Genomic DNA, 228599 nt, shown 5'->3' on the forward strand with positions numbered 1-228599 from the left:
GTAAAATAAAATGTTCGGATTCCCTCCCGTTTTCTGGGGGAAAACATCGCCTTCAGGTTTGGAAAACCGTCCGCGTCGACGGAGCCGACGCAAGCCGTTTTCTGTTTGTCAATCAGATTGCCGATCGTCTTCTCCGCATCCCGCAAAATTGCCATCCTCCTCAAATTCTCTGAGCGCGCTTTTGATATCGTCCCAACGATAGCCGAGCCTTTGCAGCGCCGCGACGGTTCGGCGGCGGCCCTTTTCGTCGCCCAGGGACCGGGCGTATTTCTTTTCCAGCAGCCGGCGGATCGCCTGCACCGGGTCCGGCGCGTTTTCCTCCGCGATGCGCGCCGCCAGGTCCCGGCCGATTCCCCTTTTTTCCAGCTCCCACCGCACTCGCGAAGCGGAACAGCCCTTGCGTTCGAACAGCTCTGCGGCAAGGTTCCGGGCATATTCCCCGTCATTGACCATTCCGAGCTCGGCAAGGTGCCGTGCGGCCCGCTCGGCTGCCTCCCTCGGAACGGTCCGCGCGACCTTGTCGGCCAGTTCCTTTTGGGAATGGGCGCGGTGCTCCAGCAGATAAAGCGCCTTTTCCTGCGCGCGCCGCGCGTCGCTTTTCCGAATCAGCTCATGCAGCCGCTCATCCGTCAGTTCCGCCCCCGGTTTCAGCCCGGAGAGCGCGAAAGTCTCCGTGTCCACGCTGACGGCGAATTCCCCGTCGATAAAAAGGGCCGTCAGGCCCTTTCGTCGCGGCTCCGCCGCGGAAAGCATCATTCGTCGTCCGCCTCAATGTCGATATCGGCGTCCGCCCCGCCGCCCGCCTCCGGACGGCTTTTCGCGGGACTCTCCGCCGGCTCCACCGGGCGCGGGCCCGAACCGCCTCCGGACGGCTTGCTGAACAGCTCCGACATGTGCTGCCGGATCAGCTTTTCCAGCTCGTCCGCCGTCTCCGGGTGCTCAAGAAAAAAGGTCTTCGCATTTTCACGGCCCTGCCCGATCCTGTTGTCATTGTAAGAGAACCAGGCGCCGCTCTTCTGCACAAGGTCGAGCTGGACGCCGAGGTCCAGCAGCTCGCTTTCACGGGAGATGCCGTGCCCGTACATGATATCGAACTCCGCGGAGCGGAACGGCGGCGCGATCTTGTTCTTGACCACCTTCGCCCTGGTGTGGGAGCCGATCATCTCCGTCCCGTTTTTCAGCGTTTCCACTTTACGGATATCGATGCGCACGGAGGCGTAAAATTTCAGCGCCCTGCCGCCGGGGGTCACTTCCGGGTTTCCGTACATCACGCCGACCTTTTCGCGGAGCTGATTGATAAAAATCGCAACGCAGTTGGATTTGGAAATCGCGCCGGCCAGCTTGCGCAGAGCCTGGGACATCAGGCGGGCCTGAAGGCCGACGTGGCTGTCGCCCATTTCCCCCTCGATCTCCATCCGGGGCACAAGGGCCGCGACAGAGTCGACCACGATGACGTCGATCGCGCCGGAGCGGACCAGCGCCTCCGTGATTTCCAGCGCCTGCTCGCCGGTGTCAGGCTGGGAGACCAGCAGGGAATCCACATCCACGCCGAGCGCGCGCGCATAGACCGGGTCCAGCGCGTGCTCCACATCGATAAACGCCGCGTTGCCTCCGTTCTTCTGCCCCTGCGCGATGCAGTGCAGCGCGAGGGTCGTTTTGCCGGAGCTCTCCGGGCCGTAGATTTCAATGATCCTGCCGCGCGGCAGGCCGCCGATGCCCAGCGCGAGGTCCAGCCCGAGCGACCCGGTCGGGATCGCCTCGACGTGCATGGCCTCATTCTGCCCGAGACGCATGACCGCCCCTTTGCCGTATTGCTTTTCAATCTGCGCCAGCGCCGTTTCGAGCGCCTTCTTCTTGTCGGTTTCCTTATTGATCAGCTTTTCCGGCATTTTCTTTCCCGCTGCCATCCTGTATTCCTCCCGTCAGGCGTCCTGTTTTTCTTCCCGTCCATTATAGCCGATCTGCCGGGGAAAAGCAAGGACTTTGCGAACAAATGTTTAGGCTTTCATGCCGAGGCGCATCCGATAGCAAAACTCAATGGAAAACTCCGCATCTCCAAAGATTTCCCACATCCGCCTGGAAAATTCCATCAGCGCCGAACCCATTCTCTCCGGCATGAACCCCTTGGATTTCTGAAATCCGGAGCGGCTTGCCAGCATTGCGGTCAGCCGCTCCGCCGTGCAGGTCTCCGAATTGGAAAACAGCAGCTCGCGGGCGTAAGAAAAATACCCGCTTTCCCGGATGTTCCGCAAATGCCGGGACTTGTCCCAGCGTGTGGCGGCACTTCCCGGACAAAGCTCTTCCTCCAGCCCCCAGGCGTATTCGTCCAGGCGTTGGAATTCCAGTTCGGCGCGGGCCCCGCAGACCGGGGGCCAGTCGTAGTCATAGGCGGCAAACACGCCGCCCGGCCGCAGGATGCGGGCGATTTCCGGAAGCGTCGCGGCGGGTTCCATCCAATGGAAGGACTGGGAACAGGTCACGGCGTCCGCGCAGGCATCGGGAAGTCCGGTGTCGTTCGCAAACGCCGAATGGAATTCAATTCCCGCGATGCCTTCCGCCTTGCCGCGCGCGGCCGCAAGCATATCCGCGTTCGGCTCGATGCCGACCACCCTCCCGGCATGGCCGGTCCACGCCAGGGTGGACAGACCTGTCCCGCAGCCGAGGTCGACAACTGTTTCCGGGGAACGGCCCAGATATCTCTTTATTTCCTCAATCGCCTGGGGCGGGCAGTGGGGCCTCGCTCCATCGTAAAGACCCGCAAAACCCGTAAACCGGTCCGCGTTCCGTTCCTGTGGATTCATGCAGAATTCCCTCCTTATTCCGGCTTCAGCCCGGAAACGACCCGTTCGATCCGATTGAAATCCCTGAAAAAGCGCAGGCGCTCCATGCCCGCGCCCGCGAAGATGCGGGCGACCTCCTCCGCCTGGCCCTCGCCTACCTCCGCGCAGAGCGCGCCGCCGTTCCGCAACGAAGGGACCCAGTGCGCCGCGATCGCCCGGTAAAAGCCGAGGCCGTCCGCACCGCCGTCCAGAGCCTCGCGCGGCTCCCGAAGCACTTCCCGCTGAAGGCCGGGCAACTCGTCCGTGCGGACATAGGGCGGGTTCGATACGATGCAGTCCAGCTCCCGGAACGGCCGCGCCGACTCCGGATCCAGAACGTCGAGCCGGACGGCACGCACGTTGGGAAGCCCGCTCCGCGCGATGTTCCGGTTCAGATATCCGAGCGCCGGTTCCATCCATTCGACGGCCCGAACATCGCTTTCAGGAAACCGGTCCGCAAGTGCGAGCGCCACCGCGCCCGTGCCGGAGCACAGGTCCAGCACGGCGGGCGCCGCCGTGCTTTCGAGCATCGCGGAGGCGGTTTCGACCAGCAGTTCGGTTTCCTCGCGGGGGATCAGCACGCCCTCTCCCACCAGCAGGCTCCTGCCGCAGAACGGCCACTCCCCCAGAAGATACTGGAGCGGCCGCCCGCCGCGGCGTTCCCGAATCAAATCGCGAAAGCGGTCCGCAGCCTCCGGGCCCGCCTCCTCCCGCGCGCGGAGGATCCTCTCCTGCCGGGAAAGACCGAACGCTTTTTGGAACAGGCAGTCCGCTTCAAAACCCGGGCCTTCGATTCCCGCGCGGGAAAGAGTTTTCCGCCCTTGCCGATACACCCCTTCAAGCGTTTCCATCAGCTCGCCTTCAGGTCGATCCTGTCCTCCCCGTTTTCGGGGATGACTCCCTTCATCGCGGCGATCGCGGTCTCGATCATCGAATCGTCCGGCTCCCTGGTCGTGATGCGCTGGAACCAAAGCCCCGGGGCCGCGATGATCCGGGTCAGCGTGTTATCATTTCTGCCGCAGTAGCGGATCATCTCGTAGCCGATGCCCATCACCAGCGGGATGCACAAAAGCTTGACCGCCGTTCGCAGGAACGGGTTGGAAAACGGAATGAAAAATCCGATGATGATTCCGACGAGGAGCATCAGCACGAGGAAGCTGGTGCCGCAGCGCGGATGAAACCGCTGATGCTTTCTCACGTTCTCCACCGTGAGCTCCTCGCCGCTCTCATAGCAGAAGATCGTCTTGTGCTCCGCACCGTGGTATTCGAACAAGCGCCGGATATCTTTCATGCGGGAGATCAAAACGATATAGCAGAGAAAAATCAGGATGCGCATCAAGCCCTCCAAAGGAGAGCGCCAAACGGAAAAGCCGGGCCCGGCCATACCCTGAACCAGGTTGAACAGCCAGGTCGGAAGAATGAAAAACAGCGCGATGGCCAGCAGGATGCCGAGAACCGACCCGATTCCCATGACGACGTTCATGATTTGATCGCCGAAATGATCGTTCAGCCATTTGTCGAACTTGGTTTCCTCGCCTTCCTCAATGTCTTCCAGGCCGGAAATCTCGGCGGAGCGCGACAGAGCCCGGTAGCCGACCGCCATGGAATCCACAAAGGCGAACACGCCACGCAGAACGGGCAGCTTCCAGAAGGAACTGCGGGCGCGCGGGTCTTTCGCCGAAAGCTCTTCCAGCGTGATTTCGCCGTCCGGCTTGCGGACGGCCAGAAGCGTTTTTTTCGGGCCGCGCATCATGATTCCCTCGATCAGGGCCTGTCCGCCGATGGATGTGATGCACTTTATTTTTTCTCTGGGCATAAACTCCTGGTTTCCTTTCTCAGACCGCCGATAAAGTTGCGCAACCGCAAAATTGCGTGCAATTTTGCTTGCCGCGTTGGCTGTACCTGCAAACCTCGGTCACATACAAGAAGTATGTTCCCTCGTTTTCAGATTTACCGCCTTGCCTTGCACAATTTTCGACGGTCTGCGCGGTTTTATCCGGCAGGCGGCTCTTGACGCTATGTCTCTTTCAGCTCGTTTTCCAGTCTGTCGTAGGTGGGAATTCGGATCGTGACGGCGGTGCCGATATTTTCATGGCTTTCGATGTCAAGGCTGCCGGAATGCAGATTCATGATCTCGTCCGCGAGCGCGAGCCCGATGCCCGACCCGCGCACGGTTTGATTCGCCTTGTAGAATTTCTTTTTCACGTTCGGCAGATGCTCGGCGGGAATGCCGCAGCCGTTGTCGCTGATGACGACGCGGATGAAGCCGCCCTCCTCATCCGCGGTCACGCTGATGGTGCCGCCCTCGTTCGTGTATTTCAGCGCGTTGTCCAGGACGTTGACAAACACCTGGCGCAGCCGGTTGATGTCTCCCAGCACCGGCGAAAGCATCTCCGGCTCCTCGTACAGCAGGAATTTATGCTCCGAGGCGGCCCGCTCGCTGAACATGTAGACGGCCTCTCCCAGCTCGGCCAGGATGTCGATTTTATCCATCGTCAGCGTCATGCGGCCGCTCTGCATGCGCGAAAAGTCCAGCAGCTCCTCCACGATGCCGGAGAGGCGCTCCGATTCCCGCACGATGATGTTCATGCCGCGGCTGAACGTCTGCCGGTCGGTGTCGCCGGCCTGGATCGTCTCCGCCCAGCCCTTGATGGCGGTCAGCGGCGTCCGCAGCTCATGGGAAACGGAGGAAATAAAGTCGTTTTTCATTTTTTCGCTCTGCCCCAGCTCGTCGGCCATGTCGTTGATGGTGTCGCAGAGCTGGCCGATCTCGTCGTCGTTCGACTTCAGGATGCGCGCCTTGAAGTCGCCCTGCGCGATCAGCCTGGCCGTCGCGCCGATGCGCTTGATCGGAACGATGATCGACCGCATGAAATAATAGCTCGACAGGATAACGAAGAGCAGGATCAGCAGCCCCGCGATGATCAGGGCGCCCACGATGATGACGATCTGCCGGTCCGCCTCCTCCAGGGAGACGACGTACCGGATGGCGCCGACCGTGCTTCCGAGATTGCTGCGCATCACGCGGGTCACCGCCATGACCTTTTCCCCGCCCGTGAGCCGGCCCGTCCAGGTGCCGTAGCCGCTCGCGCTTTTCAGGGCGGCTTCGTAATCCGGGATCTGCTGGTCTTCATCCGGCGCGAAGCCGATGGAGGTGATCAGGATCTTTCCGGAGGAATTGATGACCATCAGTTCCATGTTTTCCTTGTTCGGGAAATTTTCAACATAGCTGCGCGCCGCGGTGGAAAATTCAGTCGGGGATTCCCTGCCGTAGCTGGAAAACATGTTCGTCAGCTCGTCGCTGCGCCCGTTTAAAGCCGAGCGGATCCCATTGTAAACATACCCCTGGATCACGGCGGAAAGGGTCGCGATCAGCGTGACCACGATCAGCAGAATCACCCCGAGGCTGTTCAGCAGCCACCGCCTTGTGATGCTGCTCTTCTGGATCATGCCGGTCCCCCCTTTTTCCGCGGGCCAAGCCCCAATTCAAATCAGCGGTTCCCTTCGATCTTTGCCCCGCGCCTCCCGCCGCAGGCGCGAAAATGAGGCTACGCCCCTCCCTCCCATTTGTACCCGAGGCCCCAGACGGTGATAATATGCCTCGGGTTGGAGGGTTCATCCTCGACCTTCATCCGAAGTCTGCGGATGTTCACATCCACGATCTTTTCCTCCCCGTAATACGCTTCGCCCCAGACGTGCCTCAGGATATCGGTCCGGTCGAGCGCGGTGCCCGGATTGGAGAAGAAATACTCCATGATCTGGAACTCCACCTGCGTCAGCTCCACCGGCGTCCCGCGCCGGAACAGCGTGCGGTTGCGCAGGCTGAGCACAAATTCGCCCGAGCGGATCTCGTCCCGCAGAGCGCCGTGGCCGCGGGACTGCTCCAGCGCGACGCGGCGGTAAACGGCGTCGACGCGCGCGACCAGCTCGCTCGGTGAAAACGGTTTGGTGACATAGTCGTCCGCCCCCATCATCAGCCCGCTGACCTTATCCATCTCCTGTGTTTTAGCCGTCAGCAAAATGATCCCGATGGAGCCGCTCCTGCGGCGGAGCTCCTTGCAGACCGCGAGGCCGTCGAACTGTCCCGGCATCATGATGTCCAGCACAGCGACGTCGATCCCGTCCCCCTCGCGGTCGTAAATCTGAAGGGCTTCCTCCCCGTTGGCCGCCTCACGCGTCTCGTACCCCGCCCGCTTTAAATTGATGACGACAAATTCGCGGATGGCCTGTTCGTCCTCCGCAACCAATATTGTTTTCATTCGTCTACCTCCCCCGACCTGTTAATCTTGTGATATCACCTGAAAAGCCTCCTGAATCTCGCTCTTCGTCATGGAAAGGGGGTTATCCGGAGTGGGCAGGCTGGCGGCAAACACGGAATTGTCCTTTTCCGACAACTTGAAATAGCTCTTGACCCCTTCCCCCTGATCCCATTCCCTGCCTGGAAAAGTCTGGATGGTGAGCAGCGGCGCGCCGGTAAATCCCGCCTTGTTTTTCTGCGTTGTCAGCCACTCATAGACCGTCACCATGCGGGAGCTCGGGTCGAGCTTCGTCGTGACTTTCCCCCGCCACATATCGGGAACCAGAAACCAGTAGCCGTCCGAATAGTTGATGAACATGCTCATCACGCGGAACAGCGTTTCGGTGTCCGTGTCGTAGCGGAACCAGCTGGTCAGATAGGCGGAATCGTCCGCCGTCTTTCCGCTGTAGCCCGGCATCAGCGTCACCATCGGAATCTCGATGATCCGGTCGCCGTTGATGTCCCTGCTGACAACGGAGGTATTCCGCTCGGTGCTTTTGGCGCTTTTTGTCCTCGGGTCATAAAACGGCGAACGCAGCGTTTTCGTCTTTTTATCCCAATAAAGAAGCTCCGTCACCATGGTGTCCGCCGTCTTTACCCCGTCCAGAACAATCCCGACCTGCTTTTCATTGATCAGGCCCGTCAGGACGGAAGCGTATTTTGTCACGCCGATATCCAGCGGAGCGGAACCCATCTGCTCGATCGCGCCGCCCTTGACCCGCAGCAGCTGCGCCGAAGCCGGCTGGTCCCCGACCGTGACGCTTGCGGTAAAGATCTCGTCCCGGCCGTCCCCGTCAAAATCCATCACGGCCATCTCGGTGTAGCTCTGGTTCATCTGCAGTTCCTTCATCTGGCCGTTCTGCTGATAGTAGGAACAAATGTCCCCCGTGTTGTTCAGGCTGCTTCCCCAGCCGACAATCACCTCATCCTTGCCGTCGCCGTCCAGATCCCCGAAGCAGACCCGGTCCACATTGGAAGCCGGGTTGCTGAAAGAGCCCATGCTTTCCCATTTCCCGCCGTTTTGGCGCATGAACATCACATTGATCCCGGACGTTTCGTCGTCTTTCTGATAAAATGCGATTGCCTCGTCGTTTTGGTCCCCGTACAGATCGTGTTTGATGATCGCGGAGCGGTACTCGCCGGCGGAGGGATATTTCAGCGTCATTTTCCCGCCGGCCGTGCTCTCCAGCAGGCTCTGGATATCCGCCTCGTTCTCCCCGGTCGGCTTCGGCGCGTGCATCAGCGACTGGGCGTCCAGGCCGACGAAGGAACAGCCGGACAGGGAAACAACCATCAGAAGCAGAACCGCGATTACGGCTGTTTTCCGCTTCATGAAGCATCCCCCCTCCGGCTTTGATCCTGTTTATTATAACATGAACCGCGAAGCTGCGGAAAACGCGACCCGCCCGCAATTATGGTTTAATGTTCTCTCAGGCATCGGAAGCTTTGCTTCCGTTTATGCCGTGAGGTTATTATAACATGAACCGCAAAGCCGTGGAAAACGCAGCCGGCCCGCAATCATGGTTCAATGTTCTCTCAGGCATCGGAAGCTTTGCTTCCGTTTATGCCGTGAGGTTATTATAACATAAACACTATAAAAAAACAGTATCAAATCTGTAAACATACGCCCAGCCTCGGTCCCGCCGCGCAAGGTCTTGACAATAGTACACATATTGCATATGATACAAGTATACTATATGATGAATGGAGTGACAGGCATGTCGCTGAAACACGGATTGCTTGGAATCCTGAATTACGGGAGCATGACGGGATATGATCTGAACAAGGTCTTCGAAGATTCTCTGTCCTTTTTCTGGAAAGCCCAGCAAAGCCAGATCTACCGGGAGCTTGCTTCCCTGGAACGCCTCGGGCTGATCTCGTCGGAGCTGGTTGTCCAGGACGGCCGCCCGAACAAAAAAGTATACCGGATCACGGGGGAGGGCAGAAAAGAACTGGACTCCTGGCTGAGAAGCGGACTAAGCGACGACCTGTTCATCAAACGCAGCGGCTTTTTGATGAAAGTCTTTTTTTCCGGGGAACTCCGGCCGGAAGAGACGGCGCGGATGCTCCGCGCCTACCTCGCCCGCTGCGAGGCGGAGCTGAAGGCGATGGAACAAATCCCGGCTGTCATTGAAGCGCACAGACTCCCGGGGGACCGGCCGGAAAAGGCGCTTTGCTGGCGGATGACCGCTCTCTACGGGCTGGATTACTACCGGATGCAGATCTCCTGGGCTAAAAAAGCCATCGCGGAATTGGAGGCCGGCCAATGAACATACTGGTTTTGAACGGAAGCCCCAGAGGGGAAAACAGCAGCACGCTTCAGCTGGCCCGCGCCTTTCTTTCCGGCATGGAGCGGCAGGCGGAAATCCTCGCCGAGATCATTCCCGTGTCCAAAAGAAAGATTGAACCGTGCAGGGGCTGCTTTTCCTGCTGGACAAAAACGCCCGGAATCTGCGTCATCCGGGACGATATGGAGGAAATCCTGAAAAAATACCGTTCCGCGGACCTGGTTCTCTGGAGCTTTCCGCTTTATTACTTCGGCATGCCCTCCCAAATGAAAGCGCTGACCGACCGGCTCCTCCCGCTAAATCTGCCGGAGATCCGCCCCGGCGGCGCGGGCGGAAACAGGCATCCCGCGCGTTACGACCTCTCCGGTCAGAGGCATGTGCTGATTTCCACCTGCGGCTTTTCCAGCGTCAGGCAAAACTATGAGGCTCTTTCAAAACAGTTCGATCTGATCTTTGGAGCGGGAAATTATGAATCTGTTTTCTGCCCGGAGGGAGAGCTGTTCCGGCATCCGGAGCTGCGGGCCCGCACCGGGGAATATCTGGATCTGGTCAGGCGGGCCGGGATGGAGTACGCCCGCGCGGGGCGGATCCCCGGCGAAACCAGGGAGGAGCTCTCCGGGCTTCTTTACCCGCAGGAAATTTTTTTGCAAATGGCCAACGCAAGCTGGGCGGTCGATTCCCCCGCAGGGGGAAAAGAAAAAAAGGAAGGGCCGGACCAGGCCGAGGCGTTCCTGCGCCAGATGTGCGCACTCTTTCATCCCAAAGCGGCCGCAGGGCTGGCGGCGGTTCTTGAGTTTGAGCTGACAGACGTACAGAAAACCTTCCAGATGACGATTCACGGCGGTTCCTGTGTCCTTACGCCGGGAAGCGGGAAACCGTTCACCACGAAAATCATCACTCCGCTTTCCGTCTGGATGGACATTGCCGCCGGCAGGCTGAGCGGCCCAGCGGCCCTGAGCGAGGGAAAGTACCGGGTGCTGGGGGATTTCAGCCTGATGCTGAAACTGGACGAACTGTTCGGCGCCGCCCGGGGGGAAGACGCATCCCCGGCGAAGCGGGAGCTGAAAACCAACATGATGCTGTTTCTTTTTCCCTGGATCGCTCTGTGGGCCCTGCTTCCCTACAGCCGGACTGCGGGCGCGGCGGCGGGGATTCTCGCCGCCGCCGCGCTTCCGGCTTTGAGCGCGCGGTATCGGCTGACGCCCTATGAGAGAGCGGGCTGCCTGCTGGTCGGTTTACTCTCTTCGGGCCTTTTGATTGCGCCGGTCGGGACGGCGCCGCTCCTTTGTGTTTCCTATCTTTGTTTTTCCTCTCTGTGGCTGATCTCCTGCGTACTCCGCATCCCTCTGAGCGCACACTACTCCTGCCGGGATTACGGGGGCAGCCGGGCTTTCCAGAATCCGCTGTTTCTCCGCACCAATCGGATACTGACCGCTCTGTGGGGCGTTCTATACCTGCTGACCGCAGCATTTTCCCCCTATGCCATGCAAAGGGGAATGGCCGGGCTGCTCACCGCGGCCACCATCGCGGCCCCGGCGCTCCTGGGCCTGTTCACCGCATGGTTTGCCAAGTGGTATCCGGCGAAAGTTGCCAGAGGATAGCGGACCGATCCCCCGGCCTTTAAAAGCAGGGGATCCAAACCCTCTCCTCCGGAACCGAAGAAGGCTTCTCCCGCATGGCGCAGGAGAAGCCTTCTTTCGCGTAAAGCCGGCGGTACGCGGTGAAATCAGACCGTGGAAGTATAAAGGAGCATCGGAAGATTTTCCTCATAGATCGCGTCGAACTGAGAAATCGGGAGCGGATTGGTCCCCTGGCCCACCTCGACGGTGTAACCCGACCTGCGGTATTCCTGGGTGAACCAGTCCTTGTACCCGGAGTAGGAAGTGACCCCGGACGCCTCCTCCAGCGCGTAGCCGCTGATCCGGGCCATCTGCTCCCCGATGACTCTCGCCTCCTGCGGCGCCATGTTCATGAAATTCCAGTAAATGACGCGTCCCTGAGAGTGATAGGCGATCACCAGCCGGAAATTGTGCGCCTGCGTGAAACGGACGACCGCGCGCGACTCCGGCTCCGAAAGGGGATAGGGCCCCGGGTAGCGGGTCGGGCCGGGGCCGGTGATGCCGAGCGCCTCGGCCGCCTCCCTGCCCAATTCCCAGGCGGCGTCGTAATTGTGGTTCAGGTCCACCCCGCGGATGTTGGCTTCCCAGTCCGTGGAGAAATCCGCGCTGCCGCCGTTCCACCGCACCAGATCCGCCGCATAGGGATTTCCCCTCTGCAGCCCGTCGATGACCAGGTTCACGCCGTCCGGATTGACCATCGGCATCAGGTAAATACTGCTTTGCTGCCACAGGGCGTTCACGTCGTAGCCCGCGGGGCTTCCGCCGTAAGCGTAGGCCCTCAGGACATCCTCGGCAAATTTCATCAGCACGGGCGTGGTGATCCACTCCAGCGCGTGATGCGCCGCGTTGTAAAACACCTGATTCGGCCCCCTGCCCAGCCGGAGGGTATAAAGCGTTTTCCCCAGCGCGCTGTTCCCCGAATTCGTGACCTCCAGGAACGGATACCGCGCTTTCAGGCCCTGTATGCTGCGCATCAGCACCTCATACGTAAACGCGGTGTCGGTCGGCACAACGTCAAAGGAATACGGCACCACGATCCGGCGTCCGGGCGTCAGGTTTTCCGGACTCGATTCCGGATTGGCCGTGGTCAGCGCCTGCACGGAAGTGCCGTATTTCTGCGCGATCCCGTAAAACGTGTCGCCGGGCTGGATCGTGTACAGATCGTAGCCCAGAAGGAACCGCTCCAGAACACGCCAGGTCGCGGGCCCGATGACTCCGTCCGACGCAAGGCCGAACCTCTGCTGAAAGCGCGTCACCGATTCGCGCGTTCCCGGACCGAAAACCCCGTCCACCGGGCCGTCAAGAAAGCCGGCCCGCTTCAGCACCGACTGGACCTCCATCACGTCGCTTCCCGACAGGCCCTCCCGAAGCGTCCTCATGCAATCACCCCAAATACACAATGATTCTTTGCTATCATTTGTATTGGGGTGACAAAGCGATTATTCCACCGACTTCCCGATTCCGTCGAGCGCGGGCCTTAATCCATTCTCTCCGCGGAAATCCGCGGCAGCATCTTCATAAAATCCCCGCGGCCGCACATCTGCGTTCCCTCCAGGATCAGCGAGCCGTGCGCTGCCGCAACTCCATACCGCAGGATCTCCGGCAGCGGAAGGCCCCTTACCATCGCATAGCTCATGCCGGCGACCAGCGCGTCGCCCGCGCCCTGCACACCCCGGACCGGAATGTCTGCGCCCGCGGAAAAGTACGCCTCGCCCGCGGTGACCAGCAGAGCGCCGTCCCTTCCCAGCGAAGCACAGACCATACCCGCTCCAAGACCGATCAGCCGCCGCGCGGCGCGCACCGCGTCCCGGCGCGAGACAATGCGTTCTCCCGCCGCCTCCTCCAGTTCCTCCCGGTTCGGCTTGATCAGGCACGGGCGCGCCCGGATCCCCTCCAGCAGGAGTTCCCCCCGGGCGTCGAGCACGGTTCTGACCCCATGCCAGGCCGCGCGTTCGGTCAGGGTTCGGTAATACGCTGCGGGAACGCCGGGCGGCACGCTGCCGTCCAATATCAGGAGCGACGCGCCCGGAAGGCAGCGCTCCAGAATGATCTCGAACTCCTCCAGCGCCTCCGGCCCCACTTCGGGGCCTCTTTCATTCAGTTCGCTCATGACGCCGGTCGCGGCGTCGAAAATTTTGATGTTCGTTCGCAGGGCTCCGTTCACTTCCGCGAAGTCGCAATCGATCCCCCTGCTTCTCAGGACATCCGTCAGGAACGCGCCGTTCTGTCTGAAATTGAGTCCCAGGCACCGCGTATCCTCCCCGAGATTTTTCAGCGCGGCGCTGACGTTGACCCCCTTTCCTCCCGCGTCGCTCCGGGAGGCCAAAATGCGGTTCGTACCTCCCGGCGCGAATCCTTCCACTTTCACGGTATGGTCAATACACGGATTCAATGTGACAGTGAGGATCATCTCAGGCCCCCCTTTTTTCCTGCCGAGCCGGAACCGTCCGGTCGCGCCGGGCCGGAACCGCTGTGCTCCGGACAAAGCATGAAAAACTGCCCCTCCCCACCCGGAAGGGCAGCTCTTCCCGCTCTCAGCATGTCACACGTCCGTACAGCGCGGCCAGCGAGCGGATCTTTTCGGCCAGTTGCGGCGTCAGCTCTTCTTTTTTGACCCGCCAGCGCCAGTTCCCGCCGACCGTGCCCGGCCTGTTCATGCGGGCAAAGGCACCAAGGCACAGATAATCCTGCATCGGGATGACGCAGGTGTCCGCAACGCTGCCGAGCGCCGCGCGGATCATGCCGTAGGTAAAGCCGCCCTCCCCCGATATGTTCAGATACCGCCGCGCGTACTCCACGTCTTCGGGCGGCGCGCTGTGCTGCCAGTCCTCCGTGGTGGTATTGTCGTGCGTGCCGGTGTAAACGACGCAGCCGCGCCCATAGCGGTAGGGCAGGTAATCGCTCTCTCCCCGCGAATCGAACGCAAACTGAAGGACCTTCATCCCGGGAAAACCGCTTTCTCTCAGCATGAGGCGGACATCGTCGGTCAGAAATCCAAGGTCCTCCGCAAGGATCCGGACGCCGGGGATCTCTTTTTTCAAGGCATCGATAAACCGGATTCCCGGCCCCTTCCTCCATCGGCCGCCCGCCGCGTCCCGGTCCGCGGCGGGGACGGCGTAATAGCTCTCAAAACCGCGGAAGTGGTCGATCCGCAAGGCGTCGCAGACGCCCGCCATGAATTTGATCCTGCGGATCCACCAGGCATATCCGTCCCGTTCCATCCGTTCCCAGTCGTAAAGCGGGTTGCCCCACAGCTGCCCGGCCGGGGAAAACGCGTCCGGCGGGCACCCGGCGGCCTCCGTCGGCCTCAGTTCGCCGTCCACCTGGAACAGCTCCGGACGGGCCCAGAGATCCGAGGAATCCGGTGAAACATAAATCGGGATATCTCCTATGATTTCAATGCCGTTTTGGTGCGCGTAGCCGGTCAGCGCCCGCCACTGGCTGAAAAACAAATACTGAACCGCCTTCCACAGACGGACGCGGTCCGGCAGACGCGACCGGGCGGCCTCGACGGCGCCCCGGTCCCTCAGGCGAAGCGGCGCCGGCCAGCCGCTCAGGGGAGCCATGCCGTTTTCCTCTTTCAGCGCCATGAAAAGCGCGTAATCGTCAAGCCAGTCGGCATTGTCTTCACAGAACGCCCGGAACGGCCCGTCGTCCTGGCTCAGCCGCCGCGCCGCGCGGAAAAGAAGCGGGATGCGTTCCTGAGACAGCGCCCCGTAATCCACGAACCGGGGATCGTCTCCAAACCGAACGGATGAAATTTCCCCGCCGCTCAAAAGGCCCCGCTCCCCCAGCAGCTCCAGATCAATCAGGTACGGGTTGCCCGCGAAAGCGGAAAAGCTCTGATAGGGGCTGTCCCCGCAGCCGGTGGGACCGATCGGAAGAATCTGCCAGCAGCGCTGGCCGGCACTTTTTAAAAAGTCAATAAATCGAAACGCCTCTTCCCCAAGGCTCCCTATCCCGTGGGGGGAGGGCAGGCTGCTCAAAGGCAGCAAAATACCGCTGGTACGAATAAAGAACGCCCCCGATCCCGTTGTTCCGCATTCTGCGGGCTGTTATTCCAAAGTTTCAAAATTCGAGGTATCCAAAGTCAGATCACAGCTCTCCTTGACTTTCATCGCCTCAAAATACCGCTCTTCCGCCGGGATCCACCACTCCAGAAAATCATGCAGCCTGTTTCCGCCGCTCCGGAGGAAGATCCTCTGCTGCTGCACATTGGGCAGGCAGGTCAGAAAGACGCGGTAATCGTAACAGGCGCGAAAATCGGTGTGAAGAGAATAGCTGCCCTCCACGACGGCGAGCCCGCCCGGCTGAACATCCACCGGCGGCAGCATGGTTCCGCGCCGGCAGGAATAGGGGCGGTAGCTGATTTTCTCCCCGCTGTGCAGAGGAACAAGAACTTCTTTCAGAAAGCGCTCCCGGTCGATGTTTCCTCCCGGCTGGGACATCCATTCCTTTTCGCGCCGCTCGGGCGGAAGATAAAAATCGTCCATATGGAACACGCTGCAGCCGAACACCTCCGACAGAAGACCGGCCAGAAAAGACTTTCCGCTGCCGCACCTGCCGTCCAGGGCGAAAATTTCCGGCCTCTGGCCGGGATGGGAGTGCATCCGCTCCATCACCGCGCGGAAAACGGGAAGGTAGAAGGAATAAGCCGCTTTGACGACCCGGTAATGCGGACCGTAATTTTCCCTGTATGCGCCGCTGTGCCGGACGGGGCCGTACCCTGAGGCGGCATACTGCCTCAGGAAGGAATCCATCTCCTCCCGTCCGACGCACAGCAGCCCTTTCGCCGCCATATCGCCGAGAAGCTCCAGCTTTCGCAGCAGCCTTGTCCTGTTTCCAAGATGGGTGTTCGCCGTAGCGGCGCTCATAAGGTTCAAAAGAGGAAGAAACTTCTCCGTCGCGGGACCCGGTTCGAGAAAAATCCTGCACAGGCCGTTCCCGATCGATTCCATGCGCGGCCCTTGGCCCGCCGATTCTTCCGGGACCGGCAGGGAATCATACTCTTCCTTCAGCTTCTCCAAATTGTGTCCGGGGTCCGGCCCCAGGTGAGAGCATCCGAATTCATTCTGATACAGGAGCTTGACATAATCCACGGGTTCCATACGGGGATACGCCCTGCTGTGCCATAGAATTACTTCAAAAAGCTTCTCATCCATAAGATCCCTCCAGATTAATCTCGAACCATTATAGCATAGCGGCCGGTATCTGTCGACGGAACGGCCGACAGGAAACGCCGCGCCGGCCCGCTTTCAAACGGTGCTCGGCACGGCGTTTCCTTCGTTCTTCCCGCAGTCAGGCTACTGCAACGACGCAGCGGCGGACAGCCTTTGCTCCGGACGCAGCGGAGTAAAGCGAAGTGCTGCCGCTGCCAGTCGCAGTGATTTTCACATAGTAACATCCGCCCGAAGCCTTCCGGGAAACGACCTGCATAACCGCGGAGTTGCCGCTTGAAAAAGAGGGAACTCCCGAAACGCCGTTCGGCGTGAACTTAAAGGTGTAGCTCTTCCCCTTCCGCAGGGCCATCGCGGACGGGCTGTCCGAAAGCAGAGAGAGGTCGGAAACCTCAGGAGCCGCGTTCGGGTAGTCCCGATAGGAATAGTCCAGGTCCACCTGAGCGGATACGCCCGCTACCGTTCCCGTGTGGGAGTACTGCCACATCGTGTAGCTGCCGCCGTACCTCGGCTGGCTCACGTCGATGTGGGCGACCCATTTGTCGTACGGCGCCAGAACGGAGCCGTTCAGCTTATTCGTGAGCATGTCAGCATAGCTGTACACGCCGGCCCGGTACCCGGCATCCGCAATGGTCTTGCAGAACGCCGCCGCAATGGCGGAAACCTGTTCGCTTGCAAGCGCATACTGCGAATCCTCCTCAATATCGAGGAAAACCGGATAATCCAACGCTTTCCCGTTCAGGATGCTCAGACATACGTTCGCTTCCTTCACCGCGTCCGCTTCGTCGAGGGCGTAGCTGCGGTAGTAAACGCCGACTTTGAGTCCGGCGGCCTTCGCCCCGTCGTAGTTCGCGGCAAAGGTGGAATCCGCCTGCGACAGCTCGTCGCCGTATCCGGCGCGCAGCAGGGCAAAGCTCACGCCGCTGTTTTTCACGGTGCTCCAGTCAATCGTCCCCTGTTTCTGGGAAACGCCGGAGACATCGATGCCTTTTACTCCGACCCGGACCGTGCAGCTCACGCTGCGGCCGTCCCCCGTCGTCGCGGTCACAGAGGCGACACCCGGCCCGGCCGCCGTTACCGTCCCGTGGGAAACCGTAGCAACCGCCGGACAGTTTGTATTCCAGAGCATCCCGTAAGTCACGTCCGCACCCTGAAAGGTCACGGTCAGTTGAACGCTGTCCCCCTTCGCAAGGTTCACGCTTGAACTGCTGATGGCCGGAAGCATCACATTCTCCGCCGCGGAAGCCGGCAGAGCGGCGGAAACCGCGAAAACCAGCACCAGCAGAAGAGAAACCCATCTTTTCTTCATGACTGCTCATCTCATTCCTGTAGTTCTCTTTTTTCTGTTCTTCATTATACTCGCGCCGAAATTAGCTGTCAATATCATCCAATTCCCCTTGGGCTATTCGGGAAACCTGCTCAAAGGTTTCTTTCATGAGCGCCCATTTCCCTGCCGTAATCAATCCCCCAGTCACGCATCGCGTCAAGGACAGGCCCCAGGCTGTATCCCGTGCGCGTCAAAGTGTATTCCACGCGGGGCGGGACCTCCGGATACACCTTCCGCGTCAGAAGCCCCGAGTGCTCCATGTCCCGCAGATTGGAGGTCAGCACCTTCTGCGAGATGCCGGCAATCGACTTTTTCAGCTCCCCGAACCGGCGGGTCCCTTCCATCAGGTCGCGCAGAATCAAGACCTTCCAACGGTTCGCGATCATTGTAAGAGTCACTTCAACGGGGCAGTCAGGCAGTTCTTTCTTCTGATCCATAAAAACTCTCGTCCTTCCGGTATCTTTGTCATACTTGGTATCCGATCGTTCTCTACCTTACAAAAATGTGCCTACTTCACATCCCGCAATTACCATCCTATAATAACCTTAACGGCAAAATCATAAAAAGTCAAGCGTCATGGGAGGTTAAGAAAATGAATCAGATTGTGAAAGCCCTGGAGGAAACAAAGGTCTTTTACGTTGCGACGGTGGAAGGCGACCAGCCGCGGGTGCGTCCGTTCGGCGCCGTGATGGAATACGGGGGCAGAATCTATTTCAGCACGAACAACACCAAGAACGTGTACCACCAGATGAGGAAGAACCCCAAGGTGGAAATCTGCGGCTGCAAGCCGGACGGAACCTGGGTCCGCGTCACGGGCAGGCTGGTCCGCGACGACAACGACGGCGCCAGGGCCGCCATGCTGGAAAAGATGCCGGAGCTGAAAAGCATGTACCGCGTGGGCGACGGCAAATTTGAAGTTCTTTTTCTTGAGGATGCGGAGGCCACGCTCTACTCGATGACGGACACCCCGAAAAAGATTGCCGGATAGCCCGCGAGAGCAAACGGCATCGGTTTCAGAAGGGGACCCGGATTCAATCTCCGGGTCCCCTTCTAATTGGCTTTTCAAAAATCCAGAATCATCTGGCAGTACGGAAGATCCTGAAAGCCCAGCCGGCGGTAAAGAGAAATCGCCCGCTGATTTGCGCCCTCCGCTTCCAGCCGGAGCCTTTTCACATTTTCCGGCAGGTGTTTCTTCAAATAGGCGAGATAGGCATGGCAAAGGCCGCGGCCGCGGTAGTCCGGCTTGATGTAAAGCTCCTCGGCCCAGACGACCATGCCGCCCGCCTCCTGGGAAAAGGTCTTGGCAAGAAGCCCGTAGCCCGCCACATCGCCGCGAACCTCCAGAAAGAAAGCCTGTGCGTATTCCTCCGACCGCATCAGCTCCCGAAATGTGTTTTCAAAATAGGAACGCGGAAGAGTGTGGTCGACGGCATCCGAGGAATAAAAGTCCTGCGCCATCTGAAGATAAGCCTCCCGGTCCTCCTCTTTTAATTTCCGAATGACGATTTCGTCCATAGCTGCCTCCTGTTTTACAATGAATGCTCTTCTCCGTTTTCCGGTCAGGTGGAAAGGCCGTCGATGTCCTTCAGGATTTCCCTCCTGCGGCCGCCGAGCAGCAGACTGCGGTTGTAACGGTCATACGGTTCCGAACCGTTTTCCAGGATAAATCCGGAGCTGTAAAATCCGACCGTCAGCTCCGTGACGAAAATCACCATCTCCTGGCTTTCTCCAAACGTCACCGACATAAAATCAAAGGCGTGATTCAGCATTTTCGACGCTGTTTCGGTGATTTCTTCCTTTCGCGCGGTCTCTTCCCCAAAGTGCTTTTTCACGGTTTCGAACGCCTCTTCGGCCCCGGGCCGTTCCATTCGAAGCAGTTCGTCGGCGTAATTCTCCAGCAGCCGGACGCATCGGGACTCCGCCGTTTCTCCGTCGCGGTCGAGCCGTCCGCTCTCCCGCCGCAGGGCAAGAGAGTCCGCCGCCTCCCGCGCCAGCCGCCGCAATACGGCCTCCGGGTCGACGGTCTCTTTCTTCAGTTCTTCCTTCCATTCGCCGAGGCGCTCAAACACCGCCTCAACCGACCGGTCGGTCAGCTCGGCGTCCCGGAACGCGCTGTTGAGGCGGCTCAGCAGCAGGCCGATCACGCTCAGCCTTTCGTCGAACCGGGCATGCTGCAGCATGGCGACCGCGCGCTCCGAAATTTGCCCGTTCAGGATCTCGTCGACGCGGTAATCATCGCGGTACTTCTGATAAAGTTCGTAATAATTGGCAAAATCCTTCGCGACGGCTGGATTCTGGATGTACTGGAGAATCAGGTCCTGCCCGATTTCAAGTTCCAGGCTCTCGCAGACCGTCATCATTTCGGAAAGGTCCTCCCAGCCGCGCGCCGTCGCGAACGCGGCCCCGTCCGGCGTGGTTTCGATCCGGTAAAAATTCTCGCCGCGCAGCTCCAGATAGGACAGAATCGCTCCGTGGATCGACTGCCGGTAGGCGTATTCCTTCCAGACGGAGAAATCCGGCTGCACATCGATTTTTCTCACGCGGTCCAGCGTGACGATGTCGAATTCGCGCGCCGAGCGGTTGTACTCCGGCGGATTGCCGGCCGCGACGATGATCCAGCCCTCCGGCACCTTCTGGTTGCCGAACGTCTTGCCCTGCAAAAATTGCAGCATGGTGGGAGCCAGCGTTTCGGAGACGCAGTTGATCTCGTCGATGAACAGAATGCCTTCGCAAAGGCCCGTCTGCTCCATCCGGTCGTAAACGGAGGCGATGATCTCGCTCATGGTGTACTCCGTCACGGAAAACTCTTTTCCTCCGTAGGTCTTCTCCCGGATAAACGGCAGACCGACGGCGCTTTGGCGGGTGTGGTGCGTGATGGTGTAGGCCACCAGCGCCACCCCGCACTCCCGCGCCGCCTGTTCGACGATCTGCGTCTTGCCGACGCCGGGCGGGCCCATCAGAAGCATCGGCCGCTGGCGCACCGGCGGGATGCGGTAATTTCCGTTTTCGTCCCGCTTCAAATACGCCCTCACGGTATTTTCGATTTCTTCCTTCGCCTGTTTAATATTCATAATGAGGCAGGTCCTCCCAGTCTTCTTGATTTTCCGCCGTTTCCGGTTTCCGGTCCAGATCGTCCGGCTCCAGGATCAGCTTCATGGCCCACGGCGGCACATCCGCGTCGGTGAAATCGTCCCGCAGAAAGACGAAGGCGACGTCGTAGGGCGGTCTGTGTTCCGGGTAAACGCCCCGTCCATCCGTAAAATAGATCAGCCCCTTGAGGCGCCGGAACTCCTTCCCGCGGAGCAACTCGTCCACATAGCGGAACACCGGACGGAAATCCGTGCCGCCGCTGCCGATCAGCTCGAAGTGATCCATATAATCCCGCAGTTCTTCCCCGTTCGTGATCTTCCGGTCGGACCGGACCGTTTCGTCGCACTGGACGATGTGGATGTTGACCCGGCGGAAGAAGCTTTCGGTATCTTTCAGAATGGAATAGGTCTGCTCCAGAAACCCGCGCACCAGACGGCCGGAGCAGGACATCGAGGTGTCCACGGCGATCACGAAATCCTCGATCCGGCGGGTCTCGCGCGTTTCCTGCGGTTCGATCAGCGGCAGGTTGCCGTAAAGGCGCAGGCCGTAGGAATAAAAGATCGGGTCGAACGAGTCCGGGTCCAGCCGTGCCTCCTCCCGCAGAACGGCGAATTTCCGAAGAAAGCGCCGGTAATCATACCGCTCCCTGTTTTCCACCCGGACCTGGGAAAGAATCGCCTGTGCGTGTTCGGCGGGGTCTTTCGAGAGGGTCTCCATGCCGGTCTGCATTTTCCGGCTGATGTCGTCCCATTTCTGTTGGAGCGGCGGCATTCCGGCGGGCGGTCTTTTCTGCGGGTCCGGCCAGAAAGAGTGGTCGTCGATCCGAAACTCCCGCTCAAGTTCCATGCGCGCCTCGAGATTCAGGTCCATCGTCCGGAGCAGCTCGTAGACTTTCTCCGCCGTCGGCACCTTGCATTTTTCGCGGAGCGTTTCGTAAAAATTTCGCCGGAACCAGGAGGGGGACTGCCGCACGGAGCGCTGCGCGATCCCGTCCAGCACGGATTCCATCGCAATGTCGCAGGCGAGGTCCCACAGTTCCCGGTCCTCTCCGGGCCGCTTCCAGAGGTGGCGGAACACGCAGTGCAGGACGCAGTGGAGGTATCCGCGGTTGATCAAAATCCGGTTTTGCCGGTATCGGACGAAAAGAAGATCGGGGTCGTAAAAAAGGCTGGCTCCGTCCGTTCCCAGATATTCCGCGCCCGGCCTCATCTCATAGGAGAGCGCGCTGAGCGCGAGGTCGAGAAAGCGCATGGAAAGGTACAGGTCCGTTCGGGATTCCTTCAGAATGCGGTCCCCGATCTCCCGCACCCGTTCTTCCATTTCATCCGCCATGGCGCTCCTCCTTCCGCGGTGTCTTACAGGTCATAGGTCTTTTTCTTCGGGGCGAAGCGGCGGTGCCGTTCATCGAGCAGAACGCAGAGACACTCCGCCCGCTCCAGCCGGGAAGCTTCCTCCGCCGCGGCCGCGAGGCTTTCGGGAGTGAAGACGCCGTTTGCCGAAAGAAACAAGAGCCCGTCCGGATCGTCTTCCCGGACCAGCAGGCACGCGGCGGCAGCCGCGTTATTTTTCAGGCAGGAGCGGTAGCGTTCCGCCGCGGCTTCCGTCAGGTGGACCGGTCGGCGCAGGCGCTCCAGCGCGATGCGCAGCAGTGTTTCCGGGGCCGTTTCGCTCCGGGCCAGCGGAAACTGCGCGTCGTAGCCTTCCGCATCCAGCCCGTCCCCCCGGAAGCACTGCCGGTAGCGGAAGCCCGCCCCGTGGATGAAATGCTCAAAAATGCGGGCGGGGCAATTTTCGACGGATTCCTCATAATACTCCGGAAAAATCCAGACGGACTCCTCTTTTTCGGAGCGGAAGACGACGCGGACCTCCCGCTGAAGCTCCGCGAGAATTCCCCGCAGACAGGTTTTCGCGCCCGCAGGGGCTACGACCGCGATCCTTCCGAGGGCCGCGCAGTTCATGAACGCCCCGTTTCCGACCTGCGCGGGCCCCTCTCCCAAAGAGAGGAGCGACAGGCCGGTGCAGTTGTAAAACGCATAGGCCCCGATCGACCTCAATCCCGAAGGCAGCCGGATCTCCCGAAGGGACGCCCCGCCGAGAAACCGCTCCCCGCCGCCGGGCGCCTCGGCTTCGTCCGTCAGGGCCTCGCGGATTTCGGCGCCCGGAGGAAGCTGCGCCCCGGCGGTTTCCGGAGAGGAAAACGCGTAGGCGCCGATTTCCCGCACCGGCAGCCCGCCGATCTCGTCGGGGACGCGGACGGACGCGCCCGATCCCGAACAGGAAAAGACGGACGCGCCGCCCGGAACGGCGATATATCGCACCTTCAATCCGCGCACCCTTTCCTTTCAAAATTCACGATCAATCCCGGCCCACATACCGCTCCAGCAGCTTCAAGGTGTTGTCGGCGCCGTCCACATGGGACCGCTCGTACCCGTGGGACGCGTACACCCCGGCCCCGATCAGGCCGTGCTTCAGGTCGTAGCCCGCGGCCAGCGCCGCATCCGCATCCGACCCGTAAAACGGATAAACATCCACTGCAAAGTCAAGTTTTGCCTGTTCCGCGCAGCGGATCAGCTCCGTCGTGACCTCGTAGTCATACGGTCCGCGGGAGTCCTTTGAGCAGATGCTCACCATGCGTTCGGTGCAGGAAAGGCCCTCCCCCACGCAGCCCATGTCCACGCTGAGGATCTCCTTCGCGTCCGCGGGCAGCGCGCCGCAGGCTCCGTGCCCGACCTCCTCGTACACGGTGATGAATGCGTAAACCTTCCGTTTCAGGGACAGTTTCTTCTCGGAGATCCGTTTCGCAAGGCCCAGAAGGATCGCCACGGACAGCTTGTCGTCCAGAAAACGGCTCTTGATGTATCCGCTTTGAGTCACGACCGTGCGCGGGTCGAAGCAGACAAAGTCCCCGGCGCGGATGCCCAGCTTCCCGGCGTCCTCTTTTTCCTTCACATCTTCATCCACCACGACCTCCATGTCGTCAAAGGTCCTGCTCTGCTCGGAAAATTTGTTGTTGACGTGAATGGAAGGGTCGTTCATCTGGAGCGTTCCCTCGAAAACCTTGCCGGAACGCGTGCGGATGCGGCAGTTTTCCGTTTCGCAGTTGTTCGCGTTCAGGCCGCCGATGTTCGTAATGCGCAGCCTGCCGTTCTTCTTGATTTCGGCCACCATGCCGCCGAGCGTGTCGATATGGGCGGAAAGGATCAGCGGGTCCCCCTCGCCGCCCAGATCGCAGACCACGCAGCCTTTGTTGGTCAGATACGGCTGAAACCCCAACTTCCGGAATTCCTCCATCGTGTACCGCGTCACTTCACCGGTAAACCCACTGGGACTGTCGATCGAAGTCAGCTTTTTGAGCTGGTTCAGAATAAATTTCATTTTCCTCTTCCTTTTTCAATCTTCGCGTTCTGAAGCGCGGGCGGGATTTTCTCCGCGCCTTTTCTTCTAAATCCGACTTCCGTTCCGTTATTTGATCAGAACATGACTTGTTTCCCTCCCGGTAAGGATGCCCTGTCCGTCGTCAAGCCTGATTACTTTACATGCATGCTTTCTCTCATATTCCGCCGTCCGCTCTTCCAGATTCGGAATCTCCGACAGCATTCTGTGATAATGCGGAAGAATTTCGACATCCGTCAGATGCAGTCCCGACAGGTCGGTCAAGCCGACTTCCTCATTCAGCTCCGGGCTGAATCCGGCAACCAGCCGGATGTCCTTTTGCAGAACGATGCTGCCCGCGCTGATTCCGACGATAATTTTGCCCTCCGCAAAATCTCTGAAGAAGTCTCCGCATGCCGCGCACTTCATCTGCCGGAGCAGATAAAAAGGATTTCCCCCTATGATTTCGATCAAATCATAGGCTTTGAGCAGTTCCGACTCCTGCGTGTCAAGGTCGAAACAATCCACGGACAGACCCAGGGATTCCAGCTGCGCGGTCAGCTTCGGAACATGCCAGTCCCTGTCCTTGTATCCGACGGAAGCGGTGGTGATCATCGCGGCCCTTTTTTCACGGGAAGGCAGCTGCTTTCCCACTTCTTCCAGCAAAGACCGGGATGATAAACCATTCGAAGTCAGAAGCACCATGAGCATCCCTCCCGCCGAATTTCTTCGCAGCCGGACAATGAAACGCTCTGCGCCAGGCCGTGCAGAGTGTCCCCTTTTCCTTCAGGCCGCAGGTTTAAAGTTATTATATTCCGATCCGCGGCCGATTACAACACCAACGGGGGACAGGTGCCGCCCCCTGCCGATTCAGCGCCACGGATAAAAATGATTCCGATTCTGCAAATCAGATGGTGAAATCCCGCGGTCCGTGCTATAATTGGAATTAAGAATTGCACTGCGATAAAATTACGGGATTTTATCTAATGTTTGGAGGGAGAATTACAATATGACGGGAGTGATCGACGTCGGCGGAGGACTGCGTGGAATTTACGGCGCCGGAGTTTTCGACTATTGCCTGGACCATGGAATCGAGTTTGACTATTGCATCGGCGTGTCGGCCGGCAGCGCGAACATTGCCTCTTTTCTTGGAAAGCAAAAAGGCAGGAATTACCGGTTTTATATGGAATACGCTTTCCGCAGGCAGTACATGAGCCTGCACAATCTGATCCACACAGGCTCCTATATCGACATGGATTATGTTTATGGCGAGCTTTCCAATTTGAACGGGGAAAATCCGCTGAACTATGAAGCGATTAAAAACTCGCACAGTCAGATGAAAGTCGTCGCGCTGAACGCGGTGAGCGGAGGAAGCACCTATTTTGACAAAAACGACATGGCGCAGGACAGTTACCATATTTTGAAGGCGTCGTCCAGCATCCCCGTCGTCTGCAGGCCCTATTCCGTGGACGGAATTCCGTATTACGACGGCGGAATCGCCGACCCCGTGCCGATCCGGAAGGCTTTTGGCGACGGATGCGACAGGGTCGCCGTCATTCTGACAAAGCCGCGGGACACGGTGCGGGTGCAGAAAAAAGACGCGCCGTTTGCCAGGCTGCTGCGCCGCCGATACCCCAAAGCCGCCGAAAACCTGCTGCTGCGCTACCGCAAATACAACGAGGGCGTCGCCCTCGCAAAGGACTACGCGAAACGCGGGAAAGCGCTCATCATCGCGCCGGACGACTGCTGCGGAATGAGCACGCTGACGAAGAAGAAAAGCTGTATCGACCAGATGTACCGCAAGGGATATGCCGACGCGCGCGCGCTTCCGGCGTTTCTGCACCGGACGGATACGATTTCCGCATAAGATTCTTTCTGCGGGGCAGCCTGTTTCCACAGGACGGCGACCGGTGAAAAGCCCCGAAACGGCATCTCATCCGCAATTTCATACCTGTTGCCGGCCTGAGACGACCGGATACCCGAATCCCCTTTTCCTGCTCCGGGAAAGCCGCTATACTGTACCCATAAGAGGTGGGCAAATGAAGGTTCGAATTGAAGTGACCGATGACCTGGAGGAAGACGAGGTCCTGATCCGCTGCGGCCGCGTGGATCAGACCATCCGGAAAATACACCAGTTCATTCTGGACCAGTCCAAGCCGGGACCGAAAATCACCTTTTATCGGCAGAATCAGGAATACTATTTTCCGCTGGAGGATGTTTTGTTCTTTGAAGCGGAGGGCGATCACGTCTACGCCCACACGGCCGACGGAGCCTACCTGGTCAAATACCGGCTGTATGAGCTGGAGCAGATTCTTCCCCGCAGCTTCGCCAGGGCGGCAAAGTCCGCCATCGTGAATGTTCTGAGGATCTATTCCATCACGCGGGACCTCACTTCCTCCAGCCTGATCCAGTTCGCGGGCACCTACAAACAGGTTTACGCGTCCCGGTATTATTACGGGGAACTGCGGCGGCGGTTAAATGAAAGGGGAACACATGAGATATAGAAATTGGTTTTGGGGCATTTTCTTTTTGGCGGCGGCGGTTTTCGTGATTGCAAGCCAGACCGGCGCGTTCGCCAGCATCGGATTCTGGAGCATCGCCGCGACCGTACTGCTTGCGGCCGTGTTGATCAGCAGCCTGACGGATCTGAATTTTTTCGGTCTGTTCCTTTCCGCGGCTCTGCTCTACCTGATCTATCAGCACCCGCTCCATCTGGTTATTTTTCCGTTTTGGCAGCTGGTGCTGGCGGCCGTTTTTGCCTCGACCGGGTTCAGCATGATCTTCCACAGCCGTTATCGCCATCATTGGCACCGGTACAGCCATTACAATGGAGCGGATAAGTCCGATCAAAAAACAGAGGAATCCATCGACGGCAACGATATTTTCATCAAAACGAATTTTAGCGAGTCCTGCAAATACCCGCACTCCGACAATCTCCACAGCGCCCGTCTCGCTTCCTCTTTCGGCAAGCTGAGCGTTTTCTTCGATCAGGTTCAGCTCGGTCCGGAGGGCGCGGAGGCCGGCGTCGACGTGAGCTTCGGAGAAATGATCCTCTATGTGCCGAAAAGCTGGCGTGTGGTCGATCATGTCCACGCGGCATTCGGGGCCGTGAACAGCAACCTTGACACGGCGTCGGCCGACGCCGGAGCGCCGGCGCTCACCCTGACCGGCAGCGTGTCGTTCGGCAACCTCGTCATCCGTTACACATAACCCTATTTTACAGAAAGCGGTTGGTTTCATGAATCAGGAAAAATCCTGCGGAGCGGTTGTTTATTCTAAGGCCGGCGGAACTTTGAAATACCTTCTGATCCGGCACGTCAACGGCGGGCACTGGTCCTTTCCCAAGGGTCACGTGGAAGCCGGGGAAAATGAAAAACAAACCGCGCTGCGCGAGATCCGGGAGGAAACCGGGCTGAACGTCACTCTCGACCCCGGATTCCGCCGGATCGCATCTTACAGCCCGGCGGAGGGGGTCTGGAAAAACGTGATCTACTTTACAGCGGAAGCCAATGACCCTCGGCTGAAGACACAGGCGGCGGAGATACTGGAGGCCGGGTGGTATCCTTTCAGTGAAGCAAAAAGAAAAATTACCTATCCGAACGACGCCGCACTTTTTCAGGAGGCGGACGCATACCTCAGGGAACGCGGCAGGGTCTGAAAAAGGGAATCCAAACGGGGTCCGGGCGATTTTTATCGCGCCGGGCCCGATTTTTTTGATCCGGTGAGTCTCCAAAGGGCAAACGAAGCGGAAATAGAGGGGTTTATTGAAAAGGCGGGATCCCGTGCGATTCGGCAAAACCCGCGGCACCTGCGCCGGTCCCGCAACATATTTTGAAAAGGGTCCGCTAAGAAAGGAGACTTGCATTGTGACTGGTCGGAAAATCCATGAGATGATCAAAAACCTCGCCCTTGGCATGACATGGGATCAATGGGCCGGGACGGACAGAGACAGCTTGGCTGAAGCGAACCAAATCCGCCGCATCCACGCGGCCGGAATTGCCGAGGAACGGGAGGCTCTGCGGAAAGCGGGGCGTTTCCAATGAACGAGCGGTGGATTGATGTCTCCGCCCATAACGGCACGATCGACTGGGCGAAAGCGGCGGCTTCCGGCATTCGGGGCGCGATTCTGCGGGCCGGTTACGGAAACAGTGTTTCACAGACGGACTCACAGTTTAAAAGCAATATCAGCGCAGCGGCGGCGGCTGGTTTGAAAACGGCCGTGTACTGGTTTGGATACGCCGATTCCGAATCCGACGCCATGGCGGAATGGTCGGTCTGCAAGCAGGTGATTGAGCCATACCGCGGCAGCATCCTGTTTCTCGCTTACGATTATGAATACGCATCCGTAAACTACTACAGGAAGATGCACGGAACGGCTCCGTCCAACGAGCTGATCAACAGCATGGTCGGAACATTTCTGGGCGCTGCAAAAAAGGACGGCTGGAACCCCGTTCTGTATTTGAACAACGATTACCGTACGAATATTTACTCTGCCGAAACGCTCGGATTGTGGGACCTCTGGCTTGCCGATTACAGCGCCGGACCGGACGTTGCCTGCGCCGTGCAGCAGACGTCTAATTCCGGTACGGTGCCGGGAATTTCCGGAACCGTGGATTTGGACATCGTATTCCACGATTTTTCAAAAACGGCGACTTCGGTGCAGATTGACACCACCATGGACCTTTCCCGCCCTCACGGCCAGTATTATACGGTGAAAACCGTCTGTCCGCAGCAGGTGTCCGTTACGGCCGGGACCGGCGGAATCGTCACCATCGTGCCGTTTCCCAAAAGCGGGAACGAACAGCTGTTTGCCCTGGTGGCCGTCGGCTTCACCGGAACGGAAACAGGAATCTACACGGCCGCTCCGGGGGAAAAGCCCCTGAAGCGCTTTATTTTCCGCGTCACGTAAGGTGGGATGACTTTGTCGGTGCAAAACTGGATTGCCCTGATCAGCGCTATCGTGGCTTTTCTTGCGCTGCTGGTTACGCTGCTGCGCGGGATCAGGTCCGAAGCGCGGGAGGATGGGAAAACGGCGGAGGTGCTGCGCCAGGTGAACGCCCAGCTGGAAAGCATCAGCAAGCAGGAGGCGGCCAACAGCGCCAGAATCGAAACCATTGTCGAGCGGGTTGTCATTGTGGAGCAATCCGCCAAGCAGGCTCATTTTCGCATTGACGAACTGAGGGATGAGCTGCATAAATGAAAGCCGGACGATTCCGGCAGAAAGAGGGTTTTTGGGGATGAATTGGAAAGAAAAGCTGTCTTCACGTAAATTCTGGGTCGCCGTCGCCGGACTGGTTGTCGGCGTGATCGCTCTGTTCAGTCCCGGCACGGACACTTCTCAGGTCACCGGCGTCATTATGGCGCTCGGCTCGGTCGTCGCCTATATTGTGGGCGAGGGAATGATCGATGCCGCAGCCGCCGGGACGGCGCAGGACCCGGCTGAAAACAGCGGCGGGCAGGCCGGGGACTCCACCGGCAAAACCAATCCGCAGGGATAACTCTCCCCGGCGCTCTATCGATCGAACGGGCCTCCGGCAAACGGAGGCCCGTTCTGCGTTAACGCGTCCGGCCGGCCCGGCGCGGAGCCCCGCGGGGGCCAGACGTATCCCCAATAAATGAATTCCCCTGACCCGGCCTTCTTTTCCTGGTGTGAGAAGGCCGAAGAAGGACGGTCAGGATTTCTTTTCTCAACGTCCGGATGATTTGTCATCTAACTATAAAAAGTGCGCTATTATATGATATAATATAAAAAATGCGGGAAATACTGCGAATTAAAATCCATCTCAACCGGAGGATCACGAATGAATTATAAAATCTCGGAAGAAGATTACGTCTCCGTTCTTGAACAGCAGCTGAAACAAAAGCGAAAGAGCCCGGTCCAGCTTTTCGTGTTCCTGTTGAGCACGGCGGGTCAGATGCTGGTCGTTTGTTACCTGATCCTGTCCACGCACGCCTCCGGAATCAGGGCCGCCGGCCTGGCTGCCCTTTCGGTTATCCTGACAGCGCTTTCCCTGGTCAATTTTCTGCGTCTTCGTCCCCGGGCGAAAAATTATTTCAGGGTCCTCCGCGCCAAGGGAAAGATTTCGGAGGAATTCTGGAAGCTTCATACCCTGAAGCTGGAGGGGGAAAAGCTGTCCGTGCGTTTCGGTTCCATTTCAAACTCGTGCGGGATCACGCAGATCAGAGTGGCCGACAACAAGGTCAACGCATACCTTTTACATTTGGGACAAACCCAGTCGATTTTCGATATCGTCCCTTATTCCGCGTTCGGAAATGAAAAGCAGCGCGCGGAATTCCCGGAAACGATCCATCAGGCGGCGTTTCAATGCACGTCGAGACGGTCGTATTGATGTCAAGGGTAAAAGACTGAGTGTACGGAAACCCCAGTAAATAAGCCATTTCTGTGGTTTTTGAATTTTCAAACTGTACACTCAGAACGGGTTTTTACCCGTGCATGGGAACCAGTCTATCGGGTCGGATTCCGTTCGCGAGAGAACAGGATTGATAACGAGATTTCACGACAGGACAGGATAGATGTTTTTCGTTTTTGGGGCTTGGTGAGAGAACAGGATTGATGTTTTTTGAGTTTTAGCATGTGCGCGGGAACAGGTCTGGATTTTGATATGATAATAAGCCGATTTAATAATATGTTAACAGACTCTAAATTTGATAAAACATTTCGGTGGCATCTTGCCATTAGTATAGCGGATTTTCAGCAGAAAACAGAGAGAGGAGACCTTTGATATGGCGCTGCAAATAAAACGGGTTTATGATCCTTTTCAAACAAGTGACGGGATACGCTTGCTGGTGGATCGTCTGTGGCCGCGAGGCATATCCAAAGAAAAAGCGCATCTGGATGGCTGGGTAAAAGAACTCGCCCCCAGCCGCGAACTTCGGATGTGGTTTGGGCATAAAGCGGATCGTTTGGAGGAATTCGGCATGCTTTATCGAAAGGAACTGGATGCGGATGCCGGAGCGCAGGCGGCCGCCCGGCAGATCATTCTTCAAAGCAGGGAAAATACGGTTACCCTGTTGTATGGGGCAAAAGACCCGAAAATCAATCATGCGATTGTCCTGAAGGAATATCTGGGATCGAAAGCTTTGTCCGAATGAACCCGAAAGCCCGGCAGACGGAGCGTTTGCTTTCTCAGTTGGTAGTTGGGAAACGCCGCGAAAACATATTCGAGTTCGCGGCATACTTGTATATTGGTTTATCATGGTTTGAAAAAATTAAGAGAATTTCAGATTCTTGACCTACATCAATTTCCTTTCGGCCCCCTTAGACCATAATAGGGTCAAAGAAAGGATTGAGGTGATTAAGATGAAAAAATTTGAGAGAAAGCTTCTCGGCCTGACGAAACGGTACGCCGCGCCGCTTACCTTTGCCGCTGGGGCGCTGACCGTAATAGGATATACTGCTGAAAGGCTTACCGGTTGGAAAGCTCTCATCATTGCAGCGTATCTTGTCGCTACGGTTCTGGCGGGGCTGCCAATCTTGTTCAAAGCGCTGACGGGGGTCCGGATGAAAACGGTAGGCATTGAGCTTCTACTGAGCATAGCGGTAATCGGCGCATTGTACATTGGGGAATACAGCGAGGCGGCAATCGTGACGTTCCTGTTCCAGTTCGGTACCTATCTTGAGCAGCGAACCCTGAACAAGACGAAAAGCGCCATCCGAACGCTTACCGAAATGGCTCCGGCCACAGCTTGGCGGCTTGATTCTTCCGGCGCTGTGGAGATTTCCGCAGATGAAGTGGAAGAAGGCAATCGGCTGCTGGTAAAGACGGGAGGCAAGGTCGCGGTAGACGGTATGGTTGAATCGGGAGAAGGCTATCTTGATGAGGCCAGCATTAACGGGGAATCAACCCCTGCACACAAAGGCCCCGGCGATCAGATTTTTGCAGGCACTATTTTGGATAGCGGGACGCTGGAGATGCGGGCAACCAAGGTCGGAGAGGACACCACGTTCGCCAAGATTATCGCGCTGGTGGAGGAAGCACAGGATGCGAAATCTCCTGCGGAACGGTTTATCGACCGATTTGCAAAATGGTACACGCCTGTGGTAGTCGTTCTGGCTGTCACCGCGTGGCTGATTACCCGGAACCTTGACACCGCGATTACGGTTCTGGTGCTGGCTTGCCCAGGCGCGCTGGTGATTGGCGCCCCGGTGGCCAACGTGGCGGGGATTGGGCGCGGCGCCCGGAACGGGACGCTGCTTAAAGGCGGCGACAGCGTTCACACGTTCGCCAAAACGGACACGATGGTCTTCGATAAGACCGGGACACTGACGGTGGGACATCCCAGTGTGACAGCGCTGTATCCATATACGGACAATATCCCGAAGGCGCTGGAGCTTGCGGCGGCCGTGGAAAGTGCCAGCGATCATCCGCTGGCTGCTGCCATTGTAAACTACGCGAAGGATCGGGGAGCGGAATCTTCGGAGACGATACACAGCGAAGCGGAAAAGGGCCTTGGACTGCGCGCCGAGATCAATGGCAGATCGGTTCTGGCAGGCAGCGCCCGTATGATGGAGGCAAACGGGATTCCCTTGACGGAAAGTCAGCGTCACGATCTGGCGGAAGCGCAGAACCGCGGCGCTACCACTGTTTTGCTGGCTGTAGGCGGGAAAATTCTTCTGCTGTTCGCGATTTCCGACGCGGTAAAACCGGGCGCTGCGCAAATGATCTCTGATTTGTACAAACTCGGCGTCAAGCGTACGGTGATGCTCACTGGAGACAATCGTAAAACCGCCGAGGCGGTAGCGACGAAAATCGGGCTCAGTGAAGCGCGGGCAGAGCTTTTGCCCCAGGATAAGCTGGCCGCGGTAAAGGCTATGCAGCGGGAAGGGCATGTTGTGGCTTTTGTGGGCGACGGCGTGAACGACAGTCCCGCGTTGGCCGCCGCGGATACTGGCATCGCCATGGGCGGTGGCACCGATGTGGCCGTGGAAACCTCTGACGTGGTTCTGATCCGGTCAAATCTGGAAAGTATTCCGATTGCTTTACGACTTGCAAAACGCACCGTTGGATTGACACGCCAGAATATTGTTATCGCGGTCAGTACGGTGTTTCTGCTGCTCGCGGGACTTTTTGCAGGCTATATCCATATGGCCAGCGGCATGTTCGTCCATGAAGCCAGCGTTCTTGTGGTGATCCTCAACGCAATGCGCCTGCTGCGTCCCGCACGAAAAAATAAAATAGAACTGGAAAACTTGACATAGGTCAAGGAAATTACTTGGAATGGTGATAAAATAAAATCACAATCTAACAGAAAGAAGGGAATCATAATGAAAAAAGTGACGATGCAATTAGAACAGCTTGTTTGCCCCACCTGTGCCCAGAAGATTGAAACCGCATTGAAAAATGCATCCGGTGTGGAATCGGTCACGGTTCTGTTCAACTCCAGTAAGGCAAAGGTTCAGTACGATGAAGAAAAGACGGAACCGGAAGCGCTTGCCGCGGTGGTACGCGATCTTGGTTATGATGTGCTGAAACTGTCATAAAGAAAAAAGGAGGGAAAATCATGTCTGTCAAAAGAGGTGCTTTGGAAAACTGCCCGAAATCTGTCCTTGCTGCTTTCAAAGAGCTGGACGCAGTCTTGCCGGTGGTACGGCGTGTACATGGCGGCGCTCATCCCGAGCTTGAAAAGGTCGGTTGGCTTGTCGGCAATCTCCATGCGAGGCTGTCCGAAGGAACCGATCGCAGCGAACTGAACAGGATTCTGGATCAGCTACGTGAGGTAACTGGCGGATATACCGCCCCTTCCGACGCCTGTGAGGGGTTCCAAAAGGAATACCAGCTGCTTTCACAGATTGACGCCGGTATCCGAACGGAAGTAAAGTAATGAAATAAGCAGCCAACGGACGCCGTTCTGCTGGTCGGCTGCTTGATTCTATATTGTTAGGAGGGGGGAGGATCGTGCCAAACCATGTGTGTGCGGAACTGGTGCCTATTTTTAACCATCTGGATCATGAGAGCCTGGTAAAAATCAGCGGTATAACGCGGCACCGGAACTTCCGCCGGGGGGAAACGGTGTTTTCTCCCGACCGGCAGAGCGGACTTATCATTATTTCCCGCGGCCGTGTCAAGGTCTATCAGCTTTCCGGATCGGGGAAAGAGCAGCTTCTGCGCGTGTTGGAGTCTGGTGATTTCTTTGGGGCGGAAAGCCTGTTCGGATCCGAAAATCCGGCCGGCTTCGGCGAAGCGCTGTCGGCGCTGGAAGTCTGTACGATCGGTCGGGAAGATTTCATGAATCTGCTGGCGCAGTATCCGTCGATCAGTATCAAGCTGCTGGAGGAATACAACCGGCGCCTGGTTGCGGCGGACCGCCTTATTACCAGTACGGCAACCGAATCCGTGGCGTCCCGTCTGGCCGGATATCTGCTGGATTTGATGAAGGTAGCCGAATCAAACGAAGTGACACTTCCACTGCCCATGAAGGAGCTGGCCGCATTTTTAGGGACGGCCCCTGAGACATTGTCCCGAAAAATAGGGAAATTCGAGGAAGAAGGCCTTTTGGAGCGCAATGGTAAACGAATTCGCATTTTGCAGCCCGACACGTTAAATGACATCGAATAATCGCGCGTGTCTGTGCATTCGCATAGGCGATTGCAGGTATAAGTCCTATCGTATAAAAATGACGGAGGTAAAAAAGATGGCAAAAAAATTGACGGATAAGGTAAGCTGGGTTGGCAAGGTCGACTGGGAGCTCACCCGGTTCCACGGGGACGAATATTCCACGCACAAGGGCTCCTCATATAATTCCTATCTGGTGCGCGACAAAAAGACCGCCCTGATCGATACGGTGTGGCAGCCTTTTGATAAGGAGTTTGTTGCCCGCCTGAAGCAGGACGTCGACTTGAAAAGCATCGACTATATCGTTATGAACCATAATGAAATCGACCACAGCGGATCCCTTCCGGAGCTGATGCGGGAGATTCCGGACACCCCCATCTACTGCACAGCGAACGGCCAAAAGATCATTCAGGGGCATTATCATCGCCCGGAATGGAACTTTGTCACCGTCAAGACCGGGGATACGCTGGATCTTGGTGACAGCAAGCTGATTTTCGTGGAGGCGCCGATGCTCCACTGGCCGGACACCATGTTCACCTATCTGACAGGCGAGAACATTCTGTTCAGCAACGATGCCTTCGGCCAGCACTATGCAACCGAGTCCCTGTATGACGATACAGTCGATCAGGCGGAGCTTTTTACCGAGGCCCTGAAGTATTACGCCAACATTCTGACCCCGTTCAGCAAATTCGTGACCAGGAAAATCCACGAGGTTCTCGACCTGAAGTTGCCGCTGAATCTTGTCTGCCCCAGCCATGGTGTGATCTGGCGGTCCCACTACGCCCAGATCATCGAGCAGTACCTGAAATGGGCGGATGATTATCAGGAGAATCAGGTTACGCTGGTTTACGATACCATGTGGAATTCCACCCGCAAAATGGCAGAGGCCATCGCGGCAGGCATTCGCGACGCCGATCCTTCCATCGCCGTTAAATTGATGAATTCCGCGAAAGAAGACAAGAACGATATCATCTCCGAGGTGTTCCGGTCCAGGGCCATTCTGGTCGGTTCTCCGACCATCAACAACGGGTACCTGTTTTCAATCGGCGGCATGATGGAGATGATCAAAGGGCTCAAATTTAAAAATAAGCGTGCCGCAGCATTCGGAAGCTACGGCTGGAGCGGAGAAGTCGTAAAACAGCTTACGGAGGAACTGAAAAAAGCCGGTTTTCAAATTGTGAACGAGGGGCACCGGGCTTTGTGGATTCCGGATGAAGCGGAGCTCGCTACCTGCAGAGAGTATGGCAAACAGTTTGCGGAAAGTCTCTGAACTCAAAGGCAACAAGCGAAAAGCAGGTTTTTCAGCGAACCGCAAGAGGAAACGTTCGCCCATTTTCCCATCCTATTCCTCCACATCCACCATCACGCCAGACTTGAATTCCACAGTGAATTTGTCCTCGTAGACGGTGACCTTTTCAATCAGCCTCCGGACAAGCGGTTCGTCGTATTGGGTCAGGGCGGCGGGTTGTTCCCGCAGGAAAGCACTCATGTCGGCAATACGCTTCTTAGCCTCATCGCGGTTGGCACTTTCCATCAGGGCCTTCTGCTTCTCGTCCCGCAGACGGTAAATCTCATTGCCGACTTTCTCGTAATCCGAATTGGACACGGCCAGTTTCAAAAGCTCCGCCTGCAGTTCCTTCAAGCGTTTTTCAATGTCGGCGAGCGCCCGGTCGTTCCCGTGGCTGAGAACGGTTTCAATATTTCTCTGCAGGATTTTGAGAAAATCATCCTTGTCGCAGAGCGTCCGGTTGATGGCTTTGACCAGCACCTGCTCCAGTTGGCTCTCCGGAACGGTGCGGGCGTCGCAGTACAGGCCGGTGTTCTCCAGCCGGCTGATGCACCGCCAGACAATCGACTTCTTGCCCCGGTTGTACCAGTGAATTCGGCGGTAAAACTCCCCGCAGCCGCCGCAGTAGACAATGTTCGACAGGCAGTGACTGCTGCTGAACACCCGGTTTTTCCCGTTCGGGCTTTTATGAACCAGCCGCCGGCGCACCAGTTCCTCCTGTGCCTGCATGAAAATCTCACGCGGAATAATGGCTTCGTGGCTGTTTTCCACGTAATATTGCGGAACAATGCCTTGGTTTTTGACGCGCGTTTTCGTGAGAAAATCCGTGGTATAGGTTTTCTGCAGAAGAGCGTCGCCGATGTATTTCTCGTTCCGCAGAATCTGACTGATGTTGCTGGTGTGCCAGTGTGAATTGCCCGCGCCGTTTAAAATGCCGTCCGCTTCCAGACCGCGGGCAATTTTGAGCATACTGGCGCCCTCAAGGTATTCGCGGTATATGCGCCGCACGATTTTTGCCTCCTCCGGAACGACTACCAGATGCTTGTTCTCGTCCTTGGTATAGCCGAGGAAACGGGTGCAGTTGACCTGAATTTGTCCCTGCTGGTAGCGGTACTGCAGGCCCAGCTTCACGTTCTGAGAAAGGCTCTGGCTTTCCTGCTGAGCAAGGGACGCCATAATTGTTAAAAGCACTTCGCCCTTGGAATCCATCGTGTTGATATTTTCCTTTTCAAAGTAAACTGGAATATTTTTCTCTTTCAGCTGGCGGATGTATTTCAGGCAGTCCAGCGTGTTGCGGGCAAACCGGCTGATGGATTTGGTGACAATCATATCAATCTTGCCCGCCATGCACTCGTCAATCATGCGGTTGAATTCGTCGCGCTTCTTGGTATTGGTGCCGCTGATTCCGTCGTCCGCGAAAACGCCTGCCAGCGTCCAGTCCGGGTGGCCGTTAATGTAGGCGGTGTAATGGTCAATCTGCGTTTCATAGCTGGTGGCCTGCTCCTCCGTATCGGTGGAAACCCGGCAGTAGGCGGCGACACGCAGCTTCGGTTTCTCCTCACCCGGCTCGGCGCGCCTGTGTTTTCTCGCCGGGATGACCGTGATGTTTTTACTGACTTCCATCTGTTTTTACCTCCGTTTCTATCAGACTGTAGGCGTATTCCGCCTGCTCGAACGGGTCGTCTAACTGCTCCGTTCTTTCGCGTATGCGAAAAGATGTGGGAAAGACCGCCTTTTCCGGTTCTTTCGGCCTCTGAATACGGCCCAGCCTTTCCGTCCGCCGGGTGCGCTCCGCTTCTGCGGCCGCAAAGGTATCTGCGTCGATGATGGCGGGATAAAACCCGTCGCCCAGGTAGCGGGCGTTTGTGAGCATTCTGCCGATTCCGGCGTGGAAACTTTTAATCCCCGCTTTGCCTGCGGCGGTATTCATGGAATCGCCGGACAGATAGGCGTCAAACAGCGTTCGCACCCGCCCGGCGGCATCTTCGTCAATCACGGCCCGCCCGTTTTCGATCCGGTAGCCGTAGGGGATGTGACTCATTCAAACTACCAGCCTTTCTTTCAGCGTAATGCCGCACTTGAGTTCAAACCCGATTTCGGTTCGGGAATACACATGAATCCGCTCTACAAATCGGGAGAACAGTTCTCCGTCAAACTCCCGCAGCATTATTGCTTTCGTACAGTACTGCAGAAGCTCGCTGACCTCCGTCAGATACTGACTGTCACAGTTCAAAAGACGGGAAATGGAATCCTTTTGATGTTGAATCCGCTCGGCTTCCCGAAGCAGTTCGTTGTTGCTTTTCTTGTAAACGGCGGGTTCCAGATACCCCTTGCTCAGCAGACTGACCAGCATTTCCTGCTGACGCCGGTTTTCCTCCAGACTTTTTTCGAGCTGTCCGATGCGTTCCATGCCGTCATCGGCGTTTACCCCGCGCAGACTGAACAGCAGGGGCTTGAGAACGGTCTGATTGGCAAAGATGAGCTTGTTCATCATTGTGACGAAGGCGCATTCGAGCGCAGACTCGGGAATGTATTTCACCGAGCATCTTTTGATGTTCTGGATATGGGTACCGCAGCACCATGCAATTTTGTGCCGCCCGTATGCGTGGGTACGGCGCTTGAACGTGCCGCCGCAGTGTCCGCACACAATTTTCCCCGAAAACGGGTATCGGTTCAGATACTTTGTCTGCTTCGGGTTTATGCCTTTTTCTCTGCGGTGCTGGACGATAACGGCCTGTACGGCTTCAAAGTCCTCGCGGCTGACAATCGGTTCGTGATGGTTTTGAATCAGATATTTCTCTTTTTCCCCATCGTTGCGGCGGTGGTTGAAATTCGAGTCGGTATAGGTTTTTTGAAAAACAGCGTCGCCGATATATTTCTCGTTGACCACCATTCCGCGAATGCTCGCGGCTTTCCAGAGCCCGCCCATTTTGGCGGGAATGCGCTGTCGGTTCAGTTCTTCGGCTATTTTGGGCATTCCCTTTCCGGTCAGCATTTCCGAAAAGATAAAGCGAACGACTTTTGCCTGCCGTTCGTTAATGACGAGCATTCCGTCAACGGAATCGTATCCATAGGGCGGGCAGGTGATTTTATACGTGCCGTTTTGGAACCGGCTCTGAATCGACCATTTGTTGTTCTGAGAGATGGAAGCCGATTCCTCCGCGGCAAGTCCGCTCAGGATGGACAGCATGAATTCGCTTTCCATGGTGCCGGTATCCAAATTCTCTTTCTCAAAACAGATAAAAATGCCGCGCTTCTGCAGTTTTCGCACCAGTTCCAGACAGTCGGTGGTGTTTCTTGCAAACCGGCTGATGGACTTGGTGACGATATAGTCAATCCGCCCGTCCTCGCAGTCAGCAATCATCCGGAGAAGCTCCGGACGCTTTTCCTTTTTGGTGCCGGTGACGCCTTCGTCGGAATACACGCCGGCAAACGTCCACGCGGGATTGGCCTTGATGTATGACTCATAGTGTCGAATCTGCGTTTCCAGGCTTTCCTTCTGCTCGTCGCTGTCGGTGGAAACCCGGCAGTAGGCCGCGACACGCAGTTTCGGCTTTTCATTTTCCCAAATCGGGTTGACAGCACGGGAATCTATTTTCGTGACCTTTTTCACATTTTCACCCCCTCGGTCAGTGTGTTATGTTACCTCCGACGGACTGTGATAGCAACGGATTCATGGCATAATCTCCGCCAGTGCGGGAGAGAAAGATTCGCGGTTTAAGGCGGTGATCCTGTCGAATTCGGACAATGAGATCAGCCCTCGGCCGCGCATGGATTCGAGTATTTTCTGCGCCCGCGCATAGTCCGTTTCCCGCTGAAGCGCCTCCTGCGTCATGCGCGGTGTGGTTGGAACTGTTCCGTCTGTCTGCAGTCTGTCCATGACATTACCTCCAAAGCAGCTTTCTTTACTGCCCACTGGAGGTGAAGGCGCCGCTTTGACGAAAAAAGGCAAAAAAAATAAACCCACCGAGGAACGAATCCTCAGTGGGTTTTGCACTTATTTCGGCAATTTCAGTTTCTGCCCGGCGTAGATGGTATCCGAGCTCAGCCCGTTCAGCGTCTTAATTTCCTTATACCGTGCGCCGCTTCCGAGCTTTTTGGCTGCGATGCCCCAGAGGGTGTCACCTTTGGCCACGGTGTAGCTTTCAAAGGTTTCCGTGGTTGAAGTGCTTTTCCCGGAAAGAATCTCGTTGACCTTTGCCTGCACGGCGGCATAGTCATGCCCGGCGGCGGTCAGGCGATTTTTTCGCTCCACGCCGTTGCCCCAGTTACCGCGGATGACTTCCCGTGCCAGTGCGTCGACAGATTTACTTCCAGATGAGGAAGATGCTTCAGAGCCGCCGTTTTCCAGCAGGCGATTGACCTCTGCGCGGAAAGTGTCCATAGACTTCCCGTGCTTGGGGAACCAGTGCATCACATCGCCGTGGTTGCTGGCGATGCCCAACTCATGCCCCTCGCTGTGGCAGATGAGGTACGGCCGCTCCGGGCGGATGCCGTACTGTTTGCAAAGGTAAGCGCACAGCTCGGCTGCCTCCTTGTAAACCGCATTGAAATACGCGGCATCGGAGAGATTGTCCTCGCAAATCTCGAAACTGATGTGCGTGTCGTTGCCGGAGCCTTGGGAGCCGCTCCCGCAGTGCCAGCCGCGCATGTTCCACGGCAGCGTCTGGTACGTTGCAATCATCCCGTTCGCCAGCTTACCAATAAAAGCATGAACGCAGACCTGCCGTCCGCCCGGTTTGTCGGTGTTCCAGTGGTTGTTGTACTGGTTTTTGCCCAGCAGACCGTCGTCCGGACCCACATAGCGCTTGAGATTGGGATTGTTTGCCCCGGTGGAATGCACCATGATGCCCCGGGGCGTGATGGTTCTGCCCGCCTTATAGCAGGCGTTGCTGGTCAGAATCAGTTTGTGTAAATTCATTTCTCCTCATCCTTTCCGCTTCGTTCATGAAGCTGTTCCAGAACCGCCTTCAGTTTTTCGGGGATGGGAAGTCCCAGATGCCCCGCGTTTTCGAGTATGCTCACACCCTCGTTGGACAGATAGAAAAAGATAACCGCCGTGCGCACCGCGCCGCCGTCGCCCAGCACCTGGCTGTCGATGATGCCGCCCACGCCCACCAGCGCGAAAATGAGCACCTTGCGGGAAATGCCCTTGAAGCCGATTTCGCTGGAGAGCTTTTTGTCGGCGATCGCGCACAGCACGCCCGTCAGATAGTCGAGAACGACAAACGCCAGCAGCGCGTAGAGAAAGCCGTCCCACCCGCCGAGGAACCAGCCGAGTGCGCCGCCGACAGCGGCCAGCGCGGCCTGGACCCAAACCCAGATTTCCTTCATCATAAAACCTCCGTTTCTTTGCTTGGTATGTATAAAAAAAGCGCTCCCGCACAACGCGGAAACGCTTGAATTTGTGGTTGTCACAGCGACAGGATCAGTTCGGCAAGCTGGTTCATCACAGCCGCACGGGGCCTGCCGGTGCCGAGTTCCTCCCAGTCCGGTTCCGGTACGGCAAAGCCGGAGTCGGTGCTGTACTGGTTGATGACCGCAATCACCGGCTCCACGGCGGTTCGGATTTCCAGAATATGAAGGGGCCAGTTTTTCATTTCCGTTCTGCCCGCTGTGATTTCCTCGCTCCACGAAACCGGCGCAAGGCCGTAGTAATTGCGCACGGTGTTGACGGCGGTGCGAAGCGCCGTGATATGGCTTGCCTTGACCTTGGTTTCGTTGGTCGTGATTGCTTCAAACGGAGACGTCAGCACTGTAAACGATCGAGAAATCTCCGCGCTGGGCGCTTCAAAATCTGTGTTTACGCACCGCACCGTGAGCGTTTTTGCTCCCGCCGACTGTGACTCGGCCTTGAACATCACCGCCGCACTGCCGCCGACTTCTCCGCTGGGAGAAAAGAGGGACGGATTGTTCACACCGTCCCACCAATTTCCTGTGCCGATTTTCACCTGCACCACCTGTTCGGAGGGCTGTGCGCCGGTGGTCATCAGCACACGGGGATTCGGGTTGTAGGTGGACGCGCCGTTCTTCGGCGCCGCGATTGCCGGCTCGTCGCAGGCGGCCGCCACGCAGAGGATAGAGTTGGACACCTGCTCGGCGGAATAGACGTCCAGCGTGTCGATGGTCCACAGGCCGTATTTTGTGTAGGTTCCCGGTTCGGTCGACGCCGTCACCGTCCGTGAACCGGAGGATGCCGACAAATCAAAGGTTTCCAGCACATTCCACGATGTCCAGGTCGAACCGTCCGTGGAGGTTTTGCTTGCCAGCATATAGCCCTTGATGGGACTGGTGCCGCCCGACGCGTCGCTCCATGTCAGCGTGATGGGGCCTGCGCTGTAAACTGACGGAGTCGCCGTCAAAGTTGTCGCAGGCTGAGGCGGCGTATTTTTCCGCACGGAATTGGAGGACACCTTCCAGCCCGAATAGTAGCTGGAGCCGGCGGAGCCCTGCGTGCGCACCCGGAACCGGCGGTAACTGCCTCGCGCGGCGGGCGGCGCGACCGACAAACTTCCCGACCCGGAAGAGGAAGAAACCGTGCTCAGCGCCGTCCAGCTTCCCCAGTCGGCGTTGTTGGCGGAATCGCTGTACTGGACTTCAAAGCCGGTGACGGCGTTGTTCGTGCCGCCGGACGCGCCGCTCCACGAGAGCGCGGCACTGCCTTCCGCCACCGTCGGGGAAACGGAACAGGCAGACGGCGCGCCGCAGGCGGTGGTTAACAGTGCGGAACTGGTTACGGTATAGCCGGAATTGTCGATCACGCCGGAATTCAAGGTAAGCCGCCCGTCCGACACCACCCGGAATCGCACGCCCTGCGTGGTGTTGCCGGTTGTGGAAGAACAGGTTACCGTCACAGAACGGTAGCGGGGCGCGGTGCCGTCCCAGTTGTCGTTGTCAGGGGCCTTGATGCGCACCTGCCCGGACGAGCCGTTGACGGTAATGGTGCAGAGCAGGGCATAGCCGCTGTGAATGTAGGAACCGGAGGAGGCCAGCGCCGCCGCAATCGTAAAATGGTAGGTCATCTGGCTGTTGTTCGGCCGGCTTTTGGAATAGGTGATGGTGTATTTGACCGTCGGGCCGCTGCCTGCGTTCAGGGTTACGCCGTTGATATCCGCCACTGTAAATCACCCGCCTTCATTCATAGACCGCCGTAATCAGCGAATTGACCGTGCCGCACAAAGATGTGTCCAGCCGCCGGTCGGTAATGTCCCCGGCGGCAAGGCCGACCGCGCCCGCCGCGACGGCAATATCCGCCAGCGCCAGCTCATAGATGTTGTCGCTCCGGGTCAGCGATGGAGCAGAGGGAGACGCTTCCGCCGTTCCCGTCAGCACAGCCGCGGAAATCTTGCGCTCCACCGCGTCCCAGCGAACGACCACCCGGTCGATGCGGGGATTCACGCCGTCCGCCGCCGCAAGCGTCAGGTTCAGTTCCTCTGTATTTTCATAGGCATAACCATTAATCCACGCACTGCCGGCGAGGACGTTCACCGACAGCCCGCCGCCCGGCGTCACACGCAGATTGTCAGCGTTTGTGTAAAAGATGCCGTTTGACACCAGCTTTGCAAAATATCCCGCGAAGTCGGCGGCATCGTACATTCGATCGCCGCTTGTGCTGTTGAAAAATCCGCTTTTCTCCATTTACATCGCCCCTTTCAGTTTCTGCGACAGCGTGAGCACGCCCTTGCCGAAGGTAATGTCAAGACTCTGCCCGGTGCTGTCGTAGCTCTCCTCAATCTCTGTGATGCGGGTGGTAAGCGTCACGCCCCATTTCTTTGAAACTACTTTCACGGTCTGCCCAAGGTCAAAATCCGTGCCGTAGGTCAGATTGCCGTGGGGATTGACGGACGCGTCGAAGGACTGCGTCATCGCAAGCTCGCTTAACTTGCTCTGCCCCTGAAAGAGCAGGGCGGCGGTGTATTCGTCCCCGAAATCCTCGGAGCGGAGGCTTTTAGCGTCCACAAATACCTCCCGGCGTTCAGTACCCTCGCTTTCCCCGTACACGGCAAAGACGCGCTCCACGCCTTCGCCCTCGCCGCCAACCAGCGCCACGTTGGCGTAGTCCGCGGCGCTTTTCGTAAAGGTCTGGGACGTGAGATTTTCATACTCCCAAGAAAACACCGCCTGCGATTGCTCGCCCTTGTACAGCGTGACGGTGAAGATTCCGTTTGCCGGATTGAACACCGCTTTGATGCCGGCGTCCGCCGCTTCGCATAAACCGGCTACCGCATCCATGAGATTTTTGTAGGAAATCTGCGTGCTGACCGGGTCCGACAGCCCGCCCCCGTCATAGACGAGGAAGTCCATCCTCCGGTCGGTGTTGCCCGGGCTGATGAGGTGGTTATTGATTAACTGCCCCACGCAGTCGGCGAGCGTGTCGTTTAGGATTTCCGTGTCCCATACAATGCGCCGCGCGAGGTAAGAAACGGCGAACCGCCCGCTGACGGTGATGAGCTCTTTTTCCTCCTGCGAGATTTCCGCATACTCAATCACGCCGGCTTCCTCGCCGCCGCTTTTCCATAAAAGACTGCCCAGCGTCAGCAGAGCAAGGTTTCCCGCCGTGGCGATGGCCTTGAGTTCAAAGCTCCCGCATTGGGAATACTTCCTTGTCCAGCGCAGATATTCAAACGACTCCACAACACCGGCAGGTTGGCGGTTCGCGTCAAAGACATACAGTTCCATTGAAAATTTACCTCTTTCAAAAAGGCGGTGCGCCAGCGCGCACTTTTACACTACACTCCCAGATACTGCGGACGGTAGTACAGGCTGACCTCCAGTAGTTCCTTGCCCGCCGCCGCGTCATAGCGGAGCGTGGTCGTGCCCGGCGGCAGCTGAAGAAAAGTCGAGCCGGTGTCCAGCAGGCTGAACACGCTGACTTCTTCGCCGCTTTGTACATGCACCACCCGCTTGCCCGCGAAATGGGTGTAGACGCGGATTTCCTCGCCGGCGGTCAGGACGGTGTTCAGGCGGACATATTCGCCGGTGGCGACGTCCATCAGTTCGGGGTTTTCTACCTCACCAAGAGCCCGAAACACAATCCGGCACCCGCAGGACACATCCCCGGGATTTTCCACCGTAATAATCTGACTGGGCTGGCGGGAGCCGAATTCCACGCCGCCGTCGGGGATTTCCAGCACGAAATGAAAGAGCGGCGTCCAGCGGGCCAGCTCCGCGCGGACTTCCGAGAGCGCTTCAAAAAAGGGCGAGGGGCACAGCAGACTGACGAAGAAGCCTGGCGCGCGCTCCCTGCCCGAGGTGGTGAACCCGGCTTCCTCCACCACGCAGGCAATCTGCTTTCCACGATAAATCAGCGTGCCCTGCTGTTTGGGCGTGAATATCCGCAGAAACTGCTTTCGGCGCTCGTATGCCGCATCGGGCGAGGATGCCACAATCGTACCTTCCAGCGTAATGTTGCGCATGTCCAGCGCGGAGGAAATGAAAAAAGCGCCGTCCTGCCGGGGCGCCTGAAAGGTGTTGACGGTCTGGCGGACGCTTCCCGCGCCGTCAAGCTTCGTCAGAAAGAACGGCTTTGCCTGCCGCAGTGTCAGTTTATCTCCCGATTCATTGGTATAGATCAGTTCCATGCCGTCCCCCCTAAAACTCCAGCGCCAGCTTGCGCGAGAGGTTCTTAAATTCCCGGGCAAGCTCCTTTTCGGACAGCGCCTTGGGAGTAACCACCGAGATGTTCTGGGTGATGCTTGTTCCCGTAGAAATGCTCCGCCCGGACGCGCCGGCGTTTACGGAAAAGCTGGTGGGAATGGCATTCTGCATCTCCCGGGAGACGGAAGCCATGGCGTCCGCGAAGCCCACGCCGATGCCTTCGCCCATATTCCGGCCAAGACCGGCGAACAGCGCAGAAGGCGAATGGATGCCGAAAAAGTCCTTGATGCGGTCCACGATGCCGCCGAAGAAGCCGCTGATTTTGTTCCACAGCCACGCGCCGGCGTCCGAAATACCCTGCCACAAGCCCTTGATGAGGTTTCCGCCCACCTGCGCCATCTGCCCGATGTACCCGGTGAACGCCCGGACGAGGCCCGCCACGATCTGCGGCACCGCCCTGACGATTGCCACAATGATGGAGGGCAGATTGGCAATCAGCGACACCAGCAGCCTGACGCCGGCCGTGATGATTTTCCCGGTGTTGCCGGCGAAGGCGTTTGACAGCGCGGCGACAATCTGCGGGATAGCGGACACAACGGTCGTGATGATGAGCGGCAGATTCTGGATCAGCGCGATGAGCAGTTTCACGCCCGCTTCCACAATGAGGGGAATGGAAATGATCAGCGCGTTTACAAGGCCGTCCACAATCTGGGGAATTGCCGCCGTCACCGCTTCGATGATCTGCGGCAAAGCGGCCACCAGCGAGGTCAGAAGCTGAATGCCGGCTTCGACGATCTGCGGAATCGAGCCAATGAGGAAATTCACCAGCGCGGTAATAATGGCGGGCAATGCCGCCACCAGCTGCGGGATGGCGTCGAGCAGTCCCTGCGTCAGACCGAGAATGAGCTGCAGCGCCGCTTCGAGCAGCATCGGCAGGTTTTCTACCAAACCTTGAACAATCGTCATAATTGCGCTAACAGCAGCCGGGATTAGTTTGGGGAGCGCATTTCCGATACCTTGAACCAAAGCCGTCACCAGCTGCACCGCCGCGTCGATGAGAAGCGGCAGGCTGTCGATGAGCGCGGATACGATGGTCATGACCGCGTCCACCGCCGCCGGGATAAGCTGGGGCAGAAGCGTCAGAAGCGTGTCAAGCACCTGTGTAAACAGGCTGACCACGGTGGACAGCAGTGTGGGGAGCAGTTCCCCGACCGCCTGCAGAATCCCGTCCAAAGCGGCCGGCAGAGCGGCGACGATGTTTTCAATGACCGGCGTGATGTTTTTGACCACATTCTGAAAGGCTTCCACCACGTTGCCGATCAGCAGCTGAATATCCGCGTCCGCGTCGCCCAGCCCCGCCGTCAGGTTGCCGATGGCCGACTGCATCCCGGCGATGGAGCCGCTGATGGTTTCGGTCGCTTCCTTGGCGGTGGTGCCCGTAATGCCCATTTCCGTCTGGATGACGTGGATGGCCGCGTATACATCGTTTAAATTGCTGATGTCGTATTTCTGCCCGGACAGCTTTTCGGCGTCGGAAAGGAGCCGCTCCATCTCGGTTTTTGTGCCGCCGTAGCCGAGCTTCAGGTTGTCGAGCATCGTGTAGTTCTGCTTGGCAAATCCCTGATAGGCGTCCTGAATCGAAGAAATGCTTGTGCCCATTTTGTTGGCGTTGTCCGCCATATCGGTAATCGCCGTGTCCGCCGCCTTTGCCGCCTTGGCGGTGTCGCCGCCGAGGGACTGGATGAGGCTGGCCGAAAAGCTGGTGACCGTCTCCATGTACTCATTGGCGGACATACCGGCGGTTTGGAAGGCGTTGGCGGCATAGCTCTGGACAGCCGCGCTGGAATCCTTGAACAGCGTGTCCACGCCGCCCACCAGCTGCTCGTAATCGGCGTAGGCGGCGACGACTTCCTTGCCGAGCTTGACGGCGGCGGCGCCGGCGGCGACCACGACCGCGCCCATTGCCACGCCGACGCCCTTTAAAACGCCGCCCAGCTTTTCAAACTTGGAACCGGACTTTTCCGCCTCGTCGCCGCTTTCCTTCAGTTCGTCCCCTAAATTGTCCGCGCCCTCGGTTGACTGCGAAAGCTCGCGCTTCATGCCGTTCAGCTCCGCCTGCGCTTTGTTTAATTGAATCTGCCAGTTCTGAGTACGGCGGTCGTTTTCGCCGAAGGAATCGGAGGCATTTTTCAGAGCGGCGCGCAGGGTTTCGATTTTCGCCTTCTGGGCGTCGATCTGCTTATTGAGGACTTCGTTGCGGGCGGCGGCCGCCTGCACGGATCTGTCCTGCTTGTCAAACTGGCTGGTGACAAGCTGCATTTCAGAGCCGAGCACTTTGAAGCTTTGGTTGATGTCCGAGAGCGCTTTTTTGAATTCCTTTTCGCCCTCCACGCCGATTTTCAGGCCGAAATTATCCGCCATTTGCCGCTCACCTCCTCAAAATGGGCATGAAAAAGGAGCAGCCCGAAGGTTGCTCCTGAGTGAATATTGTTATTGAATTTTTGCTATTACAATTATTCTGTTCGTTTCAATAGTTCGCTCTCAATAAAAGCATTAGAAATATACATTGCCCTTATGATAGGCTTAAAACGCTTGTATTGAGCAGTTCCTTCATCGTACTTAGTTTGAGCTTTTTCAGTTTTACTTATAATTGAAAGCACAGGAGGTAAGGCATTTTCTAAATCTTGTTTAGAATACATTCCAAGACTACCGTCATTCTCTATCAAAGTTTTCGAAATATACAGAGCCTTAATTCTGTTCTTTAAGAGAGAATGCTTTGATGTGCCTTCCGCAAATTTCAATTGCATTTTTTCACATTTGCTGATAGTGGAAGATATAAGTTTTACAGCCGCATTCAGTTCTTCTTGAGAATAATGTTCCATACAACCCTCCCGTTTCTACCTATCTACTTCTATTTAAGGGAAATTGATTATACCATAATTAACATCGTAGATCAAATTCCCGGCGGGATGATGTCGTCAATGGAAAAGGTCTGTTTCGGCTTTTCCATGCCGAGAAACTGCTTGTGGCACGCCCATAAATCCAGAAACAGACCAATGGGCATCAGCCAGAATTCCTCCGTGCCTATGCCCATCTGCACCGTCCCGTAATAGTAAAGGCGCGTGAACACTTCTTCTGTGGTCACGCGCCCTGCGCGTTTTTTGCGCCGTCTTCGCTTTCACTTTCCACATTCCGCGTCGTTCCCTTGAACATCGCCTCGGTGACGGCGTTCTTGTACGCCGCCAGATCCAGCGGTGAGGTCAACAGCTCCACGTCCTCCTCAGTCAGCAGATCCTGCGGTGCGTCCTTGTTTTTGAGGTTGTGAATGAGGATGGACTGATTCGCCAGCAGGGTAATCAGCCAGATAATCTCATCCAGCGCCATCTCAAAGTTTTCGGACTTCATCAGCTTTTCTCCAAGGTTCTCCAGCCCACCGTAGCGGCGCGCGATTTCCTTGGTGGCGCGGGTGGTGAGAATCAGTTCATAATTTTTCCCGCCGATGCTAATAACAGCACTTCGTTCGTTTTCCATGCGTCACCCCTCCTTATTCGCCGGCCGGCGCTTCGGTGTAGGTGGGTTCGTATACCTGACCGAACCAGCCGGAGATGGTTTCAGCCGTCACGCCGGAAGCGCCCTCGGAAACCTCCGCCTTCCACGGATGCGTTCCCTTGGTGTCCGGTTTGTTGCGACGCATGACCGTGCCCTCGATGCTGGGCGTGGAAAAGGTGATGGAGTCGCCCTTTGTCTGCAGGTTAGTCGCAGGGATACCGAAAATAACGCGGTAGAGCCAGAAGTACCGGTACTTGCCGTTTGCCCTCAGAGCGCGGAAGCCGATCGCCGTCGGCGGGGCGATGTTTTCGCCGGCGGAAATGAGCACGCCGTTGTCGTCCGCCGCCGCGCCGGTTAGGTCCTGCGCGGCCGTGATGCCGATATCGTCCACGCCCAGCGTCAGCTTGCCGGACTTGAAGTCCTTGACCACCTCCGACGCGCCGTCGTCCGCGTACAGCGTCGCTTCGGCAAGCTCCACGGACAGTTCCGCCGAGATGGCCTTCGCGAGTATTTCTGGGGTGCCGTAGGTTTCCTCGCCGTCCTCGGCTTCGGTGATTTTTGCGTAATAGAGCTTATCCATTCCAATGGTAGCCATAATTTATTCCTCCGTTTCATAAGACTGCGCCACATCAATGGCGTAGTGGTGGTAGCCGGTATCGTCCTCGTGCCCGACATAGGTGCGTCCGGTGACGGTGAAGCCGGCATTCAAAAGCGCCTGCGTAATCTGCCGTTTGCGCTGCAGGTAATTGCCCTTGGAAAAGAGGGAAATCCGCACCTCCGACACATCCATCAGCGGCGCGTTGTCGCCGAACAGGGCGAAATCATCAGTCAGCGGCGTCAGCACCAGATATTCGTCGGGCGGAACACCGGAAAAAGCGCCTGTCTCCACCGGGAGAATGGGCGTGAGAAGCGTATTCAGTTCCGAAAGCACGCTCATATCCGCCGCACCTCCTCGTCCAGCTTTGATTTCATCGTTTCGATACAGGCCTTGCGGCTCTGGGTTTTCGCCGGTTTGAGAAAGGGCTTGGGCGGCTGTCCGTGTTTGCCGTATTCGAGGATATTGGCGATTTTCGCGTTACTGCCGCCGCCCGAGCGCGGCTCGGCAAAGCCGACCTTGATGTCCCAGCCGGAGCCGTCCCGCTTGGGTTTGGCTGGCGAAGGCCCCAGCGCGCTTTCCAATTCGCCGGTGGAGCGGCTTAGGTTTTTCGTGCCTTTCCCGACGACGGCGGAGAGGTTGGATTTTACCCGTTCCAGCACGACCTGTCCGCCGGCCTCCAGCACACGGGGCAGGATTTCGTCTGTCTTTTCATTCAGCCGGGAAACCTTCAGGAGAAAGTCCTCCGGCATCTTGATTTCTGCTTTTCCCACGTCAATTCGCGCTCCCTTCCACCAGCTCGCACAGGCACTCTACATACATTCCGCGCCCGCGCACGTCCTCCGCGCTGGTGATGCGGTACCGTTTCTCCTCGCAGAGAATGAAGTGTGCCGCGCTGACCTCGACGCCGGGGATTTTGCGGAAACGAAACAGCACGGACGCTTCGGAAAAGACCGCCATATTCGCCCAGCGCTCCGAGCCATTGCGGTCCTCCTTGTAGGCGCGCACCGAGGCAAGGACCGTGTCGCCCTGCGTGACAAAGCCGTCCGCGTCCTTGACCGGCGCGTTGGAGATAATGTCGATGAAGCTGTTCATTTTTCCGAAAGACATGTTTACACCTTCCAATCCCGGTCAAGGCGCAGCAGCAAATTGACCGTTTCCCAGACCTGCCGACCCGCCTGCACGGAATCGGCAAAAAAACCGCCTGTGGAACCGTCACGGGACTCGTACCAGTTGGAAACGAGCATAATCACGGCCTGCTCGGTGGTGGGAGACATGGCGTTTTCGCCATAATATCCCGCCGAAACGTGCTGGTAGCTTTCGGCATAAGAAATGGCGGCGGCAATCAGCCGCAGAAGCAAATCGTCATCCTGATCGTGCGTGAGGATCAGGTTTTCCTTAACCGGGGCCAGTAAATCCGCAGGCGTCATGCCGCCGCGCCTCCTTTCGTCGTTACGAACTGCATATTTTGTGCTTCCACGCGAACGTGAAAGCGCATCTTACGAACCCGCCGCCATTTTGAGCAGCTTGATGCCCTCGGCCAGAATGACCTTGCCGTCCACGCGCTCGGTGGCGATGAAGCCGACCTGTCCGTTGGTGGAGTAGAGCTCGTTGAGCCGCTGCACCGTGCGGCCCTGACGGTCGGCAATCCAGTAGTTTTTGTAGTCGCCGAAGGCGATCACAAACGCGTCCGCTGCCACGGCGGGCACATAGGGCGAGGTGTAAATCGGGTAGCCGATCAGTCTGTCCGGCTGGCCTGCCTGCACGGAAGGCTGCCAGAGATACGCGCCGTTGGAATCCTTCAGCTTGCGCAGCAGCGACACCGTCGCGTCGTTCATCAGGAACACGGCATTGCGGCGGTAGGGGCTTTTCAGCGAGTAGACGAGGTCGAGGACGTTGTCCACCGTGATGGCCGTGGCGGAATTTGCCGTCACGCCCACCTGCCCGCCGTTCGCCGTGAAAATCCCCGTGGGCTGACCCGTGCCGGTGCCGACGCAGAACGCCTGCTCCTCGGCGATGCCGAACGCTCTGGCAAACTCCTGCGCGATGTAGCTCTCCAGATCGAACATGTTGTCCTGCAGAAGCTCCGTGGAGACCTTCACAAGGTCGGTCAGCTTAAAGGCGTCAATCTGAGTCTGCCCGAAGGTGGGGTTGGATTCGGTGTACGCGCCGTTTTCCGCGGTCCACGTCGCCACGGAATGGGAAGCCGCCAGCGGAATTTTACGCTCGCTCGACGTCGTGATGACTTTGGCGAGGGAGCGGATGATGTTCGCCTCGTCCAGCCCCGACACAATCTGATGCTCAAATTCCGTCGGCACCAGATAGCCGCCGTCGGCGTCCACGCCCTCGGTCATGACGTTGTGCAGAAGGGCTTTGCCGTGCAGATGGCGGCTGAAATCCTCCTTGTACTCGTTGCTGGCGCGGCCCGTTTTCGGCGCCTCCGGTTTGGTCGGCGCGTTTGTGATGGGAAGGCTTGTCGGGCGGCTCAGCTCGAGGTCATACGCCTGCTGACGTTCCAGCCGCTCGATTTCCTTGCCGAGCGCCACCATATCGGTCTCCATCTTGTCGTACTCGGCTGCGGCTTCGGGAGGAACAATGCCGTCCGCGCCGCGCTTCTGGTCGAGGAACTCCTTGGCGGTGTTCCAGATTTTACTGCGCTTTTCGCGCAGTTCAAGAATTGTGTTCATGTCTTTTACCTCCATTAAAATTAGTGAAGAATGAGGGAAAGCCGCTTTTGCAGCAGCTCCGCCGGTACGCCGTCGGGCACTTCGGACTGGGGTTCGGGTTTTGTCTTGGGCCGCACCTTGTCGAGCAGAGAGTTGGTCACGGCCCGCCTTGAAAAAGCGAAGTTCAGCGGTATCTCCTCAGCCTGCCGGCGTTTGGCATCCTCAAGAATACCGTCGGCAAAGCTCAGTTCGATCGATTTGTTCGCGTTCATCCACGTTTCCGCATCCATCCAGTGGGAAATTTTCACCCGCGCCTGACCGGTTTTGATTTCATAGGCGTTGATGATGCTTTCCTTGACCTCGTTCAGCATTTCAACCGCCTTTTTCATCTCTTCGGTATCGCCGATGGCGACGGTGAACGGGTTGTGAATCATCATCAGAGCGGTGGGCGCCATCAGCACCTTTGTCCCCGCCATGGCGATCACAGAGGCCGCACTGGCGGCGATGCCGTCGATTTTGACCGTGACGTTTCCTTTGTAATCCATCAGCATTGAGTAGATTTGCGACGCCGCCACGCAGTCGCCGCCGGGCGAGTTGAGCCAAATGGTCACGTCACCGTCGCCCGCCAAGAGCTCCGACTTGAACAGCCGCGGGGTGATGTCGTCGTCAAACCACGACTCTTCCGCAATCGTCCCGTCGAGGTACAGGATGCGGCCGTCGTTTTCGTCAGCATCCCGCGCCCAGCTCCAAAACTTTTTGCTTTTCACGATGTGTTTTCCTCGCTTTCTTTTGAGTTGTACGCTGCGCCCACGTCGGCCAGCTTGACCATATTGCCGTTGAGAACATGGAGGTTGCCGCCCTCGCTGTCTGACAGCAGATTGAGATCTTCGAGTGCGCGCACGTCGTTGACGGAATAAAAGCCGTTTTGAATGCCCACGCTGTAGCCCTGCATGCGGCTCTGGTAGTCGCCGCGCAAAAGCCCGTCGAGGTTGAAGCGGATGGAGAACACCGATTTCTCGCTCGGCAGCAAAAGCGCCTGCCGAAGCGACTGCTCCCAGCGCACCACCCACGGGTCGAGCGTGTATTTGACAAACTCCAGACTCTGCTGTTCGATGTTGGAGAAGCTGGACTTTTCCAGGTCGCCCACCATGTGGGGCGGCACGCGGAAAATCCGCGCGATCTCGTTGATCTGGAATTTTCGGGTTTCCAGAAACTGCGCTTCTTCGGGCGGAATACTCATCTGGTGAAACTTGAGCCCTTCCTCCAGAACCGCGATGCGGTGGGCGTTTGCGCCGCCGAACTGGGACTGCCAGCTTTCCCGCAGGCGCTCGGCCTGCTCCGGTTTGATGACGCCGGGATGCTCCAGTACGCCGCCGGGGTTGGCGCCGTTGGCAAAAAACCTGGCGCCGTAGTCCTCGGTAGCGAGGGAAAGTCCGATGGAATTTTTCGCCATGGCGATGGGACTGTACCCGATCAGTCCGTCGAAGCCCAGCCCCGGAATGTGCAGCACCTCGTCGCGGCGCAGTGTTGCACCGCCTTGCTTGGGCCGGCCGCCGCTTTCCTCCCAGTCGCGGTAGTAGGTGTAAATCAGCTCCCCGGCGCGGTTTCGGCTCACGTCCATCTTGTTTGGGAGCAGCGGATAGAGGGCAATCACCTGCCCGTTGCCGTTGCGGATGATCTGGGCGTAGGCGTTGCCCCACAAAAGCAGGTGCGCCATCAGCGTTTCCCGGAACACGAACGAGGTCATTTCCGGATTCGGCTCGTCGTGCAGGATTCGGTACAGAGGGTGGGCGGCGGTGCGCTCCTTGCCGCCGTCGCGGGTATACCGATAAACATGGAGCGGCAGTCCCGCGATGGATTCCGAGAGAATCCGCACGCAGGCGTAGACCGCTGAGGTCTGCATCGCCGTGCGCTCGTTGACAGGCTTGCCGCTTGTGGTATTTCCAAAGAGAAAGCCCAGCGTCCCGCCGGAGCGGTTGCCGGGCTTATCCCTTGAGTGAAAAAGTCCCGAAAAAATGCTCATATAAACAACAGCCCCCTTTCGTTGTAGACGCTGTCGGTGAAGCCTGCGCCGCCGACCGCCGCCCGGGCAAAGCCCATGATCATCGCCACCACGCCGTCGATTTTCTCGGTGGACTTTTTCTTGTTGGGCTTGATGTTGCCCGCTGCGTCCTGATCGATGATGACGTTTGCCATATTCCAGTCGAGGACGGGGTGCCGGCCGTGGCGGACTCTGCCCTCCATCACGAACTGATAGAAGTCCTTGCTGGCCGGTGACATGGAGCCGAAGCCCTGCCCGAAAGGGAAAACCGTGAAGCCCTTTTCCTCGCCCAATTCCTCAAGGTCGCGGCGTACTTTCTCCGCGCCCCACCTGTCGTAGGCGATTTCGCGGATGCGGTACTTTTCCGCCAGTTTTCCGATGAACGCCACGATGTAGTCGTAGTCCACCACGTTTCCCTCGGTGGTGTTGAACACACCCTGCTTTTTCCACACGGCGTAGGGAACGTGGTCGCGGCGCGTCCGCAGATCGATCACGTCCTCCGGTAGCCAGAAAAACGGCAGGACGGTATATTTCATATCCCCGCCGCCCGGAGGAAAAACAAGAACCAGAGCGGTCAGGTCGCCGGTGGAGGACAAATCCAATCCGCAGCAGCAGTCCCGGCCTTCGTATTCCTCCCAGTCGATGTCCTCACCCAAAGCATCCCATTTGTCCATCGGCATCCAGCGGATGTCGGCGTTGCACCATTCGTTCAGGCGGAACTGCCGAAAGTGCATCTCCTCGGCGGGGTTCTGTTTTGCCTGCTCATACGCGGCCCTGACGGTTTCAAAAGGAATCGTCACGCCGATGGAGGGGTTCACCCGCCGCCAAACAGCCTCGTCCTTCCAGTCGTCGCCTTCCTCAATGCCGAACACGGCGGGATAAAACGACGGGTCGATTTTAGTGCCGTCCATCACAGCTTTTGCTTTGCAGTGGATTTCATAGCAGATGGAAGTCTTATCCCGACCGGCGGTGGTGATAAGAAAATACAGCGGCTGGCGACGGGCGTCGCCGGTGTACTTGGTCATGGTGTCGAACAGTTCCCGGGTCTGCTGGGCGAACAGTTCGTCGAAAATCAGCCCCGACACGTTGAAGCCCTGCTTGGATTTGGTTTCGGAGGAGAGCACCCGGTAGAAGCTGTTGGTGTAGGGAAAGATGATCCGCTTGGTGGAAGGAACCAGCTTGGAAAGCGCCCGCAGGTCGGGGCACTGCTCCACCATGGCGCGGGCGGTGTTGAACACGATGGACGCCTGATTGATGTCGGCGGCGCAGGAGTAGACCTCCGCGCCCGCTTCGCCGTCGGCGAACAGCAGATAAAGGGCTACGGCGGCGGCCAGCTCCGACTTGCCGTTTTTCTTGCCCACCTCCACATAAGCGGTGCGGAACTGCCGGTACCCGTCCGCGTCCACAATCCCAAAAAGATCCCGGACAATCTGCTCCTGCCACGGCATCAGGCAAAACGGCCTGCCGTACCATTCGCCGGTGGTGTGCCTGAGCATCTGAATAAAATTCACCGCGAAGTCGGCCCGCCGGGTGTCATAATGGCTGGTCGGCAGCATCAGCGGGGTCGGTGTATATTGAAAAGCGCCCATCGGCGGAACCTCCTTTTTATAAAAATGCGCGCAAAAAAGGCGGCGGACTGTTTTTGTCCGTCACCTTTTGCCTGAATGATTTCGTTGATGCTACGCGCAGAAAATCTGTACCGCGTCCTTTAAGAACACGGCGCATCCGGGCACGATGGCGTCATAATACGCGGTAAATCGCGGGTCGTCCACATACATCTGCGCAACGCCCCTGTGCGCTTCTTTGCTGTAATGATCCCAGTAAAAGCAAAGCCACCTCTTGTGGAGCGCGCAGGCTTTTTGCGCCAGTTCGCCGCCGGGGTCGCCCTGCTCGAAGGCTGCCTTCAGGGTGTTGTTCAGTTCTTGCGTCAGGGCTTCCAGCTCGTCGTACTGCTCTTTCGTCATATTCTTGAGCTTGGCGTTCGAACGGCCAACGGCTTCGTCCCCGTACTTTTCCCGGATTTCCCCTCCGTATTCTTGCTCGTTGTCCGAAATCAGCTTTTCCTTGAAGCCCTCGAATTTTTCCTCATCTGTCATTTCCGCTTCTCCCTTCATTGCCGAAATGCTTGTCTGTACATTGCCGATCAGTCGGTCCAGCCGCGCGCGTTTTTCCCGCAGAGCGGTGAGATGATTCTGCAGAGCGGACAGTCCGTCAAAGTCCTTCTCCGCCAAAATGCGCCCGATTTCCGACAGTTCCACGCCCAGTTCCCGGTAGAATAAAATCTGCTGGAGCCGGTTTACTTCCGTTTCTCCGTAAATCCGGTACCCGTTGGAGCGCACGGTTTTGGGCGGGAGCAGGCCGCACTGGTCATAATAGCGAAGCGTCCGGGTGCTGACGCCCGCCAGTTTTGCAAGCTGGTTGATGGTGTATTCCATTGACGTTTCCTCCTGTGAGTATCAGTGTAAACCATGACGCAACGTCAATGTCAACACCTTTTTGAAAATATATGGAACGAGAGCCAGCCCCTCGCGGGGCGCTCCCGATTGCTGTCGCGGTTAATTGTACTTTTCGAGAATCATGGCGTAAACCGCTCTGACCTCGCCGGCGGGCTTTACGTCCCAGCCGCGGTCGTAGTTGCAAAGGTCTCGGTGGTCGTTCAGCCTGCGGATGGTCAGCTTGGAAATGCGGCCGCCGTCAATACCGAATTCGGAGCCTTCCTCGTAGTGCTTGACCCAGTATTTGTACGGAACGCCCGTTTTCGGGCCGGTGAGAATGCCTTCGCTCCACATGGCGGTTTCCTCCTTACGGTTTCTCGGTCAGCTTCCCGCCGACCAGAATGTAGCGGTGCTCCCGCCCGGTTTCGTCCGCCGCGATAATGCGCAGTTCGCCGCTTTCAAAGGCGTTGTATGCCTTGATAAAGCGGCAGCCCTCGCCAAGCTGTTCCTTGATTATCTGCCTGTAATCCATCGTGGGTTCCTCCCTGAAAAAGTGTTGTGTGCCTTTCGGCATGTACATATATCACTCTGAACGCCCGGAACAGCAAGTCATTTTGAGGATATATATTACACAAAGTTCTCGCTTGGAGATTGTGTGATTAACCCTCGCCCGTGAGGATGAACCGGGAATAGGCTTTGCGCTCGGTTTCGAGGAAATCCGCCAGTTCATAAAAGCCCATTTCCAGCGCGATGCCTTTGACGGCGTTCGTATCAAACATATTCGTCCGCCCGGTGTCGCGCACGGTCAGAATCTGTTCCTTCACTTTTTCAGTCATGCCCGCTCACCACCCTGCAAATATCCGCGCCGTAGGCGACCGAAAGGCCGCTCCCGTTGTCCCACGCGACCATGATGCTGCCGGCGTCGTCCACGCCACGCACCGTGCCGCGGGTTCCTATGGGCGGGGCCTGCGGGTCATTCATCCGTACCAGTTCCACACGGGTGCCCTCCGGGTACTGCCGGCGGAGCCGCTCCACCGTTTCTCTGCTTGGAAAATTCACTTTGTTCACCGCCTTACCGTACTCTGGATTTGTAGGAGCCGTTGCCCTTGAGGTTTGCCAGCAGGATTTTCCGCGCCTGCTTGTATTCCTCCCCGATGAAGCCCAGCGAAAGAAGCCAGCACCGCATGGCGTATTTGGGGTTATCCGCCTCGTGCTCCCGGGCGGTGACGCGCTTTTTCTTTTTGGCCGCTTCGCAGAGCTTGGCAATCAGGGCAGTGTAGGCGGCGACGGTGTCGGCATCGTCCGTAAACCGGAACCAGGGGAAGCACAGCCTGCCGCCGTCCTCGTTCGTCTGCCGGATGGGCAGATCCTCCGTTCCCAGCGCCGCTTTCAGAAGCGCGGCCTTGGCGTTCACCATTTTGCAGAGGTTGTCGACCTTTCTGGGGGAAAAGCCGTCCATCGGCATCTCGATGGTCAGAATGTCCGGGGCGGCGCTCGCTTTTTCCGCTTCCGGTTCATCGTAAGCGCGAACCTCGGCGGAAAAGCCGCGTTCTTTCAGGGCCTCCTCAAGCTCCCGGCTGTCCGGGCCGGCGACCAGCCCGGTTTTGCCGACGCGGTAGGCGCCGACCTCGTATTCGAACGAGGGCGCGCCGAGGTAACGGACCGGCTGATTCAGAATTTCACCGGCGGCGCCGGCCAGCGACTTGCGTTTCTCTCCGACAAGGTTGTAGTTGAGCTTCATGATGGAATCCTCCGTTTTGCTTTGATTCCGGCGGGCTTCCGTCCTCCGGTGACTACATATATCACTCCGAAGCGTGAGAATAGCAAGTCCTTTCGGCGCCGTAATGCCGACAAAGATGTGCGCAGGGATTTGTGTAATTAAGCTTCCCTTGAAATGTCTTTGACAAGGTCGGCGTAGGCATAGGTCCTGCCGTCCCGCTCGCAGGTGATATCCGCGCCGCCGTTCTGTTTGAACTTGGCATACCGGCGTAAAATCACGCTCGCGTATTTTTCGTCCAGCTCTATCATGAAGCAGATGCGGTCGGTCTGCTCGCAGGCAATGAGCGTGGAACCGGAGCCGCCGAAAGTGTCCAGCACGATGGCATTTGCCTGGCTGGAGTTGCGGATGGGATAGGCCAGCAGGTCAAGGGGCTTTGACGTCGGGTGGTCGCTGTTCTTTTTCGGCTTGTCAAAATTCCAGACCGTGGCTTCCGAGCGGCCGGCGTACCACTTGTGCGTACCGGTTTTGAGCCAGCCGTAGAGAATCGGCTCGTGCTGCCACTGGTAGGGCGAACGTCCCATGACAAAGCTGTCTTTTACCCAGATGCAGGTTCCGGAGAGGTGAAAGCCGGCTTCCCGGAACGCCCGGCGGAAATTTTCGCCCTCGGTGTCCGCGTGGAAGATGTAGGCGGAGCCGCCGCTTTCCAGATTGTCCGCCAGATTCCGGAATGCCGAAAGCAGAAAAGCATAGAACTGGTCTGATTTCTGGCTGTCATTCCTGATTTTCAGTCCGCTGGAACCCTCGAAATTCACGTTGTACGGCGGGTCGGTCAGAACAAGGTTTGCCTTGCGGTTTCCACCGGGGCTCCCGGCGCCCATCAGCTTTTTCACCGTTTCCGCGTCGGTGGCGTCGCCGCAGATCAGCCGGTGCCGTCCCAGCGTCCACACATCGCCGGGCAGAACAAAAGCCGCCTCTTCCAAAGCGGCCGTGAGGTCAAAGTCATCATCCTGCACCTCGCCGGTGTCGGCGGCAAAGAGCTTTTCAATCTCATCTGCCCCGAAGCCGGTCAGCTCCACATCAAAGCCGAGGTCCTTCAGCTCGCCGAATTCCAGCGCCAGCAGTTCCTCGTCCCATCCGGCATTCAGCGCAAGGCGGTTGTCCGCAAGAATATAGGCGCGCTTCTGCGCTTCGGTCAAATGTTCCGCAAACACGCAGGGGATTTCGGTCATGCCCTCGGCTTTCGCCGCCAGCACGCGCCCGTGCCCCGCGATGATGTTGCAGTCCTTATCCACAATGACGGGATTGACAAACCCGAATTCCCGCAGGGAGGCGCGAAGCTGCAGAATCTGTTCCTTGGAGTGCGTCCGTGCGTTGCGGGCGTATGGCACCAGTTTGTCGATATTCACTTTTTCGAACCGGGAAGTCCCGGCAGGAAACCTTTCCGTCGGCTGCATTGGCTAAAACCCCCTGTTCCTGAGCATCTCGAGGAATTCGTTCTTGCCCTCGTATTTGGTTTCGCAGTTCTGCGAAACGATCAGCCAGATTTGGTTGTAGACCGCCATCATGGCTTTCTGATAATCCAGCGCCATGTTGACGTAAGGCGACCGCTTGCCGGACGCGATGCGCCCCAGCCGGCGGTTCATGTATTCGCATTCCAGATAGGCCCTGCGCAGGAACGCGAAGTCCTCGATCAGGTTCGGCGCGACCAGTTCTCCGCACCCGGAACCATCGACCCACTCTGCGAGCATTTTATAAATCCCGCTTGCCGGCGGCAGGACGTCGCCGCCCTCCTTGGCAGCCATGTCAAGGAAGGACGGCATACGGCGGCTGTTTTTGGTTTTTGATTTCTGCGAGTTTGATTTTTTTTCAAAACCTGTGTTTGATTTTTCACCCGCGGGAAATTTCAGCTTGGTCAGTTCCCGTTTTCCGGGGTTGCCTTCGATGATCTTGTCCGCGAGCGGTTTCTTTGGGCGGCCCGCGCCCGGCCTTGCTCCTCCTCTCGGCACGGGCATCGCCTCCTTTGCCGCGCTTTTTGAAAAAGTTTTTGATTCTGCGAAAATTCATACGAAGGGCCGGGCGCGCTGTCCTGCCCGAAAGCCGCAGAGATTCGGACCGCCCCTCCCGTTGAATTCACAGCCTTTGATTTATTTCATAGAATCAGAAATAATCGCCGCGTTCGGCATGAAGCCTTGAGTGGCACTCCTGACACAGCGCCTGCAGATTGCTCCAGTCGTTGGTGCCGCCGTCGGTCAGCCTGCGCCTGTGGTGAACCAGCTCGGCGGGGGTCAGCCTGCCTTCTGCCTTGCAAACCTCGCACAGCGGATGCGCCGAAAGGTATGCCGCCCGGATCTTCGCCCACGACCTGCCGTAGCGTTTGTTGGACTCCGGGTCGCGGCCGTACCGGTTGTAGCGCTTGGCTTCCAGCTTCGCGTGCTCCTCGCAGTAGCGCCCGGCGGTCAGCTTGGGACAGCCCGGGTAGGCGCAGGGTTTTTTTGCTTTGTACGGCACCGTGATTTCCTCCGTTCCGGCGCATGGAAAAAGCCTCCGCGGGTTTTGCTCCCATGAAGGCTTTCTGATTTTTTCGCCACCCTAACAATATCATAAGAGCCGCGTGGCTTTCTATGGCCTCGGGTGGCGAATCGCATCCACCTCGTTTAACGCCTTGTTGTGAAGGCGGTGCACCCAGCGGATGTCGAGATGCAGCGCCACGGAGATTTCCGCCCATGTGTTGAAGCACAGGTAGCGGAGCTCCAGAATCGTTTGGAGATCGGGCGCTTCCACACACCGGATGATCGTGACGATTTCATGCTTCAGGTCGATCAGGGCGTTCAGGTCGGCGTTGATTTCGTCCTCCAGGTCGATCATTTTGCAGATCACGTCCTCCATGCGGTGAAAATTCCTTGTGCCGCTGTTCGGCGTCTCGCCCAGAGCGGCGGAGGCTTTCTCCGCCAAATTCCGGAGCGACTGGACCTGCTCCAGTTTTGAGTTGATGCGCTGGTCGATTCGATAAGCTTGGGAAAGGTACTCCTTCGCCGTCATTTCCTGCGTGTTCATAATCTGTACCTCCGGTTTCTTGATCCCTCGGATTGGCACAAATTGTCTCAGGGACGAAGCCCTTATTGTCATCAGATTTTCAGATCGGCTTTGACCGCCTCAATCAGGGCGGACTGCGTGCGGCCCTTGGCGGAAAGCGCCCTGCATATGCGGCCGTCGATGGTGCCCTTGGTGACGATGTGCTGCACCACAACGGTGTCCGCCGTCTGCCCCTGCCGCCAGAGCCGGGCGTTGGTCTGCTGGTAAAGCTCCAAGCTCCATGTCAGCCCAAACCAGATGATGGTGGAGCCGCCCGACTGCAGGTTCAGCCCGTGCCCGGCGGACGCGGGGTGCACCAGCGCTACGGGAAGCTCGCCGGCGTTCCATCTGCGGATGCTCTCCGGGGTGTCGAGAGGCGAAAACGGGATGTGAAGCTTTCGCAGGCGCTCGGAGATTCCGGCAAAGTCGTGTTTAAACCAGTAGGCCACCAGCACCGGTTTGCCGTTCGCCGCCTCGATCAAATCCTCCAGCGCGTCCAGCTTGCGGCCGTGGATATGAATCGTGCCGCCGGCGTCGTCATAGACCGCGCCGTTTGCCATCTGCGAGAGCTTGTTTGACAGCGCCGCGGCGTTGGCGGCGGTGATCTCGCCGTCCGGGAGCCGAAGCACCAGATCTTTTTTCAAATCGTTGTACCGCGCCCGTTCTTCCTCGGAAAGCCGCACCTCATATTCGCTGCTGATAAGCTCCGGCATCCGCAGATGGTCGGCGGACTTCATGCTGATGGTGATGTCCGCGATTCTGCGGTAGATCGCTTCCTCCGCGCCGGGCAGCGGCTTGTAGGTGAACACCACCTGCCCGCTGCGCTTGTCAGGAAGGAAATAGTCCGTTCGGTACTGCCCGATGAAGCGGCCGAGGCGCTGTCCCATATCCAACAGCCGGTATTCGGCCCACAGATCCATCAGTCCGTTTGCGGACGGGGTGCCGGTCAGGCCGATGATGCGGCGGACGCGCGGGCGGATCTTCATCAGCGCCCGGAAGCGTTTTGTCCGGTGGCTTTTGAAGGACGACAGCTCGTCGACCACCACGGTGTCGAAGTCAAAGGGGACGCCGCTCTCCTCAATGAGCCACTGGACGTTTTCCCGGTTGATCATGCAGATGTCCGCCCGCCGCAAAAGCGCCGCCCTGCGCTCGGCCTCGGTGCCCACCGCCACGGAGCAGGTCAAAAGCGACAGGTGATCCCATTTCTGAATCTCGGCGGGCCATGTGTCGCGGGCCACGCGGAGAGGCGCGATTACCAGAATACGGTGAGCCTCGAAGCTGTCAAACAGCAGGTTATTCAGGGCGGTCAGCGTGATGCTCGTTTTGCCGAGGCCCATATCCAGCAGGACCGCCGCGACGGGGTGATCCTCGATGTAACGGACGGCATAGGTCTGGTAGCTATGGGGTTCGTATTTCATCCAGAATTCCTCCAATCTGCTCTGGCCGGTCCAGCACGAAAACCCGAAAGCCCAGCCGCCGCAGCGTCCGGTGTCTGGCTTCCTGCAGGGGGCGCGGCGCCCTGCCCGGAGCCTTGACCTCCACAAAGGCCATGCGTCCGCCCGGCAGCAGCACAAGGCGGTCGGGCATTCCGCTCATGCCGGGAGAGACGAATTTTAAGGCCAGACCGCCCGCCTGCTTTGCCATCAGGGTAAGTTTTTGCTCGATTTCCTTTTCTCTCACGGCCGTTTTCCCCTCTCAAGTGACCTCGGCGCATGTCATTTACCAAACTCTTTCTTACGAGATTTTTTATGTGCCTAAGAAAAGTTTTGGAAGAGACCTTCGTCGAGGTCACTTGATTATCTTGTTTACTGCAAAAAGCGCTCGAAATCTCCGTCGTCCGTTTTGAGACGGAGCCCGGCAAAAAAGCGCCGGCCGTCCCGGACAATCCGCTCAAAGCCGGCCTTTTCCAGTGCGAAATAAAAATCCGCGGTGCTGCGGACATATTCGTTTGTGTCGATGCTGTAATTGCGGTACGCCTGATACAAAGCGCCGGAGCTTTCGCGGAAACCGGCGGCAAGCTCGCACCGGTCCTCCAGAAAATGACCGAACCAGTCGTTCTGCGCCCGGTACTCGTCAATGGCTTTTTGCACGCATGCCGGCACGGGGAGCTTGTAATCCAGCGCGATCACCTTTCGGGCACCCTCGATGATCCACGCCAGAATGCTCTCGCCGGCATTGTTGTAGAGATATTCGCCGTAGTTCTTGATGTCGTTTTTTCCTTCTATCTTTGCGCCAAACGGAATCACGATCAGCCTGCGCCAGATTCCGTCGTCGGAGGCGCTGACCTTCGGCAGGTGGTTGGTGTAGAGAACCAGCGTATGGCAGGGCGTGAAGCTGAACGGGTCCTTGTACTTTTTCTCGGCGAACACATCGTCGGTGGAGCAGAGCTGCTTGACGGTGGAGTCGTTGAGCCGGGCGCCCTCCTGCATTTCGGCGGCGATGAGCAGGCGCTTGCCCTTGACCTCGGCCAGCTCCGGCTTGATGTTGCGGCGGCAGCCCACCGTCAGCGTGTCGGCGGAGATGTTGCCGCTGTACAGACCCAGCACGCGGGAAACCGCGTTCCAGAAGGTGGACTTGCCGTTGCGCCCGCAGCCGTAGGCGATGATGAGCGCTTCCACATAGACCTTGCCGACGGCGGCAAGCCCGCAGATCATCTGCACATAGTCGATGAGTTCGCGGTCTTTGCAGAAGATGAGGCCTAAGCTGTCCTGCCAGAGCAGCCCGCCTTTCCTGCCGGGCGAAACGGAGGTGATTTTGGTGATAAAGTCGGACGGCGCGTGCTCCCGCGCGCCGTCGAGACCTTTGCGCAGATCGTAGGTGGCTTCGGGCGTGCAGAGAAGAAAGCAGTCCGCATCCAGATCCCGCGGGGAAATCTCCAGCATCGGACGCGCCTCTTTGAGCGCCGCGGTGATGTTCTTGGAATCGCGGCGGCGGATCGCATAGGACTGGTAGGCTTTCGCCGCGAGATATTCATCGTAGGCCTCGGACTGCGCGTCGTTGAACAGCGCTTCCGCCTTGGCTTTGGAGGTCGTGTCGAGAATGCCCTGCGCCCCGCATCCGGTCAGCTTTTTGGCGGCGGCCAGCAGATCCCGGGTCGCCTCCTCCAGCTGGCGGCGGGTCAGCTCGTGGGCCACTGCCTGCGCGCCCGGCTCGGTTTCCTTCCAGTAGTGCTCCGTGTACCGGATAAAGTGTGTCGCCGGCGAATAGCGCAGCTCACCGGAAAAGTGCTTTGCCAGCACCTCGGCCTGCCCGACGTCGGAAAAATCACCGGGCTTGTATGAGACATCGCTGTTATACACCTCGGGCGGCACATAACAGTCCTGACGCTGAATTTTGGCGTAAAACCGCTGGGCGCTGTGCCAGATGGTCGAAAGCTCGGCGTCCGGAAGCGGCGGCGCGCATTTTGCGGCTTCCTCCAGAAAGCATTGATACGCCTCATCGCCGTCGCCGTATTTTTTGATAACCCTGCCGGCAAATCGGGACAGGGTGGCGTTGCGGCTGCCCTCCGGAATAACCGGGCTGACTCCGCTGCCGCCGGGAAGATCCGCGTCAAAGTCGTCGTCCTCCAGAAATTCGGTCAGATTCATCCTGCCGGGGAAGAGTTCCACCTCGGCGCGGGATGTGCCGAAAAAGAAGCGCGCCGCGTCCAGCGCCCTGGTGTCGAAATACGGAAAGACGGCGCTTACCAGCTTCTTCATGTCGCTGTAAGCGGCCGCGTCGGTGATGCGCGTAATCGGGAAAAGGATATGAAACTTCGGCCGGGCGGGCTTCCCGTTTTTCTCGCGCATGTGGCAGCGGCTGTAATGGACCGCGAAGCCGACATCCGGAAACGCGGCGGCGACATCGGCCGGGCGAACCCAATCGGCCGGGTTTTCGGAGTGGTCGTTGTCGCAGTCCACGGGCAGGCAGTCCGCGCCGAGAAAATTGTCTCCGCTTCGGTAGCTGTTTTTGTACTCGGCGCAGACGTAGTCGCGGCAGACCGCCGCCCGCAGGCTTTCCTCGTCCGTGACTTCGGTTTTGTGGGGATAGGAGCAGTTGCCGGGGTTGCCGACAATGTCGGCGCTGTACAGTGTAAACATCAGTCGTGCACCTCCTTCGCACCGTCCTCCAATACCTTGGTGATGAACTTCAGCGCCGTGATGATGGTTTCCAGCTCACAGTCGCCGCCGAGCGTGACTTCAAAGCCTCCGTTTCCGCAGCGGCCCAGCGGGCGCACCCGAATATCCGTGCCGCCCTCGTCCGAAATGCGGAAATAGGTGCGGCTTCCGTGCCCGGCGTCGCCGCCCTGATAGCCGTTGGTGCCGGCCTCAGCCTCGAGAACGTTGGCGCTGACAATTTCGCGCGTATAAGTAAGAATCTCTGTGCCGCCGATGCGGCGCGTGCCTTCAGTGACTGCAAACATCCTGTACCTCCTCCAAATCTTCCGTGAAGCAGCGCAGGCGGTAATTCTTCCACCTGGCGCGTTTGATTTCCGCTTGCATGCCGGCTGTGATATTGCCGCCGAACACCCACACCTCGGAGCATTTGCTCATTAGGGCGTTTCCGAAGAACAGCCCAAGCTCCCGCTCCCGCGGGTCGGCATCGTTCAAAAACTGCGGAAACAGCAGGTGCGGCGCGATCGGAATAAACCCCTTGTCCACGGCGAAGCGGCAGTAATTTCGCGCGGCCCGGACGTTTCTTTCGACATCTCCCGCATAGGGGGAGCAGATATAGACGATGGGCCGAAATGCCCGGAGCGCGCGCTCCTCCTGTTCAATCAGCGACAGGGCTTCGCAGGCGGTGGGGTCCGGGTAGCCTTCGCTGTTGCGTTTGCCGATGCTCATGGCAGACCTCCTTTCCAAGCGGATACACGCCGCCCGCTTCTATTACCCACTGGAGGCGGCGGCCCGCTTTTGACGAACCCTCTCAGTCTTTTTTATAAAAATCCGTCTCGTACCCGTCGGCGCGGAGCAGCAGACCCTTTGCCCATGGCGGCGTTCTGCCCATCTGTTCGCAGACGGCCTGCAGAGACATGCCCGGTTCGGCTTCGATGACCACTTCATCGTGAATGTGCATGACGATGGCGCAGCGGCGCAGTGTTCGCATGGCATAGCAGAGAATATCGCGCGCGGTGGCCTGCACAATGTTTTCCACAAATTTAGGGCCGTAGGAATCGAGGCGCTCCCATTTCTTCGTGCCACCGACGCCTTCATAGGTGACGCACTGCCCGCCGAACCGGTTTTGACCGATGCGCGGCTTTACATAGGCAAGCCGCCGGCCGGAAGGCAGCGTGACAAAAAGCATTCCGCTCCGGCAGGAGAACACAATGCCGTGGGTGCTGTTGGCATGTTTATTGCGGACGGCCTCAATCGCCGCACGATCCACATCCCACCAGAGCTTTACGATATTCGGATTGGACTGCCGCCACGCGTCGACCAGCAAAGGAAGCTCGTCTTCGGCAAGGCCCATGTCGAGAGCGCCCATGGCTTTGAGCGCGCCGACCGAGCCGCCGTACCCGAGCGCCAGCTCCGCAATTTTCCCTTTTTGCCGCAGATGCCCGTTGACGCCGTGTTTTTCGACCGGCACCTTAAACATCTGAGAGGCGGAGGCGCAGTAGATGTCGCCGCCCTTTGCAAAAACCGCCTGCCGCCACTGCTCGCCGGCAAGCCACGCGATCACGCGGGCTTCGATGGCGCTGAAGTCCGCGACGATGAATTTTGCGCCCGCCCGCGGCACGAATGCCGTGCGGATCAGCTGGGAGAGCGTATCCGGGACATCTTCGTAGAGCATTTCGACACCGTCATAATCTCCGCGGCGCACCAGCGCGCGGGCCTGCTCCAGGTCGGGAAGATGGTTCTGCGGCAGGTTTTGCATTTGAATGATCCGGCCGGCCCAGCGCCCGGTTCGGCTGGCGCCGTAAAACTGGAACATGCCGCGGGCGCGTCCGTCGGCGCAGACGGCGGTCTCCATCGCCTGATATTTCCGCACCGAGGATTTGGCAAGCTGCTGTCGGAGGGAGAGCGCGTCGCCGAGGGGTTCCGGTGCGGTTTTCATCAGTTCTGCGACGGCCTTTTTGCCGAGGGTGTCCGTTTCCAGCCCGTTTTCCGCAAGCCACCGCTTCATCTGCTGAACCGAATTCGGATTGTCCAGCTCCGTCAGCTTCTTCATGGCTGCGGTAAGCTGCCGGCGGGAGCGTGCGTCCATCGCGATGGCCTGCCTGACCAGCGTCAGATCCAGCGCGGCGCCCTGGTCGTTGATTTCCTGATCCAGCTGATACTCCTCCCAGACGCTTTCGGGCACCGGGAACTTGGAAAGCCGCTCCTGAACGGACATCTCCGTTTCCACATCGCGGGCATTGTACCGCTTGAAGGCGGCCCACTTGTCCGGTGCATGCGCGGGACGGTTGCGGGTGCGGCCGGCATTGGTTTTTGTCGGTGCGCAGGGCCGGCAGAAATATTTGATGAGTTCCCTGCCCTCGGTGAGCTTCTGCTTTTCCAGCCCCAGCACCGCGCCTACACCCTCCAGCGACAGCGGCAGGCCCATGGCCGCCGCCCAAACCATGGAACAGCGCCACTGGGCGGGGTCGAGATAGGCACCGACGGGCAGCCCGAGGAACCGGGAGAGGCAGACGCGCTCGAAATTTGCGTTGAATGCCCATTTGACAACGGCCTCGTCGGTAAGAGCCGCGGCAGTTTCAGGCGGGAGTTTCTCCCCGCAGGCGAGGTCGACAACCCGAACCGGGCCGCCGTCCGCACTGCAGCCGAACAGGAGAATCTCAAAATCGGGGGATTCCGCGTATTTGTAAACGCCGCATTTGGAAAGCGGCGCGCTGCTGTAGGTTTCAATATCAATCGAAAGAGTTTTCATGGAATTGTCCTTTCATGGAGAAAGGGCGGCAGAGAACGAGTCCCCGCCGCCCTGTGCTTACTCCGTTTTTGTGGAAGTTCCCTCGGCTTTCTTGCGTTTGCGGCGCTTTTCCTTGAATTCTCTCACGGCGCAGATGATAATCCCCACAAGATTTCCGATTAAGTAGCCGACGGTGGCGCCGAAGCACACGGAAAGCATCATGCTTTGAATATCAGACATGTCCGCCTCCTCCTTAATTCAGAAAATCTTCATCGTCATCGGACGCGAAGTCGTTTTCGGCGCTGGTCTTGCCGCCGAGAGGTTCGCCGTTACGTATTTTCTGCAGATTGTTCAAACCACAGGCTATACCCTTATTACCATTTGCAGAGAAAGCATACAGGCTGATGCTGGCGCGGCCGTACACACCGGAGTACACCTCGGAGCGGGTGAGCACTGGATTCAGGTCGGCGTCCACAATGCCGGGAGCCGTCGTGGAGTTGGCGTTGATAAAGTAGGCGTTGGCATAGGCGGGGTCGTCGGGGCGTTCCGCGTCGCCGTCGCGAAGCGGGTTCTTGATGGAGGCCAGCGGCGGTACGGTCTTGCCGTTTCCTCTGAGCTTGGACTCGCCCTCGCGGTAGGCCGCTTCGATGGCCGCCTTAAGCTTGGCGACGGTTCTGGTGTCGGACTTGGGGATGATCAGGCTGACGCTGTATTTCGGCGTGCCGCCGTTAATGGACTTGGGCTCCCAGACGTTGGCGTAGCTCCAGCGGGTATCGGGGCCGGTGATCACTTTCATGGGATTGCTGACTTTGTTAGACATAGGATTGTCCTCCTTCATTTTCGTTAAAATCGGCTTCCGCCGTTGACATGGCCGGGCGTTTGTCGCTCTCCGGCACGAGCGTGGGTTTGCCCTGGGGCTTTTCGATGTAAGGGCTCAAAAGTTCGCCAAAGCGGGATTTCCCGAGCAGCTTCTGCATGGCGGTGACGCCGAGCACCCTGCGCTCATAGGGGTCGAAGCCCGCGCGCTCGACCACATCGGCGACCACTGCATCGTTGATATACCTCCGATTGGAGCGGCCTTCGACCAGTTTCCAGCCGGCCCACTTCCTGCCGCTGACGGCCTGCCGCAGGGCGTATTCCCTGATGTCCGACGCCCACGAAACGAGCTCGTCCGCTTTGGAAAGAATGTCCTCGATGTCCTCGTCCGTGAGGAGAGGCGGCAGCTTGAACTCGTACTGCGCCAGCGCAAGATTGGCCTCGGCCCGGGCGCGGCAGTTGGCCTTTGCCTTACAAAAGCCGCACCATTCTCCGCAGAGATAATTGCCGTCGCCGGCAAAGGCAAGCTCGGCGGTGGGCTTCAGGACTTCGTCGGCCCATCGGTACAGGGCGTCTTTGGAGATTTCCCAGGTGCTGACGTTGTCCCGGCGCGGCTGGTAAATGGTCATGCCGACCGTTTCGATGTCGTAGATGCCGTCGAAAAGCTCCAGCGCGCCGAGCGCGTAGCACTGCATCTGCGGATTTTCCTCAGCGCTGACCAGAACGCCGAGGCCGTGCTTGTAGTCGATGACCCGCAGGGTGCCGTCCGCGATAATGATGCAGTCGGCCGTTCCGAAGCCGCCTTCCACCCAGCGGGAGAAATCGACGCGCTGTTCAATGAGCACCACCGGATCGGCGCAGATCTGTTTGGCGGCTTCCGCCTGTTCGAGCACATAAGCGGCGTAGCCGGCGGCGCAGTCGTTCATTTCCTCGTTGTACCAGGTCAGGTTGTCGGTTGGGTCCTCGGCGGGAAGCCCCAGCGCCCTGCGGAGCTTGTATTCGCACAGCGCGTGGGCGTCGGTGCCTTCGGCGGCGTAGTCGCTGCCTTTATCCGCATAACTTTCGCAAAGCCGCGCGGACGGCGGGCAGTGGAGCCAGCGGTCGGCGCTGGATGCGGAGAGAATCGCGTGTCCTTTAGGTGGCATCTCGTCGTCGCAAGCTTCATTTCGCTCGCTTCCGTGAAAACACGAAAGCTCGTTCATTCCGCTGCTCCTCCTCTCCCCAAAGAATCTGCGGATTCTTCGGGGGCCCCGATACCCTCCGCATCCGCAAGCAGTTCCCCGTACCGGCCGGGGTCTACCTTGGAAAGCCTGTCGGCGCCGTACTTCTGAAGCAGTGAGCGAATCTCGGCGGTGTGGCCCGCACGGGATTTGTCCGCGAGCACGGCTCTTACTTCCTCCAGCGTCAGTGCCGGTTCTGTCGCGGGTGTTTCTTCGGCCGGCTCTTTTGCGCCGAACGCCTCGGCCAGCCAGTTCGCCGCGTCGTTAATAGCGGCAGCGGCGTTCCGCAATTCTTCGATGGTGGCAGCCATATCGCCCATTTTGCTCATCTGCTTTTCCTCCTTCCGCGGATTGACTCTGATCGGCAAGTATCGTGAGTTTTCTTGCCATGCGTTTGGACACGGCGCTGATTGCGGTCAGGACTTCAATGAGTTCTCTGTCCGCAGCGCGGGCCCGGATGTCGGCTTCGTACACCTTGTTCACCTCCCCGGAAGGAGCGGTTGTCGTTTTTGCTCTTTCCACTACCCACTGGAGATGGGAAGGGCGTTTTGACGAAGCAGGGAAAAACAATTTGAAAAATCTCCGACCGCTTTGGGGGCGGCCGGAGATACAGGGCTAAAACAGGTCGGGGTATTCGCACTGCAGAAGCTCCTTTGCCTTTTTGAGGCGGGAGAGAAACGTAGTGCGCGGGATGCCGATTTTATCGGCAATCTCTGTGTCGGACAGCCCCGCCATGCGCAGGTTGCCGATGCGGCGGGCCTCCGGCATAATTTCAGCGAGACGCTGAAAGAGCATGTCCAGCATGATTTGGTCGGTCACGACGTCTTCGATGCCGGCGGCTGAATCGGCAAGCTTGTCCAGCATGGAGAGCTCATCGCCATCGCTGTTTTGATAGGTACGGTCAATGGAAAGGGTATCGCCCGGGGCGTGGAATTCGCAGTCGAGGCAGTCGCCGTCGCACATCCAGTGCTTGCTTCTTGGGCACATGCACTGATGATGTGCTTGTGCGCGTTTTCTGGTTGCCCAGATATCACGGTAGTAGGCATAGTACTGTGCTTTGGTGACTTCGGCCCACTGCTTTTCATGGGGCAGGTAGATTTTGAAGACGCGGGGTTGACTTTGGTTTGCTTGGTTTTTCATTGTTTGTCCTTTCCGCCTGATGAGCGGTGGGCGGAGGACAAAACAGAGCCTGTGCACTGTCGGCACACAGACCCTTTGCCTGAATAAGGCGCAACAAGGAAAGGGTACCGACATTGCCATTCACCGCCGTAAGCGGTGAACAGGACAATATTTGTATCCTCGGCCCTTATTGCAAATCAGGCTTTGAATTTATTTGACCGGGAGCCTAAGACGGCTCGTCCGTTTTGCCGGAGGGTTGTTCCTCTTGGCATAATTTATTGTACTTGGACAAGCGGCGCCGCACACGGACATGAAATGTCCGTTCAGATACCCTGCAGGTACAAAAAAAGCCCGCGCGAAACAAGATGTTCGCACGGACAGGCACGCCGGTTATTGAAAACAGGCATAAAAATACCCGGACACAAAATGTCCGGGCTGGCTGATAATTTTTATTTTTCTTTTGTCAGCGGAGCAAGATTTACCCCTCGTAGGATGTCATTGCATTCGAATATTGTTTTTGTATAGCAGGCTTCCAGCAAAAAGTGATAGGTCATAAATTTGGGACCACTGCCCAACGAATAGGCCGAGCGGCTGATCAACGCTTGGCTGATGACAGGAGGAAGCTGCAGGGCGATGCAGATTGCCACGATGGTTTCTATAGTGGTTTCATATTCCTCGTTGTTCCGCATTCGGCTTATGGTCTTTGGATCCAGAGAACAAGCTTCGGCAAGCGCTTCGACTGTTTTGCCGCGCCATTTCATAAGAGCTGTCAGCGCACCTGAAAAACTGCCCGGCAGATTTTGCAAAACATCCGAAAGTTCTTTTGCGTAAGCCTGAAGCATTTTTGCGCGGCCGTCTACCGTGTCATTTTCCGGCGAAGTGTTATAATGGGCTTCGAAGACGATATCAGACGTGGAGTCCCGGTACAGGACACACTCGGTAAAATACTGCTTTCCGTAGCTGTTGGAGGATTTCTGGATGGTTAGGTCAAAGACAAGGCAGCACTCGTCGGCATGGTGCCTTGCGTAGTCGGTAAGGCCGGCCGTGCCGTCCTCATCGTATTCTATGTATTTGGGATGGTTGATGCAGAAGTGGGAATCGGCAAAAATATAGCGGCCGCTTTGTATCTTTTCGCGCAGGTCCTGATTGACCGTGCTTTCGACAAGGGCATCACGCTCGCCAATGGAAAAGGTCTGGTTGCGTTTCAAAGCGTCCCGCTTGAAAGCGTGTGGTTTCACATAGTGCCCGTCAATGTAAGTGAAAGCTCCAAGAGCCTCTTCATAACCGAGGTCTGCCATCCTGATTTTGGCGGCCAGACGCGAAACGCAAAAAAACGTCGCCATTTCGTCGATAACCGGCTGAATAATATCGACGAGCTCGTCCGTCCGGAGAATATTCTTATATTTGCGGATCAGCTCAGCCGCTTTGATTTTGGCCTGCCTGTACGGCATCTGGATTCGCGGGGCGAGGGCGTTTGCCTGCCACTCCATCCAGTCGGTGGCCGTCCTGGTTTTGCCGTCCTTGATTCCGCCGACCACCTGGCATTTTATCTGAGCCGCATTCTCGTTGTAAAGCCGCTCCAGTTCGAAGGCTTTCCGGTGTTTATCCCAATGGACGCACTCGTGCACGATGGTATTGTTGACCGAGCCGACATTCCGCAGGAAGAAGGACTCGGGATCGACGAAGATCGTACCTTTGTTCACATGAGTCCTTTTAAACGACGAGTCGGATTTATCGTAATACTCGGCGTCGCAGTCCGCAAAAAAGATCTGACCGAAGGTGGAGCAGTCCGCGGAAGCGCTTTTCATCTGGATGGAAAGGCCCATGCGCTGCGCCAATATGCCGGGATCCACAAACATAGGCCGGGACAGGGCTTCTTTATAATTCCTCTCGAGGAAGTCCCGGGCGACATCTTCAAGCTGGTCGCTTCTGATAAGGGGAACCAGAGAATCGGACATCGGATTGCAGTATTTTCTGCGGCTGTCGTATGGCTCGATGGAAGAGATGGAAAAATCATCGAGGCTGTTCGCCAGATCGCCGGAGCAGGAAATTTTGAACCACTGCGTTTTGTCGTCGTATCGGTCGGTGTGCCTGTCCGTTTCGGATATTTCAAACTCTGCTTCCAGAATAACATCGAAGGCAATCTTCATGCCGGGCAGATTTTCCACATAAACGCATTTGACGTTGATATCCGACAACTCCGCACGGTCGATCGTATGCACCAGTCTGGAGGAGACATCGAGGTTCTGACAGTTCTGTTCCAACCAATTAGACACAGAGCCGTACAGCTCGTTATAGAAACGGTCCGCAACGTACTCTTTAAACGAACGATCCTGTGCCATGCCCGATCCCTCCGTATTCTCTTATGATTGATGCATATGATGTTCCCTTCTGAAATGACTTTGCACGCTCGGAAGATATATCCAACGAAATTATATCATAGACCGTGTGACAAGTTCAAGATTTCTCGTCAAAAAATCATGTGTACGTGAAGAAAAAGGTTGAATTTAGGCATATAATCATGGTATACTGTTATGCGAAACGACTTTATGCTTTCAGGGGTGATGAGAGTGGCCATTAGCTATAAGAAACTATGGAAACTTCTAATTGACAAAGATATGAAGAAAAAGGACCTGCAGAAAGCTGCTGGAATCAGTTCCGCGTCGGTTACGAAGCTTGGCAAAAATGAGAATGTGAATACGGAGATATTACAGAAAATTTGCTTGGCGCTGGAATGCGATATTAGCGATATTATGGAGATGGTTCCGGATGAACTGGAAACGCATCATTAAAGAAGCACCATATTATGTTACAAATTTTATACTATAAGTTGAAAAGAGGATCGGTACATGGCTGGAAATAATACTGCCGACATTGGCTTTGAAAAACAAATATGGGATGCAGCTTGTATTTTACGTGGCAACATTGATGCTTCGGAATACAAACATGTTGTGCTTGGCCTCATCTTCCTGAAATATATATCAGATCGATTTGAGGCAAAGCATAAGGCCCTTGTCGATGAGGGCGAAGGTTTCGAAGAAGACATGGATGAATATGAAGCCGAGAATATTTTCTTCGTTCCACAGGACGCTCGATGGCGCGTTATTGCCGCTGCCGCGCATACGCCGGAAATTGGGACAGTCATCGATAACGCAATGCGCGAAATAGAGAAATATAACAAACGGCTGAAGGATATTTTACCAAAAAATTTTGCTCGACCGGAACTTGATAAACGCCGTCTCGGCGATATTGTTGACCTGTTTACAAACATTAAAATGGTCGATGAAAACAAGGAGAAGGATATTTTAGGCAGGACGTATGAGTACTGCCTTCAGAAATTTGCAGAACAGGAAGGTAAACTTGCTGGAGAGTTCTATACTCCCGCATGTGTTGTCCGCACTTTGGTAGAAGTTCTGCAACCCTTCAATGGCCGCGTATATGATCCCTGCTGTGGTTCTGGTGGAATGTTTGTACAGTCGGCAAAATTTGTTGAGAATCATTCCGGCAACATCAATAACATCTCCGTATATGGGCAGGACTCGAATCCAACTACATGGAAAATGGCACAAATGAACCTTGCTATTCGAGGCATTGATGCAGATCTCGGCGATATTCCAGCAGATACGTTTTTTAATGATCGGCATCCAACTTTAAAGGCAGACTTTGTAATGGCCAACCCTCCCTTTAACCTGTCCGACTGGGGTGGTGATAAGCTAAAAACCGATCAGCGATGGAAGTATGGAACGCCGCCAGCTGGAAACGCAAACTTTGCTTGGATGCAGCACATGATCTGGCATCTTGCGCCTCACGGCCGTATGGGTATGGTTCTGGCAAACGGATCGCTTTCATCCAACAGCAGCGGCGAAGGTGACATTCGTAAACACATCATCGAGGCCGACCTTGTCGACTGCATTGTGGCCATGCCGGGACAACTCTTTTATACGACACAGATTCCTGTGTGCCTTTGGTTCTTAAATAAGCAAAAATCACAACCGGGTAAAACGCTGTTTATTGACGCTCGAAAGATGGGAACGCTGGTTACACGCAAATTGCGGGAACTCACGAATGACGATATTGCTAAAATCGCCGATACATACAAGACATATACCGAAGGAACCCTTGCGGACATCAAAGGTTTTTGTGCTATCGCCACGACAGAAGATATTAAGAAACAAGGATACATTCTCACCCCTGGCCGCTACGTGGGCATAGAAGAACAGAAGGAAGACGATGAACCTTTCGAGGAGAAGATGACGCGGCTGACAGGCGAACTGAGCGAAATGTTCGAGCGTTCCCACGAACTGGAAGACGAAATCCGCAAAAGGTTGGGGGCGATAGGGTATGAAATTTGATTATCGTCCTTTATCAGACTTCACCGAAGTGAAAGGTGGCAAACGGCTTCCTAAAGGTAGCAATTTGATTACGACTCCGAATTCACATCCCTATATAAGAGTTAGGAATTTGGGGACTGATAAGGTTTTGGAATTGACGCCCGATTATGAATACGTTGACGATGAAACGCAAGCTACGATTTCTCGATACATCGTTAACGCCGATGATGTAATTATCTCAATCGTTGGAACTATCGGTTTGGTTGCTAAGGTCGGTAAGACTCTCGACAGAGCGAATCTCACAGAGAACTGTGCAAAAATGGTTAATATCCACGGCATAGACAGGGACTTTTTATATTATTACCTCTTGTCGGAAGATGGGCAAAACGCCATCAAAGCTGCAACTGTAGGGGCGGTACAGGCAAAGCTACCACTTAAGAACATACAGGCTTTGCCGATACCTAATATCTCGCTTGATGAACAAGCGGCCATTGCCGACACGCTCTCTGCTCTTGACAATAAGATTGCAGTAAACAAAAAGATAAATCATCATTTAGAGCAGATAGCGCAGGCTATTTTCAAGTCATGGTTCGTGGACTTCGAGCCATTCGGCGGCATGATGCCTGACGACTGGCGGGAAGTTCCGCTTGGCAAAGTCGTGGAGATAAGTACGAAAACACTCAACCCTCAATCTTGCCCTGATACCATTTTGGAACATTACAGCATCCCTGCTTTCGATGAAACTCGTTTGCCTGTGTTTGAAGCGGCTTCTGGAATCAAGAGTAACAAGTATATCGTAGACAAAGACTGTTTCTTAATTTCCAAACTTAACCCGACCACCAAGCGCATTTGGAGGCCGTATTGCATCAGCAGTCACGCTGTATGCTCGACCGAGTTTATTGTCTATCAGGCAAAGAACCCCGCCTATAAAGACTTTTACTACTCTGTCATTGATAGTCCAGCTTTCACGGATTTTCTGCTGTCGCATGTTACGGGTTCCACGGGCAGTCGGCAACGAGCAGTACCAAGCGAAACGCTTTCGTTTACTATCAGTGTCCCACCGGATTGCATCATCGCGGACTTCTGTGACAAGGTAGCATCTATTTATGCATATTTTGAACAGAACTACCTTGAAATCCGTCGATTACGGCAGATCCGCGACGCCCTTTTACCCCGCCTGATGTCCGGCGAGCTATCCGTTGCCGATTTAAGCCGCTAAATGATGATTTATAATATACAATATTGCGCATAAAAGGAGTTGATACCCGTGCCATTTACCGAGGCCAGTTTTGAAAATGCAGTCATTGAGATTTTTCAGGATCAGTTGGGGTACACACATTATTACGGCCCGGATGTGGCGCGTGACTATACCGATCCAATTTTTGAAGACTACTTGGAGCCATCGTTGAAGCGGATTAACCCTTATATTCCATCTGAAGCAATCGCGGAAGCAATTTTTCATCTCAAAAATTTTGAGGCCGGTTCGCTCGTACAGAAAAACGAAGTGTTTATGGATTATCTGCAGAATGGCATAACCGTAAACTATTTTTCGGGTGGCAAACAGCACTCCGGCATCGTTTATCTGGTTGACTATCAAGATGTCGGTAATAATGCCTTCTGTGTGGTCAATCAATGGACCTATGTCGAAAATGAAGAAAAACGTCCCGATGTTGTTATTTTCGTTAACGGTCTCCCATTGGTTGTGATAGAACTGAAATCGCCTTCACGCGAAGAAACCGGCGTGTCGGAAGCTTATGCTCAACTCCGCAATTATATGCTCGCCATCCCTTCTATGTTCATATACAACGCTTTCTGCGTGATGAGTGATCAAGCTATGTCTAAAGCCGGAACGATCACAGCAGCCGAAGATCGCTATATGGAATGGAAAACGACAGACGGCAACTACGAAAACACACAGTATGCCGCCTTCGATATCTTATTTGAGGGAATGTTCAAGAAGGACCGTTTTCTCGATATCATAAAGAATTTCATCTGTTTTTCCAAAGAAGATGGTTCCGATGCCAAAATTCTTGCGGCCTATCACCAGTACTTCGCTGTAAAGAAAGCCGTTGCCTCTACCGTGAAAGCCTCTGGAATGAACGGCGACGGTCGAGGCGGCGTTTTCTGGCATACGCAGGGCAGTGGAAAATCGCTTTCGATGGTCTTTTACGCAAAACTGCTGCAAGAGACGCTGAACAGTCCAACGCTTGTCGTTATTACGGACCGTAACGATTTGGACGATCAGCTTTTCGGTCAGTTCGCCAGATGCAAGGATTTCCTTCGTCAAACGCCGGTGCAGGCAGACAAAAGGAAACTGTCAGATGACGATAAAAAAGTGAATGAATCCAATACAAAAAATAAAAGGGTCATTATCGGGTTAAAGGATTGGCTTCTTGGCCGTGAAGCAAATGGAATCATTTTCACGACCATGCAGAAGTTCGAGGAAGAGGACGAGCCGCTCTCAACGCGGCACAACATCATTGTGATGGCTGATGAGGCCCACAGAAGTCAGTATGGTTTTGAAGAAAAAGTAAATCCAAAGACCGGTAAAATCTCTATAGGAACTGCACGGATTATTCGCGATGCTCTTCCGAATGCCACATATATTGGCTTCACCGGTACGCCAATCTCCCTCAAAGATCGTAGCACTACGGAAGTTTTCGGTAATTACATAGATATCTATGATATGACGCAGTCTGTCGAAGATGGTGCCACGAGACCTGTTTATTATGAAAGCCGAGTCATTAATCTAAAACTTGATGAAGCCACCTTGCGCATGATTGATAAGGAATACGACGCACTGGCGGCCCATGCCGATGAATATGCCATCGAAAAGAGCAAGCATGAGCTCAGTCGTATGGAAAGCATTCTCGGCGCTCCTCAAACCATTGATGCGCTCTGCACAGATATTATTGCTCACTACGAAGACAGCAGACAGTATGTGCTGACGGGAAAGGCCATGATCGTTGCCTACTCCCGAGAAATTGCCATGAAAATTTACCGGAAGATACTCGAAATGCGTCCAACATGGCAAGAAAAAGTCGGTGTCGTCATGACTTCCGGAAATAAAGACCCGGAGGACTGGAAAGAAATCATTGGCAACAAACAGCATAAGGAAGAGTTGGCCCGAAAATTCAAAGACAATGACAGTCCGATGAAAATTGCTATCGTTGTTGATATGTGGCTCACAGGCTTTGATGTTCCATCCTTGGCGACCATGTATATATATAAGCCAATGGCTGGACACAATCTTATGCAAGCCATCGCACGAGTAAACAGGGTTTTCCGCGATAAGGAAGGCGGCCTGATCGTTGATTACGTCGGCATTGCCTCCGCTCTAAAACAGGCGATGAATGACTACACCGTCCGTGATAAGAAGAACTACGGCGATATGGATATTGCCAAGACGGCGCTGGTAAAGTTTGAAGAGAAGCTCATCGTCTGCCGCGAGCTTTTATATGGATTTGACTATACAGGATTCATGACCACAAGCAGCGATCTGACCAGAGCCAAACTGATTAGCCGCGGTGCGGATTTCCTCACTGGTCCTGCAAAAGAAGAAAAACGGAATAATTTTATACGCGAAGGTTTAATGTTACATCAGGCTTTTTCGTTGTGCAAGAGTATGGTCGATGAAAAGAGCCGGCTTGAAACAGCATATCTTGAGGCCGTGCGTACTATGCTTACACGTGTTGGAGGAAAGGGCAGACTCTCATTCAAGGATATCAACGAGCGAATCAATGAACTTCTCAAACAAAGTGTTAAGAGTGAGGGGGTTATTAACCTATTCTCTGATGTCAATGAGGAATTCAATCTATTTGATCCGAAATATCTTGAAGAAATAGCACGGATGAAAGAAAAGAACCTTGCCGTCGAATTGCTAAAGAAATTAATTGCCGAGCAGGTATCTGTTTATCGACGTACGAACCTTGTAAAATCTGAAAAATTTTCTGATATGCTAAGCCGAATCATGAAAGCGTACCTGAACGGTATGCTTACGAATGAAGAAGTTATTAACGAGCTTATAAAGATGGCTGCCGATATGACAAAGGCTCACGATGAAGGTGAAAAACTTGGTCTTTCCGAAGAAGAGCTTGCTTTTTATGATGCCTTAACAAAACCTGCAGCTGTTAAAGATTTCTATCAAAACGCAGAACTTATTGCAATCACAAAGGAACTAACCGATTCCTTGCGAAAGAATCGAACGATAGATTGGCAGAAGAAAGAGTCTGCCCGTGCCGGGATGCGCAGGATGGTGAAACGTCTGTTAAAGAAACACCACTATCCTCCGGAAGGTCTGGAAGATGCCATAACGACGGTTATCGGCCAGTGTGAAATGTGGACGGATAATGCGGGTACAATTTAAGGGGGGACTCGGTATGGATGCTATCAAAGGCAATATGTTCGCAATATTAAACGGATACAAGCAGTTCATCATACCTGTATATCAGAGAATTTATAGTTGGGAGCGGGAACAATGCCAGCGCCTGTGGCAAGATATTGTTGCAATGCAAAAAGAAAACAAGGTGGGCCATTTTGTGGGTTCCATTGTCAATATTGCAGAACAAGCCATGCCCACCGGTGTCCAGAAATTCATGATCATTGACGGGCAGCAGCGCATGACTACACTGACATTGCTTCTTATTGCTCTTCGGGACTATGCGGACGAACACCAGGAAGATCAGACCATCAATGCTCCAATGATAACCAGCATGTGCCTGAAGAATGACTTCCAGTCGGGTTATGATCGGTACAAGATGCTTTTGACCGAAGCCGACCGCGATGCGCTCATAAATTTAATTGAGAAGAAGCCGACCCCAAATGAGAAGCCGTCCCGCATCATCGAAAATTACAATTTCTTCGTTGAAAAAGTCGCATCCGAAGAATTGAAACCTGCTGCTATATATGAATCAATCGGTAAATTGCAGATCGTGAACATCACACTTGACAGACAGGTTGATGATCCACAGGCAATATTTGAAAGTTTAAATTCAACAGGAATGGATTTGTCCGAGTCTGACCTGATTAGAAACTATATTCTTATGGGACTGGACAATGATGAACAAATTTATGTATATGAAAACATCTGGAGACCTACGGAGCTGCTCTTTGATTATGAAAGACAATCGGCTCTTATGGATCGCTTCTTCCGTGATTACCTGACGATGAAGCTCGGCCGCATACCAAAAGTCAATCATGTATATGAGGAATTCAAGCAGTATCACTTGAATTGTGAATTTGGTTCCGTGCGAGATCTCTGTCAAGATATATATACATTTGCCAAATATTATACGGATATGTGTTTCTGCAGGAGCAGTGAACCGGCCCTCAAAGCCTGCTACTCCGAGATTCAGGCCTTACGGAGTGAAGTCGTTTATCCTTTCTTGCTGCGAGTCCATCATGACCAGGAAAAAGGGCTTATTACGCTTGATGAGCTCATAGAGATTATCAGAATGTGTATCAATTATGTCCTAAGGCGTGCAGTTTGTAATATTCCGACTAATTCCATGAACAAGACATTTGCTACCCTTAAAAACTTTATAAAAACAGGTGACTATTTGAATTCTATTAAGGCTGCATTTGTACTTATGGAATCGTATAAAGAATTCCCGACCGATGAGAAGTTTGTCGCCACTCTGACTACACGCGATGTCTATAATATGCGCATTAGAAATTATATTCTGGGAAAACTGGAAAACTTTCAGAATAAAGCACCTATTACTATTGAAAATTATACCATCGAGCACATCATGCCACAGAATCTGAATCTCTCCCCCGAATGGATTTCTGATTTAGGGCATGATTGGCGTGAGGTACAAAAAACGTACCTACACACGCTGGGCAACCTCACATTGACAGCATACAATTCGGAAATGAGCGATTCCTCTTTCACTGATAAGCTCAATATGGAAGGCGGATTTAAGCAGAGCGCATTAAGGATCAACAGCTATGTGGTTTTGCAGGACACATGGAATGCTAAAAAGATTCAGGAACGTGCTAAAGAGCTCGGAACAAAAGCTTTGCAAATTTGGTCTTATCCATCGATCACAGATGAAGGCATCGCCCCTTATAAGAAGAAAACCGAAGTGGCAAAGTCCGAATACACACTTGATAGTTATGAACATCTGAATTCATATACCCGGATGTTGTTTGAAAAGCTGGATCTCCGGATTATTAATCTGTCCCCGGACGTCCATAAGGAATTCAAAAAGTTGTATGTTGCTTATAAACTGGACACAAACTTTGTTGATGTCGTAATTCAGAAAGAGCGGTTACGCCTATCAGTGAATATGCCATTCGGAGATGTTATCGATCCAAAAGGCATATGCAAGGATGTAAGCGAACTTGGACGTTGGGGAAATGGCGATGTCGAGTTGTTCCTTGATTCGCTGAGCCAACTCGATGATGTGATGTCGATTATCGATCAATCATATCATGTTCAGGCCGATTGATTTTTTAACGATTACCAATTTGGGCAAGTCAGGTATTATGCCTCGTATTAGTGTGATAATTGATGGACTTGCTACCCAACATAAATAGAATCGAAAAATACCCTTGAAATATTCCATCGTACGGAAAAACGTACAAAAAAGCCGTTGACCTATTCCCTTGCACGGAAAAATTGCTAAACACAGACCCGACATTAATCTCATGACCTCGTTGCATTTTATACACGGAAAAACATCAATCTCGTTCACTCAACTTCTGACCATGGACTTATTCCCGTGTATACACAAAACGTAAAATACAGCGGCGACTTATTTTCTTGTCCTAAAATTTGGTAAAATACATATAGGACATTAAGCTCATGACCTCGTTGCAGCCTGAGCGGCAGTGAGGCCATCCGCGATTCTATTTCTCCCGACGCGCGCGTGCTGGCGGAGTTTACTTACGGCGAGCCGGCTTATCTGAAAGACCAGAGAAACGCGTTCCGGCGGATGTTCACGACGAAGCTGGCTTGGATGCCCATAAGCATCCTCCTGCTTGTGATCCCCTGTATTTTTCTTTTCTACGCAATTTCCAGTGGACGGATCGTCCTGGTTCTTCTGGCCATCGCGGTTATGATCCTTCTAAACTTTCATTATATCCGGATTTTCTCCCCTCTCATCGACCGGCATATCCGGCGCGACGCGAAGGAACTTCTGCCGTACTTCCCGGACGGCCGTTTCAAGGTCTATCTGGATCAGGCCCGGAAGCAGGTTGTTCTGGCAGGCTCCATCTACTGCATGTCCTTTGCATTCCCGGAAATCAAGGCTGTCCGCAAAATTCCCGGCGGGGCGGCGTGTTATCTGAATCAGAACCTGGTCTTCACCTTTCCTTTCGCGGGAGACGTTTCTGAAATTCAGTCCATTCTCAACAAATAGCAGAAAGGAAGGACACGGCTTGAAAAATGTCAGCCTTCTGATCAAACCCGCTTCCAGCCTGTGCAACCTGTGCTGCCGCTACTGTTTTTACGACGATGTCTCCGGAAACCGTTCGGTCAAAAGCATGGGGCTCATGACCAGCGAAACAGCGGAAAAGCTGATCCGTTCCGCCTGCGAGGCCGTGGAGCCGGGCGGGACAATCTCTTTTGCCTTTCAGGGCGGAGAACCCACTTTGGCCGGTCTCGATTTTTACAGAAACTTTCTTGAAATTGAAAGCAGATACGAGCGGCCGGGCATTCGGGTCAGCCGCGCGATCCAGACCAACGGCGTGGTCCTCGATGAAGAGTGGGCGTCGTTTCTCCGGGAACATCAGTTTCTGGTCGGCCTCTCCGCGGACGGTACGAAGGACCTCAACGATCTTTACCGAAAGGACCGGGAAGGAAAAGGGACCTGGAACCGGATTACAAGCGTTCTGCATCTGCTGCAAAAAAACCGGGTGGAGGTCAATCTGCTCTGTGTCGTGACGGGCCAGTGCGCGCGCAGCCCGCAAAAAGTCTACCATACGCTGAAAAAACTCGGCGTGCAGTACCTGCAGTTTATCCCGTGCCTCGATCCTCTGAAGGGACAGCGCGGCGAAGCGCCTTATTCCCTCTCTCCGGACGCTTACGGAAAATTCTTATGCGGTCTTTTTGACGCCTGGTATCTTGACTGGAAAAGCGGCGAATATGTCAGCATCCGGCTCTTCGACGACTATGTCCATCTGATGATGGGCCTGCCCTCCGGTTCCTGCGCCACCTCTGGCAGCTGCGGAAGCTATTTTGTCGTGGAGAGCGACGGCAGCCTGTATCCCTGCGATTTTTACGTTCTGGACGAATGGCGGCTGGGGACGCTGGAAAACGCGTCTTTGCCCGGCGCCGGCGCTTGTGCGCTCGCCCGGAAGTTTCAGGAGGAGGGATTGAAAAAGCCGGATGCCTGCGCCGGGTGCAAATGGTTTCCCATCTGTCTCGGCGGCTGCAAGCGGGACTGGCAGCCGGTCGGCGGCAAGCTGCAAAACTATTACTGCCCGTCTTTCCAAAGATTCTTCGAGTACACCGCTCCGCGGCTGGCTGAGGTCGCCCGCACGGTAGCGCAGACTCCTCCGAACGGATATTGAACAGAAAAAGGGCCCTCCTTTCGTCTTTTTGAAAGGAGGGTCCTTTTTTTCGCAGGGCTTTCAGCCTACCCGGATCAGCCTGGCCGCCTTGTCGACGGCATGTTCAATATAACCGGCTAAAGTCATATCCTGCGCCCCGGCAATCGAACAGTTGCACTTGTTGACGGGGATCAGAATCTTCTGCGCCGTGCTGTTCCCCACGGCCGCCGCCATCGCCGGGGTAATTTCCCCCAAAAGGGAATCCGCGATCAGGATGCCGAGCGGGCCTAAAATTAAATCCGCCCTGGCGCAGTTGACCAGAACCGGGTTCTCTCCGGTAGCGCCCTCGCTGGCCCCCGCTTTCAGCATGGAGGCGGTCGCAATGCTGTTGGTCCCGATCGCAGTCACCGGCTGGTCCGGCAAAATCTGCCGCAGCCGGGCGATCAGCTGTTTTCCAAGGCTGCCGCCCTGTCCGTCGATCACGATGATTTTCATAGCTTTTTCCATTCCTCCGGCTTGCGTTTCCTTGCCGCGTTTCCCTGGGATAAACCGCAATCAGAGTGTGAATCCGCAGTCGGCGTGCCCGTTGGTCCCGTCGTAGGGTTCATCCTTCATGCAGAGATGGACGGAAGCGATCTTGAACGTCTGAGGAAGCGCCAGAATATTCGGGTGATCGCCGACGTACTTCTTTTTGGCGTCGGCAAGAGCCTCTTCAAAAGTGGCGCGGGTTTTCAGGCCCATTCCCCTCGCAATGCCGGGCTGTTCCGCTCCCACAAGGTAGATGGCGGAGGTGTTCTGTTCGGCAATGTCGCCGCAGCTCATCATCGAGAACCCGTGGAACGGGTGGAATGCGTTGCAGTAGCGGTACTTGCGAATATATTCCTCGTTGGTCGCAAAATACTCGCCGTAACGGTTCATGTCGGCCAGCGTGTTCATATGGTCGTGCTGGAACATTTTGTACAGTTCCGGCAGGTACGGCCAAAGCTCCTCGTGGAAATACCCGTTGCAGATGGAGGAGCAGATCATGACGCAGTGGTCGCTCATGATGCGTTTGAAGCGAAGCACCTGCGCCGACAGCGCCTGCATCAGCATGATCGGATTCGTGCCCATGCCGTCGCCGTAGTGGAACTTCTGAGGCATGCCGAACACCAGCACGTCGTACTTTTTTTCCGCCCAGTTGACATAGGTGCGCTTGTCCGCCGTTTTCCAGGAAACCGGCTGCATTTCCTTCGCGTAGCCGCTGTTGATCTCGATCTGGCGGGATTTGGAATCCAGCACCGCGTCGCAGCAGAAAAATTTCTTGCCCATGCATTTTTCCATGTGCATGCCGATTTCATTGAACTTGGTGCGCATCAGCGAATGGCCGCTGACCGGGCAGAAATCCGCGCGGTGCATGACCTCCGGCACATGGTGGGAGGCGATGCTGCGCCAGTGGGTGATGCCGGTCGCACAGTGCTTGTACCCACCGGAATAGCCGCCGTAGGGATTGCTCTGCGTGTGCCCGATCAAAATGGCGACGTCGGAGTCATAGACGTATTTGTTCATCAGAACGGGATCGCCGCGGTCCGTCGTGCCCAAATTGACCATATGGTCGTAATCCTCGCTGTCGTGATTGACGATCTGGTGGGTATACCAGAACTGATGGAAAATTTCAGGCCCCAGCACGTTGTAGATTTCCTGCTGTGTATTTTTGCGGTGCAGGCCGTTCGAGCAGATCAGAAGGATGTCTTTCTTTTCCACTCCCGCCTTGTACAGCTCATCCAGAATGATCGGGATGCAGACTTTGCGGTGCGCGGTCGGCTGCTCGCCGCCCTTGACGTTGTCAGGGAAAATGATGGTCACCCTGGACCCCTTGTGCGCCAGCTCGGAAAGCGGCTCCATCCCGATCGGGTGAAGAATGGATTCTCTTGTCGCCTCCACCAGCTTGTCCTCCGGAATATAAGGCGGATCCGGCACCGTTACCCCGGGAATAAATACATCCGTGTCGTCCGGCAGATTTGCCGGCATGAGCCCCTGCCCATATTCAAAATCGAGTTTCATACATTTTCTCCTTCCTTATTACCAGCAAGATATTTTTCCACGATTTTTTTCAGATCTTCGGTGAAAAATCCGATTTCACCGGAAAAACGGGTCAGCGCGACAAGCCCGCCGTCAACGCTGTCGATGCCGCCGATCATCTCGGCGTTTTCTTCCTTCAGGCCGCCGCCGTACACGACGGGAATTTCAAATCCAAACCGTTCCCCAACAATCTCCTTAATCATCGACGAGACGTAGGAGATATACTCTTTCCCGGGAGGCGTCTTTCCCGGGCCGATCGCCCAGATCGGCTCGTAGCCGATTGCGATCTTCCGCTCCGGAAGATACTCCGTAACGCCCTTCAGGCCGCGGGCCAGTTGAGCGGACAAAACGGCCTTCACCCTGTTTTGCTGCTGTTCCATGCTGCCTTCGCCGCGTTCCTCGGCGGTTTCCCCCATGCAGAGCAGCACGTTCATTCCCTGCTCCAGCGCGGAAAGGACTTCGCGGTTAATCAATCCGTCCACCGCCGCGGCACACCGTTCGCGGAGCGGCGCGTCCTGATTCCAGTCCGGCTGAAAGGCCCCGATAATTTCCTGCTTGTCGCGCCGCTCCTCGGAGTGCCCGACGATCGACCATCGGCAGCCCATCTGCCAGGCGCTGGCCGCCGGCATATTGCTTGTGAAAGCCCCGAAATTTTTGCCCTTTTTAATATTGTCGCGAAATACGCTCTGGCAGCCGACCGAGAGCCGGCCCCTCTGCTCCGCCGGAAAACCGCCGATTGCTTTTTGCGCCGGCAGAATCAGGGCTTCCGGAACAAAGTAAACGACGTTTACGTCCGGAAACAGCCCGATGCCGAGATTCACGCTGTCCTTCATGACCTCTTCGATCCATTCCCCCGGCTGTTCCGAGGGACAGACGCCGCCCTTTTCCCTGGGCACGTCAAACCGTTTTAAATTGATAAAAATATTTTTCATCCGTTTGCCTCCTTCCAGATGTTCCGCCGATATGCCTGAGCGCCCCGTTCGGGCTCTTCCCGTCAATCTCCGAACCAGGCAAAATCAAGCAGATCGCCGCCGATGAGCGGCCGGCACCATTCGACGAAACGGTCCGTTACGCCAAGACCCTCCTCCGAGATAAACTCCTTCGGCATGGGTTTTTCATGCATCATGACTTCTTCCACCGGAATTTCAATGACGCGCATGGAGTAAGGCGAGCTGCCGGTCCGCTCAAATCCGATCATCACGCCCGTTCTGCCCTCCAGCGCCGCTTTGCAAGCCGTTTCTCCCGCCAGAATCGCTTCGTCCCGGTCGACCGGCGACTGGTTCAGGACCGACGCCCTGCCGAGAATTCCGGGCTTTTCGCTCCTTGCCTTGATTCCAAGCCGCTTGATGACCAGTTCTGCCAGGTAGGCGCCCACATCCCCAAAGTATGTGTCTCTTCCCCTCTGCAGGATCGGCGGGACGATTGGGGAACCGTCCGCTTTTTTCAGGCCTTCGCTGGCGACGATCACGGCACAGCCGTGTTCGTCAAACAGTTTTTTGGTATCCGCGAGGAATCTTTCTTCATTGAAAGCAAACTCCGGCAGATAGATCCGGTCCGGGCCCGTCCGCCCGCTCTGCCCGGCAAGGGCGGAAGCGGCCGTGATCCAGCCCGCGTTCCGTCCCATCGCCTCAATCACGCAGACATGAATCGGCATGGAGCGCACGTCCTGCGCGATTTCCGCGGTGGCCTGTGCCAGAAAGCGCGCGGCGCTGCCGTAGCCGGGGCAATGGTCCGTAATGGCGATGTCGTTGTCCACCGTCTTTGGAATTCCGACCACGCGGATCCCCTCGCCGCGCGCGGCCCGGTAGAGCTTTCCGCAGGTGTCCATGGTCCCGTTGCCGCCGTTGAGCAGCACACAGCGGATGTTATGCTTCTTCAGGATGGAAACCATTTTCAGGTAATCGTCTTCCTGAAGATGAGTGCGCGAGGTTCCGATCGCGCTTGCCGGCGTCTGCTTCAACAGCTCAAGCTCTCGCTGGGGCACCTTGGAAAAATCGATGAAATGTTCCGCCAGTAGGCCCGCCGTACCTCCGACCGCTCCGTAAATCGCTTCAACCTCTCCATGCTTTTTCGCTTCCATCACCGAGCCGTAAAGCGACGCGTTGATGACGGCCGTCGGGCCCCCTCCGTGAAGAATCAGCAAATTCCCATTCATATACTTCTCCCCTTTTCTCAGCACTGACCCTTCCGGTACCGCTCGGCCATTTCCTCCAGCGGCACGCGCTCAACCAGAGGCGCTTTCCCGACCGAGCCAAATTCCACGATCAGCGTGCCGACGACTTCTTTGACGCCGCGCTCAACGCAGTCCATCAAAGCGGCCACATCCTGATCCGGAAGCGTACCGAACATGACGGTATCCATGATTGGCGGGAAGAAAGCGCGCGGGTCGAACTGTTTCTTCTTCTCCTCCATGATCTTCCAGACCGGGCCGACCGAGTTGCTTTCGCGAAGTTCCGGCCTGTTTTGGAACAATTCTCTCATGTTCCGGGTGACCGCCAAACGGATATCGGTATCCACATTGATTTTTCCGATGCCGCACGGAATGGCCGCTTTCAGCTCCTCGATGGGGATGCCGTGCGCGTTCTGAATGTTTCCGCCGAGTTCGTTGATTTCACTGACGATATACTGCGGCACGGTGGAAGAACCGTGGGAGACCAGAACGGCAAACAGGTTTTCGTGCATCAGGCACTCGTTTGCGGCGATTGCGATTTCCCGGCGCAGCTTGACATTTTTGCCCTTGACCGCCCCGTGCATGGTCCCGTAGGAAATGGCCAGACAGTCGGCCCCGGTCTTTTTGATGAATTCAACCACTTTCATCGGGTTGGTATAGGTGGAATTCTGCGAAAAGACGTGGTCCTCCACTCCGGCCAGAACCCCGAGCTCCCCTTCGACGGTCACGCCCCGCTCATGGGCGTATTTCACGACTTCCCTCGTCAGTTCCACATTCTTCTCAAACGGGAGCGACGAGCCGTCGATCATGACGGAGGTATAGCCGTTATCGATCGCGGCCTTGCAGGAATCGAAATCCCTGCCGTGGTCCAGGTGGAGAACGACCGGGATGGGGGAATCCCCGCCGTATTTTTTCACCGCGTCGGCAATCCGCTTTGCTCCGGCCTTTTTGTCTTCGAGCGTCGCGTTCATGAAATCCGTGCGGCCTCCCATGAAGCCGTTGGCAAGGTCCGCCCCCTGCAGAATCGCGGCGGAACGGAACATCTCATGGACTTCGATGGCCGCTTTTGCCTGTGCAACGGCGTTGACATTGAACGCACCCTGAGCAAACCCGTATTTTTTTGTTGCCTCCAGTACAGGCCTTAATGGAACCAGTGCCACGCAAAACATCCTTTCTTCTGTCAAAATTTCACACAAGACGTAACAGAGCTTTTATTTGCTTAGATTCTAACACCAAACAGACCGGTTCAACGCGGAATTTTACTAAAACGTTTGCGTAACTTGTTTCAATATGGTATCATAAAATTCCATGGAAGGAGGCAGTCCGATGACTCTGAAAGAACTGGCACGGCTAGCGGGCGTTTCCGTTTCTACCGTGTCGCGGGTCGTCAATAAGAACGACCCCAACGTCGCCGGCGAAGAAGTCCGCGGCAGGATCTGGGACCTGGTCCGCCAAACCGGCTATGTCCCTAACCGGTCCGCCCAGAGCCTGAAACTGGGAAACCCTCCTTCCCAACCCGGGTCCAGACGCAAGATCGCCTGTATTTTCGCCCGCACGCCGGACGGAAAAACCGATCCGTTTTTCTCCCAGATTTTCCGGTCGATCGAATACGAGTGCATCAAAAACCAATATGAAATGACCGGCGTCTACACGGCGCTGAACCTGAAAAACACGGTCCAGAACCTTTCGGACGCCCGCTATGACGGGATCGTTGTGCTGGGCCGGTATTCCCATTCCCTGATGAACCAGATTAAAAAAGGCTCGAAAAATATTGTCTACACCGGCCTGAACCCCATCAGCGACCCCTATGACCAGATCATCTGCAACGGCTACGAAACGGCAAAAACCGCCGTGCGGTATCTGCATACCCTGGGCCACACCTGCATCGGCTACCTGGGAGAGAAATCGGACGAAGTTCGCTACCGCGGATATTACGACGCGATTCAGGAGCTCCGGCTCCCGCTGCGGCAGGAACACATCGTCGAAGCGGAGCAATCCATGCAGGGGGGCTACCTGGGCGGAAAAAAAATCCTCACCGCCGTTCTGGGCTCCTCCGAATTCGTCGCTACCAGACCGACCGCCATCTTCTGCGCCAACGACAGCACTGCCGTCGGAGTCATGAAAGCATTTCACGAGGAGGGGATTCGGATTCCGAAGGAAATTTCGATCATCAGCATCGACAACACCGAAATCTGCCAGTTTACCTCCCCCATGCTCACCGCCATCCATATTCCGAAGGAGGAACTGGGAAAAATCGCCGTGAAGACTTTGATCGACCGCATCGAGGGCGGGCATTCCCTCCCCATGAAAATCGAGATTCCCTTCACGCTGGTCACGCGCGAAAGCTGCGCCCGGCCCGCTGGCTGAATTCTTTAGAAAAGATAGCCGATATTCAGCTCGTTAATCAGCGTGACAATTTCCTTTGTCCGCCTGCACTGGAATTTTCGCAGCAGGCTTTTGATCTGGGTCTTGACCGTGACCAGCTCGACACAGCGGATTTCCGCGATTTCACTGGCCGATTTTCCCTTGAGCAGCAGTTGGATCAGCTGCCGCTCCGCCGGAGTCAGCTGTGCGATGCTGTTGATAAAAAACAGCAGGCTGCGTTCGGAACGGCGAAGACGGGAGTACTCCTTAATCACCTTCTGCTGGATGTTTACCTCCATGATCGGCTCCCCCCGGTAAGCCGCCCGGATGTGCCGAAGAATTTCCTCGTAATCCTGCCCCTTGACGACATAATCGACGGCTCCGGTCCCCATCGCGGTCAGAATCATCTCTTCCGTGTCGTGCGCGGTCAGGTAGATGATTTTCTGGTCGCGTTTTTTGTCCCGGATGATCTCGGCGGCCTCAATGCCGGAATGCAGGGTCTCCATCTCGATATCCATCAGGATAATGTCGCATTCGGCCTGATCGGAAAGCCGCAGGATTTCCTGTTTTGAGTGCGCCGTTCCGACGACGGTCATATCGCTCTGCTGATTGATAAATTCGCACAAATCGTCGCAAAGCAGCTGAAAATCTTCCGCGATTGCGATTCTGATTTTGTCTGCCATGGCGTTTCTCCCCTTTATCCTTGATGCCGCTGCGCCGCTGGCCTTCAAAGAAGCTTCAGTCCAATGGAATATAGTCCTTTTTCGCGCGGGGCTCATACCTCGGCAGGGTCAGGAAAAAGCTGCTGCCATGACCGGGGACGCTTTCGAACCGGAGCATGCCGAAATGGCTTTTGGCAATCCGCTTTACATAATGCAGCCCCATTCCCCAGTTATAGTTCGTGTTTTTGGTCGTGTAGAACGGGTCGAAGATCTTTTTCTGCTCGCTTTTTGAGATTCCCCCGCCGTTGTCACTCACTTCAAAAAAGGTATAGATTCTTCCGTTGTACGTTTTCAGGCTGATTTCCCCCTGCGGTCCTCTGCCCGCGGCGAGAATCGCCTCCTGCGCGTTCATCAGCAGATTGCAAAGAGCCTCCGAAAGGCTTTCTTCGTCCGCGAGGACGAACATATTCGGAAGAAGATCCAGTTTGACCTCGCTTTCCGGATATTTGCCGTGAAAACGCCGGATCGCGAGACCGGCGATCCGTTCCGCGGAAACCGGACGCAGAATGATGGAATGCGATTTTGTGTTTGCGTTCAGCCGGTTGATGCGAGTCAGCATATTTTCGTTGAGCTGCCCGAGCAAATCGATGTTTTCTCTCAGAGCCGCAAGGTCCGGCGAATCCGAATCCAATATCTTCCGGATTCTTTTGTGCACCACGCCGCAGGAAAGAATCTGGTTTTTAATGCTGTGTACAAAAACCGAAATGCCCGCGTTCGTGATTTCGAACTTCCGCTGCAGTACAACGTCTTCCAGATTCGTCTTATAATTGACCTGCGTGTAGCGGACCAGGTTCCAAAACCCCACAAACGAAGAGAAAATCGTGACCGCCGTCAGCAATACCCAGCCGAAGAGAGGCATTGCCGGATTGGAATAGGAGATCCCGCTGACCCAGAGATATTCCGAGCCGTACAGCTGGTAGACCTGGATCGGGTCCTGAAGGCAGTTGATACCATACAGGAACGCCAGGCTGATATGCAAAATCAGAATATTTCGAAACTGCCTTCGGAAATAGGCGACCGGAACCGCAGAGTATTCATGGACCATCAGAAATATGCCGGCCGCCAGGTAAAGCAGGATCCAGACCAGCGTCAGCGACATCATCCAGGTCTGAAGGGCAAACCGGTTGCACACCACCACATAGAACACCTGCGGATAGTACAGAATCAGCGAGGCGGCGGGCGGCAGGAAAAACAGGTGCATCCATTTTCTGTTGCGGGAAATAAAGGGAATCGTGGAATAGCTGATCGAAATCAGCAGCAGAAAATAAGGGAACAGGTAGCGCCCGACGGCAATCAGGTAACCGAGCTTGTCAAGCGTGATGATGGCGTACTGCATTCTGGTCTGAATCCGGACCGACAAGAACAGAAAAATATACTGGGCGTGGCTGAGCCCCCCAATTTTCGCCGTGTACAGAATGATCCCGGAAAGCATGAGGATCAGGCTTGTACAGAGCCCGAAAAACAGCAGGGAACTGATGTTTTTCCTCATCACGGTCAAGATGACGGAATCCAGAAATAGAATTACCAATATGATGATCAGCATACGAAACTCCTTTTCGCAATGAAGTTCCTGTCGACACTAATATACCCCTTTCCCTGTTTTGGAGTCAAATGCGCGCAGAACGGCGGAAAGGAATCCTTTCAGCCGTTCTGCGCAGTATTTTATCGTTAGGTTTACTTCTGGTTTGCTTCGTATGCTTCGATCATGATGTCGGGGCTGAAATAATTGCTCACATCGACAGCCGCAGCCAAAGACCCGCTGGAAACGAAGTTTTTCTGCTGGACCTCATACATCTTCTTCAGGCTTCCGTCCTTCGCCTGGTTATAGACCTGCTCCGCCTTTGGCCATTCGCTGTCACCGGTCGTTTTTTCAATGGTCGTTTTGTCCTGCTGAATCAGCTCCGCGACCCAGTCGGCCACCTGATTTAAGTGGCTCTCCCTGTAATCCTGCGCTTTCAGAAGGGCGCTCGTGAACCGGACCAGGTTCTCCTGATGGCTTGTGTAATAGTCGTTTGTGCAGATGAAGCTGGACGGGGACGTCGTTTTATCCGCGAACGTCTTGTTGTTGGCAAGGACCATGACCTTGTCTCCCATTTTCTCCTGGATGGTGATCGTGGAAGGCGACCAGGTCGCGCAGGCGTCCACTTTGCCGCTGATCATGGCGGTCGCCGCGGCGGAAGCGTCCATCTGAACCACGTTTACATCCTTTTCCGTCATACCGGCCGACTCCAGAACCAGTTTTAGAATCTGTTCGCTCGACGTACCCAGCGTCGCCGCAACGGTCTTGCCTTTCAGGTCCGCGGCCTTTGTGATGCCCTTCTCCTTGTTGACCATGACCTCGTCGTTGATGGAAGAGTCGTCATAGGCAAAGATTTTTGCCTGGCCCTTGGCACAAAGCACGTGGGCGCCGGTGCCGATCTGGGCCACGTCGATGTTCCCGCTGCCCATGGCGGCGATTTCATCGGGGCCTTTGGAGAACTTCACGGTCTCGATGTCGATTCCCTGTTCCTTGAAATAGCCCATTTGAATTCCGGCAACCACCGCGCTTGCGCTGCTCATGTTCGGCATGTACGCCACTCTCATTTTAATCGTGGGCAGCGCGGAGGAAGCGGAAGAACTGGCCGCCGCGCTGGACGACTGGCTCGTTTGGGATGAACCGTTTCCGCCGCATCCCGTGAATGCCGCCGCGATCATCAATACACTGACCATGGCGCTGAGTAATCTTTTCATAAAATCTCCTCCAAAAATTTATTTTTTGATCTCAAGGTATTCCTTGTAAACTTTCCCCCAGATATAATTCTTCAGCTCTATAAAGCGCGGAGTCATTTTTGTCTCCTGATTGCGCGGATACGGAATGTCGATCGAAACGCTCTCCTTGATCCGTCCCGGACGCGCGCTCATGATGACGACGGTCTGCGCGAGCAAAATCGCCTCCTCCACGTCGTGCGTAATGAAGAAACAGGTTTTCTGTTCCTTCTCCCAGGTTTCCAGCAGATCCTCCTGCAGCTGGGCCCGGGTCTGCGCGTCCAGCGCGCCGAAAGGTTCATCCATCAGCAGGATTTCGGGGTTCATCGCGTATGCCCTCGCGATCGCGACTCTCTGCTTCATTCCGCCCGACAGTTCTTTTGGGTAGCTGTCGGCAAACTCCTGCAGCTCCACCATTTGGAGATATTTATCGACGACCCCGTTCATCTCCGCTTTTGTCATGCCCTTGAGCTTTAACCCAAACTCGATATTTTTGCGGACGGTCAGCCAGGGGAACAGCGCATACTGCTGGAACACAACGCCGCGTTCCGGGCCGGGCGCGCTGATTTCCTTTCCGTCAAGGCAGATCTTTCCGGAAGTCGGCTCCTGCAGCCCGGCGATCATATTCAGCAAAGTGGATTTTCCGCATCCCGAGGGACCGATCACACAGACAAACTCATTTTCTGTGATGTCCATGCTGACACCGTTGAGCGCGACCGTTTCGCCTTTTACTCCGGAAAACACTTTCTTTACATTGTCGATCTTCACTTTCACTGCGTTTCCTGCCATGAGGTTAATTTCCTTTCTAGGAATTTTACAATCCGCTCAAACGCAAGCCCGATCACGCCGATTACGAGAATGCCCATCAGGACCGTCGGCATATCGTAATATTCGCCGGCCGACGTGATCATCATGCCCAGTCCGCTGGAAGCGCCCGTCATTTCCGCCGCGATCAGAGTGGTCAGGGCGGTGGAAAGCCCCAGGCGCATGCCGACCAGCAGGAAGGGGATGGAGGCGGGGATGATGACCTTGAGAAAAATATCCCTGTCGTTCGCCCCAAGCACTCTTGCCGCTTTAATCAGCGTCACGTCAACGTCGCGGATTCCCTGGTAAATGGTAATCACGTTGACCAGGAAAGTCGCGATGAAAATAACCACGACTTTCGCGGATTCTCCCACCCCTACTCCGGCAATGACCAGTGGGATGTAGGCCAAGGGCGGAATATTGCGGATGAACTGAATCCAGGGCTCGACCAGGTTCCGGAACACTTTATACCAGCTCATCAGAAAAGCCACTGGGATCGAGATGAAAAATCCAAGCAGAAAGCCGCACAGGACACGGAAAAGGCTCATGCCGGTATTGACCCAGATAATCCCGCTTTCGGCTTTCGAGAGAAAAGACTCCACGATTTTCGAAGGGGAGGAAAATACAATGGAAGTGGAAGGAAGAACGGACAAGAGCTGCAAAACCACCAGAGCAAGCAGAAAAGAAATCAACAGCCAGATGCGGCCGCTCGTTTTTTCCGATTTAGGAATATTCTTCCGTTTCATATGTCGTGTTTACTCCTGTTCTCAAAAATATACTTTTCGCAGGAAAGCCTGCTTTATCCGCTATTCGATCTGATCGCCCAAGACTCAAATTCTGTCTCATCTGGCCTGACTTGATTTAGAAATTGAATTTTTAAACATGTTTTACCCATCTTTTCGCGGCGCATCGTATCAACTTTGTCTAAATCATACTATTGAAACGAAAACTGCGCCAGTATGATTTTTTATCCTACCTTTCAAAGTCATCCGGTAATCGGCGGATAGATTCCGAAGATCAACTAAAGCCGTACTCCGATTTGCGGATTGCGCTTATGGAAATCCCGCGAACCAGGGGGAATACCCGGCAGGCATGCCGGCAAGAAAAACGGCGCTGAGCCAGATGGCCGACAGGCTGGCGGCGGCGCTCCTCCGGATTCGGACAAAAAGCCGGGGCGGCCGTTCCTTCCGAGCAGCCGCCCCGGCTTTTTGTCCGTTGCCCGCTAAAACAGGCCGCCGTACCTGGGCAGGGGGTAGTCCATCTCATAATTTTTGCAAAGCTGTATAAATTCCCGAAAAAGTTCTGTCATGAGCTTGTCTTTGTGGTGAACAATAAAGAAACAGCGTTTCAGCGAAAGCCCCTTCACCGTAAGCGTATAGATGAGCCCCCTTTCCAGAGGGCCGGTGATCATACGGCTGGGAACCACCGCAATCCCAAGGCCGTGGAGAACAGCATTGACCAGAGCGGTGGTGCTCATGCCCTCCCAGGCGGGGGTGACCGCGATGCCCGCTTTCGCGGCCGCCTGGTCGAACACCTCCCGGGTGCCGCTTCCCCGCTCCCTGAGGAGGAACCGCTGGCGCTGAAATTCATCGATCGTAAGAACCTGCCCCGGCCGGAACGGCGCGCGAGCCGGACAGATGACCGAAAGGGAATCCTCCATGTACGCCTCCGCCGTCAGCGCCTTCTCGTGGACCGGCGTTTCGACCAGAGCGAAATCCAGTCGATTCTCAATCAGATCCCTTTCCAGCAGGTTCGACGGGCCTATGAGGACCCGCACGTCCGCATGCGGATGCGACGCGGAGAAAGCCTCCACGTAGCTGGGCATGAACTGCGAACCGATCGTGATGCTGGCGCCGATCCGCAGGATGCCGGAGGCGTCCCAGCCTTTCAAATCCTTTTCCATGTCGTCAAACAAAGCGGAAATTCTCAGCGCATACTCGCGGAACCGCTTCCCGGCCTCCGTCAGATACAGCCGCTTTGAGATCCGGTCAAACAGCAGGACGCCGTACTCGCTTTCGATCTCATGGACCGCCACCGTGACCGCCGGCTGGGTCATATAGAGCTTCGCGGCCGCTTTCGTAATATTGTTGCCGCATTCGCAGACGGCCAGAAAGATGCGGATATGCCGTATCGTCAAGACATCCCCTCCCAATCATAAACAATACGTAATGATATCAATAAAATTATATTATTTCCATTATGATTTATCAAGTGCTATCATAATGAATAAGACAAAGGACCCGGGAAAGAAAGGAGCTGACAACCCGGCTATGAAATACCGCATTCGGTCCGGGACGCTGTTTTCTGTTGAAAAAGGCCGGGCCGCCGTCAGTCTGGCTTCCATTAAAGGCCCGTTTTATTCGGTCAGGCGGGCCATTCTTTCGCCGGATGGAAGGGCGGTGCTTTACACGGATATCCAAGCGGCCCGCAGCGGCGGAATATCCGCACACAAATACGTCATAATGGACCCGCGGAAACGCGTTGTTTTTTCGGGAAAGCCGGAATGCGCCGCCGGAGACGATCCGAATTCCACCGGAGAGTCCGTCCCGCGCATTCCGCGTATGGACCGCGTCCGAATGAGGATGGGCCGGTCCGTTTACAATCTGAAAATGCTGAACAGCCAGAATTACTGCATGACGGACGAACGGGGACACAAAGCTGCGGAAATCATCCACGACGGAATCGGGGGCGGCTGGACCGTGGAGGCCGACGGCGCCATCGCTCCGGCCATTCTGATGGGAATTTTTATATTCAGCCGCTACCTGGAAAAAGAAACCGAATTCGTCGCGACGCGACTGCCGGACGGGAACTCCGGATTATGAAACGGGGGTATGTTTTGAATGAAGAATAAAAAAGAAACGGAGAAAAGGACAGCAGAGGAAACCGCAAACAAAAACGGCGTTCTGAGAAAGCTGTTTTTTTCCACTCTGTATTTAAGCACTTTCACCTTTGGAGGGGGCTATGTCATCGTAACCCTTCTAAAAAACAAGTTTGTCGACGAGTTACATTGGATCGACGAAGACGAGATGCTGGACCTGGTGGCGATCGCCCAGTCTTCCCCCGGCGCGATCGCGGTCAACGGGGCGATCGTCGTCGGGTATAAACTGGCGGGCTTCCCGGGCATCCTGTGCTCGATTCTTGGCGCCATCCTCCCGCCGCTAATCATCCTGACGGTGATCTCCTATTGCTACGCCGCCTTCAAGGCCAACTTTGTGATCCAGGCGCTCCTGAAAGGGATGCGCGCCGGCGTGGGGGCCGTGATCGTCTCCGTCGTCTACGATATGGGAAGCAACGTCGTCCGGCAGAAGGACCCTCTCCTCCTCGCGGTCATGGCGGCGGCATTCATCGCAAACTACTTTTTCGGCGTCAACGTGATCTATATTATTCTTCTTGTGGCGGCCCTCGGCGTGGTCAGAACTCTTTACCGGGAACGCGGAAAGGATAAGACGATATGATTTTTGCGAGGCTGTTTTTTGCATTCCTGCAAATCGGCGCTTTCAGCTTCGGCGGCGGCTACGCAGCCATGCCGCTGATCCAGGCGCAGGTCATCAACCAGTACCACTGGCTGACCATGGGAGAGTTCACCGACCTGATCACCATCGCGGAAATGACGCCCGGTCCCATCGCGATCAACGCCGCGACCTTTGTTGGAAATCAGGTTGCCGGCATCCCGGGCGCCCTGATCGCTACCTTCGGATGCGTGCTGCCCTCCTGCATTTTCGTGACGGTTCTGGCGTGGCTTTACACCAGGTACCGCAATCTGAGCATCATGCAGGGCGTTCTGGAATCGCTGCGGCCCGCCGTTGTGGCAATGATCGCCACCGCCGGGATCCTCATCCTCGTTCCCTCTTTCTTCCTGAACGGAAGCATTTCCTTTGCGGCGGGCAATTTCCAGATCCGTCCCGTGATCTTTTTCGCCGGCGCGCTGTTTCTGCTCAGGAAATTTAAGATGGACCCCGTCAAGGTGATGGTTCTCTGCGGGGCTGCGGAAGTGGCTTGGGAAAGCGCCGCAAAGTTTTTATGATTCAACCCGCCGCAATTTTTACCGCAAAAAGCTAAAAAGATGTTTTCCACAAGTTAAGCCGTGCTGGAAAGATCCAGCACGGCTCTGTTTATCAATGCGTATTCTATCCGGTCCCGGGCGGCTGATTTGCCGCAGGCATTTATGCCTCTTCCGACAGATGCTTTTCCAGCGTGGAACGGACGGCGCCCACCCCGGAAACAAGCTCCTCAAAATTCTTCTCCGCGATATCCCCGAGGCCGGCCGCATACAGATCGACGCCGAAAATGCTCCCGTCTGAAAAAATCGGCGCCAGCTCGGTATGGAAAGGCCCCTTCTGCCCCAGTTCGACGCGGGCAAGGTGGGAGCTCACTTTCTCATACAGCGGATCCGGGCTGACCTCAAACGGTTTCCCGGAATCGTCGATCCCCATCAGGTACCGGCACCATCCGGCCAGCACCAGCGGAATCAGTTTCAGATCCTTTACGTCCAGGGCGGGGCTGCGCAAGTACGCCTTGATCGTTTCCCCGAACCGGATCGGAAGCTTCTGGGACGTATCCGTCGCAATCCTCTGGGGAGTGTCGGGCATAAACGGATTGGGAACACGGACGTTCAGAACCTCGTCGATGAACTTGCGGGGATCGATGATCCCCGGATCCACCACAACGGGAAGACCTTCCCGGTATCCGATTCTCTCCACCAGCTTGCGAAGGTCGGGGTCCTTCATTTCGCTGCTGATTTTCGTGTACGACAGCAGGCAGCCGAAGATCGCCAAAGCAGTGTGAAGCGGGTTCAGGCAGGTGCATACTTTCATTTTTTCCACCTTGTCCACCGTCTCACGCGTCGCGAACATAACCCCGCCGTGTTCCAGCGCGGGACGGCCGTTCGGGAACCAGTCCTCCACCACAAGGTACTGGACCTCTTCCGAATTGACGAACGGCGCGGTGTAAGTATGCTTCCGGGTGATGATGTCGGCCGTGTCCTCAAAGCCGCACTCGCCCAGCATCTTCCTCACGCTTTCGTCCGGCCTCGGGGTGATCTTGTCGATCATCGTCCACGGGAAGGAAATCAGCTTCGGATCGTTGAGGTAGGCGGAGAACCCCTCGTCCGCGAAGCCGTTCCTCACCCACTCCTGCGCAAAGCGGTTCACCGCCTCGTACAGCTTGCTTCCGTTGTGGGAGCAGTTGTCCATGCTGACCAGCGCGAGCGGCAGCTTTCCGGCGAGATAGCGCGCGTGGAGAAGAGAGACCAGCTTTCCGATATAGCTCTTGGGGCCGCCCATTCCGTTTGCAAAGTCCTCCGCCACATCCGGAAGCAGCTCGCCGTTCGGGCGGACCAGGCAATATCCCTTTTCCGTGATCGTAAAGCTGACCATCTGGAGGGAAGGACTGACGAAAATTTCCTTCAGGCGCGAAGCGTCCTCCCGATACCGGCCGTCGACAATCAGGGACTCCGCAATGCTGCCGACAACGGTCTTTTCTATGTTGCCGTCCGCCTTCAAAGTCACAAGCAGGCTCAGATTGTCATGAGGGCGGTATGATTTCTCTATGATCTCGTAGTCGTAGCCTTCGGCCACGATAATCCCTTTCTTTTCGATCCCTTCGTTCAGCAGGTTCTGCTGAACATTCGCGAGAAAGGCGCGAAAAATGTTGCCGGCCCCGAAATGAATCCAAGCCGGCTCTTTCCGCGTTTCCCGACGGACTTTTTCCAGGTCGAAGCGCGGCAGCTCGATCTCCGCCTTCTGCCAGGCGCCCTGATTCTTCAGTTCCTGCAAATTCAGTTTCATATTCTGTTCCTCCATGATCTCCGGCCCGGACGGAAAAGATCCCGCCCGGGCCGCGAAGTTCATTCTCTATTCCAGTTTCCGCAGAAAATCGGACTGCAAAAAATAGGAAGGCTGCCGGCGCATGCCCTGTTCCCGTTCGAAAAGATCGGGGTAGCGCTCCTGAAGCTCCAATTCTTCCCGGTTGATTTTCTCCAGATGATATTTCAGAAGCTTTTGCACTTTTTCTTCATTTTTGTGAATGATACAGTCCAGTATTTCTTCATGCTGAATGATGATGTTGTCGAGAATCACTCTCTGCAGCACGGTGAGAAGCCGGACCCTTCTGTAATGTCCGGAAACATTCTGGAGCGTCTCCCAGCAGAGCAGCTTATCCGTAGCGGTAAAAAATACCTTATGGAAATTGTCGTCGTATCTCAGAAGCTTGCGGCAGTCATGGCTCTGCGCGCTTTCCTTCTGGTCATTCAGACATTTTTTCAGGCTTTCTATGTCCTCTTCCGTATGTTGGTTCATAAAAACGGAGACCGTTTTTTCTTCCAGGCAGGCGCGAAGAAAACGTTCCTCCTCGACGCGGTGCAGGTTAATCCGGGAAATCATGGTCCCGCGCTGCGGCAAAGAGGTAATCAGGCCTTCCTTTTCCAGGCGGATCAGCGCGTCGCGGACCGGAGAGCGCCCTACGTTCCATTCCTCCGCGATATCCTTGATGCTGACGACCTCGCCCGGCCGGATTCTCAGCTCGATGATGTAGCCTCGGAGATTGGTGTAAATATCGTCGCTCATCGTCTTCGTCCGCTTCCGGAATTCTTCTCCGTTCCTTACCGCTTTTTCATGGTCCATCCCTTTCATTTCCCTTCCGCATGCCTACAAGTCAGATCTTGTCAAGCGCCGTTCAAATACCGTTTTTATCAGTATATCATAAATTTTGTAAAGAAAAAAGACGAGCCGGACGCGTTAAAATTTCATTGAATTCACGGCGGACTTAAACGGATTTTACAATGCTTTCCCAAAGTCCATTCAGATAAGCCGCGCCCAGGGCACGGTCATAAAGGCCATAGCCGGGCATGGAGACCTCGCCCCAGATGGCCCTTCCGTGGTCGGGACGGATCACGCCGTCAAATCCGGTGTCGTACAGCGCCTTCATCACGGCATACATATCGATCGAGCCATAAGAAGACAGATGGGCGGTTTCTTCAAAGCGTCCGGGCCCGGTATGCTTCAAATTGCGGACATGCGCAAAATAGATGCGGCCTTTCAGCGCATGGATGATGTCCGGCAGATCGTTCTTGGGGTTGGAGCCCAGGGAGCCGGTGCAGAGGGTGACGCCGTTGCAGGGATGATCCACCATGTGAATCAGCCGCAGGAGATTCTCCTTGTTCGTCATGATTCGGGACAGCCCGAATACGGACCAGGCGGGATCATCCGGATGGATGGCCATTTTGATGTCGTATTTCCCGCATACGGGCATGATTGCTTCCAGAAAATATTTCAGATTTGAGAACAGGGTTTCCTCATCGACGTTTTGATACAGCTCAAACAGCTTTTTGATTTCAGCCATCCGCTCCGGTTCCCAGCCCGGCATGACAAATCCATTGGATTTTTTGTTGATGGATTCAAACGCTTTATCCGGATTGATCCGATCGATCACTTCCTGATCATAGCTCATCGCCGTGGAACCATCGGGATTTGGTTTCGCAAGGTCCGACCTCGTCCAGTCGAAAATGGGCATGAAATTATAACAGACAAGATGAATCCCTTCCTGACCGAGATGATCCAACGTTGTGATATAGTTTTGAATGTACTGGTCCCGCTCCGGCGTTCCCGCTTTGATCGAATCATGGATATTGACGCTTTCGATTCCGCTGATGTGCAGACCGGAAGCCTCCACTTCTTTTTTCATCGACCGAATCGCTTCCACCGGCCAGACCTCTCCCGGCCTGGTTCCATACAGCGTCGTAATGACGCCCCGGACACCCGGGACCTGCCGAATTTGCTCCAACGTGACGGAATCGTAGCCGGTCCCGAACCATCTCATCGTCATTTCCATATCATCAGAACTCCCATCTGTTATTTTCTACATTTCTTCGGACAGCTTTTTATGAGATGAAACGCAAACTAAAAAACGCAATTTGACCGCACCGGATCTCCCGCGTTTAAAAAGCGCGGGTTCCCAGGGGCACTGCCAGCTGCCTTTCCGGAAACATCCGCGCGGCCGCCGCGGCTGGCGGCCGCGCCACCGGCCCGCCGGCGGAGCCAAAAACATTTAAGAGGCGGGGAAGAGCAGCGGAATGATCCACATGTAAAGCTGCGGCACATAAGTGATCAACAGCAAAACGCCGATGCTCGCCAGCAAAAACGGCATAACCTGTTTCGTTATCTTGGCGAGTGAAACTTTTCCGATGGAAGACGAAATAAAAAGGCAGAGGCCAACCGGCGGAGTGGTCAATCCAATGACGAGGTTCAGGACCAGAATCAGAGTGAATTGAATCGGGTCGACGCCGACGGAGGTCGCAACCGGCAGCAGGATCGGCATCAGAATGATAATGGCGACGGTCGTGTCCATGAAGGTCCCGACAAACAGCAGAAGAAGGTTGATCAGCAGCAGCACCAAAAACTTATTCGTCGTCAGGCTCAGGATACCGGCCGCAACCATCTGCGGGACCTGCTCTCTCGTCAGGATCCAGGCAAACAGATTCGCGATGCCGACCAGCAGTTCAATGGAAGCCGTTGCGACCATGCTGTCGACAAAAATTTTAGGCAGATTCTTCAGATGCAGGTCGCGGTAAACAAACAGCCCTACCACCAGCGCGTAAACCACGGCGATAATGGAGGCTTCCGTCGGGGTGCAGACGCCGCTGAGAATCAGGAACAGGATCAGGAGCACCAGAAGGATCGCCCAGATCGCTTCCCGGAGCGTGTGCAAAACCAGCTTTAAAGAGGTTTTCTCTCCTCTTGGATAATTTCTTTTTTTGCAGATAATAAACGCCATGGCGCTCAAAACAACCGCGAGAATCAGGCCGGGGAAAATGCCGACAGCAAACAGTTTGCTGACCGACAGGCTTGCGACCGTGCCGGCGACGATCATCGGCACGCTGGGCGGAATGATCGGGCCGAGCGTCGAGGCGCTCGCCGTCAGGGCAGAGGCGAAATCCGCGTCATAGCCGTCGTTGATCAGGGCCGGAATCATGATGCCGCCGATGCTTGCGCAGTCGGCCGCGGCGGTTCCGGAAATACCCGCGAAGATCATGGAAGCGCCCACGTCCGCCATGGCCAGTCCTCCCGTGATGCGGCCGAACAGGGCATTGCAGAAACGGACGATCCGCTCGGTGATTCCGCCCGTGTTCATCAGGTTGCCGGCGAGGATAAAGCCGGGGATGCAGATCAGGACGAAATTGTCGATTCCGGAATACATTTTCTGCGGAACCACAGCGAGCGAAATTCCGGTCGAGGCAAGGTAAAACACGGAAGAGAGTCCGAGGCAGAACGCAATCGGGACGCCGATCATAACAAAAACAAGGAAAGAGATAAAGAGCATCATTACCATCATTGCGCGTCACCCGCCTCTTCATTTTTATTGGTCAGGACTTTAATCATGTCAAACACCGTGTAAAGCATCAGGAAGAAGCTGGAGACCATTGTGCCGAAATAAATATAATTCATGGTGATGGGCACTGTGTCCGCGATGAAAGTCGCGCCGGACTGCGTGAATCCGATCGACTCCACAAAGACGACAAGGTTGAAGCCTAAAACCAGAAGATTGATCAGAATCGAGTAAACCTTTCTCGCGTTCGAATGGAGCTTCTGCTCCAGAATGTCGACATTGACATAGGCGTTTCTGCTTTTGGCCAGCCCGGTCGTGTAAAATACGCCGCTGATAAAGAAGAAACGGGAAACTTCCTCCGTCCAGGACGGCGCCTGGGGGAGCAGGGATCTGCTGATCACCTGAATCAGGACCGTGCAGATCAGGCCCACTAGGCAGAAAATGGAAATAACGCTGAAAATTCGATCCAGCACTCGTTCAATTTTTTTCATAAGCCAATCCTTTGCAGTCATACTTTTATACAAAGCCGGTCCGCAGCAAAATTACGGACCGGCTTCATCCGTCAACTGTGTCTCACTTAAAGGTTGCCTTGATTTCGTCGTATACTTTCTTCTGCTCGTCGTTCAGCGTGGAAAGGACGCCGGGCGTCATCGCTTTTTCAAAAGCATCCTGATCGACATCGACAAACTTCATGCCCTTCTGCTCCAGCCATGCGCGGTCGTCCTTTTCGCTCTTCTCAAACAGCTGGTTTTCATAGGTCTGCATTTCCGCGGCGGCATCCGTGACGACCTTCTGAAGGTCCGCGGGCATGGAATCGAATTTCTTCTTGCCGATCGTAACGTAGATCCAGCTCCGGACATGGTCCGTCATCATGCAGTATTTCTGCACTTCCTGGAAATTGTTCGATTTAATCATCGCGAAGGGATTTTCCTCGGCGTCGATCGTGTTCTGCTGCAGGGCCGTAAACACTTCCGTCAGCGCCATCGGGGTGGGTTTCGCTCCGGCGGATTCCCAGGGTTTGATATAGAGGGGAGCGTTCGGGATTCTGAGGCGGAGTCCTTTCAGGTCGGCCGGAGTCTTGATCTCTTTATTCGCGGTCAGTTCACGGGGTCCGCGGACAAAATAGGTCAGGCAGTACATGCCGGCTTTCTGTGAGATCTCGTCCTCGATCTCTTTTCCGATCGAGCCGCTCGCCAGTTTGTTCAGGCTCTCTTCATCTTTTACCAGGTAAGGAACGGCAACCATAGCCGCGAGCGGCGCCCATTTCTGAAGCGTTTCACCGGTGACCAGCATATCGGCTGTTCCGTTCTGCACGGCCTGGATCACGTCGGTTTCCGCGCCGAGCTGGTTGTTGGGGTATACTTTGACTTCGATCTGTCCCTTGGACTTTTCTTTGACCGTATCGGCAAATTTCACAGCCGCTTTGGACCAGGGGTCATCCTCATTGGTCGTTAAGCCGAAAAGCAGGCTGTACTTCGCATTTCCGGATCCTCCGGCCGTGGTTGAAGCTGTACCGCCCGCAGAGCCTGTACCAGAAGAAGTGCCTGAAGAGCAGCCCGTGCCGACCGACGCCACCATCAGGGCGGCCAGAACAAGACAGGTCAGTTTTCCAAACTTACTTTTCAAAATTCTCTCTCCCTTTCTTTTGTTTGAAAATTATAAACAAAAACGAAATCAGAACTGAAGAATGATTTTTGAGATTTTTTCCGGTTCTGAATCGTTCAGTTTTAACGCTTCCAAAATATTTTCAAAATAGAACCTGTGAGATATCATCCTGCCGGGCTGGATCAGACCCTTTTCAAACCATTCGATCACCTGCGGGAACTTATGGCTGTTCAGACGGGAACCGTGGATCTCCAGCTCTTTCTTCGTGATGTCCAGTTCGGCAAGGGCCGACGCCTTCGGCGTAAAGCCAAGCGTGACGATCCCGCCCGCATTCGAAGCGATCCGGACGGCCTGTTCAAGAATCGCCGGCACGCCGACCGCGTCTACGATCTTATTGACTCCGCGTCCCTGTGTCACTTCCATCGCATATTCTTCGAGGTTCTGGCGGGAAGGATTCACGGCGTAATCCGCCCCAAAGCTCTTCGCCTTTTCCAGCCGGGAATCGAGGAGGTCGCTGACCATGCACCGGGCGCCGATCACCTTGCAGGCCTGAAGGACAATCAGTCCGATCGGGCCGCAGCCGTTGATCAAAACCAGGTCGTCCGAAGTGATCTTGCCGCGCCAGATGACTTGCGCCGCAATGGAAAACGGCTCCACAAGCGCGGCCTCCTCAAAGCTGAGCCGATCCGGAACCCGATAGACGTTCTGCCGGGGCGCGATCATGTACTCCGCAAATCCGCCGTCGGCATGGACGCCGCGAACCTTCAGATTTTCACAAACATTCGGATGACCTTTCCGGCACGCATAGCAGTGCCCGCAGCCGACGACCGGGTCAATGACGACATGATCGCCCTTTTTCAGCGTGTCGGAATCGGAACCCATTTGAACGATTTCGCCCGCGATTTCATGCCCGATGATGCGGGGATACGTCGCGAGAGAATTGGTGCCCTTGTAAATTCCGACGTCCGAGCCGCACAGGCCGGCCGCCCTGACCCGGATCAGGACTTCGTTTTCACCGATTTCATCCGGCAGATGCTCCGTGGAAATGACGAGATCCCCAGGTTTGTTCACTTTGACTGCTTTGTACTCCAAACTCAACATCTCCTAACAGCGATAGACGCATATTCCATAAATGCCGGGCAGCGCTCTCAGGCGTTCTGCTTTGGCAGATCGGTCTTGAAAAAGATCAGCGTAAACAGCATGACGGCCATCATTACAATGACCGGACCGGTTATGTTTTTTTCGAAGGCCGTTCCAATCACGATCACGCTCAGGGTGAAGGCGATTTCAGCTTTCGCTGTCAGCAGGGAAAAACTGCTGAAACGGTAAAGAGCCCTTCTTGTCCGCTCATTCTTCAGATCCGGCAGCAGCTTTGTAGAATACATCCTCCATTCGGGATGCGCCTGAAACAAAGCGAGCAGGAAATAAGAAACCACCTGAAGGACGAGCAGATACAATAAGTAATTTTTGGAAATGGTCTCCGATTTCAATGAAAACAGGTCCGGTATCTGTTCCGGAACAAGGTTGTACCGCAGGATCAATGTCAGGGACGAGGCGCACACCGACAACAGCGCCAGAGTCTCAAGCAACAGGCTCGGCAAGCCCAATTTCCCTTGGATGTTCGAACGCAGAGGACTCATAACCAATCTTCCTTTCTTCCGCACTCCCGCTCATCGATTAACATATTAATACTAATATATCAGTCTGTCCATTCACAAAACTCATGATATACGTGATAATAATTTATTAATTTTTCACAATTGTTGTTATAAAAACCTGGTTTTGCAGTAAAGCAATTGCCCTTTTGCATGTTTTCCACGGATCGCCCTTTCAATGATTTTATAAAAAATAAATATTAATTGCAGCATATATCTGTAAATTATTGTGTCTATTATAATATGGTAGTATCTATATTTTGTTCATATAAGAAATAATTCCGTAATTTTATCTCAATACAATCAAATTACTACAAAATTTAAGTTTATATCTTTACATTATTGCATTCATATGCTATAACTGTCTCATAAAACATTGGACCATTATGAGGTGAATTGAAAGATGCAGCAGTTCGATGTAATCATTGTTGGGGGCGGCGTTGTCGGCTCGGCCGTCGCCCGGGAACTGTCAAGATACAAACTGCAAATCGGCGTGCTGGAAAAAAACATGGACGTCTGCAACGAAACCAGCGGACGGAATTCCGGCGTGGTGCACGGCGGCTTCGCCTACGACACCGGAAGCCTGAAGGCGCAGCTGTGCGTGGAAGGCAACCAGGAATTCGACCGCGTTTCAGAGGAACTGGACGTTCCGTTCCGGCGCACCGGAAAGGTTCTTGTCGGAAACACGGAAGAAGACATGAAAAACCTTGAGAAGACCATGCTTCAGGGAAAGCGGAACGGGGTCCGCGGGCTGACCCTGATCGACGGGGAACGCCTGCACGAGCTTGTGCCCGCCGTTCGGGGCGAATTTGCGCTGCTCTCCCCGAACAGCGGAATTGTCGACCCGTTCCGGTACACCATCGCGCTGGCCGAAAGCGCGGCTGTCAACGGAGCGTCTTATTTTTTCGGACGGGAGGTCAATTCCATCCGCAGAAATCCGGACCAGTCCTACACGATTTCGACAACGGACGGAGAATTCCGCACGCGCTGGATCGTCAACAGCGCGGGACTGGGATGCGGCAGTATTTCCGACATGCTCGGGATCACGGGGTACCGGATCATCGGCTCGAAAGGGGACTACATTATTCTGGACAAAAAGACCGGTCCCCTGCTTCCGATGCCCGTTTACCCCGTTCCGAGCAATACCTATATGGGAGTCCATGTGACTCCGACCGTCGACGGGAACGTCATTGTCGGGCCAAACGCGGAAAACGTAACGAATTTTACTTATTACGGCGTCCCGCAGAAAAGTATTGATTTTCTGGCGGAAAACGCCTCAAGTCTCTGGCCCTGCATCCGCAGGTCGGACTACATCCGGAACTATTCCGGAATTCTGCCCAAGTGGGTGGATGAAAACGGCGCGATTCAGGATTTCCGGATCGAGGTGCGGGACGACATCGCCCCCCATGCGGTGAATCTGGTCGGCATCGAGTCCCCCGGACTGACGGCGGCCCTGCCGATCGCGAGAAGGGTGGTTTCCCTGATGGCGGAGCGGGCCGATTTGAAACCGAATCCGGATTTTCAGCCCCGCCGCAAAGGCCCGGAGCGTTTCGCCGCGCAGAGCGAGGAACGGAAACAGGAACTGATCGGTCGGGACCCGGACTACGGCGATGTGATCTGCCGCTGTGAGGAAGTGACGAAAGCGGAAATCCTTCAGGCCATCCACAACCCGCTCGGCGTCTGTACTCTCACCGGGATCAAATACCGGACGCGCTCCATGATGGGCCGCTGCCAGGGCGGGTACTGTCAGATGCGCGTCGCGGAGCTGATCGAGCAGGAGCTGGGCATCCCGCCCGAAGCGCTTCTCTACGAGCGGAAAAACTCCAGGCTCTTTACGGGAAAGGTCCGGGGCTAAACGGGCCGGCGGACACGAAAACATTGGGAGAAGAAGGTGCTACTCTTGGAACAGAAAGACGTAATCATCATCGGCGGAGGTCCGGCCGGGCTTGCCGCGGCGGTCGAACTCTGCCGCAGGGGCGTCAGGGATATCCTGATTCTCGAGCGCGAAGAAACCGCCGGCGGCATTTTGAAGCAGTGCATTCACGACGGATTCGGCCTCACGAGATTTCATACGACGCTCAGCGGACCGGAATACGCGCAGCGGTTCCTGGACGAAACGGAAAAGGAAAACATCCAAATTCTGACCGGGACTTCCGTCCTGTCCCTCACCCCCGATCGGGTCGTCACCGCGGTGGGGCGTGGTGGACTCAAACATTTTAAGGCGAAAGCGGTGGTTCTCGCGATGGGCTGCCGGGAACGCACGCGCGGAGCACTGGCGATTCCGGGCGAGCGGCCCGCCGGGGTATTCACCGCGGGAGTCGCCCAATCCTACATCAACCTGCACAATAGGATGGTCGGAAAGCGGGCCGTTATTCTGGGCTCCGGCGATATCGGCATGATCATGGCAAGACGGCTGACGCTGGAAGGCGCCGAGGTTTCCGCCGTCTTTGAAATACAGCCCTATCCGAGCGGCCTGCCGCGAAACATCCACCAGTGCCTGGAAGATTACGGCATCCCGCTTTACCTGAGCCATACGGTCACGGATATCCACGGAAAAGCGCGGCTGACCGGCGTTACGGTCTCTCAGGTCGATGAAAAGCTGAAGCCGGTCCCCGGCACGGAGCAGGATTTTTCCTGCGATACCCTGATCCTCTCCGTCGGCCTGATCCCGGAAAACGAGCTTTCCATGCAGGCCGGCGTCCAAATCGACCCCCGGACGAAAGGGGCGGTGGTGGACGAATTCTGCCGGACCAGCGTGGAAGGGATCTTTGCGGCCGGCAATGTGCTTCACGTTCACGACCTTGTCGACTTTGTATCGCTGGAGGCGGAACGCCTCGCCGATTCCGTCGCCGAATATGTCAAATCGGGCAGCCTGCCGGAAAACCGGCTGAGCATTTCAGCGGATAAAAATATCAACCATACCGTCCCGCAGAAAATCAGCGGCAAAAACGGCTTTACCCTGTCCCTGCGGGTCAGCCGGCCCCTCGCCGGATGCGAAATTCAGGTTCTTCAGAACGGTAAAGTGATACAGAGTAAAAAAATGAAAAAAGCCATTCCCGCCGAAATGATTCAGATTCCCGTCAGCCGGGAATCCCTCTCCGGGAACGGAAACCTGGAGGTGCGGGCGCTATGCTGAAGAAATTTGTGTGTATCATATGCCCCAACGGGTGTGAAATCTCCGCGGAAGTGGAAGACGGAAAAATCATCTCCCTGCAGGGGGCCGGATGTCCCCGCGGCCAGGAATACGTCCATCAGGAGTTGGTCAATCCGGTCCGGAACATCGCTTCCTCCGTACTGCTGGAGGGCGGCGCCCTTCCCCTGGCCAGCGTCCGCCTGTCGAAACCCGTGCCGAAGGATCGGATCTTCGACGTGATGAAAGAAATCAAGAAGGCAAAGCTGACGGCTCCCGTATCGATCGGTCAGACGGTGATTCCCCACGTTTTGGGACTTGACAGCGACGTCATTGTCACTAAAAATATTCCCGTCCGCTGATTTTTAAAGACAGGTGTTTCACAGCGGAGTCTTTTGTGATAAACTTGTTGGAAAGAAAGGATCCGCCGGCGGATCCGGAAGGGGCGGCCAATGCAGGAGAAAACACCCCGTCCCGCCATGGATCAGGAAACCCTGATCGAGCGGACGACGAACGGAATCATAAAAATCATTCAGGAAAAAAATTATCAGCCCGGAGACCGGATCCCCAATGAATACGAGCTCTGCGGCATGCTCGGCGTGAGCCGGAACACGGCGCGCGAGGCTTTGCGCTCGCTCGCCACAAGCAACGTCATCGAAATCCGCCAGGGAGCCGGAACGTTCATTTCGGAAAAGATGGGCATTCCGGACGATCCGCTGGGGTTTTCCATGATCAAGGATAAAAACAAGCTGACGAGGGACCTGCTTCAGCTCCGCTGCGTCATTGAGCCTCCGATCGCCGCTTTGGCCGCGCAGAACGCCACGCCGCAGGACATTGCGAAGCTGGAAATCGCCCTGCTGGAAGTGGAGGGGCAGATCGCCCAGCACACCCGGTTCGCGGAAAAGGACCGGAAATTTCACGCTCAGATCGCGCGCTGCTCCGGCAATCTTGTCGTTTCCAACCTGATCCCGATCATCAGCGAGGGAGTCACCGTGTTCTCTTCCGTGGTCGGGCGCCAGGAATACGAGCAGACGCTGAAATCCCATCGAAGCATTTTTGAGGCGATCCGGGACAGGCACCCCATGGAAGCGGAACAGGCGATGCTTTTCCACCTGCTGTATAACATGAACCGTTTCCGCGTCGGAAATTAATCGGAAAATACCCGCGGTCTGTCTTGACTTTTTTACCGCCGTTCTCTATAATGAAGTCGTCTCGGATGGTAAACCGGTTTCCGAAATCAGTTTCCCCAACGCCTTCATCAATCGAAAATGAAGCAGGTCTGTATTATGAAAGAAAAGCACGTCACAATCGATCTTGTTGCTCAAACCGCCCGGGTTTCCAAAACGACGGTTTCCCGTTTTCTGAACGGCAAATTCGACTCGATGTCCGCCGAAACCAGGGACCGGATCCAAAAGGTAATCGAGGATCTGGAATATCACCCCAGCAGGATCGCGCGAAGCCTGAAGGCAAGCAGCCGCCAGACGATCGGGTGCGTCATCGCGGACGTGGGCAGCCCGTTTTCTTCCATTTTGCTCAAAGGGATCAACGACATTTGCAGCTCCAGCGGATACCAGGTCCTGTTTTCCGACAGCAATAACCGTCCGAAACGGGAAATAGATTGCATCCAGAAACTTCTGGAGCATCAGGTGGACGGCCTGATTCTGAACACGACGGGCGGAAACGACGGTTATTTGGCGGAGCTGAGCCAAAGAGGCGTCCCCATCGTGCTGGCCGACCGGAGCATCGAACCGCGGGACGTCATCAGCACGGTCACGACGGACAACTACCGGTCGGCCTATGCCTGCATAAAGCATCTTTTCGAAAACGGATACCGCAAAATCGCATTTTTTACCCAGGGAAACGGAACCGTCAGCCCCCGCGTCATCCGATACCGGGCATATCTGGACGCGATGAGGGAACTGTACCGGGAGGACGGCGGTCCCTCCTCTTATGTGATCGACGAAAACGATATTAAAAGCTGTACGGACAGTCTCGCCGACTTTATCGGGCGGCATCCGGCTGAACGATGCGCCGTTTTCGCCGTCAACGGCGTCACCTCTCTCGCCGTTCTCCAGGCCGCGCGGCAGGGCGGATACCCGATCGGCGAAGGACTTGGCCTCTGCGGCTTCGACGATTGGGGCTGGGCGTCCCTGGTTCCGCCCGGCATCACCACCATCACGCAGGACTCCTACGGCGTCGGAACGCGGTCCGCCAAGCTCCTGCTGCGCCGGCTGCGCGGCAAAAGCCAGGCCAGGCCGCAGTATATTGAACTTCCAAACCATTTGAATATCCGCGGCTCAACAAGCCCGGACCGCGGATAAAAGGACAGGAGAAGAAAAATGAAATCAGTAACCGACAGAATGGCGGAACTTAAAATTATCCCGGTTGTCACCCTGGAAGACCCGGAAGACGCGGTTCCTCTGGCATCCGCTCTGATCGGCGGCGGGATTCCCGCCGCCGAGGTCACTTTCCGGACCGAAGGTGCCTATCAATCCATTCAGGCGATTTCAAAAGCGTTCCCTGATATGCTGGTGGGGGCGGGAACGGTCCTGAATCCGGCCCAGGTCGATTCCGCCGCCGAGGCGGGGGCGAAATTCATCGTTTCCCCCGGCCTTGACCCCGAAACGGTTCTTTACTGTCAAAAGATTGGGATTCCCATCTTTCCTGGCTGCGTGACAGCCGGCGAGATTCAGAAGGCGATCGGGCTCGGCCTGAGCGTGCTGAAATTCTTCCCCGCGGAGCAGTCGGGCGGCCTGGGCGCGCTGAAGGCGCTTTCCGCCCCGTTCACGCAGATCCGCTGGATGCCGACCGGCGGAATTAATCTGAACAATATCGGAACCTATCTCTCTTTCCCGAAAATTTTGGCCTGCGGCGGAAGCTATATGGTCGGAAAAGCCGATATCAGGGCAAAGAACTGGGATAAGATCACGGAGCTTTGCCGGCAGACGGTCCGCCTGATTCAGGATAAGCCCGAATCCGGGGAACCCGTTTCACCGGCGGCCGGACTTTCGGGAAAGAAAGCCTACGATTTCGTCGCGCTGGGAGAAAGCCTGATGAGGCTGTCCTCCGCTCCGGATCAAAGGATCTCCGGCGGCGGCTCCTTTACCGCCTGCATCGGGGGATCGGAACTGAACGTCTGCTCCGGAATGGCGCGGCTGGGCTGCAAATCCGGTTTCATCACCTGCCTTCCCGGCAATGAGATCGGAAAATTCGCCCTGCATGAAATTCAAAGGATGGGGGTCTCCCGGGAGCTGATTTCCATCGACAGCGAAAAGGACGCGCGGCTGGGTGTCTATTACTCCGAGGGCGGCGCGGCTCCCCGGAAGCCGAAGGTCGTATACGACAGAAGCCACAGCTCCGCCGGGAAACTGGATCTGAGCTTCCTGCCGCAGTCGGTCTATTCGGATACGAAAATCTTTCATACAACGGGGATCACGCTTGCCCTGCCGCCGGTGCGCAAAACAGCTGTCGAAGCGATCAAGCGCTTTCACGCCGGCGGAGCCCTCATCAGCTTCGACGTGAACTTCCGCGCCAACCTCTGGGACGAACAGACGGCCCGCCAGGTCCTGACGGAAATTTTCCCCTATGTGGATATCCTGTTCATCTCGGAGGAATCCTGCCGGAGAATGTTTCAAAAGACCGGCACTCTCCGGGAAATCATGAAGAGTTTTGCCGCCGAGTTCAACATCCGGATCGTAGCGACCTCCGCGCGCAAAGTCATCAGTGAAAAGGAACACGCCTGGAACAGCACGGTCTATTCCGCGGAGAAGGATGAATTTTTTACGGGTACGCCTTACTCCCCCATTTCCGTCGCCGATCGGATCGGAAGCGGGGACGCATTCGACGCCGGGGTGCTGTACGGCCTGCTCGCATGCCAATCCGAACGGAAAATGATCGATTACGGCAATGCGATGGCCGCGCTGAAATGCACGGTTCCCGGCGATTTGCCCGATTTTGACAAGGAAGACGTCGAACAGCTGATGGAGCTTCATAAAAGCAACGATCAGAGTGAAATGATCCGGTAAGGAAAAACAGCCTGGCGGACACGTTCCCGTGTCTCCTCGCCGCATTTTTCAATCAGCCCGGCCGGAAAGAAACGCCGCACGTTCGCTTCTGCAAACGTGCGGCTCTTTTTATCAGATTTTATTTTATTTCTGTTTGCCTTTGACGACGGACAGAAAAGATTTACATGGTCTCATGATTTACAAAAGTCGAGCAGCACGTTGAATCGCTGGACTCCGCCTTGTTGGTTCCTCTGCCGCCCATGGCATTGACTTCCAGATAATCCGCATAGCACATATGCTGCTTATTATAATGGCAGTTTTCAACACCGCATTTTACCTGCATTTTGGGTGCGTCCATTTTTATCACCTCCCGTCCTCCGTATTGTTCCCCCGAAATGAAAGAATAATAACGACATCCCGGTTTTTAAACCGGCAACTCTTCGCCGGAAACGGAGGCCGGGTTCACGGGCCGTGAGAACGCGGTCAAGGAGTAAAAATCGTCGGGATTTGAAGTTATTTGCCGCTGCCGCTTTTTAACGGGAGCAAATCGGTCAGAGGGACTTTCATTTTCACGGCCCGCCTCAGTGCGTCGCGGAATTCTTCGCGGCTTGCGAGAAAAAGACTCTCGTCCGGCAGGCTTCCGAACAAATCCATATATTTGGATTCGAAGCGTTTGACAGGATCTGAACCATCGGGATTCCCTTTCCCCGCCGCACCTTTTTTCATTAATTCCAGCGCGTCGCTTTCCAGAGAATTCATCAGTCCGCCGATGTCAATCGATGAATCGTCCGGATAAATAACGCTGACATTTCTGGCGCCGAAGAGCACGTCGAGAAACAGCGTTTTTCCGTCAAGCTCAAACTCCATGTCGGCCCGCGCCAGCTTCGCGGATCTGTATTTTGCGATGAAGGCATCCGTGTCCGCGATCCGGGTAAAGGATTCTCTCAGGCCGAAATCAATAAAAGATTCCTCGTCCTTCAGCGTGACGGACTTGACGCGGAAAGCCGCGCGGCGGCAGACCGCCGCGGCGAATGCCAGGCCGAACTCATTGTCGTGAAAATGGTCGGAGCCGAAGTTGTCGGATTGATGTCCCCTGCGCCCGGCATGGTCCAGCAATTTCATGGTATGATTCCTCCTTTAGTCGTCCCACGGGTAATGGATCGACACATTGGCATATTTCAGTTTGCCTGTTTGGTCGTCGCGGGCATTCTCCATGTGGTCCCTGTAATCGTTATAGCTCGCTTTGGTTTCTTCGGAGCATTCTCCGTTAAAATTGATCTTTGTCTCAAAATGAGCGTCCGGGGCGGATGCCAGTTCCCCGATGTGGTCCGTTATTGCCTCCTGTGTGCATTTGGGGGCTGAATTGCCGTCCATGACCGTGATTTCGTGACTCACGGCGCCATCCGCCTCGCGGACGGTATGATTTTCAATAATATTCTGTTCCCCCGCGTGGACCTGCCGGGACTTCGGGCTGTCCACGTTTTCCTGTGCGTCCCCGCGTGAAATATCCGCATCCGCCACTTCATCCTTAAAATTGCCTGCGGAGTCGTTGATGGAGGAACGGTCGACGTGGATCTGTTCTCCGGACTGGGAAACCGCATCCGGATGGGAATCCCTGCTCACATCGCCGATGCGCAGCGACAGAGCCGCCGCCGCAGTTTGGCCGAGTTTTTTGTCGTCGTTCTCAAAGGCGGAACGGTCGAAAGAGACCGGCTGCTCAGGGTGGTCCTTATTATACGCGTCCACCGCGGCGTCTATTTTGTCGAAACAACCCGACCAATAGTCTGTCAACCAAAAAGGACCACTTGTTTTTACGAGCTTTTATCTAGACATTACTCAGTACCTTTGCAAAATCAATCGAATCCATAAAAGATTTTATTGAAATATAATAATTTGCGATAAGATATTTATGCCTTGTATTAAGGACTTTTTTATGCTAAGCTTAATCACAAGGTGACAGAGAGAGGAGAAGAGGATAATATTATGCCTATCAGCTATAAAAAGCTGTGGAAGCTTCTTATTGATAGAGATTTAAAGAAAAGAAATCTACGTGATTTGGCTAACATCAGTCAAACTTCGATGGCCAAGCTTGCTCATAATGAAAATGTTACAACTGATATACTTGTTCGAATTTGCGAGGCATTAAATTGCGATATCGGTGATATTGCAGAAATCCATTGCAGTTGTGATTCTGGGCAAGTAAATAGTTCAAGGGAGAAAACATGAATTTTAAAGAAGTTGAGAGTGACCAAAAGCTAAGTGGAAGTTACTACACTCCATATTGGTTGGCCGAATACATAATGCGTTGGGTTTTGGAATCCGGTTCAAAAAAAATTTTGGAGCCTAGTTGTGGTGACGGTGTCTTCTTTGATGCTTTACCTAATGTAGATTGCGGCCTTTCGGTCTTGGGGTTTGATATTAACAATATTGCGACAGCAACTTGTAGGGATAAGTTGAAAAATTCCAAAGCAAAATCAAAAATTTTCACTCGAGATTTTTTACAATGGGCAATAGAAAATTCGATGTCCGAAAATCATGAGACATTTGATGCTGTTGTTGGAAATCCTCCATTTATTCGTTATCAATATTGGGACAACGAGATGCAAAATCGAGCACAGCAACTCTTTAGCCTAATAGGAATAAAATTTAGCAAGCATACCAATGCTTGGATTCCGTTTGTAATTGCTTCAATTAAGTTTCTTAAAGCTGGCGGCAATTTGGGGATGATTCTCCCTTCCGAATTGCTTCATGTGCTTTACGCAAAAGGCTTAAGAGATTATTTACTACAGGAGTGCTCCCAAATTCTCTTAATTGATCCAGAAGATATTTGGTTTGAGAACACTTTGCAAGGCGTTATTGTATTGATGGCCCGAAAAAAGGTTGATTTGAATCAAAGGACAGATGGAATATCTATCGTTCATACAAGGGGAAAATCCTTTACCAAAACAGATCCTTCTGACTTATTTGCCAATGCAGATTATGTTGATGGTGATTTTTTAAAGAATAAATGGACATATGCTCTTTTAACTTCAGAGGAAAGGCATGTGTATAGGTCTATTTGTTCACTCCCAAATGTGTTCAGCTTTTCAAAACTTGCTACAGCCGATGTAGGTATCGTCACAGGAGCTAATAAGTTTTTTTTGGTACCAGATAGTATTGTTAACAAATATCACTTACAAGCAGTGGCACACCCAATGTTTGGTAGAAGTGAACATTGTCCAGGTATTATATACGACCAAAAGCAGCATAGTGAAAATGCACGGAAAGGTTTACCTACTAATTTCTTGTATTTTTCCAATGCTGAAGATCAATTGGCTTATAAAGAATATTTAAAAGTTGGAGAAGCGGAGAATTTGCCAAAGCGATATAAATGTAGAATCCGCGATCCTTGGTATAAAGTGCCATCGGTTTATGCTAGCCCCCTTAGTATGTTAAAAAGAAGTAACGGTATGCCTCGCTTGATTCTCAACAGGCTAAACGCATATACTACAGATACAGCTTATCGAATTTCACCTGCTGTAGGAATAGATACTACTTCTTTAGTAATATGTTTTTTAAACTCTCTCACAGCATTAAGTGCAGAACTGGAAGGACGACATTATGGCGGGGGAGTTTTAGAGTTGGTGCCTTCTGAAATAGATCGACTTAAAGTACCCTATATTAGTGTTCCAGATGTGGATATTTCTGAACTGAACGAATTTGTAAAAAAACATTCCGTAGATGAAATCCTAAAGCAACAGGATGAGATCATTTTATCTACACTTGGAGTCGATGAAAAGCAAGTGCAGATTCTTCAAAACGCCCTAACTCGAATAAAAGATCGTCGTCAACGTATAACAGAGCCCGAGGATTAAATTTCTCGGACTCTGTTAATATTTACTCCAGATCAAACGTTAGTGTATACACATCGGATGAGGGATCTGGTGCATAAATACACAGGATACCACCTAACAAATCTTCATGTGCAATCATTGGTTTAACAACTTCTCCCCAATGAATTTGCGTCATGCTATTGTTTTGGATGTATGTTTTAGAATCTGTTCGGGTATTATGCGATAGACTAAGCTCATAAACGCCATAATCTATGCCTTTGATTATTACTTTGAATGGGACAGAACATCTCTCAATATGATGATATTGTGGTTTTGGATCAGGTACCCATGAAGCTGTGGCAAAAACAACGTCTCTGAAATAATGTCGTTGGTCAATGTTCTGTGAAGGATCGCCGACTTTTAATAACATAGAGCCTGTTGCGTGAGTATTTGATCCAGTTGGAATGTTAAGGTCTCGTCTTGTAAGGGGCCCGCTCTTCCATAGCAGCTGATTGTTTATAATCGTAGGGATGGAAGTCCCAGAAAGTGGTATGGTGACGTTTGCTGCTGTTTGCGCTTTTGTCCTTCGTACTGCAGCTAGCCTACGCACATGAGTCTTCATACATGGACGTTGCTCAGTACGATCATGTTGTGATTGAACTCGTGCGTTAACCCTCTGGGTTTGTAAAGTTTCATCTACTAAAAGACCCTGCTGTACCATTTCATCCAAATTCGACGTATCTCTAAGCTGAAATACATTTTGCGGATGTTGATTTTGTAGTACTGAAAAGTCATCGATTACCTTGCTTATTAATGCTATATCTTCCGGAGTTGACAGGTCGAGGCTAACAATCAGACTTGCCTCAATGTTTTTAATCAATCCCCCAGATGTGAGGTTTGCACTACCCGTTATTAATGTTGCTGATATTTGATTTTGAGCTAAATATACTTTTGGATGGAAAATAAATGCTTGTGTAGCAGTGTCAATGCATATTGGATAGATATTTTTATCCATAAGAATTTTTATGCTTTGCTTGGATGTTACACCATTACGGATGCCTACAAAAAGCTGTAATTTATCCGCGATCAGTGTAAGTCTTTCCGCTGCCATTGCTGCACCTGCTGCATTCATAAACGCCACACTAATTAAGCAGCGACTTATACTTGGCAAATCCAGCAATCGCTCTAAAGCTGCGTAATGATCTTCTGTTTCATTTAAGCCTTGTAGTAAAAATTTAATTACTGCCATAAAATTTCCTTCCCCCAAGAATATACTTGCTGCAAAACTTCCACAGCAAGTTGTTCCTACAATAATTTATAATAAACATTAGCAGTTTCCTGTATCTTTCAATCTTCGGTGTTCACCGTGCACCCAATTTATTGCTTCTTTCTGTAAAGCTTCAAGTAACTTTGAATGATCAGAGAATTGGCTTTGAGTCAAGCATCTTCTTTTTTCCGTCAATCTGATAACCTCAGAGGCTTTATCTTCACAGCCGGTTTCACGTTCTGTTCCTAAAATTACTTGACCATCAGCTGATAACAACAAATTTAGAGACTGGTATATATTTTTCAAGTTAGCTGCATCTTGTCCTTGCTGATTTGGTGTGTCTATTACAAAAAAATTAAACGGACTATTCAATCTGTTCAGATTATACAGGTAAAGCCCTGCTTGATACATATAAACAAGTCGTGGAGTATCACTTCCTGATTTATCAATTACCTGTACGAAATCTCTTAATTTAATAAATGTTTTAGGAATATCAATTACTTCTGCAATTTTCCGGCAATAACCTTCAATTTGTTCTCGAATTTCTTTGGATCGCACCTTGGATTTTAAATTGTTAACACGTTCGTCAAGTGTAGCAATATTTGAGATTTTTAAATCTAATTGGGCCTGAAGTACTTCTAATTGCTGGAGGCAAGATTCGTATATTTCTTGTTTTCCTTCATTTTTATAAAATGAAGAATATGACAACAGTTGCTTCGACTTTTGTATACTTTGTTTAAGCTCTTGCAATTTTGATGAAAGTAATTCATATTGTTCTCTATGCTCTCCAAGTTCATTTTCTAACGTCGTAATATCTTCTGTTAATGATGAAATAAGTTTTTCAGCTAAGGCAAAATCGGAACTAACATTAAGTTGTTCAGGTAATCCATTACGATAATGAATTCCACAAACGGGGCAAATTAACTCGTCTCCTTGATTCATAGCAAAGTCAGTGTCTTTATGTATTTCATTAAGACTTGACGATGTAACTCGCAGTTTGTGTTTCCCGATAAATATATCATTTTCTATCGAACTCATTTTTGCTTTGAGATCAAATTGTTGGTTCATCGCTTCTTCTGAAGCAGTGAGCATACGTCTGCCACTCTTTGGGCATTGGGCTATTGATGCTGTGAGATAAGTGAGTGCATAACAGGAGGATTGCCAGCTTTTCAAGGCTTTGCTCAGCAAAGCCATATCCATAGGATTTCTGTATCATCCGCCACAGCGCATCCAGATTGCCAAACTTGCTTATGTCGTCATATGTGGTGCTTCCACCGTTTACCATTTCTATCAGAAGTGTTCTCACCACCTGATCGAAATTGGGTGCCGGCAACTTACAAAGTGCCGAAAGAATGCCAACGTCAATTTTTGCTTCGGTATATGACGGGCCAAGGATGTAGCTTTCAAATCGCTTAAACCGTTCACTGCTACGGAAGAACAGCTTATATTCTTCCATCACATGGCGAAGCGCACCCTCAACACCTAATATCAGCATATTGTTGGACGTTTTCTTCATCAAAATAGATCTCATACCTTTCAAAGATAGCCGCTAATTCACTCTTGACCTTCTCGCAAGCAGAGTACCCGCTTCTGTCAGGTAAGTAAATCTGCACGCCAAGTGTATCGCCGCTTAACTGCTTATGATCAATACTGCCATTTGGAAGATGGCTCCCCCAAAAATAAAAGCTTAAATGATTTGATTGTGCGCACTTGACTACTTCCTGCTTCAATTCTTCCGTAAGTATAGATCATCCCTCCTAACCAATCTTCGCTAATAAATCCATCGGCACTGTCTTACCGTTATCCATTGGCACTTTCACGCCCTGGAATTTGGTATAGTTAACTTTCACGCCATCATCAAGATCAAGCTCAATCTGCTGGTGAGCGATGTGGGCTACTACCTGATCATAGGTACGGCATTCCTCAATCTTCCTTTGCAGGGCCTCAATTTCCTTACGGTAAGTGGCTTTCTCTCGGATATCGTTGGTGGCACCAGACAGCATTTCCAGCCGGCCAATTTCTGCCTCATATTTGCGCTGAAGCGGATGGAGGTAATCGGTACGTGCCCTCGCCACGGTATATTTATCGTAACGATGCAGGTAAAAAAGTGCCTTGAAGCCGTCCTCCCTACCGCTGTCCAGCAGCCAGTAAATAGGACGCTTCTGATACACTTTGCAGTGATCCTTGTAAAAATCGTTCAAAAAATAGCGCCGTATTTTGTCTTTGGCCGAACCGTTCACATTGGGGTATAAGGCGCTGGCAATAAAGTTCAGGTTTTCACCCAGTGTGGAATCGCCGTATACGACGCGGACAAATTCAGTGAAACGCACCACAATATCGTCGTTAAAATAGTCAGCAGAACCAATCGGAACAATATTGTCTTCGTCTGGCTCAAATGAGCAAGCAGTCCATTTATCATGATCCTTAAACTCAGGATAATGATATGGAGCCGATGAAATCCCAGCATATCCTGACCCAAAGAGTAATTCACCATTCTCGTCACAGGGAGTTTGCCCTTTATATCGGTGATATATTGAGTTGAAATTACCGCCGGCAAATACAAGCCCCGGCTTGCCCAGACTATAGCGCCCAAACATACAGCCAACAGCATAGGATAGAAAACTGCGGATGTCGCGGCCAAGATCGGCGTGACGTATAGTAACGTCCTTGTTCTCAACTTCCGGGGTCAGTTCGTCCTGCAAACCGTAAATTTTAATGAAAATACGATTGAGTTCTTCTTCGTTGGCTTTGAGTTTGGCAAACTGTTCGTAAGTAAAGCGCTCCCAAGCGTCAAAAGCCTGTGTTATTGGTGCAGTTCCCTTGCTCCACTTAATGATGGTCGGGCCTTCACCAATATTTACCGACGAGAGAAAGACGGAACAGAGGATTGCGGAGAAAACATTTAGGAGGATGCAGGGTAACTGATCCTTTAAATACTCTTTGTAGCTCATATCATATACCCTTGACGATGCTTTGTCGTAATAAAATCGATGATACCTATCTGCTTCAGTTTTTCACGGAGTCTTGTAATATTCACGCTCAGGGCATTATCATCCACATAAAGCTGGTTATCCCATAGATACTCCACCAGATCGGCGCGGGGAACGATTTTACCAGCATTCCGGTAAAGAAACGCCATAATTTTTAGTTCATTTTTTGTAAGCTCAACCGATTGCTTTTGAAATTCCACACAGCTGCTTTCCAAATGAAGCGTCACATCTTTATATGTCATCGTTTCGGCCTGTTCGGACGGATAGGCGCGTTTCAACAGCGAAGTGATGCGCGCCAACATTATTGATGTATTATACGGCTTTGTAATAAAGTCATCGCCACCCAGCATGATACTGTTCAGCTCATCAATATCGGTATTTCGGCTTGTGACAAAAATAATAGGTACATTTGAAAAAGTCCGGATTTTTGAACATATCTTAAATCCATCCTGCACGGGCAGATTGATATCAAGCAAAATCAAATGTGGAATATCTTTTCTTACAGTTTCTACAATATTTGAAAATTCCTTTATGACACAGGCTGCATACCCATTGCTCTGCAAAAGGGTTGACAGTTCTTCCTGAATTACAGGGTCATCTTCAACAATGGTTATCTGATACAAATAAAGCTCACTCCTTTCGCTCCGTTTTCTTCAATCTCGCATCAGCTGGTTTTTCCGTATCTTTCGGAATTGCCCATGCGCGGCCGAAGCGAACAGCACCGGCTATTCTGTTTTCCTCGCAGAGCTTCTGTATTCTTCTCTTGGAGATTCTCCACTGATCAGCAGCCTGCTGTACGGATATATAATCAAGCATTTTAATTCCTCCAACGTGTGTCTTTCCCTCAGTATATACGCAAATGCGAATGAAAGCAACTATTTTAAATTATATAGTTCACTATAACTATCATTATCAGTACGTTCTCAATCTCATATCTATACTGTAAAATAACTTGACAAAGGTGTTCAGCTCATCTCCGGTGAGTGAAATTTTGGCTGTTTCAAGCTGACTCAGAAGATCCGTGATGCTCTGATACTCATCGGCAATAACCTGCATTTTTTTCGATATATTGTAGCCGCCGCAGGTGCGGGTGTAAGCTTTGAACAGACAGTCGTACTGCCCGGTTTTCCGGTTAGGCAACATGGAAAGGTACAACCCGACCGTTGCCTTGTCTGAGGTACGGATATACAGTTCGTCATGCATGTTGCCGACGACAAGTTCCTGCAGACCGTTTGTTTTTTCTGAGATCAGGTCTTTAGCCCATCTCATTTGTTCGATACCATTCATCCTCGTCATCTCCGTTTTCATCAGAAAAAAGATTAAGCTGCTTTGGTTCGGCGCTCCGGCGCTCCTTGGGATCGTAATTGGTGATGATTACCTCCGGGTATTCACAGCCGCCGTCATACCTTTGCGCGAGGTTGTTGATACGGGTAACAGACAGAATGTGATATCCGGCGTATAGCTCACGGATGTACTCACAGTCGTTGTAGGACACCATCCATTTTCCTTTGCAGCTTTTGAGCGTATCCCGGAGGCGTTTATGATCTTCTTTCCGGAACACCACGGCATAATGCCCTTCGGTTTCGTAGTAGGGCGGATCGCAATAAAAAAAGGCATTGTCCCGGTCGTACTGCCGGATCAATGCCTCAAAGTCTTTATTTTCCACCACCGTATCCGCCAGCCTGCGGGATGCTTCCCATATGAGAAAGAAGGTTTTCCGCACATCGCATGGCTGGCAGCTGTAGGAAGTGCAGCCGCTGCCGTAGCTGTATCGGATGAGCTTGTAAAAGGCGGCGGCCCGGCGTACATCGCTTTTTTCCGCGTTTTCCAGCATCAGCTCCTTTATATCTTCAAACTCCGGAGGGGAAAGGTTGTGCTGCGCCAGCTGCAGTTCTTCCGAGAGATACTCCTGTGTGAATTCTTCCTTTTCAATAAATTTACGGATGACATGAAACTCATCCCTTGAATTAATGGGAAGAAAGCCAAGGTGCCGTAGAAATTCCCATGTGCGAGTTTTGACGCAGTAAAAAAGATTGGCCAGATTGGAATTGAAGTCGTTGTAAACCTCCATTGCATTTTGTCCCGGCTTTTTGCCGAACAATACCCAGCCGCCGCCACCGAACACCTCAATGTATCTGCCGTAATCCTTTGGAAAAAGCCGGTATATAACGTTGCGGAGCGCCTTTTTGCCGCCGATCCAACTGATAAAGCTATTAATAAACATCACCTCCTTGGCTGCGTAATTTTTTCTTCCATTTTATGCAGGGATTGCCGCGATACCGTGCCGCCTTATGAGGAAGGCGTTAATGATCAGGCGAAGCAGCTTATCATTGATCAATTCCGGATCGCTTAGTTCCGAAACGCCGATATGGTCTGTACCGTGATACAGATCCCTTGCCGTATGAAATATGGTGTAGCCATCCAGACCCACACCGTGGATACGAATATCTTTAAAGCGGATACCGCTCTGATCGATGAAGTCTTTCGATTGCTTCCAGAGGAAGGCGTCGGAAGTCAGCAGGAAAACAGCCGCAGCATAGGCTTCGGAAAGGTTCAAAAGCGGAAACAATCCGCTTTTTCGCAGGCTTTGAAATTTTCTGCGGTGTTCTGCGTTTCTGAAAAACATCGGATTCGCCTCGCTTTCTTTGAGCAGCTTCTCTATCCGCGAAGCAAATGTCCGAAGCTGGATTTCGCTTAAGAACAACCGGAGCAGTTCCCCATAGGATACGCAACCGGCTGCAATTCGCTCCGGAAGGCAAATACAGCCTGCGAAGCCACAGCATTTTTTCTTTTCTGTTGTTTGTGTACAGAACCGGCAATCGCAGTCGGTGCAGGTATATTTGTAACGGCTTCTCATGACTCCGGCACTTCGGGGAAAAAAGCCGGGAATTAATTGCATTTCTATTTCGGTTAAGGCGAGAGGTGTACCTCTCATGAACCTCGCTGGTATTGTTCTCATTCCTTTCATCACGCTCTGCAGGGCAGTACTTTTTGAAAAATGGCAACAAAAAAAGCGGCTGTGTTTTTCAGTTACGAAGAACACAGCCGCTCAAAGATTACCCGGCAGGGAGCGTTATTTTATTTTCGAATGTATGGAAAAGAGGCCATACCATTTGGCACGACCTCTGATTTCTTTATGCTATATATGATTTATCCCTCAAAAAGAGGGTGTGCACTATGAAAAACGGGAGTCTTGAATTTCTCATTCAAAACTCCCGCAGCCCGCATAAACACTGGCTTTATGGGCCATGCATCTATATTGGGCAAATGTTTTGGCGCGCTCGGAGGGACTCGAACCCACGGCCTTCTGATTCGTAGTCAGACACTCTATCCAGCTGAGCTACGAGCGCATTCTCAAGGAAGCTGGCATTGAAAACATCCTCCATTCACAATGACAGCTTAACTATTATATTAGATCGAGAGGAAAAAGTCAAGCCCTTTTGCCTGAATATTATCCTCCGGGCCGGAAGCTGTCAGGTTTCCTTCGAAGACGGCACGCAGATACAGAATCCCCAGGCGGCCAGCGCAAGGGAAAGCAGCGATACCAGAATAATGAAATAATGCAAACCAGTCATCGCAACGGAATCCACCATTTTCCGTTTCGCCGCGGTAAAAAAGCACGCTGCCGCCAACATGTAAAACGCGCTGAGACAGGCCGCCATCCCAAAATTATAGCGCTCCCTGAGAAAGATCAGTAAAAAGGCCGTCAGGATCGGAAGCAGACAAGACAGCAGCAAATAAACAAGCGCGTTGTTGGAAAAACCCATGCCGGCATAGCGGTGAATCATTCCGAAGACACTCAGCGGCTCCTTGTCTCCCGGTGTCGAAGAGGCTGCCATGCCGACCGGCAGAAACTGCATCCCAATCAGCAGCGTCTGGATCAGAATCAGCAGAATCTTCACCTGTTTCTTCTGCATATATTTCAATCTCCCTCCTGAAAAGAATTCCCCTGCGAAAACGCAGGGGAATCTCGCTTCAAAACGTTTAAAACGGAATCAGGCTTTTGCCCTTTTTTCCTTAATTGCCGCCTGGGCAGCCGCAAGGCGTGCGATCGGCACGCGGAACGGTGAGCAGGAAACATAATCAAGGCCGGCAAAATGGCAGAACTCGACGGAAGACGGGTCACCGCCATGCTCGCCGCAGATGCCGAGGTGAATGTTCGGGCGGGTCGCGCGGCCGTCTTCGACCGCCATCTTGATCAGCTTGCCCACGCCCACCTGGTCGAGATGCGCAAACGGATCGGATTCGTAAATTTTCTTCTCATAGTAATAATCAAGGAACTTGCCGGCGTCGTCGCGGCTGAATCCGAAGGTCATCTGGGTCAGGTCGTTGGTGCCGAAGCTGAAGAACTCAGCCTCCTTGGCAATGTCGCCCGCGGTCAGCGCGGCACGCGGAATCTCGATCATGGTGCCGACCTGGTACTTCATCTTGACGCCCGCCTCGGCGATGATCTTGTCAGCCGTGGCGACGACGACGTCCTTGACATATTTCAGCTCTTTGATCTCGCCCACGAGCGGAATCATGATGCGCGGTTCGACATTGTAGCCCGGATGCGCCTTGTTGACGTTGATGGCGGCGTTGATGACGGCCGCGGTCTGCATCTCGGCAATTTCCGGATAGGTGACGGCAAGACGGCAGCCGCGGTGACCCATCATCGGGTTGAATTCGTGCAGGCTGGCGATCACGTTCTTCAGGTGCTCGACGGTGATGCCCAGTTCGCCTGCGATCTCCTTGATATCCGACTCCTTGGTCGGCAGGAACTCATGCAGCGGCGGATCCAGGAAGCGGATAATCACCGGACGGCCTTCCATCGCGCTGTACAGGCCCTCGAAATCGCCCTGCTGGTACGGCATGATCTTCGCAAGAGCCTTTTTGCGCTCCTCGACCGTCTCGGAAACGATCATCTCGCGCATCGCCTTGATGCGGGTGCCTTCAAAGAACATGTGCTCGGTGCGGGTCAGGCCGATGCCCTCGGCGCCGAATTCACGCGCCTGCTTCGCATCCTTCGGGGTGTCCGCGTTGGTGTAAACCTGCAGTCTCCTCGCCTTGTCGGCCCAAGCCATGAAGCGACCGAAGTCGCCGGAAATGGTGGCCGGAACGGTCGGGATCGCCGCATCGTAAACATTGCCGGTGGAACCGTCAATGGAGATGTAGTCGCCTTCCTTCACGGTCTTGCCTGAAAGAGTGAACTGCTTTTTGTCATAGTCAACGACAATTTCGCCGCAGCCGGAAACACAGCAGGTGCCCATGCCGCGCGCGACAACCGCCGCGTGGGAGGTCATGCCGCCGCGGACGGTCAGGATACCCTGCGCGACCGCCATGCCCTCGATGTCTTCCGGAGAGGTCTCAAGGCGCACCAGAACGACCTTTTCGCCTTTCTTCGCCCACTCCTTTGCATCGTCGGCGGAGAAAACGACTTTGCCGCAGGCGGCACCCGGAGAAGCCGCCAGGCCGTGGCCGATGGCTTTCGCCTTCTTGATGGCTTCGGCATCAAACTGCGGGTGCAGCAAAGCGTCGAGCTGCTTCGGCTCCACGCGGAGAACGGCCTCTTCCTCATCGATCATGCCCTCGTCCACCAGGTCGCACGCGACCTTCAGCGCGGCGGCCGCCGTGCGCTTGCCGTTGCGGGTCTGCAGCATGAACAGGTGGCCGTCTTCGATGGTGAATTCCATATCCTGCATGTCCTTGAAATGATTCTCAAGATTCGTCGCAATTTTGACGAACTGATCGTACACTTCCGGCATCTGATCTTTCAGGTGGCTGATCGGGGACGGCGTGCGGACGCCGGCGACGACATCCTCGCCCTGCGCGTTGATAAGGTATTCGCCGAACAGCGCCTTCTCGCCGGTCGCCGGGTTGCGGGTGAACGCGACGCCCGTGCCGGAGTGGTCGCCGGAGTTGCCGAAAGCCATCTGCTGGACGTTGACCGCGGTTCCCCATTCGTAAGGAATTTCATTCATCTTGCGGTAAACGTTCGCGCGGGGGTTATCCCAGCTGCGGAACACCGCTTTCACAGCCTCGATCAGCTGCTCCTTCGGCTCCTGCGGGAACGGCTTGTGCTCGTTGTCCTCATAGATCTTTTTGAAAATACCGACCAGCTTCTTCAGGTCTTCGGCAGTCAGGTCGACGTCGTTCTTCACGCCTTTTTCGGCCTTCATTTTATCGATTTCTTCTTCGAACAGGCTCTTGGAAACGCCCATGACGACGTCCGAGAACATCTGAACAAAACGGCGGTAGCTGTCATAAGCAAAACGCGGATTGCCGGTCTTTTTTGCCAAGCCCTCAACGGCCTCGTCATTCAGGCCCAGATTCAGGATCGTGTCCATCATTCCGGGCATGGATTGACGCGCGCCGGAACGAACGGAAACAAGAAGAGGATTGCTGATGTCTCCGAAGGTCTTCCCGGTGATTTTCTCCAGGCCCTTCATATGATCAAAAATATCCTTCTCAATTTCTCCATTGATCTGGCGGCCGTCCTCATAGTACTGGGTGCAGGCATCGGTGGTGATGGTAAAACCCTGCGGCACCGGCATCCCGGCTTCGGTCATTTCTGCCAAACCGGCGCCTTTGCCGCCCAGAGTGTTCTTCATCGTGGTCATGTCGCCGTGAAAGGCCTCGCTGCCCTCGGTGAAGTAGTAAAGATATTTATTGCTCATGAAACTACCTCCTGAAAAGAATAAAAATTGTGTTTGGTGAACATTCGCGTTCGATCGCAAATCGCTCAAACTGTATTATATCAAATACCCGAATCAAATGCTATATGTTTTTCCTAATCACAGGCATTATTTTTTCCCTTGTTTCCTAAAAAATTCCGGTGTGGGGCCGGAAAGTCAGCCCAGCAGGAACTTTGCGTACGCGGCGTCCGCCCGCCGGACCAGGATGACATAATAATCCTTAATGGAAGGCCCTCCCCGGGAGAGGCCCCCGCTCCTTCCTCCCAAGAAATTCATGGAAAACCGGAGCGAATTGTTTCTGATCTTCGCCTTGAATTTCATCCCGCCTTCCCGCAGCATAATCTGTTTTCTGAGATATTCTTCATAATCCGTGCTGAGGTAAACCTCAACCCAATCCGCATCAAACAGTTTCATGGAGCATCTCCCTTCTTTCGGAACACGGACCGGGTTTAACCGCAAATCCTGATTACCATTTATATCCATTTTCTGGTTCTATTTTATTTCATACAAGGGAAATAGTCAAATCATTTTTAACAGGAAGCCGCAAGAAATTTAACATATGGCCTGAAATAGCTTGAAAAAAAAAATGAATATGAGATAATAGTAGCGAAAGAGACATGGAACGCAATACAGTAAATATGCAGAAAAATGCAGACCCCATAGGTTACGGAGGAATCAGCATGCCACAGGAAAACTGCGCCGTGATTCTGGCTGCGGGAGAAGGAAAACGGATGAAGCGGGACTATCCGAAGGCCCTCGCCCCCGTTCTTTTCAAGCCGATGCTGGAATGGGTTCTCGACTCCGTGAAAGCGGCTGGGATCGGGCGTCTGTGCGTCGTAACCGGCCATCTGCACGAACAGGTGGAACGGTTTGCGGCCGCATACGACCGCAGCATTCAAATCGCTTACCAGCCGCAGCGGAGGGGCACCGGGCACGCCGTGATGATGGCGGCCGATTTTTTGCGCTCAAACGCGGGTTCGGACGTTTTGATCCTGAACGGGGACTCCCCGCTGATCAGCTCAAAGGATATTCAGAAAGCGCAGGGAGCTCACCGTGAAAAAAGCGATGCCGTAACGGTCATTTCGGCGGAAGTCCCGGACCCCGCCGGGTACGGGCGCATCGTGCGCGACCCGCAGACCGGATCTCTCGCCGCCATTGTGGAGCAGAGGGACGCCTCCCCGGAAGTCCGAAGGATCCGGGAAATCAACTCCGGAGCATACTGGTTCCGAGCTGAAGACCTGCTCGGAATCCTTTCAGATATCAGGGACGACAACACGCAGGGGGAATACTATCTGACGGACGCCGTCCGCCTCCTGATCGAGCGGGGCAAAAAAGCGGGCGCCTGCAAGGCCGGCAGCGCGGATGCGGTGCTGGGCGCCAACGACTGCCTTCAGCTCTCGGAGCTGAACCGCATCGCGCGGGAAAAAATTCTGACCGCTCTCCTTCTGCAGGGGGTCGATATTCCCTGCAGGGACGGAGTCGTCATCGGACCGGACGTCGCCGTCGGCCGGGGCGTCAGCATCCTGCCTGGAACGATCCTCCGGGGCAGGACATCGGTGGGGCCCCGCTGTGTGATCGGCCCCAATACCGTCGTGACGGACTGCGCGGTCGGCGAAGGCGCGGTCCTTAATTCCGTACAGTGCAGCGGCTGCACCATAAAGCCTGGGCAGACCGTTGCTCCTTATACCACCATGACCGAAAAAGCAAAGACAGACAAAAAATAGGGGGATAAACACAAATGAGTTTTCATGGGAAAGACATCAAAATCTTTGCCGCCAGCGCAAGCCGGGAAACGGCTGAAAAGATCGCCAAATGTTTGGGGCTTCCGCTGGGCAGAAGCGATGTCGGCACGTTCAGCGACGGTGAAATATCGGTCTCCATCTACGATTCGGTCCGCGGTTCCGACTGCTTCATTGTTCAGTCCACCTGCGCGCCCGTCAACAACAACCTGATGGAGCTGCTGATTATGATCGACGCCATGAAGCGCGCTTCCGCGGCGAGGATCACCGCCGTCATTCCTTATTTCGGCTACGCCCGCCAGGACCGCAAGGCGAAGGCGCACGACCCCATTACGGCAAAGCTCTGCGCCGACCTGCTGACCACGGCCGGGGCGAACCGGGTCCTGACCATGGACCTGCACGCGTCGCAGATCCAGGGGTTTTTCAACATCCCGGTCGACCATCTGCTGGGGGTGCCCCTGCTCGCCTCCCACATGAAGGAGCTGATTGCCGGGCACGCCGATGAATATGTTGTGGTCTCCCCCGACCTCGGCTCCGTCACACGGGCGCGCAATTTTGCCAGCCGCCTCGGGGTCCCGCTCGCCATCGTGGACAAACGCCGGCAGAAGGCGAACGTCTGCGAAGTCATGAACATCATCGGCAATGTGAAGGGCCAGAAGGTCATCCTGGTCGACGACGTGGTCGACACCGCCGGCACGCTCTGCAACGCGGCCCAGGCGATCATGGACAGCGGCGCCCTGCAGGTCACGGCCTGCGCGACGCACGGCGTGCTCTCCGGGCCCGCGATCGAGCGGATCCAGAACAGCCCGATCAAGAATCTCTTCCTGCTCAGCACCATTCCGATCCCGAAGGAAAAAATGCTGCCGAATATGACGGTCCTCTCCGTCGCTCCGCTGTTTGCCGAAGCGATCGACCGCATTTACGAGGACAAACCGGTATCCCCCATGTTTGTCTGATTGACTTGCGGCCGGGCGGCTTTTCTGCGTTCTAAGGCGGGGCGGATCATCCGTCCCGCCCGTTTCCGTATTCTTCTTTACGATTTTAGGAGTGTGCCATGCTGAACAATCTGTTCCACATCCGGCCGCAGCCGGCCGGTCAGGCGGAATACCTGGTGGTCGGCCTCGGCAATCCGGGCCCCAAATACGAGGAGACCCGCCACAACGCCGGATTCATGGCCGTCGATTACATCGCCGGGCAGGCCGGCGCGACCATCGACCGGCTGAAATTCAAAGGGCTCTGCGCCCCGGCGCGGATCGGCGGAAAAAACGTGCTGCTGCTAAAACCCGGAACCTACATGAACCTGAGCGGCCAGAGCGTGGTGGAAGCGATGGGCTTCTACCATATTCCCCCGGAAAAGGTCATCGTGCTGTACGACGACATCAGCTTCCCTCCGGGAAAGCTGCGCATCCGCTTAAAGGGCAGCGACGGCGGGCAGAACGGGATGAAGAACATCATCTATCTCACCGGCAGCGACCGCATTCCGCGCATCCGGCTCGGCACCGGCGACCGGCCGGACCGGCGGTGGGACCTCGCGGACTGGGTCCTTTCGCGCTTTTCGCCGGAGGACCGCAAGCGGTTCGATGAGGCGGTCGCCCGCGCGAACGACGCCGTCGCCCTGATGGTGCAGGGCAAAGCGGCGGATGCGATGAATCTTTACAACGGGAATTGACCTGCCCGGCTGTCCGCTTCTAATGCAGCTGAAACGCAGGGGGAGGGTCGCATGCATTTTTTTAAAACTGTTTTTTCACCTAAAACTATCATGGAATGCTTTTCGCTGGCTTTGCGATTCGTCGGCGCGGCCTATGCCGTGATAGGCGCGGTTTCCGCCGATTTCGCCGATCTGGAGATCGGCGCGGTACTTTTGCTTCTCGCCCTGTGCCTATGGCTCGTTGCAAACATGCACAACAAAAAGGTAGAAATTCTGAGGGAGAACGGCTTTCGCGTTCAGGCCAGAATCCGTTTCATCCGTAAGTATTGGCTGACCGGCATTTCATGCGGGGCACAAAGGCACCCCTGGCGCTTTTTCTATAAATACAAATACGGCGGGGAAAGTTATCGAGGACGCAGCGACCTGCTGTGGGAACACCCGGATTTTGGGTCCGGCGATCCGGTAACCGTTTTGATCGATGAAAACAATCCCGAAAAAAGCTGCCCCGATTTCATTCCCGCATTCAAATAAAGGGGATTTTCATGGAATTTCTGACAAACGCGATCCGCGGACTCAAGGAATTTTCAGACCTGGAAGCCGCGGTTGACAGCCGGGCGCTGCCGGCCGCGGTGACCGGTGTCTCCGGGGTCCACAAGGCAAATATCATCTATTCGCTCTGCGCCGACCTGCGGCGCAGGGCTTTTGTCGTCGCGGGCGACGAACCGGAGGCGCAGCGGCTTTGCTCCGACCTCGCGGCAATGGGCCTGAAGCCTCTGTTCTACCCGGCGCGCGACTTTTCCTTTCATGACGCGGAGGGCAGTTCGCACGAATACGAGCATCAGAGGCTGCAGGTACTGGAACGCATCCTCTCCGGCGGCTGCGACGCGGTCGTCTGCTGCATCGACGCCGCGCTGCAGCTCACCATCCCGCCCGCAGAGCTGAAACGCCGCACCGCCGTGCTCGAGGCGGGAAAAAGCGTACCGATGGAACGGGTGCTGGAAGCTCTTTCCGCGTGCGGCTATGAGCGGGCCGTGCAGATCGAGGGCGCGGGGCAGTTCGCGTCGCGCGGCGGAATCCTGGATTTCTATCCCCCGGGCGGCGAAGCGCCGGTCCGCGCGGAATTTTTCGGGGAAGAGATCGATTCGCTGTCGCTGTTCGACCCAATCTCCCAGCGGCGGACCGAGAACATCCAAAGCGCCGTGATCGAACCGGCGGCGGAAGCGCTGATCGAACATCCCCGGGTCCTGGCGGAACGGATCCGGAAGCTCGCCGGCGAGCTGCGGGGGAAAACCGCCCCGGCGGCCAAAGCCGTCCTGAACGAACAGGCCGGCAAGCTGGAAAACGGTCTGCGCCTGGGCTGCGCGGATAAATTTCTTCCCCTTCTGTACGGGGAAAAGGCGACGCTTTTCAGTTATCTGACGGATGACGCCCTGCTGTTTGTCAGCGAACCGGTCAAATCGCGCGAGCGGATGCGCGGCGCGCTGTGGCAGTGGGGCGAGGACCTGAAGGACCTGTTCTCCGACGGGACGCTCTGCCGCGGCCTGGACAGCTACAGCGGGGACTGGGCCTCGGCTCTTGCGGCGTTTGAACGCTTCGGCGCGGTCTATCTGGACGCCTTCGTTCACGGCGGCTACGAAACGCCGGTGCGCTCCCTCATCGGCATGAGCGCGCGCCAGCTTTCCACCTGGGGCGGCAGCATCCAGCTCCTGGCCGAGGACCTGCAGAACATGCTCGCGAACCGCTGGGCCTGCGCCGTGCTGTGCGGCTCCGACCGCGCGGCGCGCACCGTCGCCGCGGATTTGCAGGTCAAGGGGATCAACGCGGCGTTTGTGGAAAGCCCGGTCAGGATCGAACGCGGCGAGGTGGTCGTGACCATCGGCGCGCTGTCCGGCGGTCTGGAATACCCCGGCGCCTTCTTCGGCCTGATCACGCACGGGCGCGCGGCGCTTCCCCATGTGAAAAAAGCCAAAAAGAAAAAGAGCGGCGAGGCGGTTTACAGCATTTCCGACCTGACGCCCGGGGACTACATCGTCCACGCCACACACGGCATCGGCGTCTTTGAAGGGATCCATAAAATCGACATGAACGGCGTCGTCAAGGACTACATCAAGGTGCGGTACGCAAAAAGCGACCTTCTGTACGTCCCGGTGACGCAGCTCGACATGGTGTCCAAATACATCGGCCCGCGGGAGGACGCCAACGTCCGCCTGAGCCGCCTGGGCGGCAGCGACTGGCAGAAGGCGAAGGCCCGGGTGCGGCGCGCGGTCAAGGATATCGCGGACGACCTGATCCGGCTTTACGCCCAGCGGATGCAGGCCCAGGGGCACGCGTTCGCCCCGGACTCGGAATGGCAGCACGACTTCGAGGCCCATTTCGAGTTCGACGAGACGGAGGACCAGCTGCGCTGCATCGAGGAGATCAAGGCGGACATGGAAAAAAGCGCGCCGATGGACCGGCTCCTGTGCGGAGACGTCGGGTTCGGCAAGACGGAGGTGGCGCTGCGCGCCGCGTTCAAATGCATCACGGATTCCATGCAGTGCGCGATGCTGGTGCCGACCACGATCCTCGCCTGGCAGCACTACCAGACCATCACCCGGCGCATGGAGGGCTTCCCCATCCGCGTCGAGCTGCTTTCGCGTTTCCGGACGCCGAAGGAGCAGGAAGAAATCATCAGGAAACTTGAGCGCGGCGAAATCGACATGGTGGTCGGAACGCACCGCCTGATCTCCAAGGACGTCGAATTCCGCAATCTAGGCCTCATCATTGTCGATGAGGAGCAGCGCTTCGGCGTCGCGCAGAAGGAGCGTCTGAAATCGCGGTACAAGGACGTGGACGTCCTCACGCTCTCCGCGACGCCGATTCCCCGCACGCTCAACATGGCGCTGTCCGGCATCCGGGACATGAGCGTGATCGAAGAGGCGCCGCACGACCGGCACCCCGTTCAGACCTATGTGCTGGAACACGACGACGGCATCATTTACGAAGCCATCCGCCGCGAGCTGCGGCGCGGCGGGCAGGTTTACTACCTGCACAACGACGTGGGGAGCATCCAGCGCGCCGCCGCGAAGATTCAGGAGGCGATCCCGGAAGCGAAGGTCGGATTCGGCCACGGAAAAATGAATGAGCAGGAGCTTTCGGAGGTCTGGCGGCGCCTGATCGAGCAGGAAATCGACGTCCTGGTCTGCACCACGATCATCGAGACCGGCGTGGACGTGCCGAACGTCAACACGCTGATTATTGAAAACGCCGACCACATGGGCCTTTCGCAGCTGCACCAGATCCGCGGCCGCGTCGGGAGGTCCAGCCGCCGGGCGTTCGCCTACCTGACCTTCAAGCGGGACAAGGCGCTTTCCGAAATCGCGCAGAAGCGCCTGTCCGCCATCCGCCAGTTCACGGAGTTCGGCTCCGGGTTCAAGATCGCGATGCGCGACCTGGAGATCCGCGGGGCGGGCAACATCCTCGGCGGAGAACAGCACGGGCACATGGAGGCCGTCGGCTACGACATGTACCTGCACCTGCTGGCCGAGGCCGTCGGCCGCGCCAAGGGCGAAACGGTGCAGGAGTACGGCGAGGAATGCCTGGTCGACATGCAGGTCACCGCCCACATCCCGGAAAGCTATATTTCCGACCTGAACCAGCGGCTCGACATCTACCGGCGCATCGCGGACATCCGCACGCGCGAGGACGCGCTCGACGTCACCGACGAGCTGATCGACCGCTTCGGCGAACCGCCGGCCAGCGTAAACGGCCTGGTCGACATCGCGCTGCTGCGCAACGTCGCCTCCCGCCTCGGCATCCGCGAAGTCCGGCAGCAGGAAAACACGCTGTTCCTCTATTCCGACCGCATCGACATGAAAAGGATCGGCGCTCTGGTGTCCGCCCTGCGGGGCCGCGTGCTGCTCAACGCCGGGGCCAAGCCCTATGTCAGCGTGAGGATCGCCCAAAACGAGACTCCCCTGCAGACGCTTTCCCAGGCCCTGAAGCTGATGGAGGCCCCGCCGGAAGGATGAAGGCCGGATGAGAAAACCGGCCAGGATGAAAAAAGCATGGACAGCCCACCCGAAAAAGTGTATAATTGCAATAATCCATCAAACGCCGCAGGAAGAATGTTAAGAATATCGGAGTGTGTCATATGAAAAAAATAAAAAAGATCGCCGCGCTGCTCCTCGCCGCGGTCATGCTGGCCTCCACAGCCGCATGTTCCTCCGACAAGAGCTGGTGTGCGAAAAACGACAGCCTGACCGTGCCGGTCGGGAGTTATATTTACTATCTCTACTCCGCGTACGCAAGCGCCTCTTCCAAAGTGCCGGACTCCACCAAGGCCGTGCTGGACCAGAAGATCGACAGCAAGGACGCCGCGACCTGGATCCGCGAAAAGGCGCTGAATTCCGCCAAATCGCTGTTCGTCATCGACAAGAAAATGAAGGACCTGAAGCTGACCCTGACGGACGCCGAGAAATCCACCATCAAGACCAGCACGGACAACTTCTGGAACAGCTACGGAAGCACGCTGGAGGAATACGGCGTCGCGAAGAGCTCCTACGAGCTGGCAGCCGCCGAATACGGAACGAAATATCAGAAGGTCTTTAACGCCGTTTACGGCAAGGGCGGGTCCAAGGCGGTTTCGGACAATGAGCTGAAAAGCTTTTTTGAGAAGAACTACACCGATTTCTCTTACGTGCTGTGCAAGCTGTACAAGACGGATTCCAGCGGAAATTATTCCGCTTCGTTCTCCGACACCGAAAAGAAAAAGGCCGAGGCCCAGTTCAACGATTACGCTTCCAAGATCAAAGCCGGGACCATGACGCTTCAGCAGGCGGCCGACGCTTACAAATCCGCCGATCCGGACATTTCGGTCCAGACAGAAACCGTCGATCTCAAGACCAACACGCAGGGATACCCGGACGATCTGGTAAAGATACTGGACGGCATGAAGGCCGGAGAAACCAAGGCGGCGGAGATCTCGGACGGTTACCTGTATCTGTTGGCAACAAAGAACGACATCACGAAAAAGACCGAGGAGCAGATGAAAACCGACAGCGGGCGCAGCGGCCTTCTCGCCGATTACAAGGGGCAGGAATTCTCCGACGAAATTTCCAAGGAAGCCGATTCCATCAGCGGCGTGACCGTAAACGAAAAAGCGGTCAATTCCTATAATCCGTCGATGTTCGTGACGGAGGAGTAATTGCTGAAGCATCTAAAAGGACCGGCCCATATGGGCCGGTCCTTTTAGATGTTATTTTAATTATCTGTATTGGAGGAACTTATAAGCATTTTAAAAGGAAAACGATTATTTCTTTGGTTAGTGTTAGCTAACCTCTGTGACTTCAGTTTACCATCACTCAGCCGTTCTGTCAAGGCTTTTCCTGAAAATTCGCTCTTTTTTATAGAAAAGCGCTCCGCCAGGCAGAGGCAGCGCGGCAAATGAACGCTGCCTGTTTCCTCGTCAGTACAGCACGACCGTGCCGTCCTTCACCGCGCAGCGGCATTCATAGCTCTTCTGACTGCCGGTCTGCGCATCGTAGACGGAATTGAATTCAAAGGAATCCTTCCCGTCGGTCAGAAGGTAGCGCGCGATGAGGAACCGGTCGTCCACGCAGGTGACGAATTTGCCGAGGTCGCTCGGAAATTTCGCGTCCACTCCGGAGTTCATGACGCCGGCCACTTTGCAGAAGCCGTCGGCCTCCGTGATGCGGTAGGCGCGCCCGCCCTGCGGGTCGATGCTGAACATCGCGTCTTCCTCCTCCTGCCCAAGGCTGAGCGTCGCGGCGACCGACTTTCTGCCGCTGCGCTTGTCATAGGCGCACAGGCGCTGGTCCCCGGTCGGGAAATAGCGCGCCCGGAAGTAGAGGCTGCGGCCGTCCATCCCGGCATAGCGCACCAATCCGCTGGTTCCCGCACTGAGAATCAGTTCCAGCGGGACGCGCTCCTCCCCCGCCTTGACCGAAACGATCAAATCCAGCAGGGGGCAGAGCCAGACGTTGTCGTTGACTTCGTCCCCCAGCCAGCGCATATTGCGAAAACATTTGAGCTTTTCCTCTTCGTTCCCGTGCGGCTGGAGGACCAGAATCTGACGCTCGCCGTCCAGATCATAGGAAATCAACCCGGCGGCGTTTCCATTGCAGATACGCGGGTCCCTGACGTAGTAATACCGCCCCTCGTCCAGATCGTACAGATAGGCCACGCGGGAGAAGCCGGTCAGTTTTTTGTATTCGCGGAACAGACGGCGGTGGCGTTCGTTCGCGCAGGTATATAAGATCACGTGGCTTTCGTCGAGCGCGCGGCATTCGGCAAAGGCGCCGATGAAATTCAGCCGGGCCATGCTTTTCTCCGCTCCGGTATTCTTGTCCACCCGCAGAATCCAGACCGTGCTTTCGCCGGATTCCATCACGACGACGATGTCCTCCGGAAAGCTGAAAAAGTGCTGCACATAAGCCGGGTCGGTTAAAAAGTAGTTCGCGATAATGCGTTCCCGGTGCGTTTTCAGGTTGTATTCCAGAAGGAAAAGGCTGTTGTGCCCCTCCTCCGATTTTTCTTCGGCGTAATAGATCCTGTCCGCTTCAAATTCAATCAGCGAAACATTGCTGCTGGTAAACAGATTCCGCAAATCAACCACTTTCACCGGTCTCACCCCCGACCTTTTCATTATATCAGAAACCATCGAAAAATCCAATTCCGCATTGCCCGCTCAGGGCCTTTTTTTCTCATTTCATGCTATAATAGGAATCATCAGGGAGATGAAACGCCGTGCATGTGGTAAAAGCGAACTCAATGCTCGAAGTGGACCTTCACGGACTGACCGCGGAGGACGCGAAGCGCCGACTGGAACATCTTCTTTCGAGCGCCGGACCGGAGGTCAAGGAGGTCCGGGTCATTCACGGCTACAACTCCGGGCAGGCCCTGCGCGACATGGTCCGCCTGAGGCTGAAGCATCCGCGCATCGCCTCCAAGCTCGTCACGCTGAATCCGGGGGAAACCAGGCTTCTGCTCCTTCCCCCGGAGAAAAAGAAGGGCCGCTGACGGCGGTTCAGGGGGGATTTTCCGATGCTTCACCGAAACCGGGCGTTTCTCTTTTCCGTACTCGCGGTGCTTGCCTGCGGGGCTTTTCTCGCCGTTTTCTGGCTGCGGCCTCAGCCCGGTGGCGGAGCCCGCCCCGGAAAAAGCGGGGCGTCCTCGAAGGCAGCGTATTACACGGCGGCGGATTTCGGAATCCAAACCGTCCACAGCCCCGTTGATTTCAATCAGAACGGAACGGACGATTACACCGACCTTCTGCTCGGGGCGCGCGGGGACGCGGAAAACATGCCGGAATACGACAATTCCTATTATCAGGGCGGGTATCCGCCGGACGGTTCCGGCGCCTGCACGGACCTCGTCTGGCGCGCGTTCCGGAACGCCGGGTACTGCCTGAAGGACATGGTGGACCGGGATATCGCGGAACACGCGTCCGACTACCCCGTCAACGGGAAGCCGGACCCGAACATCGACTTCCGGAGGACGGCGGATCTGAAAATCTATTTTGAGCGGCACGCCGTCTCCCTGACGACGGACCTGAAGCAGACCGCCGAGTGGCAACCCGGCGACATCGTCACGTTCGGGACCCACCACATCGGGATCATTTCCGACCGCCGGGACAAGGACGGCGTTCCCTTCCTGATCCACAACGCGGGCCAGGCGGAGCGCGAGGAGGATGTGCTGGCGCACTACGGCGAAATCAGCGGGCATTTCCGGTTCGACGCGAGCCGGCTGGACAAAAACGAACTGATTGCGTTCGATTCATCGAAATGAGGAGGCCTCTTTGCGCTCAGGCCGCGCGGGGCCGTTTTTTCTGGCCTGTGGCCCGGTGGCTCTTAACCTTTTATTTCTTCTGATTTTCTCTTTTGCGCTCGGGCCGCGCAGGGACGCACAGCGTCTTTTGCGCCTACGGCGGTCGCGACTTCAGCCTTTTTTGCGAACAGGCCGCGCAGGCCCGTTTTTTCTGGCCTATGGCCCGGTGGCTCTTAACCTTTTATTTCTTCTGATTTTCTCTTTTGCGCTCGGGCCGCGCGGGCCCATACTTTCGTAATCAGACGAAAGTACGCAAAGCCTGAGTCGGGGGGAACTTCAACTTCCCAACGGGAGGGGCACCTAAACGTTCCCCCCGACGCCCCCCGGCACCTGTCATGCAAAACGGTTCCGTTATCAAGCGAGTGATTCCCATTGGACGTTCCCAATCTTACGCCAAATGTAAAAAGGAAGCTCTCTGAAAATTTTCAGCTTTCTTTTACAACACCCTATGGCATCAGCTTTTCAGCCCCCGTCGTCAATGAAAAGCTGTTGTTAGAAGAACAGAAAAAATTTTCTTGACGGCTCCCGGGGGGTGTTAGGGGGACCATCCGGTCCGGACGTGCCTACGGCATACCCGGCTGAGAAAACATCGTCGCTTCCCTGTTTTTTCGCCGCTCCGGGAACGTAAATCGTAGATGCAGCGGTACGCTGCCCCCACCCGTACTTTGCCTCCTTTCGGGCAGGCTGAGCCTGCATGCACGTTTTCCGCCCAGGGTTTGCTGAGTGGAAACCAAAGGAGAGCGCAAGACTGTTTCTGACTGCTGTCCATAGTCATGATCCGCCGTAGGCGAGTAAGACGCTGTGCGTCCCTGTCCGGCCTGAGGACAGAAAAAGAAAATAGAAGAAATAACAAGTGAAGAAGCCCCGGGCCGCAGTCCGAAAAGAGCGACCAGACCCGGCAGTTCCGGGAGAACCCTATCTCCGTCCCGCTAAACAAGGCAAGCGTGCAGGCTCAGCCTGCAATTTTATAGTTGAATTTTGGTAAATTAAGGATTATAATAGAATCGCAAGGTAAATAAAAAACGCAATGCAGGGATGGAGTGTGCAACCACCCCACCCCCTGCATACGGAGAGCCACCCTCCATATACCACGGAATTCACCGCGCATTGCAGGACCTATTATACTTCCTTTTTCTGTTTTTGTACAGGGGAAGGAAGGAGAAACACTTCTTTTTCCTCCTGTATCTGCGCGCGCGCCGGTGTATGGAATGACAAATTCCGTACCGGCGCTTTTTGTTGCCTTGCGGGCAACGATGACGTTGCATCCAACGGCCCACCATTCAGCAAGCAGTGAAATGATCGGTTGAGACAGGTGGGACGGAGGAAGGAATCTCCCGACGGCACATTACGCCACTTTCAAAACCCCGGTTTCCAAAGCGTTGGGGAAAAAGCTGATGGACAGCTTTCCCCATGCCGTGGGCGCCGCAGGTGCGAACGGGTCGAATGGCCTGGGAGATTTCCGGAACCGTCCTGCCAAACCAAACCGCGAATTTTCGCCGTTCCGTCTGGCAGGCCGAAGGGTGCGGCGACACGCCGCCCGCCGGCGGAATTCCGAATGTATGTGAAAGAAGTATGAACGCGGAAAGTCCAGCCCATACCCGGCGCAGTGAGAGAGATTCCGCCGGCAAAAAAAGGGAGCGGAGCGTCCAATCGGGCGCTTCGCTCCCGATTTTTATTAACAATCCGTTGAATCACTTCGTCATAATACGGAAGGCAGTATTTTACCTCAGGCTGGACGTAGACGTGCAAACATCTTTTACGCTACCGGTTTCTTTTCAAATACTCTGTGGCCATAGCTTTGGAGCCCCGTCGTCAATGGGAAGCAGTCGTCTGATAACAGAACCGTTCTGCATGACAGGTGCCGGGGGTGCAGGAGGGACGGTTAGATACCCCTTTCGATGGGAATTTGAAGTCCCCCCTCTTTTATTCGTTTCAGCATTCCCCAATAGAGGGCTCCAAAGTTGAGATGTTAGATTCAATCAATTTGATTCTGATCTTCATGGTCGCGTAGCGCAATAGACGCTTTGCGTCCCTGCGCGGCCTGCGCGCAATGAAGAAACATAGAAGAAATTTTGGGTTAAAAGTCACCGGGCCTTGGGCCCGCAGAAAATCCGGCCGGATGGTCCGTGCCTTCCGGACCGGCGATGCGCTGTTCCTCGATCCGGTACCGCGGGCGGGCCTTTGTCTCCGCATAGATTTTGCCGATATACGTGCCGAGGACGCCCATGCCGAGGAGCACCAGCCCGCCGAGCAGCCACAGCGACCAGAACGCCGCGATCCAGCCCGCCCATCCGGCGGCAAAGTGGGCGATTCCCGCCCAGACGGTGCCGATCAGGCCGATCAGGGCCGTCAGCATGCCGAGGTTGAAAATCAGCTTTAACGGCTTCACGCTGAACGACGTGATGCCGTCCACGGCGAACGCGAGCATTTTTTTGAGCGGATATTTTGACTCCCCGGCGAACCGCTCGTGCCGGTCATAGGTGACGACCGCGCTGCGGTAGCCGATGAGCGGGACCAGCCCGCGCAGGAACAGGTTCACCTCGCGGTACTCCGAAAGCGCGTCCAGCGCCCGGCGGCTCATCAGGCGGTAATCCGCGTGGTTGTAGACCACGTCTACCCCCAAAACCGCCATGAAGCGGTAGAATCCGAGCGCCGTCGCGCGCTTGAAAGCCGTATCGGTTTCCCGCTTGTTCCTCACGCCGTACACCACGTCGCAGCCGTCCAGATATTTCCGCACAAACTCGTCGAGGACGTCGACGTCGTCCTGAAGGTCCGCGTCCAGGCTGACCGCGCAGTCCGCAAATTTCCGCGCGGTCATCAGCCCGGCCAGCAGCGCGTTCTGATGCCCCCGGTTGTGCGCCAGCTTGACTCCGCCGACCAGCTCGTTGCGCTCATTGAATTCCGAGATCAGCCGCCAGGTGGCGTCCCGGCTGCCGTCGTCCACAAGCAGCATCCTGCTTTTCGGGTCCGCCAGTCCGGCGGACATCATCGAACGCAGCTTTTCCGTCAGGCGTTTTACCGTTTCCGGCAGGACCTGTTCCTCATTGTAACAGGGGATGACAAGATAAACGACCGGTACCGACATGGGAACCTCCACCTTCGCTTTCAGTTTTTCATTTCTTCTTCCGGATTTTTTACATCCGGAACGGCGTGCGGCGGGGCCGGGAAAACCCTCCCCGCGGGGTGAGACAGGCGCGGCGCGCGCAGATGCACCACCCGATAGATTTTTCTCTTTTTTTTCTGCTGTCCGCGGTCATACCGCCGGGTCACGATATAATAGAACGCAAACAGGAGGATTCCGCCCGCCGTCGCCGCGGCGCCCAGGGCCAGACCGGGCGTTTTGTAGCTGAAACGGATCCGGGAGGTCCCCGCCGGGACCCGGACGGCCATGAAGCCGACGTTCACCTTGACGATTTCCGCCGGTTTTCCGTTGACCTCGACGGTCCAGCCGCCCTCCCACGGGACGCTGAAAAACACCAGGCTGCTTTTGTCCGACGTAAACTCCGCCGAGAACCCGCCGTTGTCCTCCGTGAAAGAGGCGCATGCCTGTGCCGCCCGCGCGGTGCAGTCCGAAAAATAAGCCTCCTGCGAATAGTCCTGGCCGTTGACGTCCAGGTGGGAAAGGCCCTTCGCGTTCTTCCCCACGTCCGCGTCCTCCAGAACCACGGCCTTGAGCAGCAGCAGATTCCGATCGTCCTCCGCCAGGCCGTTGTATTCGGAGCGCGTCACATAGCTGTCATAAGCAAAGCCCATCGGGACAAAATAGTCGTTGCGGTAGACGTCGCAGCCGTTCTGCGTCGCGTAATAGCTCCACCCCGGCATGGCGGCGGTCCCGTCCTCCCCGGTGAACTTCTTTCCGGAATCGACGGGGTCGAACAGCCAGAGACAGCTCGTCAGCCCCCGTAGGCCGTAGTATTTCACGTCCGGGCGGGAGCCGACGTCCCGCTGCACGCCGATTGTCGGGTAAAATTCCATGACCGAGCCCGGCACGATGCTGTGGAACGCCTGAATGCTTGGCTTCTGCCAATACATGGCCTGGTTGTCCATGCCGTCGAAAACGTCGATCCGGCTGAACTCATCGGAATCCGGCAGATTGATCTGATCCCCTTTATTAAGCGAATAGGGGATGATCCATTTGTGGGTGTCGTCGCTCTGCGTTTTGCCGAGCGCGATGAAATAGGCCGCGTAAACAACGGTAATCAGCGTGATGCCGCCCATCAGGTAATGGAGGAACTGTTTGCGGTTCCTCCGGTAAAAACGGAAGGACAGCGTGAAAAGCGCGATGCTCAAAAGAGCGACGGCCACGTAGGGCCAGAACCGGGTCGGGTAATCCTCCAGCCCGAAGACGGTCTTTCCCTCTGAGGTTTTGTTCGGCATCAGCCCGATCGGGAGCGCGATGCCCAGTGTGATCCCCAGCGTCCATTTGATCGCGCGGGGCCAGTCCGATCTGCGGTCCTGCAGCGCCAGAATGGTCGCCAGCGCCAGCATCAGCGTCAGCATATAGAACCAGCGCGCGTAGTAGGACATGTTGAACAGCTGGAACGCGGCGTTCAGGATCGGCACGAAGGCCATGAAAAACAGGATGCAGATGATCGTTTTCAGCCAGTGCTTTTTCCTCACCTGGACAAACGCGAACACCCCGCTCATGCCGACGAGCGGGAACCACGCGCCGAGCGAAGCCCACTTCGCCTCCGAATTCGGGGTGAAGTTCGGGCGCGCCGGAATGTCCGGCGGGAAGAAAAAGCACTCCAGAATGTGGATATACCGCTGGTTCCAGTCGTAGAGGAGGGTCCCCCAGCCGGAGGGCGGGTTGTCGACGCGCGGATTCTGCACCGCCGCCAGAACGGTCGGCACAAGAAGGACCGAAGCGCACAGAACGCCGAGGACCGCCTCGCAGGCCAGAAGCAGAAAATCGCGCACCGAAAGCGTCCAGTTACGGCTCAGGAGGCGGACAAACCAGTAGATCAGCAGGAATACAACCTGTCCCACAAAAAAGTACCAGTTGACCATCGCGCACAGGAAGACCGTCAGTGCGAACACCCCGCGCCGGCGCGAATCCATGTACTCGTCCAGCGCCCAGAGCATCAGCGGAAAAAAGACGATCGCCTCGTGAAAATGGTTAAAGAAAATATTGTAGATGGAAAATCCGGAAAACGCGTACAGCATGCCGCCGATCACGGCGTAATCCGGGTCGCGGACATACCGCCGCAGATAGTTGAACGCCGTGAGGCTCGCGCAGCCGAATTTCAGCATCAGCAGCGGGCCCATCAGATGCGGCACCATCCAGCTCGGGAACGGGATCGTCAGCCAGAAGAACGGGCTGCCCAGCAGGTAAAACGTATAGGACCCGATAAAATTCGCGCCGAGGTCCGTCGTCCAGCTCCAGCCGATATTCCCGCTCCGGACCGCGTCGTGGCACATCTGGTAGAAGGGGACCTGCTGGACGTTGTAATCACCGTAAAAGAGGAAATATCCGCCGTCGAACAGAATAAAAGGAATAAAAAAAAGAAAGGATACGGCAAGGCCGTAAAAAAAAGCCTTGTAAAAATATTCCCTTGTCCCGTTTCCCCTCAGACCGTGAATTTTACCCACTGCTCCGCCTCCCATGCACCTTATCGTTCCATATTATAACACACCGCCCTGCCGAAACAAGAAAGATTCCTGGAGAAATGATGAATTTTTTGTATTGAAAATATGAGAAAATACGGTATGATAAGAAGGTACGGGCAAAGGGGGACTGATTCGTGTTCCATTTTTTCGCCGTGCTGTCGCGCATGAAAAATATCAACCGCTGGGGCCTGATGCGAAACACCCGGCAGGAAAACCTGTGCGAGCACAGCTTTGAGACCGCCGTCATCGCGCACGCGCTTGCCGTCCTGCGCAACACCCGCTTCGACGGAAACGCCGACCCGGGCCGCGCCGCCGCGCTCGCCCTGTTCCACGACGCGCCGGAGATCATCACGGGGGACATGCCGACTCCCGTCAAATATTTCAGCCCGAAAATCCGCTCCGCCTACCGGGAGGTGGAATCCGTCGCGCGGGAGCGCCTGCTCGGCTTCCTGCCGGAGGACCTGCAGGGCGTGTACCGCCCGCTTCTGGGAGAAACCGCGGAACCCGGCGACGCGGAGCTGCTGAAGCTGGTCCGCGCGGCGGACAAGATCTCCGCGGTCATCAAGTGCGTGGAGGAAAAACGGATGGGAAACACGGAGTTCTGCCAGGCGGAAACGGCCCTTCGCAATTCGGTCAGGGAACTGCGTTTGCCGGAGGCGGACTGCTTCATGGAAGAATTCCTGCCCTCGTTCAGCCTGACGCTGGACGAACAGGAATAATTGGAAAATTTCCAGAAATTTTACAAAAAATAATTTTTTTCCGCAATCATAGAAAGCGGCCTTTTCTTTATACTATTACGGTTAAGGACGCACAGTTTCTTTCCGCGGACCTCCGATCAGGACGCGCCTGCGGCGGACGCACAGCGTCTTTTCGCGCCTACGGCGGACACGGCTTTGGCGCGGTTATGCTTTTCAGTCTGCGGTTCGTCCCGGGCACGCTTTCAGGGAAACTCTTTGCAAACACGGCTCGTTCCGCCGCCGGGAGTTTCTTCTCTCTGCGCCGCCCGGACAAAGCCACAGATTTCCACGTTCCGCACGGCGGGCCGAATCATGAAGGGATGGATGAAGTGAAAAGAAGAAGAAGGCACCTGCTCCGGAATATTTCCATTTTGGTCCTAAGTCTTTTGATGCTTACCGCGGGGGTCGGCTGCGTTTACGCCGACAGCCTGTTGAACAGAATCAACTTTGCCGATCCGCAGGAGGAAGAGCCGCAGTCGACCGGCTCCCTGTTTGAAACCAACTCCGGCGGCGGGACGGACAGCGCCAACGCCGGGCTCCTGGGCGGGCTGTACCATGACGACGCCATTACCAACATTCTGCTGCTCGGCGTGGACAATTACCAGAAAAACGACACGGGCCGCAGCGACAGCATGATGCTGGTTTCAGTGGATACGCGCCATAAAAAAATCAAACTGACCTCCTTTATGCGCGACCTGTATGTCGCGATTCCCGGCGTCGGCAGCAACCGCCTGAACGCCGCCTACAGCATGAACGGCGGCGGGGTCAAGGGGGCACAGGCTGTCGTGCGCACGCTCGAATCGAATTTCGGCGTGGATATCGACCGCTATGTCATTATAGACAATGACGCTTTTAATAAAATTATCGACCGGCTCGGCGGAGTCAAGATCACGCTGACGGCGGCGGAGGCCAAGCTGGTAAACCAGTATTCGGGGGATTCCAGGCGGAATCTGAAAGCCGGCACGTTCACGCTCAGCGGGGCGCAGGCCCATTATTATTCGCGCATCCGCGCGATCGGCGACGATTTCGAGCGCACGGAGCGGCAGCGCAAGGTGTTTTCCAGCATCGTCGATTCCCTGAAGGGCTCCAGCCTGCCGACGATCTACGGCGCGCTGGCCGATACGCTGAATCTCGTGACGACAAACATGACCAAATCGGAAATTCTGGCGATGGCATCGAATTCCCTCACGTACCTGAATTATCCGATCAGCCAGGACCGGGTGCCCGCGAACGATGAGTATACGTCTGAAACCGTGATGCTGGGCGGAACGGGGGCCGATGTTCTGGTTCCCATTCTCGACAAATGCAAAAAAGACATCGCATCCTTTATTTTCGAGAGCGATATTCCCGATAAGGTCTACAACAACGCGGGCTAACCGGCGCGTCGCCGGTCCCGGCGGCCCGCTGTTCAGTGCGCAGAAAAAGAGCAGTTCAGTTGAGCGGGACGGTATCAAGAAATCCCCCGACAGTCCAAGGCTTTAACCCGCGCGGCGATTCTGCCGCGCGGCTTTTTTCGAAAGGAGGCGGGCGCGTGTCCGCACCGCTCTATGAAGCATTGGTCCGGCACGCCGCCCTCGGGCGGGCATCCTTCCATACGCCGGGCCATAAAAACAATCCCGCCGCCCTCCCGGACGGCCTGTCCCGGCTCGATCTGACCGAGCTGCCGGATACCGGCAGCCTGTACGACGGCGGCGGTCCGGTCGAGCGGGCGGAAGAACTGGCCTCCTCCCTGTTCGGCACGGCGCGCACCTGTCTTTCCGCGGGGGGATGCACGCTGTGCGTCCAGGCGATGTTCCGCCTCGCCGCCCCGCACGGCGGAACAGTCCTCTGTGCCCGAAATGTCCACCGCAGCGCGGTCGGCGCGATGGCGCTGCTCGGGATCGAACCGGTCTGGGCGATGCCGGAGGATCTGGTCCATGCGGTGGACACCTGCGGAGCGGACGTGAAAGCCGTTTATGTCACCAGCCCGGATTATTACGGGCGGCTGCTCGACATCGCCGCGATTTCCGCGGCGTGCCGCAAAAAGGATCTTCCGCTTCTGGTTGACTGCGCGCACGGGGCGCACCTGATGTTTACCGAACCAAAGCTGCACCCGCTTCTCCGCGGCGCTTCCATGACCGCCGACTCCGCCCACAAGACGCTCGGCGTCCTGACCGGCGGAGCGTGGCTGAACATCGCGGACTCCCGCTTTGCAAAGGACGCGAAGGAGGCGATGGCCCTGTTCGGCTCCACCAGCCCTTCGTTTCCGGTTCTCGCCTCTCTCGACCTGTGCCGGGAGCGGCTGGAACGAAATTCCGGCGCCTTCCCTGTTCTGCAGGAGCGCGTGAGCCAAATCCGTTGCCTGGCCCGGTCGCGCGGGATTCCCTCGCCCGAAGGCCTCTGCGACCCGACGCGGCTGGCGCTGAAAACGTCGGAAATCGGGCTGGCCGGCATACAGGCCGCCGAGCGGTTCCGTGCCGCCGGCGTCGAGCCGGAGTATGCGGACCGCTCGTTCGTGATTTTCATCCCGACGCCGTTCAACACCGAAGCGGACTTTCTCCGGCTGGAACAGGCCGTCCGCCGGCTCCCCGCCGGGGATCCGCTTCCTGAAATTCCCTCTTTTCCGCCGCTCTGCCCTTCCGTCGTTCCCCTGCGGGAGGCGGCGCTGGCCGAAACCCGGTCTGCCCCGCTCTCCCGGGCCGCCGGAGAAACCGCCGCGCAGATCGCCTGCCCCTGTCCGCCGGGCATTCCCGTCGTCATGCCGGGCGAGCGGATTTCAAAAGAGGCGGCGGAGTTTCTGCGCGGCACTGGCATTTATGAAATAAAAGTGATAAAATAGAATAGAACAAAGTATTTCATCATCAGGATCTCACGAACGGGAGGGATACGAATGAAGCTGGTATTGGCGATTGTAGGCAACGACGACAGCGGCATGGTCTCCTCGGCACTGACCAAGGAGGGCTTTTCCGTCACAAAGCTCGCGACAACGGGCGGATTCTTGAAGAAGGGCAACACAACTTTTATCGTCGGCACGGAAGATGAAAAGGTGGACCAGGTCATTTCCATCATCGCCGGCCAGAGCCGGCGCCGCACGCAGCTCGTCCCGAGTACCACCACCATGGATATCGGCGTCTACTCCGCGTTCCCGGTGGAAGTTACCATCGGCGGTTCCACGATCTTTGTGCTGAATGTGGACCGCTTTGAAAAGGTATGAGTTTGAATTTTGAAGGTTTTTCCGGCAATCCGGAGGTCAAGAGGAGCTTGTCCCTTGCCTTTGATGAGGGACGTTTTCCCCACGCGGTTCTTCTGGAGGGTTCTCCGGGCAGCGGAACCGACATCCTCTCCGGGATTCTTGCGAAGGCGGCTGTCTGCCTTGCGGAGAACGAACGGCCCTGCGGGCGCTGCCCCGGCTGCGTCAAGGCGGCCGCGGGCTCCCACCCGGACATCCTGACGCTGGACGGCGACGGCAATCCCCGCGTTTTTCCGGTGGACGCCGTGCGGGAGATCCGCGCCGGAGCCTACATCCTTCCAAACGAGGCGCCGAGGAAGGTTTACCGTCTCTTAGGCGTGCATAACATGGCGGAACCGTCTCAGAACGCGCTTCTAAAAGTTCTGGAAGAACCGCCCGAAAACGTGATTTTTCTTCTGACCGCCTTCAGCGCTTCCGCCCTGCTGCCGACCATCCGGTCCCGGGTGCAGATTTTTACTCTGGAAGACGGCGGGGGGAGCGAAGAGGGCCGCGGGGAAGCGGCGGCGGTCGCGCGCGCGGTCGTGGCGCCCGGCGAGGCGGAGCTGCTGTTCCAAACGGCGCCGCTCATCCGGGACCGCGACCGACTGCGCGCCGTTCTGGCACAGCTTTTTTTGCTGCTCCGCGACGCCGCCGTGCTTCGGGCGGGAGGAAACTCCAGCCTCTCCGGCGAAAGCGGCGCGGCGGCGTACCTCGCCTCCAAGCTGACCCGGAAAAGCCTGATGCTTCTTCTGGAGGAAACCGGGCGCGCCCGGCGCGCGCTGGAGCAAAATGCAAACGCGGCGCTTCTGGTCACCGCCCTGTGCGCGGGGCTGAGGGAAGCGGCCGGAAAATCATAAATGGAAACAGCGACGAAAAGGAGGGCCATATGGCCGAGGTAATTGGCGTGCGATTTAAGAACGTCGGCAAGGTCTATTATTTTGACCCGGCCGGCAACATCCTGAAAAAGGGCGACAAGGTGATCGTGGAGACCGCCCGCGGAGTGGAATGCGGGGAAGTCGCCATGGAAAACCGCCAGATCGGAGAGGAAGAGCTTGTGCAGCCCCTGCGCCAGCTTATCCGCACCGCGACGGAAGAGGACCTGCAAAAGGTCGAGGAAAACAAGAAAAAAGAAAAGGCGGCCTTTGGGATCTGTCTGAAGAAAATCGCCGCCCATAAGCTGGAAATGAAGCTGGTCGACGTGGAATACACGTTCGACAATTCGAAGATCCTGTTCTATTTTACGGCGGACGGACGCGTCGACTTTCGCGAACTGGTCAAAGACCTCGCCTCCGTTTTCCGTACCCGCATCGAACTGCGGCAGATCGGCGTGCGGGACGAGGCGAAAATGCTCGGCGGGCTCGGCATCTGCGGCAAACCGTTCTGCTGCGCGACGTTCCTCGGCGGGTTCCAGCCCGTTTCGATCAAAATGGCCAAGGAGCAGGGCCTTTCGCTGAATCCCGTGAAAATCTCCGGCATCTGCGGCAGATTGATGTGCTGCCTGAAATATGAGCAGGAGACTTACGCCAGCCTGCTGCGCAGCGTCCCCGGGATCAATTCCGTCGTCATGACGCCGAAGGGGCGCGGGGTGGTGGCGGACAACAACCTGCTGACCGAGACCGTCTATGTCCGGCTCGACTCCTCCCCGGACACCCCCACGCAGGCGTTCCGCGCCAGAGACGTCCGCGTATTGAAAAGCGGAAAAAATGCAGTCAGCAAGGACGAGATGGAGCAGCTGAAAACCCTCGAGGGGAACTAAATTTACGGTTGCAATTTTGCATTTTTATGTTACAATAGGTCTATATAAAGTATTGGAGGTGTTCCTTTTATGGCATATGTTATCAGTGATGATTGCATTTCCTGTGGTGCCTGCGCCGGTGAATGCCCGGTGGAAGCAATTTCGGAAGGCGATGGCAAATTCGTGATTGATCCGGAAAAATGCACGGAGTGCGGATCCTGCGCGGAGGTCTGCCCCGTCGGTGCGCCGAAACCGGAAAACTGATTCCGACAGGACAAAAAGACGGAGCGTTCTGCGCCCGTCTTTTTTCTTTTTCAGCCAATTTGAAACGCCATAGGAGGACCGCAGCAATGGAACGCCGGGATGTTCGCCTCCGGGCGGAGGAAGCTCTCCGCACAGACGGGAAGCTGGAGCCACTTTCTTCCGGCTTTTACGCCGTCACCGGAAAAAATCACACCTTTAATACCGACACAATCCTGCTCGCCGATTATTCCATGCCGCGCCCCGGTGAAACCTGCGCCGATTTCGGCACGGGCTGCGGCACGATCCCGCTTTTATGGTGCGCCCGGTCCGCTCCGCAGCGGGTATACGCGGTCGAGCTTCAGGAGGAAGCCTGTGAACTCGCGCGCAGTTCCGCCCGTTTCAACGGGTTGGAGAACCGGATCGAAATCGTGCAGGAGGATATCCGCCTCCTGAAGGACAATCGTTCCATCCCCCGCAGCCTCGATCTGATCGCCTGCAATCCTCCCTACCAGCCGGACGGGTCCGGACAGCACAGCACACAGGAAAGCCGCCGGATCGCGCGGCACGAGGTCGCCTGCAGCTTTTCCGAAATCGCAGCGTCCGCCGGGGCGCTTCTTCGCTGGGGCGGACGCTTTTTTTTCTGTCTTCGGCCCGCGCGCCTCTGCGACGCCATTCCGGCGCTCCGGACGGCCGGGCTGGAACCGAAACGGCTCCGTTTTGTTCAGCAGCGCGCGGACAAGGCCCCTTTCCTGTTTCTGATGCAGGCGAACCGGGGCGGACGGCCCGGCCTTTCGGTGCAGCCGGCGCTGCTGGTCGAGTCGGAAAGCGGCGGCTGGTCCGAAGAGATGCTGAGAATCTACGGAGATTACAAGGAGGGGCGGACATGAGCGGAAAGCTGATTGTGGTCGGCACGCCGATCGGGAATCTGTCCGATTTTTCGCCGCGCGCGCGGGAGGCGCTGGAAAGCGCCGACTTTATCGCGGCGGAAGACACGCGCGTTACCGTAAAGCTGCTCAATCACTTCGGGATCAGGAAGCCGATGATCTCCTATTTTGAGCACAACAAATACGAAAAAGGAGACGTGATCTGTGAGAGGATCGGGGCCGGAGAAACCTGCGTGCTGGTGACCGACGCGGGAATGCCCGCGATTTCAGACCCCGGTGAACTGCTGGTCGCTCAGTGCGCCGAACGCGCCCTGCCCGTGTTCGTTGTCCCGGGTCCCAGCGCCGTCATTTCCGCTCTGGCGGTTTCCGGACTGCCGACCGGGCGCTTTACCTTTGAGGGTTTCCTCAGCGTTTCCAAAAAAAGCCGGCGCGAGCATCTGGAAGAGCTGAAAACGGAACGGCGCACCATGGTGTTCTACGAGGCGCCGCACAAGCTTGCCTCCACCCTTGCCGATATGGCGGAAGCCTGGGGCGGCGGGCGGCGGGTCGCGCTGGCGCGCGAATTGACGAAAATCCATGAGGAGGTCATCCGCACGACGCTGGCACGGGCGGCGGACCGTTACGTGGGGGAGACCCCCAGGGGAGAATTCGTGCTCGTGATCGAAGGCGCGCCGGAACCGAAGCAGGCGGAGTCCTCCGCCGCGGACGCGCTGAAGCTGGCGCGGGAGTATCTCGGCCAGGGGCTGTCCGCGCCGGAGGCCGCAAAGCGGGCCGCGGCGGAAACCGGGCGCAGGAAAAACGAACTTTACCGGGATCTGACGCACGGCTCCGGAAAAGACTGAATACGCGGCTGGGTTTGCCAAACGGACTCCGCTTTTTTCTTTTCAGTCTTAATAACTGCATTTTCTTCCTTTATACTGAAATTATCATGATAAATTAGGTGAATGCGAATGAGTGTAAAGGAATACGCGAAACAGACCGTTGCGAAAGCGGCAAATATCATCCGTGGAGATTCCGCCCGGCACGGGGAGTGGAAACACCAGTTAAACGAATTTGCTGTCTGTCAGTGCGGAAGCCCGCGGGACATGATCTCCATCCTCGGGTCTTTTTTCAAGTGGAGCATCATCTCCATACTGATTGGCGCCGTGGCTGGCGGGGTAGGCACTCTGTTCTATTTCTGCATCCGGTATGTTACGATGCTGCGCACCACTTACGGATGGCTGATCTGGTTTCTTCCACTGGGCGGTCTGGCCATCGTGTTTCTCTATCACATGGGCAAAATCACGCAGCCAAAGGGAACGGATCTGGTGATCGAAGCGGTGCGGTCACCGGAACCGATCCCCACCATGATGGCGCCGCTGATTTTTATCGCAACCGCAATTACGCACCTGTTCGGCGGTTCGGCGGGCCGCGAGGGAGCCGCCCTTCAGCTTGGCGGCAGCCTTGGTTACCGGATCGGGAGCCTGTTCCGCCTTGATGAAAAAGATCTGCACGTGGTTACCATGTGCGGCATGGCCGCCTGTTTTTCCGCCCTGTTCGGGACGCCGCTGACCTCCACTCTGCTGGTAATGGAAGTGATAACGGTCGGCGTCATGTATTATTCCGCTCTTGTTCCCTGCATCGTCGCCTCTATTGTCGCGGCGGGCATCTCCCGGTCGTTTCATGCGATTCCCACGCAGTTCACCGTCACCGGAACGCCCGATATCGGCGTCTTGCCGCTCCTGCAGGTGGCGCTGCTGGGAATCCTGTGCGCGCTGGTCAGCATCCTTTTCTGCTTTGTAATGCATGGCACTGGCCTGCTCTGCAAAAAATGGATTCCGAACCAATACATGCGTGCTGCGGCCGGCGGGGGCTTGCTCATTTTCCTCTCCCTGGTGTTCGGCCGGGATTACCTGGGCATGGGCAGCGACGTAATTGCCGCGGCCTTCCTGCAAAGCTCACGGCCGGAAGCGTTTTTGCTGAAACTTCTCTTCACTGCCGTGACGCTCGGCGCGGGGTTCCGCGGCGGCGAAATTGTTCCCGCTTTCTTTGTCGGGGCTACGTTTGGCTCCTTCACCGGCAGCCTGATCGGATTGAACCCTTCCTTTGGGGCGTCCGTTGGCTTTATGGCGGTATTCTGCGGGGTGACAAACTGTCCTTTGACCTCGTTTGTCCTCAGCGTCGAGGTTTTCGGTGAAAAGGGAATCATCTACTATCTTCTCGCCGCCGGAATCAGCTACATGCTCTCCGGGTATTCCAGCCTATACAGCCAGCAGAAAATCCTGTACGCAAAAGACAAATCCCTTTATATCGGCGGCGAATAAAGCACAAAAAAGCGGGCGCCTCACAGGGTGCCCGCTTTTTTGTGACAGACCGGCTATTCCATGATGGAAGTGATCTTAGTGCTCACACGAACGGCATCACGCCGGTAATCAAACCTGAATTTGCGCATCACCCGCTGCACGACACCCTGCGCGGTTTCCGACGTGACGGTCTGCAGCATGGCAATATACTGCGTCGCACTGCAGGAGGCCACCGTGTCCCCTCTTCTCATTCCGGTCAGAATGGCATTTTTGAGCTTTTCAGAGGCGGCCCTGAGGACTTCCGGCTCCGGCATGCCGCCGTCCCTGCCGTTCATCGTAAACAGAATCAGGAATATGGAAAGGCCGGTGCGCGGCATCATCCGGACCTGGGACCGATACAGATATTTAAACATATCGTAATCACAGTAAAAAGCCCCTTTGATTTTTGTCTTCTCCTGAAGGTCGCTGTGGATGCTTTCCAGATCCGTCTGCGGCCGGCTGCTGTCCGATATCCGGCTGACGCACGGTTTAAAAAGGCCGCTGAGATTGACCCCGAATTCCTGGTAGAACAGCTTCACAGTGCGGTCGTAGTGGTCGAACGCCTTCCCCTCGCAGCCCGTGTTTGAATAAGCCTGCAGCAGCAGAATATGGACCGGCTCCTCATAGGGGAACAGGCGGAGCGCTTCTTCGCAGACCGGGATCATCTCCTCAAAGCGGTCCTTTTGCGCCAGCAGGCCGCAAAGGCCGACAACACAGCGGAGATACAGTCCCATATAGCGCGTACTCTGCAAAATCACCCAGGTTCCATAGGAAGATTTCGGCAAAAAGCCGTTCTGATAAAGCCCGATCGCCTTCCTGTACCATCGGATCCGCTTTTCAACCGGGGCTTTTTGCAAACAGGCTTTTTGAGCGTATTCAAGGAACCGCTCGGAATCCACACTGCATTCATACTGGTTGTTCCATACGTAGGTCCCGTTTAAAAAAATAATAAATTGGGACTGGTCGCCGGACAAGTCCCCCAGAATCGTGCGCGCCCGGTAAACGAGGTTCTTCAGGGCATTTTCCGGGTCCCCGCACTCGCGCCCGTCCCAGATATCCCGGAGAAGCCGGTTCAGCGGCACGGGAACATTGCGCTGCGCAATGAGATATTGAATCAGCATCCAGACCCTCTTGGTACGCCCTTTCAGATTTGTCAGAGTTTTTCCGTTAATGGTAATTGAAAATTCGCCAAACATCTGGACGCTGATTTTAGTATTTTTCCCGGAATACAAACTCATCGCTTCCCATCCGAAATTCTACATTCAGTGTACCATAAACCGCGACGATTTACAATTCTGGAACCTCGGCTCTGTAAGAAGTTAATTTTCTTCCAGTTTCTCCAAAACGAGCTGATGGAGACGTCTGCTTTCGTTTAAATCGATCACCCGCTGGTTCCGGCTGCCGCGAAACAGCAGCGTCAGATCCTTCTGCTCCTGCAGAAACGGGCCGTCCACCAGCACGTCCGTCCGGTCAAGAAGGTCCTTGACCTCAGGGTCACGCATCGCCAGAAGCTCCTCGTACCGATACCCGGAGTAGGTGGTCACATCCAGCCCGGCGGAATGCACAAGGGAAGCCAGCTCCGCCAGCGGGCCCGGCTGGCAGAACGGTTCGCCGCCGCTGAAGGTAACGCCCCTGAGCAGCGGATTTTCGCGGATCCGGCGGAAAAGATCGTCCGTATTCATCACGGTTCCGCCCTCAAACGGGTGGGACTGGGGATTGTGGCAGCCCGGGCAGCGGTGCGGACACCCCTGCACGAACACGACGAACCGGATGCCCCTGCCGTCCACGATGGATTCCGGCTCAACGCCGCAAACGTTCAGTTCAGATGCCATGCTTGACCCGGTCCCTTTCCTCCGCGCGTTTCGCGTCGTTGAACCGGTCCAGCGTGCCGACCAGGTAGCCGGTGATGCGGCGGATGCGCTCGAATTTCGGCCCTTCGTCCTCCGTCCGGTGGCAGTGCGGGCACTCGTTGTCGATGATCCCATTGTAGCCGCAGACCGGGTCGCGGTCGACCGGATGATTGACGGAGCCGTAGCCGACGCCGCTTTCCTTCATGCAGCGGATGATGGCCTCGAACGCCTCCGGGTTTTTCGTCGTGTCGCCGTCCAGCTCCACATAGCTGATGTGGCCCGCGTTGGTCAGGGCATGATAGGGAGCCTCCAGTTTGATTTTTTCAAACGCGCGGATGGGAAAATAAACGGGAATATGGAACGAATTCGTGTAGTACTCCCGGTCGGTGACACCGGGGATCTTTCCATATTTCTTTTGGTCGATCCTGACAAAGCGCCCGGAAAGACCCTCCGCGGGTGTCGCGAGAAGCGTAAAATTCAGCCCCGTTCTCTTCGATTCGTCGTCCATGCGCTTTCTCATATGGCCGATGATCTCAAGGCCGAGCTTCTGGCTTTCCGGGCTTTCGCCGTGGTGTTTTCCGGTCAGAGCCTTCAGCGTTTCCGCGAGGCCGATAAACCCGACGCTCAGCGTGCCGTGCTTGAGGACTTCCTCGATGCTGTCCTCCCAGCCGAGCTGATCGCTGTCGATCCAGACGCCCTGGCCCATCAGGAACGGATAATTGTAGACTTTTTTGGAGCACTGGATCTTGAATCGGTGCAGCAGCTGCCGGACGACCAGGTCGATGCGCTTGTCAAGGATCTCATAGAATCTGCCGACGTCTCCGTGCGCCTCGATGCCGATGCGCGGCAGGTTGATCGAGGTAAAGCTCAGGTTCCCGCGGCCGCAGGTCACCTCACGGTCCGGGTCGTGAACATTGCCCATCACGCGCGTGCGGCAGCCCATATAGGCGACCTCCGTATTGTAGTCTCCCGGTTTGTAGTACTGGAGATTGAACGGGGCGTCGAGAAAGCTGAAATTCGGGAACAGGCGCTTCGCGCTGACCCGCACCGAAAGCTGGAACAGGTCGTAGTTCGGGTCCCCCGGATTGTAGTTGACGCCCTCCTTGACCTTGAAGATCTGTACGGGGAATATCGGGGTCTCCCCTTCTCCGAGGCCCGCCTTTGTCGCGAGCAGCAGATTTTTCATCGCCATGCGGCCCTCCGGCGACGTATCCGTTCCATAATTCAGGGAACTGAACGGAACCTGAGCGCCCGCGCGCGAATTCATGGTGTTCAGGTTGTGGATCAGCGCTTCCATTGCCTGATACGTGGCGCGGTCTGCTCCCCTGACCGCCGCCCCGACCGCATACCGGTGCGCCTTGGCCGCCTCCCGCTCCGCGATCTCCTCAAAGCCCCCGGCGCGCTGATGCTCCGGCAGATATTGAACGAAGCGGATGCCATATTCGTCCGCATTTCCCATCGTGATGTCATCTCCCACCGCGCGGCGCGTCTCGACGGTCAACGCGTCCGCGTCGGCGGCTTCCATGCCGTGGGCAACCTGAAAATATTTGGAAAGCTCCTGAAAATAACACCGGCGGAACGTTTTGGCGACGCCCGGAGCCATGGAAAAGTCGAAATTCGGGATGCTCTGGCCGCCGTGCATCTCGTTCTGGTTCGCCTGAATCGCGATGCAGGCCAGCGCCGCGTAGGAGCTGATGTCGTTCGGCTCGCGCAGCGTGCCGTGCCCGGTGCAGAAGCCTCCTTGAAACAGCTTCAATAGGTCGATCTGGCAGCAGGTCTCCGTCAGCATGTAGAAATCTTCGTCGTGGATGTGGATGTCCCCGCTCAAATGTGCGGCGGCGATATCCTTCGGCAGTATGTAGTTGTTGATAAAATATTTGGAGCCCTCCGAGCCGTACTTCAGCATCGTCCCCATGGCGGTGTCCGCGTCGATGTTGGCGTTTTCCCGCTTCAGGTCGATGTCCTTCGCGTCGCGGAACGTCAGCTGGCGGTAGATATCCATCAGGTCGCCCTCAGCCTGCCGGATCTTCGTATGCTCCGCGCGGTAAAGGATATAGGCTTTTGCGGTTTTTGCGAAATCCTTCGCAATCAGCATCTCCTCCACGGCGTCCTGAACCTGCTCCACCGTCGGCGTGCCGCCGCCGTCGAACTTCCCGGAAATCCGGGAGGTCAGGCGGTCCAGCTCCTCCCCGGTCATTTTTTCGGTCCCCACCGCCAGATTTGCCTTTTCAATCGCACTGCGAATTTTTTTTTCATCAAACGGAACGACCGACCCGTTTCGTTTCTGAATCCGTGTCGCCATATTAACTTCATCCTTTCCGGTTCTTTTCCACCGGAAGATCGTTCCGGCGGACGAGTGTAATAAGAATTATACTTGTTTTTATCCGGAATGTCAAGAAAGGATCTACAAGATATAGTGTGTTAATTTTTTAATTTTCGACAGTGAATACCATCTGTAGTTATCGCTTATTTACTGCCATGTCCAGGAGCGGCCGCCGTCGACCGTCGCGAGCAGACCGTGCGCGGCCAGAATCCAGCCGTGCCCGTCGTCCGTAAACTGCATGGGACAACGGTCCCGCGCCGTATCGAAAGTGTCTTCCCCAAGCCCCTTCGGCAAAAGATGAGGATCCCACGTTTTGCCCGCGTCCTGCGTGGTCAGCAGTTCATATCGGATTTCCGATTCTCCGGAGGATCCCGACGCGAGAAGAAATCCCCTGCCCGCAGACAAGAGGGCGGCCGCAACGGCACCGTCGTCCTTTAAAGCGATCGTTGGGCTTTCCCAATCCGTTTTCCCGCCGGCAAGGCGGCTCAGCGCGCTTTGGTTGGATATCACGCTGTCCCCGCCGCTGTACGCGGAGGGGTTCCACGTTTTCCCGCCGTCCGCGGTCCGGTAAATCCGCCCTCCCTTTACGATCATCGCTCCGCCTTTTTTGTCAAAAAACCGGAAGCAGTCCGGCGTTTCATTTGGAGCAAGGCCGCCGCACAGCCTGCTCCATGTGACGCCGCCGTCCAGGGTATGCAGAACCGAAAGCGAACCGTCCGAAGCGCCGACGGGCGCCGCCAGAACCCAGCCCTCCTCCGGGCTGATAAAGGACAGATTTTCGACAAAGTACTCACCGGTAAAGCTCTTGACCGTCAGCCAGCTTTGTCCTCCGTCCTCCGTTTTCAACAGCGCGTTCGGATCGGAGAGTTCTCCCAGTCCGTAGCCGGTCCGGCTGTTGACAAACGAAAAGTCGACGGTCGGCGCCGGCGCCGGGTAGAGCTGCTGCCAGTTGTCCCCGCCGTCTTCGGTTTTCAGCAGGTAATCCCCGCGGTTCGGGTCCATTCCGACGGCCCATCCCAATTGAGCGGTCTGAAACACAATTTCCCTCGCGCTGGTGATTTTCTGGGTCTCCTCCACATTTTCCGAATTCGAAGCACCGGCCACCTGAAAGCTTTTTCCTCCGTCGCGCGTGACGGAAAGGCCGCCGTCGACCGGGCCCGCGCCGACATTCAAAGGGATCCATCCGGTCTGCGAATCCACAAAGCAAAGCCCCTGCGGAGTCGGGCGGACGCTTTTGACCCCGCCGGCCTTGCTCCAATGCAGCCCGCCGTCCGCCGTGTGGTACAGCTCCCCGTTCCAGGTGGCAAGGTCGGAGGTCAGGAACCACCCCTCCTTGGCATTCAGAAAATCCACGCCGGCACAGCCCGCTCCGCCCTCGTCCATCTTTTTCTGGAACTGGCGCCGCCAGCTCCTCCCTCCGTTCGACGTGTATCGGATGGAAACGCTGCTTTTCTTCCTGTTCACACCGACGACCCATCCGTTTTTCCCGTCCGCAAAGCACATTTGGACCGGGATAAAATCCTTGATTCCGAATGAAACGGCAGTCCAGGCCGTTCCGCCGTTCTTTGTTCGCAGCAGACGGCTCCCGGTGAGCGCAAACGCCGTCTGAGCGTCTCCCGCCCACAGCGCGGGCTTTGATTCGGATTCATCGGAAGAACTTTTCCACTGCACCGTCCAGCTCTTCCCGCCGTCCTTCGTGTGGAGGACGGAATAGCGCACCAGTTTGGAAACATTGGCAGCGGCGGCCCTGGACGTTTCCTGCGAAACCGCCCAGCCTTCATTTTGATCCGCAAAAAGGACCGCGTCAAGCTGCCGGCTGTCGTCACCTGTTTTGGTCCAGGTTGCTCCGCCGTCCTGCGTCGTCAGAAGCTGCGACCGGTAGGAATCGGAACCGGATTCATACCGGTCCCGGATCATCCATCCGGCATCGCCGTCGAGAAAATCGATGCTGTGAAGCTCAAAATGATTGTCCTCCCCTGCGATCTGTACCTCTTCTCCCGGTTTCAGGCCCGCTTGCGAAGAAACGGACTGCGAGCTGCCGGACGCGGGCAGGGAGTCAGCACCGCTGCTTTCCTCCGAGCTTGACGGGGTCGGCGAGCACCCCCCCTGCGCCGTCAAAATGAAAACTGCCGTAAGGATTCCAATCCATCTTTTCAACAGACACTCCTCCTGTCCGAAAAATCACCGGGCGGCAAAGTGATTCACAGCCCAAGCATAAATCGATTCCAGCACGGGAAGCAAGCCCGTGCCTTCGCCTGTCAAGGCGTATTCCACCCTCGGCGGGATTTCCTGATACTGCCGCCGCTCGACCAGGCCGGATGCGGTCAGCTCCCGGAGGCTTTGGCTCAGCATCATGTCCGTAATTCCGGAGACACGCTGCCGGATTTCTCCGTAACGGGCCGACTCGCCGTCGCGCAGCGCCCATAAAATGCGCAGCTTCCATTTTCCGCCGATCAGCGATACCGCGCGCTGCAGAGGCGCATCGCTTTCCGGCCCCGGCGCGAGGGGACTTTCCTGCAAATACTGGTTCTGTTCCTCCTCGCGCCGGTTCCGCTTCTCCCGTTTTTTCTTCTTTTTCAATCCGGTCCGCCCCCTCCGCGCGCCGCGCGTTTTCGCCGTGCCGCCTCCCTGGAAAACGGGCATCCGCAGAAGTCCTGCCGGTACAGCCCGTATTCGCGGGAAAGCTCGATCGACCGCTGATACCCGCGGCTCTTCTTGAAATCGGAGGGCAGATAAGGCACTTCGTACTCGCCGGAAAGCTCCTGCCCGATCTCATTGAGCTTTTGTGCGTCTTTATAGGGACTGACCGTCAAAGTCGTAGCAAAAAAATCGTATCCGCCCGCCCTGGCGTACTTCGCGGTCTCCTCAAGCCGCAAACGGTAACAACCCGCGCAGCGTTCGCCGCCCTCCGGTTCCTGCTCCCTTCCGCGGGCCATTTCAAGAAACTGGCGGACGTTGTAACGGCCCTCGATGAATCGCGCGGGATAGCTCTGCGGCAGTTCGGAGAGCAGGCGCTTGACCTCCGCCGCGCGTTTTTGATACTCGTCTTCCGGCAGGATGTTCGGATTGTAGAAAAACACCGTGATCCGGAAACACGGCGAAAGCTGCTCCAGGACACTGCTCAGGCAGGGGGCGCAGCAATCGTGCAGCAGCAGCGTGGGTACCCGGCCTTCAAAGCCGTTGATGATTTCCAGCATTTGATTTCTGTAATTGATCTTGTTCATGATGCGCCCTCCTTATCTCTAAAGAATACCATTCATTTTCCGTTACAGGGTTTTACGGGCCGCCGGTTTTTCAGACCTCATGATGTTTTATTCCGTCTTTTTATCCCGCGGCAGAATCGATATTCCAAGCTCCTCAAGCTGTTTCAGGTCGACTTCATCCGGCGCGCCGCTCATCAGCTCCGCGGAGGAAGCGACTTTCGGGAACGCGATGACGTCGCGGATGCTGTCGCAGCCCAGCATCAGCATGACCATGCGGTCCAGGCCGAACGCCATGCCGCCGTGCGGCGGCGCGCCGTAGCGGAACGCGTCGATCAGGAAACCGAAGCGCCTCTGCGCCTGCTCCGGGGTAAAACCGAGCACCTTGAACATCCTTTCCTGAATATCGGGCCGGTTGATGCGGATCGAACCGCCGCCGAGCTCGTTGCCGTTCAGCACCATGTCGTAGGCGACGGCCAGCACGCTGCCGGGGTCGGATTCCAGCTTGTCGAGGTCCTCCTCGCGCGGCATGGTGAACGGATGATGCATTGCGACAAAACGGTTTTCCTCCTCGCTGTACTCAAACAGAGGGAAATCCGTCACCCACAAGAGGCATGGCTTCGAGTCGTCGATCAGCCCGAAGCGGGATGCCAGCTCCCTGCGCAGCGCGCCGAGGGAGTCGAACACCGCTTTGTTTTTGCCGTCCGCAACCAGAAACAGCACGTCGCCCTGTTCGGCGCCGAGGGCCTTCCGCACCGCCACGGCTTCTTCGGGCGCGAGGAATTTCTCATAAGACGAGGTCTCCTTCTCCGAAGCGAGCCGCGTCCACGCGAGGCCCTTCGCACCGTAGGCTTTCACCCATTCGCCGAGCTTGTCGATCTCCTTGCGGCTCAGGGCGTCGGCCTTCCCCTTCAGGTTGATGCCGCGCACGCTGCCGCCCGCCGAAAGCGCGCCCGCGAACACGCGGAACTGCGTACCCGCCAATACGCCGCTCAGGTCGGTCAGCTCCATCCCAAAGCGCAGGTCCGGCTTGTCGGAGCCGAAGCGGGTCATCGCCTCGTGCCAGGTCATGCGCCGGAGCGGGGTCGGGATATCGATATTCAAAACTTTTTTATAAACATCCTTGACACACCCCTCCGCGATGGCCAGAACGTCGTCCTGCGAAACAAAGGACATCTCGAAGTCGACCTGCGTGAACTCCGGCTGGCGGTCGGCGCGCAGGTCCTCGTCGCGGAAGCAGCGGGCCACCTGCATGTAGCGGTCGAAGCCGGAAAGCATCAGAAGCTGTTTGTAGAGCTGCGGCGACTGGGGCAGCGCGTAAAAGCTGCCCGGGAACACGCGGGAGGGCACCAGATAGTCGCGCGCGCCCTCCGGCGTGGATTTGATGAGGTCCGGCGTTTCGATTTCGAGAAAGCCGTTGTCGTCGAAATAGTCTCGCACGGCCTTGACGATGCGGTGCCGGCCGATGATTTTCTTCTGCATGTCCGGTCTTCTCAGATCCAGATAGCGGTATTTCAGACGAAGGTCTTCCTTCACATCGGTTTTTTCCTCCACGGCGAACGGAGGGGTCTCGCTCTTTGCGAGCACGCGCAGCTCCGCGACGTCAAGTTCAATCTCTCCGGTCGGAAGATCCGCGTTTTTCGAAGACCTCTCCTTTACCGTGCCGCGCGCCGCAAGCACAAATTCCGCCCGTGCGGCGAACGCCTTCTGAAAGACCTCCCGGTCCGTTTTCTCCCCGAACGCAAGCTGGACGATCCCCGTGCGGTCGCGCAGATCGATGAAGATGAGCTGCCCCAGGTCGCGCTGGCGCTGCACCCATCCGCAGACGGTCACTTCCCTGCCGCAGTCCTTCGCGCGAAGTTCCCCGCAGTAATCGGTCCGTTTTAAGCCTGTCAATGATTCCGGCATATCCATTTCCCCATTCTTTATCTTAAATAAAATCCGATTTTAACTTTACAGCCTGGGAGCAATCTCGTCAAAAACGGCCCTGACGATCGAATAGGGCCGCTGTTCCTCGTGCGCGGTGACGGTCACCGCGGCTTCCCGCTCCGGCAGAAGGATGCAGAACTGTCCGTATTTTCCGTCCGCGCGCCAGGTCCCCGGCGCGGAGCAGAGCCACACCTGGTATCCATAGCCCGCGAGGCACTCCGGCTCTTCACAGCCGTCCCATCCGCTGGGGATGGAATCCGCCGACATGTTTTTCAGATATTCTTCGCTCACTAGCCGCTTCCCATCCCAAACCCCGTGATGGAGCAGCAGGCGGCCTAGGCAGCTGAACTCGTCCAGAGTCAGGAAGAACTGGGTCGCACAGAGCGTGTGTCCCTGCGGATCGGCGTGCCACTGCGGATTTTCAATCCCAAGAGGGACAAACAGGCGCGGGACCAGAAAATCCCGCACGTTTTTTCCCGTGACCTTTTCCACCGTGCGCCCCAGCATGTAGCAGCAGGCGTTGGAATAGAAAAACTGCACCCCCGGCTGTTTTGTCACCGGAACGCGGAAAAAAAGCTCCGCCCAGTCGTCCTCCATTTTCCGCCCGTCCAGTTCTCCGAACCAGAAGTGCAGCTTGCCGGAGGCCATGTGCAGCAGGTCCCGCAGCGTGATCGCCTCGCTTCCCGGCGCCGCGATTCCACGGTACTCCGGAAAGAAATCCAGCACGCGGTCGGAGAGGCTGAACCGGCCGTCTTCCAGACACATGCCGACGGCCAGGGAAGTAAAGGTCTTGGAGGCCGAATAGAGATTCACCGGGTCGTTCGACCGCCAGAAGTGCGTGACGGATTCCCCGCTGCTCCGTTCCACGCGGATGCCGTACACATGGAGCTCCTGTTCCGCCGCGGTCAGGCGGAACCCATCCAGTATGGATTCTTTCATTTGATGTCCCCCGATTCCCTAAAAAGAGAGGCTTTCGTCGTCTTCTGCCTGCGCGCTGATCGCCGCGAACTGCCCCTCAAAGTCGTTGTTCAGATTGACCTTCGTCTTTTCTCCCGTTTTCATGTTCTTGATTACGCCCAGCCCCTGATCGAGCTCGTCGTCGCCGACAACCAGGGTAAACTGCGCGCCGAGCTTGTCCGCGTATTTCATCTGGGCGTTCAGGCTGCGGCCCATTTCGTCGCAGAATGCCGCGACGGAACACTCGCGCAGTCCCTGCGCCATGCGGAACGCCGTGCGCTGCGCCGCCTCTCCGATGGAAGCGATATACAGCTCGCAGGGCTGCGGCTCCGGAAATTCCACTTTCTGCGCCTGCATCACCATCAGCAGGCGTTCGAGGCCGAGGCCGAATCCCAGCGCGGGGGTCGGCTTTCCGCCCATCTCCTCCACCAGCCCGTCGTACCGGCCGCCGCCGCAGACGGTGCTCTGTGCGCCGAGATCGGAGGATACGAACTCGAATACCGTGCGGGTGTAGTAATCCAGGCCGCGAACGATGGCCGGGTCGATCTCATAGGAGATATGAACGGAATCGAGCGCCGATTTGACCCCGTCGAAATGCGCCCTGCAGTCATCGCACAGATAGTCGAGAATGCGCGGGGCGTCTTTCGCAGCCTCGGCGCAGTCCGGCTCCTTGCAGTCCAGAATCCGCATCGGGTTCCGTTCAAGGCGGGAAAGACAGGTCTCGCAGAGCCGGTCCTTCCGCTCCGTAAAATAGGCTTTCAGCGCCTTGGAGTACTCCGCGCGGCAGTCCGGACAGCCGATCGAATTGATCTTCAGCTTCAGGCCTTTGACGCAGAGCCGGTCGAATAAACCGTGCGCGAACGCGATCAGCCCGGCGTCCGCCAAAGGCATCGGCGTGCCGAAAATCTCCACGCCGAACTGGTGGAATTCGCGCTGGCGGCCCGCCTGCGCTTTCTCGTAACGGTAACAGGGGGTTAGGTAATAAAATTTCTGCGGCGCGGGGCTGTTGTACAGCCCGTGTTCCAGATACGACCGCACCACCCCGGCGGTGCCCTCCGGCTTCAGCGTGACGGAGCGCTTCCCCTTGTCCTCAAACGTATACATTTCCTTCTGTACCACGTCGGTGGTTTCCCCCACGGAGCGCCGGAACAGGCGGGTGTCCTCAAACACAGGGGTCCGGATCTCCGAAAACCCGTTCACGGCGGCTTCCTCCCGCATGACTTCCTCCACCGCCTGCCAGCATTCGCTGATCTCCTCCGCCTTCACGCTCCCGCTCTTTCCGGGAAGAATATCCTTTGTCCCTCTCTGTGCCTTGATCTGTTCCATAAACGGCTCCTTTTCTTCAGAAAATAAATAGTAACTCCCCGGCACAGCCGCGGTTTTTCATATTATAACAAAAAATCCCCGTCCCAATGGAAAGGGACGAGGGAGTTTCCTCTCGTGGTGCCACCCTTTTTCAGGGGCCGGAAACGGCCCCCCTTTCGCTCGCCCCTCCTGGGGCGGAAAACGGCTCCCGGATGTCTTCGCAGAGGTCTCGTTTTGCAGGCCCGCTCTCAGCCGCGGCGGACCCTCGCTGTGCAGAAACCCCGGTTACTCCTTCCGTTCCCAGCCGGAAAATCAGCCTTTCGGGTTCAGAATGTCGCGCCAGTCCAGATCGCCACGCTCCAGCCCGTGGATCAAGACCTCCGCCGTCGCGATGTTCGTCGCGACCGGAATATTATGCACGTCGCACAGGCGCAGCAGATTCATGTCGTTCGGCTCGTGGGGCTTGGGGTTCAGCGGGTCGCGGAAAAACAGGAGCAAGTCCACCTCGTTGCAGGCGATCCTCGCCGCGATCTGCTGGTCGCCCCCCTGGGGGCCTCCCAGGAACCGCTGGATCTCAAGACCGGTCGCCTCCGAAACCAATTTTCCCGTCGCCCCCGTGGCACAAAGCGAGTGGCGGCTCAGGACGCCGCAGTATGCGATGCAAAACTGAACCATCAGCTCTTTTTTCGCGTCGTGAGCAATTAATGCAATATTCATAAATTGATCCTCCAAAAATCAACATTAAAATCGATTCACTGAGGGGAGAGGCACCTGTTCGCCCTCCAGCCTGGCGGCCAGACGCCCCGCCGCGAGCGCTCCGGGCGAAGTCTCCGGCGCGGCCTGCGCCTTCAGCGTCGCCGCCGCCAGAAGCGGATCCTCCGGAATCACGGCGATCAGCCTGACGCCCGCGGCGTCGATCACGGAGTCCAGGTCCCCGTAGCACTTCTGCGCCCGGAACCGGACGCCGGAAAACCGGTTGACCACAAGCCTCTGCTGCCGGACTCCGGCCTCCTCCAGGCTCCGCCGGGCACGGGCCGCCGCCCTCAGGCTGACCGGGTCAGGCGTCGCCACAACCAGCGCCCTCCGGGCCGCGGCCGCGGCGCTGAAAAAGCCCTGCCCGATCCCCGCCGGGCTGTCGATCAGGATATGGTCGTAATACCGGGAAAGGACCCCGACGAGCTGCCGCATCACTTCCGGGCTGACAACGTCCTCTTCCGTCCCCGGAGCGGAAAGCAGGAAAAGATTCGGCTCAAACGCACTTGGGTAAACCGCTTTCGCGGGTTCCGCCGCGCCGGAAACGACATCCGCGATGTCGAACACACGGTGGTCGAGGACACCGAGCATATGGTCCAGGCTTCCAAGGCCGGCGTCGCAGTCGATCAGCAGTACGCGCTTTCCCCGTGCAGCGAGGGCGGCCCCGACAGACGCCGTGACCGTCGACTTGCCGACCCCGCCTTTTCCCGATGTAATGACTGTTACCGAATCCATAGTTAGTCCCTCATATTACCCATATTACCACAACAAATGATAAGAGTAAAGCATTTTAGCTGTCTGTTTTCACAAATTTTACAGTGCGACGCTTTCCGCTATCGCTGCGAAGACGCGGACGACGAAGCGCCGGAAGAAGCGTTCTGCCCTGCCTGCCCGGAAGCGGACGGCATGACCAGATTTCCGTTCCCATCCACGGTTTTGCCGTAAAAATAGGCGTCGAGGACATCCTTCGCGACGGTCATGCAGTACTTGCCGGTCGCGCCGTGTTCCAGCACCACCGCGACCGCAATCTGGGGATGGTCGTAGGGGGCGAACGCGATGAAGGTGACATTGTCGGAGTGCGGGGTCAGAACCGCCGTGCCGGTTTTCGCCGCGATCGGAATCCCGTAGTTCTTAAAGATCGACGAGGCGGTGCCGGCCGTCGCCACGCTGCGCATGGCCGCCTTGACATAGTCGATATAGCTCTGGTCGACGCCGATGTTCTCCACCTCCTGCGGCTTCGTCTGGGAGATGACCTTGTCCCTCGCATAATTGGTTATTTTATCCACAACATGGGATTTTAAACGCTTCCCGTTGTTCGCGATCGTCGCAACATAAGTCGCGAGCTGCAGCGGGGTGAACTGGTTGTCGCTCTGGCCCACCGCCGCCTCGACGGTATCCGCGTCCCACCACGATCCGCCGGAAGCGCTGCGCTCCGCCGGGCCGGCGAGAACGCCGGCGTTCTCGCTCAGCTCGATCCCCGTCTTCGCACCGAGGCCGAAACGCGGCGCATAAAGGTTCAGCGTGCTGATGCCGGTGCGGTAGCCGACCTCGTAGAAAAACGAGTTGCTGGATTTTTCAATCGCGTAGTTCGCGGTGATCATGCCGTAGTTGCCGATGCTTCTCAGCGGCAGCCCGACGTCCGAAAAACGCGTGTACAGGCTGTTGCCCAGAATCCGGGTGGAGGTGGTGATCGACTTTTCCTGCAGGGCGGTCAGCGCCACATAGGGCTTGACGATCGACCCCGGGGTGAAAATTCCGTTGAACGCCCGGTTGATGAGCGGAAGGTTTTTGTCCTGAAGCAGCTGACTGTAGTAATTGGTATCGCTGAGATATTCGTTCTCGTCGTAAGTCGGAAACGTGGACGCAGCGAGAACCGCAAAATCGCTGACGCGCAGCACCACCGCGCCGCCGGCCACGCAGTCTTCGCCGTGCCCGCTGGAAGAGCCCTGGTAACGCTGAGCGCACAGCGTCCGCCCGTACTCGCGCGTCGCCTTGATGTTCTGCGCGAGCGAAGTGTTGAGGACCTTTTGAAGGTTGCTGTTGATCGTCAGATAAACGGTTTCCCCCGGCTGCGGAGAGGCGGTCACCGTTTCGGAGGCGACGTTCCCCTGCCCGGTCAGTTCAACGACCTTCTCGCCGCTCTTGCCGCGCAGGGTACTTTCAAACGCCTGCTCGATCCCGCTCTTTCCGATGCGGTCGTTGTAGGCGTAGCCCTTGTCCTTGAGCGTCTTCCACTCTTCGGCGGAAATGGAGCCGATCGTGCCCAGAATGTGCGGCAGCAAAGTGCCGTCCGGGTATTCCCTCACCGTGGTCAGCTTTGTCTGGACACCCGGCAGTTTCATGGAATTTTCACTTAAGACCCCCACCGTGTCCTTGCTGATGTCGCTTGCAAACGTATAGGGCGCCGAAACGGAAAAGCCGGATTTCGTCATATTGTACCGGACGGAGACGATGTCGCGCGTATCCTTCGCGGAATATCCGCCGCACTCGTACCGGTCGGTCAGATGCTGCATGCACTGGGCGGCCGTCGCATAGGACTCCACATTGAGAAAATCCTTTGACTTCAGCGTCTTGATCTCCTTGTCCTCCCCGGAGACAAACTCGTATTCCCCTTTCGAATTCACCGTGATCGGCAGCTCGTCCACCCATTTTTCTCCCTTGGAATCCAACAGGCGGATCAGCGTCAGGATCGTCTGGTTCTCCGTCTCCTCCGTCAGGTAGGCCTTGTCGAACACGATGGCATAACCGGTTCGGTTGACCGCCAGCCCGTTTCCGGCGGAATCCAGGACCTCGCCGCGGGAGGTATCCATCTCCACCTGATAAAGGCTGGACTTATCCGCCTTTTCCAAAAAGGAGGCCCCGTTGACGATCTGCCAGTCAAACAGCCGCAACGCATAGACGAAAAGGGCTGCAAGCACCAGCAGTCCGGCAAAAAGGCGGCGGCCCCGGCCGCCGGTTTTCTCTTCTTCCATCGTCATTCCTCCTTTGAGCGGATCTGCAGCGCAAGCGCGCGGTTGAAATAATATGTGAGCGGCATGCACGCCGTCGTGTAGCAGAAGAGAGGCAAATAGCGGACCAAAAGCGCATAGCCCGCGTGCTCGTATCCGCTCATCACAAAAAAGAACACCCACTGCAGCAGAAACGTCGCGGCCGACGCGGCGGCCGTGAGCAGCAGGGCGGAAAAGAAATTCGTCTGGAACAGATTCGCTGCGATCAGGGAAATCAGATAGCATCCCCCCGCCAGAAGCAGCGCGTGAAACCCCAGCATGCTGCCGAAGCCGAAATCGATCAGAAGCCCGCCCGCGAGCCCGAACGCCATGGCGGCGGTCTCGCTTTCAAACAGGGCAATGGAAAGCGCCGCCGGGAGCACCAGCACCGGACGCGCCGATTCGATCGGCGGAATCAGCCCGGGAGTTTCCTGCAGCACAAACAGCACCAGCAATTCCAAAGAATACGCAAAAAAGCGGATCACTTTCAATTTTGTCGTCCCGCTCATGTCATTTTCCCCCTTGAGAGGAAGATGAGGAAGACGGCGGGGAAGACGATTTTGTATCGTCGTCCAGCGCCTGGCCCTGGCCCTGGAACGACGTGATCACCATCACGTCGCGCACGGTCTTGACATCGACAAAAGGCGTGACCTCCGCGTAAAGGGAGACGTCGTACGGATCGTTCTTCACGCTTTTCACGGTCCCGACCACAAGGTCGCGGGGATAGATCCCGCCAAGGCCGTTCGTCACAACGATGTCTCCCGCTTTGGCTTTCGTGTCCGCGGACAGATAGCCGAGCTTGACGACACCCTGATCGGCGAGCTTGATATCGGTTGCGACCACACCGCTTTCCCGGTTCACTTTGTCCATTGCGCTGATCTTTGTGTCCGGCGAAAGAATGGTGGTCACCCTGCTGTAATTCGCGCTGACGGAGGAAATCCATCCCGCAACGCCGCTTTCCGTTATGACGGGATCGTATACGGAGATCCCGGCCAGGGAACCCTGATCGATGGTAAACTGATAGAACAGGCTGGACGGGTCGCGGGCGATGACCGCGGCGGAAACCGGTTTAAAGTCCTTGTTGTCGTTTTTTAATTCAAGGAATTTGCGCAGCTGCGCATTTTCCTGCTGGTACGTATAATAATTGATCAGTTTGCGGTTCAGCTCGTCCACCTGCTGTTTCAGGCGTTCGTTTTCCGCTTCCAGTTCTTCCTTCGACTGCGTTGCAGACTGGGCCGTCGCCGCCGCGTTGTTCGTGACCAGCGTGCTGACGCGCTCCATCGGCGTGGAAAGGAAGCCGAACGCGTCCGTCAGGAACGAGCCGCCCGAGCCTGCGGTGGTCAGCATCAGCCCAAACAGGACGAAAACGGTGATAATTAAAATTTTAAATCCGTTGGAGTGGAAAACGTCCTTCATCCGGCACGGCCCTCCTTGTCCGTTTTCTTCGGCGGACGCATTCGCGCCGCCGCAGCTTTATTGAGTTTTTATTATAGCATGCTTTGGTTCGGGAAACAAGGTTCCGGCACAGTTTCGCGTTTGCCGGCCGGCGGAAAAATGCGGAAAACGGGGTATTGACAAAATTGTCCGATTGTTATACAGTTAGTTACATGAGTAATTAACTAATGAGGAGTGACCGATGTGCCTCCCGATTTTTCAAATGACAAACCGATTTTCCAGCAGATTGCCGAAGAGCTGGAGGACGCCATTTTAAGCGGCGCTTTCAGGGAGGAAGAACAGATTCCTTCCACTACGGAAATCTCGGTCAACTACAAGATCAATCCCGCCACCGCGCTGAAGGGCATCAATCTGCTGGTGGAAGAATCCGTCGCTTACAAGCGCAGGGGAGTCGGCATGTTCGTTTCTCCCGGCGCGAAACAGCGGATTCAGGAAAAACGCAGACAGTCTTTCTTCCGCGCCTTTGTCCTCCCGCTGGTGCGGGAAGCCGGAAAGCTGGGCCTTGGACCGGAGGATACGGCGGAACTGATAAAGAGAGGTTTTAAGGATGCGAATTGAACTAAAGGGCGTGACCAAACGCTTTCAGGGCAAAACGGCGTTGGACCACGTCACCGTTACGCTGGAAGACGGTCATATCTATGGTCTTCTCGGACGCAACGGCGCGGGAAAAAGCACGCTTCTGAACCTGATTGCGGGCCGGCTGTTCCCCACGGAGGGCGAAATTCTGGCCGACGGCGAACCGGTCTGGGAAAACGACCGCGCGCTCGGCAGAATCTACTGCATGTCGGAGGCAAATTATTTCCCCGACGGTTTGTGCGTGAAGGATATTTTCCGCTATACCGCCGATTTTTATTCCGGCTTCGACCTTTCCTACGCGATGGAACTCGCCGACCGTTTCGAGCTGGACCCCGGCGCAAAAAACGGCAGGCTTTCCACCGGATACAAAACCATTTTGAAGCTGACGGCGGCTCTGGCCACCCGCGCCCCAGCCCTGCTGCTGGACGAACCGGTCCTGGGGATGGACGCCGGGAACCGCGAGCTGTTCTACCGCGAACTGGTCCGGAACTTCTCGGAGCATCCGCGCCTTGTCATTTTTTCGACCCACCTGATTGAAGAGGCCGCGAAGCTGATCGACCGCGCCGTCATGCTCAAGCGCGGAAAACTCATCCTGAACGAGGACGTGGAAACCTTACTGGAGGACTCGTACCAGGTGCGCGGCCCGGCGGAGGCGGCCGGCCGGTATGCCGAAGGAAAGACAGTGATCGGCTCCGAGCAGTTCGGCGGCCTGAAAACCGTTTACCTGCGCGGAAAACCGGACGCCGCCGCATTGGGGGAAGATCTCACCTTTGAGAAAACGGACCTGCAAAAGCTGTTCATCGAACTGACGGGAACTCCGCGGAAGGAGAATCACGAATGAATCTGAAACCGATCATCCGGCTTCAACTCCGGCATGTTTACCGGATTTTCCGGATTATGTACCTGATTGTCTACGCGACGGTAGCCCTGAATGTGGTTTATGAACTGACTTACCGCAGCGGCGGGCAGGTTCAGCTGCATACCTCCGGGCTTGAGCTGGCGACAATCATCACCATTTTTATCGTCGGCCTCAACTGTTTCAGGGAATACTTTCCGTTCTATTCGGCCAACGGCGTTTCGCGGCACCGCGTTTTTTCCGGCGTGGTTCTTTCCCTTGGAATCACCGCGGCCTGCACCGCGCTGATCGACACCGTCAACACGGTGATTTTCTCCCTGTTCATGGACTACCGGCCGATGTACGCCACCGGCCTGCATAGTCTGGCGAGCTTTTCCGTTACGGGCCGTCTCTCCTCCGCACCCGTGCTGACCGCTTCCCTGCTCCTGAAAAATTTACTCTGGTGCTTCTGCGCCTACCTTGTCTTCGCGCTGTTCGGCCTGTTTCTGTCCATGCTGTATTACCGGATGAACCGGGCGCAGAAACTGGTTTTCTCCGCCGGAATTCCCGTCCTGTTGCTGGTTGTTCTGCCCGCGGTTGACCAGAATATCACCGGAGGGCGCATCACGGCTGCGTTTTTGAGCGTCCTGCAATGGTGGATGGCATGCATGATGAACCCTGTTTCCGACCTTGCGGCGCATCTCGTCCTCGCCGCCCTGTTCTCCGGGGCCGCTTTCCTGCTGATCCGACGCGTGGAAATCCGGCAATCATAATATTCCCTTTGGAAAGGAGCCTGTCATCATGGGGAATCCTTCTGATTTTTCAAGCGCCTCGGAATATTTCTGGTTTAACATCGCGTTTTATTTTCTGTGCGCCGTCGAATTTCTGGTCTGGCTGTTCACCTCAAGCCGCTGGGCGCGGCACGGCGAGCGGGTAAAGCCGGACCCTTCGATGTGGCTGCTCGTGTTCGGCTGGGCGGGCAGCGTCTACCTGAGCCTTCTGCTTCGCAGCCACGCCGTCCCCGCTGAGATGCAAAGCCTGCTGCTTCCCCATGCATTCTATTTTTTCGGCATGGTGCTTCTGGTCGGCGGAGCCGTCCTGCGGGCCGCCGCCGTATGGGCTCTGAAACGTGCCTTTACGCTGAACGTGCAGATTGCCGACGGCCAGCGCCTGATTACAACCGGGCTTTACCGCTTCCTCCGGAACCCGGCGTATACGGGAAGCATCCTCAGTCTGCTGGGAATCGCGTTCTGCCTGCGCAGCGCGCTTGCCCCGGTCGCCGTTCTCGTCCTCTGCGCCGTCTGTTACGGGGTCCGCATCCGCAAGGAGGAAAAAGCGCTCTCCGGTCAGTTCGGCGCGGAATTTGAAACCTATCAAAAGCACACCTGGCGGCTGTTTCCGGGAATTATTTAAGCGCACAAAAAACCGCCCCGGCACGTGGAAAATGTGCCGGGGCGCCTATTATTTTGTTTTCAGCCGAGCTCCGGGTCGTAGTGCGCCCGCTCTCCGCCGATATATTTCGGCCTGGTCCTCGCGCAGACCAGATTCGCCTCTCCGATCTTTTTCACATTCAGCCGCACCGGCACCGCGACCGGGCGCAGGTGCATCCCGATCAGCGTGTCGCCGATGTCCATCCCGGCGTTCGCCTGAACGGACTCCACCGCCGCCGGATGCTGGAAGGCACGGTAGGCCGCCGTGGCGAATGAACCGCCCGCCTTGGGCTGGGGCACCGCGTTGACGATGGGCAGACCGTATTTTTCAGCCGCTTCCTTCTCCAGGACGATCGCGCGGTTCAGATGCTCGCAGCACTGGGCCGCGAGATAGATCCCTCTGTCCTTCAAAATGGGATAAATCGCGCCGAACACCGCGTTCGCCGTCTCCTCGCTGGAACCGGAGCCGATCTTCTTCCCGCAGATCTCACTGGAGGAGCATCCGACCACCAGAATGTCGCCCGGCCTCAGCGTAACGGCATCCAGAAATTCCGTCACGGCCCCGCGGGCCTGTTCTTCAATTTCGTTCCGCATTGCAAAAACCTCCGTTCGCAATCGAAATCACTGTTACAATACTATCATACCCCAAGGCCGCGCGAAATGCGCTCCCGGGGGAAAATAAAACGGTTATCAGTGCCTGGGCTTCGCCCGCACCCGGATGGTCGCCTGAATCATCGCCGTAACGACCTGTGCGTTGGTCTGGGCGTCGATATCCGGCGGGACCTGGCCGCTGGAAAGCACCATGTACTTCGGCGGCAGCTTGTTGAGCGCCATTGCCACAATATCCTTTTTGCACCGGTCGCAGCGGCAGCACTGGAACCTCGACAGAACCGAATCCAGCTTGCTCAGAACGATCCCTTCCATAATGTTGACCACTTCCGTCTGGCGGCTGTCCAGCGAGGGAACGCTGATCTTATGGGGCTCCGGCGTGCGGTGCCGCACGGGCGTTTCGCGTTCGGAAGCTTCGCCGGCATCCGTCCCCTGCGCTGCGGCCGCCTCATTGACCGGTTCGGTTTCCTCCATGGGCTGCCTCTGCTTCGACTGGGACGGCATCAGCTTTTTATACATCAGTTCCTTGTCGATCTCTTTTTTCGACCTCGGCATGAGCCGTCAAACCCCCTTTGCGAGCAGCTCGTCGATCAGTCTGCCGTAGTCCTGCGCGATATGGCTGTGGGAATCGTATTCAAACACGTTCTGCTGAAGCGACTGCGCCTCGCTGGCCGAAACACTGCTGCGGATAAAGCTGTCGAACAGCCGGATGTGCAGGTCCTCCGCGATCAGTTCCGCCGTTCCGCGGACCTCCCGGCTCAGGCGCGTGCGCGGGTTGTACCGCGTCAGCAGAATCCCCGCGATCGCCAGATTCGGGTTGCAGTATTTTTTGACGCGTTCCACGGTCTCGTAGAGCTGCGCAATGCCCTGAAGGCTGAAAATATCGGAAAGCATCGGCACGATGATCTGGTCCGACGCGGTAAAGGCGTTGATGGTCAGGATTCCGAGCGCCGGGGGCGTGTCCAGCAGAATATAATCGTAGAACGGCTGAATCGGCCTGATTGCTTCTTTCAGCAGAAATTCGCGCCCCGTATTGGTAAATTCCAGCTCGATCCCGCTTAAGAGGATGCTGGAAATAATGATGTCCATGCTGTCCGTTTTCTGGATCGCGTACTGGGTTTTGACCTCGCCTTTCAGCACGTCGTAAATCGAGGCGCTGGTCTCCGAGTCGGCCCCTACGCTGAACCCGAGATTCCCCTGCGGGTCGAGATCGATCGCCAAAACACGGTAGCCCCTCTTTTTCAGCCCCGCGGCCAGAGAGCAGGTCGTCGTCGTTTTGCCGACTCCTCCCTTTTGATTGGAAATTGAAATCACCTTGGCCATTCCGATTCCCCTTTCCCGTGATTCGACACGTTTCGAATAATATTATTATATCGTTTCGCCCGCCATATTACAAGCGTCCCAATAGAAAAGCCCCGCCGCAGCGGCGGAGCCTGTCATCCGGGAAAATTTACATGCTCATCGCAAGTTCAAAGTTCCTGCGCATCGTTTCGCAGGAATCTGCGAAACGTTTCCGTTCCTCCGGCGTCAGATCAATTTCGACGATCCGTTCCACGCCGCCCGCGCCGAGGACCGCCGGGATGCTGGCGTAGACGTCCTTCTGACCGTACTGTCCCTCCAGCAGGCAGGAAACCGGAAGGATCTTTTTTTCGTCGTGAAAGATGGTCTTGACGATTTCCGCAAGCGCCGTGCCGATGCCGAATTCCGTCGACTTCTTTCCGTGGAGAACGGTCCAGCCGCCTTTTCTGGCCGCCTCCGCCACTTCGTTCAGGTCCAGTTTTCCATAGGTCTCCGGATCCCGTTTCATCAGGTCGAAAAGCGGGATCCCCGCGACGGCCGCGTTCGACCACGGCACCATCTGGGACTCCCCGTGTTCGCCCATCACATAGGCGTGAATGGACTTCTGGTCCAGACCCGTGCGCTCTGAAAGCTCTCTGCGCAGGCGGGCGGAATCCAGCGTCGTGCTGGTCGAGATCACGCGCTTCGCGGGAAAGCCGGTGTGCGCCTGCAGATAGTGCGCGATCACGTCGGCCGGGTTCGAGATGCTGACGAGCATCCCCGAAAAGCCGGAATCCCTCATCGGGCCGACGATGGTTTTCATCTCTTTGATGGTCGCGCCGAGGGTATCCATTCTGGTCTGTTTCCCGTCCGGCAGCGGACCCGCGGCCATGACGCAAATGTCCGCGTCCGAAAGCTCGTCGTAGCCGCCCGCACGCACGTTGACGTGGTGCGGGAGATATACCGTCGCGTCCGCAAGGTCCATCGCCTGGGCGACGGCCTTGTCTTTGTCCGTATCGATATACACAAGCTCGTCGCAGACTCCCTGCGTAATCAGGCTGAAGCCGCAGTGCGACCCCACGTGCCCCGCCCCAATGACCACAATTTTCCTTGTTTTCATCCTGCCGACCTCCTGAAAGTATATTTTATGTACCGGAATGCGAAGCGACGAAATGGTCGCGCCACACGCACCACCCGGTGACAGATATCAGCACCACGGCCCCGCCGAACAGCGCATACGGCCCCGGCGCCTCCCCATAGCACAGAAAAACCCAGACCGGGTTCAAAAGCGGCTCCAGCGCGCCGATGAGCGAACAGGCGAGCGGCGGGCAGTTCTTCAGGGCCAGCCCGTAAAGAATATAGGGCACGCCGAGCTGAACGATCCCAAGGACCAGAATCCCGGCAACGCATCTCACCGAAAGCTCGGGCGGAAAGAAAAACGCCACGGGCAGACCGACCACGGCCGTGGCGAGATGCGCGAACAGAATGCCGCTCATGCGCGAATCCATGTCCGCCCAGGCGGACACAAGATAATTGATCGCCACCAGCACGCCGGAAAACAGCGCGATGCCGTTGCCAAGCAAGCCGCCGAACGTCAGGCGGCCGAGGAAAAACATCGCGATGCCGCACATGGTCCCCGCGACCGCGACCACATCCGCGCGGTGAAACCGCTGTTTGAGGAAAACAGCGGAAAAAACGACGATGAAAGCGGGAGCAGAATATTGCAGCACGATCGCGTTCGCGGCCGTCGTGAGCTTGTTCGCCACGACAAAGGAGAACATCAGCCCGCACATGGTGATGCAGCTCAGCATGGAGTAGCGGTCGACCCGGATCCGGATTCCGACGTACCGGATATAAAGAAAAATGACCCCCGCGGCCAGCAGACTTCGGGAGGCCGATATCACAACCGGATTCCATGGAAGCAGCTTGATCAGCGCTCCTGAGAAGCTCCAGAGCACCGCGCTCCCCATCATCAGAAAAACAGACTGCCTCCGGGCATTTGACAACACCATCCGGCGATTCTCCCTTTTTCAACAGCAATGCGATCAATCTGGTCCATTTTAGCACAGTTCTCCCCGGGACTTCAAGATGCGCAGGAAATTTTTGTAGGCGGAGGGTACGGCGCACCGGGCGCTCAGGTCCTCGGGACCCGCCCAGAAGAAGCCGTCCGCCCGCTCCTTCGTGTGGGCAAGGTATCCCGCCATGTGCCACTCCACATGGGTGAAAACATGTTTCGCCCCGGGCAGGGGCTCCGCTTCCGCCTCCGGAAAGCCCCATTCGTCCAGGGTCCGGCGCGCCTCCCCGGCCGAAAGCGTCCCCGGCACGCAGGGAAACTCCCACATGCCCGCCAGCAGACCGGTCTCCGGGCGTTTCCGAAGCGCCGCTTTTCCTCCGCACAGGATCAGAAACACCGTTTTTTTCTCCTCCCGGCGCGCGGGTTTCGGGGAAACGACCGGGAGCGACGCGGCCTGCCCCGTTTTCAGGCCTTCGCACAGCGCGGAGAGGGGACAGCCCGCGCACAGCGGCGCGCCGTTCGGCAGGCAGACCGTCGCGCCGAGCTCCATCAGCGCCTGGGTGAAATCCCCGCTGCGCCCGGCGGGATAAACGCCGCGCAGCTTCTCCGCCGCGCCCCGCTTCACGGCGGCGCCGCGGATATCCCTTCCGTCCGCGGTCAGGCGCGCAAGCACCCGCAGCACGTTGCCGTCCACGGCGGGCTCCGGCCTGCCGTAGGCGATGGAAGAAATCGCGCCCGCGGTGTACTCACCGATTCCGGGCAGCTTGAGAAGCTCCTTCGGATCGCTTGGAAGGACTCCGCCGTATTGCTCCAGGACCGCCCGCGCCGCCTTTTGCAGATTCCGCGCCCGGCTGTAATACCCAAGTCCCTCCCAGAGCTTCAGGAGCCGGTCTTCGGATACTTCGGCCAGCGCGCGCAGATCGGGCAATTCGCGGACAAACCTCTCAAAATAGGGCCTGACCGCCTCCACGCGCGTCTGCTGGAGCATGATTTCAGAGACCCACACGCGGTAAGGCGTCGGGTTGTCCCGCCAAGGCAGGCTTCTTGCGTTTTCGCCGTACCATCCGAGCAGCGGCTCCGTGATTTTTGAAAGTTCCATCTTTTTCTTTCCCTTCGCCGGACAGGATTCCATCTTCATGATACCACGCCCCGCAAAAAATTGCTTCCGGAAAAGCCGCATAAAAAAATCGGGGAAAACCGAAACCGGCTCTTCTCCCCGAAATTTTATTTTCACAACCGCTCCGCCCGGTTCAGGTGCCGATCATTTCCAGGATGGCCTTCTTGCTCCGCAGCCCGACGGACCGGGCGGCCACCTTTTTATCTTTCAGCAGGACCAGCGTCGGAATGCTCATGATGCCGAACTGCTCCGCAAGCTCCGGCTCGCTGTCGATATCGACCTTTCCGACACGCACCTTTTTCGCGGTCTCTTTCGCCACCTCGTCGACGATCGGGGCCGCCATGCGGCACGGTCCGCACCAGGGGGCCCAGAAATCGATCAACACCGGTTTGCCTGAATTCAGGACCTTGTGAATATTCTTTTTCGTAATGGTCATCGCCGCCATTGTTCTCTCTCCTTTTTGGCATTTGATTTCAGTTCTGCTGTATTGTATGAAGGAGAGGGAAAAAGTTCCGTAACATTGTCACATATGAAAAATAATGCGATAACGCGCCCGCAGTGAGAGCAATTTCCTCCGTCCCGACGGGCTTTCCGGAAAGCTGTGACAGAGCGCTCCCGATGGGAATGATACGCTTATAACCGGAAAAAGTCCTTTGTCATGGCCGCCGCAGGCGCGAAAGACGTTTTACATCCGGGCTGAAGGTGCGGCGGCACGCTGCCGGAACTCCCTGACGATGTCGGTGCCCGCCAGCGCCCCGTCGCACACCGCTTTGGAAATCTGAAGCAATCCGCCGGTGCAGTCTCCCGCCGCGTACAAGCCCGGCACGTTCGTGCGGCGCTTTTCGTCCACCGCCACCGAAACGCCGTTGACCTGAGCCCCGACCTTCCGCGCGAGATCCGCGCTGCCCGCCACGCCGACCGCGACAAACAGGCCGGCTGTTTCAAGCTCCGTTCCGTCTTCGAACCGAATTCTGTGAAGCGTTCCTTCCCCGGTCAGCTTCGCGATCTTCCGGGTCTCCACCGCCGTTTCCTTCGGAAACGCGGCCTGCGGCTCTTTCCCGTCCGTCAGAATCGTGACGGACGACGCAACCGGAAGCAGCTCCGCCGCCTCGTGCAGCGCGTAATCGCCGGCGCCCAATACGACGACCGGTTTTTTCCGGTAAAAGAAGCCGTCGCACACGGCGCAGTAGCTGACGCCCTTCCCTTCAAACTCCGTCAGGCCGGAAATTTTGGGCGTACTGCGGGAAGCCCCCGTCGCCATGACGGCAAACGGCGCGCGATAGGCGCTCCGCTTGGTTGAAATCAGGAATTCCCCGTCCCAGGAGAGGCCGACCACCTCATCCGTCACAATCCGCGCGCCGAGGCGTTTTGCCTGCGCGATCCCGTTTTCCAAAAGCCGCCGCCCGGAAACCGGTTCGGCAAACCCGTAATAATTTTCGATCCTGTCCGACTTTTCCAGCGCGCCCGCCCCGGAGGCGAGGATCGTCGTGGAAAGCCCTGCGCGTACCGTATACAGTGCGGCGGAAACTCCGGCGGGGCCGCCTCCCATGATAATCACGTCAGGCATGACTGTTCCTCCGATCTTTTTACTGTCTATCATAGTTCTCTTTATCCGTTCCTTCCGTGACGCCGTCACAAAGTTAAAGTTAAATTTTTAACTCTGTGTGATTTTGTCACGGAAAAAATAAGATGCTGCGATTATTATATACTCGTAATTAAAAAAAGGAAAGGCAGGAGAAATTTTGTATGGAATATTTGATTTCCTTTCTCGAAGGCTTTGTCACCTTCATTTCCCCCTGCCTGCTTCCCATGCTGCCCGCCTACGCGTCCTTCTTCGCCGGGCAGGACTCTTCCTCCAAACAAACGGCGCTGAAAAACGCGCTCGGGTTTGCCGCCGGATTCACCTCCGTCTTTCTTGCGCTCGGCGCGTTCGCCGGAACGTTCGGCGCGGCGGTCCGCCAGCACTCCCGAGCGGTCGGATGGATCGCCGGGGCCGTGATGATCCTGTTTGGCCTTCATTTCATGGGAGTCCTGAAGATCGGCTTCCTGAACCGCAGCCGCGTTTCAGGGTACCGGCCGGAGCAGCTCGGATTTTTCCGCTGCGCATTGTTCGGGGCCGCGTTTTCCATCGGATGGACGCCCTGCGTCGGCGCGTTTCTCGGCTCCGCGCTGATGCTCGCGGCGGCGGGCGGCGCAAGCGCGCAGGGCATTGCCCTGCTGTTCGCGTATTCGGCGGGACTCGGCATCCCGTTTGTGGCCGCCGCCCTGCTCATCGACCGGCTGAAGCGTTCGTTCGACTGGATCAAGCGCCATTACCGGGCCGTGACGGCGGCTTCCGGAGTCCTTTTGGTCCTTGTGGGAATTCTGACCGCGGCGGGCCTGCTGGTCCCGCTGTCCTGAGGAGGGAGAGCCATGAACAGAAAGCTGAAAACACTCCTGCTGACCGCGGCTTTTGCCGCTGCTCTCGCTGCGGCCTACTTTGCCTACACCGGGCTTTCCGCCCGATACCGGCCTGAAACGCAGCTTCCCGGCACGGATTCCCAGGCGGCTTCTTCCGCCACGGCGGCCCCGGACTTCACCGTGTACGACGCGGGCGGAAAAGCCGTCCGCCTGTCGGATTTCCGGGGAAAACCGGTCGTTCTCAACTTCTGGGCAAGCTGGTGCTACTACTGCAAACAGGAGATGCCCGAATTCAATGAAGTTTACGGAGAGGAAAAAGGCAACGTGCAATTCCTCTTTGTAGACTGGACCGACGGGCGGCAGGAAACTCAGGAAAAAGGCGAGGCATTTTTAAAAGAGAACGGCTACCTCTTCCCCGCCTATTTCGACCTGGACCAGGACGCGGTGTCCGCTTACGGGCTGACGGGCATCCCGGCGACCGTTTTCATCCGGGCGGACGGGACGGTCGCCGGAGGGCAGTCGGGCGCCATGGACAAGGACACGCTGAAAAAAGGGATCGAACTGATCCGGGACGACAAATCCTAAAATCACACGAAAGGGGTATTCAGATATGAAGATACTGATTGTCGGAGGCGTCGCGGGAGGCGCGAGCGCGGCATGCCGGCTGCGCAGGCTCAGCGAGGACGCACAGATCATTCTGTTTGAGAAGGGGGAATACGTTTCCTACGCAAACTGCGGACTTCCGTATTACATCGGCGGCACCATCAAGGACAAAGACCGGCTGCTGGTCACAAAGCCGGAGACCCTGCGCAGCCGGTTCAACATCGATGTGCGCGTCCAAAGCGAAGTCACCGCCGTCAACCGCGAAAAGAAGACCGTTACGGTCCTGAACCACGCGGATGGTTCCGAATACGAGGAGAACTATGACAAACTGATTCTTTCCCCCGGCGGAAACCCGAAGAGGCCTCCCCTTCCCGGCATTGATCTGCCCGGCATTTTCACCCTGAGGACCGTTCCGGACACATTCCGCATCGACGAATACATCACGGGGCATCGCGCGCGGAGTGCCGTTGTGGTCGGCGCGGGCTTCATCGGCGTGGAAATGGCGGAAAACCTGAAGGAGCGCGGGCTGAACGTCACCATCGTCGAGTTCCTTCCGCAGGCCGTCGCGCCGCTGGACCCGGAAATGGCGGCGATCCTGCACCGGCATCTGCGCGAAAACGGCGTCAGGCTCCGCTTTAACACCGGCGTGGAGGGCTTTGAACAAAAGGACCGGCTCACGGTCAAACTGTCCGACAAAACGGAGCTTCCCGCAGACCTGGTGATTCTGAGCATCGGCGTCGCGCCGGACAGCACCCTCGTAAAGGATGCCGGGCTTCCGCTCGGAATCAAAGGCAGCATCAAGGTCGACGACATGTTCCGGACCGGCGACCCGGACATCTACGCCGTCGGCGATGCGATCGAGGTCCGGCAGGCCCTCACCGGCGGGGAAACCCTGCTGGCGCTGGCCGGTCCGGCCAACCGGCAGGGCCGCGCGGCGGGCGAAAACGTGCTGGGAGCCCGCACCGTCAGGGCTGAAGGCGTCATCGGCAGCTCTGTCCTGAAGGTGTTCGGCCTGACGGCGGCATCCACCGGCCTGAACGAAAAACAGTTGAAGGAACAGAAGCTGCCGTACCGGAAAACCTACGTGCATCCGGCGGATCATGCTTCCTATTATCCGAATTCCGTTCCGCTGAGCATGAAACTGCTGTTCTCGCCGGAGGGCAAAATCTACGGCGCGCAGGCGGTCGGCGCGGCGGGCGCCGACAAGCGCATCGACGTGATCGCGTCAGCCATTCATTTCGGCGGCACGGTCTACGATCTGGAAAAGCTGGAGCTGTGCTATGCGCCGCCCTATTCTTCCGCCAAGGACCCGGTGAACATTCTGGGTTTTACCGCCGCCAACATTCTGCGCGGCGACGTCAGGCCGTTCTACGCCGAAGACACCGACAGCCTGGACCGCGGCAGGGTCACGCTGCTGGATGTCCGCACGCCGGAGGAAGCCTCGACCGGAATGATCGACGGCGCCGTCAATATCCCGGTCGACGAACTAAGAAGCCGTCTTTCCGAGCTGCCGAAGGACAAACCGGTCTACGCGTACTGCGCGGTCGGCCTGCGCGGCTATGTCGCGTGCCGCATTCTGACGCAGCACGGGTTTGACTGCTACAATCTGAGCGGCGGCATCAAGACCTGGCGCGACGCGCACGATAAACCGGACGCCCCCTCGCCGACCGACTGCATCGGCATGAAAAAAGGCGGCGGACCGGCAAAGTCCTGCGACCTGCCTCTTTCCGGCAATGAAACCGTAATCGAGGTGGACGCCTGCGGCCTGCAGTGCCCCGGACCGATCATGAAAACGGCGCAGGCGGTCAAAGCGGCGGCAGAGGGCGAGATTTTGCGCATCCGCGCGACGGACCCCGGATTCGTCTCCGACATCGGCGTCTGGTGCGAACGGACCGGGAACCGCCTGCTCGGAACAAAGCGGGACGGCGCCGCCTATGAGGTACGCGTGCAGAAATACGCCCCCGCTTCCCCCGCGGCCGCGCAGCCCGCGGGCGGCAGCGACAAAAGCATCATCGTGTTCAGCGGCGACCTGGACCGGGCGATCGCTTCGCTGATCATCGCGAACGGAGCGGCCTCCATGGGCCGGAAGGTCACCATGTTCTTCACCTTCTGGGGGCTGAATGTTCTGCGCAGAAGCAACCGCGTCGGCGTCAAAAAAGACTTTATGGAGAAGATGTTCGGGGCCATGATGCCGCGCGGGACGCAAAAGCTGGGTCTTTCGCGCATGAACATGCTCGGCATGGGACCGAAGATGATCCGCGGCGTGATGAAGCGCAAAAACGTCTCTTCCCTGGAAGAGCTTCTTCAGTCCGCCATCGACTCCGGCGTCAGGATCGTCGCGTGCCAGATGTCCATGGATATCATGGGAATCCGCAGGGAAGAGCTGATCGACGGAGTGGAAGTCGCCGGGGTCGCCACTTTCCTGGGCGCCGCGGAGCAGTCCGACACCAATCTGTTCATCTGACGGAGGACAGAGCAAAAAAGAGAGGCCGCTTACCGGAAATCCCGTCCGGCAAGCGGCTCTTTTCACGGATTCTTCCCAATGGATCAAATTGTATTTTCCCATGAAACGGGGTATAATTTTCGTAGATATCTTTGAAAACAGAGTCTCAACATACGTTATATCTTGTTGTGAGGAGTGATAAAAATGAATACGCCGTATCCCATCCGCCTGAACGCCGCCTGCAAGGATTACCTCTGGGGCGGCACCCGGCTGAGAACCGAATATCATCAGAACAGCGCGGCGCGGAAGGTCGCGGAAAGCTGGGTCCTTTCCTGCCACCCGAACGGCCCGGCCGTCATCGCAAACGGCGAATGCAGGGGCCTGACCCTCGCGGAATATATCGGCAGGGCCGGCCGCAGGGTTCTGGGCACGGACTGCGAAAAATTCCCGGATTTTCCCGTGCTGATCAAGCTGATCGACGCGAAGGAAGCCCTTTCCATTCAGGTTCACCCGGACAATGCGTACGCGCGCGCGCATGAGGGCGGGTCCGGAAAAACCGAAATGTGGTATGTCATCGGCCGCGAGAAGGGCGCGTTCCTTTACTATGGCTTCGATCACGAGATTTCAAAGGAAGAATTCCGCGAGCGGATCGAAAACAACACGCTGCCCGAAGTCCTCAACAAGGTCATGGTGGAGCCCGGGGACGTCCTGCTGATTGAATCCGGCACGCTTCACGCCATCGGCGCCGGAATCCTGATCGCCGAGGTCCAGCAGAACTCCGACCTGACCTACCGTATCTCCGATTACGGCCGGCTTGGAGCCGACGGGAAGCCCCGCGAGCTCCACATTCCGCAGGCGCTCGACGTTACGCGCCGCTGCCGGCCCGAACGCCCCGTCGGCCCGCAGGGAGAAGAAATCGCGGAACCCGGGTGCGTCCGGCAGCTGCTTTCCTCCTGTGAATATTTTACCGTCACCCACATGAAAATTACGGAATACACGCTGTGCGCGGGCGAAAAGAGCTTTCAGTCCCTTGTTTGTCTGGACGGCGACGCGGTGCTTCTGGACCGCGGCAGGGCGCTTCTCCCGTTTGGAAAAGGGGACAGCATCTTCATTCCCGCGGGATTCGGCCGCTATACCGTCAAGGGCGACTGCGAAATCCTCCTCACCGAGGTCTAAGGCGTGCGGCGCCGCTCAGCGGGCGGCACCCGAACCCGTCCCGCCATTACCGGCTAAAGCGCTTCAGCTTATCCCGCCGGCGGGCTGCCCGGATGGTCAGATCACCATTCCGCCGCTGACCCCAAGCACCTGGCCGGTGATAAACCCGGCCTGCGGCGATGCGAGGAACGCCGCGGCCTGCGCGATATCCTCCGGCGAACCGATCCGGCACAGCGGGGTCTCCCGCCGAAGCTGTTCCATCGTTTCCCCGGAAAAACCCGCGTTCATTTCCGTGGCGATCACCCCGGGGGCGATGCAGTTGACCCGGATGCCGGAAGGGCCGACCTCCTTGGCCAAAGCCTTCGTCAGGCCGATGACGGCTGCCTTGGCGGCGGAGTAATGCACCTCGCAGGATGCGCCGACCTGCCCCCACATGGATGAAATATTGATGATGCAGCCGCTCTTTTCCCGGATCATGGCCGGAAGGACGGCGCGGCAGCAAAGGAACACGCCGCGCACATCCACATTGAACATTTCGTCCCAGTCGCGGTCCGTCAGGTCGGTGAACAGCTTCTGCTGGGCAATGCCCGCATTGTTGACCAGCAGATCGACTTTTCCCGCGGCGCGGAACAGTTCCGCCACCTGAGCGGAATCGGAAAGATCCGCCCGCGCCAGAACGGCGGCTTCCCCGCCGTGAGCGCGCGTCAGCTCTTCCAGCAGGCTGCGCGCGCGCTTCTCGTTTTTGTGGTAGTGCAGCACCATCCGGTAGCCTTCGGCGGCGAGCCGGGCGGACACCGCCCGCCCGATTCCGCCGGAGGCCCCCGTAACAAGCGCTTTTTTCATGCGTTCCTCCGCCCTTCCGCTTTCTCCGCTTTTCAGGTTATTGTACCATAACGGACGCAAAAAGGCACGCGGAAAACGATCGTGCAGCAGACAAATTCTCTTTTCCCGCATAGTATATACAGAGAACGGTCTATTTCGGCCGTTTCAGTCTTTGCGAAAAGGAGGCTTTTTCTTGAGCTGTTTTAGTTATAATGATCTCAACCCGTGCCATCGGGTGATCCCCGCGTTCGTTCCGATCCAGCCGTGCTGCCCGTGCTGCCCGCCTGATCCCTGCCCGCCCTGTCCCTGTCCCTGCCCCCCCACTCCTCCCGTTTGCGATCCCAGGGTTCCGTCCTACGCATTTTATTACACCACCGCATCACAGGCCGTTGCAGCGGGTAACGGCGTGGTCTTCGGGGCTGGCAGCTCCACTCCGGACATCGTCCTTTCCAACGGGGCCTTGTTGTTCTCCAAGCCGGGTATCTATCTGATTCAATACCAGATTTCCCTGACCGCTCCTGTAGCGGGCACCACAATCAGCCTTTCCCTCAACGGGTTCCAAGTCGCCGGTTCAACAGTGGTCACAACCACGGACACCGGCTACAGCGGCCAGGCGATTGTCAGCGTCCCTGCCGGCGGAATCGTCTCTCTGACGGTGAGCGCCGCTTCGACTGTTTCCTTCGCCAGCATTACAGCCGTTCGCATTTCCTGCTAAAAGATTGCTTCCCGGTTCCGGCATGCCGGAAGTGGGAAGCCTTTTTATACCCTTGCGCGAAAATTCCGTTCCTGCATCTTCATTTTTTATTGGCAGAAAAGAATTGATTACATAGAATGGTAGAAAAGGTGTACCGTTTGCTTACCGGTATATCCGTCTGACAGCAGGAGGGGATCTTTTGGGTTGCAATCATGGTTTTTCAAACCGCAGCGGCCGTAACGCGGCCGAAAATTCCGCCCCGGCCATTTTGGGAACCGGCGGGCGCTTCAGCCCTTCGCGTCCTTCGAATTCTCCGGGACTTCCCGGGCCTCCCGGGCCGCGGGGTCCAATGGGATTTCAGGGGTTCACGGGGGACCCCGGTCCGGCGGGCCCTCCGGGACCCCGGGGACCGATCGGTCCGAGAGGCCCGGCCGGAACAGCCGGACCGGCCGGTTCCTCGGCAATCATTCCATTCGCTTCCGGCACGCCGGTCACTCTGACAACGGTGGCGGGGGGCGCGCCCGGTACTGTCGGGCTGGTCGCTTTTGGCGTGAGCGCGCCCGGCGCCTTCCTTCTCGGATCCATCGACTTATCGGATCTTGCCAACTTCGCGTTCTCCATGCCGCGCAGCGGGATCGTCACTTCCGTCGCCGCCTTCTTCAGCACAACGGCGGCGCTCTCCCTAGCAGGCACCTCCCTCGTGATCACCGCCCAGCTGTACAGCTCGGCGATCGTAAACAACACATTCTCGCCGGTTCCCGGGGCTTTCGTCAGCCTGCCGGCACTGAGCGGCACGGTCCCCATCGGGACTCCCGTGAGCGGCATCACGAGCGGCCTTGCCGTTCCCGTCACCGCGCAGACAAGGCTTCTAATGGTCTTCTCCGCATCCGCGTTGGGCATCACTTCGATCAACACGGTCTGGGGGCATGCCAGCGCGGGAATTTCCATCAACTAATTTCACTAAAAAAAGTCCTCGTTCCGAAATGGAACGAGGTTTTTTTGGTACGCACAGTCTAAAAATGAACGTATTCCAAAACATAGCGAATGATAAACAGCACCGCGATGATATACAGGATCGGGCTGACCTCTTTCGCTTTGCCGCGCACCAGCTTGATGAAGCAGTAGCTGATGCTCCCGAACGCAATGCCCTCCGAAATGCTGTAGGCAAACGGCATCATGGCAATGGTCAGGAAGCAGGGAATGGCGGTCTCCATATCGTCCCAGTCGACATCCCTCACGCCCCCGATCATCATCACGCCGACAATCAGCAGGACCGGATAAGTCGCGGAGCCCGGGATAAACCCGAGGAACGGGGAAAGGAAAATCGCGAGGATAAAACAGATGGCAGTCGTCACGCTCGTCAGGCCCGTTTTTCCGCCTTCTGAAATTCCCGCGCTGGATTCCACATAGGTCGTCACCGTGGAGGTCCCGAACACCGAGCCGACCGCGGTCGCAATGGCGTCGGCCATCATGGCCCGCGTCGCGTTCGGCAGCTTGCCCTCCGGAGTGAGGAAACCGGCTTTTCCCGCCGTGCCGTACAACGTGCCGACCGTGTCGAACATGTCTACCATGGTCAGGGAGATAAGAACCGCGATCAGCGAGAAGAGCGCCACGCCAAAGCCCTCGTTTGTATGGAGCAGTTCCGGAAATCCGTTCAGGAACTGTCCGAAAGTCGGCGCGAGGGAACTGCCGGTCGAGAGGCCTTTGGCGATTCCGACGTTGGCGCCGAAACCGAACTGCATGACGGCGCCAACGAGGCTGGTGGCAACGATGCTGATGAAAAGGCCGCCCTTCACGCCGTAAACAACCAGCAGCACCGTAATGAAAATTCCGATCAGGGCAAGCGCCGTGGACGGAGCCGTAAAGTTCCCGAGCGTGATGATGGTGGATTCGCTCGGCGCGACGATCCCGGCGCCTTTGAGCGCGACAATCGAAATAAACAGCCCGATGCCGCCGCTGATGGCCCTTTTCATTGAAAGCGGAATGGCGTCCACGATCTTCTCACGGATGCCGCTCGCCGTAATCAGAATGAAAAGCGTGCCGGAAATGAAAACCGCGGCCAGCCCGGCCCTCCAGGAAAAGCCGTAAGTGCCGCAGATCGTGTAGGCGAAGAACGCGTTCAGCCCCATGCCCGGAGCCTGTGCCAGCGGATAGTTCGACAGAAGGCCGCTCATCAGGGTGCCGATTGCCGATGCGATGCAGGTTGCCAGCATCACCGCGCCCTTGTCCATCTTCGCGTCGCCCAGAATGGCCGGATTGACGAAAATGATATAAGCCATGGTGAAAAATGTGGTGAGCCCCGCAAGGATCTCCGTGCGGACGTCCGTGCCGTTCCCCTTCAGGTTGAAAAAGTCGCCCTTGGGATGGATCGCCGACGATGTACTGTCTGCCATGTTCGAATTCCTCCATAAAAATAGAAATTGCCCGACTCAGTCGCCGGGCCCCGTTTCAATTATAAAATAAGTATACCGGGTAATTATTTTTTAAGCAATGTGGTATTTACACAAAATTTCAAATTCTGATATAATTTATTCATACTTTTTATGAAATATCGAAAATTAAGTCAAAAAAGGCGGCATCCATGCCTGGAATGCCGCCTGGTTTAACCTGAGCCTATGCAAGCCGATCTTTTAATTTATTCAATTCCGCTTTGATTTCCGGCGGGAGCTTCTCGCCGAATTTCTGGTAGAATTCCTCAATCCCGTCGGCTTCCTTCCGCCATTCCGCTTTGTCCACATCAAGAATCGACTGCAGCGTGCCGATATTCATGTCAAGATCCGTCAGATTGATGTCGTCCGCTTTCGGCACATAGCCGATCGGGGTATCCACCGCGTCCGCCTTGCCCTCGCAGCGCCTGATGATCCATTCGAGCACGCGCAGGTTGTCACCGAAACCCGGCCAGATAAAGTGGCCCTGCTCGTCAAGCCGGAACCAGTTGACGTTGAAGATCTTCGGGGCCTTGTCGCCAAGCCTCGCGCCCATGTCGATCCAGTGCTTGAAATAGTCGCCCATATGGTAGCCGCAGAACGGCAGCATGGCCATCGGGTCGCGGCGCACGACGCCCACGGCGCCGGTCGCGGCGGCGGTTGTTTCGGAGGCCATGATGGAACCTACGAACACGCCGTTGTTCCAGTCCCTGGACTGGTACACCAGCGGAGTGGTGTGCGCGCGGCGCCCGCCGAAAATGATCGCGGAAATCGGGACGCCGCGGCCGCTGTCGAACTCAGGGCTGACGCACGGGCAGTTCTTGGCCGGCGCGGTGAAGCGGCTGTTCGGGTGGGCGCCCTTTTCCTTGCTGGTTGTCCCATCCCAGGGGCGGCCTTTCCAATCCATCCCGTTCTTCGGCGGATTGTGGTCGAGGCCCTCCCACCAGACGGTGTTGTCGTCCAGATTATGCGCTACATTTGTAAAGATCGTGCCGGATTTCGTCGTCGCGAGCGCGTTCGGGTTGGACTTTTCGTTGGTGCCGGGCGCCACGCCGAAGAATCCGTTCTCCGGATTGACGGCCCACAGCCTGCCGTCCGGACCGACGCGCATCCAGGCGATGTCGTCGCCGACCGTCCAGACCCTGTAGCCCTTTTTGCGGTAGAACTCCGGCGGAATCAGCATGGCGAGGTTCGTTTTGCCGCACGCAGACGGAAACGCCGCCGCAACATATTTGATCTCGCCCAGCGGATTCTGAATCCCGAGAATCAGCATATGTTCCGCCATCCAGCCCTCGGTTTTGCCAAGGTAGGAGGCGATGCGCAGCGCGAAGCACTTTTTGCCGAGCAGGACGTTCCCGCCGTAACCGGAATTGACGGAAATGATGGTGTTGTCCTCCGGGAAATGGCAGATGTACCGCTTTTCCTCGTCGATCTGGCATTTGCAGTGGAGGCCGCGCACCCATTCACCGCTGTTGCCGAGCGCTTTGACAACCTCCGTGCCGACCCGGGTCATGATGCACATGTTCAAAACAACATAAATAGAGTCCGTCAGCTCGATGCCGATCTTTGAAAACGGCGAGCCCACGGGTCCCATCGAATAAGGGATGACGTACATCGTGCGGCCCCGATAGCTGTTTCTGGCAATGCCGTACAGCATTTCGTAGGCCTTCGACGGCTCCATCCAGTGATTGGTCGGCCCCGCGTCTTCCTCTTTGCGGGAGCAGATAAAGGTGCGTCCTTCCACGCGCGCCACGTCGTTGACCGCCGTGCGGTGGAGATAGCAACCGGGCAGCTTTTCCTCATTGAGCTCGATCATTTCGCCGGTTTTGCAAGCTTCGGCTCTCAATAATTCAATTTGCTCCTGAGTTCCGTCAATCCAGAGAACTTTGTCCGGAGTGACAAGCGCCTTCATTTTTTCGATCCATTCCAACACCGATTGGTTCTGAGTCATATGCCTCTCCTTTCGGCCCAATGGCCAATTGAATATATTACTATTATAATACAACAATTTTTATTAATCAATCTTTCCGGACATGCCCGGGAATGAAATATTGGCAGTCTGATGGTTTTATTTCGTGCAAAATGAATAACATTCGTAAATTTCCTGCAAAGATTATACAGGAGAAAATTCCACCGGAAGCTCGGCACAGGCGTTCAGGTCCGGACCGGCGATATTTCCCGCGGCAAATTCATAGTACCCCTGCGCCGCGACCATGGCCCCGTTGTCGCCGCAGAGGGAAAGCCGCGGGCAGTAAAAGGAGAGGCCGCGCTCGGCACAGCGCGCGCGCAGCTCCCGGCGCAGAAGGGAATTGGCCGAAACGCCGCCCGCCGTGACCAGCTTTTGGGCCCCGGTTTGCTCTGCCGCCAGCAGGGCGTTTCTCACCAGGCAGTCGACGACGGCCCTGCGGTAGGACGCCGCAAGGTCCGGAATCGAAACCGTTTCTCCGCGCTGTTCCGCGTTGTGCAGCAGATTGATGACATTGGTTTTCAGGCCGGAAAAGCTGAAATCAAAGGGCGCGCCGTCCACGGAAGGCCGCGGGAGCCGGTACGCCTTATCATTGCCGCTCTCGGCAATTTTATCCAGTTCCACCCCGCCGGGATACGGCATGCCCATCGCGCGCGCGGCTTTGTCGAACGCTTCGCCCGCGGCGTCGTCGCGGGTGCGGCCGAGCACACGAAAGCCGGTGTAGCCCCGCACGTCGATCAGGTGCGTGTGACCTCCGGAAACCACCAGGCACAGGAACGGAGGTTCCAGCTCCGGGTGGGTCAGGTAATTCGCCGCGATGTGGGAGCGCAGGTGATGCACCGGCACAAGAGGCTTGTCCGCCGAAAGGGCCAGCCCCTTCGCGAAATTGACGCCGACCAACAGCGCGCCGATCAGCCCGGGGGCATAAGTGACCGCAACGGCGTCGATCCCGTTCAGATCCGTCCCCGCGTCGTCCAGCGCCTTCTGCACGATACCTGAAATCGCCTCGCAGTGCCTGCGGGACGCAATTTCAGGCACGACTCCGCCGTACAGCCGGTGTTCTTCCACCTGAGAAGCCACCGCATTGGAGAGGATCGTCCTGCCGTCGTCCACCACGGCGGCGGCGGTTTCGTCGCAGGAGGATTCAATTCCTAGAATTCGCATGGGTCCTCCGGTTCCTCCTCCCGAACGGCGGGACGTCTTTCCAGCCGGCGCTTTTTCCATCTGTCTGCCGGTTTCTCAATCGTATTGTTGTTGCCGCAGCTCACGGTGGTTCCGGCCTTGATCGGCGCAATCAGGAATCCGACGACGATCCCGATAAACGTGCAGGCCAGCGCCAGCAGCCGGGCCTCTTTTTTCGACATGGCAAATCCCCCTTTTTTCATAGGACAAAACATCTCTTCCCCGCGTTCGGAAGCATCCCGGTACCGTCCCGCCCGTCTTAACCGGCCGTCCGCTCCCTGCCGGCCGGCGGGCTGAAGGACGCAGCGTCACTCTGCCCGGAAATTCAGCGTCAGAATCAGCGCGTCCTCCGGCGGCGAACGGTAGAAGTTTTTCCTGCGCCCGGCCTCCCGCAGGCCGAGCGATTCATAGAGCGCGACCGCCGCCGCGTTGGAGGGCCGGACTTCCAGGCTGAAAAATCCCGCGTTCCGCCCCCGCGCCCGCTCGATCAGCCCCTGCGTCAGCGCGCGGCCGACGCCCCCGCGCCGGAAGCGCGGGAAAACGGCGATATTGTCCACATAGCATTCCCCGCAGACGCAGTGCATCCCGGCGTAACCCGCGACCGCCCCGCCGCACTCCGCGACCAGAAACACGGCGGTATCGCAGGACAGCTCCGCTTCAAGCCCCTTGAGTGTCCACGGTTCGGCAAAACAGATCCGCTCCAGCTCCGCAAGACTGTCCAGATGGCGCGCCGCCATGGGAACCAGTCTCAGACCATCCATCAGCGCCGCACCACCCTCCAGTCCGAGCCGTCCCGGATCCGGTAAATGACATGGATCGCGACCCAGATCAGGTTAAAGAGCATCAGAACGGAAAACAGCTTCATGCTGATAAACCGGAACCGGAACAGAAAGCGGCTGTAGGCGTAGAGGGAGGACAGCACCGTGATGACCGGAACATAAAACTTTTCCGGGAAATAAAACGCAAACACGACGGAGAGCAGGTCCGCGGGGTACCAGTACCGCTCGTGCATGTACGGCAGAAAATACGGCAGCATCATGGTGTAGAACAGCGCAAGGGAAATCAGCATTTCGTCGTTCAGCTGGAACTTTTTCGAACACAGATAGGCGAACGAGAACAGGACCAGCGCGCCTGCGGCCAGCACCGCGGCGCCGCCGAAGGAATCCGAAACATCGGAAGGAAACCAGGAGTACAGATTCGGCAGGTTCATGGTCGGTTCCCGGTATTCCTGCGCCTGTTGGACGTAGACGGTCAGCAGTTCGCCGAAATCACGGCCGAGCAGCGCGGCGGGCAGAATGGAGATCAGATAGACGAGCGGCGGGATCAGCAGGCAGCGCGCCCTTATTTTCCGCTTCAGCAGCAAAAGGAGCAGAAACGGGGCGAGGAACACCGCCTGCAGCTTGAGCGCGAACGCAATGGAAAACGCCGTGACCGCGCGGACTTCCCGGTCCTCCATCAGGTAACAGACACAGCCGAGCAGCGCGGCGGTATAGATGGAATCGCACTGCGCCCAGACCGACGAATTCAGAATGACGGTCGGCAGAAACAGCGTGATGGCGTAGGCGATCTCCCCCCAGAACTCGCCGTACTTGCGGTCGACCATGCGGAACACAAAGTACGCGGCCGCGACGTCCCCCGCGCACGACAGGGCTTTAATGAGATGCAGGCCGGAAAACGGAAGGTAGGAGACAAGGCCGAGCAGGTAGTAGTAAGCGGGCGTGTAGTCGCCGAAATCAAGGCCGGCCGCCGCAAGCCCTCCGTTCTGCCGGATCAGTTCAAACCACCCGGAGAGAAACTGCCTGTAGTCGCTGGAGACATAGCCGAAAAATCTCAGCCGGACCGCCATGGCGAGGACCGTCACGGCGATCATGAAAAAAATATTCTCCGCTTTGACAAAATTGACGAATGCCTTTCGCTTGCTCATCATTCTCCCACCTTGCGATAGAGTAAGAAATCGAATCCTGTTTCCGTGGTCAGCGCTTGGGTCCGGGCAAGGCGTTCGCAGCCTTCGCGCGGGGTTTTGCGGAAATAAGGGGTCATGGCGAACAGATCCTCCACGGCCCGTGTCCCGCTGATCGCAACGGTTCCCCTCACCGGCACGCGTTCCAGAAAGGCGAAGCCGGGATATTCCGTGTCCCTGCGCTCGTTCTCATACGGCTCGTCGTACAGGAGTTCTTTCAGCCCGTACAGATGGCGCTCCGACGGAACAGCGAGGACCAGAAGGCCCCCCGGGCGCAGGACCCGGAGCAGCTCTTCGGGCACGATCGGCGCGAAAACATCCGTCACGGCGTCCACGGAACCGTTAAGAACGGGAATGCCGAACATGCTGCCGACCGCAAAGGAAATTTCTCCGTATTTTTTCGCCGCGGCCCGCACGGCGGATTTGGAAATGTCGAAGCCGTACTGCTCCGGCCTTCCGCCGTTTTCCAGAAGGAACTCCCGCAGCCGGCCCGCGTAGTACCCTTCGCCGCAGCCCGCGTCCAGAAGCACGGGGCGGTCCGTTTCCACATGGTCCCGAACCAGCGCGTTCAGCCGGTCGCTGAAAATCCGGTAGTACCCTGACTCCAGGAACCTGCGGCGGGAGGCGATCATCTCCCGGCTGTCGCCCGGATCGGCGGAGTGCCTCTTGTTCGGCGGCAGCAGATAGACGTAGCCCTCTTTCGCGATGTCGTAGCTGTGCCCGTTCGCACAGCGGCAGGCCTTTTCTTCCCGCGCGAGCGGCGCCCCGCAGACGGGGCATGCGAAAATCCCCATGCTATGCCTTCGCCTCATACCAGGTTGTCCCGGTCTTTGCCTCGGCGATCATCGGGACGGAGAGCGAAACGGCGTTCTGCATCTCCTCCGTCAGCAGCGCGGCAACCCGTTCCGCCTCCTCTTTCGGGGCCTCGACGATCAGTTCGTCGTGCACCTGCAGAATCAGCTTCGCTTTCATTTTCTCCCGATCCAGGCGGTCCCGCACGCGGATCATCGCGATTTTGATGACGTCGGCCGCCGTTCCCTGGATCGGCATGTTCCGCGCCACGCGCTCCCCGAACGAGCGCAGGTTGAAGTTGGAGGACTTCAGCTCCGGCAGGTAACGCCGCCGCCCGAACAGCGTCTGGACGTAGCCGTTCTCCTTCGCCTCCTCCACCACGCGTTTCATGTAGGAATCCACGCCGGAAAAGTTCGCGAGGTAATCCGTGATGTACTGCTTCGCCTCGGCGACGGAGACATGGATGTTCTTCGAGAGCGAAAACGCGCCGATGCCGTAGACGATGCCGAAGTTGACGGCTTTCGCCCGGCTGCGCATCAGCGGAGTGACCAGTTCCTCCGGCATATGGAACACCTGCGCCGCCGTGCTGCGGTGGATGTCTTTTTCTTCCCGGAACGCCTGGATCATGTTCCGGTCGTTCGCGACGTGCGCCAGCACCCGCAGTTCGATCTGCGAATAGTCCGCGTCCACCAGCACCCAGCCGGGGCGGGCGACAAAAAACCGGCGCATCTCCCTGCCCAACTCCGTGCGGACGGGGATATTCTGAAGGTTCGGCTCCGTGGAGCTGATTCGACCCGTGCGCGTCTCCGTCTGATTGAAGCTGGAATGGATCCGGCCGTCCGGCGCGACCACCTTCAGCAGGCCGTCGCAATAGGTGGATTTCAGTTTGGCCAGCGCGCGGTAATCCAGAACCATCTCGACCGCCGGGTGGTCGTAGCGCAGCTTTTCCAGCGTTTCCGCGCCGGTGGACCAGCCGGTCTTCGTCTTCTTTCCATGCGGAAGCCCCAGCTTGACAAACAGCGCGTCGCCGAGCTGCTTCGGCGAATTGAGGTTGAACTCATACCCGACCGAATCAAAAACCTGGCGCTGGAGCTCCGCGATCCGTTCTTCCAGCTTTTCCCCGAAGGAACGGATTCCCTCCGCGTCCACCGCGAAGCCGACGTTCTCCATGCCGGCCAGCACCCGGGCCAGCGGAATCTCGATATTCCCGAGCAGTTCCGTCTGGGAATTCTCCGCGATTTTTTCCTGGAGCCGGTCGGCAAGGCCCGGCAGCACCGCGGCGGCGGCCTGCGCTTCGCTCCATTCCCCTGCGGGCTCCGGAACGCCGTACTCCTTCGCAAGGCGCGCCGGCTCATAGCCGGAGGCGGACGGGTTCAGCAGATACCCGGCCAGCATCGTGTCGAATACGGGACCCTTCATCGGGATTCCGTCTCTCAGCAGGATGGAAAAAAGCGGCTTGACGTTGTGCGTGTTTTTCCGGACGGACGCATCCCCAAACAGCGCCCGCAGCGTTTCCTCGCCCTCCACGGTATGAATCACGCCGCCCCGGTTCCACAGGACGCGCAGGTCACCCTCCGCAAAATCCGCGAGGATGTCGGCGCGGCCGTCCCCGCGCGCGGCTTTGAGCAAGGCGGCCGCATCCGTGTGTTCCGCGACGACGGCGGACGGCTGCGCCGCGGAAGAAACCTGCGGCGGCTCCGGGGCGTTCAATCCCATTTTCTCGATCAGTGAGAAAAATTCCAGCTTCGCCATCAGCGCCGCGGCTCCCGCGCAGTCGCACGGGGCGGGGATGTAATCCTTCAGGTCGGTGTCGATCGGCACGTCGGTGCGGATGGTGCCGAGCCGGCGGCTTAAGTACGCGCTGTCCTTTCCTTCCGCCAGCTTTTTCCGGATGCCGTCTTTGATCTCAAGTTCCGGAAGATGGCCGTAGATGTAGTCGATGGAGTGATAGGCCTGGATCAGCTGTCCCGCGCCTTTCGGGCCGATGCCCGCCACGCCGGGGATACAGTCGGAGGAATCGCCCTGAATCGCCTTGATCTCGATCATTTCCTTCGGGATCACGCCGTAGTCCTCTTCGATCTTTGCCTCGTCGTAGAGCGTCACCTGCGGCTGCCCCATCTTGGTGGAGGCAAGCCGGACCGTCACGTGCGGGCCGACCAGCTGAAGGCTGTCCCGGTCCCCGGTCGCCAGGACGCACTCGTCCCCTTCTTTTTCGCACTGCCCCGCAAGCGTGCCGAGGATGTCGTCCGCCTCGAACCCTTCGCAGGTGACCAGCCGGTACCCGAGCAGGGTGAGCAGTTCCTTGAGCGTGGGAAGCTGCTGGGCCAGCTCCGGCGGCATGCCCTTGCGGTTCGATTTGTAGCCGGCGTATTCCCGATGCCGAAACGTCGGCGCGCGCAGGTCGAACGCGACTGCCACCGCGTCGGGGGAAAGCTCCGTTTTCAGCTTGTGGAGGATGGTCAGAAAGCCGTAGATCCCGTTGGTGTACAGCCCCTCCTTCGTCGTCAGGAGCCGCACGCCGTAGAACGCCCGGTTCAGAATGCTGTTGCCGTCCAGTACCAATAATTTCATCGCTTTTCCCCCGGATACAAGTTATGGAAGTATTATATCACTTTCCCATGCAAAAATTAAGAGTTAACAGTGCCGTAACGGAAAAAGAAACTGCGCTGTACAAATAAACGGGCAGGCGGTATAATAAACCGGTTCCCGATCCGATAAAAAGCACCGCCGGAAAATCCTGAACAGAGGCAGCCGGACTGCCAGTTTAAAATAGATGGAACAGGGATGTTACTTTATGGATACCATTAAAATCGGCGCGGTCGAGCTTATGGGCCGCGCGGTGCTTGCACCGATGGCCGGCGCGGGCGACCGCGCGTTCCGCGAAGTCTGCGCGGCGTACGGCGCGGCGATGACGGTCAGCGAAATGGTCAGCGCCAAGGCGCTTCAATTCAACGATAAAAAGACAAAGGACCTGATGGAGCTCGGGGACGCGGCCCGCCCCTCGGCCATTCAGCTGTTCGGAAGCGAACCGGGCGTGATGGCCGAAGGCGCGAAGCGCGCGATGGAGTTTTTCCCCGACTTGATCGACATCAACATGGGCTGTCCCGCTCCGAAGATCACCGGTCCGGGCGCGGGCAGCGCCCTGATGAAAAACCCGCCGCTGTGCGGGGAGATCGTCGCGGCGGTCAAAGCCGCCGTTCCCGTGCCGGTCACGGTCAAGATCAGGGCGGGCTGGGACGGGAAAAGTAAAAACGCCGTCGAAGTAGCAAAAATCTGCGAGGGGGCCGGCGCCGCCGCGGTGACGGTTCACGCGCGCACCCGCGCGCAGATGTACGCCCCGTCCCCCGACTGGAACATCATCAAGCAGGTCGGGGAAGCCGTCGGGATCCCCGTTATCGGCAACGGGGACGTGACGGACGCTCCCTCCGCCGCGCGGATGCTGGAGGAAACCGGCTGCAACGCGATTATGGTCGCGCGCGGCGCCCTGGGCAATCCGTGGGTGTTCCGGCAGATCAACGCCTATCTGGCGGAGTCCTGCCGGATCGTCCCGCCGCCGGGCGTGCACGAAAAAATGCTCGTCCTTATGCGGCAGGCGGAGCTGGCATGCCGCTACAAGGGCGAGCATCGCGCGATGAACGAGCTGCGCGGGCACGCGGGCTGGTATCTGAAAGGACTGCGGGGCGCCGCCGGATTCCGGCGCAGGGCGTCTCTTCTTTCTTCCCTAAAGGAACTGGAAGCGCTCACCAAAGACGTGATCGCGGAAAACGCCGTGCCGGAGGGTTAGGCCTCCTCCCCTCCGCTGAACCTCATCCGCACGAACTCATCCTCGCCGAGCGGCGTTTCCCGCCGGTAACGCACGGTTTCCAAAAATCCGGCGCTCCGGTAACAGGAAACCGCCCGGCGGTTGAAGGAGCGGACCTCAAGCTCCAGGTCCCGGCCCGGATACCGGAAAAAGAACTCTCTGAGAACCAGCCCCATGATTCTTCTCCCGTAGCCGAGGCCGCAGAGGTCCGGCCGGACGCCCAGGCCGAGCAGGAGCGCGCCGTCCCGGCTGAAAAAGCGAAAAAAGCCGCACAGTTCTCCTCTTTCGTCCTGAACGGCATAAAATTCGCTCTTCCTCTTGTCATCATCCGCCATCGCCCATCCGCGCGCGCAGACCTCCTCCCACGGAAAGGAGTTGTAGACCGCGTAAGGCCCGTCGTAACGCCAGGAGCAGATTTCCTCTGCGTGCTCCCGCGTCAGTCCCGCCGCGCGGAACCGTTTCCGCTCAAGGTCCTCATACCCTCCGCGCGTCATGAGATAGCAGACTTCGTCCAGCTTCACGCCGCGGTAATCCGTGTAGGAACCGGCGAGCGTCTTTTCATAGCGGAAACCGCACTTCTCGATGACCCGCCTGGAACGCGCGTTGAAGGGAAAATGGGCGACGGACAGAAAATCGAGCCTCATTTCCTCAAACGCATACCGCTCGGCCCGCCGGACCGCCTCCGTCATCAGGCCCTTACCCCAGCAGGAGCGCGAAAGGACGTAGCCGACTTCCCGGCAGGAACCCTCACCCTCGTGAAAAAGCCGGTCCGAGTGCAGGCCGAGCGAACCGACGACCTTTCCCGTCTCCTTCAGGACGACCGCGCTCACTTCCCCGTTTCCCACGAAATTTTTCAGGATCTCGCGGCTCTCGTCCATGGAACAATGGGGCTTCCAGCCCGCGTTCGGCCCGATTTCCGGGTCCTTCGCATACGCGTAAAAGTCCTCAAGGTCCTCCATGCACCAGGGCCGCAGCAGCAGCCTGCGGGTTTGCATCGTCTTCATGCGGATCCCCTCTTTCCCGGCGGACGTCTTATTTCTCCAGATAGAATATAACAAGCGTGTTTGGCCCGGTGTGAGTCGTCATCGCGCAGCCCGCGCGGGAATTGAGCACCTCGCGGAATCTGCCGCTTTCCCTTACCAGATCCGTAATTTCGCCGAAAAGCTCCTGATCCATGCCGGTGGTGGTAACAAAGGCGCGCTCGCCGTCCGGGTTCGGCTGGGACAACACAAAACGCGCGTATTCCTTACAGACCTGGCGGAAATTTCCCCGGAATTTTTTGCAGACCGAAAGCTCCCCCTGATTGTCCAGAAGCAGGCATGGGCGCAGCTTCAGAAGGTTTGCCCCGAACATCTGCAGCATGGTGGCCCTCCCTCCCCGATAGGCGAATTCCAGCGTGTCCAGAAGAACGTAGGCGCGGACTCTTTCCTTGTCCTGTTCAATCCGTGCGGAAATTTCATCGGCCGGAAGGCCCGCGTCCCGCATATCCGCCGCGCGCAGAACCAATAATCCCTGTGCCGAACTTAACGTGTACGTGTTGATGACATGAACGTTTTCGAATTCCTTCGCGGCGATGCAGGCGTTCTGGTAGGACGACGAAAATTTGGAATTCATGGCAAGATGCACCACGCTGTCGCCGTTTTCCGCCGCTTTCCGGAAGACCTCGAAAAAGTCGACCGGCGGGGGAGCGGCGGTTTTCGGCAGCCGCCTCGTGCGCTCATAGTCGTCAAACAGCTCGTCCGGCCCGATTTCAAATACATCCTTATAGGACTGATCGCCGATGTTGATCGACAGCGGAACAATGCTGATCCCGCGCTGTCTGTAAAGGTCCGGAAACAAATCGCAGGCGCTGTCGGCGCTGATCAGAACGGCCATGAAAAATTCCCCCACTTTTATAATCGAAAGTCATTATAACACCGCCGTGCGTGTTTTTCAAACGCCGCCCCTAAAATTGTTAGTTCTTTCTTCACGGTTTCGGTTGTATTCAAGCCGCGAAATATGATAATATGAGTAAAGTTCACATGGGAGAGGATTTGCAGATGATGAGAAGAAACGCAAAAAAGTACATAATCGTTCTGTTCGCCGTGACGATGAGCGCGGCACTGTTTTTCATGACGGCGCTTGCGCAGGCCGAAGTTGCGGCGGAATCCGGCCCCGTTTCCTCAGGCTCTGCTTCCTCCCCGGGTTCTTCCTCTTCCAAATCGCCCGGCGAGCCGGAAAGCCCTCCCTCTTCGGACGGAAACGGGAACGTGGACGTTCCCTCGGAGGGGGAGACCGTCCCCGTCAAGCTGGACTACAACGACGGCAGCGCGATCAAAATTGTCAATGTCAAACAGGGAGCGCACGTCAGTTCCCTTCCCGTTCCCACGCGCAAGGGATATGTTTTCGACTACTGGACCATGAAGGGAGCAAGAGTCTCCTCCTCGTTTGAAATCTATTCCGAAATCACCCTGACCGCCCAGTGGGAAGCGAGCGCCGCATCCAGCCGGAAACCCTCCAGCTATGCGAGCGTCGACACGCACCAGCGGGAAGTGGAGCAGGCCGCCTCCCAGGCGGAAGCGGCGATCAGCGACCCCGATGTCCTCTCCTCCGAAGACTGGGGCTCTCTCCTTTCGACCGGGCAGCAGGCCTCGAGCGGCGCGCAGGACGCGTCTTCCCAAACGTCCTCCGCCGCCCCGAAAGGAGGGGGCGGCTCCTGGCTTTTCCCGGCCGGAATCGCTCTGATCGTCCTTTCGGCCTGCGGCATCGGGACGTTTGTTTACCTGCAGTTCTTCAGCGGCCCCGGCCCGCGCGGACCGGGTGCCGGAGCCGGTCCGGACGTCTCCGACGGCATGGAATTTACCGACATCAGCTCCAGCAGCACCGGTCCTTACCCGGCGCCTCCGCAGGAGCCGTCCGGGACGCCGCGGGGTAAAAGCAAAGACGGCGATACCGACACCATGCCTGTCCCGCCGCAGGCGCGGCAGCGGCCGGAACGGAGCGGCTATGACCCGTCCAGGTCCCAGGCAAAGCCTGTCGGCGGCGAAAAAAAGGATTTCGACTGGGATAAATTCTTCAACGACGATATTTGACCGAATCGGCAAAAACGGCCGGAGCGTAAACCGCTCCGGCCCGTTTTTTGTTTCGTTACTTCGGGTCTTTTCCCGAATCCCCGAACAGGTTGAAACGAAACAGCCTGGATTCATCCTCGGGGTCTTCGCACATGACAAAAGCCTCCGCGATCTTGCCTCCCTCAATCAGCCGTGTCAGACCCACGAGCTGGCTGAGTTTGCTTTTCAGGTTCAGGCGGTCATCCTCGTCGGTGACCAGAAACACCTTGCCTTTGCATTCGTCAAGAACCTTTAAAAATGAATTGACGTCGACATCGTGCAGTTGAACGGGGGAAGTCATAAAAGAGCCTCCTTAACTAACTTTGCCGGTGACGGCATAATTTTTCTATTTCCATATTATACCAGAATTTGCCGTTTGTCAATCCGTTTTTCCTCCCCCGCGATTTTCCCGTCCTGAATCCGCACGACGCGGTCCGCCGTCTCCGCGATGCGGCTGTCGTGCGTGATCAGCACGACGGTGCGGCCCAGGCGATGAAGCGAATGAAGAATCTCCATCACCTCTCCGCCCGACCGGGAATCCAGGTTCCCGGTCGGCTCGTCCGCAAGGATGATCGGAGGGCGGGCGGCAATGGCGCGCGCGATGGCGACCCTCTGCTGCTGCCCGCCGCTCATCTGGGCGGGCCGGTGATGCATCCTTCCGCCCAGGCCGACCTGCATGAGCGCTTCCTGTGCCAAAGTGCGCCGCTCGGTTTTGGGGATTCCGCGGTAGACGAGCGGCAGCTCGACATTTTCAAGCGCATCCTCCCCGCCGATCAGGTTGAAGCTCTGAAAGATAAATCCGATCTGCCGGTTGCGGATCTGCGCCAGTTTTTTTTCGCTCAGGCCCGAGACGTTTTCCCCCTCGAGAAAGTATTGGCCGGAGGAGGGCGTATCCAGGCACCCGATGATATTCATCAGGGTGGATTTTCCGCTGCCGGAACGGCCCACGATCGCGAGGAATTCGCCCTTTTCCACTCTGAGGGTGACTCCGGCAAGCGCGCGGATCTCGCATTCTCCCATATGATAGATTTTCGTCAGATCAGTCACTGAAATGAATGGTTCCATTCTCTCTCCCCGTTTACAAATGTCCGCGCCGGTTTTATAATGAGATCGAATCAACGATGAAAGGGGCCAGGACCTTGTTAAATATCAACTGGAATCAGCTGAAAAGCGGAACGGATATCCGGGGCGTCGCAAGCGCGGGCGTCGCAGGAGAACCGGTGAACCTGACCGACGAGACGCTTGCGAGGCTGGCGCAGGGCTTCGCGCTGTGGCTGTCGGCGCGGGCCGGCAAACCGGCGGACCGGCTGGCCGTGGCCGTCGGGCACGACAGCCGCGTTTCCGCGGACCGCATCTTCGCCGCCGTTTCCGGCGCTTTGGCCGCCGCGGGAATCCGGGTTCTGGACTGCGGGTTAGCCTCCACGCCGTCCATGTTCCACGTGACGCGGGGCCTTTCCTGCGACGGTTCGGTGCAGATCACCGCGAGCCACCATCCCTGGAACCGCAACGGGCTGAAATTCTTCACACCGGACGGCGGGCTGGACGGCCCGGACATCGAGCAGATCCTGCTCCATGCGCAGAACGGCGACAGGCCCGCTCCCGGCGGCGGTTCGGTGGAGAAAGCCGACTACATGAGCACATACTGCGCCGGGCTGCGCGACATGATCCGCAAGGGGGTAAACGCCGCCGACTACGACAGGCCCCTCTCCGGATTCCACATCGTGGTCGACGCCGGGAACGGCGCGGGCGGCTTTTACGCGCGGGACGTTCTGGCGCCGCTTGGCGCGGATGTTTCCGGCAGCCAGTTTCTGGACCCGGACGGCATGTTTCCGAACCACATTCCGAACCCGGAAAATGAAACGGCGATGCGCTCCGTCCGCGGGGCGGTGCTGCGCGCCAAGGCGGACCTCGGCGTCATCTTCGACACGGACGTGGACCGCGGCGGGGCCGTCGACGCGGCCGGGGACGAGATCAACCGTAACCGCCTGGTCGCGGTCGCTTCCTGCATCGCTTTGGAAAACTGTCCCGGCGGCACGGTCGTGACCGACTCCGTCACTTCCAGCGGACTGACGGAATACATAGAAAAGACGCTGGGCGGAAAACACCACCGCTTCAAGCGCGGATACCGCAACGTGATCAACGAAGCGGTCCGCCTGAACAAGGAGGGGGTGGACTGTCCTCTCGCGATCGAGACCTCCGGCCACGCGGCCATGCGGGAAAACTTTTTCCTCGACGACGGCGCGTATCTTGTGACCAAAATCATCATCCTGTCGGCCCGGCTGCGCACGCAGGGCAAAACTCTCGGCGATCTTCTCGCCCCTCTGCGCGAACCCGCCGAGGCGCTGGAGCTTCGCTTTCCGATTCGGAAGGAAAACTTCCGCGAATGCGGGGAAGCCGTGGTCGCCGGTCTGGAAACCTATGCGCGCCGGCAGCCCGGCTGGACCGTCGCCCCGAACAACTACGAGGGCGTCCGGGTTTCGCTCGACGGCGAGCGCGGCGGCGGCTGGTTCCTGCTTCGGCTGAGCGTGCACGACCCGATCATGCCGCTGAATGTCGAAAGCGACCGGAACGGCGGCGTGAAGCGAATTCTGGAGCAATTAGCCGCTTATCTGGACGGATGCGAGGGGCTGGACCTTTCGCCTTTAAAAAAGAGCCTCTGACTTTCGTTTTCGGAACGGCAGCCCGCCGCCGGGAGCATTTGACCTCCGTCCCGCCAAACCGTGCCGGCCTTTTTCTGTTTGCTAAACGGCGGGCTGAAGATGCAACGTCACGTTGCCGTCAGAAGGACCAGATGCGCGACGCTGGGGATGCTCTCCCCCTGCTGGGAGGAGGTCGGCGACATCAGCGCGCCGGTGCCGATGAACACCACTTTATGGAGCTGCCCCTGCTCCATCTGCTGCAGAATGGCGGAGCAGAGGATCGCGGCGCTGCACCCGCAGCCGGAGCCGCCCGCGTGAACGTCCTGTTTTTCGCGGTCGTAGATCATGATCCCGCAGTCGTTGTGGACCGGCTTGATGTCGATGTTCTCCTTCTGAAGCAGCTCTTCCAGAAGCTCGCTGCCCACAAAGCCCAGATCCCCGGTCAAAATCAGGTCGAACTCCTCCGGCGAGGATTCCGTGTCGCTGAAAAAGTCCAGCAGCGTCTGCGCGGCGGCGGGCGCCATCGCTGCACCCATGTTGTTGGCGTCCTTGATGCCGAAGTCCGTGATCCTGCCGAACGTGACCGCGTTCAGGCTGATTTTCGCCTCCGGGTTGTCCTGCCTTTTTCCAAGCAGGACGGCTCCGGCCGCCGTCGCGGTCCATTGGGAGGTCGGCGTGCGCTGCCCGCCGTATTCCAGCGGAAACCGGTACTGCCGCTCCGCCGAACAGAAGTGGGAGGAGGTCACCGCCGCGGCGCGGCCCGCGGCGCCGGATTCCACAAACAGCGAGGCGATTCCGAGCGTCTGCGCCATGGTGGAGCAGGCTCCGAACTGGCCGAGGAACGGAATGTCGAGGCTCTTGAGGCCGAACGTGGAGGAGATGCACTGGTTGAGCAGATCCCCCGCAAAAATGCAGTCGATATCCGTGTTCTTCAGATTCGCCTTGCGAAGGGCGATGTTGACCGCCTCGTTCTGCATGCGGCTTTCCGCCTTTTCCCAGCTGGATTCCCCCAGCGTCGTGTCGTTGTGGCACTGATCGTAATACTGTCCGTACGGGCCTTCGCCCTCTTTTTTGCCAACGACCGACGCATACCCAAGGACGGCCGGATGCGTCGTCAATTCAAATGTGTATTTTCCCTTTTTCTGCGGCATGCGCTCAACTCCCCGTCAATATAAATGGAAAAACCACAGGATCAGCCCATACAGGATGGACGCCGCGGTCCCGTAAACCAGCACCGGCCCGGCGATGACGAACATTTTTCCGCCGATGCCCAGAACATACCCCTCGTTTTTGAATTCCATTGCCGGGGATACAATCGAGTTCGCAAACCCGGTAATCGGCACCAGGGACCCCGCCCCGGCGTGCTTCGCAATGTTGTCGTAAACGCGCAGCGCCGTCAGGAGCGCGCTGAGAAAAATCAGTGTGATGGAAACGAAGGTGCTCGCTTCCTTCTGGTCCAGGCCGAAGGACATGTAGAGATGGAGGATCGCCTGCCCAAGCGTGCAGATGCCGCCGCCGAACAGGAACGCCATCGCCATGTTTTTCCCCCATTTGGTCGGCGGGGAAACCTTGTCCGCCATCGTTTTATAATCCTTTTTCGATACTGTCAATGTTTTCTTCTCCTTTCGTTTCAGTCGTCCTTATTTTGCCGGAAACGGGGATGAATATGCGGAGGACATTCCTGTTTTCCTTGACAGCGGCGCAGAGTCGTTCTATACTGTTTAGTAATACTAAATATTTTACAATCAAGAGGTGAAATGTTCTGGATGACCGATACGAGCGCCAACTGAAAAAAGGCGCGCTGGAGATCGTCATTCTCCGGCTGATCGAACGGCACCCCGCCTACGGATACGAACTGCTGACGGAGCTGGAGCGGAAAAGCAGCCGGTTTTTCAGCCTTCGGGAAGGAACTCTTTACCCGGTTCTGTACCGTCTGGAAGACGACGGCCTGATCCACGCGCAGTGGAGCACGGACAAAATCCGGGGCGCGCCGAAAAAAGTATACACCATCACGCCTCTGGGGCGGAGAGAGCTGAAACGGCTCTGCGGAATTTGGGAACAGTTTTCAAAAAGCGTAAACGACATACTGACGGAGGAGGACTCGTCTCAATGATGACAAGGGAACAGTATTTGAAAGAAGTATCCGGCGCCCTGCGCCGGTCCGGAATGCCGCGAAAGACAAGGAAGCGGCTGGAAACGGATCTCGCCTCCGATTTCAGCGCCCGGTTGGAGCGCGGGGAATCCGCAGGGGAGATCATCCGAGCCATGGGCGCGCCGGAGGCGCTGGCCGGCGAATTCCTTTCCGAAAACAGCCGGGGCGCACCGGTACGCACACCTTCGGAAAAGCTCCTGCTGGCGCTCGGCATTCTTTTCTCCGCATTGACCGCCGCGGCCGGACTCCGGCTCACGGCGTTTTCCGGCCCTGCCAGCCGCATTCGGATGTGGCTGAACGGCAGCGAGGCGGCGGCAAAGGGTCAAACCATCATCGGGGGAGCCGACGGGCCGACTGCGATTTTTGTCACGTCCCGGCCAGGCCCGTTGGCCTATGGGCTGTTCGTTCTGTTCCTGGCCGCCTGTATCTCCTGTTTTATCCTGTACTCCCGTTCCCGCCGAAATCGAAAATAGCACAAAAAGACAGGCCTTCCGGAAACCGAAAGGCCTGTCTTTGTAAAACCGGACTGACTGGAATGATCAGGTTCACACTACCACATACTCATCGCTGTGCAGCCGTCTTAGCTTCTGCACAAAACTGTTGTTCGCAAAAGGCTGCTTCGATTGTTCCATTCTTGCAAAAAAGGCAGCGTAAGATTCCGGCTTCAATCCGCGATTTTTCGGTTCATCCGGGGCGCTGGGTTCCTTGTTCCCACTGTTATGATAATCATTCCAGATCGACGAAATCGTGTCGTTGATGTCATTGAGCATGTTGATCGCGCTTTTCAGATCTTGCTCAAAGTTTTCCGAAGACAAATGAAAATTTTCGAACTCCCGAATCTTCTCCTTCAATCCGGACGCGCCTTGCCCCAAGCCGGGCGTCATGGAAATGAAGGCCAAATATGTTCTCATGCATAAAATATCAGTGGCATCCGGCACATGAGCCGCCGGCTCATCCTTTGGGTACCCGTTCTGCAATAAAAACTGTTTGTCGCTTTGCAGCTGGGTAAGCGTATCCTGATAGGACTTCTTCTGCGCGTCGGTCAGTGGCTGCGCGCCGTCCTGTCCGTTCAGCAGTCCCTGATAATAAGAAATCTGATCGTTGTAATAGTGGTAATGATTCAGCAAATTGTTGCATGTTTTTTCGGAATCTCCGACGGCGCTTTTGAGTCCGGTGAGGCTTCCGTAAACCGGATTTTCCTGCGTGATCAGCCGGTATTCGTCCTCTTCCCGTTGTTCCTGCAGTTTTCTGGCATATTCCTCCTGCCGGTCTTCCCGGTCAATCCGGTCAAAATTCAATCGGACTTGCTCCGGCTTAGAAGCCTTCCCATTGGAATTTAATTTCACGCTTTGGTCATTCAGGACAACGTTCTTTGTCACGGAAAAATCCGTGTTTCCCGTCTGCGCCTTTGTGTCCAGACAAATTCCATCCATTGCTTTTTCCCTCCCTGATCACGAGATCTCAACCCAATGCAGCGCGGCATCGCCCGGGACGCTTGTCAATATCCACCTGTTGCCCAAAATGGCATATACGTAAGGTTTTTTCCCATTATTGACAACGGCTCCCGCGGCGGCGCTGACACTTAGATGATACTGATCGTTGCCGCTTGATATTTTCAGGTCCGTAGGATAGTAAAAAATTGTATACTCAGGTTGTGAGCTATAGTATGTATATCTCGTATCCTCTCCTGAGCAGTCCCCTAAATAGATTTTACTTGTATCATAGCCTAACGCGCTGAAATACTTTCTTATATCGTTACAATTAAACTCGAATTTACCCTCTGAATCCGTATAGACAGTTGTATCCATGCCGTGGCCGTTGGTAACCGGAAGATAAATCCGCACCGGAGCGTTGGCTTTCGGCGATGAATCCTCTCTGTAGACCAGCGTACCTTTTACCACAAAACCAAAACCCAAATCATATTTGCTCAATTCAGCGGGAAATTGTTTTGACTCCACCTGGTTCAATACCCATCTGGCGTCTTGCTCCGAACCCCCAACTTTTTTCGCTAATTCTATTGATTTTTGATAATCAATCCAATGTTGGGTTGCGTCATCCTCCGCAATTGGGTCATAATCCTTATGATAATTATTTGAAACATAAAGATCTTTGATTGTAACGTCTGGATCGCTTACCGCTACATTTAAAATCACCCAATCGGACCATGCATTATGTTTATCGACCACTCTGAGCCAAATTTTATAGTTGCCTGATTCCGCGAACTGAATCCCAAGCGTTTCATCATCGACAATTGCGGCTGCAAAGTCTACGTTCTGGACAAGCTGCGTTCCATCTTCCTTTGTAATATAAAATCCAAGATCCGTTATCACATCAGAATCGTCGCTATCTGTGGATGTCTTCCATGAAATCACTTCAACCTGATCCGTATCAAATTTATCGTATAAATACTGAATATTACAAACGGGACGAGTATTTCCATCCGCAGGTTCTACAGAAATAACGATCGAAAACACATTCGACAGCGCACCTCTGGCATCTTCTACTTGAAATGTCATAACATACTGTGCGGCAGTGGTAAATTGCGTAACAAAACCGGATCCGTCATTAAATGTTCCAATAATCGAATCATTTGGAATACCGCCGACGTTTTTTTTCACGATAGCATCGCCGTCAGGGTCATATGTAAAATCTTGACCATCGTATGACCATAACCAGCCAATCTGAGTCTCTGTGGTGACATTTCCATCGATGAGAGAATCCGGATTTAAAATCGCATATTTTAAGTCTGCAACCGGCGGATTATTTTGTGTTTCAGAGTTCTCCGCTATCTTACTGTCATACACAGCTTTTTTATCCTTCGTAGATAATAAATCAGTGTTTTTTGAAATTGACATTTTATCGCGTAAGAAATTTTCAAGCTGCTTATGAACTGTTAAACCCTCGACGTCCTTTATTTTTTCAGAAGCATCTTCAAATCTTTCTTGATCAACCGAATTTGCTGTTTTTTTGATATTACTTATATCAAAACTGCTCTGATTCGTCTGTGACGTAATCGTAGAACTGGTGTTCTCAGAATGAGATTTCTGTTGAGCCGTTTTCGCTCTCGCGCTCACGGCCGGTGTAATAATCAAAAATAAAATGCTAAGAACAAGTCGATGATAAGGAAATTTTTTTGATCTTCTTTTTCATATTATTTTCTCCTCTCGAATAATTATGTTTCAATATTATCATCAAATTCTCACAATGTCAAATTTTATCATTATTGGCTCAAAATGTAATTACTTGTTTTTTTCATCCGTAAAGAAGAACCGGACCATCCGGGATATTCCCGAACGGTCCGGCTGAATTGATTTCATTTTCCGATCAATGAACCGCGCAGAGACTCACCCCACCACGATCTTGCCTTCAGGCAGAACCGTTCCGGAAGACGCGGAACGGCCCTTGCGCAGGGTAAACGCCAGCCCGAGCGAGACGGGCCCGACGCGGCCGATGTACATCGCGCAGACCACCGCCACTTTGGCAATGTTGGTCAAAGTCGGCGTCACGTTTGCCGTAAGGCCGACCGTGCCGAACGCGCTCGTCGCCTCGAACAGTGCGTCCACGCCGTTCGTCGCCGGGTTCGTCGTCATAATGACGCCGGCGGTCACAATGATCACCAGCACGCCGATCGTCAGGATCGTCAGCGAACGGTAAACCGTAAATTTATCCAGCCTGCGTTTGAGGACGACGGCATCTTCGCTGCCGCGCATCACGCTCATGACCGCCGTGACCAGCACCACAAAGGTCGTCGTCTTGATGCCGCCGCCGGTCGATGCCGGCGAGGCGCCGACGAACATCAGGAATACCATGATCAGCTTGGTCAGATCCCCCAGGGACCCGATGTCCACCGTGTTGAAGCCCGCCGTCCTCGCCGTGACAGACTGGAAAAAGGACGCGTTCAGCTTTTCGCCGAAGTTCATCCTCTTGAGCGTGTTGCCGTTTTCGCAGACAAAAAACAGCAGCGTCCCCGCTACAATCAGGAGCAGCGTCATGCGCAGAACGATCTGGGAATGGAAATGAAGGGCGTGCGGACGCTGCTTGTGCAGCCGCGGAAGAATTCTGGCGTAGAAAATATCGTTAATAACAACAAAACCCAGGCCTCCGGTCACAATCAACGCGGCGACCGTCAGCGTGACGAGCGGATCGCCCGCATAACCCACCAGGCTGCTGCCCGGATCGACAAAGCCCATGATGTCGAACCCGGCGTTGCAGTAAGCGGAAATTGCAGTGAAAAAGGAGATCCAGATTCCGTGCGGACCATACTGCGGCACAAAACGCAGCATCAGAAGAATCGCGCCGGCGGTCTCGCAGGAAAAAGTAAAGAACAGAATGATTTTGATCAGGCGTTTGACATGCATCATGCTGCCCGCCGTGTTTTCGGCCGCAAGCTGCATATCCCGAAAGCCCAGCTTCCGCTTCAGCAGAAGCGAAAATCCGGTTGTAAACGTGACCAGCCCGAGCCCCCCGATCTGAATCAGGAGCAGGATGACGGCCTGGCCGAAAAGATTCCAATGGGTCCAGGTGTCGAACAGCACCAGCCCCGTAACGCACACCGCGGAAGTCGACGTGAACAGCGCGTCCAACGGCGAAGTAGGCGCCCCATTCCTCGCCGAAACCGGCAGAGCCAGAAGAAAAGCGCCGGTCAGAATCACCACAAGAAAACTCACCACAATCAGCCGGACGGGCGGGATGCCCTTCAGCTTCTTTTTTAACGCGGGAATTTCCTCTCCCATTTCATCCACCTCATTGCTGTGAATCTCATAAAAACAGTTTTTTCATCGCCTTGCTGGAACCGATCCACGCCGCGAGCGGCAGCCCCAGGCCGTAGCAGACGGCCAGTTCGCCCAACCCGACGGAAACCGCCTGCGTCAGAAATTCGGCCCAGGCGAAACCGCCGGGCGAAAGGATGACGATCTCGGCCCCGACAAACACCGCGTTGACCAGAACCGGCGGCAGCGGCGCCAGAACCGGAAGCCCGCGCCAGCGGATATTCCGCAGAAGGCGCGTTCCCACGGCGGCGATCAGCGTGGCGGCCGTGCCGACCACCATATCCGTGCTGTAGCCGCTGAAAAGATTCGCCAGAAAACAGCCGACCGTCAGTCCCGGGATTGCCGAAAACGTGAAAACCGGAAGGATGGTCAGCGCCTCCGAGAACCGGAACTGCACCGGGCCGTAGGCCAGCCCCCACAGGGCCGCCAGAAGGGTCAGCACCGTGTAAAGCGCGGCGATCATCGCCGCTGACGCCAAAGAGAATGCGCGGTTTGTCCTTTGTTGCATATTTAGTTCCCCCGTAGTTTTATTTTAGGTCAGGATGTTGCGACTGACCCCGCTGCTTTCTCAGCGGTTCTAATACGATACAACAAAATCCCGCGAAATGCAATCCTCAATTCCCGCTTTAATTCCCGCTTTTTCCCGGTTCCGGCTGCGTTTTGGGAACGGGCGCGTCCTTTTCGATCAGGATCCTCGCGATTCTTCGCTCTTCCATCGCGGCGACGGTCAGCGTCAGGCCGTCGAGCTTCACCTGCGGATGCTCGTTTTCCCGCGGCAGCCTCCCCAGCCGTTCCATCATCAGCCCGGCGACAGTATCATAGTCCCCCTCCGGCAGATCGACGCCCAGCATTTCCGAGACCTCGTCCACCGGCGCGGTCCCCTCCACGTCGAACCGGTTCTCGCCGTCCCGGTGGATCTCCTCTGCCTCGTTGTCGTATTCGTCCTGAATGCTGCCGACGATTGCCTCGAGAAGATCTTCCATCGTGATGATCCCCTCCGTGCCGCCGTATTCGTCGACAACCACGGCGATCTGCACGTGATGCGCCGTCATATCGGAAAAGAGCTCGCCGCAGAGCTTGCTTTCAGGGACAAAATAAGCCGGGCGCATCACATCCGTCAGGCGGATTCCGGGCTCTACCTGTTTTCCCACATATTTGAGCAGATCCTTGACATAGATGATCCCGGTAATGCTGTCCAGGTCCTCGTGGAAAACGGGGATGCGGGAGTAGCCGTTGTCCATTGCCAGCGTCACCGCGTCTCCGACGGAGTCCGTGTCCTCGGCGGCAATCACGTCCGTCCGGTGCGTCATGGCCTCGTCCACCGTGAGATCGCTGAACTCGAAAATGTTCGAGATCATGTCCTTTTCATTTTCGTTCAGGACCCCTTTTTCCTCTCCGGCGTCCACCATCATGAGAATCTCCTCCTCCGTGACGGTCTGCCCGCCGCTGTCCGGGTCCACGCCAAGAAAACGCAGCACGACGTTCGTGGAGGCGGTCAGCAGGGAAACGACGGGGCGGAAGACGGACGCAACGGCGGAAAGCACGCCCGCGAAGTGAAACGAAAGCTCCTCCGCACGCTTCATCGCGACCTGTTTCGGCACCAGCTCCCCAAAAACCAGGGAGAAATAAGACAGCAGAAGCGTAATGAGAAGCGTCGAAGCACCCTTGATGAAAGAGGGAGAAAAAGGCAGGAAGCTCAGGAGAGCGGCAAGATCGTCCGAAAAGCTCTCCGAGGCGGAGGCCGACGTCAGAAAGCCGGCCAGCGTGACGCCAATCTGAATCGTGGAAAAAAAGCGGCTGGAGTTCACGGTGAGTTTTTGCAGTTTCTGGGCTCTTCGGTTCCCGTCCTCCGCCATCTTTTCAATTTTGGCGTCATTCATGGTGATGACTGCGATTTCACTCGCGGAAAAAAAGGCATTGATCAGGATCAGAACGATGAGAAGCAGCACGGCGGCAAACGGAGAATCCGCGCGGGATGCCCCGGAAGCCGCCAACAGCAACGGAATCGTTTGCCCGTCAGGGTCGGATGACATAAGTTTACCCCTTTCAGAATGAAAATGAATCCAATATTATTATATTATTTTATTGTATCGTTTCCTGCAACCGCTGTCAATGCGGCGCGCGGGGAACCCGTCACGGCCGCGGGGCTCTTCCGTCCCCGCAACAACGACTGCAAAGCTTTTTTTAATGCTGAAAATTTTTTGGTCATTATGCCATTTCTGCTAATTTTTTTCGATAAGTTTTCATGCTTTTTTCAGTAATTTTCCTTTACACGGAAGACAAAAGATGTTAAACTTTAGTCAAGTACAGATCCTTGTGCTGTACCCAACGGAATTAATTATCCGTAAGGAGGAAAATAAGGACTATGGATTCAAGAAAAATGAAAACCATGGACGGCAACAACGCCGCAGCATATGTGTCATATGCGTTTACCGACGTCGCTGCCATCTACCCGATCACGCCTTCTTCCGTCATGGCGGATGAGACGGACAAGTACGCCGCAGCAGGCAAGAAAAACCTGTTCGGCAGGCAGGTCCAGATCACGGAGATGCAGTCCGAGGCCGGTGCATCCGGCGCAGTGCACGGATCCCTGGCGGCAGGCGCGCTGACCACGACCTACACCGCCTCCCAAGGTCTTCTGCTCATGATCCCAAACATGTACAAGATCGCCGGCGAATTCCTTCCGGCCGTCATGCATGTCTCGGCCCGTTCGCTCTCGACGCAGGCGCTGTGCATCTTCGGCGACCACTCGGACATTTACGCGTGCCGCCAGACGGGCTTTGCCATGATCTGCTCGAACAGCCCGCAGGAATGCATGGATCTGGGCGCCGTCGCGCATCTTTCCGCCATCAAGGGAAGCATGCCGGTCATGCACTTCTTCGACGGGTTCCGCACCTCCCACGAGATTCAGAAAATCCACATCTGGGACGACAAGGATCTCGGCGAACTGCTCGACTGGAACGCCGTTGAGAAATTCCGCAGGGATTCCATGAACCCGGAGCATCCGGTGACAAAGGGCACCAGCGAAAACGACGACCTGTTTTTCCAGGTCAATGAAGCCAGCAACAGCCACTACGACGCTTTCCCCGAAGTCGTCGTGGACTATATGAACAAAGTCAACGCGAAGATCGGCACCGATTACAAGCCGTTCAACTACTACGGCGCGCCGGACGCGACGGAAGTCATCATCGCGATGGGCAGCGTGTGCGAATGCGCGGAGGAAGTCGTCGACTACCTGAACGCGGCAGGTGAGAAAGTCGGCCTGGTCAAAGTCCATCTGTACCGTCCTTTCGTCGCGAAATATCTGCTCGACGTTCTGCCGAAGACGGTCAAGAAGATCAGCGTCCTCGACCGCACGAAAGAGCGCGGCTCCATCGGCGAACCGCTGTACCTCGATATCGTCGCCGCCTTCAAGGACACCGAATTCGCCACGACCCCGGTCTACACCGGCCGCTACGGCCTCGGCTCCAAGGACACCAATCCTGGCCAGATCGTCGCCGTTTACCGCAATATGCAGTCCGCTTCCCCGAGGAAGCGCTTCACGATCGGCATCACCGACGACGTGACCAACCTTTCGCTCGAGGTCAAGGAAAATCCGGACACCACCGCGAAGGGCACCCACTCCTGCAAATTCTGGGGCCTCGGCGCGGACGGCACCGTCGGCGCGAACAAGAACTCCATCAAAATTATCGGCGACCACACCGACATGTATGCACAGGGCTATTTCGCCTACGACTCCAAGAAATCCGGCGGCCTGACCATCTCCCACCTGCGTTTCGGAGCCAAGCCGATCAAGTCCACCTATTATGTCACCAAAGCGGATTTCGTCGCGTGCCACAAGCCTTCTTACGTCGAATCCTTCGACATGGTTCAGGACATCAAGCCCGGCGGAAGCTTCCTGCTCAACTGCGAATGGGAGTCCGTCGAGGAGCTTGACAAGCACCTGCCCGGCAAGATGAAGAAATATATCGCCGACAACAGCATCAACTTCTACACCATCAACGGCGTGAAGCTTGGCAAGGAGCTCGGCCTGGGCGCCCGCATCAACACGGTCCTGCAGTCCGCGTTTTTCGCGATCGCCGACATCATCCCGAAGGAACAGGCCATCCAGTATATGAAGGACGCCGCCACAAAGTCCTACAGCAAAAAGGGCGAAAAGGTTGTCGCGATGAACCACGCCGCCATTGAGCGCGGCGCGACCGATTTCGCGAAGGTCAACGTTCCGGCCTCCTGGAAAAACGCAGCCGACGATTCCGTTGTCCCGACCGCAACCGGCAGCGACAAAGAGCTCGTCAACTACGTCAACAAGGTCCTGATCCCGGCCAACCGCTACAAGGGCAACGAGATCCCGGTCTCCGACCTGATGCCGATGGCAAACGGCACCGTTCCGGCCGGTTCCGCCGCCTATGAGAAGCGCGGCATCGCGATCGACGTTCCGCAGTGGATTCCGGAAAACTGCATTCAGTGCAACACCTGCTCTTATGTCTGCCCGCACGCGGTCATCCGTCCGGTCGTCATGACCGAGGAAGAAGCCGCCAAAGCGCCGGCCGGCATGAAGTTCAAGGACATGACCCTGATGAAGGGCTACAAGTTCGGCATCACGATCTCCACTCTGGACTGCACGGGCTGCGGCTCCTGCGCGACGGTCTGCCCGGGCATGAGGGGCAACAAGGCGCTTGAGATGAAGCCGATGGACACCCAGCTGGACGGCCAGGAATATTACGACTTCGGCCTGAGCCTGCCGGAAAAGCCGGAAGTTGCCGCAAAGTTCAAGCCCACCAGCGTCAAGGGCAGCCAGTTCAAGAAACCGCTGCTTGAGTACTCCGGCGCCTGCGCGGGCTGCGGCGAGACTCCTTACGCGAAGCTGATCACACAGCTGTTCGGCGACAGGATGTACATCGCCAATGCGACCGGATGCTCCTCGATCTGGGGCGGCTCCGCTCCGGCGACCCCGTACACCAGGAACGCGAAAGGCTTCGGCCCCGCGTGGAACAATTCCCTGTTTGAGGACAACGCCGAGTTCGGCTACGGCATGGCTCTTGCCAACAAAGCCATCCGCGGCAGGCTCCAGGAATACGTCGACAAGATTGCCGCTTCCGCCGACGCCTCCGAAGCTCTGAAGAGCGCGTGCGCGGAGTGGAAGGCCACCTTCGGCAGCAGCCTTGAAAACCGCGAGCCGGCCGACAAGCTGATTGCGGAACTGGAAAAGGCCGCTTCCGGCAGCGGCGAGCTGGCCGGGCTTGCCAAGAAGACGCTGGAAGACAAGGACTATCTTGCGAAGAAGTCCATCTGGATCTTCGGCGGCGACGGCTGGGCCTATGACATCGGTTACGGCGGATTGGATCACGTCCTCGCTTCCGGCGAAGACGTCAACGTCTTCGTCTTCGATACCGAGGTGTACTCCAACACCGGTGGGCAGGCTTCCAAGTCCACCCCGATCGGTTCGGTGGCGCAGTTTGCCGCAACCGGCAAGTCCACGAAGAAGAAGGATCTGCCCGGCATGGCCATGACCTACGGCTACGTCTACGTCGCGCATGTCGCGATGGGCGCCGACTACAACCAGACGATCAAGGCCATTGCGGAAGCTGAAAGCTATCATGGTCCTTCCCTCATCATCGGCTACGCCCCCTGCATCAATCAGGGCATCAAAAAGGGCATGAGCAAATCCCAGATCGAGGAAAAGGAAGCCGTCGCTTCCGGTTACTGGAAGAACTTCCGCTACGATCCCCGCCTGGCTGAAGAGGGCAAGAATCCGTTCCAGCTCGACAGCAAGGCTCCGACGGCATCTTACCGCGACTTTATTATGGGCGAAGTACGCTACAACTCCCTGACCCGCGCCTTCCCGGAGCGCGCCGAGGAACTGTTCCAGAAAGCGGAAAAAGTAGCGAAAGAGGATTACGAGCATCTCGAGAAGCTCTCAAAGATGTAACTCCGGCTTACGGACAAAAGCGGCCCCCGTACAGGAATCCTGTACGGGGGCTTTTTCTTGTGCTTCTCGGTCCCGCCCGGGTCTCATCCCTGGCCGCCCGGCTGCGAAATTCCGTTCAGAGCCTGTCCCGCGCTGCCCTGCGAGTCCTGCGAAACGGAAATATCACCCAGCGCGACGATGCCGACCAGCTGGTTCTGCTCAACAACCGGCAGACGGCGGATCTGCTGTTCGCTCATGATCTTCGCGGCCTCCCGCACGTCCATTTCCGGATTCCCCAGCACCGGATTGGAACTCATCACTTCCGAAACTTTCCGGTCCGAGCCCTGCTTCCGCGCGGTGGCACGGAGAGTGATATCCCGGTCCGTCACAATGCCGACGACCTGCTTCTGCCGGCAGACGGGAATTGACCCCACATGGTACTGCTTCATCAGCTGCGCCGCCTGTTCGATGGTATCTTCGGAACCGACACAGGCGACATCCTTGGTCATAATATCCTTTACCTTCATATTGCTCCACCTCATCCGTAGCCTAACCGGAATTGGAACGATTATACAAAAGCATTGAAAGCCTATCTAATATTTTAAGACGCCCATATATTCTGAACTAAATAGATCAAAGACAATTTTTTGTCAAATAAGATATATATTTTAGTTTGCCGATCAGATTTCTTAAAAACTTTCCATTGATAATCATGGGAGAAGTCTGGATATCTTTGTGTATCTACTTTTAATGTTTTAAGGATTGTAATGATCTGCTCCTGAATCTCCGTATTTTTTTGTGAAGACATTCCTTTTAAAACCAATGCATCTTCCTGTGTATCTGTGCCTTTCAATGCGTAAATTTCATATGTTTCCCCATCGCCCGTTCCGCCGAATTCAGAAACGGAATATTGCTTTTTGAAATTGCTCGGTATGATTAAACCCCAAGTTTCCTGATACATTCTAGTATCTGCCGTAAAATACCCGTAAAGGAAAAATCCAAGTGGAATACCTAAAATGATCAAAAAAATGATGACGATCCCTCGGTTCGACTTTCGCATCACTCATTCCTCCGGATATTCCCTTTTTGTTTTGTATTAAGGTCCTCGCTATTGAAATCAGTCTATCATAGGACCTGTAAATTTTCCAAAATGATTTAAGAGCTTCTGCGGGCAAAAAGCAAAACAAGACTTCAGCGCCGGTGAAAATTTCCGGCGCTGAAAACCCGAAAGGAGTAACTTTAGAAACCCTATTGCTTTTCATATGTCTGGAACATCCGCGCGGTTATCTGTTCCGTGGTCTATCTTTCAAAGCAATCTACTAACCTTGCCGAAGCTCATATAGTTTAAATGTCGCAAATACAAAATATAAGCCTCCGGCTATTGCCAGAATCAATACTTTTAAAACGCCCCAATTTCCAGGAATTATATGCGACAATATAACCTGCAGGAAAACAAACCCTACATCACACAATACAATATAAGGTCTTTGCTTTCGCTGACTGTATTTCACATATTTGACAAGTTGAAGGACTCCAGAGACAACGGCAAAGCAAAGCCATAAATCATAAGTGGATTTTCCTCCTAATGCAATTCCGACGAAAGGAATTGGGAGTAAAAAATAAGTTATTCGTACAAATTCTTTTTGAGAGATCAATCCATTACCTCTTTCTTAATTTTACCACCTACCCTGAACGCCGTTGGGAAATCCGCCATCGAATTCTACACCAATATATACGCCTTCCCCATAGGTATGTGCCTGAATACAAAGATAACAAAAATTACTAATTGATGCAACACCTATTACGCCTAATACGGTTGTTATAGCAGTAGCGACAGGTCCCCCGGTCATAGTAGCAACCAAGTCCAAAGCCGCTATCATAGCTGTTGGTCCCGCAGAGGCTGCGGCAAGTAAAAGTGTATCAACATCGGACGCTGTGAAATAGATAACGGTTCCTTCAATAAAAACATTTGGCTGTATTTGAGAACCTGAATGATTATAATTTTTGTTAATCTCTTTTGAAGAGTCTATTATTTTATGCAGAAAAATCAGGTCAGAATTTGTAAAAGAGTATTTCTTTATTAGTTCTTCATCTGATAAACTTAACGCTAGGACATTATTTTCATCCAAACTAAATTCACTCAATATTTTACAATATTTTTGCAGAAATTGTTTTTCCGATTGACTCAAAGACTGGTTCAAATCAACAGTTAAACGCTTCTCAATAAGTTCTTGACTTTGAAAAGCATTTGTTCTCTCCGCCGCGAACGCGGGCACACAAACCGCCATGGACAGCGCGAAAACCAGAACCGGACTGACAGCCTTTTTCCAACTCCTTAACATTTTTGTTCCTCCCTTTTATTTTGGCCTATGGACGTACGAAAGAACTGCCGGGGGCAGGGGAACAAGTTCCTCTCTAAATCGTCCATCGGAGTCATCCTCTTCCTGAAACAAAAATTTATTTCGGATGCTGCGCAGCATGGAAATCAGTCTATCCTTGAACCTGTAATTTTTTCCTTCTACTTATATACCGTTTGAGAGCCCCGATTTGTTACACTTTTTTTAAAAAAAATTAAAAATTCTTTTGTAAAGGGGCTAAAGCAGGACAAAAAGGCCCGCTGCGGCTCAAAGCCGCAGCAGGCAAGTTCCTGAGACTCCATTATGCAAAAGCTCTAAAATTTTGCCGATCAGCCTAGATGCAGCCGGATCAGGCCTTTTCCCCTAATTATCCCAGCGGAAATAACAAATCCGGTTTTCCTTCGTATCGATGACCGCACCCGATATATGGCCGTATGCTTTATCCCAAAAGGACAGCGGCGCGACCGGCAGCTTTTTGTCGTTCTGGATTCGATAATAACCGCTTTCGGCGGACAGATATTGACGATAATAAGCCCTTGCGGCCTCGTCGGTGCTTCCGGCCAATTGTTCCAATAACCCGTCGACCAAATACGGCTTCATCGGAAGCCGTGACCAGTCCGCCATATTATTTTTACCGAGCGCCGTTTTCATTTCATCGGAGGACAGTTGAAACAGATCAAACAGATCGCCGTCCGTGAAACCGTAATCCTTCTTGCTGAACACAATCTCAGGCTTGCCCGGCACCTGAAACAGAAGATCATTCTGAAAATCGAGAATTCTCTGATCCGGCTTTGTCGAAAAATGATGCCATATGAGCAGTACGGAAGCCAGAAGCAGTACCCCTGTCAGCGACAAAACGATTTTTTTCCGCATGAAGAAACGCTCCTATCATACAAAGCGATCCGGACTTCCAGCGTGGGCAAGTTCCTGGAACTCAGAGACTGTCCGGACTCGAGAGCATCTGGTTCAAAGTATCCCATGACAAATTTGAATTTGTTTTAGAATAGGATTCCAAAAAATATACATAACCCAGATGCTTGAATTCCGCGCAGAAACAATACCGAAAAGCGTTTTCTTGGTAAGCACGATATTTCACCGTAATTCCGTTAATGACTTTGGCTGCCTTGCTTTTTCCTAAAAGACTTTCATATCCGGGATCTTTCTCTGAACCAACGATGGATGGGTCGTTGTCCCTGAAAAAGATAGTCAGATTAGCATAGTCGTCATCAACGTCAAACTGCTTCCCGCCGTAAAGCACTTGAGCGGACAACATACTCCACGTCTTCCTGTCATTGATATTTTTTCCCTTTTGATCTGCATATTCCAGAATAAATTCCGTATACGGCTTAGGGCTGTTCTGTTTCAACTCCAGCTTGTCAAGCAGCAAGTCTCCTCCAAACAGCTTTACAGCTTCGTCAATGGACGTGATGGTCGTATGCGTTTTATCCCAGTTTGGGTCCTGTCCATGGCCTTTATAGTTTCCAGTAAAAAGAGGGATGAGACATATTCCAACTACAGCCACGATTGCCATAAGCGCAATCGCATTTGGAATCATTTTTCTTATTTTAGACGGATCGCTCGTATTGGCTTTTTTGATTCTTCGTTGACTTTGCAACGACGATCCTCCCCTTTAAATTTTCATTAAATTCTTAATATATAAAATTATATGAGGACAAAGCTTTGACACCTTGCCCTCATTTCGGCCTTAATTAAATAAATAATTATGAAATGTTATATTGTGCATTGCTCCCAAAAATACTAGTACCATCTGGCAAAGAGCAGATATGAACTTCTGAACTACCATTCCAACCAAAATGACATATGAACGTATAATCTCCTGGATTTTCATCTTCATTATAGCCATATGCAACAACGGCATGATTTCCCGCGCCCTCCAAGTTACCAAAGAGAATTACTGGACGTTTATAATAATTCATTTCATTTATCATGCCACTAGTACCTACGTGCCAGCTTGCACTTTGTGGCAGACTGTTATTATAGCAAAAATCGTTGATTACCTTGGCAATATCCACAGCGTATGTTGATGCACCGTAACCATCATCCTTACCAACATCAATCAGGTCATTAGTTAATGTGGTGCTATTAACTGGTCTATCCCGAGAAGAAAGTTTAATCTTTCCGCGGCAATTATCCCAGTATTTTAAAATAAGGTTTGCAGCAACGTATCCGCAGTAGCCTCCACTAACATATCCGAATCCAGATTTGTGATTACGAAACCAAGTATAAGAATTAACCCAATGATTTTTTCCCGCGGATTGCAGTTGATTTGTTGGTGATTTAGAAGTCTTGCCATTCAAATAATCTGAAACTACTTTATTTGTCTGAGAGATCAGCGCTTTATTGATTTTTTGACAATCTTGAGCGGCTGCATCTGCATCCGAAATAATTGTTCCTAATATAGTATGTTTATAACTATTCCCGGATTTAACATAATAATATGTGGGTCCACCGTAATACAAATCAGCATTTAATCCTTCATATGGAGATTGAGATTGGACAGACGACTCAACAACAATGCCGGATTCCGGATGAATAATATAATAGCCAGCAGGACTACATTCAACTAGTTTATATTCATTTCCGGCAAAATCATGTAGAATCTTTGTATTGCTTACTGATATTTTTGCATTAGCTGCATCAATTTTTGTATCCACAAATGATTCTATCCGTTCTGTACCAGAGCTTTTTGCGTTATCAGATTCAGCCGCATAGGATGTTGCAGTAAGTGGTGAATCCGCGAAGGCGGGCACGCACACCATCATGGACAGCGCGAAAACCAGAACCGGACTGACAGCCTTTTTCCAACTCCTTAACATTTTTGTTCCTCCTTTTTATTTTCGGCCTATGGACGTACGAAAGAACTGCCGGGGGCAGGGGAACAAGTTCCCCTCTAAATCGTCCATCGGAGTCATCCTCTTCCTGAAACAAAAATTTATTTCGGATGCTGCGCAGCATGGAAATCAGTCTATCCTTGAACCTGTAATTTTTTTCCTCTACTGATATACCGTTTGAGACCCCCGATTTGTTACACCTTTTTTAGAAAAAAATAAAAATTCTTTTGTAAAGGGGCCGAAAACAGGACAAAAAGGCCCGCTGCGGCTCAAAGCCGCGGCAGACAAGTCCCTGGGAGCCATTTTGCAACAGCTATGATAAATCGCGTGTTCTGAGTGTAAAGACCGGGGCACAGGTCAGCCGAGCAAAGCGGTGAACAGGCGCAGCAGCGGACCCCACAGGCGAGGGTACTCCTCCCGGATCAGTTTCACTGCCTCCGGTGAGCGAAAGCCTCCCCGCCCGGCCTGTCGCAGAATGACGGTGCGCGCCCCCTCCGCCATATTCCCGACGGCGACGCGCCCTTTCGCGTACCCTCCCACGGCGATGTCCGAGGCAACCGCGCAGCCGCCGACGGCGTACTTTCCGACCGCGAGGCCGCCGATCGACAAAATCCCCGCGGCAAGCCCTCCCACAGCGACAGCGCCGGCGGCAATTCCGCCCACGGCAAGGAGCAGCCCCACGGAAAATCCTGCAAATGCAAGCAGGCCCAGCGCGACCCCGCCCAGGGAAATCAGCCCGGCCGCCACCCCGCCGACAGAAACCAAGCCGACGGCTACATTCCCGACCGCCACGATCCCTTTTGCCCGGTAGATTTTCCCCCTGCCCAGATTGACGTGCACCAGAGGAATCCCCAGCAGTTCCCGTTCGCTCCTGTATTCATAATGCCGGCAGGCGTACCGTTCGTTTCTTCCCTCGGCCGTTTGACCGGATCGGCGGCTTTCATCGCCCCGGACCAAATCGTCCAGGCTGACTTCGAAGAAATCGCCCAGCGCGATCAGCTTTTCCGTTTCCGGCACGGACTGTCCTGATTCCCATTTGGAAACCGCCTGTCTTGACACTCCCAGTTCCTGTGCAAGACTTTCCTGGGACATTCCCCTTTTCTTTCTCAGTTCCTGCAGTCTTTCGGGAAACCTCATTCCATCGCCTCCTTTTCCCATCATACCGCAAACGGACGCCGGTTTCCACCACGGCCGGCTTGAAGTTTGTCAACCCGCGGTTGCGCCGGGCTTTTTTGCCCTTACAGGGGGGCCGAATCGCCAAAAAAGCTCAACTATTCCCTTAACATAAATTTCTCTTTTTATTCATAAAAATATCAATTAGTTATCATACCTTTTTCACAGTCATCCGCGATAATAATACCAAACCACTCAGAAAGGATGATCGTCATGAGGAATCCATTCAGAAAAGACCGCGAAGACGATTCCAATCTCTCTTCCAATACGAATTACGGCGCCGATTATCGCAGTGACTGGAAGGATTCTTCCGAGCAGCCCAACCAAACCGTTTGGCAGGGCGACTGTTACCACTCCTATCGCTCTCCCGGGACACCCACCCCGCAGAACGGCTATCAGGAGGAGCCCTCTCCCACAGTAACCGTTATGGAGAAAGCCCCGAAAAAGCGAAAAAAACATATTTTGAGAAATGTGCTTGCCGGCCTGGCGGCGTGTCTGGTCGTTTCCGCCAGCTCCATTACAGGTTTCGCCTACCTCATCAATACCGGTACCATCAAAATGAATTCCGGCAGTTCTTCGCCGGCCTTTACCATCGTGAAGGACAGCGCCTCCAGCAAGGTCAGCACAACCAATACGGGCACGTCCGGGGCCCTGACGCTGGAGCAGGTCGCAAGCAAGGTCGTCCCATCGGTGGTCTGCATTCAGAATTACCAGGTAAATCAAAGCAACGCCTACGCCGCAGGCGGCTTTGGCTCCAGTGACAAGACCAGCGAGGTTTCGCCCGCGAGCGAAGGCAGCGGGATCATCGCGACCAGCGACGGCTATATCATTACCAACGCGCACGTGGTGGACAGCGCCTCTTCGCTGAAGGTGATCCTCTCCACCGGTAAAACCTATCAGGCAAAACTGGTCGGCAGCGACAGCGTCACGGATCTTGCGGTCATCAAGATTGACGCGACGGGCCTCACAGCTGCGGAATTCGGTTCCAGCGGCGACCTTCAGGTGGCGGACCAGGTTATGGCGGTCGGCAATCCGGGCGGCCTGGAATTCAACTCCACCGTCACCATCGGCTATGTATCTGCCCTGAACCGTGAAATCTCGAATACCGAAACCGGCTACACCATGAAATGCATCCAGACCGACGCGGCTATCAACCCCGGCAACTCCGGCGGCGCGCTGGTCAACATGAAGGGGCAGGTCGTCGGGATCAACTCCTCCAAAATCGTCGCCACCGGCTATGAGGGGCTCGGGTTCTCTCTTCCGATCAACGAGGCCCAGCCGATCATCAGCGACCTGAAGCAGTACGGCTATGTGAAGGACCGCGCGGTGCTCGGAATCTCCGGCCAGTTTATCGACAGCATGACCTCCCGCTTTTACGGCCTTCCGGAAGGCATGTACGTTTCCTCCATCTCCAGCTCGGCGGTCACCAGCGCGGGCATCCAGAAGGGCGACGTCATTACGAAGATCGACGGAACCGCCGTGACCAGCCTGAATGTGGTCACCTCTGAAATTGCCAAGAAGAAACCCGGCGAAACCGTAACCCTCAGCGTGACGAGAGCGCTGACCGGGCAGACCTTTACAGCCACCGTCAAGTTGGCGCAAGCCACCGGCTCCTGAGTCCTCCCGGTCCGGCAGGCCGGTCACCCCCCGATATATTTTTGCCGAAAAGACGCGCCCTGACCGGCTGAAAAGCCGTTTCAGGGCGCGTTTCCCGTTTCCGTACATCCTCTGGGCAAACATCCTTCCAGTTAATCCTTGGGATGTGCCCCGGAATATTGAAAGTCCATTCTCACGGGGGCCGGAATTTCTCCGCTCAGCCCGAATTTCGGCTTCAGCCGTCCGAACGCGGCCGGCAGCATTTCCAGAATCTCGCCGGGATCGTCAGGAAGAATCAAAATCGCCCTGTCGGCGCTTTCCACCAGGTACCCCGTCGATTCACGGCCGGGCAGACGCAGCACCCCTGCCGGCTCCCCGTCTTCGCCGGTCGGAACGCGGAGCGTGCGGAACAATGGTGCGGAGCAGGCCGGGCGCCCTCCCGCGGCCTCGCTGACAGTGAAAACCACCGCGTTTTTTTTCAGCAGTTCCGCCATGCCCGGGTTCAGCCGGTTTTCCAGCGTGCAGACCCGAACCTCCGCAAGGGCCAGAGAAAACCAGCCGGCGGCCCGGCGGATGGTCTTTTCACAGACGGATGTCCGCCTGGAACAGTAAAACAAAAGGCCAGCGTCCATTTTCATTTCCTCCCGGGTCGTTTCAGCCGGCCTTATGCTCGTTGGAATAAGCCGGCTTTTCCTCGCCTCCCAGTCCACACAGGCTGCGGCGGAGCATGTCCAGCGCGTTGGATGCCGCCAGACTGCGCAGGTAATCGCGCCCGCGGTAACGGCCGGCGGGCTTCATTGCGCGGATCTTGACGCCGTCCGCGCCGCAGAGGGCCAGATAGACCAGGCCGACCGGCTTTTCCTCCGTGCCGCCGCCCGGTCCGGCGATCCCCGTGATGCCGATCCCATAGTCCGCGCCGGAGCGCTCCCGCACGCCGCGCGCCATCGCTTCCGCCGTCTGCGGGCTGACCGCGCCGTATTGCCGCAGGGTTTCCTCCGGCACGCCGAGAAGCATCGTCTTACTTTCGTTCGCGTAGGTGACGCATCCCATGTGAAACACGTCGGAGGCACCCGGAATGTCGGTGATCCGCTTCGCCAACAGCCCCCCCGTGCAGGATTCCGCCGCCGCGACCGTCTTTCCCTGCGCCGCGAGCTCCCGGACGACCGCCTCCTCCAGGCTTTCCACGTCCACGCCGTAAACGAACGCGCCGAGGCGATTTTTCAGTTCCTCCACCACCGGCGCGCACATTGTTTCGGCGGTCCCTTCGTCCGCAGCCCGCGCGGTGACGCGCACGAACATTTCGCCCTCTTTTGCGTAAGTGGCCGCCGTCGGGTTCGGGCGGGCACACAGGTCGTCGATCTGCTCCGCCACATATCCCTCGCCCAGTCCGAATACATGGACCATATGCGACACGATCGCGGCGTTTTCCCCTTGCGCCAGGTAGGGCATCGCGCAGTTTTTCAGCATGGGGATCAGTTCGAACGGCGGGCCGGGGAGCATGGCGACCCGTTTTCCCCCATCTGTTTCAAAACCGCAGCCCGGCGCGGTGCCGCAGTCGTTTGGGAATACGGTGCAGCCCTCCGGCAGCATCGCCT

227 protein-coding genes and 1 tRNA gene (2 of these 228 only partly in view) are annotated in these 228599 nt (G+C 56.2%); 72 read left to right on the top strand and 156 right to left on the bottom strand.

Annotated elements, in window-relative coordinates; translation table 11 throughout:
- The 9 genes from EQM14_RS14485 to EQM14_RS14525 form a co-directional block, all read right to left on the bottom strand.
- Positions 1–155, bottom strand: partial view of a pyridoxamine 5'-phosphate oxidase family protein gene (locus tag EQM14_RS14485; RefSeq protein ID WP_205703176.1) — the 5' end (the start) only. It extends 271 nt beyond the left edge of the window; 155 of the gene's 426 nt are visible here — the first part of the coding sequence; its start codon is at positions 153–155; the stop codon falls past the left edge of the window.
- On the bottom strand, positions 109–756 hold the full coding sequence (locus EQM14_RS14490; RefSeq protein WP_128743883.1) for a regulatory protein RecX: 648 nt from the start codon (positions 754–756) through the stop codon (positions 109–111). The genes EQM14_RS14485 and EQM14_RS14490 overlap by 47 nt, the downstream gene beginning before the upstream one ends.
- Complete coding sequence (recA, locus tag EQM14_RS14495; RefSeq protein WP_128743884.1) at positions 753–1907, bottom strand: recombinase RecA; 1155 nt, start codon at positions 1905–1907, stop codon at positions 753–755. The genes EQM14_RS14490 and recA overlap by 4 nt, the downstream gene beginning before the upstream one ends.
- A 90-nt stretch (positions 1908–1997) precedes the next feature.
- On the bottom strand, positions 1998–2801 hold the full coding sequence (locus tag EQM14_RS14500; RefSeq protein WP_128743885.1) for a class I SAM-dependent methyltransferase: 804 nt from the start codon (positions 2799–2801) through the stop codon (positions 1998–2000).
- A 14-nt stretch (positions 2802–2815) separates the two neighbouring features.
- Positions 2816–3670, bottom strand: a complete 855-nt coding sequence (prmC, locus tag EQM14_RS14505) for a peptide chain release factor N(5)-glutamine methyltransferase (protein ID WP_128743886.1) — start codon at positions 3668–3670, stop codon at positions 2816–2818.
- Positions 3670–4635, bottom strand: coding sequence for a DUF1385 domain-containing protein (locus tag EQM14_RS14510; RefSeq protein ID WP_128743887.1), 966 nt, complete (start codon positions 4633–4635; stop codon positions 3670–3672). Before EQM14_RS14510 ends, prmC begins: the two co-directional genes overlap by 1 nt.
- 200 nt (positions 4636–4835) lie before the next feature.
- On the bottom strand, positions 4836–6269 hold the full coding sequence (locus EQM14_RS14515) for a sensor histidine kinase (RefSeq protein ID WP_243112547.1): 1434 nt from the start codon (positions 6267–6269) through the stop codon (positions 4836–4838).
- 98 nt (positions 6270–6367) lie between these two features.
- Positions 6368–7078, bottom strand: a complete 711-nt coding sequence (locus EQM14_RS14520; protein ID WP_128743888.1) for a response regulator transcription factor — start codon at positions 7076–7078, stop codon at positions 6368–6370.
- 21 nt (positions 7079–7099) lie between these two features.
- Entirely contained in the window at positions 7100–8449 is a 1350-nt protein-coding gene (locus EQM14_RS14525; protein ID WP_128743889.1) for an FG-GAP repeat domain-containing protein, read from the bottom strand.
- A gap of 385 nt (positions 8450–8834) precedes the next feature.
- Here EQM14_RS14525 and EQM14_RS14530 point away from each other — a divergent pair, with 385 nt between their 5' ends.
- A complete protein-coding gene (locus tag EQM14_RS14530; RefSeq protein WP_164919103.1) occupies positions 8835–9386 on the top strand; it encodes a PadR family transcriptional regulator in 552 nt (183 codons plus the stop codon).
- On the top strand, positions 9383–11005 hold the full coding sequence (locus EQM14_RS14535) for an NAD(P)H-dependent oxidoreductase (RefSeq protein ID WP_128743891.1): 1623 nt from the start codon (positions 9383–9385) through the stop codon (positions 11003–11005). Before EQM14_RS14530 ends, EQM14_RS14535 begins: the two co-directional genes overlap by 4 nt.
- Positions 11006–11130: 125 nt before the next feature.
- Here EQM14_RS14535 and EQM14_RS14540 read toward each other — a convergent pair whose 3' ends face one another.
- The 6 genes from EQM14_RS14540 to EQM14_RS14565 form a co-directional block, all read right to left on the bottom strand.
- Positions 11131–12402, bottom strand: coding sequence for a M14 family metallopeptidase (locus EQM14_RS14540; RefSeq protein WP_128743892.1), 1272 nt, complete (start codon positions 12400–12402; stop codon positions 11131–11133).
- 98 nt (positions 12403–12500) lie between these two features.
- Entirely contained in the window at positions 12501–13433 is a 933-nt protein-coding gene (gene pfkB, locus EQM14_RS14545) for a 1-phosphofructokinase (RefSeq protein WP_128743893.1), read from the bottom strand.
- Positions 13434–13557: 124 nt separating this feature from the next.
- Positions 13558–15036 carry a 4-alpha-glucanotransferase gene (malQ, locus tag EQM14_RS14550; RefSeq protein ID WP_128743894.1) on the bottom strand — a complete coding sequence of 493 codons (1479 nt, stop codon included), beginning with the start codon at positions 15034–15036 and terminating at the stop codon, positions 13558–13560.
- 42 nt (positions 15037–15078) lie between these two features.
- The gene (locus EQM14_RS14555; protein WP_128743895.1) at positions 15079–16185 is read right to left on the bottom strand and encodes a uridine kinase family protein; all 1107 of its coding nucleotides are present in this window, start codon (positions 16183–16185) and stop codon (positions 15079–15081) included.
- A gap of 136 nt (positions 16186–16321) precedes the next feature.
- Positions 16322–17509 (bottom strand): GH25 family lysozyme, encoded by a 1188-nt coding sequence (locus EQM14_RS14560; protein WP_128743896.1) that lies wholly within the window; start codon positions 17507–17509, stop codon positions 16322–16324.
- 110 nt (positions 17510–17619) lie between these two features.
- Positions 17620–17964, bottom strand: coding sequence for a winged helix-turn-helix transcriptional regulator (locus tag EQM14_RS14565; protein WP_128743897.1), 345 nt, complete (start codon positions 17962–17964; stop codon positions 17620–17622).
- Positions 17965–18119: 155 nt separating this feature from the next.
- Here EQM14_RS14565 and EQM14_RS14570 point away from each other — a divergent pair, with 155 nt between their 5' ends.
- Positions 18120–18515, top strand: a complete 396-nt coding sequence (locus tag EQM14_RS14570) for a pyridoxamine 5'-phosphate oxidase family protein (RefSeq protein WP_128743898.1) — start codon at positions 18120–18122, stop codon at positions 18513–18515.
- 74 nt (positions 18516–18589) lie between these two features.
- On the opposite strand, the gene EQM14_RS14575 is transcribed toward EQM14_RS14570, so the two are convergent.
- The 6 genes from EQM14_RS14575 to EQM14_RS14600 all read right to left on the bottom strand — a co-directional run bounded on the left by EQM14_RS14575 (position 18590) and on the right by EQM14_RS14600 (position 24694).
- The gene (locus EQM14_RS14575) at positions 18590–19042 is read right to left on the bottom strand and encodes a GNAT family N-acetyltransferase (protein ID WP_128743899.1); all 453 of its coding nucleotides are present in this window, start codon (positions 19040–19042) and stop codon (positions 18590–18592) included.
- Between the two features lie 44 nt (positions 19043–19086).
- Positions 19087–20598, bottom strand: a complete 1512-nt coding sequence (locus EQM14_RS14580) for an AAA family ATPase (RefSeq protein WP_128743900.1) — start codon at positions 20596–20598, stop codon at positions 19087–19089.
- On the bottom strand, positions 20588–21949 hold the full coding sequence (locus EQM14_RS14585; RefSeq protein ID WP_128743901.1) for a vWA domain-containing protein: 1362 nt from the start codon (positions 21947–21949) through the stop codon (positions 20588–20590). The genes EQM14_RS14580 and EQM14_RS14585 overlap by 11 nt, the downstream gene beginning before the upstream one ends.
- 23 nt (positions 21950–21972) lie before the next feature.
- The gene (locus EQM14_RS14590; protein ID WP_243112835.1) at positions 21973–22935 is read right to left on the bottom strand and encodes a leucine-rich repeat protein; all 963 of its coding nucleotides are present in this window, start codon (positions 22933–22935) and stop codon (positions 21973–21975) included.
- Positions 22936–22972: 37 nt separating this feature from the next.
- On the bottom strand, positions 22973–23992 hold the full coding sequence (locus tag EQM14_RS14595; RefSeq protein ID WP_128743903.1) for a M42 family metallopeptidase: 1020 nt from the start codon (positions 23990–23992) through the stop codon (positions 22973–22975).
- Positions 23993–24079: 87 nt separating this feature from the next.
- A complete protein-coding gene (locus EQM14_RS14600) occupies positions 24080–24694 on the bottom strand; it encodes a Type 1 glutamine amidotransferase-like domain-containing protein (protein WP_164919105.1) in 615 nt (204 codons plus the stop codon).
- A gap of 304 nt (positions 24695–24998) precedes the next feature.
- Between EQM14_RS14600 and EQM14_RS14605 the strand changes: the two genes are divergently transcribed.
- The 15 genes from EQM14_RS14605 to EQM14_RS14670 all read left to right on the top strand — a co-directional run bounded on the left by EQM14_RS14605 (position 24999) and on the right by EQM14_RS14670 (position 35833).
- Positions 24999–25856, top strand: coding sequence for a patatin-like phospholipase family protein (locus tag EQM14_RS14605; RefSeq protein ID WP_128743905.1), 858 nt, complete (start codon positions 24999–25001; stop codon positions 25854–25856).
- A 172-nt stretch (positions 25857–26028) separates the two neighbouring features.
- Entirely contained in the window at positions 26029–26493 is a 465-nt protein-coding gene (locus tag EQM14_RS14610) for a LytTR family DNA-binding domain-containing protein (protein WP_128743906.1), read from the top strand.
- Positions 26483–27199, top strand: coding sequence for a LiaF transmembrane domain-containing protein (locus tag EQM14_RS14615; RefSeq protein ID WP_128743907.1), 717 nt, complete (start codon positions 26483–26485; stop codon positions 27197–27199). Before EQM14_RS14610 ends, EQM14_RS14615 begins: the two co-directional genes overlap by 11 nt.
- Positions 27200–27227: 28 nt before the next feature.
- Positions 27228–27647 carry a bis(5'-nucleosyl)-tetraphosphatase gene (locus EQM14_RS14620; RefSeq protein ID WP_128743908.1) on the top strand — a complete coding sequence of 140 codons (420 nt, stop codon included), beginning with the start codon at positions 27228–27230 and terminating at the stop codon, positions 27645–27647.
- A 208-nt stretch (positions 27648–27855) separates the two neighbouring features.
- Entirely contained in the window at positions 27856–28032 is a 177-nt protein-coding gene (locus EQM14_RS16460) for a hypothetical protein (protein WP_164919106.1), read from the top strand.
- On the top strand, positions 28029–28898 hold the full coding sequence (locus EQM14_RS14625) for a GH25 family lysozyme (RefSeq protein WP_128743909.1): 870 nt from the start codon (positions 28029–28031) through the stop codon (positions 28896–28898). The genes EQM14_RS16460 and EQM14_RS14625 overlap by 4 nt, the downstream gene beginning before the upstream one ends.
- Positions 28899–28910: 12 nt before the next feature.
- A complete protein-coding gene (locus EQM14_RS14630) occupies positions 28911–29189 on the top strand; it encodes a hypothetical protein (protein WP_128743910.1) in 279 nt (92 codons plus the stop codon).
- A 37-nt stretch (positions 29190–29226) separates the two neighbouring features.
- Positions 29227–29487, top strand: coding sequence for a hypothetical protein (locus tag EQM14_RS14635; RefSeq protein WP_243112548.1), 261 nt, complete (start codon positions 29227–29229; stop codon positions 29485–29487).
- Between the two features lie 303 nt (positions 29488–29790).
- A complete protein-coding gene (locus EQM14_RS14640) occupies positions 29791–30339 on the top strand; it encodes a hypothetical protein (RefSeq protein WP_128743911.1) in 549 nt (182 codons plus the stop codon).
- A 394-nt stretch (positions 30340–30733) separates the two neighbouring features.
- Positions 30734–31102 (top strand): DUF488 domain-containing protein, encoded by a 369-nt coding sequence (locus EQM14_RS14645; RefSeq protein ID WP_128743912.1) that lies wholly within the window; start codon positions 30734–30736, stop codon positions 31100–31102.
- A 208-nt stretch (positions 31103–31310) separates the two neighbouring features.
- Positions 31311–33209: a heavy metal translocating P-type ATPase gene (locus EQM14_RS14650; RefSeq protein WP_128743913.1), complete on the top strand. Its 1899-nt coding sequence runs from the start codon at positions 31311–31313 to the stop codon at positions 33207–33209.
- Positions 33210–33275: 66 nt separating this feature from the next.
- Complete coding sequence (locus tag EQM14_RS14655) at positions 33276–33491, top strand: heavy-metal-associated domain-containing protein (protein WP_128743914.1); 216 nt, start codon at positions 33276–33278, stop codon at positions 33489–33491.
- A 20-nt stretch (positions 33492–33511) separates the two neighbouring features.
- Positions 33512–33832 (top strand): iron-sulfur cluster repair di-iron protein, ric, encoded by a 321-nt coding sequence (locus EQM14_RS14660; protein ID WP_128743915.1) that lies wholly within the window; start codon positions 33512–33514, stop codon positions 33830–33832.
- Positions 33833–33906: 74 nt separating this feature from the next.
- Complete coding sequence (locus EQM14_RS14665) at positions 33907–34566, top strand: Crp/Fnr family transcriptional regulator (protein WP_205703177.1); 660 nt, start codon at positions 33907–33909, stop codon at positions 34564–34566.
- Between the two features lie 76 nt (positions 34567–34642).
- Positions 34643–35833, top strand: coding sequence for an anaerobic nitric oxide reductase flavorubredoxin (locus EQM14_RS14670; RefSeq protein ID WP_128743916.1), 1191 nt, complete (start codon positions 34643–34645; stop codon positions 35831–35833).
- 72 nt (positions 35834–35905) lie between these two features.
- On the opposite strand, the gene EQM14_RS14675 is transcribed toward EQM14_RS14670, so the two are convergent.
- From EQM14_RS14675 to EQM14_RS14890, 45 genes are all read right to left on the bottom strand, one after another.
- Positions 35906–37474 carry a recombinase family protein gene (locus EQM14_RS14675; protein ID WP_128743917.1) on the bottom strand — a complete coding sequence of 523 codons (1569 nt, stop codon included), beginning with the start codon at positions 37472–37474 and terminating at the stop codon, positions 35906–35908.
- Entirely contained in the window at positions 37461–37892 is a 432-nt protein-coding gene (locus tag EQM14_RS14680; RefSeq protein ID WP_128743918.1) for a recombinase, read from the bottom strand. Before EQM14_RS14680 ends, EQM14_RS14675 begins: the two co-directional genes overlap by 14 nt.
- Entirely contained in the window at positions 37893–39464 is a 1572-nt protein-coding gene (locus EQM14_RS14685; RefSeq protein WP_128743919.1) for a recombinase family protein, read from the bottom strand.
- Between the two features lie 60 nt (positions 39465–39524).
- Positions 39525–39731, bottom strand: a complete 207-nt coding sequence (locus tag EQM14_RS14690; RefSeq protein WP_128743920.1) for an SHOCT domain-containing protein — start codon at positions 39729–39731, stop codon at positions 39525–39527.
- A 117-nt stretch (positions 39732–39848) separates the two neighbouring features.
- Complete coding sequence (locus tag EQM14_RS17045) at positions 39849–40772, bottom strand: N-acetylmuramoyl-L-alanine amidase (protein ID WP_128743921.1); 924 nt, start codon at positions 40770–40772, stop codon at positions 39849–39851.
- The gene (locus tag EQM14_RS14700) at positions 40769–41185 is read right to left on the bottom strand and encodes a phage holin family protein (RefSeq protein WP_128744361.1); all 417 of its coding nucleotides are present in this window, start codon (positions 41183–41185) and stop codon (positions 40769–40771) included. Before EQM14_RS14700 ends, EQM14_RS17045 begins: the two co-directional genes overlap by 4 nt.
- A gap of 80 nt (positions 41186–41265) precedes the next feature.
- Positions 41266–42969, bottom strand: a complete 1704-nt coding sequence (locus tag EQM14_RS14705; protein WP_128743922.1) for a hypothetical protein — start codon at positions 42967–42969, stop codon at positions 41266–41268.
- A gap of 16 nt (positions 42970–42985) precedes the next feature.
- Positions 42986–43489, bottom strand: a complete 504-nt coding sequence (locus tag EQM14_RS14710) for a hypothetical protein (RefSeq protein WP_128743923.1) — start codon at positions 43487–43489, stop codon at positions 42986–42988.
- Positions 43490–44530 (bottom strand): siphovirus ReqiPepy6 Gp37-like family protein, encoded by a 1041-nt coding sequence (locus EQM14_RS14715; RefSeq protein WP_128743924.1) that lies wholly within the window; start codon positions 44528–44530, stop codon positions 43490–43492.
- 50 nt (positions 44531–44580) lie between these two features.
- Positions 44581–45432, bottom strand: coding sequence for a phage tail family protein (locus EQM14_RS14720; RefSeq protein WP_128743925.1), 852 nt, complete (start codon positions 45430–45432; stop codon positions 44581–44583).
- Positions 45433–45442: 10 nt separating this feature from the next.
- Positions 45443–47869 carry a phage tail protein gene (locus tag EQM14_RS14725; protein ID WP_128743926.1) on the bottom strand — a complete coding sequence of 809 codons (2427 nt, stop codon included), beginning with the start codon at positions 47867–47869 and terminating at the stop codon, positions 45443–45445.
- A 92-nt stretch (positions 47870–47961) separates the two neighbouring features.
- Entirely contained in the window at positions 47962–48330 is a 369-nt protein-coding gene (locus EQM14_RS14730; protein WP_128743927.1) for a hypothetical protein, read from the bottom strand.
- Between the two features lie 71 nt (positions 48331–48401).
- Entirely contained in the window at positions 48402–48593 is a 192-nt protein-coding gene (locus EQM14_RS14735) for a hypothetical protein (RefSeq protein ID WP_128743928.1), read from the bottom strand.
- Positions 48590–48979: a hypothetical protein gene (locus tag EQM14_RS14740; RefSeq protein WP_128743929.1), complete on the bottom strand. Its 390-nt coding sequence runs from the start codon at positions 48977–48979 to the stop codon at positions 48590–48592. Before EQM14_RS14740 ends, EQM14_RS14735 begins: the two co-directional genes overlap by 4 nt.
- 13 nt (positions 48980–48992) lie before the next feature.
- Positions 48993–49592 carry a major tail protein gene (locus EQM14_RS14745; RefSeq protein ID WP_128743930.1) on the bottom strand — a complete coding sequence of 200 codons (600 nt, stop codon included), beginning with the start codon at positions 49590–49592 and terminating at the stop codon, positions 48993–48995.
- A gap of 3 nt (positions 49593–49595) precedes the next feature.
- On the bottom strand, positions 49596–49934 hold the full coding sequence (locus EQM14_RS14750) for a hypothetical protein (protein ID WP_128743931.1): 339 nt from the start codon (positions 49932–49934) through the stop codon (positions 49596–49598).
- Positions 49931–50365, bottom strand: coding sequence for an HK97-gp10 family putative phage morphogenesis protein (locus EQM14_RS14755; RefSeq protein WP_128743932.1), 435 nt, complete (start codon positions 50363–50365; stop codon positions 49931–49933). Before EQM14_RS14755 ends, EQM14_RS14750 begins: the two co-directional genes overlap by 4 nt.
- Before the next feature lies 1 nt (position 50366).
- Positions 50367–50702: a head-tail adaptor protein gene (locus EQM14_RS14760; RefSeq protein WP_128743933.1), complete on the bottom strand. Its 336-nt coding sequence runs from the start codon at positions 50700–50702 to the stop codon at positions 50367–50369.
- A gap of 2 nt (positions 50703–50704) precedes the next feature.
- Positions 50705–51022, bottom strand: a complete 318-nt coding sequence (locus EQM14_RS14765; protein WP_128743934.1) for a head-tail connector protein — start codon at positions 51020–51022, stop codon at positions 50705–50707.
- Between the two features lie 69 nt (positions 51023–51091).
- Positions 51092–52279 (bottom strand): phage major capsid protein, encoded by a 1188-nt coding sequence (locus EQM14_RS14770; RefSeq protein WP_128743935.1) that lies wholly within the window; start codon positions 52277–52279, stop codon positions 51092–51094.
- A 20-nt stretch (positions 52280–52299) separates the two neighbouring features.
- A complete protein-coding gene (locus EQM14_RS14775; RefSeq protein WP_128743936.1) occupies positions 52300–53025 on the bottom strand; it encodes a head maturation protease, ClpP-related in 726 nt (241 codons plus the stop codon).
- Complete coding sequence (locus EQM14_RS14780) at positions 53022–54281, bottom strand: phage portal protein (RefSeq protein ID WP_128743937.1); 1260 nt, start codon at positions 54279–54281, stop codon at positions 53022–53024. Before EQM14_RS14780 ends, EQM14_RS14775 begins: the two co-directional genes overlap by 4 nt.
- Positions 54278–55888 (bottom strand): terminase large subunit, encoded by a 1611-nt coding sequence (locus EQM14_RS14785; RefSeq protein WP_128743938.1) that lies wholly within the window; start codon positions 55886–55888, stop codon positions 54278–54280. Before EQM14_RS14785 ends, EQM14_RS14780 begins: the two co-directional genes overlap by 4 nt.
- Before the next feature lie 90 nt (positions 55889–55978).
- The gene (locus EQM14_RS14790; protein ID WP_128743939.1) at positions 55979–56734 is read right to left on the bottom strand and encodes a MerR family transcriptional regulator; all 756 of its coding nucleotides are present in this window, start codon (positions 56732–56734) and stop codon (positions 55979–55981) included.
- Between the two features lie 120 nt (positions 56735–56854).
- Entirely contained in the window at positions 56855–57088 is a 234-nt protein-coding gene (locus EQM14_RS14795) for a DUF7678 domain-containing protein (RefSeq protein ID WP_128743940.1), read from the bottom strand.
- A gap of 13 nt (positions 57089–57101) precedes the next feature.
- Positions 57102–57266, bottom strand: coding sequence for a hypothetical protein (locus EQM14_RS16465; RefSeq protein ID WP_164919107.1), 165 nt, complete (start codon positions 57264–57266; stop codon positions 57102–57104).
- A 127-nt stretch (positions 57267–57393) separates the two neighbouring features.
- The gene (locus EQM14_RS14800) at positions 57394–57570 is read right to left on the bottom strand and encodes a DUF5049 domain-containing protein (protein WP_128743941.1); all 177 of its coding nucleotides are present in this window, start codon (positions 57568–57570) and stop codon (positions 57394–57396) included.
- Complete coding sequence (locus EQM14_RS14805; protein WP_128743942.1) at positions 57563–57793, bottom strand: DUF4314 domain-containing protein; 231 nt, start codon at positions 57791–57793, stop codon at positions 57563–57565. The genes EQM14_RS14800 and EQM14_RS14805 overlap by 8 nt, the downstream gene beginning before the upstream one ends.
- Positions 57794–57806: 13 nt before the next feature.
- Positions 57807–58475: a virulence protein gene (locus tag EQM14_RS14810; protein ID WP_128743943.1), complete on the bottom strand. Its 669-nt coding sequence runs from the start codon at positions 58473–58475 to the stop codon at positions 57807–57809.
- 137 nt (positions 58476–58612) lie between these two features.
- Positions 58613–59908: a site-specific DNA-methyltransferase gene (locus tag EQM14_RS14815; RefSeq protein WP_128743944.1), complete on the bottom strand. Its 1296-nt coding sequence runs from the start codon at positions 59906–59908 to the stop codon at positions 58613–58615.
- Positions 59909–59911: 3 nt separating this feature from the next.
- On the bottom strand, positions 59912–60460 hold the full coding sequence (locus EQM14_RS14820) for a hypothetical protein (RefSeq protein WP_128743945.1): 549 nt from the start codon (positions 60458–60460) through the stop codon (positions 59912–59914).
- A gap of 151 nt (positions 60461–60611) precedes the next feature.
- Positions 60612–60962: an HNH endonuclease gene (locus EQM14_RS14825; protein ID WP_128743946.1), complete on the bottom strand. Its 351-nt coding sequence runs from the start codon at positions 60960–60962 to the stop codon at positions 60612–60614.
- A 111-nt stretch (positions 60963–61073) separates the two neighbouring features.
- Positions 61074–61508: a DUF1492 domain-containing protein gene (locus EQM14_RS14830; RefSeq protein ID WP_243112549.1), complete on the bottom strand. Its 435-nt coding sequence runs from the start codon at positions 61506–61508 to the stop codon at positions 61074–61076.
- Between the two features lie 71 nt (positions 61509–61579).
- On the bottom strand, positions 61580–62944 hold the full coding sequence (locus tag EQM14_RS14835) for a DEAD/DEAH box helicase (RefSeq protein ID WP_128743947.1): 1365 nt from the start codon (positions 62942–62944) through the stop codon (positions 61580–61582).
- The gene (locus EQM14_RS14840) at positions 62925–63206 is read right to left on the bottom strand and encodes a VRR-NUC domain-containing protein (RefSeq protein ID WP_128743948.1); all 282 of its coding nucleotides are present in this window, start codon (positions 63204–63206) and stop codon (positions 62925–62927) included. The genes EQM14_RS14835 and EQM14_RS14840 overlap by 20 nt, the downstream gene beginning before the upstream one ends.
- Positions 63207–63331: 125 nt before the next feature.
- On the bottom strand, positions 63332–65605 hold the full coding sequence (locus tag EQM14_RS14845; protein WP_128743949.1) for a phage/plasmid primase, P4 family: 2274 nt from the start codon (positions 65603–65605) through the stop codon (positions 63332–63334).
- Positions 65605–65928, bottom strand: coding sequence for a hypothetical protein (locus EQM14_RS14850; RefSeq protein WP_128743950.1), 324 nt, complete (start codon positions 65926–65928; stop codon positions 65605–65607). The genes EQM14_RS14845 and EQM14_RS14850 overlap by 1 nt, the downstream gene beginning before the upstream one ends.
- Positions 65912–66349: a DUF7768 domain-containing protein gene (locus EQM14_RS14855; RefSeq protein ID WP_128743951.1), complete on the bottom strand. Its 438-nt coding sequence runs from the start codon at positions 66347–66349 to the stop codon at positions 65912–65914. The genes EQM14_RS14850 and EQM14_RS14855 overlap by 17 nt, the downstream gene beginning before the upstream one ends.
- 82 nt (positions 66350–66431) lie before the next feature.
- A complete protein-coding gene (locus EQM14_RS14860) occupies positions 66432–68372 on the bottom strand; it encodes a DNA polymerase (protein ID WP_128743952.1) in 1941 nt (646 codons plus the stop codon).
- A 57-nt stretch (positions 68373–68429) separates the two neighbouring features.
- Complete coding sequence (locus tag EQM14_RS16470) at positions 68430–68591, bottom strand: hypothetical protein (RefSeq protein ID WP_164919108.1); 162 nt, start codon at positions 68589–68591, stop codon at positions 68430–68432.
- Between the two features lie 13 nt (positions 68592–68604).
- Complete coding sequence (locus EQM14_RS14865; RefSeq protein WP_128743953.1) at positions 68605–69171, bottom strand: DUF2815 family protein; 567 nt, start codon at positions 69169–69171, stop codon at positions 68605–68607.
- Entirely contained in the window at positions 69164–70312 is a 1149-nt protein-coding gene (locus tag EQM14_RS14870) for a DUF2800 domain-containing protein (protein WP_128744363.1), read from the bottom strand. The genes EQM14_RS14865 and EQM14_RS14870 overlap by 8 nt, the downstream gene beginning before the upstream one ends.
- A gap of 53 nt (positions 70313–70365) precedes the next feature.
- The gene (locus EQM14_RS14875) at positions 70366–70716 is read right to left on the bottom strand and encodes a DNA ligase (RefSeq protein ID WP_128743954.1); all 351 of its coding nucleotides are present in this window, start codon (positions 70714–70716) and stop codon (positions 70366–70368) included.
- A gap of 286 nt (positions 70717–71002) precedes the next feature.
- Complete coding sequence (locus tag EQM14_RS14885) at positions 71003–71527, bottom strand: RNA polymerase sigma factor (protein WP_128743955.1); 525 nt, start codon at positions 71525–71527, stop codon at positions 71003–71005.
- 428 nt (positions 71528–71955) lie between these two features.
- Positions 71956–73848 carry a helix-turn-helix domain-containing protein gene (locus tag EQM14_RS14890; protein ID WP_128743956.1) on the bottom strand — a complete coding sequence of 631 codons (1893 nt, stop codon included), beginning with the start codon at positions 73846–73848 and terminating at the stop codon, positions 71956–71958.
- Positions 73849–74076: 228 nt separating this feature from the next.
- Between EQM14_RS14890 and EQM14_RS14895 the strand changes: the two genes are divergently transcribed.
- From EQM14_RS14895 to EQM14_RS14925, 7 genes are all read left to right on the top strand, one after another.
- Complete coding sequence (locus EQM14_RS14895; RefSeq protein WP_128743957.1) at positions 74077–74298, top strand: helix-turn-helix domain-containing protein; 222 nt, start codon at positions 74077–74079, stop codon at positions 74296–74298.
- Positions 74299–74355: 57 nt separating this feature from the next.
- Complete coding sequence (locus tag EQM14_RS14900; protein WP_128743958.1) at positions 74356–75858, top strand: type I restriction-modification system subunit M; 1503 nt, start codon at positions 74356–74358, stop codon at positions 75856–75858.
- Positions 75848–77056 (top strand): restriction endonuclease subunit S, encoded by a 1209-nt coding sequence (locus EQM14_RS14905; protein WP_128743959.1) that lies wholly within the window; start codon positions 75848–75850, stop codon positions 77054–77056. Before EQM14_RS14900 ends, EQM14_RS14905 begins: the two co-directional genes overlap by 11 nt.
- A 48-nt stretch (positions 77057–77104) precedes the next feature.
- Positions 77105–80203 carry a type I restriction endonuclease subunit R gene (locus tag EQM14_RS14910; RefSeq protein ID WP_442861463.1) on the top strand — a complete coding sequence of 1033 codons (3099 nt, stop codon included), beginning with the start codon at positions 77105–77107 and terminating at the stop codon, positions 80201–80203.
- Positions 80204–80216: 13 nt separating this feature from the next.
- Positions 80217–82289 carry a DUF262 and DUF1524 domain-containing protein gene (locus tag EQM14_RS14915; RefSeq protein WP_128743960.1) on the top strand — a complete coding sequence of 691 codons (2073 nt, stop codon included), beginning with the start codon at positions 80217–80219 and terminating at the stop codon, positions 82287–82289.
- Between the two features lie 420 nt (positions 82290–82709).
- Positions 82710–83201, top strand: a complete 492-nt coding sequence (locus EQM14_RS14920; protein ID WP_128743961.1) for a hypothetical protein — start codon at positions 82710–82712, stop codon at positions 83199–83201.
- Between the two features lie 19 nt (positions 83202–83220).
- Entirely contained in the window at positions 83221–84354 is a 1134-nt protein-coding gene (locus EQM14_RS14925) for an anaerobic sulfatase maturase (protein WP_128743962.1), read from the top strand.
- 60 nt (positions 84355–84414) lie between these two features.
- On the opposite strand, the gene EQM14_RS14930 is transcribed toward EQM14_RS14925, so the two are convergent.
- From EQM14_RS14930 to EQM14_RS14950, 5 genes are all read right to left on the bottom strand, one after another.
- A complete protein-coding gene (locus tag EQM14_RS14930; RefSeq protein ID WP_128744366.1) occupies positions 84415–84828 on the bottom strand; it encodes a DUF3842 family protein in 414 nt (137 codons plus the stop codon).
- Positions 84829–84888: 60 nt separating this feature from the next.
- Positions 84889–86373 (bottom strand): lactate racemase domain-containing protein, encoded by a 1485-nt coding sequence (locus tag EQM14_RS14935; RefSeq protein WP_128743963.1) that lies wholly within the window; start codon positions 86371–86373, stop codon positions 84889–84891.
- On the bottom strand, positions 86370–87323 hold the full coding sequence (locus EQM14_RS14940) for a triose-phosphate isomerase family protein (RefSeq protein WP_128743964.1): 954 nt from the start codon (positions 87321–87323) through the stop codon (positions 86370–86372). The genes EQM14_RS14935 and EQM14_RS14940 overlap by 4 nt, the downstream gene beginning before the upstream one ends.
- A gap of 62 nt (positions 87324–87385) precedes the next feature.
- On the bottom strand, positions 87386–88546 hold the full coding sequence (locus EQM14_RS14945; RefSeq protein ID WP_128743965.1) for a diphosphate--fructose-6-phosphate 1-phosphotransferase: 1161 nt from the start codon (positions 88544–88546) through the stop codon (positions 87386–87388).
- A 17-nt stretch (positions 88547–88563) separates the two neighbouring features.
- Positions 88564–89721 (bottom strand): class II fructose-bisphosphate aldolase, encoded by a 1158-nt coding sequence (locus EQM14_RS14950; protein ID WP_128743966.1) that lies wholly within the window; start codon positions 89719–89721, stop codon positions 88564–88566.
- Positions 89722–89887: 166 nt separating this feature from the next.
- Here EQM14_RS14950 and EQM14_RS14955 point away from each other — a divergent pair, with 166 nt between their 5' ends.
- Positions 89888–90928, top strand: a complete 1041-nt coding sequence (locus tag EQM14_RS14955) for a LacI family DNA-binding transcriptional regulator (protein ID WP_164919109.1) — start codon at positions 89888–89890, stop codon at positions 90926–90928.
- A 5-nt stretch (positions 90929–90933) separates the two neighbouring features.
- Here the strand turns inward: EQM14_RS14955 and EQM14_RS14960 are convergent, their stop codons facing one another.
- From EQM14_RS14960 to EQM14_RS14985, 6 genes are all read right to left on the bottom strand, one after another.
- Positions 90934–91608 (bottom strand): response regulator, encoded by a 675-nt coding sequence (locus EQM14_RS14960; RefSeq protein WP_128743968.1) that lies wholly within the window; start codon positions 91606–91608, stop codon positions 90934–90936.
- A 55-nt stretch (positions 91609–91663) separates the two neighbouring features.
- Positions 91664–93190: a sensor histidine kinase gene (locus EQM14_RS14965; RefSeq protein ID WP_128743969.1), complete on the bottom strand. Its 1527-nt coding sequence runs from the start codon at positions 93188–93190 to the stop codon at positions 91664–91666.
- A 131-nt stretch (positions 93191–93321) separates the two neighbouring features.
- Positions 93322–94377, bottom strand: a complete 1056-nt coding sequence (locus EQM14_RS14970; RefSeq protein WP_128743970.1) for an ABC transporter substrate-binding protein — start codon at positions 94375–94377, stop codon at positions 93322–93324.
- A gap of 18 nt (positions 94378–94395) precedes the next feature.
- Positions 94396–95181: an ABC transporter ATP-binding protein gene (locus tag EQM14_RS14975; protein WP_128743971.1), complete on the bottom strand. Its 786-nt coding sequence runs from the start codon at positions 95179–95181 to the stop codon at positions 94396–94398.
- Positions 95163–95942 carry an ABC transporter permease gene (locus tag EQM14_RS14980; protein ID WP_128743972.1) on the bottom strand — a complete coding sequence of 260 codons (780 nt, stop codon included), beginning with the start codon at positions 95940–95942 and terminating at the stop codon, positions 95163–95165. The genes EQM14_RS14975 and EQM14_RS14980 overlap by 19 nt, the downstream gene beginning before the upstream one ends.
- A gap of 476 nt (positions 95943–96418) precedes the next feature.
- Positions 96419–97333 (bottom strand): LysR family transcriptional regulator, encoded by a 915-nt coding sequence (locus EQM14_RS14985; RefSeq protein WP_205703178.1) that lies wholly within the window; start codon positions 97331–97333, stop codon positions 96419–96421.
- Positions 97334–97466: 133 nt separating this feature from the next.
- Here EQM14_RS14985 and EQM14_RS14990 point away from each other — a divergent pair, with 133 nt between their 5' ends.
- Genes EQM14_RS14990 through EQM14_RS15000 form a run of 3 tightly spaced genes read left to right on the top strand, consistent with a single transcriptional unit; the run spans position 97467 to position 99220 of the window.
- Entirely contained in the window at positions 97467–98018 is a 552-nt protein-coding gene (locus EQM14_RS14990; RefSeq protein WP_128743973.1) for a hypothetical protein, read from the top strand.
- Between the two features lie 18 nt (positions 98019–98036).
- Positions 98037–98651, top strand: coding sequence for a chromate transporter (locus EQM14_RS14995; RefSeq protein ID WP_128743974.1), 615 nt, complete (start codon positions 98037–98039; stop codon positions 98649–98651).
- Complete coding sequence (locus tag EQM14_RS15000) at positions 98648–99220, top strand: chromate transporter (RefSeq protein WP_128743975.1); 573 nt, start codon at positions 98648–98650, stop codon at positions 99218–99220. Before EQM14_RS14995 ends, EQM14_RS15000 begins: the two co-directional genes overlap by 4 nt.
- A gap of 139 nt (positions 99221–99359) precedes the next feature.
- On the opposite strand, the gene EQM14_RS15005 is transcribed toward EQM14_RS15000, so the two are convergent.
- The 8 genes from EQM14_RS15005 to EQM14_RS15040 all read right to left on the bottom strand — a co-directional run bounded on the left by EQM14_RS15005 (position 99360) and on the right by EQM14_RS15040 (position 107762).
- The gene (locus EQM14_RS15005) at positions 99360–100982 is read right to left on the bottom strand and encodes a mannitol dehydrogenase family protein (protein WP_128743976.1); all 1623 of its coding nucleotides are present in this window, start codon (positions 100980–100982) and stop codon (positions 99360–99362) included.
- Positions 100983–101048: 66 nt separating this feature from the next.
- The gene (locus tag EQM14_RS15010; RefSeq protein WP_164919110.1) at positions 101049–101816 is read right to left on the bottom strand and encodes a GntR family transcriptional regulator; all 768 of its coding nucleotides are present in this window, start codon (positions 101814–101816) and stop codon (positions 101049–101051) included.
- 142 nt (positions 101817–101958) lie between these two features.
- Positions 101959–103023, bottom strand: a complete 1065-nt coding sequence (uxuA, locus tag EQM14_RS15015; protein WP_128743978.1) for a mannonate dehydratase — start codon at positions 103021–103023, stop codon at positions 101959–101961.
- Between the two features lie 216 nt (positions 103024–103239).
- Positions 103240–104523, bottom strand: coding sequence for a TRAP transporter large permease (locus EQM14_RS15020; protein WP_128743979.1), 1284 nt, complete (start codon positions 104521–104523; stop codon positions 103240–103242).
- On the bottom strand, positions 104520–105008 hold the full coding sequence (locus EQM14_RS15025; protein WP_164919111.1) for a TRAP transporter small permease: 489 nt from the start codon (positions 105006–105008) through the stop codon (positions 104520–104522). The genes EQM14_RS15020 and EQM14_RS15025 overlap by 4 nt, the downstream gene beginning before the upstream one ends.
- Positions 105009–105090: 82 nt before the next feature.
- Complete coding sequence (locus tag EQM14_RS15030) at positions 105091–106143, bottom strand: TRAP transporter substrate-binding protein (RefSeq protein ID WP_243112550.1); 1053 nt, start codon at positions 106141–106143, stop codon at positions 105091–105093.
- Between the two features lie 48 nt (positions 106144–106191).
- Positions 106192–107214 carry a zinc-binding alcohol dehydrogenase family protein gene (locus tag EQM14_RS15035; protein WP_243112551.1) on the bottom strand — a complete coding sequence of 341 codons (1023 nt, stop codon included), beginning with the start codon at positions 107212–107214 and terminating at the stop codon, positions 106192–106194.
- Positions 107215–107270: 56 nt separating this feature from the next.
- Entirely contained in the window at positions 107271–107762 is a 492-nt protein-coding gene (locus tag EQM14_RS15040) for a hypothetical protein (RefSeq protein WP_128743982.1), read from the bottom strand.
- A 418-nt stretch (positions 107763–108180) separates the two neighbouring features.
- Here EQM14_RS15040 and EQM14_RS15045 point away from each other — a divergent pair, with 418 nt between their 5' ends.
- The 6 genes from EQM14_RS15045 to eda all read left to right on the top strand — a co-directional run bounded on the left by EQM14_RS15045 (position 108181) and on the right by eda (position 114932).
- Complete coding sequence (locus EQM14_RS15045; RefSeq protein ID WP_128743983.1) at positions 108181–109632, top strand: NAD(P)/FAD-dependent oxidoreductase; 1452 nt, start codon at positions 108181–108183, stop codon at positions 109630–109632.
- 45 nt (positions 109633–109677) lie between these two features.
- Positions 109678–110913 (top strand): NAD(P)/FAD-dependent oxidoreductase, encoded by a 1236-nt coding sequence (locus EQM14_RS15050; RefSeq protein ID WP_128743984.1) that lies wholly within the window; start codon positions 109678–109680, stop codon positions 110911–110913.
- A complete protein-coding gene (locus tag EQM14_RS15055) occupies positions 110907–111269 on the top strand; it encodes a DUF1667 domain-containing protein (protein ID WP_128743985.1) in 363 nt (120 codons plus the stop codon). The genes EQM14_RS15050 and EQM14_RS15055 overlap by 7 nt, the downstream gene beginning before the upstream one ends.
- A 90-nt stretch (positions 111270–111359) precedes the next feature.
- Entirely contained in the window at positions 111360–112058 is a 699-nt protein-coding gene (locus tag EQM14_RS15060) for a FadR/GntR family transcriptional regulator (protein WP_442861464.1), read from the top strand.
- A gap of 135 nt (positions 112059–112193) precedes the next feature.
- A complete protein-coding gene (locus EQM14_RS15065; protein ID WP_164919112.1) occupies positions 112194–113228 on the top strand; it encodes a LacI family DNA-binding transcriptional regulator in 1035 nt (344 codons plus the stop codon).
- An 18-nt stretch (positions 113229–113246) separates the two neighbouring features.
- The gene (gene eda / locus EQM14_RS15070; protein ID WP_243112552.1) at positions 113247–114932 is read left to right on the top strand and encodes a bifunctional 4-hydroxy-2-oxoglutarate aldolase/2-dehydro-3-deoxy-phosphogluconate aldolase; all 1686 of its coding nucleotides are present in this window, start codon (positions 113247–113249) and stop codon (positions 114930–114932) included.
- A 160-nt stretch (positions 114933–115092) separates the two neighbouring features.
- On the opposite strand, the gene EQM14_RS15075 is transcribed toward eda, so the two are convergent.
- The 3 genes from EQM14_RS15075 to EQM14_RS15085 all read right to left on the bottom strand — a co-directional run bounded on the left by EQM14_RS15075 (position 115093) and on the right by EQM14_RS15085 (position 116702).
- The gene (locus tag EQM14_RS15075; protein ID WP_128743987.1) at positions 115093–115269 is read right to left on the bottom strand and encodes a DUF1540 domain-containing protein; all 177 of its coding nucleotides are present in this window, start codon (positions 115267–115269) and stop codon (positions 115093–115095) included.
- A gap of 155 nt (positions 115270–115424) precedes the next feature.
- Positions 115425–116033: a hypothetical protein gene (locus EQM14_RS15080; RefSeq protein WP_128743988.1), complete on the bottom strand. Its 609-nt coding sequence runs from the start codon at positions 116031–116033 to the stop codon at positions 115425–115427.
- 15 nt (positions 116034–116048) lie between these two features.
- On the bottom strand, positions 116049–116702 hold the full coding sequence (locus tag EQM14_RS15085; RefSeq protein ID WP_128743989.1) for a hypothetical protein: 654 nt from the start codon (positions 116700–116702) through the stop codon (positions 116049–116051).
- A 192-nt stretch (positions 116703–116894) separates the two neighbouring features.
- Between EQM14_RS15085 and EQM14_RS15090 the strand changes: the two genes are divergently transcribed.
- A complete protein-coding gene (locus EQM14_RS15090) occupies positions 116895–117137 on the top strand; it encodes a helix-turn-helix domain-containing protein (RefSeq protein WP_128743990.1) in 243 nt (80 codons plus the stop codon).
- Positions 117134–118765 carry an Eco57I restriction-modification methylase domain-containing protein gene (locus EQM14_RS15095; RefSeq protein ID WP_128743991.1) on the top strand — a complete coding sequence of 544 codons (1632 nt, stop codon included), beginning with the start codon at positions 117134–117136 and terminating at the stop codon, positions 118763–118765. Before EQM14_RS15090 ends, EQM14_RS15095 begins: the two co-directional genes overlap by 4 nt.
- Positions 118766–118787: 22 nt before the next feature.
- Here EQM14_RS15095 and EQM14_RS16545 read toward each other — a convergent pair whose 3' ends face one another.
- The 13 genes from EQM14_RS16545 to EQM14_RS15160 all read right to left on the bottom strand — a co-directional run bounded on the left by EQM14_RS16545 (position 118788) and on the right by EQM14_RS15160 (position 130068).
- Positions 118788–119972: a phospholipase D family protein gene (locus EQM14_RS16545; RefSeq protein WP_205703179.1), complete on the bottom strand. Its 1185-nt coding sequence runs from the start codon at positions 119970–119972 to the stop codon at positions 118788–118790.
- 78 nt (positions 119973–120050) lie between these two features.
- Complete coding sequence (locus EQM14_RS15105; RefSeq protein ID WP_128743992.1) at positions 120051–121082, bottom strand: hypothetical protein; 1032 nt, start codon at positions 121080–121082, stop codon at positions 120051–120053.
- Complete coding sequence (locus tag EQM14_RS15110; RefSeq protein WP_128743993.1) at positions 121042–121509, bottom strand: hypothetical protein; 468 nt, start codon at positions 121507–121509, stop codon at positions 121042–121044. Before EQM14_RS15110 ends, EQM14_RS15105 begins: the two co-directional genes overlap by 41 nt.
- A 238-nt stretch (positions 121510–121747) precedes the next feature.
- Positions 121748–122941 carry a hypothetical protein gene (locus tag EQM14_RS15115; RefSeq protein ID WP_128743994.1) on the bottom strand — a complete coding sequence of 398 codons (1194 nt, stop codon included), beginning with the start codon at positions 122939–122941 and terminating at the stop codon, positions 121748–121750.
- Positions 122938–123603: a response regulator transcription factor gene (locus EQM14_RS15120; protein WP_128743995.1), complete on the bottom strand. Its 666-nt coding sequence runs from the start codon at positions 123601–123603 to the stop codon at positions 122938–122940. Before EQM14_RS15120 ends, EQM14_RS15115 begins: the two co-directional genes overlap by 4 nt.
- Before the next feature lie 7 nt (positions 123604–123610).
- Positions 123611–123796, bottom strand: coding sequence for a helix-turn-helix domain-containing protein (locus EQM14_RS15125; protein WP_128743996.1), 186 nt, complete (start codon positions 123794–123796; stop codon positions 123611–123613).
- 96 nt (positions 123797–123892) lie between these two features.
- Positions 123893–124267: a hypothetical protein gene (locus EQM14_RS15130; RefSeq protein ID WP_128743997.1), complete on the bottom strand. Its 375-nt coding sequence runs from the start codon at positions 124265–124267 to the stop codon at positions 123893–123895.
- On the bottom strand, positions 124236–125198 hold the full coding sequence (locus EQM14_RS15135; protein WP_243112839.1) for a DNA adenine methylase: 963 nt from the start codon (positions 125196–125198) through the stop codon (positions 124236–124238). Before EQM14_RS15135 ends, EQM14_RS15130 begins: the two co-directional genes overlap by 32 nt.
- Before the next feature lie 39 nt (positions 125199–125237).
- The gene (locus tag EQM14_RS15140; protein WP_205703180.1) at positions 125238–125948 is read right to left on the bottom strand and encodes a hypothetical protein; all 711 of its coding nucleotides are present in this window, start codon (positions 125946–125948) and stop codon (positions 125238–125240) included.
- A gap of 305 nt (positions 125949–126253) precedes the next feature.
- Positions 126254–126330, bottom strand: a tRNA-Arg gene (locus EQM14_RS15145).
- Positions 126331–126453: 123 nt separating this feature from the next.
- Positions 126454–126897, bottom strand: coding sequence for a hypothetical protein (locus EQM14_RS15150; protein ID WP_128744000.1), 444 nt, complete (start codon positions 126895–126897; stop codon positions 126454–126456).
- 78 nt (positions 126898–126975) lie between these two features.
- Complete coding sequence (ppdK, locus tag EQM14_RS15155) at positions 126976–129636, bottom strand: pyruvate, phosphate dikinase (protein ID WP_128744001.1); 2661 nt, start codon at positions 129634–129636, stop codon at positions 126976–126978.
- 174 nt (positions 129637–129810) lie between these two features.
- The gene (locus EQM14_RS15160; protein ID WP_128744002.1) at positions 129811–130068 is read right to left on the bottom strand and encodes a hypothetical protein; all 258 of its coding nucleotides are present in this window, start codon (positions 130066–130068) and stop codon (positions 129811–129813) included.
- A gap of 266 nt (positions 130069–130334) precedes the next feature.
- Between EQM14_RS15160 and EQM14_RS15165 the strand changes: the two genes are divergently transcribed.
- The 6 genes from EQM14_RS15165 to EQM14_RS15190 all read left to right on the top strand — a co-directional run bounded on the left by EQM14_RS15165 (position 130335) and on the right by EQM14_RS15190 (position 138226).
- Complete coding sequence (locus EQM14_RS15165; RefSeq protein WP_128744003.1) at positions 130335–131378, top strand: sugar phosphate nucleotidyltransferase; 1044 nt, start codon at positions 130335–130337, stop codon at positions 131376–131378.
- Between the two features lie 14 nt (positions 131379–131392).
- A complete protein-coding gene (locus tag EQM14_RS15170; RefSeq protein WP_128744004.1) occupies positions 131393–132349 on the top strand; it encodes a ribose-phosphate diphosphokinase in 957 nt (318 codons plus the stop codon).
- Positions 132350–132447: 98 nt separating this feature from the next.
- Positions 132448–133062, top strand: a complete 615-nt coding sequence (gene pth, locus EQM14_RS15175; RefSeq protein ID WP_128744005.1) for an aminoacyl-tRNA hydrolase — start codon at positions 132448–132450, stop codon at positions 133060–133062.
- Between the two features lie 51 nt (positions 133063–133113).
- Positions 133114–133572: a hypothetical protein gene (locus tag EQM14_RS15180; protein ID WP_128744006.1), complete on the top strand. Its 459-nt coding sequence runs from the start codon at positions 133114–133116 to the stop codon at positions 133570–133572.
- Positions 133573–133583: 11 nt separating this feature from the next.
- The gene (gene mfd, locus EQM14_RS15185) at positions 133584–137051 is read left to right on the top strand and encodes a transcription-repair coupling factor (RefSeq protein ID WP_128744007.1); all 3468 of its coding nucleotides are present in this window, start codon (positions 133584–133586) and stop codon (positions 137049–137051) included.
- A 122-nt stretch (positions 137052–137173) separates the two neighbouring features.
- A complete protein-coding gene (locus EQM14_RS15190) occupies positions 137174–138226 on the top strand; it encodes a peptidyl-prolyl cis-trans isomerase (RefSeq protein WP_128744008.1) in 1053 nt (350 codons plus the stop codon).
- A gap of 261 nt (positions 138227–138487) precedes the next feature.
- Here the strand turns inward: EQM14_RS15190 and EQM14_RS15195 are convergent, their stop codons facing one another.
- Positions 138488–139663, bottom strand: coding sequence for a hypothetical protein (locus EQM14_RS15195; RefSeq protein ID WP_128744009.1), 1176 nt, complete (start codon positions 139661–139663; stop codon positions 138488–138490).
- A 125-nt stretch (positions 139664–139788) separates the two neighbouring features.
- Here EQM14_RS15195 and EQM14_RS15200 point away from each other — a divergent pair, with 125 nt between their 5' ends.
- Both EQM14_RS15200 and EQM14_RS15205 read left to right on the top strand, forming a co-directional pair.
- Entirely contained in the window at positions 139789–140061 is a 273-nt protein-coding gene (locus tag EQM14_RS15200; protein ID WP_243112553.1) for a Smr/MutS family protein, read from the top strand.
- Between the two features lie 24 nt (positions 140062–140085).
- Entirely contained in the window at positions 140086–140829 is a 744-nt protein-coding gene (locus EQM14_RS15205; RefSeq protein ID WP_128744010.1) for a DUF1287 domain-containing protein, read from the top strand.
- Positions 140830–142945: 2116 nt separating this feature from the next.
- Here the strand turns inward: EQM14_RS15205 and EQM14_RS15210 are convergent.
- Together EQM14_RS15210 and EQM14_RS15215 are read right to left on the bottom strand one after the other, a co-directional pair.
- Positions 142946–143953, bottom strand: a complete 1008-nt coding sequence (locus EQM14_RS15210; protein WP_128744011.1) for a glycosyltransferase family 2 protein — start codon at positions 143951–143953, stop codon at positions 142946–142948.
- A 20-nt stretch (positions 143954–143973) separates the two neighbouring features.
- On the bottom strand, positions 143974–146460 hold the full coding sequence (locus tag EQM14_RS15215) for a YfhO family protein (protein ID WP_243112554.1): 2487 nt from the start codon (positions 146458–146460) through the stop codon (positions 143974–143976).
- Positions 146461–146612: 152 nt separating this feature from the next.
- Here EQM14_RS15215 and yfbR point away from each other — a divergent pair, with 152 nt between their 5' ends.
- The 10 genes from yfbR (at position 146613) to EQM14_RS15265 (ending at position 155588) form a co-directional block, all read left to right on the top strand.
- Positions 146613–147197, top strand: coding sequence for a 5'-deoxynucleotidase (gene yfbR, locus EQM14_RS15220; RefSeq protein WP_128744013.1), 585 nt, complete (start codon positions 146613–146615; stop codon positions 147195–147197).
- A 347-nt stretch (positions 147198–147544) separates the two neighbouring features.
- The gene (locus EQM14_RS15225; RefSeq protein WP_243112555.1) at positions 147545–148591 is read left to right on the top strand and encodes an LCP family protein; all 1047 of its coding nucleotides are present in this window, start codon (positions 147545–147547) and stop codon (positions 148589–148591) included.
- Between the two features lie 155 nt (positions 148592–148746).
- On the top strand, positions 148747–150033 hold the full coding sequence (locus EQM14_RS15230) for an aminotransferase class I/II-fold pyridoxal phosphate-dependent enzyme (RefSeq protein ID WP_128744014.1): 1287 nt from the start codon (positions 148747–148749) through the stop codon (positions 150031–150033).
- Positions 150034–150084: 51 nt separating this feature from the next.
- Positions 150085–150408 carry a cyclic-di-AMP receptor gene (locus EQM14_RS15235; RefSeq protein WP_128744015.1) on the top strand — a complete coding sequence of 108 codons (324 nt, stop codon included), beginning with the start codon at positions 150085–150087 and terminating at the stop codon, positions 150406–150408.
- A 2-nt stretch (positions 150409–150410) separates the two neighbouring features.
- The gene (locus EQM14_RS15240; RefSeq protein ID WP_128744016.1) at positions 150411–151280 is read left to right on the top strand and encodes a DNA polymerase III subunit; all 870 of its coding nucleotides are present in this window, start codon (positions 150411–150413) and stop codon (positions 151278–151280) included.
- 29 nt (positions 151281–151309) lie between these two features.
- Positions 151310–152179: a PSP1 domain-containing protein gene (locus tag EQM14_RS15245; protein ID WP_128744017.1), complete on the top strand. Its 870-nt coding sequence runs from the start codon at positions 151310–151312 to the stop codon at positions 152177–152179.
- Between the two features lie 69 nt (positions 152180–152248).
- Positions 152249–152422 (top strand): DUF362 domain-containing protein, encoded by a 174-nt coding sequence (locus EQM14_RS15250; protein WP_128744018.1) that lies wholly within the window; start codon positions 152249–152251, stop codon positions 152420–152422.
- 86 nt (positions 152423–152508) lie between these two features.
- Positions 152509–153288, top strand: coding sequence for a tRNA1(Val) (adenine(37)-N6)-methyltransferase (locus EQM14_RS15255; RefSeq protein WP_128744019.1), 780 nt, complete (start codon positions 152509–152511; stop codon positions 153286–153288).
- Positions 153285–154127 carry a 16S rRNA (cytidine(1402)-2'-O)-methyltransferase gene (gene rsmI / locus EQM14_RS15260; protein ID WP_128744020.1) on the top strand — a complete coding sequence of 281 codons (843 nt, stop codon included), beginning with the start codon at positions 153285–153287 and terminating at the stop codon, positions 154125–154127. Before EQM14_RS15255 ends, rsmI begins: the two co-directional genes overlap by 4 nt.
- Positions 154128–154235: 108 nt before the next feature.
- Positions 154236–155588 carry a chloride channel protein gene (locus EQM14_RS15265; RefSeq protein WP_326974893.1) on the top strand — a complete coding sequence of 451 codons (1353 nt, stop codon included), beginning with the start codon at positions 154236–154238 and terminating at the stop codon, positions 155586–155588.
- A gap of 53 nt (positions 155589–155641) precedes the next feature.
- Here EQM14_RS15265 and EQM14_RS15270 read toward each other — a convergent pair whose 3' ends face one another.
- The 14 genes from EQM14_RS15270 to mreC all read right to left on the bottom strand — a co-directional run bounded on the left by EQM14_RS15270 (position 155642) and on the right by mreC (position 172326).
- Positions 155642–156844 (bottom strand): AfsR/SARP family transcriptional regulator, encoded by a 1203-nt coding sequence (locus tag EQM14_RS15270; RefSeq protein ID WP_128744021.1) that lies wholly within the window; start codon positions 156842–156844, stop codon positions 155642–155644.
- Positions 156845–156925: 81 nt separating this feature from the next.
- Positions 156926–157438, bottom strand: coding sequence for an anaerobic ribonucleoside-triphosphate reductase activating protein (gene nrdG, locus EQM14_RS15275; RefSeq protein ID WP_128744022.1), 513 nt, complete (start codon positions 157436–157438; stop codon positions 156926–156928).
- Positions 157428–159758, bottom strand: a complete 2331-nt coding sequence (locus EQM14_RS15280) for an anaerobic ribonucleoside triphosphate reductase (RefSeq protein WP_128744023.1) — start codon at positions 159756–159758, stop codon at positions 157428–157430. The genes nrdG and EQM14_RS15280 overlap by 11 nt, the downstream gene beginning before the upstream one ends.
- A gap of 168 nt (positions 159759–159926) precedes the next feature.
- Positions 159927–161936: a WD40/YVTN/BNR-like repeat-containing protein gene (locus EQM14_RS15285; RefSeq protein ID WP_128744024.1), complete on the bottom strand. Its 2010-nt coding sequence runs from the start codon at positions 161934–161936 to the stop codon at positions 159927–159929.
- A 24-nt stretch (positions 161937–161960) separates the two neighbouring features.
- Positions 161961–162359 carry a winged helix-turn-helix transcriptional regulator gene (locus EQM14_RS15290; protein ID WP_128744025.1) on the bottom strand — a complete coding sequence of 133 codons (399 nt, stop codon included), beginning with the start codon at positions 162357–162359 and terminating at the stop codon, positions 161961–161963.
- Positions 162356–163003 carry an epoxyqueuosine reductase QueH gene (locus tag EQM14_RS15295; RefSeq protein ID WP_128744026.1) on the bottom strand — a complete coding sequence of 216 codons (648 nt, stop codon included), beginning with the start codon at positions 163001–163003 and terminating at the stop codon, positions 162356–162358. Before EQM14_RS15295 ends, EQM14_RS15290 begins: the two co-directional genes overlap by 4 nt.
- Positions 163004–163090: 87 nt before the next feature.
- On the bottom strand, positions 163091–164887 hold the full coding sequence (aspS, locus tag EQM14_RS15300; protein ID WP_128744027.1) for an aspartate--tRNA ligase: 1797 nt from the start codon (positions 164885–164887) through the stop codon (positions 163091–163093).
- Between the two features lie 45 nt (positions 164888–164932).
- Positions 164933–165847: a serine hydrolase domain-containing protein gene (locus EQM14_RS15305; RefSeq protein WP_128744028.1), complete on the bottom strand. Its 915-nt coding sequence runs from the start codon at positions 165845–165847 to the stop codon at positions 164933–164935.
- 18 nt (positions 165848–165865) lie between these two features.
- Positions 165866–167191 (bottom strand): histidine--tRNA ligase, encoded by a 1326-nt coding sequence (gene hisS / locus EQM14_RS15310; RefSeq protein ID WP_128744029.1) that lies wholly within the window; start codon positions 167189–167191, stop codon positions 165866–165868.
- 291 nt (positions 167192–167482) lie between these two features.
- Positions 167483–167887 (bottom strand): methylglyoxal synthase, encoded by a 405-nt coding sequence (locus tag EQM14_RS15315; protein WP_128744030.1) that lies wholly within the window; start codon positions 167885–167887, stop codon positions 167483–167485.
- A gap of 24 nt (positions 167888–167911) precedes the next feature.
- A complete protein-coding gene (locus EQM14_RS15320) occupies positions 167912–168658 on the bottom strand; it encodes a P-loop NTPase (protein WP_128744031.1) in 747 nt (248 codons plus the stop codon).
- A gap of 98 nt (positions 168659–168756) precedes the next feature.
- Positions 168757–170895, bottom strand: coding sequence for a penicillin-binding transpeptidase domain-containing protein (locus EQM14_RS15325; RefSeq protein WP_128744032.1), 2139 nt, complete (start codon positions 170893–170895; stop codon positions 168757–168759).
- A 2-nt stretch (positions 170896–170897) separates the two neighbouring features.
- Positions 170898–171419, bottom strand: coding sequence for a rod shape-determining protein MreD (gene mreD / locus EQM14_RS15330; protein ID WP_128744033.1), 522 nt, complete (start codon positions 171417–171419; stop codon positions 170898–170900).
- Between the two features lies 1 nt (position 171420).
- On the bottom strand, positions 171421–172326 hold the full coding sequence (mreC, locus tag EQM14_RS15335; protein WP_128744034.1) for a rod shape-determining protein MreC: 906 nt from the start codon (positions 172324–172326) through the stop codon (positions 171421–171423).
- Between the two features lie 222 nt (positions 172327–172548).
- Between mreC and EQM14_RS15340 the strand changes: the two genes are divergently transcribed.
- From EQM14_RS15340 to EQM14_RS15355, 4 genes are read left to right on the top strand one after another with little or no spacing between them, the layout of a single operon-like run.
- The gene (locus tag EQM14_RS15340; protein ID WP_128744035.1) at positions 172549–172923 is read left to right on the top strand and encodes a GntR family transcriptional regulator; all 375 of its coding nucleotides are present in this window, start codon (positions 172549–172551) and stop codon (positions 172921–172923) included.
- Positions 172913–173782, top strand: coding sequence for an ABC transporter ATP-binding protein (locus tag EQM14_RS15345; protein ID WP_128744036.1), 870 nt, complete (start codon positions 172913–172915; stop codon positions 173780–173782). The genes EQM14_RS15340 and EQM14_RS15345 overlap by 11 nt, the downstream gene beginning before the upstream one ends.
- On the top strand, positions 173779–174549 hold the full coding sequence (locus EQM14_RS15350) for a hypothetical protein (RefSeq protein ID WP_128744037.1): 771 nt from the start codon (positions 173779–173781) through the stop codon (positions 174547–174549). The genes EQM14_RS15345 and EQM14_RS15350 overlap by 4 nt, the downstream gene beginning before the upstream one ends.
- A gap of 28 nt (positions 174550–174577) precedes the next feature.
- On the top strand, positions 174578–175189 hold the full coding sequence (locus tag EQM14_RS15355) for a methyltransferase family protein (protein WP_128744038.1): 612 nt from the start codon (positions 174578–174580) through the stop codon (positions 175187–175189).
- Between the two features lie 59 nt (positions 175190–175248).
- Here the strand turns inward: EQM14_RS15355 and EQM14_RS15360 are convergent, their stop codons facing one another.
- The 8 genes from EQM14_RS15360 to EQM14_RS15395 form a co-directional block, all read right to left on the bottom strand.
- On the bottom strand, positions 175249–175800 hold the full coding sequence (locus tag EQM14_RS15360) for a TIGR01440 family protein (RefSeq protein WP_128744039.1): 552 nt from the start codon (positions 175798–175800) through the stop codon (positions 175249–175251).
- Positions 175801–175896: 96 nt separating this feature from the next.
- Positions 175897–176370 carry a late competence development ComFB family protein gene (locus tag EQM14_RS15365; RefSeq protein ID WP_128744040.1) on the bottom strand — a complete coding sequence of 158 codons (474 nt, stop codon included), beginning with the start codon at positions 176368–176370 and terminating at the stop codon, positions 175897–175899.
- Between the two features lie 6 nt (positions 176371–176376).
- Positions 176377–177138, bottom strand: coding sequence for a ParA family protein (locus EQM14_RS15370; protein WP_128744041.1), 762 nt, complete (start codon positions 177136–177138; stop codon positions 176377–176379).
- A 127-nt stretch (positions 177139–177265) separates the two neighbouring features.
- A complete protein-coding gene (locus EQM14_RS15375; RefSeq protein ID WP_128744042.1) occupies positions 177266–178213 on the bottom strand; it encodes an L-lactate dehydrogenase in 948 nt (315 codons plus the stop codon).
- Between the two features lie 25 nt (positions 178214–178238).
- Positions 178239–179105, bottom strand: coding sequence for a DMT family transporter (locus EQM14_RS15380; RefSeq protein ID WP_128744043.1), 867 nt, complete (start codon positions 179103–179105; stop codon positions 178239–178241).
- Between the two features lie 48 nt (positions 179106–179153).
- Positions 179154–180245: an A/G-specific adenine glycosylase gene (mutY, locus tag EQM14_RS15385; RefSeq protein ID WP_243112556.1), complete on the bottom strand. Its 1092-nt coding sequence runs from the start codon at positions 180243–180245 to the stop codon at positions 179154–179156.
- A 112-nt stretch (positions 180246–180357) separates the two neighbouring features.
- Positions 180358–180696, bottom strand: a complete 339-nt coding sequence (gene trxA / locus EQM14_RS15390) for a thioredoxin (protein ID WP_326975692.1) — start codon at positions 180694–180696, stop codon at positions 180358–180360.
- A 213-nt stretch (positions 180697–180909) separates the two neighbouring features.
- A complete protein-coding gene (locus EQM14_RS15395; RefSeq protein WP_128744045.1) occupies positions 180910–181791 on the bottom strand; it encodes an NAD(P)/FAD-dependent oxidoreductase in 882 nt (293 codons plus the stop codon).
- Between the two features lie 179 nt (positions 181792–181970).
- On the opposite strand from EQM14_RS15395, the gene EQM14_RS15400 reads away from it, so the two are divergent.
- From EQM14_RS15400 to EQM14_RS15415, 4 genes are all read left to right on the top strand, one after another.
- On the top strand, positions 181971–182624 hold the full coding sequence (locus tag EQM14_RS15400) for a cytochrome c biogenesis CcdA family protein (RefSeq protein WP_128744046.1): 654 nt from the start codon (positions 181971–181973) through the stop codon (positions 182622–182624).
- Between the two features lie 12 nt (positions 182625–182636).
- Positions 182637–183209, top strand: coding sequence for a TlpA family protein disulfide reductase (locus EQM14_RS15405; protein ID WP_128744047.1), 573 nt, complete (start codon positions 182637–182639; stop codon positions 183207–183209).
- A 25-nt stretch (positions 183210–183234) separates the two neighbouring features.
- Complete coding sequence (locus tag EQM14_RS15410; RefSeq protein ID WP_128744048.1) at positions 183235–185691, top strand: DsrE/DsrF/DrsH-like family protein; 2457 nt, start codon at positions 183235–183237, stop codon at positions 185689–185691.
- Between the two features lie 183 nt (positions 185692–185874).
- Positions 185875–186846: a type I phosphomannose isomerase catalytic subunit gene (locus EQM14_RS15415; RefSeq protein ID WP_128744049.1), complete on the top strand. Its 972-nt coding sequence runs from the start codon at positions 185875–185877 to the stop codon at positions 186844–186846.
- 96 nt (positions 186847–186942) lie between these two features.
- On the opposite strand, the gene ymfI is transcribed toward EQM14_RS15415, so the two are convergent.
- On the bottom strand, positions 186943–187668 hold the full coding sequence (gene ymfI, locus EQM14_RS15420; protein WP_128744050.1) for an elongation factor P 5-aminopentanone reductase: 726 nt from the start codon (positions 187666–187668) through the stop codon (positions 186943–186945).
- A gap of 172 nt (positions 187669–187840) precedes the next feature.
- Between ymfI and EQM14_RS15425 the strand changes: the two genes are divergently transcribed.
- Entirely contained in the window at positions 187841–188362 is a 522-nt protein-coding gene (locus EQM14_RS15425) for a BclA C-terminal domain-containing protein (protein ID WP_128744051.1), read from the top strand.
- A gap of 328 nt (positions 188363–188690) precedes the next feature.
- Positions 188691–189296 carry an exosporium glycoprotein BclB-related protein gene (locus EQM14_RS15430; protein ID WP_128744052.1) on the top strand — a complete coding sequence of 202 codons (606 nt, stop codon included), beginning with the start codon at positions 188691–188693 and terminating at the stop codon, positions 189294–189296.
- Between the two features lie 58 nt (positions 189297–189354).
- Here EQM14_RS15430 and EQM14_RS15435 read toward each other — a convergent pair whose 3' ends face one another.
- The 8 genes from EQM14_RS15435 to polA all read right to left on the bottom strand — a co-directional run bounded on the left by EQM14_RS15435 (position 189355) and on the right by polA (position 199238).
- Positions 189355–190734, bottom strand: a complete 1380-nt coding sequence (locus EQM14_RS15435) for an NCS2 family permease (protein ID WP_128744053.1) — start codon at positions 190732–190734, stop codon at positions 189355–189357.
- A 220-nt stretch (positions 190735–190954) separates the two neighbouring features.
- Positions 190955–192718: a phosphoenolpyruvate carboxykinase (GTP) gene (locus tag EQM14_RS15440; RefSeq protein ID WP_128744054.1), complete on the bottom strand. Its 1764-nt coding sequence runs from the start codon at positions 192716–192718 to the stop codon at positions 190955–190957.
- A gap of 162 nt (positions 192719–192880) precedes the next feature.
- A complete protein-coding gene (gene tsaD / locus EQM14_RS15445) occupies positions 192881–193897 on the bottom strand; it encodes a tRNA (adenosine(37)-N6)-threonylcarbamoyltransferase complex transferase subunit TsaD (protein WP_128744055.1) in 1017 nt (338 codons plus the stop codon).
- Positions 193885–194097 carry a hypothetical protein gene (locus EQM14_RS15450; RefSeq protein WP_128744056.1) on the bottom strand — a complete coding sequence of 71 codons (213 nt, stop codon included), beginning with the start codon at positions 194095–194097 and terminating at the stop codon, positions 193885–193887. The genes tsaD and EQM14_RS15450 overlap by 13 nt, the downstream gene beginning before the upstream one ends.
- A gap of 126 nt (positions 194098–194223) precedes the next feature.
- Positions 194224–194676 carry a ribosomal protein S18-alanine N-acetyltransferase gene (gene rimI, locus EQM14_RS15455; protein WP_128744057.1) on the bottom strand — a complete coding sequence of 151 codons (453 nt, stop codon included), beginning with the start codon at positions 194674–194676 and terminating at the stop codon, positions 194224–194226.
- Complete coding sequence (locus EQM14_RS15460) at positions 194676–195842, bottom strand: hypothetical protein (protein ID WP_128744058.1); 1167 nt, start codon at positions 195840–195842, stop codon at positions 194676–194678. Before EQM14_RS15460 ends, rimI begins: the two co-directional genes overlap by 1 nt.
- Entirely contained in the window at positions 195839–196669 is an 831-nt protein-coding gene (locus tag EQM14_RS15465) for a putative RNA methyltransferase (RefSeq protein ID WP_128744059.1), read from the bottom strand. Before EQM14_RS15465 ends, EQM14_RS15460 begins: the two co-directional genes overlap by 4 nt.
- Position 196670: 1 nt before the next feature.
- Positions 196671–199238 carry a DNA polymerase I gene (gene polA / locus EQM14_RS15470; RefSeq protein WP_128744060.1) on the bottom strand — a complete coding sequence of 856 codons (2568 nt, stop codon included), beginning with the start codon at positions 199236–199238 and terminating at the stop codon, positions 196671–196673.
- Positions 199239–199461: 223 nt separating this feature from the next.
- Between polA and dusB the strand changes: the two genes are divergently transcribed.
- Entirely contained in the window at positions 199462–200451 is a 990-nt protein-coding gene (gene dusB / locus EQM14_RS15475; RefSeq protein WP_128744061.1) for a tRNA dihydrouridine synthase DusB, read from the top strand.
- Here the strand turns inward: dusB and EQM14_RS15480 are convergent.
- Together EQM14_RS15480 and EQM14_RS15485 are read right to left on the bottom strand one after the other, a co-directional pair.
- Entirely contained in the window at positions 200448–201473 is a 1026-nt protein-coding gene (locus tag EQM14_RS15480; protein ID WP_128744062.1) for a GNAT family N-acetyltransferase, read from the bottom strand. The two genes, dusB and EQM14_RS15480, sit on opposite strands and share 4 nt — an antisense overlap.
- A 28-nt stretch (positions 201474–201501) precedes the next feature.
- A complete protein-coding gene (locus EQM14_RS15485; protein ID WP_128744063.1) occupies positions 201502–202344 on the bottom strand; it encodes a DegV family protein in 843 nt (280 codons plus the stop codon).
- A 164-nt stretch (positions 202345–202508) separates the two neighbouring features.
- Here EQM14_RS15485 and EQM14_RS15490 point away from each other — a divergent pair, with 164 nt between their 5' ends.
- Entirely contained in the window at positions 202509–203540 is a 1032-nt protein-coding gene (locus tag EQM14_RS15490; RefSeq protein ID WP_164919114.1) for an InlB B-repeat-containing protein, read from the top strand.
- A gap of 55 nt (positions 203541–203595) precedes the next feature.
- On the opposite strand, the gene EQM14_RS15495 is transcribed toward EQM14_RS15490, so the two are convergent.
- Positions 203596–203859: a hypothetical protein gene (locus EQM14_RS15495; RefSeq protein WP_128744065.1), complete on the bottom strand. Its 264-nt coding sequence runs from the start codon at positions 203857–203859 to the stop codon at positions 203596–203598.
- Between the two features lie 56 nt (positions 203860–203915).
- Positions 203916–204623, bottom strand: a complete 708-nt coding sequence (locus tag EQM14_RS15500; protein WP_128744066.1) for an ABC transporter ATP-binding protein — start codon at positions 204621–204623, stop codon at positions 203916–203918.
- Positions 204624–204697: 74 nt separating this feature from the next.
- Here EQM14_RS15500 and EQM14_RS15505 point away from each other — a divergent pair, with 74 nt between their 5' ends.
- Positions 204698–206218 (top strand): phosphomannomutase/phosphoglucomutase, encoded by a 1521-nt coding sequence (locus tag EQM14_RS15505; protein ID WP_128744067.1) that lies wholly within the window; start codon positions 204698–204700, stop codon positions 206216–206218.
- 107 nt (positions 206219–206325) lie between these two features.
- Here EQM14_RS15505 and spoVAD read toward each other — a convergent pair whose 3' ends face one another.
- Positions 206326–207348: a stage V sporulation protein AD gene (spoVAD, locus tag EQM14_RS15510; RefSeq protein ID WP_128744068.1), complete on the bottom strand. Its 1023-nt coding sequence runs from the start codon at positions 207346–207348 to the stop codon at positions 206326–206328.
- Positions 207349–207363: 15 nt separating this feature from the next.
- Entirely contained in the window at positions 207364–207807 is a 444-nt protein-coding gene (gene spoVAC, locus EQM14_RS15515) for a stage V sporulation protein AC (protein ID WP_326974895.1), read from the bottom strand.
- 215 nt (positions 207808–208022) lie between these two features.
- On the opposite strand from spoVAC, the gene EQM14_RS17050 reads away from it, so the two are divergent.
- On the top strand, positions 208023–208310 hold the full coding sequence (locus EQM14_RS17050; RefSeq protein WP_442861496.1) for a PadR family transcriptional regulator: 288 nt from the start codon (positions 208023–208025) through the stop codon (positions 208308–208310).
- Complete coding sequence (locus EQM14_RS15525) at positions 208307–208822, top strand: HAAS signaling domain-containing protein (RefSeq protein WP_128744069.1); 516 nt, start codon at positions 208307–208309, stop codon at positions 208820–208822. The genes EQM14_RS17050 and EQM14_RS15525 overlap by 4 nt, the downstream gene beginning before the upstream one ends.
- Positions 208823–208894: 72 nt before the next feature.
- On the opposite strand, the gene EQM14_RS15530 is transcribed toward EQM14_RS15525, so the two are convergent.
- From EQM14_RS15530 to EQM14_RS15550, 5 genes are all read right to left on the bottom strand, one after another.
- Positions 208895–209782 (bottom strand): hypothetical protein, encoded by an 888-nt coding sequence (locus EQM14_RS15530; protein ID WP_128744070.1) that lies wholly within the window; start codon positions 209780–209782, stop codon positions 208895–208897.
- An 18-nt stretch (positions 209783–209800) separates the two neighbouring features.
- Positions 209801–211441, bottom strand: a complete 1641-nt coding sequence (locus EQM14_RS15535) for a hypothetical protein (protein WP_128744071.1) — start codon at positions 211439–211441, stop codon at positions 209801–209803.
- 252 nt (positions 211442–211693) lie between these two features.
- On the bottom strand, positions 211694–213082 hold the full coding sequence (locus EQM14_RS15540; RefSeq protein WP_128744072.1) for a TrkH family potassium uptake protein: 1389 nt from the start codon (positions 213080–213082) through the stop codon (positions 211694–211696).
- A gap of 25 nt (positions 213083–213107) precedes the next feature.
- The gene (locus tag EQM14_RS15545; RefSeq protein ID WP_128744073.1) at positions 213108–213626 is read right to left on the bottom strand and encodes a QueT transporter family protein; all 519 of its coding nucleotides are present in this window, start codon (positions 213624–213626) and stop codon (positions 213108–213110) included.
- Positions 213627–213744: 118 nt separating this feature from the next.
- Positions 213745–215151, bottom strand: a complete 1407-nt coding sequence (locus EQM14_RS15550) for a hemolysin family protein (protein WP_128744074.1) — start codon at positions 215149–215151, stop codon at positions 213745–213747.
- A gap of 332 nt (positions 215152–215483) precedes the next feature.
- Here EQM14_RS15550 and nifJ point away from each other — a divergent pair, with 332 nt between their 5' ends.
- The gene (gene nifJ, locus EQM14_RS15555) at positions 215484–219047 is read left to right on the top strand and encodes a pyruvate:ferredoxin (flavodoxin) oxidoreductase (protein ID WP_128744075.1); all 3564 of its coding nucleotides are present in this window, start codon (positions 215484–215486) and stop codon (positions 219045–219047) included.
- An 83-nt stretch (positions 219048–219130) separates the two neighbouring features.
- On the opposite strand, the gene EQM14_RS15560 is transcribed toward nifJ, so the two are convergent.
- The 8 genes from EQM14_RS15560 to EQM14_RS15595 all read right to left on the bottom strand — a co-directional run bounded on the left by EQM14_RS15560 (position 219131) and on the right by EQM14_RS15595 (position 225372).
- Entirely contained in the window at positions 219131–219553 is a 423-nt protein-coding gene (locus EQM14_RS15560) for a CBS domain-containing protein (RefSeq protein WP_128744076.1), read from the bottom strand.
- Between the two features lie 74 nt (positions 219554–219627).
- Positions 219628–220086 (bottom strand): hypothetical protein, encoded by a 459-nt coding sequence (locus EQM14_RS15565; protein ID WP_128744077.1) that lies wholly within the window; start codon positions 220084–220086, stop codon positions 219628–219630.
- 259 nt (positions 220087–220345) lie between these two features.
- Complete coding sequence (locus tag EQM14_RS15570) at positions 220346–220681, bottom strand: hypothetical protein (RefSeq protein ID WP_128744078.1); 336 nt, start codon at positions 220679–220681, stop codon at positions 220346–220348.
- Between the two features lie 21 nt (positions 220682–220702).
- Positions 220703–221368: a hypothetical protein gene (locus EQM14_RS15575; protein ID WP_128744079.1), complete on the bottom strand. Its 666-nt coding sequence runs from the start codon at positions 221366–221368 to the stop codon at positions 220703–220705.
- 378 nt (positions 221369–221746) lie between these two features.
- On the bottom strand, positions 221747–222256 hold the full coding sequence (locus EQM14_RS15580) for a hypothetical protein (protein WP_128744080.1): 510 nt from the start codon (positions 222254–222256) through the stop codon (positions 221747–221749).
- 61 nt (positions 222257–222317) lie between these two features.
- The gene (locus EQM14_RS15585; protein ID WP_128744081.1) at positions 222318–222998 is read right to left on the bottom strand and encodes a hypothetical protein; all 681 of its coding nucleotides are present in this window, start codon (positions 222996–222998) and stop codon (positions 222318–222320) included.
- Between the two features lie 106 nt (positions 222999–223104).
- Entirely contained in the window at positions 223105–224220 is a 1116-nt protein-coding gene (locus EQM14_RS15590) for a C10 family peptidase (RefSeq protein ID WP_128744082.1), read from the bottom strand.
- 372 nt (positions 224221–224592) lie between these two features.
- Positions 224593–225372, bottom strand: coding sequence for a helix-turn-helix domain-containing protein (locus EQM14_RS15595; RefSeq protein WP_128744083.1), 780 nt, complete (start codon positions 225370–225372; stop codon positions 224593–224595).
- A gap of 249 nt (positions 225373–225621) precedes the next feature.
- Between EQM14_RS15595 and EQM14_RS15600 the strand changes: the two genes are divergently transcribed.
- Entirely contained in the window at positions 225622–227025 is a 1404-nt protein-coding gene (locus EQM14_RS15600; protein ID WP_243112557.1) for a S1C family serine protease, read from the top strand.
- A gap of 131 nt (positions 227026–227156) precedes the next feature.
- On the opposite strand, the gene EQM14_RS15605 is transcribed toward EQM14_RS15600, so the two are convergent.
- Positions 227157–227636 (bottom strand): hypothetical protein, encoded by a 480-nt coding sequence (locus EQM14_RS15605; protein WP_128744084.1) that lies wholly within the window; start codon positions 227634–227636, stop codon positions 227157–227159.
- Between the two features lie 22 nt (positions 227637–227658).
- Positions 227659–228599: the 3' portion of a competence/damage-inducible protein A gene (locus EQM14_RS15610; RefSeq protein WP_128744085.1), read on the bottom strand. The gene runs 343 nt beyond the window's last position; only the last 941 of its 1284 coding nucleotides appear in the window; its start codon lies off the right edge, out of view — the gene reads right to left on this strand; it ends in the stop codon at positions 227659–227661.

Source organism: Caproiciproducens sp. NJN-50 (assembly GCF_004103755.1).
GTDB lineage: Bacteria > Bacillota > Clostridia > Oscillospirales > Acutalibacteraceae > Caproicibacter.

Coding starts and splice junctions, on each gene's coding strand:
- EQM14_RS15265 (WP_326974893.1), top strand. CDS start 154,236: ATGAGTGTAAAGGAATACGCGAAACAGACCGTTGCGAAAGCGGCAAAT.
- EQM14_RS14640 (WP_128743911.1), top strand. CDS start 29,791: ATGAATTATAAAATCTCGGAAGAAGATTACGTCTCCGTTCTTGAACAG.
- EQM14_RS16545 (WP_205703179.1), bottom strand. CDS start 119,972: ATGGCAGTAATTAAATTTTTACTACAAGGCTTAAATGAAACAGAAGAT.
- EQM14_RS15250 (WP_128744018.1), top strand. CDS start 152,249: ATGGCATATGTTATCAGTGATGATTGCATTTCCTGTGGTGCCTGCGCC.
- EQM14_RS15605 (WP_128744084.1), bottom strand. CDS start 227,636: ATGGACGCTGGCCTTTTGTTTTACTGTTCCAGGCGGACATCCGTCTGT.
- EQM14_RS15495 (WP_128744065.1), bottom strand. CDS start 203,859: ATGACTTCCCCCGTTCAACTGCACGATGTCGACGTCAATTCATTTTTA.
- EQM14_RS14680 (WP_128743918.1), bottom strand. CDS start 37,892: ATGAGTCACATCCCCTACGGCTACCGGATCGAAAACGGGCGGGCCGTG.
- mutY (WP_243112556.1), bottom strand. CDS start 180,245: ATGAAGATGGAATCCTGTCCGGCGAAGGGAAAGAAAAAGATGGAACTT.
- EQM14_RS15530 (WP_128744070.1), bottom strand. CDS start 209,782: ATGGATGGAATTTGTCTGGACACAAAGGCGCAGACGGGAAACACGGAT.
- EQM14_RS15060 (WP_442861464.1), top strand. CDS start 111,360: ATGCAGGAGAAAACACCCCGTCCCGCCATGGATCAGGAAACCCTGATC.
- EQM14_RS15165 (WP_128744003.1), top strand. CDS start 130,335: ATGCCACAGGAAAACTGCGCCGTGATTCTGGCTGCGGGAGAAGGAAAA.
- EQM14_RS14815 (WP_128743944.1), bottom strand. CDS start 59,908: ATGCAGCCGACGGAAAGGTTTCCTGCCGGGACTTCCCGGTTCGAAAAA.
- EQM14_RS14800 (WP_128743941.1), bottom strand. CDS start 57,570: ATGACTGAAAAAGTGAAGGAACAGATTCTGACCGTGCGCGACACCGGG.
- spoVAD (WP_128744068.1), bottom strand. CDS start 207,348: ATGCCGCAGAAAAAGGGAAAATACACATTTGAATTGACGACGCATCCG.
- ymfI (WP_128744050.1), bottom strand. CDS start 187,668: ATGAAAAAAGCGCTTGTTACGGGGGCCTCCGGCGGAATCGGGCGGGCG.
- EQM14_RS15020 (WP_128743979.1), bottom strand. CDS start 104,523: ATGATGGTAATGATGCTCTTTATCTCTTTCCTTGTTTTTGTTATGATC.
- EQM14_RS14870 (WP_128744363.1), bottom strand. CDS start 70,312: ATGCCACCTAAAGGACACGCGATTCTCTCCGCATCCAGCGCCGACCGC.
- EQM14_RS15360 (WP_128744039.1), bottom strand. CDS start 175,800: ATGCGGAACGAAATTGAAGAACAGGCCCGCGGGGCCGTGACGGAATTT.
- eda (WP_243112552.1), top strand. CDS start 113,247: ATGAAATCAGTAACCGACAGAATGGCGGAACTTAAAATTATCCCGGTT.
- aspS (WP_128744027.1), bottom strand. CDS start 164,887: ATGCCGGAATCATTGACAGGCTTAAAACGGACCGATTACTGCGGGGAA.
- EQM14_RS14785 (WP_128743938.1), bottom strand. CDS start 55,888: ATGGGCGCTTTTCAATATACACCGACCCCGCTGATGCTGCCGACCAGC.
- EQM14_RS14580 (WP_128743900.1), bottom strand. CDS start 20,598: ATGAATATTAAACAGGCGAAGGAAGAAATCGAAAATACCGTGAGGGCG.
- EQM14_RS15270 (WP_128744021.1), bottom strand. CDS start 156,844: ATGAGTTTGTATTCCGGGAAAAATACTAAAATCAGCGTCCAGATGTTT.
- EQM14_RS15400 (WP_128744046.1), top strand. CDS start 181,971: ATGGAATATTTGATTTCCTTTCTCGAAGGCTTTGTCACCTTCATTTCC.
- EQM14_RS14745 (WP_128743930.1), bottom strand. CDS start 49,592: ATGGCTACCATTGGAATGGATAAGCTCTATTACGCAAAAATCACCGAA.
- EQM14_RS15355 (WP_128744038.1), top strand. CDS start 174,578: ATGGGGAATCCTTCTGATTTTTCAAGCGCCTCGGAATATTTCTGGTTT.
- EQM14_RS14670 (WP_128743916.1), top strand. CDS start 34,643: ATGGCAAAAAAATTGACGGATAAGGTAAGCTGGGTTGGCAAGGTCGAC.
- EQM14_RS14830 (WP_243112549.1), bottom strand. CDS start 61,508: ATGAACACGCAGGAAATGACGGCGAAGGAGTACCTTTCCCAAGCTTAT.
- EQM14_RS15065 (WP_164919112.1), top strand. CDS start 112,194: ATGAAAGAAAAGCACGTCACAATCGATCTTGTTGCTCAAACCGCCCGG.
- EQM14_RS15405 (WP_128744047.1), top strand. CDS start 182,637: ATGAACAGAAAGCTGAAAACACTCCTGCTGACCGCGGCTTTTGCCGCT.
- EQM14_RS14555 (WP_128743895.1), bottom strand. CDS start 16,185: ATGGATGAGAAGCTTTTTGAAGTAATTCTATGGCACAGCAGGGCGTAT.
- EQM14_RS14615 (WP_128743907.1), top strand. CDS start 26,483: ATGAGATATAGAAATTGGTTTTGGGGCATTTTCTTTTTGGCGGCGGCG.
- EQM14_RS14975 (WP_128743971.1), bottom strand. CDS start 95,181: ATGGCAGGAAACGCAGTGAAAGTGAAGATCGACAATGTAAAGAAAGTG.
- EQM14_RS14885 (WP_128743955.1), bottom strand. CDS start 71,527: ATGAAAAACCAAGCAAACCAAAGTCAACCCCGCGTCTTCAAAATCTAC.
- EQM14_RS15090 (WP_128743990.1), top strand. CDS start 116,895: ATGCCTATCAGCTATAAAAAGCTGTGGAAGCTTCTTATTGATAGAGAT.
- EQM14_RS15460 (WP_128744058.1), bottom strand. CDS start 195,842: ATGATGAGCAAGCGAAAGGCATTCGTCAATTTTGTCAAAGCGGAGAAT.
- EQM14_RS15245 (WP_128744017.1), top strand. CDS start 151,310: ATGGCCGAGGTAATTGGCGTGCGATTTAAGAACGTCGGCAAGGTCTAT.
- EQM14_RS14995 (WP_128743974.1), top strand. CDS start 98,037: ATGAAGAATAAAAAAGAAACGGAGAAAAGGACAGCAGAGGAAACCGCA.
- EQM14_RS14875 (WP_128743954.1), bottom strand. CDS start 70,716: ATGAGCAAAATGGGCGATATGGCTGCCACCATCGAAGAATTGCGGAAC.
- pfkB (WP_128743893.1), bottom strand. CDS start 13,433: ATGATCCTCACTGTCACATTGAATCCGTGTATTGACCATACCGTGAAA.
- EQM14_RS14500 (WP_128743885.1), bottom strand. CDS start 2,801: ATGAATCCACAGGAACGGAACGCGGACCGGTTTACGGGTTTTGCGGGT.
- EQM14_RS15000 (WP_128743975.1), top strand. CDS start 98,648: ATGATTTTTGCGAGGCTGTTTTTTGCATTCCTGCAAATCGGCGCTTTC.
- EQM14_RS14520 (WP_128743888.1), bottom strand. CDS start 7,078: ATGAAAACAATATTGGTTGCGGAGGACGAACAGGCCATCCGCGAATTT.
- EQM14_RS15595 (WP_128744083.1), bottom strand. CDS start 225,372: ATGAGGTTTCCCGAAAGACTGCAGGAACTGAGAAAGAAAAGGGGAATG.
- EQM14_RS15550 (WP_128744074.1), bottom strand. CDS start 215,151: ATGTCATCCGACCCTGACGGGCAAACGATTCCGTTGCTGTTGGCGGCT.
- polA (WP_128744060.1), bottom strand. CDS start 199,238: ATGAAATTATTGGTACTGGACGGCAACAGCATTCTGAACCGGGCGTTC.
- EQM14_RS14965 (WP_128743969.1), bottom strand. CDS start 93,190: ATGCTGATCATCATATTGGTAATTCTATTTCTGGATTCCGTCATCTTG.
- EQM14_RS14845 (WP_128743949.1), bottom strand. CDS start 65,605: ATGTTTACACTGTACAGCGCCGACATTGTCGGCAACCCCGGCAACTGC.
- EQM14_RS15465 (WP_128744059.1), bottom strand. CDS start 196,669: ATGGGGATTTTCGCATGCCCCGTCTGCGGGGCGCCGCTCGCGCGGGAA.
- EQM14_RS14625 (WP_128743909.1), top strand. CDS start 28,029: ATGAACGAGCGGTGGATTGATGTCTCCGCCCATAACGGCACGATCGAC.
- EQM14_RS14900 (WP_128743958.1), top strand. CDS start 74,356: ATGGCTGGAAATAATACTGCCGACATTGGCTTTGAAAAACAAATATGG.
- EQM14_RS15170 (WP_128744004.1), top strand. CDS start 131,393: ATGAGTTTTCATGGGAAAGACATCAAAATCTTTGCCGCCAGCGCAAGC.
- EQM14_RS15150 (WP_128744000.1), bottom strand. CDS start 126,897: ATGCAGAAGAAACAGGTGAAGATTCTGCTGATTCTGATCCAGACGCTG.
- EQM14_RS15005 (WP_128743976.1), bottom strand. CDS start 100,982: ATGAAACTGAATTTGCAGGAACTGAAGAATCAGGGCGCCTGGCAGAAG.
- EQM14_RS14810 (WP_128743943.1), bottom strand. CDS start 58,475: ATGAAGCTCAACTACAACCTTGTCGGAGAGAAACGCAAGTCGCTGGCC.
- EQM14_RS14635 (WP_243112548.1), top strand. CDS start 29,227: ATGAATTGGAAAGAAAAGCTGTCTTCACGTAAATTCTGGGTCGCCGTC.
- EQM14_RS15375 (WP_128744042.1), bottom strand. CDS start 178,213: ATGAAAACAAGGAAAATTGTGGTCATTGGGGCGGGGCACGTGGGGTCG.
- ppdK (WP_128744001.1), bottom strand. CDS start 129,636: ATGAGCAATAAATATCTTTACTACTTCACCGAGGGCAGCGAGGCCTTT.
- EQM14_RS14980 (WP_128743972.1), bottom strand. CDS start 95,942: ATGAAACGGAAGAATATTCCTAAATCGGAAAAAACGAGCGGCCGCATC.
- EQM14_RS14770 (WP_128743935.1), bottom strand. CDS start 52,279: ATGAACACAATTCTTGAACTGCGCGAAAAGCGCAGTAAAATCTGGAAC.
- EQM14_RS15205 (WP_128744010.1), top strand. CDS start 140,086: ATGCTTCACCGAAACCGGGCGTTTCTCTTTTCCGTACTCGCGGTGCTT.
- EQM14_RS15415 (WP_128744049.1), top strand. CDS start 185,875: ATGAATACGCCGTATCCCATCCGCCTGAACGCCGCCTGCAAGGATTAC.
- EQM14_RS15395 (WP_128744045.1), bottom strand. CDS start 181,791: ATGCCTGACGTGATTATCATGGGAGGCGGCCCCGCCGGAGTTTCCGCC.
- EQM14_RS14725 (WP_128743926.1), bottom strand. CDS start 47,869: ATGGCGGATAATTTCGGCCTGAAAATCGGCGTGGAGGGCGAAAAGGAA.
- nifJ (WP_128744075.1), top strand. CDS start 215,484: ATGGATTCAAGAAAAATGAAAACCATGGACGGCAACAACGCCGCAGCA.
- EQM14_RS15600 (WP_243112557.1), top strand. CDS start 225,622: ATGAGGAATCCATTCAGAAAAGACCGCGAAGACGATTCCAATCTCTCT.
- EQM14_RS14780 (WP_128743937.1), bottom strand. CDS start 54,281: ATGAGCATTTTTTCGGGACTTTTTCACTCAAGGGATAAGCCCGGCAAC.
- EQM14_RS15190 (WP_128744008.1), top strand. CDS start 137,174: ATGAAAAAAATAAAAAAGATCGCCGCGCTGCTCCTCGCCGCGGTCATG.
- EQM14_RS15055 (WP_128743985.1), top strand. CDS start 110,907: ATGCTGAAGAAATTTGTGTGTATCATATGCCCCAACGGGTGTGAAATC.
- EQM14_RS15280 (WP_128744023.1), bottom strand. CDS start 159,758: ATGGCGACACGGATTCAGAAACGAAACGGGTCGGTCGTTCCGTTTGAT.
- EQM14_RS15115 (WP_128743994.1), bottom strand. CDS start 122,941: ATGAGCTACAAAGAGTATTTAAAGGATCAGTTACCCTGCATCCTCCTA.
- EQM14_RS14540 (WP_128743892.1), bottom strand. CDS start 12,402: ATGAGGACGCTTCGGGAGGGCCTGTCGGGAAGCGACGTGATGGAGGTC.
- EQM14_RS15325 (WP_128744032.1), bottom strand. CDS start 170,895: ATGGAAGAAGAGAAAACCGGCGGCCGGGGCCGCCGCCTTTTTGCCGGA.
- EQM14_RS14710 (WP_128743923.1), bottom strand. CDS start 43,489: ATGGAGAAAAGCGGATTTTTCAACAGCACAAGCGGCGATCGAATGTAC.
- uxuA (WP_128743978.1), bottom strand. CDS start 103,023: ATGGAAATGACGATGAGATGGTTCGGGACCGGCTACGATTCCGTCACG.
- EQM14_RS14720 (WP_128743925.1), bottom strand. CDS start 45,432: ATGGAACTGATCTATACCAATGAATCGGGAGATAAACTGACACTGCGG.
- EQM14_RS15130 (WP_128743997.1), bottom strand. CDS start 124,267: ATGAATGGTATCGAACAAATGAGATGGGCTAAAGACCTGATCTCAGAA.
- EQM14_RS14660 (WP_128743915.1), top strand. CDS start 33,512: ATGTCTGTCAAAAGAGGTGCTTTGGAAAACTGCCCGAAATCTGTCCTT.
- EQM14_RS15580 (WP_128744080.1), bottom strand. CDS start 222,256: ATGCGGAAAAAAATCGTTTTGTCGCTGACAGGGGTACTGCTTCTGGCT.
- EQM14_RS15500 (WP_128744066.1), bottom strand. CDS start 204,623: ATGGAACCATTCATTTCAGTGACTGATCTGACGAAAATCTATCATATG.
- EQM14_RS14515 (WP_243112547.1), bottom strand. CDS start 6,269: ATGATCCAGAAGAGCAGCATCACAAGGCGGTGGCTGCTGAACAGCCTC.
- EQM14_RS14690 (WP_128743920.1), bottom strand. CDS start 39,731: ATGGACAGACTGCAGACAGACGGAACAGTTCCAACCACACCGCGCATG.
- EQM14_RS15210 (WP_128744011.1), bottom strand. CDS start 143,953: ATGTCGGTACCGGTCGTTTATCTTGTCATCCCCTGTTACAATGAGGAA.
- EQM14_RS14605 (WP_128743905.1), top strand. CDS start 24,999: ATGACGGGAGTGATCGACGTCGGCGGAGGACTGCGTGGAATTTACGGC.
- EQM14_RS14675 (WP_128743917.1), bottom strand. CDS start 37,474: ATGGAAGTCAGTAAAAACATCACGGTCATCCCGGCGAGAAAACACAGG.
- EQM14_RS14595 (WP_128743903.1), bottom strand. CDS start 23,992: ATGAAATTTATTCTGAACCAGCTCAAAAAGCTGACTTCGATCGACAGT.
- EQM14_RS15540 (WP_128744072.1), bottom strand. CDS start 213,082: ATGGGAGAGGAAATTCCCGCGTTAAAAAAGAAGCTGAAGGGCATCCCG.
- recA (WP_128743884.1), bottom strand. CDS start 1,907: ATGGCAGCGGGAAAGAAAATGCCGGAAAAGCTGATCAATAAGGAAACC.
- EQM14_RS14945 (WP_128743965.1), bottom strand. CDS start 88,546: ATGAATGGGAATTTGCTGATTCTTCACGGAGGGGGCCCGACGGCCGTC.
- EQM14_RS15450 (WP_128744056.1), bottom strand. CDS start 194,097: ATGTCGAAAAAAGAGGCCCGGCTGCTGGCGCTGGCCTGCACGTTTATC.
- EQM14_RS14620 (WP_128743908.1), top strand. CDS start 27,228: ATGAATCAGGAAAAATCCTGCGGAGCGGTTGTTTATTCTAAGGCCGGC.
- EQM14_RS14715 (WP_128743924.1), bottom strand. CDS start 44,530: ATGGAACTGTATGTCTTTGACGCGAACCGCCAACCTGCCGGTGTTGTG.
- EQM14_RS14790 (WP_128743939.1), bottom strand. CDS start 56,734: ATGGAATACACCATCAACCAGCTTGCAAAACTGGCGGGCGTCAGCACC.
- EQM14_RS14740 (WP_128743929.1), bottom strand. CDS start 48,979: ATGGAAAACGAACGAAGTGCTGTTATTAGCATCGGCGGGAAAAATTAT.
- EQM14_RS14655 (WP_128743914.1), top strand. CDS start 33,276: ATGAAAAAAGTGACGATGCAATTAGAACAGCTTGTTTGCCCCACCTGT.
- EQM14_RS15435 (WP_128744053.1), bottom strand. CDS start 190,734: ATGGCAGACAGTACATCGTCGGCGATCCATCCCAAGGGCGACTTTTTC.
- pth (WP_128744005.1), top strand. CDS start 132,448: ATGCTGAACAATCTGTTCCACATCCGGCCGCAGCCGGCCGGTCAGGCG.
- EQM14_RS15560 (WP_128744076.1), bottom strand. CDS start 219,553: ATGAAGGTAAAGGATATTATGACCAAGGATGTCGCCTGTGTCGGTTCC.
- EQM14_RS15525 (WP_128744069.1), top strand. CDS start 208,307: ATGATGACAAGGGAACAGTATTTGAAAGAAGTATCCGGCGCCCTGCGC.
- EQM14_RS15010 (WP_164919110.1), bottom strand. CDS start 101,816: ATGGACCATGAAAAAGCGGTAAGGAACGGAGAAGAATTCCGGAAGCGG.
- EQM14_RS15180 (WP_128744006.1), top strand. CDS start 133,114: ATGCATTTTTTTAAAACTGTTTTTTCACCTAAAACTATCATGGAATGC.
- EQM14_RS15075 (WP_128743987.1), bottom strand. CDS start 115,269: ATGGACGCACCCAAAATGCAGGTAAAATGCGGTGTTGAAAACTGCCAT.
- EQM14_RS15410 (WP_128744048.1), top strand. CDS start 183,235: ATGAAGATACTGATTGTCGGAGGCGTCGCGGGAGGCGCGAGCGCGGCA.
- EQM14_RS14760 (WP_128743933.1), bottom strand. CDS start 50,702: ATGTCTTTCGGAAAAATGAACAGCTTCATCGACATTATCTCCAACGCG.
- EQM14_RS14600 (WP_164919105.1), bottom strand. CDS start 24,694: ATGGTGCTTCTGACTTCGAATGGTTTATCATCCCGGTCTTTGCTGGAA.
- EQM14_RS15485 (WP_128744063.1), bottom strand. CDS start 202,344: ATGGCCGTTCTGATCAGCGCCGACAGCGCCTGCGATTTGTTTCCGGAC.
- EQM14_RS14645 (WP_128743912.1), top strand. CDS start 30,734: ATGGCGCTGCAAATAAAACGGGTTTATGATCCTTTTCAAACAAGTGAC.
- EQM14_RS14940 (WP_128743964.1), bottom strand. CDS start 87,323: ATGAAAAATATTTTTATCAATTTAAAACGGTTTGACGTGCCCAGGGAA.
- EQM14_RS14585 (WP_128743901.1), bottom strand. CDS start 21,949: ATGGCGGATGAAATGGAAGAACGGGTGCGGGAGATCGGGGACCGCATT.
- EQM14_RS15125 (WP_128743996.1), bottom strand. CDS start 123,796: ATGCTTGATTATATATCCGTACAGCAGGCTGCTGATCAGTGGAGAATC.
- rsmI (WP_128744020.1), top strand. CDS start 153,285: ATGAGCGGAAAGCTGATTGTGGTCGGCACGCCGATCGGGAATCTGTCC.
- EQM14_RS16465 (WP_164919107.1), bottom strand. CDS start 57,266: ATGGATTACAGGCAGATAATCAAGGAACAGCTTGGCGAGGGCTGCCGC.
- EQM14_RS15160 (WP_128744002.1), bottom strand. CDS start 130,068: ATGAAACTGTTTGATGCGGATTGGGTTGAGGTTTACCTCAGCACGGAT.
- EQM14_RS15430 (WP_128744052.1), top strand. CDS start 188,691: ATGGGATTTCAGGGGTTCACGGGGGACCCCGGTCCGGCGGGCCCTCCG.
- EQM14_RS15025 (WP_164919111.1), bottom strand. CDS start 105,008: ATGAAAAAAATTGAACGAGTGCTGGATCGAATTTTCAGCGTTATTTCC.
- EQM14_RS14510 (WP_128743887.1), bottom strand. CDS start 4,635: ATGCCCAGAGAAAAAATAAAGTGCATCACATCCATCGGCGGACAGGCC.
- EQM14_RS15345 (WP_128744036.1), top strand. CDS start 172,913: ATGCGAATTGAACTAAAGGGCGTGACCAAACGCTTTCAGGGCAAAACG.
- EQM14_RS14750 (WP_128743931.1), bottom strand. CDS start 49,934: ATGAGCGTGCTTTCGGAACTGAATACGCTTCTCACGCCCATTCTCCCG.
- prmC (WP_128743886.1), bottom strand. CDS start 3,670: ATGGAAACGCTTGAAGGGGTGTATCGGCAAGGGCGGAAAACTCTTTCC.
- EQM14_RS17045 (WP_128743921.1), bottom strand. CDS start 40,772: ATGAATTTACACAAACTGATTCTGACCAGCAACGCCTGCTATAAGGCG.
- EQM14_RS15095 (WP_128743991.1), top strand. CDS start 117,134: ATGAATTTTAAAGAAGTTGAGAGTGACCAAAAGCTAAGTGGAAGTTAC.
- EQM14_RS15480 (WP_128744062.1), bottom strand. CDS start 201,473: ATGAAGACGATGCAAACCCGCAGGCTGCTGCTGCGGCCCTGGTGCATG.
- EQM14_RS14890 (WP_128743956.1), bottom strand. CDS start 73,848: ATGGCACAGGATCGTTCGTTTAAAGAGTACGTTGCGGACCGTTTCTAT.
- EQM14_RS14915 (WP_128743960.1), top strand. CDS start 80,217: ATGGATGCTATCAAAGGCAATATGTTCGCAATATTAAACGGATACAAG.
- EQM14_RS14855 (WP_128743951.1), bottom strand. CDS start 66,349: ATGAGCATCGGCAAACGCAACAGCGAAGGCTACCCGGACCCCACCGCC.
- EQM14_RS14565 (WP_128743897.1), bottom strand. CDS start 17,964: ATGGATCAGAAGAAAGAACTGCCTGACTGCCCCGTTGAAGTGACTCTT.
- EQM14_RS14700 (WP_128744361.1), bottom strand. CDS start 41,185: ATGAAGGAAATCTGGGTTTGGGTCCAGGCCGCGCTGGCCGCTGTCGGC.
- EQM14_RS14930 (WP_128744366.1), bottom strand. CDS start 84,828: ATGAAAATCATCGTGATCGACGGACAGGGCGGCAGCCTTGGAAAACAG.
- EQM14_RS14535 (WP_128743891.1), top strand. CDS start 9,383: ATGAACATACTGGTTTTGAACGGAAGCCCCAGAGGGGAAAACAGCAGC.
- tsaD (WP_128744055.1), bottom strand. CDS start 193,897: ATGCGAATTCTAGGAATTGAATCCTCCTGCGACGAAACCGCCGCCGCC.
- EQM14_RS14765 (WP_128743934.1), bottom strand. CDS start 51,022: ATGACGCCTGCGGATTTACTGGCCCCGGTTAAGGAAAACCTGATCCTC.
- EQM14_RS15350 (WP_128744037.1), top strand. CDS start 173,779: ATGAATCTGAAACCGATCATCCGGCTTCAACTCCGGCATGTTTACCGG.
- EQM14_RS15365 (WP_128744040.1), bottom strand. CDS start 176,370: ATGCCGAGGTCGAAAAAAGAGATCGACAAGGAACTGATGTATAAAAAG.
- EQM14_RS14490 (WP_128743883.1), bottom strand. CDS start 756: ATGATGCTTTCCGCGGCGGAGCCGCGACGAAAGGGCCTGACGGCCCTT.
- EQM14_RS14955 (WP_164919109.1), top strand. CDS start 89,888: ATGACTCTGAAAGAACTGGCACGGCTAGCGGGCGTTTCCGTTTCTACC.
- EQM14_RS15080 (WP_128743988.1), bottom strand. CDS start 116,033: ATGAAATTGCTGGACCATGCCGGGCGCAGGGGACATCAATCCGACAAC.
- EQM14_RS14530 (WP_164919103.1), top strand. CDS start 8,835: ATGTCGCTGAAACACGGATTGCTTGGAATCCTGAATTACGGGAGCATG.
- EQM14_RS15105 (WP_128743992.1), bottom strand. CDS start 121,082: ATGCTCACTGCTTCAGAAGAAGCGATGAACCAACAATTTGATCTCAAA.
- EQM14_RS15305 (WP_128744028.1), bottom strand. CDS start 165,847: ATGAAAGAATCCATACTGGATGGGTTCCGCCTGACCGCGGCGGAACAG.
- EQM14_RS14730 (WP_128743927.1), bottom strand. CDS start 48,330: ATGGAACATTATTCTCAAGAAGAACTGAATGCGGCTGTAAAACTTATA.
- EQM14_RS15045 (WP_128743983.1), top strand. CDS start 108,181: ATGCAGCAGTTCGATGTAATCATTGTTGGGGGCGGCGTTGTCGGCTCG.
- EQM14_RS14905 (WP_128743959.1), top strand. CDS start 75,848: ATGAAATTTGATTATCGTCCTTTATCAGACTTCACCGAAGTGAAAGGT.
- EQM14_RS14935 (WP_128743963.1), bottom strand. CDS start 86,373: ATGAAACTCGATTTTGAATATGGGCAGGGGCTCATGCCGGCAAATCTG.
- EQM14_RS14835 (WP_128743947.1), bottom strand. CDS start 62,944: ATGAAATACGAACCCCATAGCTACCAGACCTATGCCGTCCGTTACATC.
- EQM14_RS15545 (WP_128744073.1), bottom strand. CDS start 213,626: ATGCAACAAAGGACAAACCGCGCATTCTCTTTGGCGTCAGCGGCGATG.
- EQM14_RS15320 (WP_128744031.1), bottom strand. CDS start 168,658: ATGGATTCGGTAACAGTCATTACATCGGGAAAAGGCGGGGTCGGCAAG.
- EQM14_RS15040 (WP_128743982.1), bottom strand. CDS start 107,762: ATGAGTCCTCTGCGTTCGAACATCCAAGGGAAATTGGGCTTGCCGAGC.
- EQM14_RS15315 (WP_128744030.1), bottom strand. CDS start 167,887: ATGAATATTGCATTAATTGCTCACGACGCGAAAAAAGAGCTGATGGTT.
- EQM14_RS15255 (WP_128744019.1), top strand. CDS start 152,509: ATGGAACGCCGGGATGTTCGCCTCCGGGCGGAGGAAGCTCTCCGCACA.
- EQM14_RS15295 (WP_128744026.1), bottom strand. CDS start 163,003: ATGAACAAGATCAATTACAGAAATCAAATGCTGGAAATCATCAACGGC.
- EQM14_RS16470 (WP_164919108.1), bottom strand. CDS start 68,591: ATGTCTGATATTCAAAGCATGATGCTTTCCGTGTGCTTCGGCGCCACC.
- EQM14_RS14990 (WP_128743973.1), top strand. CDS start 97,467: ATGAAATACCGCATTCGGTCCGGGACGCTGTTTTCTGTTGAAAAAGGC.
- hisS (WP_128744029.1), bottom strand. CDS start 167,191: ATGGAACAGATCAAGGCACAGAGAGGGACAAAGGATATTCTTCCCGGA.
- EQM14_RS15575 (WP_128744079.1), bottom strand. CDS start 221,368: ATGTTAAGGAGTTGGAAAAAGGCTGTCAGTCCGGTTCTGGTTTTCGCG.
- mfd (WP_128744007.1), top strand. CDS start 133,584: ATGGAATTTCTGACAAACGCGATCCGCGGACTCAAGGAATTTTCAGAC.
- mreC (WP_128744034.1), bottom strand. CDS start 172,326: ATGAAGGACGTTTTCCACTCCAACGGATTTAAAATTTTAATTATCACC.
- EQM14_RS14575 (WP_128743899.1), bottom strand. CDS start 19,042: ATGGACGAAATCGTCATTCGGAAATTAAAAGAGGAGGACCGGGAGGCT.
- EQM14_RS14960 (WP_128743968.1), bottom strand. CDS start 91,608: ATGGCAGACAAAATCAGAATCGCAATCGCGGAAGATTTTCAGCTGCTT.
- EQM14_RS15590 (WP_128744082.1), bottom strand. CDS start 224,220: ATGTTAAGGAGTTGGAAAAAGGCTGTCAGTCCGGTTCTGGTTTTCGCG.
- EQM14_RS14850 (WP_128743950.1), bottom strand. CDS start 65,928: ATGTTTGCAGTCACTGAAGGCACGCGCCGCATCGGCGGCACAGAGATT.
- EQM14_RS14570 (WP_128743898.1), top strand. CDS start 18,120: ATGAATCAGATTGTGAAAGCCCTGGAGGAAACAAAGGTCTTTTACGTT.
- EQM14_RS14650 (WP_128743913.1), top strand. CDS start 31,311: ATGAAAAAATTTGAGAGAAAGCTTCTCGGCCTGACGAAACGGTACGCC.
- EQM14_RS15380 (WP_128744043.1), bottom strand. CDS start 179,105: ATGGTGTTGTCAAATGCCCGGAGGCAGTCTGTTTTTCTGATGATGGGG.
- EQM14_RS14865 (WP_128743953.1), bottom strand. CDS start 69,171: ATGTCTAACAAAGTCAGCAATCCCATGAAAGTGATCACCGGCCCCGAT.
- EQM14_RS15370 (WP_128744041.1), bottom strand. CDS start 177,138: ATGGCCAAGGTGATTTCAATTTCCAATCAAAAGGGAGGAGTCGGCAAA.
- EQM14_RS15235 (WP_128744015.1), top strand. CDS start 150,085: ATGAAGCTGGTATTGGCGATTGTAGGCAACGACGACAGCGGCATGGTC.
- EQM14_RS15140 (WP_205703180.1), bottom strand. CDS start 125,948: ATGAAAGGAATGAGAACAATACCAGCGAGGTTCATGAGAGGTACACCT.
- EQM14_RS14860 (WP_128743952.1), bottom strand. CDS start 68,372: ATGAAAACTCTTTCGATTGATATTGAAACCTACAGCAGCGCGCCGCTT.
- EQM14_RS14795 (WP_128743940.1), bottom strand. CDS start 57,088: ATGTGGAGCGAAGGCATTCTCACCGGCCCGAAAACGGGCGTTCCGTAC.
- EQM14_RS14525 (WP_128743889.1), bottom strand. CDS start 8,449: ATGAAGCGGAAAACAGCCGTAATCGCGGTTCTGCTTCTGATGGTTGTT.
- nrdG (WP_128744022.1), bottom strand. CDS start 157,438: ATGGCATCTGAACTGAACGTTTGCGGCGTTGAGCCGGAATCCATCGTG.
- EQM14_RS14560 (WP_128743896.1), bottom strand. CDS start 17,509: ATGAAGAAAAGATGGGTTTCTCTTCTGCTGGTGCTGGTTTTCGCGGTT.
- dusB (WP_128744061.1), top strand. CDS start 199,462: ATGGATACCATTAAAATCGGCGCGGTCGAGCTTATGGGCCGCGCGGTG.
- EQM14_RS15565 (WP_128744077.1), bottom strand. CDS start 220,086: ATGCGAAAGTCGAACCGAGGGATCGTCATCATTTTTTTGATCATTTTA.
- EQM14_RS15490 (WP_164919114.1), top strand. CDS start 202,509: ATGATGAGAAGAAACGCAAAAAAGTACATAATCGTTCTGTTCGCCGTG.
- mreD (WP_128744033.1), bottom strand. CDS start 171,419: ATGAGCGGGACGACAAAATTGAAAGTGATCCGCTTTTTTGCGTATTCT.
- rimI (WP_128744057.1), bottom strand. CDS start 194,676: ATGGATGGTCTGAGACTGGTTCCCATGGCGGCGCGCCATCTGGACAGT.
- EQM14_RS14970 (WP_128743970.1), bottom strand. CDS start 94,377: ATGAAAAGATTACTCAGCGCCATGGTCAGTGTATTGATGATCGCGGCG.
- EQM14_RS14610 (WP_128743906.1), top strand. CDS start 26,029: ATGAAGGTTCGAATTGAAGTGACCGATGACCTGGAGGAAGACGAGGTC.
- EQM14_RS15440 (WP_128744054.1), bottom strand. CDS start 192,718: ATGACTCAGAACCAATCGGTGTTGGAATGGATCGAAAAAATGAAGGCG.